Source organism: Atlantibacter sp. RC6, from assembly GCF_014193285.1.
Taxonomy (GTDB): domain Bacteria; phylum Pseudomonadota; class Gammaproteobacteria; order Enterobacterales; family Enterobacteriaceae; genus Atlantibacter.
On record NZ_JACHZE010000002.1, the window covers coordinates 344,250 to 574,935 of the forward strand.

At 55.0% G+C, this 230,686-nt stretch carries 216 protein-coding genes, 6 tRNA genes and 4 pseudogenes (2 of these 226 only partly in view); 95 read left to right on the forward strand and 131 right to left on the reverse strand.

Annotated features, from left to right (window positions below; all coding sequences use genetic code 11):
* From FHW74_RS06675 to FHW74_RS06740, 14 genes are all read right to left on the reverse strand, one after another.
* On the reverse strand, positions 1-1,828 hold the 5' portion of the coding sequence (locus FHW74_RS06675) for a DEAD/DEAH family ATP-dependent RNA helicase (protein WP_183169728.1). 110 nt of this gene lie to the left of the window's left edge; 1,828 of the gene's 1,938 nt are visible here — the first part of the coding sequence; its start codon is at positions 1,826-1,828; its stop codon lies off the left edge, out of view.
* Positions 1,821-1,901 (reverse strand): protein YrbN, encoded by an 81-nt coding sequence (gene yrbN, locus FHW74_RS06680; RefSeq protein ID WP_121497548.1) that lies wholly within the window; start codon positions 1,899-1,901, stop codon positions 1,821-1,823. The genes FHW74_RS06675 and yrbN overlap by 8 nt, the downstream gene beginning before the upstream one ends.
* A 106-nt stretch (positions 1,902-2,007) precedes the next feature.
* The gene (gene nlpI, locus FHW74_RS06685) at positions 2,008-2,892 is read right to left on the reverse strand and encodes a lipoprotein NlpI (RefSeq protein ID WP_183169729.1); all 885 of its coding nucleotides are present in this window, start codon (positions 2,890-2,892) and stop codon (positions 2,008-2,010) included.
* Positions 2,893-3,008: 116 nt separating this feature from the next.
* Positions 3,009-5,153, reverse strand: a complete 2,145-nt coding sequence (gene pnp / locus FHW74_RS06690) for a polyribonucleotide nucleotidyltransferase (protein ID WP_183169730.1) — start codon at positions 5,151-5,153, stop codon at positions 3,009-3,011.
* Between the two features lie 245 nt (positions 5,154-5,398).
* Positions 5,399-5,668: a 30S ribosomal protein S15 gene (rpsO, locus tag FHW74_RS06695; protein ID WP_002434239.1), complete on the reverse strand. Its 270-nt coding sequence runs from the start codon at positions 5,666-5,668 to the stop codon at positions 5,399-5,401.
* 140 nt (positions 5,669-5,808) lie between these two features.
* On the reverse strand, positions 5,809-6,753 hold the full coding sequence (gene truB / locus FHW74_RS06700) for a tRNA pseudouridine(55) synthase TruB (protein WP_183169731.1): 945 nt from the start codon (positions 6,751-6,753) through the stop codon (positions 5,809-5,811).
* Positions 6,753-7,154, reverse strand: a complete 402-nt coding sequence (rbfA, locus tag FHW74_RS06705; protein ID WP_183169732.1) for a 30S ribosome-binding factor RbfA — start codon at positions 7,152-7,154, stop codon at positions 6,753-6,755. The genes truB and rbfA overlap by 1 nt, the downstream gene beginning before the upstream one ends.
* Before the next feature lie 67 nt (positions 7,155-7,221).
* Positions 7,222-9,936: a translation initiation factor IF-2 gene (gene infB / locus FHW74_RS06710; RefSeq protein WP_183169733.1), complete on the reverse strand. Its 2,715-nt coding sequence runs from the start codon at positions 9,934-9,936 to the stop codon at positions 7,222-7,224.
* Between the two features lie 24 nt (positions 9,937-9,960).
* Positions 9,961-11,448 (reverse strand): transcription termination factor NusA, encoded by a 1,488-nt coding sequence (gene nusA / locus FHW74_RS06715; protein ID WP_183169734.1) that lies wholly within the window; start codon positions 11,446-11,448, stop codon positions 9,961-9,963.
* A gap of 26 nt (positions 11,449-11,474) precedes the next feature.
* Positions 11,475-11,927: a ribosome maturation factor RimP gene (gene rimP / locus FHW74_RS06720; protein ID WP_183169735.1), complete on the reverse strand. Its 453-nt coding sequence runs from the start codon at positions 11,925-11,927 to the stop codon at positions 11,475-11,477.
* A 212-nt stretch (positions 11,928-12,139) separates the two neighbouring features.
* Positions 12,140-12,216: transfer RNA gene (locus FHW74_RS06725), tRNA-Met, on the reverse strand.
* 59 nt (positions 12,217-12,275) lie between these two features.
* Positions 12,276-12,362: transfer RNA gene (locus tag FHW74_RS06730), tRNA-Leu, on the reverse strand.
* A 44-nt stretch (positions 12,363-12,406) separates the two neighbouring features.
* A complete protein-coding gene (gene secG / locus FHW74_RS06735; RefSeq protein ID WP_183169736.1) occupies positions 12,407-12,739 on the reverse strand; it encodes a preprotein translocase subunit SecG in 333 nt (110 codons plus the stop codon).
* A gap of 161 nt (positions 12,740-12,900) precedes the next feature.
* Positions 12,901-13,803: a LysR family transcriptional regulator gene (locus FHW74_RS06740; RefSeq protein ID WP_183169737.1), complete on the reverse strand. Its 903-nt coding sequence runs from the start codon at positions 13,801-13,803 to the stop codon at positions 12,901-12,903.
* A 166-nt stretch (positions 13,804-13,969) separates the two neighbouring features.
* On the opposite strand from FHW74_RS06740, the gene iadA reads away from it, so the two are divergent.
* Both iadA and dcuC read left to right on the forward strand, forming a co-directional pair.
* Positions 13,970-15,103 (forward strand): beta-aspartyl-peptidase, encoded by a 1,134-nt coding sequence (gene iadA / locus FHW74_RS06745; protein WP_183169738.1) that lies wholly within the window; start codon positions 13,970-13,972, stop codon positions 15,101-15,103.
* Between the two features lie 10 nt (positions 15,104-15,113).
* Positions 15,114-16,580, forward strand: a complete 1,467-nt coding sequence (gene dcuC, locus FHW74_RS06750) for a C4-dicarboxylate transporter DcuC (RefSeq protein ID WP_183169739.1) — start codon at positions 15,114-15,116, stop codon at positions 16,578-16,580.
* A gap of 34 nt (positions 16,581-16,614) precedes the next feature.
* Here dcuC and glmM read toward each other — a convergent pair whose 3' ends face one another.
* From glmM to rlmE, 4 genes are all read right to left on the reverse strand, one after another.
* A complete protein-coding gene (gene glmM / locus FHW74_RS06755; RefSeq protein ID WP_183169740.1) occupies positions 16,615-17,952 on the reverse strand; it encodes a phosphoglucosamine mutase in 1,338 nt (445 codons plus the stop codon).
* Positions 17,949-18,794, reverse strand: coding sequence for a dihydropteroate synthase (folP, locus tag FHW74_RS06760; protein WP_183169741.1), 846 nt, complete (start codon positions 18,792-18,794; stop codon positions 17,949-17,951). Before folP ends, glmM begins: the two co-directional genes overlap by 4 nt.
* Before the next feature lie 81 nt (positions 18,795-18,875).
* Positions 18,876-20,807, reverse strand: coding sequence for an ATP-dependent zinc metalloprotease FtsH (gene ftsH / locus FHW74_RS06765; RefSeq protein ID WP_040459606.1), 1,932 nt, complete (start codon positions 20,805-20,807; stop codon positions 18,876-18,878).
* A gap of 56 nt (positions 20,808-20,863) precedes the next feature.
* Positions 20,864-21,493, reverse strand: a complete 630-nt coding sequence (gene rlmE, locus FHW74_RS06770) for a 23S rRNA (uridine(2552)-2'-O)-methyltransferase RlmE (RefSeq protein ID WP_040459605.1) — start codon at positions 21,491-21,493, stop codon at positions 20,864-20,866.
* A gap of 155 nt (positions 21,494-21,648) precedes the next feature.
* On the opposite strand from rlmE, the gene yhbY reads away from it, so the two are divergent.
* Positions 21,649-21,942 carry a ribosome assembly RNA-binding protein YhbY gene (yhbY, locus tag FHW74_RS06775; RefSeq protein WP_125294245.1) on the forward strand — a complete coding sequence of 98 codons (294 nt, stop codon included), beginning with the start codon at positions 21,649-21,651 and terminating at the stop codon, positions 21,940-21,942.
* A gap of 242 nt (positions 21,943-22,184) precedes the next feature.
* Here yhbY and greA read toward each other — a convergent pair whose 3' ends face one another.
* Entirely contained in the window at positions 22,185-22,661 is a 477-nt protein-coding gene (gene greA / locus FHW74_RS06780; RefSeq protein ID WP_183169742.1) for a transcription elongation factor GreA, read from the reverse strand.
* A gap of 248 nt (positions 22,662-22,909) precedes the next feature.
* Between greA and dacB the strand changes: the two genes are divergently transcribed.
* Positions 22,910-24,343 carry a serine-type D-Ala-D-Ala carboxypeptidase gene (dacB, locus tag FHW74_RS06785; protein ID WP_183169743.1) on the forward strand — a complete coding sequence of 478 codons (1,434 nt, stop codon included), beginning with the start codon at positions 22,910-22,912 and terminating at the stop codon, positions 24,341-24,343.
* 32 nt (positions 24,344-24,375) lie between these two features.
* Here the strand turns inward: dacB and cgtA are convergent, their stop codons facing one another.
* From cgtA to rplU, 4 genes are all read right to left on the reverse strand, one after another.
* Entirely contained in the window at positions 24,376-25,548 is a 1,173-nt protein-coding gene (gene cgtA, locus FHW74_RS06790; protein ID WP_183169744.1) for an Obg family GTPase CgtA, read from the reverse strand.
* Positions 25,549-25,564: 16 nt separating this feature from the next.
* Positions 25,565-26,530 (reverse strand): DMT family transporter, encoded by a 966-nt coding sequence (locus FHW74_RS06795; RefSeq protein WP_183169745.1) that lies wholly within the window; start codon positions 26,528-26,530, stop codon positions 25,565-25,567.
* 88 nt (positions 26,531-26,618) lie between these two features.
* Positions 26,619-26,876, reverse strand: coding sequence for a 50S ribosomal protein L27 (rpmA, locus tag FHW74_RS06800; RefSeq protein ID WP_002434222.1), 258 nt, complete (start codon positions 26,874-26,876; stop codon positions 26,619-26,621).
* Positions 26,877-26,894: 18 nt separating this feature from the next.
* The gene (gene rplU, locus FHW74_RS06805; protein WP_002434221.1) at positions 26,895-27,206 is read right to left on the reverse strand and encodes a 50S ribosomal protein L21; all 312 of its coding nucleotides are present in this window, start codon (positions 27,204-27,206) and stop codon (positions 26,895-26,897) included.
* Between the two features lie 259 nt (positions 27,207-27,465).
* On the opposite strand from rplU, the gene ispB reads away from it, so the two are divergent.
* A complete protein-coding gene (ispB, locus tag FHW74_RS06810; RefSeq protein ID WP_183169746.1) occupies positions 27,466-28,437 on the forward strand; it encodes an octaprenyl diphosphate synthase in 972 nt (323 codons plus the stop codon).
* Between the two features lie 205 nt (positions 28,438-28,642).
* Positions 28,643-28,906: a DNA-binding transcriptional regulator SfsB gene (gene sfsB / locus FHW74_RS06815; RefSeq protein ID WP_183169747.1), complete on the forward strand. Its 264-nt coding sequence runs from the start codon at positions 28,643-28,645 to the stop codon at positions 28,904-28,906.
* Positions 28,907-28,978: 72 nt separating this feature from the next.
* On the opposite strand, the gene murA is transcribed toward sfsB, so the two are convergent.
* The 7 genes from murA to mlaF all read right to left on the reverse strand — a co-directional run bounded on the left by murA (position 28,979) and on the right by mlaF (position 33,779).
* On the reverse strand, positions 28,979-30,238 hold the full coding sequence (murA, locus tag FHW74_RS06820) for a UDP-N-acetylglucosamine 1-carboxyvinyltransferase (protein WP_183169748.1): 1,260 nt from the start codon (positions 30,236-30,238) through the stop codon (positions 28,979-28,981).
* 51 nt (positions 30,239-30,289) lie between these two features.
* Complete coding sequence (gene ibaG / locus FHW74_RS06825; RefSeq protein WP_002434217.1) at positions 30,290-30,544, reverse strand: BolA family iron metabolism protein IbaG; 255 nt, start codon at positions 30,542-30,544, stop codon at positions 30,290-30,292.
* A gap of 127 nt (positions 30,545-30,671) precedes the next feature.
* Entirely contained in the window at positions 30,672-30,974 is a 303-nt protein-coding gene (mlaB, locus tag FHW74_RS06830) for a lipid asymmetry maintenance protein MlaB (protein WP_183169749.1), read from the reverse strand.
* Positions 30,974-31,603: a phospholipid-binding protein MlaC gene (gene mlaC / locus FHW74_RS06835; protein WP_183169750.1), complete on the reverse strand. Its 630-nt coding sequence runs from the start codon at positions 31,601-31,603 to the stop codon at positions 30,974-30,976. Before mlaC ends, mlaB begins: the two co-directional genes overlap by 1 nt.
* Before the next feature lie 15 nt (positions 31,604-31,618).
* Positions 31,619-32,170 (reverse strand): outer membrane lipid asymmetry maintenance protein MlaD, encoded by a 552-nt coding sequence (mlaD, locus tag FHW74_RS06840; RefSeq protein WP_183169751.1) that lies wholly within the window; start codon positions 32,168-32,170, stop codon positions 31,619-31,621.
* A gap of 3 nt (positions 32,171-32,173) precedes the next feature.
* Entirely contained in the window at positions 32,174-32,956 is a 783-nt protein-coding gene (mlaE, locus tag FHW74_RS06845; RefSeq protein WP_183169954.1) for a lipid asymmetry maintenance ABC transporter permease subunit MlaE, read from the reverse strand.
* A gap of 7 nt (positions 32,957-32,963) precedes the next feature.
* Positions 32,964-33,779, reverse strand: a complete 816-nt coding sequence (mlaF, locus tag FHW74_RS06850; protein ID WP_183169752.1) for a phospholipid ABC transporter ATP-binding protein MlaF — start codon at positions 33,777-33,779, stop codon at positions 32,964-32,966.
* 231 nt (positions 33,780-34,010) lie between these two features.
* On the opposite strand from mlaF, the gene FHW74_RS06855 reads away from it, so the two are divergent.
* The 11 genes from FHW74_RS06855 (at position 34,011) to npr (ending at position 42,060) form a co-directional block, all read left to right on the forward strand.
* Positions 34,011-34,988, forward strand: a complete 978-nt coding sequence (locus FHW74_RS06855; RefSeq protein WP_183169753.1) for a calcium/sodium antiporter — start codon at positions 34,011-34,013, stop codon at positions 34,986-34,988.
* A 13-nt stretch (positions 34,989-35,001) separates the two neighbouring features.
* The gene (kdsD, locus tag FHW74_RS06860; protein ID WP_183169754.1) at positions 35,002-35,988 is read left to right on the forward strand and encodes an arabinose-5-phosphate isomerase KdsD; all 987 of its coding nucleotides are present in this window, start codon (positions 35,002-35,004) and stop codon (positions 35,986-35,988) included.
* A gap of 17 nt (positions 35,989-36,005) precedes the next feature.
* On the forward strand, positions 36,006-36,572 hold the full coding sequence (kdsC, locus tag FHW74_RS06865) for a 3-deoxy-manno-octulosonate-8-phosphatase KdsC (RefSeq protein WP_183169755.1): 567 nt from the start codon (positions 36,006-36,008) through the stop codon (positions 36,570-36,572).
* Positions 36,569-37,144, forward strand: coding sequence for an LPS export ABC transporter periplasmic protein LptC (lptC, locus tag FHW74_RS06870; protein WP_183169756.1), 576 nt, complete (start codon positions 36,569-36,571; stop codon positions 37,142-37,144). Before kdsC ends, lptC begins: the two co-directional genes overlap by 4 nt.
* Positions 37,113-37,670 (forward strand): lipopolysaccharide ABC transporter substrate-binding protein LptA, encoded by a 558-nt coding sequence (lptA, locus tag FHW74_RS06875; RefSeq protein WP_183169757.1) that lies wholly within the window; start codon positions 37,113-37,115, stop codon positions 37,668-37,670. Before lptC ends, lptA begins: the two co-directional genes overlap by 32 nt.
* 6 nt (positions 37,671-37,676) lie before the next feature.
* On the forward strand, positions 37,677-38,402 hold the full coding sequence (lptB, locus tag FHW74_RS06880) for an LPS export ABC transporter ATP-binding protein (RefSeq protein ID WP_183169758.1): 726 nt from the start codon (positions 37,677-37,679) through the stop codon (positions 38,400-38,402).
* A 167-nt stretch (positions 38,403-38,569) separates the two neighbouring features.
* Positions 38,570-40,003, forward strand: a complete 1,434-nt coding sequence (gene rpoN, locus FHW74_RS06885) for an RNA polymerase factor sigma-54 (protein ID WP_183169759.1) — start codon at positions 38,570-38,572, stop codon at positions 40,001-40,003.
* Positions 40,004-40,025: 22 nt separating this feature from the next.
* On the forward strand, positions 40,026-40,313 hold the full coding sequence (gene hpf / locus FHW74_RS06890; RefSeq protein ID WP_125294226.1) for a ribosome hibernation promoting factor: 288 nt from the start codon (positions 40,026-40,028) through the stop codon (positions 40,311-40,313).
* An 83-nt stretch (positions 40,314-40,396) separates the two neighbouring features.
* Complete coding sequence (gene ptsN / locus FHW74_RS06895; RefSeq protein WP_183169760.1) at positions 40,397-40,876, forward strand: PTS IIA-like nitrogen regulatory protein PtsN; 480 nt, start codon at positions 40,397-40,399, stop codon at positions 40,874-40,876.
* A 60-nt stretch (positions 40,877-40,936) separates the two neighbouring features.
* Positions 40,937-41,791, forward strand: a complete 855-nt coding sequence (rapZ, locus tag FHW74_RS06900; protein WP_183169955.1) for an RNase adapter RapZ — start codon at positions 40,937-40,939, stop codon at positions 41,789-41,791.
* A complete protein-coding gene (npr, locus tag FHW74_RS06905; protein WP_183169761.1) occupies positions 41,788-42,060 on the forward strand; it encodes a PTS phosphocarrier protein NPr in 273 nt (90 codons plus the stop codon). The genes rapZ and npr overlap by 4 nt, the downstream gene beginning before the upstream one ends.
* A 3-nt stretch (positions 42,061-42,063) precedes the next feature.
* On the opposite strand, the gene mtgA is transcribed toward npr, so the two are convergent.
* The 4 genes from mtgA to FHW74_RS06925 all read right to left on the reverse strand — a co-directional run bounded on the left by mtgA (position 42,064) and on the right by FHW74_RS06925 (position 47,061).
* Complete coding sequence (gene mtgA / locus FHW74_RS06910; protein ID WP_183169956.1) at positions 42,064-42,792, reverse strand: monofunctional biosynthetic peptidoglycan transglycosylase; 729 nt, start codon at positions 42,790-42,792, stop codon at positions 42,064-42,066.
* The gene (elbB, locus tag FHW74_RS06915) at positions 42,789-43,442 is read right to left on the reverse strand and encodes an isoprenoid biosynthesis glyoxalase ElbB (protein ID WP_183169762.1); all 654 of its coding nucleotides are present in this window, start codon (positions 43,440-43,442) and stop codon (positions 42,789-42,791) included. The genes mtgA and elbB overlap by 4 nt, the downstream gene beginning before the upstream one ends.
* 228 nt (positions 43,443-43,670) lie before the next feature.
* Positions 43,671-46,007 carry an aerobic respiration two-component sensor histidine kinase ArcB gene (gene arcB / locus FHW74_RS06920; RefSeq protein ID WP_183169763.1) on the reverse strand — a complete coding sequence of 779 codons (2,337 nt, stop codon included), beginning with the start codon at positions 46,005-46,007 and terminating at the stop codon, positions 43,671-43,673.
* A gap of 112 nt (positions 46,008-46,119) precedes the next feature.
* Positions 46,120-47,061 (reverse strand): TIGR01212 family radical SAM protein, encoded by a 942-nt coding sequence (locus FHW74_RS06925; RefSeq protein WP_183169764.1) that lies wholly within the window; start codon positions 47,059-47,061, stop codon positions 46,120-46,122.
* Between the two features lie 682 nt (positions 47,062-47,743).
* Here FHW74_RS06925 and gltB point away from each other — a divergent pair.
* Together gltB and FHW74_RS06935 are read left to right on the forward strand one after the other, a co-directional pair.
* The gene (gene gltB / locus FHW74_RS06930) at positions 47,744-52,204 is read left to right on the forward strand and encodes a glutamate synthase large subunit (RefSeq protein WP_183169765.1); all 4,461 of its coding nucleotides are present in this window, start codon (positions 47,744-47,746) and stop codon (positions 52,202-52,204) included.
* Between the two features lie 9 nt (positions 52,205-52,213).
* Positions 52,214-53,632, forward strand: coding sequence for a glutamate synthase small subunit (locus tag FHW74_RS06935; protein ID WP_183169766.1), 1,419 nt, complete (start codon positions 52,214-52,216; stop codon positions 53,630-53,632).
* Between the two features lie 72 nt (positions 53,633-53,704).
* Here the strand turns inward: FHW74_RS06935 and mpl are convergent, their stop codons facing one another.
* Entirely contained in the window at positions 53,705-55,084 is a 1,380-nt protein-coding gene (mpl, locus tag FHW74_RS06940; protein WP_183169767.1) for a UDP-N-acetylmuramate:L-alanyl-gamma-D-glutamyl-meso-diaminopimelate ligase, read from the reverse strand.
* A gap of 174 nt (positions 55,085-55,258) precedes the next feature.
* Here mpl and fbp point away from each other — a divergent pair, with 174 nt between their 5' ends.
* Complete coding sequence (fbp, locus tag FHW74_RS06945) at positions 55,259-56,257, forward strand: class 1 fructose-bisphosphatase (RefSeq protein ID WP_183169768.1); 999 nt, start codon at positions 55,259-55,261, stop codon at positions 56,255-56,257.
* A gap of 63 nt (positions 56,258-56,320) precedes the next feature.
* Here the strand turns inward: fbp and FHW74_RS06950 are convergent, their stop codons facing one another.
* The 5 genes from FHW74_RS06950 to ytfQ all read right to left on the reverse strand — a co-directional run bounded on the left by FHW74_RS06950 (position 56,321) and on the right by ytfQ (position 62,538).
* A complete protein-coding gene (locus tag FHW74_RS06950; protein ID WP_183169769.1) occupies positions 56,321-57,886 on the reverse strand; it encodes a methyl-accepting chemotaxis protein in 1,566 nt (521 codons plus the stop codon).
* A 101-nt stretch (positions 57,887-57,987) separates the two neighbouring features.
* On the reverse strand, positions 57,988-58,989 hold the full coding sequence (yjfF, locus tag FHW74_RS06955) for a galactofuranose ABC transporter, permease protein YjfF (protein ID WP_183169770.1): 1,002 nt from the start codon (positions 58,987-58,989) through the stop codon (positions 57,988-57,990).
* Positions 58,982-60,001, reverse strand: coding sequence for a galactofuranose ABC transporter, ATP-binding protein YtfT (gene ytfT / locus FHW74_RS06960; protein ID WP_183169771.1), 1,020 nt, complete (start codon positions 59,999-60,001; stop codon positions 58,982-58,984). The genes yjfF and ytfT overlap by 8 nt, the downstream gene beginning before the upstream one ends.
* A 9-nt stretch (positions 60,002-60,010) precedes the next feature.
* A complete protein-coding gene (gene ytfR / locus FHW74_RS06965) occupies positions 60,011-61,513 on the reverse strand; it encodes a galactofuranose ABC transporter, ATP-binding protein YtfR (RefSeq protein ID WP_183169772.1) in 1,503 nt (500 codons plus the stop codon).
* Positions 61,514-61,581: 68 nt separating this feature from the next.
* On the reverse strand, positions 61,582-62,538 hold the full coding sequence (gene ytfQ, locus FHW74_RS06970; RefSeq protein ID WP_183169773.1) for a galactofuranose ABC transporter, galactofuranose-binding protein YtfQ: 957 nt from the start codon (positions 62,536-62,538) through the stop codon (positions 61,582-61,584).
* A gap of 400 nt (positions 62,539-62,938) precedes the next feature.
* On the opposite strand from ytfQ, the gene ppa reads away from it, so the two are divergent.
* Positions 62,939-63,469: an inorganic diphosphatase gene (gene ppa / locus FHW74_RS06975; protein WP_125294207.1), complete on the forward strand. Its 531-nt coding sequence runs from the start codon at positions 62,939-62,941 to the stop codon at positions 63,467-63,469.
* 51 nt (positions 63,470-63,520) lie between these two features.
* Here ppa and FHW74_RS06980 read toward each other — a convergent pair whose 3' ends face one another.
* The 4 genes from FHW74_RS06980 to tamA form a co-directional block, all read right to left on the reverse strand.
* Positions 63,521-65,152 (reverse strand): O-antigen ligase, encoded by a 1,632-nt coding sequence (locus tag FHW74_RS06980; protein WP_183169774.1) that lies wholly within the window; start codon positions 65,150-65,152, stop codon positions 63,521-63,523.
* Between the two features lie 379 nt (positions 65,153-65,531).
* Positions 65,532-65,876 carry a gamma-glutamylcyclotransferase gene (locus FHW74_RS06985; RefSeq protein ID WP_183169775.1) on the reverse strand — a complete coding sequence of 115 codons (345 nt, stop codon included), beginning with the start codon at positions 65,874-65,876 and terminating at the stop codon, positions 65,532-65,534.
* A gap of 2 nt (positions 65,877-65,878) precedes the next feature.
* On the reverse strand, positions 65,879-69,655 hold the full coding sequence (locus tag FHW74_RS06990; RefSeq protein ID WP_183169776.1) for a translocation/assembly module TamB domain-containing protein: 3,777 nt from the start codon (positions 69,653-69,655) through the stop codon (positions 65,879-65,881).
* Positions 69,652-71,349: an autotransporter assembly complex protein TamA gene (tamA, locus tag FHW74_RS06995; RefSeq protein WP_183169957.1), complete on the reverse strand. Its 1,698-nt coding sequence runs from the start codon at positions 71,347-71,349 to the stop codon at positions 69,652-69,654. Before tamA ends, FHW74_RS06990 begins: the two co-directional genes overlap by 4 nt.
* A gap of 261 nt (positions 71,350-71,610) precedes the next feature.
* On the opposite strand from tamA, the gene msrA reads away from it, so the two are divergent.
* Both msrA and FHW74_RS07005 read left to right on the forward strand, forming a co-directional pair.
* A complete protein-coding gene (gene msrA, locus FHW74_RS07000) occupies positions 71,611-72,249 on the forward strand; it encodes a peptide-methionine (S)-S-oxide reductase MsrA (protein ID WP_183169777.1) in 639 nt (212 codons plus the stop codon).
* A gap of 140 nt (positions 72,250-72,389) precedes the next feature.
* A complete protein-coding gene (locus FHW74_RS07005) occupies positions 72,390-73,721 on the forward strand; it encodes a hemolysin family protein (protein WP_183169778.1) in 1,332 nt (443 codons plus the stop codon).
* 75 nt (positions 73,722-73,796) lie between these two features.
* Here FHW74_RS07005 and FHW74_RS07010 read toward each other — a convergent pair whose 3' ends face one another.
* A complete protein-coding gene (locus FHW74_RS07010; protein WP_004857160.1) occupies positions 73,797-74,003 on the reverse strand; it encodes a DUF1107 domain-containing protein in 207 nt (68 codons plus the stop codon).
* Positions 74,004-74,337: 334 nt separating this feature from the next.
* Here FHW74_RS07010 and FHW74_RS07015 point away from each other — a divergent pair, with 334 nt between their 5' ends.
* Entirely contained in the window at positions 74,338-74,895 is a 558-nt protein-coding gene (locus FHW74_RS07015) for a YtfJ family protein (protein WP_183169779.1), read from the forward strand.
* Here FHW74_RS07015 and cysQ read toward each other — a convergent pair.
* A complete protein-coding gene (gene cysQ / locus FHW74_RS07020; protein ID WP_183169780.1) occupies positions 74,885-75,625 on the reverse strand; it encodes a 3'(2'),5'-bisphosphate nucleotidase CysQ in 741 nt (246 codons plus the stop codon). The genes FHW74_RS07015 and cysQ overlap by 11 nt on opposite strands.
* A gap of 214 nt (positions 75,626-75,839) precedes the next feature.
* On the opposite strand from cysQ, the gene FHW74_RS07025 reads away from it, so the two are divergent.
* Positions 75,840-77,786, forward strand: coding sequence for a bifunctional 2',3'-cyclic-nucleotide 2'-phosphodiesterase/3'-nucleotidase (locus FHW74_RS07025; protein ID WP_183169958.1), 1,947 nt, complete (start codon positions 75,840-75,842; stop codon positions 77,784-77,786).
* On the opposite strand, the gene FHW74_RS07030 is transcribed toward FHW74_RS07025, so the two are convergent.
* Positions 77,783-78,181, reverse strand: coding sequence for a helix-turn-helix domain-containing protein (locus tag FHW74_RS07030; RefSeq protein ID WP_183169781.1), 399 nt, complete (start codon positions 78,179-78,181; stop codon positions 77,783-77,785). The two genes, FHW74_RS07025 and FHW74_RS07030, sit on opposite strands and share 4 nt — an antisense overlap.
* 84 nt (positions 78,182-78,265) lie before the next feature.
* Here FHW74_RS07030 and FHW74_RS07035 point away from each other — a divergent pair, with 84 nt between their 5' ends.
* The 4 genes from FHW74_RS07035 (at position 78,266) to ytfE (ending at position 81,790) form a co-directional block, all read left to right on the forward strand.
* Entirely contained in the window at positions 78,266-79,114 is an 849-nt protein-coding gene (locus FHW74_RS07035; protein ID WP_183169782.1) for an SDR family oxidoreductase, read from the forward strand.
* 81 nt (positions 79,115-79,195) lie between these two features.
* Entirely contained in the window at positions 79,196-80,023 is an 828-nt protein-coding gene (locus FHW74_RS07040; RefSeq protein WP_183169783.1) for an AraC family transcriptional regulator, read from the forward strand.
* Positions 80,024-80,098: 75 nt separating this feature from the next.
* Positions 80,099-81,049 carry a DMT family transporter gene (locus FHW74_RS07045; protein WP_183169784.1) on the forward strand — a complete coding sequence of 317 codons (951 nt, stop codon included), beginning with the start codon at positions 80,099-80,101 and terminating at the stop codon, positions 81,047-81,049.
* A 75-nt stretch (positions 81,050-81,124) separates the two neighbouring features.
* On the forward strand, positions 81,125-81,790 hold the full coding sequence (ytfE, locus tag FHW74_RS07050) for an iron-sulfur cluster repair protein YtfE (RefSeq protein ID WP_183169785.1): 666 nt from the start codon (positions 81,125-81,127) through the stop codon (positions 81,788-81,790).
* A gap of 64 nt (positions 81,791-81,854) precedes the next feature.
* Here ytfE and cycA read toward each other — a convergent pair whose 3' ends face one another.
* Both cycA and fklB read right to left on the reverse strand, forming a co-directional pair.
* Positions 81,855-83,267, reverse strand: a complete 1,413-nt coding sequence (cycA, locus tag FHW74_RS07055; RefSeq protein ID WP_125294186.1) for a D-serine/D-alanine/glycine transporter — start codon at positions 83,265-83,267, stop codon at positions 81,855-81,857.
* A gap of 289 nt (positions 83,268-83,556) precedes the next feature.
* The gene (gene fklB / locus FHW74_RS07060) at positions 83,557-84,177 is read right to left on the reverse strand and encodes an FKBP-type peptidyl-prolyl cis-trans isomerase (protein WP_125294185.1); all 621 of its coding nucleotides are present in this window, start codon (positions 84,175-84,177) and stop codon (positions 83,557-83,559) included.
* Between the two features lie 240 nt (positions 84,178-84,417).
* On the opposite strand from fklB, the gene FHW74_RS07065 reads away from it, so the two are divergent.
* The gene (locus FHW74_RS07065; protein ID WP_183169786.1) at positions 84,418-85,008 is read left to right on the forward strand and encodes a LysM-like peptidoglycan-binding domain-containing protein; all 591 of its coding nucleotides are present in this window, start codon (positions 84,418-84,420) and stop codon (positions 85,006-85,008) included.
* A 14-nt stretch (positions 85,009-85,022) separates the two neighbouring features.
* On the opposite strand, the gene FHW74_RS07070 is transcribed toward FHW74_RS07065, so the two are convergent.
* The 5 genes from FHW74_RS07070 to rpsF all read right to left on the reverse strand — a co-directional run bounded on the left by FHW74_RS07070 (position 85,023) and on the right by rpsF (position 87,562).
* Positions 85,023-85,961, reverse strand: a complete 939-nt coding sequence (locus FHW74_RS07070; RefSeq protein ID WP_183169787.1) for a DMT family transporter — start codon at positions 85,959-85,961, stop codon at positions 85,023-85,025.
* Between the two features lie 162 nt (positions 85,962-86,123).
* Positions 86,124-86,573: a 50S ribosomal protein L9 gene (rplI, locus tag FHW74_RS07075; protein ID WP_183169788.1), complete on the reverse strand. Its 450-nt coding sequence runs from the start codon at positions 86,571-86,573 to the stop codon at positions 86,124-86,126.
* Positions 86,574-86,614: 41 nt separating this feature from the next.
* A complete protein-coding gene (gene rpsR, locus FHW74_RS07080) occupies positions 86,615-86,842 on the reverse strand; it encodes a 30S ribosomal protein S18 (RefSeq protein WP_000135199.1) in 228 nt (75 codons plus the stop codon).
* Between the two features lie 4 nt (positions 86,843-86,846).
* Positions 86,847-87,161 (reverse strand): primosomal replication protein N, encoded by a 315-nt coding sequence (gene priB, locus FHW74_RS07085; protein ID WP_125294181.1) that lies wholly within the window; start codon positions 87,159-87,161, stop codon positions 86,847-86,849.
* 5 nt (positions 87,162-87,166) lie between these two features.
* Entirely contained in the window at positions 87,167-87,562 is a 396-nt protein-coding gene (rpsF, locus tag FHW74_RS07090) for a 30S ribosomal protein S6 (protein WP_044181355.1), read from the reverse strand.
* A 356-nt stretch (positions 87,563-87,918) separates the two neighbouring features.
* Here rpsF and FHW74_RS07095 point away from each other — a divergent pair, with 356 nt between their 5' ends.
* Positions 87,919-88,149: a hypothetical protein gene (locus FHW74_RS07095; protein ID WP_183169789.1), complete on the forward strand. Its 231-nt coding sequence runs from the start codon at positions 87,919-87,921 to the stop codon at positions 88,147-88,149.
* Positions 88,150-88,256: 107 nt separating this feature from the next.
* On the opposite strand, the gene yjfP is transcribed toward FHW74_RS07095, so the two are convergent.
* Positions 88,257-89,009: an esterase gene (yjfP, locus tag FHW74_RS07100; RefSeq protein WP_183169790.1), complete on the reverse strand. Its 753-nt coding sequence runs from the start codon at positions 89,007-89,009 to the stop codon at positions 88,257-88,259.
* A 213-nt stretch (positions 89,010-89,222) separates the two neighbouring features.
* On the opposite strand from yjfP, the gene bsmA reads away from it, so the two are divergent.
* The 3 genes from bsmA to FHW74_RS07115 all read left to right on the forward strand — a co-directional run bounded on the left by bsmA (position 89,223) and on the right by FHW74_RS07115 (position 92,045).
* On the forward strand, positions 89,223-89,537 hold the full coding sequence (gene bsmA, locus FHW74_RS07105; RefSeq protein WP_183169791.1) for a biofilm peroxide resistance protein BsmA: 315 nt from the start codon (positions 89,223-89,225) through the stop codon (positions 89,535-89,537).
* Between the two features lie 152 nt (positions 89,538-89,689).
* Positions 89,690-89,965 carry a DUF1471 domain-containing protein gene (locus tag FHW74_RS07110; RefSeq protein ID WP_183169792.1) on the forward strand — a complete coding sequence of 92 codons (276 nt, stop codon included), beginning with the start codon at positions 89,690-89,692 and terminating at the stop codon, positions 89,963-89,965.
* A 145-nt stretch (positions 89,966-90,110) separates the two neighbouring features.
* On the forward strand, positions 90,111-92,045 hold the full coding sequence (locus FHW74_RS07115) for a methyl-accepting chemotaxis protein (RefSeq protein WP_183169793.1): 1,935 nt from the start codon (positions 90,111-90,113) through the stop codon (positions 92,043-92,045).
* Here FHW74_RS07115 and FHW74_RS07120 read toward each other — a convergent pair.
* From FHW74_RS07120 to nnr, 22 genes and pseudogenes are all read right to left on the reverse strand, one after another.
* Positions 92,042-93,676 carry an isovaleryl-CoA dehydrogenase gene (locus FHW74_RS07120; protein WP_183169794.1) on the reverse strand — a complete coding sequence of 545 codons (1,635 nt, stop codon included), beginning with the start codon at positions 93,674-93,676 and terminating at the stop codon, positions 92,042-92,044. The genes FHW74_RS07115 and FHW74_RS07120 overlap by 4 nt on opposite strands.
* A gap of 158 nt (positions 93,677-93,834) precedes the next feature.
* Positions 93,835-94,998: pseudogene (locus FHW74_RS07125) on the reverse strand (glutathionylspermidine synthase family protein).
* Between the two features lies 1 nt (position 94,999).
* Entirely contained in the window at positions 95,000-95,551 is a 552-nt protein-coding gene (locus tag FHW74_RS07130) for a DUF1190 domain-containing protein (RefSeq protein WP_255459869.1), read from the reverse strand.
* A 66-nt stretch (positions 95,552-95,617) separates the two neighbouring features.
* Positions 95,618-96,016 carry a DUF350 domain-containing protein gene (locus tag FHW74_RS07135; RefSeq protein WP_183169796.1) on the reverse strand — a complete coding sequence of 133 codons (399 nt, stop codon included), beginning with the start codon at positions 96,014-96,016 and terminating at the stop codon, positions 95,618-95,620.
* A gap of 4 nt (positions 96,017-96,020) precedes the next feature.
* The gene (locus FHW74_RS07140; protein WP_370527979.1) at positions 96,021-96,689 is read right to left on the reverse strand and encodes a DUF2491 family protein; all 669 of its coding nucleotides are present in this window, start codon (positions 96,687-96,689) and stop codon (positions 96,021-96,023) included.
* Complete coding sequence (locus FHW74_RS07145; protein WP_183169797.1) at positions 96,686-97,759, reverse strand: potassium channel family protein; 1,074 nt, start codon at positions 97,757-97,759, stop codon at positions 96,686-96,688. The genes FHW74_RS07140 and FHW74_RS07145 overlap by 4 nt, the downstream gene beginning before the upstream one ends.
* Positions 97,759-98,457, reverse strand: a complete 699-nt coding sequence (locus FHW74_RS07150; protein ID WP_183169798.1) for a PspA/IM30 family protein — start codon at positions 98,455-98,457, stop codon at positions 97,759-97,761. The genes FHW74_RS07145 and FHW74_RS07150 overlap by 1 nt, the downstream gene beginning before the upstream one ends.
* Positions 98,458-98,495: 38 nt before the next feature.
* Positions 98,496-98,878: pseudogene (locus FHW74_RS22995) on the reverse strand (DUF2170 family protein).
* Positions 98,879-99,022: 144 nt separating this feature from the next.
* Complete coding sequence (gene rlmB, locus FHW74_RS07160; protein ID WP_183169799.1) at positions 99,023-99,754, reverse strand: 23S rRNA (guanosine(2251)-2'-O)-methyltransferase RlmB; 732 nt, start codon at positions 99,752-99,754, stop codon at positions 99,023-99,025.
* 83 nt (positions 99,755-99,837) lie between these two features.
* On the reverse strand, positions 99,838-102,282 hold the full coding sequence (gene rnr, locus FHW74_RS07165; RefSeq protein ID WP_183169800.1) for a ribonuclease R: 2,445 nt from the start codon (positions 102,280-102,282) through the stop codon (positions 99,838-99,840).
* A gap of 110 nt (positions 102,283-102,392) precedes the next feature.
* The gene (gene nsrR / locus FHW74_RS07170; protein WP_183169801.1) at positions 102,393-102,818 is read right to left on the reverse strand and encodes a nitric oxide-sensing transcriptional repressor NsrR; all 426 of its coding nucleotides are present in this window, start codon (positions 102,816-102,818) and stop codon (positions 102,393-102,395) included.
* A 152-nt stretch (positions 102,819-102,970) separates the two neighbouring features.
* Complete coding sequence (locus tag FHW74_RS07175) at positions 102,971-104,269, reverse strand: adenylosuccinate synthase (protein WP_002434131.1); 1,299 nt, start codon at positions 104,267-104,269, stop codon at positions 102,971-102,973.
* Between the two features lie 102 nt (positions 104,270-104,371).
* On the reverse strand, positions 104,372-104,569 hold the full coding sequence (locus FHW74_RS07180) for a DUF2065 domain-containing protein (RefSeq protein ID WP_125294172.1): 198 nt from the start codon (positions 104,567-104,569) through the stop codon (positions 104,372-104,374).
* A 64-nt stretch (positions 104,570-104,633) separates the two neighbouring features.
* Positions 104,634-105,638: a protease modulator HflC gene (gene hflC / locus FHW74_RS07185; RefSeq protein ID WP_183169802.1), complete on the reverse strand. Its 1,005-nt coding sequence runs from the start codon at positions 105,636-105,638 to the stop codon at positions 104,634-104,636.
* Between the two features lie 2 nt (positions 105,639-105,640).
* Positions 105,641-106,894 carry an FtsH protease activity modulator HflK gene (gene hflK / locus FHW74_RS07190; RefSeq protein ID WP_183169803.1) on the reverse strand — a complete coding sequence of 418 codons (1,254 nt, stop codon included), beginning with the start codon at positions 106,892-106,894 and terminating at the stop codon, positions 105,641-105,643.
* A 192-nt stretch (positions 106,895-107,086) separates the two neighbouring features.
* Positions 107,087-108,367 carry a ribosome rescue GTPase HflX gene (gene hflX / locus FHW74_RS07195; protein ID WP_183169804.1) on the reverse strand — a complete coding sequence of 427 codons (1,281 nt, stop codon included), beginning with the start codon at positions 108,365-108,367 and terminating at the stop codon, positions 107,087-107,089.
* Between the two features lie 74 nt (positions 108,368-108,441).
* Positions 108,442-108,750, reverse strand: coding sequence for an RNA chaperone Hfq (hfq, locus tag FHW74_RS07200; protein ID WP_125294168.1), 309 nt, complete (start codon positions 108,748-108,750; stop codon positions 108,442-108,444).
* 100 nt (positions 108,751-108,850) lie between these two features.
* Entirely contained in the window at positions 108,851-109,801 is a 951-nt protein-coding gene (gene miaA, locus FHW74_RS07205) for a tRNA (adenosine(37)-N6)-dimethylallyltransferase MiaA (protein WP_183169805.1), read from the reverse strand.
* A complete protein-coding gene (gene mutL / locus FHW74_RS07210; protein WP_183169806.1) occupies positions 109,794-111,641 on the reverse strand; it encodes a DNA mismatch repair endonuclease MutL in 1,848 nt (615 codons plus the stop codon). The genes miaA and mutL overlap by 8 nt, the downstream gene beginning before the upstream one ends.
* Positions 111,642-111,650: 9 nt before the next feature.
* Positions 111,651-112,991, reverse strand: coding sequence for an N-acetylmuramoyl-L-alanine amidase AmiB (gene amiB, locus FHW74_RS07215; RefSeq protein WP_183169807.1), 1,341 nt, complete (start codon positions 112,989-112,991; stop codon positions 111,651-111,653).
* 30 nt (positions 112,992-113,021) lie between these two features.
* Positions 113,022-113,504 carry a tRNA (adenosine(37)-N6)-threonylcarbamoyltransferase complex ATPase subunit type 1 TsaE gene (gene tsaE, locus FHW74_RS07220; protein WP_183169808.1) on the reverse strand — a complete coding sequence of 161 codons (483 nt, stop codon included), beginning with the start codon at positions 113,502-113,504 and terminating at the stop codon, positions 113,022-113,024.
* Positions 113,497-115,023, reverse strand: a complete 1,527-nt coding sequence (nnr, locus tag FHW74_RS07225; RefSeq protein WP_183169809.1) for a bifunctional ADP-dependent NAD(P)H-hydrate dehydratase/NAD(P)H-hydrate epimerase — start codon at positions 115,021-115,023, stop codon at positions 113,497-113,499. The genes tsaE and nnr overlap by 8 nt, the downstream gene beginning before the upstream one ends.
* Between nnr and queG the strand changes: the two genes are divergently transcribed.
* Positions 115,022-116,161 (forward strand): tRNA epoxyqueuosine(34) reductase QueG, encoded by a 1,140-nt coding sequence (gene queG / locus FHW74_RS07230; RefSeq protein WP_183169810.1) that lies wholly within the window; start codon positions 115,022-115,024, stop codon positions 116,159-116,161. The two genes, nnr and queG, sit on opposite strands and share 2 nt — an antisense overlap.
* A gap of 269 nt (positions 116,162-116,430) precedes the next feature.
* On the opposite strand, the gene FHW74_RS07235 is transcribed toward queG, so the two are convergent.
* The 5 genes from FHW74_RS07235 to FHW74_RS07255 form a co-directional block, all read right to left on the reverse strand.
* Positions 116,431-116,506: transfer RNA gene (locus tag FHW74_RS07235), tRNA-Gly, on the reverse strand.
* A 71-nt stretch (positions 116,507-116,577) separates the two neighbouring features.
* Positions 116,578-116,653 (reverse strand) — tRNA-Gly (locus FHW74_RS07240).
* 71 nt (positions 116,654-116,724) lie between these two features.
* Positions 116,725-116,800, reverse strand: a tRNA-Gly gene (locus tag FHW74_RS07245).
* Between the two features lie 220 nt (positions 116,801-117,020).
* Entirely contained in the window at positions 117,021-119,453 is a 2,433-nt protein-coding gene (locus FHW74_RS07250) for a formate C-acetyltransferase/glycerol dehydratase family glycyl radical enzyme (RefSeq protein WP_183169811.1), read from the reverse strand.
* Positions 119,454-119,457: 4 nt separating this feature from the next.
* Complete coding sequence (locus FHW74_RS07255) at positions 119,458-120,357, reverse strand: glycyl-radical enzyme activating protein (RefSeq protein ID WP_183169812.1); 900 nt, start codon at positions 120,355-120,357, stop codon at positions 119,458-119,460.
* Between the two features lie 137 nt (positions 120,358-120,494).
* On the opposite strand from FHW74_RS07255, the gene fsa reads away from it, so the two are divergent.
* On the forward strand, positions 120,495-121,160 hold the full coding sequence (fsa, locus tag FHW74_RS07260) for a fructose-6-phosphate aldolase (RefSeq protein WP_183169813.1): 666 nt from the start codon (positions 120,495-120,497) through the stop codon (positions 121,158-121,160).
* 42 nt (positions 121,161-121,202) lie between these two features.
* On the opposite strand, the gene orn is transcribed toward fsa, so the two are convergent.
* Complete coding sequence (gene orn, locus FHW74_RS07265; protein WP_183169814.1) at positions 121,203-121,748, reverse strand: oligoribonuclease; 546 nt, start codon at positions 121,746-121,748, stop codon at positions 121,203-121,205.
* 112 nt (positions 121,749-121,860) lie between these two features.
* Between orn and rsgA the strand changes: the two genes are divergently transcribed.
* The 3 genes from rsgA to mscM all read left to right on the forward strand — a co-directional run bounded on the left by rsgA (position 121,861) and on the right by mscM (position 127,350).
* On the forward strand, positions 121,861-122,913 hold the full coding sequence (gene rsgA / locus FHW74_RS07270) for a small ribosomal subunit biogenesis GTPase RsgA (RefSeq protein WP_183169815.1): 1,053 nt from the start codon (positions 121,861-121,863) through the stop codon (positions 122,911-122,913).
* A gap of 102 nt (positions 122,914-123,015) precedes the next feature.
* Entirely contained in the window at positions 123,016-123,987 is a 972-nt protein-coding gene (gene asd, locus FHW74_RS07275; protein WP_183169816.1) for an archaetidylserine decarboxylase, read from the forward strand.
* A gap of 24 nt (positions 123,988-124,011) precedes the next feature.
* On the forward strand, positions 124,012-127,350 hold the full coding sequence (gene mscM, locus FHW74_RS07280; RefSeq protein WP_183169817.1) for a miniconductance mechanosensitive channel MscM: 3,339 nt from the start codon (positions 124,012-124,014) through the stop codon (positions 127,348-127,350).
* Positions 127,351-127,385: 35 nt separating this feature from the next.
* On the opposite strand, the gene FHW74_RS07285 is transcribed toward mscM, so the two are convergent.
* The 3 genes and pseudogenes from FHW74_RS07285 to epmA all read right to left on the reverse strand — a co-directional run bounded on the left by FHW74_RS07285 (position 127,386) and on the right by epmA (position 129,350).
* Positions 127,386-127,703 (reverse strand): YjeO family protein, encoded by a 318-nt coding sequence (locus tag FHW74_RS07285; protein WP_183169818.1) that lies wholly within the window; start codon positions 127,701-127,703, stop codon positions 127,386-127,388.
* Positions 127,704-128,149 (reverse strand): annotated as a pseudogene (locus FHW74_RS07290) (hypothetical protein).
* 223 nt (positions 128,150-128,372) lie between these two features.
* On the reverse strand, positions 128,373-129,350 hold the full coding sequence (gene epmA / locus FHW74_RS07295; RefSeq protein WP_183169819.1) for an elongation factor P--(R)-beta-lysine ligase: 978 nt from the start codon (positions 129,348-129,350) through the stop codon (positions 128,373-128,375).
* A gap of 319 nt (positions 129,351-129,669) precedes the next feature.
* Between epmA and frdA the strand changes: the two genes are divergently transcribed.
* Genes frdA through frdD form a run of 4 tightly spaced genes read left to right on the forward strand, consistent with a single transcriptional unit; the run spans position 129,670 to position 132,962 of the window.
* Entirely contained in the window at positions 129,670-131,460 is a 1,791-nt protein-coding gene (gene frdA / locus FHW74_RS07300) for a fumarate reductase (quinol) flavoprotein subunit (RefSeq protein WP_183169820.1), read from the forward strand.
* Positions 131,453-132,187, forward strand: a complete 735-nt coding sequence (locus FHW74_RS07305) for a succinate dehydrogenase/fumarate reductase iron-sulfur subunit (protein WP_125294655.1) — start codon at positions 131,453-131,455, stop codon at positions 132,185-132,187. The genes frdA and FHW74_RS07305 overlap by 8 nt, the downstream gene beginning before the upstream one ends.
* Before the next feature lie 10 nt (positions 132,188-132,197).
* Positions 132,198-132,593: a fumarate reductase subunit FrdC gene (frdC, locus tag FHW74_RS07310; RefSeq protein ID WP_125294656.1), complete on the forward strand. Its 396-nt coding sequence runs from the start codon at positions 132,198-132,200 to the stop codon at positions 132,591-132,593.
* A gap of 9 nt (positions 132,594-132,602) precedes the next feature.
* The gene (gene frdD / locus FHW74_RS07315) at positions 132,603-132,962 is read left to right on the forward strand and encodes a fumarate reductase subunit FrdD (protein ID WP_144131161.1); all 360 of its coding nucleotides are present in this window, start codon (positions 132,603-132,605) and stop codon (positions 132,960-132,962) included.
* Positions 132,963-133,006: 44 nt separating this feature from the next.
* Here frdD and FHW74_RS07320 read toward each other — a convergent pair whose 3' ends face one another.
* Genes FHW74_RS07320 through FHW74_RS07345 form a run of 6 tightly spaced genes read right to left on the reverse strand, consistent with a single transcriptional unit; the run spans position 133,007 to position 138,794 of the window.
* Complete coding sequence (locus tag FHW74_RS07320) at positions 133,007-133,282, reverse strand: DUF202 domain-containing protein (RefSeq protein WP_183169821.1); 276 nt, start codon at positions 133,280-133,282, stop codon at positions 133,007-133,009.
* Positions 133,279-133,671, reverse strand: coding sequence for a DUF202 domain-containing protein (locus tag FHW74_RS07325; protein ID WP_183169822.1), 393 nt, complete (start codon positions 133,669-133,671; stop codon positions 133,279-133,281). The genes FHW74_RS07320 and FHW74_RS07325 overlap by 4 nt, the downstream gene beginning before the upstream one ends.
* Positions 133,655-134,536, reverse strand: a complete 882-nt coding sequence (locus FHW74_RS07330) for a MurR/RpiR family transcriptional regulator (protein WP_161661088.1) — start codon at positions 134,534-134,536, stop codon at positions 133,655-133,657. Before FHW74_RS07330 ends, FHW74_RS07325 begins: the two co-directional genes overlap by 17 nt.
* Positions 134,537-134,579: 43 nt before the next feature.
* Complete coding sequence (locus FHW74_RS07335) at positions 134,580-135,455, reverse strand: hypothetical protein (RefSeq protein WP_183169823.1); 876 nt, start codon at positions 135,453-135,455, stop codon at positions 134,580-134,582.
* A gap of 7 nt (positions 135,456-135,462) precedes the next feature.
* Positions 135,463-137,223: a sulfatase gene (locus FHW74_RS07340; protein WP_183169824.1), complete on the reverse strand. Its 1,761-nt coding sequence runs from the start codon at positions 137,221-137,223 to the stop codon at positions 135,463-135,465.
* Positions 137,224-137,252: 29 nt separating this feature from the next.
* A complete protein-coding gene (locus FHW74_RS07345; RefSeq protein WP_183169825.1) occupies positions 137,253-138,794 on the reverse strand; it encodes a PTS transporter subunit EIIC in 1,542 nt (513 codons plus the stop codon).
* 170 nt (positions 138,795-138,964) lie between these two features.
* Here FHW74_RS07345 and FHW74_RS07350 point away from each other — a divergent pair, with 170 nt between their 5' ends.
* Both FHW74_RS07350 and FHW74_RS07355 read left to right on the forward strand, forming a co-directional pair.
* Complete coding sequence (locus FHW74_RS07350; protein WP_183169826.1) at positions 138,965-140,179, forward strand: anaerobic sulfatase maturase; 1,215 nt, start codon at positions 138,965-138,967, stop codon at positions 140,177-140,179.
* Between the two features lie 67 nt (positions 140,180-140,246).
* On the forward strand, positions 140,247-140,777 hold the full coding sequence (locus tag FHW74_RS07355) for a lipocalin family protein (protein WP_183169827.1): 531 nt from the start codon (positions 140,247-140,249) through the stop codon (positions 140,775-140,777).
* On the opposite strand, the gene sugE is transcribed toward FHW74_RS07355, so the two are convergent.
* Positions 140,774-141,091: a quaternary ammonium compound efflux SMR transporter SugE gene (sugE, locus tag FHW74_RS07360; protein WP_183169828.1), complete on the reverse strand. Its 318-nt coding sequence runs from the start codon at positions 141,089-141,091 to the stop codon at positions 140,774-140,776. The two genes, FHW74_RS07355 and sugE, sit on opposite strands and share 4 nt — an antisense overlap.
* A 393-nt stretch (positions 141,092-141,484) precedes the next feature.
* Here sugE and FHW74_RS07365 point away from each other — a divergent pair, with 393 nt between their 5' ends.
* Entirely contained in the window at positions 141,485-141,952 is a 468-nt protein-coding gene (locus tag FHW74_RS07365) for a LuxR C-terminal-related transcriptional regulator (RefSeq protein WP_255459870.1), read from the forward strand.
* Between the two features lie 37 nt (positions 141,953-141,989).
* Here FHW74_RS07365 and ecnB read toward each other — a convergent pair whose 3' ends face one another.
* The 3 genes from ecnB to efp form a co-directional block, all read right to left on the reverse strand.
* Positions 141,990-142,136 carry a lipoprotein toxin entericidin B gene (gene ecnB, locus FHW74_RS07370; RefSeq protein WP_183169830.1) on the reverse strand — a complete coding sequence of 49 codons (147 nt, stop codon included), beginning with the start codon at positions 142,134-142,136 and terminating at the stop codon, positions 141,990-141,992.
* Positions 142,137-142,238: 102 nt separating this feature from the next.
* Positions 142,239-142,370: an entericidin A/B family lipoprotein gene (locus tag FHW74_RS22755; protein ID WP_183169831.1), complete on the reverse strand. Its 132-nt coding sequence runs from the start codon at positions 142,368-142,370 to the stop codon at positions 142,239-142,241.
* A gap of 59 nt (positions 142,371-142,429) precedes the next feature.
* Positions 142,430-142,996 (reverse strand): elongation factor P, encoded by a 567-nt coding sequence (gene efp / locus FHW74_RS07380; RefSeq protein WP_125294669.1) that lies wholly within the window; start codon positions 142,994-142,996, stop codon positions 142,430-142,432.
* 41 nt (positions 142,997-143,037) lie between these two features.
* Between efp and epmB the strand changes: the two genes are divergently transcribed.
* On the forward strand, positions 143,038-144,066 hold the full coding sequence (gene epmB / locus FHW74_RS07385) for an EF-P beta-lysylation protein EpmB (protein ID WP_183169832.1): 1,029 nt from the start codon (positions 143,038-143,040) through the stop codon (positions 144,064-144,066).
* Positions 144,067-144,197: 131 nt separating this feature from the next.
* The gene (gene yjeJ, locus FHW74_RS07390; protein WP_183169833.1) at positions 144,198-145,022 is read left to right on the forward strand and encodes a YjeJ family protein; all 825 of its coding nucleotides are present in this window, start codon (positions 144,198-144,200) and stop codon (positions 145,020-145,022) included.
* Between the two features lie 61 nt (positions 145,023-145,083).
* Here the strand turns inward: yjeJ and FHW74_RS07395 are convergent, their stop codons facing one another.
* From FHW74_RS07395 to FHW74_RS07410, 4 genes are all read right to left on the reverse strand, one after another.
* Positions 145,084-145,437, reverse strand: coding sequence for a DUF4156 domain-containing protein (locus FHW74_RS07395; RefSeq protein ID WP_183169834.1), 354 nt, complete (start codon positions 145,435-145,437; stop codon positions 145,084-145,086).
* Between the two features lie 253 nt (positions 145,438-145,690).
* Entirely contained in the window at positions 145,691-147,337 is a 1,647-nt protein-coding gene (gene groL / locus FHW74_RS07400) for a chaperonin GroEL (RefSeq protein WP_183169835.1), read from the reverse strand.
* A gap of 47 nt (positions 147,338-147,384) precedes the next feature.
* Entirely contained in the window at positions 147,385-147,678 is a 294-nt protein-coding gene (locus tag FHW74_RS07405; protein WP_125294674.1) for a co-chaperone GroES, read from the reverse strand.
* A 136-nt stretch (positions 147,679-147,814) separates the two neighbouring features.
* Entirely contained in the window at positions 147,815-148,288 is a 474-nt protein-coding gene (locus FHW74_RS07410; protein WP_144131138.1) for an FxsA family protein, read from the reverse strand.
* A 339-nt stretch (positions 148,289-148,627) separates the two neighbouring features.
* Between FHW74_RS07410 and aspA the strand changes: the two genes are divergently transcribed.
* The 6 genes from aspA to FHW74_RS07440 all read left to right on the forward strand — a co-directional run bounded on the left by aspA (position 148,628) and on the right by FHW74_RS07440 (position 154,392).
* Positions 148,628-150,064, forward strand: coding sequence for an aspartate ammonia-lyase (gene aspA / locus FHW74_RS07415; RefSeq protein ID WP_125294676.1), 1,437 nt, complete (start codon positions 148,628-148,630; stop codon positions 150,062-150,064).
* Between the two features lie 116 nt (positions 150,065-150,180).
* Positions 150,181-151,482, forward strand: coding sequence for an anaerobic C4-dicarboxylate transporter (locus tag FHW74_RS07420; RefSeq protein WP_183169836.1), 1,302 nt, complete (start codon positions 150,181-150,183; stop codon positions 151,480-151,482).
* 109 nt (positions 151,483-151,591) lie between these two features.
* Entirely contained in the window at positions 151,592-151,915 is a 324-nt protein-coding gene (gene cutA / locus FHW74_RS07425; RefSeq protein ID WP_183169837.1) for a divalent cation tolerance protein CutA, read from the forward strand.
* The gene (locus FHW74_RS07430; RefSeq protein WP_183169838.1) at positions 151,891-153,576 is read left to right on the forward strand and encodes a protein-disulfide reductase DsbD; all 1,686 of its coding nucleotides are present in this window, start codon (positions 151,891-151,893) and stop codon (positions 153,574-153,576) included. The genes cutA and FHW74_RS07430 overlap by 25 nt, the downstream gene beginning before the upstream one ends.
* A 49-nt stretch (positions 153,577-153,625) precedes the next feature.
* Positions 153,626-154,201 carry a transcriptional regulator gene (locus FHW74_RS07435; RefSeq protein ID WP_183169839.1) on the forward strand — a complete coding sequence of 192 codons (576 nt, stop codon included), beginning with the start codon at positions 153,626-153,628 and terminating at the stop codon, positions 154,199-154,201.
* 115 nt (positions 154,202-154,316) lie between these two features.
* A tRNA-Phe gene (locus tag FHW74_RS07440) sits at positions 154,317-154,392 on the forward strand.
* 213 nt (positions 154,393-154,605) lie between these two features.
* Here the strand turns inward: FHW74_RS07440 and FHW74_RS07445 are convergent.
* Both FHW74_RS07445 and FHW74_RS07450 read right to left on the reverse strand, forming a co-directional pair.
* Complete coding sequence (locus FHW74_RS07445) at positions 154,606-154,740, reverse strand: integrase (protein WP_241582077.1); 135 nt, start codon at positions 154,738-154,740, stop codon at positions 154,606-154,608.
* Between the two features lie 55 nt (positions 154,741-154,795).
* The gene (locus tag FHW74_RS07450; protein ID WP_255459871.1) at positions 154,796-155,275 is read right to left on the reverse strand and encodes a TraI domain-containing protein; all 480 of its coding nucleotides are present in this window, start codon (positions 155,273-155,275) and stop codon (positions 154,796-154,798) included.
* Between the two features lie 713 nt (positions 155,276-155,988).
* Here FHW74_RS07450 and FHW74_RS07455 point away from each other — a divergent pair.
* The 3 genes from FHW74_RS07455 (at position 155,989) to FHW74_RS07465 (ending at position 159,919) form a co-directional block, all read left to right on the forward strand.
* Positions 155,989-156,897: a hypothetical protein gene (locus tag FHW74_RS07455; protein ID WP_183169840.1), complete on the forward strand. Its 909-nt coding sequence runs from the start codon at positions 155,989-155,991 to the stop codon at positions 156,895-156,897.
* Positions 156,898-156,964: 67 nt separating this feature from the next.
* Positions 156,965-159,265 (forward strand): hypothetical protein, encoded by a 2,301-nt coding sequence (locus tag FHW74_RS07460; protein ID WP_183169841.1) that lies wholly within the window; start codon positions 156,965-156,967, stop codon positions 159,263-159,265.
* Positions 159,266-159,277: 12 nt separating this feature from the next.
* Positions 159,278-159,919, forward strand: coding sequence for an N-acetylmuramidase family protein (locus FHW74_RS07465; protein WP_183169842.1), 642 nt, complete (start codon positions 159,278-159,280; stop codon positions 159,917-159,919).
* Between the two features lie 8 nt (positions 159,920-159,927).
* Here the strand turns inward: FHW74_RS07465 and FHW74_RS23000 are convergent, their stop codons facing one another.
* Positions 159,928-160,089 carry a hypothetical protein gene (locus FHW74_RS23000; RefSeq protein WP_183169843.1) on the reverse strand — a complete coding sequence of 54 codons (162 nt, stop codon included), beginning with the start codon at positions 160,087-160,089 and terminating at the stop codon, positions 159,928-159,930.
* 502 nt (positions 160,090-160,591) lie between these two features.
* Here FHW74_RS23000 and FHW74_RS07475 point away from each other — a divergent pair.
* On the forward strand, positions 160,592-161,182 hold the full coding sequence (locus FHW74_RS07475; protein WP_183169844.1) for a hypothetical protein: 591 nt from the start codon (positions 160,592-160,594) through the stop codon (positions 161,180-161,182).
* A gap of 187 nt (positions 161,183-161,369) precedes the next feature.
* Here the strand turns inward: FHW74_RS07475 and FHW74_RS07480 are convergent, their stop codons facing one another.
* Positions 161,370-162,455 carry an acyltransferase gene (locus tag FHW74_RS07480; RefSeq protein WP_183169845.1) on the reverse strand — a complete coding sequence of 362 codons (1,086 nt, stop codon included), beginning with the start codon at positions 162,453-162,455 and terminating at the stop codon, positions 161,370-161,372.
* Positions 162,456-162,650: 195 nt separating this feature from the next.
* Entirely contained in the window at positions 162,651-163,487 is an 837-nt protein-coding gene (gene kduI / locus FHW74_RS07485) for a 5-dehydro-4-deoxy-D-glucuronate isomerase (RefSeq protein WP_125294682.1), read from the reverse strand.
* Positions 163,488-163,865: 378 nt separating this feature from the next.
* Here kduI and kdgT point away from each other — a divergent pair, with 378 nt between their 5' ends.
* Entirely contained in the window at positions 163,866-164,861 is a 996-nt protein-coding gene (gene kdgT / locus FHW74_RS07490; RefSeq protein WP_183169846.1) for a 2-keto-3-deoxygluconate transporter, read from the forward strand.
* A gap of 68 nt (positions 164,862-164,929) precedes the next feature.
* On the opposite strand, the gene FHW74_RS07495 is transcribed toward kdgT, so the two are convergent.
* Positions 164,930-165,805, reverse strand: a complete 876-nt coding sequence (locus FHW74_RS07495) for a diguanylate cyclase regulator RdcB family protein (RefSeq protein ID WP_183169847.1) — start codon at positions 165,803-165,805, stop codon at positions 164,930-164,932.
* Positions 165,802-168,171, reverse strand: a complete 2,370-nt coding sequence (crfC, locus tag FHW74_RS07500) for a clamp-binding protein CrfC (protein WP_183169848.1) — start codon at positions 168,169-168,171, stop codon at positions 165,802-165,804. Before crfC ends, FHW74_RS07495 begins: the two co-directional genes overlap by 4 nt.
* Positions 168,172-168,741: 570 nt before the next feature.
* On the opposite strand from crfC, the gene FHW74_RS07505 reads away from it, so the two are divergent.
* Positions 168,742-169,077: a zinc ribbon domain-containing protein YjdM gene (locus FHW74_RS07505; protein ID WP_161661068.1), complete on the forward strand. Its 336-nt coding sequence runs from the start codon at positions 168,742-168,744 to the stop codon at positions 169,075-169,077.
* Between the two features lie 356 nt (positions 169,078-169,433).
* Complete coding sequence (locus tag FHW74_RS07510) at positions 169,434-170,978, forward strand: PAS domain-containing methyl-accepting chemotaxis protein (protein WP_183169849.1); 1,545 nt, start codon at positions 169,434-169,436, stop codon at positions 170,976-170,978.
* 3 nt (positions 170,979-170,981) lie between these two features.
* Here FHW74_RS07510 and FHW74_RS07515 read toward each other — a convergent pair whose 3' ends face one another.
* Positions 170,982-172,190, reverse strand: a complete 1,209-nt coding sequence (locus tag FHW74_RS07515; RefSeq protein ID WP_183169850.1) for a DUF2235 domain-containing protein — start codon at positions 172,188-172,190, stop codon at positions 170,982-170,984.
* Positions 172,191-172,474: 284 nt separating this feature from the next.
* Here FHW74_RS07515 and phnC point away from each other — a divergent pair, with 284 nt between their 5' ends.
* The 14 genes from phnC to phnP are packed head-to-tail and all read left to right on the forward strand — an operon-like array spanning position 172,475 to position 183,167.
* The gene (gene phnC, locus FHW74_RS07520; RefSeq protein ID WP_183169851.1) at positions 172,475-173,263 is read left to right on the forward strand and encodes a phosphonate ABC transporter ATP-binding protein; all 789 of its coding nucleotides are present in this window, start codon (positions 172,475-172,477) and stop codon (positions 173,261-173,263) included.
* Positions 173,264-173,281: 18 nt separating this feature from the next.
* The gene (gene phnD, locus FHW74_RS07525; protein ID WP_183169852.1) at positions 173,282-174,298 is read left to right on the forward strand and encodes a phosphonate ABC transporter substrate-binding protein; all 1,017 of its coding nucleotides are present in this window, start codon (positions 173,282-173,284) and stop codon (positions 174,296-174,298) included.
* A gap of 49 nt (positions 174,299-174,347) precedes the next feature.
* Positions 174,348-175,127, forward strand: coding sequence for a phosphonate ABC transporter, permease protein PhnE (gene phnE / locus FHW74_RS07530; RefSeq protein WP_183169853.1), 780 nt, complete (start codon positions 174,348-174,350; stop codon positions 175,125-175,127).
* Positions 175,128-175,147: 20 nt separating this feature from the next.
* Positions 175,148-175,873 (forward strand): phosphonate metabolism transcriptional regulator PhnF, encoded by a 726-nt coding sequence (phnF, locus tag FHW74_RS07535; protein ID WP_183169854.1) that lies wholly within the window; start codon positions 175,148-175,150, stop codon positions 175,871-175,873.
* Positions 175,873-176,334, forward strand: coding sequence for a phosphonate C-P lyase system protein PhnG (phnG, locus tag FHW74_RS07540; protein WP_183169855.1), 462 nt, complete (start codon positions 175,873-175,875; stop codon positions 176,332-176,334). The genes phnF and phnG overlap by 1 nt, the downstream gene beginning before the upstream one ends.
* Complete coding sequence (gene phnH / locus FHW74_RS07545; RefSeq protein ID WP_183169856.1) at positions 176,331-176,915, forward strand: phosphonate C-P lyase system protein PhnH; 585 nt, start codon at positions 176,331-176,333, stop codon at positions 176,913-176,915. The genes phnG and phnH overlap by 4 nt, the downstream gene beginning before the upstream one ends.
* Complete coding sequence (locus FHW74_RS07550) at positions 176,915-178,000, forward strand: carbon-phosphorus lyase complex subunit PhnI (RefSeq protein WP_183169857.1); 1,086 nt, start codon at positions 176,915-176,917, stop codon at positions 177,998-178,000. Before phnH ends, FHW74_RS07550 begins: the two co-directional genes overlap by 1 nt.
* Positions 177,978-178,823, forward strand: coding sequence for an alpha-D-ribose 1-methylphosphonate 5-phosphate C-P-lyase PhnJ (locus FHW74_RS07555; protein ID WP_183169858.1), 846 nt, complete (start codon positions 177,978-177,980; stop codon positions 178,821-178,823). Before FHW74_RS07550 ends, FHW74_RS07555 begins: the two co-directional genes overlap by 23 nt.
* A complete protein-coding gene (gene phnK, locus FHW74_RS07560; RefSeq protein ID WP_183169859.1) occupies positions 178,820-179,578 on the forward strand; it encodes a phosphonate C-P lyase system protein PhnK in 759 nt (252 codons plus the stop codon). Before FHW74_RS07555 ends, phnK begins: the two co-directional genes overlap by 4 nt.
* Before the next feature lie 9 nt (positions 179,579-179,587).
* Positions 179,588-180,286 (forward strand): phosphonate C-P lyase system protein PhnL, encoded by a 699-nt coding sequence (gene phnL, locus FHW74_RS07565; protein ID WP_183169860.1) that lies wholly within the window; start codon positions 179,588-179,590, stop codon positions 180,284-180,286.
* Positions 180,273-181,409: an alpha-D-ribose 1-methylphosphonate 5-triphosphate diphosphatase gene (gene phnM, locus FHW74_RS07570; protein WP_183169861.1), complete on the forward strand. Its 1,137-nt coding sequence runs from the start codon at positions 180,273-180,275 to the stop codon at positions 181,407-181,409. Before phnL ends, phnM begins: the two co-directional genes overlap by 14 nt.
* On the forward strand, positions 181,409-181,978 hold the full coding sequence (gene phnN / locus FHW74_RS07575) for a ribose 1,5-bisphosphokinase (protein WP_183169862.1): 570 nt from the start codon (positions 181,409-181,411) through the stop codon (positions 181,976-181,978). The genes phnM and phnN overlap by 1 nt, the downstream gene beginning before the upstream one ends.
* Complete coding sequence (gene phnO / locus FHW74_RS07580; protein WP_183169863.1) at positions 181,968-182,399, forward strand: aminoalkylphosphonate N-acetyltransferase; 432 nt, start codon at positions 181,968-181,970, stop codon at positions 182,397-182,399. The genes phnN and phnO overlap by 11 nt, the downstream gene beginning before the upstream one ends.
* A 9-nt stretch (positions 182,400-182,408) precedes the next feature.
* Entirely contained in the window at positions 182,409-183,167 is a 759-nt protein-coding gene (phnP, locus tag FHW74_RS07585) for a phosphonate metabolism protein PhnP (protein WP_183169864.1), read from the forward strand.
* On the opposite strand, the gene yjdP is transcribed toward phnP, so the two are convergent.
* The 4 genes from yjdP to FHW74_RS07605 all read right to left on the reverse strand — a co-directional run bounded on the left by yjdP (position 183,164) and on the right by FHW74_RS07605 (position 186,952).
* A complete protein-coding gene (gene yjdP / locus FHW74_RS07590) occupies positions 183,164-183,487 on the reverse strand; it encodes a DDRRRQL repeat protein YjdP (protein ID WP_183169865.1) in 324 nt (107 codons plus the stop codon). The two genes, phnP and yjdP, sit on opposite strands and share 4 nt — an antisense overlap.
* A gap of 116 nt (positions 183,488-183,603) precedes the next feature.
* Positions 183,604-184,005 carry a type II TA system antitoxin MqsA family protein gene (locus tag FHW74_RS07595; RefSeq protein WP_183169866.1) on the reverse strand — a complete coding sequence of 134 codons (402 nt, stop codon included), beginning with the start codon at positions 184,003-184,005 and terminating at the stop codon, positions 183,604-183,606.
* A gap of 2 nt (positions 184,006-184,007) precedes the next feature.
* Complete coding sequence (locus tag FHW74_RS07600; RefSeq protein ID WP_183169867.1) at positions 184,008-184,307, reverse strand: type II toxin-antitoxin system MqsR family toxin; 300 nt, start codon at positions 184,305-184,307, stop codon at positions 184,008-184,010.
* Positions 184,308-184,384: 77 nt separating this feature from the next.
* Positions 184,385-186,952, reverse strand: coding sequence for an ATP-binding protein (locus FHW74_RS07605; RefSeq protein ID WP_183169868.1), 2,568 nt, complete (start codon positions 186,950-186,952; stop codon positions 184,385-184,387).
* Positions 186,953-187,134: 182 nt separating this feature from the next.
* Here FHW74_RS07605 and FHW74_RS07610 point away from each other — a divergent pair, with 182 nt between their 5' ends.
* The 8 genes from FHW74_RS07610 to FHW74_RS07645 all read left to right on the forward strand — a co-directional run bounded on the left by FHW74_RS07610 (position 187,135) and on the right by FHW74_RS07645 (position 194,291).
* On the forward strand, positions 187,135-188,658 hold the full coding sequence (locus FHW74_RS07610) for a sugar ABC transporter ATP-binding protein (protein ID WP_183169869.1): 1,524 nt from the start codon (positions 187,135-187,137) through the stop codon (positions 188,656-188,658).
* Between the two features lie 22 nt (positions 188,659-188,680).
* Positions 188,681-189,670, forward strand: a complete 990-nt coding sequence (locus FHW74_RS07615; protein ID WP_125294788.1) for a ribose ABC transporter permease — start codon at positions 188,681-188,683, stop codon at positions 189,668-189,670.
* Positions 189,671-189,706: 36 nt separating this feature from the next.
* Complete coding sequence (locus FHW74_RS07620; RefSeq protein ID WP_183169870.1) at positions 189,707-190,648, forward strand: ABC transporter substrate-binding protein; 942 nt, start codon at positions 189,707-189,709, stop codon at positions 190,646-190,648.
* A 65-nt stretch (positions 190,649-190,713) separates the two neighbouring features.
* Positions 190,714-191,397 (forward strand): D-lyxose/D-mannose family sugar isomerase, encoded by a 684-nt coding sequence (locus FHW74_RS07625; protein ID WP_183169871.1) that lies wholly within the window; start codon positions 190,714-190,716, stop codon positions 191,395-191,397.
* A gap of 15 nt (positions 191,398-191,412) precedes the next feature.
* A complete protein-coding gene (locus FHW74_RS07630) occupies positions 191,413-192,273 on the forward strand; it encodes a ketose 1,6-bisphosphate aldolase (RefSeq protein ID WP_183169872.1) in 861 nt (286 codons plus the stop codon).
* Between the two features lie 9 nt (positions 192,274-192,282).
* Complete coding sequence (locus FHW74_RS07635) at positions 192,283-193,290, forward strand: carbohydrate kinase family protein (RefSeq protein WP_183169873.1); 1,008 nt, start codon at positions 192,283-192,285, stop codon at positions 193,288-193,290.
* A gap of 290 nt (positions 193,291-193,580) precedes the next feature.
* Positions 193,581-193,733 carry a Hok/Gef family protein gene (locus FHW74_RS07640; RefSeq protein WP_183169874.1) on the forward strand — a complete coding sequence of 51 codons (153 nt, stop codon included), beginning with the start codon at positions 193,581-193,583 and terminating at the stop codon, positions 193,731-193,733.
* A gap of 405 nt (positions 193,734-194,138) precedes the next feature.
* Positions 194,139-194,291 carry a Hok/Gef family protein gene (locus FHW74_RS07645; RefSeq protein ID WP_183169875.1) on the forward strand — a complete coding sequence of 51 codons (153 nt, stop codon included), beginning with the start codon at positions 194,139-194,141 and terminating at the stop codon, positions 194,289-194,291.
* Positions 194,292-194,355: 64 nt separating this feature from the next.
* Here the strand turns inward: FHW74_RS07645 and FHW74_RS07650 are convergent, their stop codons facing one another.
* Entirely contained in the window at positions 194,356-195,087 is a 732-nt protein-coding gene (locus FHW74_RS07650; protein ID WP_183169876.1) for a response regulator transcription factor, read from the reverse strand.
* Positions 195,088-195,257: 170 nt separating this feature from the next.
* Entirely contained in the window at positions 195,258-196,361 is a 1,104-nt protein-coding gene (locus tag FHW74_RS07655; RefSeq protein WP_183169877.1) for a glycerol dehydrogenase, read from the reverse strand.
* 339 nt (positions 196,362-196,700) lie between these two features.
* Here FHW74_RS07655 and FHW74_RS07660 point away from each other — a divergent pair, with 339 nt between their 5' ends.
* Genes FHW74_RS07660 through FHW74_RS07670 form a run of 3 tightly spaced genes read left to right on the forward strand, consistent with a single transcriptional unit; the run spans position 196,701 to position 200,701 of the window.
* On the forward strand, positions 196,701-198,032 hold the full coding sequence (locus FHW74_RS07660; RefSeq protein ID WP_183169878.1) for an MFS transporter: 1,332 nt from the start codon (positions 196,701-196,703) through the stop codon (positions 198,030-198,032).
* Positions 198,029-199,744 carry a dihydroxy-acid dehydratase gene (ilvD, locus tag FHW74_RS07665; protein ID WP_183169879.1) on the forward strand — a complete coding sequence of 572 codons (1,716 nt, stop codon included), beginning with the start codon at positions 198,029-198,031 and terminating at the stop codon, positions 199,742-199,744. Before FHW74_RS07660 ends, ilvD begins: the two co-directional genes overlap by 4 nt.
* Before the next feature lie 51 nt (positions 199,745-199,795).
* Complete coding sequence (locus FHW74_RS07670) at positions 199,796-200,701, forward strand: dihydrodipicolinate synthase family protein (protein WP_183169880.1); 906 nt, start codon at positions 199,796-199,798, stop codon at positions 200,699-200,701.
* A gap of 40 nt (positions 200,702-200,741) precedes the next feature.
* Here FHW74_RS07670 and FHW74_RS07675 read toward each other — a convergent pair whose 3' ends face one another.
* Positions 200,742-201,497, reverse strand: a complete 756-nt coding sequence (locus FHW74_RS07675; protein WP_183169881.1) for an IclR family transcriptional regulator — start codon at positions 201,495-201,497, stop codon at positions 200,742-200,744.
* Positions 201,498-201,636: 139 nt separating this feature from the next.
* Entirely contained in the window at positions 201,637-202,950 is a 1,314-nt protein-coding gene (gltP, locus tag FHW74_RS07680) for a glutamate/aspartate:proton symporter GltP (protein WP_183169882.1), read from the reverse strand.
* Between the two features lie 424 nt (positions 202,951-203,374).
* Here gltP and acs point away from each other — a divergent pair, with 424 nt between their 5' ends.
* The 5 genes from acs to FHW74_RS07705 all read left to right on the forward strand — a co-directional run bounded on the left by acs (position 203,375) and on the right by FHW74_RS07705 (position 210,421).
* Positions 203,375-205,333 carry an acetate--CoA ligase gene (acs, locus tag FHW74_RS07685; protein WP_183169883.1) on the forward strand — a complete coding sequence of 653 codons (1,959 nt, stop codon included), beginning with the start codon at positions 203,375-203,377 and terminating at the stop codon, positions 205,331-205,333.
* Between the two features lie 138 nt (positions 205,334-205,471).
* A complete protein-coding gene (locus FHW74_RS07690) occupies positions 205,472-205,786 on the forward strand; it encodes a DUF485 domain-containing protein (protein WP_183169884.1) in 315 nt (104 codons plus the stop codon).
* 17 nt (positions 205,787-205,803) lie between these two features.
* Entirely contained in the window at positions 205,804-207,441 is a 1,638-nt protein-coding gene (gene actP, locus FHW74_RS07695; protein WP_183169960.1) for a cation/acetate symporter ActP, read from the forward strand.
* Between the two features lie 314 nt (positions 207,442-207,755).
* Positions 207,756-209,087 carry an amino acid permease gene (locus FHW74_RS07700; RefSeq protein WP_183169885.1) on the forward strand — a complete coding sequence of 444 codons (1,332 nt, stop codon included), beginning with the start codon at positions 207,756-207,758 and terminating at the stop codon, positions 209,085-209,087.
* Positions 209,088-209,110: 23 nt separating this feature from the next.
* Positions 209,111-210,421 (forward strand): serine dehydratase subunit alpha family protein, encoded by a 1,311-nt coding sequence (locus tag FHW74_RS07705; protein ID WP_183169886.1) that lies wholly within the window; start codon positions 209,111-209,113, stop codon positions 210,419-210,421.
* Between the two features lie 47 nt (positions 210,422-210,468).
* On the opposite strand, the gene FHW74_RS07710 is transcribed toward FHW74_RS07705, so the two are convergent.
* Together FHW74_RS07710 and FHW74_RS07715 are read right to left on the reverse strand one after the other, a co-directional pair.
* Positions 210,469-211,158 (reverse strand): LrgB family protein, encoded by a 690-nt coding sequence (locus FHW74_RS07710; protein ID WP_183169887.1) that lies wholly within the window; start codon positions 211,156-211,158, stop codon positions 210,469-210,471.
* On the reverse strand, positions 211,151-211,570 hold the full coding sequence (locus FHW74_RS07715; RefSeq protein ID WP_183169888.1) for a CidA/LrgA family protein: 420 nt from the start codon (positions 211,568-211,570) through the stop codon (positions 211,151-211,153). Before FHW74_RS07715 ends, FHW74_RS07710 begins: the two co-directional genes overlap by 8 nt.
* A 101-nt stretch (positions 211,571-211,671) precedes the next feature.
* On the opposite strand from FHW74_RS07715, the gene FHW74_RS07720 reads away from it, so the two are divergent.
* Positions 211,672-212,565: a LysR family transcriptional regulator gene (locus FHW74_RS07720; RefSeq protein ID WP_183169889.1), complete on the forward strand. Its 894-nt coding sequence runs from the start codon at positions 211,672-211,674 to the stop codon at positions 212,563-212,565.
* A 3-nt stretch (positions 212,566-212,568) separates the two neighbouring features.
* Here FHW74_RS07720 and FHW74_RS07725 read toward each other — a convergent pair whose 3' ends face one another.
* The 4 genes from FHW74_RS07725 to soxR form a co-directional block, all read right to left on the reverse strand.
* The gene (locus FHW74_RS07725; protein ID WP_183169890.1) at positions 212,569-214,215 is read right to left on the reverse strand and encodes a Na+/H+ antiporter; all 1,647 of its coding nucleotides are present in this window, start codon (positions 214,213-214,215) and stop codon (positions 212,569-212,571) included.
* Between the two features lie 141 nt (positions 214,216-214,356).
* On the reverse strand, positions 214,357-215,703 hold the full coding sequence (locus tag FHW74_RS07730) for an NCS2 family permease (RefSeq protein ID WP_183169891.1): 1,347 nt from the start codon (positions 215,701-215,703) through the stop codon (positions 214,357-214,359).
* A gap of 320 nt (positions 215,704-216,023) precedes the next feature.
* Positions 216,024-216,692, reverse strand: a complete 669-nt coding sequence (locus tag FHW74_RS07735) for a glutathione S-transferase family protein (RefSeq protein ID WP_183169892.1) — start codon at positions 216,690-216,692, stop codon at positions 216,024-216,026.
* Positions 216,693-216,959: 267 nt separating this feature from the next.
* A complete protein-coding gene (soxR, locus tag FHW74_RS07740) occupies positions 216,960-217,424 on the reverse strand; it encodes a redox-sensitive transcriptional activator SoxR (RefSeq protein ID WP_183169893.1) in 465 nt (154 codons plus the stop codon).
* Between the two features lie 83 nt (positions 217,425-217,507).
* On the opposite strand from soxR, the pseudogene soxS reads away from it, so the two are divergent.
* A pseudogene (gene soxS, locus FHW74_RS07745) lies at positions 217,508-217,825 on the forward strand (superoxide response transcriptional regulator SoxS); the annotation flags it as partial.
* Here the strand turns inward: soxS and FHW74_RS07750 are convergent.
* Both FHW74_RS07750 and FHW74_RS07755 read right to left on the reverse strand, forming a co-directional pair.
* Positions 217,822-219,426: an EAL domain-containing protein gene (locus FHW74_RS07750; protein ID WP_183169895.1), complete on the reverse strand. Its 1,605-nt coding sequence runs from the start codon at positions 219,424-219,426 to the stop codon at positions 217,822-217,824. The pseudogene soxS and the gene FHW74_RS07750 overlap by 4 nt on opposite strands.
* Before the next feature lie 288 nt (positions 219,427-219,714).
* Positions 219,715-221,112, reverse strand: coding sequence for a sensor domain-containing diguanylate cyclase (locus tag FHW74_RS07755; protein ID WP_183169896.1), 1,398 nt, complete (start codon positions 221,110-221,112; stop codon positions 219,715-219,717).
* Positions 221,113-221,682: 570 nt separating this feature from the next.
* Between FHW74_RS07755 and FHW74_RS07760 the strand changes: the two genes are divergently transcribed.
* The gene (locus FHW74_RS07760; RefSeq protein ID WP_183169897.1) at positions 221,683-221,961 is read left to right on the forward strand and encodes a YjcB family protein; all 279 of its coding nucleotides are present in this window, start codon (positions 221,683-221,685) and stop codon (positions 221,959-221,961) included.
* Positions 221,962-222,004: 43 nt separating this feature from the next.
* Here the strand turns inward: FHW74_RS07760 and FHW74_RS07765 are convergent, their stop codons facing one another.
* Positions 222,005-222,349 (reverse strand): hypothetical protein, encoded by a 345-nt coding sequence (locus FHW74_RS07765; protein ID WP_183169898.1) that lies wholly within the window; start codon positions 222,347-222,349, stop codon positions 222,005-222,007.
* Between the two features lie 305 nt (positions 222,350-222,654).
* Positions 222,655-223,188 carry a single-stranded DNA-binding protein SSB1 gene (gene ssb1 / locus FHW74_RS07770; RefSeq protein ID WP_183169899.1) on the reverse strand — a complete coding sequence of 178 codons (534 nt, stop codon included), beginning with the start codon at positions 223,186-223,188 and terminating at the stop codon, positions 222,655-222,657.
* 260 nt (positions 223,189-223,448) lie between these two features.
* Here ssb1 and uvrA point away from each other — a divergent pair, with 260 nt between their 5' ends.
* Positions 223,449-226,283: an excinuclease ABC subunit UvrA gene (uvrA, locus tag FHW74_RS07775; protein ID WP_183169900.1), complete on the forward strand. Its 2,835-nt coding sequence runs from the start codon at positions 223,449-223,451 to the stop codon at positions 226,281-226,283.
* On the opposite strand, the gene FHW74_RS07780 is transcribed toward uvrA, so the two are convergent.
* From FHW74_RS07780 to dnaB, 5 genes are all read right to left on the reverse strand, one after another.
* Positions 226,284-226,637 (reverse strand): MmcQ/YjbR family DNA-binding protein, encoded by a 354-nt coding sequence (locus FHW74_RS07780; RefSeq protein ID WP_183169901.1) that lies wholly within the window; start codon positions 226,635-226,637, stop codon positions 226,284-226,286. It lies immediately after the preceding gene.
* Complete coding sequence (locus FHW74_RS07785; RefSeq protein ID WP_183169902.1) at positions 226,634-227,056, reverse strand: secondary thiamine-phosphate synthase enzyme YjbQ; 423 nt, start codon at positions 227,054-227,056, stop codon at positions 226,634-226,636. Before FHW74_RS07785 ends, FHW74_RS07780 begins: the two co-directional genes overlap by 4 nt.
* Before the next feature lie 129 nt (positions 227,057-227,185).
* Complete coding sequence (tyrB, locus tag FHW74_RS07790; protein WP_183169903.1) at positions 227,186-228,379, reverse strand: aromatic amino acid transaminase; 1,194 nt, start codon at positions 228,377-228,379, stop codon at positions 227,186-227,188.
* A 111-nt stretch (positions 228,380-228,490) separates the two neighbouring features.
* Positions 228,491-229,570, reverse strand: coding sequence for an alanine racemase (alr, locus tag FHW74_RS07795; RefSeq protein WP_183169904.1), 1,080 nt, complete (start codon positions 229,568-229,570; stop codon positions 228,491-228,493).
* A 159-nt stretch (positions 229,571-229,729) separates the two neighbouring features.
* A protein-coding gene (gene dnaB, locus FHW74_RS07800; protein WP_161659040.1) for a replicative DNA helicase crosses the window boundary here: on the reverse strand, positions 229,730-230,686 show its 3' portion. Its footprint extends 450 nt past the window's final position; the window shows 957 of its 1,407 coding nt (coding positions 451-1,407); the start codon falls outside the window, past its right edge — the gene reads right to left on this strand; it ends in the stop codon at positions 229,730-229,732.

Genomic DNA, 230,686 nt, shown 5'->3' on the forward strand with positions numbered 1-230,686 from the left:
GACGTTCACCGCTGAAACGACGACCTTCGCTACGACCGCCTTCACGACGCTCGCCGCCGAAACCGCCACGGCCAGCACCGCCGCCACGACGTTCACCGCCGCGATCCGGACGCGGTTGCGCGTCGCCCAGCAGTTGCATATTCATCGGTTTGTTGAGAATACGCGTGCGGGTGAAGTGTTGCAGAACTTCGCCCGGCATACCTTTCGGCAGCTCGATGGTGGAGTGGGACGCAAACAGCTTGATGTTACCAATGTAACGGCTGCTGATGTCGCCTTCGTTAGCAATCGCGCCAACGATATGACGCACTTCAACGCCATCATCACGACCCACTTCAATGCGATACAGTTCCATATCGCCAACGTCACGACGTTCACGGCGCGGACGATCTTCACCATCGCGCTGAGGACGGTCGCCACGCGGACCACGATCGTTACGATCGCCGCGACGCTCGAAACGATCGTCACGCTCACGGAACTCACGACGCGGACGCATCGGCGCATCCGGCGGCAGGATCAGCGGACGTTCGCCCTGCGCCATTTTCAGCAGCGCGGCAGCCAGCGTTTCGATGTCCAGCTCTTCGTCTTCTGCGGTCGGCTGGATTTTCGCCAGCAGAGCGCGGTACTGATCGAGATCGCTGCTTTCCAGCTGCTGCTGTACTTTAGCGGCGAATTTCTCCAGGCGGCGTTTGCCCAGCAGTTCTGCGTTCGGCAGTTCGACTTCCGGAATGGTCAGCTTCATGGTGCGTTCGATGTTGCGCAGCAGACGACGCTCGCGGTTCTCAACGAACAGCAGCGCGCGGCCAGCACGACCCGCACGACCGGTACGGCCAATACGGTGAACGTAAGATTCTGAGTCCATCGGGATGTCGTAGTTAACCACCAGGCTGATACGCTCAACGTCCAGGCCACGGGCCGCAACGTCGGTCGCGATCAGGATATCCAGACGACCATCTTTCAGGCGCTCCAGGGTCTGCTCACGCAGCGCCTGGTTCATGTCGCCGTTCAGCGCGGCGCTGTTGTAACCGCTGCGCTCCAGCGCTTCGGCCACTTCCAGAGTCGCGTTTTTAGTGCGTACGAAAATAATCGCCGCGTCAAAATCTTCCGCTTCCAGGAAACGCACCAGCGCTTCGTTTTTACGCATGCCGTAAACAGTCCAGTAGCTCTGGCTGATGTCCGGGCGAGTGGTCACGCTGGACTGAATGCGTACTTCCTGCGGCTCTTTCATAAAGCGGCGGGTAATACGGCGAATCGCTTCCGGCATGGTGGCGGAGAACAGGGCAGTCTGGTGACCTTCCGGGATCTGCGCCATGATGGTTTCAACGTCTTCGATGAAGCCCATACGCAGCATTTCATCCGCTTCGTCCAGTACCAGACCGCTCAGGTTGGACAGGTTCAGCGTACCGCGTTTTAAATGGTCAAGCAGACGGCCTGGCGTACCCACAACAATCTGTGGGCCCTGACGCAGGGCGCGCAGTTGCACGTCATAACGCTGGCCGCCGTAAAGGGCTACCACGTTTACGCCATGCATATGTTTAGAGAAATCCGTCATTGCTTCAGCAACCTGAACCGCCAGTTCGCGGGTCGGGGCCAGCACCAGGATCTGCGGCGCTTTCAATTCAGGATCAAGGTTGTTCAGCAGCGGTAATGAGAACGCTGCGGTTTTGCCGCTGCCAGTCTGGGCCATACCCAGAACATCGCGGCCACCAAGCAGGTGCGGAATACACTCGGCCTGGATCGGAGATGGCTTTTCGTAACCCAGATCGTTAAGGGCTTCAAGGATAGGAGACTTCAGCCCCAGATCAGAAAAAGTGGTTTCGAATTCAGTCATGTAGTACGTGTGCCTCAAGATAAATGGCGGCCAGTCTACATAACTCATCATGAAAAAGATCTGCAATTTTCATTGAAAAGTGTGAACCGGCTCAAATTTGATTGATTGACGAACAAAAACGCCCTCACCCGCTAAGGTGATGACTTTAAAAAAGTTTTGGGCTGATAGATGTCCGTCAGCTATTGCTGGTCCGATTCTGCCAGGTCTTCTTGCTCCTGGCCCAAGAGTGCTAGTTCCAACAATGCGTAACGGTGTTCAACGTAGTTATGTACGTTGTTAGCTACCGCTAACTTGAACAGTGCCGTAGCGCTGTCCGTATCCCCCAGACTTAGGTAGTACTTACCTAAATAGAAGTTGGTTTCACTGAGATGCTCAGCGAGCGAGGTGTTATCCGTTGCGTCCGCCTTGAGGCGTTCCATTAACGTTGCTTCGTTAATGTTGCCCAGGTAGAACTCGACAATGTTCCATCCCCATTGTTCTTTATCCGATTTGTCGAAGCGTTGTTGTAACGACGCTTTGGCCTGTTTCTCATCCAGTTTGCGTTCAGCAATATAGAGCCACAGACTACGGAAAGGATCATTGGGATCGTCTTGATAAAACGCCAGCAGATCATCTTGCGCTAACCGGTAGCGTCCACCGTAATAGAGGGCGATACCGCGGTTTAAATGCGCGTAGTTGTAAGTTGGTTCAAGCTCAAGTACAGAATCAAACGCTTCATAGGCAGCATCAAAATTGCCTGCCTGCGTTAAATAAATGCCTAAGTAATTGAATACTTCAGGCATATCGGGGCGGATAGCCAGCGCTTGTGAAAAATCATTTCGCGCCAGTGCCCGCAAACCAAGACTATCATACAACACTCCGCGCTCATATAAAAGCTGAGCACGTTCATCATCGGTTAAAGCCCGACTGGCAAGAATTTGTTCCATGCGAGCCAGAATCACTTCTTGCTGTAAAGTCGGTTGCAATGGTACCGCGAGGACTTCACTCTTACGCCAGGCAGAGTTGCTGCATCCTGCCAGCGTGAGAGCTGTCGCAACGAAACACCAGCGCAAAAAAGGCTTCATTTCCCACTCCCGAAGACAACAATTGGATGAACGTCCTGTTCCCCGGTTGCAAACCCGGCTTCCAGCCCGGTATCAAAGAGCTCTCCATGCGAACATGGAGAGCCTAATAGCAACCCTTATTCAGCTTGCGGTGCTGCCGGAGCTTCCGGTGCGGCCGCCGGCTGAGACGGCTCGGCTGCTTCTTTAATGCTTAAACGGATACGGCCCTGGCGATCCACTTCCAGAACTTTGACCGGCACTTCCTGATTCATCTGCAGATAATCAGTCACTTTCTCAACGCGCTTGTCAGCGATCTGGGAAATGTGTACCAGGCCTTCTTTGCCGCCGCCAATGGCGACAAACGCACCGAAGTCAACGATACGGGTTACTTTACCGTTATAAACGCGGCCCACTTCGATCTCAGCGGTGATCTCTTCGATACGGCGGATAGCGTGTTTCGCTTTTTCACCGTCGGTAGCCGCGATTTTCACGGTGCCGTCATCTTCGATTTCGATGGTGGTGCCGGTTTCTTCGGTCAGCGCACGGATCACAGAACCGCCCTTACCGATCACGTCTTTGATCTTGTCCGGGTTGATCTTAATGGTGTGGATACGCGGAGCGAATTCGGAGATGTCGCCACGCGGTGCGTTGATAGCCTGTTCCATTACGCTCAGGATGTGCAGACGCGCGCCCTTAGCCTGGTTCAGTGCCACCTGCATGATTTCGCGGGTGATACCTTCGATTTTGATATCCATCTGCAGCGCGGAGATACCTTCACGGCTACCGGCTACTTTAAAGTCCATATCGCCCAGGTGATCTTCATCACCCAGAATATCGGACAGCACCACGAAGTTGTCGCCTTCTTTCACCAGACCCATCGCGATACCCGCAACGGCGGCTTTGATCGGCACACCCGCGTCCATCAGCGCCAGAGAAGCGCCGCACACGGAAGCCATGGAAGAAGAACCGTTGGATTCGGTGATTTCCGACACTACGCGAACCGTGTACGGGAAGCGCTCTGCATCCGGCATTACTGCCATCACACCGCGTTTCGCCAGGCGACCGTGACCGATTTCACGACGCTTCGGCGAGCCCACCATCCCGGTTTCACCTACAGAGTACGGAGGGAAGTTGTAGTGGAACAGGAAGTTGTCGGTACGTTCGCCCATCAGCTCGTCCAGGCTCTGCGCATCACGCGCGGTACCCAGGGTCGCGGTAACCAGCGCCTGCGTTTCACCACGAGTAAACAGTGCGGAACCGTGAGTACGCGGCAGTACGCCAGTACGCACGTCCAGACCACGGATCATGTCTTTTTCACGGCCATCAATACGCGGCTCGCCACGCAGTACGCGGCTACGCACTACGTTTTTCTCGATAGCGTGCAGAATGTCGTTCAGCTCGTTTTCATCCAGCGCGTCGCCTTCAGCCTGTTCAGCCTGCAGCGCAGCGATAACGTCGGATTTAATGGCGTCGATCTGGGAGTAACGTTCTTGTTTGTCGGTGATGCGGTAAGCGTCGCTCAGGCGAGCTTCAGCCAGCGCAGCAACGCGGCTGTTCAGCGCGTCGTTAGCCGCTTCCGGCTGCCAGTCCCAACGCGGTTTGCCCGCTTCGGCAACCAGGGCGTTGATGTTTTCGATAACAACCTGCTGTTGATCGTGGCCAAACACCACTGCGCCCAGCATCTGGTCTTCGCTCAGCAGTTCAGCTTCGGATTCAACCATCAGCACAGCGCCTTCGGTACCGGCAACCACCAGGTCCAGCTTGCTGTTTTTCAGCTCGTCAGCGGTCGGGTTCAGTACGTACTGGTCATTGATGTAACCCACGCGCGCGGCACCGATTGGGCCGTTGAACGGAATGCCAGACAGGCTCAGCGCCGCGGATGCGCCGATCATCGCCACGATATCCGGGTGAACCTGCGGGTTCACGGACACTACGGTCGCGATAACCTGAACTTCGTTAACGAAGCCTTCCGGGAACAGCGGACGGACCGGACGGTCAATCAGACGCGCAATCAGGGTTTCGCCTTCGCTCGGACGGCCTTCACGACGGAAGAAGCTACCCGGGATACGGCCAGCAGCGTAGGTACGCTCCTGATAGTTAACGGTCAGCGGGAAGAAGTCCTGACCCGGTTTGGCTTTTTTCTGACCCACAACGGTCACGAATACTGCGGTGTCGTCCATGCTTACCATCACTGCGGCGGTAGCCTGGCGCGCCATCATACCGGTCTCTAACGTGACGGTATGTTGACCATATTGAAATTTACGAACGATCGGATTAAGCAAAATAATACCCTTTCTTAATGAATGACAGCACACCGGCGCGGCGTGCTGTTGAGTATTGACCTTCTTTGCATCCTCGCGACTAATGACAATCCTAACCCCGTCGCGGAGTCAAGCCTCTCATTAGCCGCGCGAACCTCTGCACAAGAAGATCCCTTCAGGCAACAATACAGTAGTTTACTATTGAATTCTGCCATCTGGTTGAAAAAAGGGGCCATAAAGGCCCCCTTTTCTGAAACTCGCAAGAATTAGCGACGCAGGCCCAGACGTTCGATCAGGCTGGTGTAACGCGCTACATCTTTACGTTTCAGGTAGTCGAGCAGTTTACGACGCTGAGAAACCATGCGCAGCAGACCACGACGGCTGTGGTGATCTTTCTTGTGCTCTGCAAAGTGACCTTGCAGGTGGTTAATCTGAGCAGTCAGCAGAGCAACCTGTACTTCGGTAGAACCGCTGTCGTTAGTACCACGACCGAACTCAGAAACGATTTTAGCTTTAGCTTCAACGCTTAGAGACATTTTCAACTCCAAAATTATAGATAAAAAAGAGGGTGCCGATCTCTAATTCAGCCACCCCAGATACCTGCCAGCATTAAAATAACGGTTGGCAGCGTATTTAGCCGCAATATTCTACCTGTCACAGCAGCTTATCGCAAACGTTAGTCGTGGTATTCCACCACCAGTCGACGGGGCGCGACGCGTCCCTCGTCATCGATTTCACCCATGCCGATAAACTTCCGTTCATCGCCTTCGGTGACGCGCACCAGTCCATGCGGCGGCACGTCTGCGACCCGTACCGGCTGGCCATTTTTAAAATAGCCAGCAATCGCAGGTTGAATATTCACCATCGGAAAATCCGAAGCCGGACTGTCCATCGGCATTAACAGCGGGTCAAGAACCGTCGCCAAATCCATGCCCTCTTCGTCCGCCTGGGCACGTAGCGCAGCCAGCTGCTCCAGCGTCACCATGCGTTCGACAGGATATTTACTCACCGCGAGCCGCCGCAGATAGCTGACGTGCGCGCCGCAGCCGAGCTTTTCGCCCAGATCGTCAATGATAGTGCGGATGTAAGTCCCTTTTGAGCAGTGAACTTCCAGTTCCAGCTCCAGCCCTTCATGACGAATAAACAGCAGCTCATAAACGGTGATCGGACGCGCTTCACGCGGTACCACAATCCCCTGACGCGCATATTCGTACAGCGGTTTGCCCTGGTACTTCAGGGCCGAGAACATGGTGGGAACCTGTTGGGTCTCACCGCGGAAACTCTCCAGTGCGCTTTCCAGTTCCTGCGCAGAAAAGGTTACCGGCCTTTCCTCGACGATGTTGCCGTCGGCATCCGAGGTATCGGTGCGCTGCCCGAGCCGCGCTATCACGCGATAGCGCTTATCGGAATCCAGCAGATATTGGGAAAACTTCGTCGCCTCGCCAAGGCAAATCGGCAACATACCGGTCGCCAGCGGATCCAGCGCGCCGGTATGCCCTGCCCGGTTGGCATTGTAGAGACGTTTTACTTTTTGCAGCGCGTCGTTGGACGAGAGCCCGCCGGGCTTATCCAGCAACAATACGCCATGCACATCGCGACCGCGACGACGAGGACGACTCATCAGTCCTCCTTGCTGTCGTCCGGATTGACGCGGCGCGCTTCGTCGTCCTTGATGACATTGCTCACCAGGTTCGACATGCGCATCCCTTCTACCAGGGAGTTGTCATAGAAGAAGGTTAATTCCGGCACGATACGCAGGCGCATCGCTTTACCCAGCAGCGTACGGATAAAACCGGAGGCTTCCTGAAGGGCTTTAATGCCCGCTTTGATAGCCTCTTCGTCTTTGTCGTTCAAAAACGTGACGAACACTTTTGCATAAGCCAGATCGCGGGACATTTCCACGCCGGATACGGTGGTCATCAGACCTAAACGCGGATCTTTGATTTCGCGCTGCAGGATAATGGCAATTTCTTTTTGCATTTCCTGAGCCACCCGCTGCGGGCGACCAAATTCTTTCGCCATAGTAAAATCTCCAGACAAATCGGGGGGCACTCGGCCCCCCTAAAATTAAGCAGTCACATCAGCCTGATTAAGCGATGGTACGTTTAATCTCAATGACTTCGAACACTTCGATCATATCGCCAACGCGAACGTCGTTGTAGTTCTTCACGCCGATACCACATTCCATGCCGTTACGGACTTCGTTAACGTCATCTTTGAAGCGGCGCAGGGATTCCAGCTCGCCTTCATAGATAACCACGTTGTCGCGCAGTACGCGGATTGGGTTATGACGTTTAATCGTGCCTTCGGTAACCATACAGCCCGCGATCGCACCGAATTTCGGTGATTTGAACACATCACGCACTTCAGCCAGACCGATAATCTGCTGTTTCAGTTCCGGAGACAGCATGCCGCTCATCGCCGCTTTCACTTCGTCAATCAGATGATAGATGACGGAGTAGTAACGCAGATCCAGGCTTTCCGCTTCAATGACGCGACGGGCAGATGCATCGGCACGCACGTTAAAGCCAACCAGAATCGCGTTTGACGCAGCAGCCAGAGTCGCATCGGTCTCGGTGATACCACCAACGCCGGAACCAACAATCTTCACCTTCACTTCGTCGGTGGAGAGTTTCAGCAGCGAGTCGGAGATCGCTTCCACAGAACCCTGAACGTCGGCTTTCAGCACGATGTTGACTTCGGACACTTCGCCTTCGGTCATGTTGGCGAACATGTTTTCCAGTTTGGATTTCTGCTGGCGAGCCAGTTTCACTTCACGGAATTTACCCTGACGATACAGTGCCACTTCACGTGCTTTCTTCTCGTCACGCACCACGGTCACTTCATCACCCGCAGCCGGAACGCCGGACAAGCCGAGGATCTCAACCGGGATGGACGGACCGGCTTCAGTCACTTCGCGGCCCAGCTCGTCACGCATCGCACGCACACGGCCATATTCGAAGCCGCAAAGTACGATATCGCCTTTGTTCAGCGTACCTTCGCGAACCAGAACGGTGGCAACCGGGCCACGGCCTTTGTCCAGGAAGGATTCGATAACCACGCCGCTTGCCATGCCTTTGCGAACGGCTTTCAGTTCGAGAACTTCAGCCTGCAGCAGGATAGCGTCCAGCAAATCGTCGATACCGGTACCGGCTTTCGCGGACACATGAACGAACTGGCTTTCACCGCCCCACTCTTCCGGCAGGATGCCGTATTGAGAGAGCTCGTTCTTCACACGATCCGGATCGGCTTCAGGTTTATCAATCTTGTTCACGGCAACCACGACCGGCACCTGCGCCGCTTTCGCGTGCTGGATAGCTTCGATGGTCTGCGGCATCACGCCGTCGTCCGCAGCAACAACCAGAACCACGATATCCGTTGCCTGAGCACCACGTGCACGCATCGCGGTAAACGCGGCGTGGCCCGGGGTATCCAGGAAGGTGATCATGCCGTTGTCGGTTTCAACGTGATAAGCACCGATGTGCTGGGTAATACCACCCGCTTCGCCGGAGGCCACTTTAGTTGAACGAATATAGTCAAGCAGCGAGGTTTTACCGTGGTCAACATGACCCATGATGGTCACAACCGGCGCGCGCGATTCAGCCGCTGCACCTGTATCACGGTCGCTCATTACCGCTTCTTCCAGCTCGTTTTCACGACGCAGGATAACTTTGTGGCCCATCTCTTCGGCAACCAGCTGTGCGGTTTCCTGGTCGATAACCTGGTTGATGGTGGCCATAGCGCCCAGTTTCATCATCGCTTTGATGACCTGAGAGCCTTTCACCGCCATCTTGTTAGCCAGTTCGCCAACAGTGATGGTTTCGCCGATGATAACGTCGCGGTTAACGGCCTGAGCCGGCTTGTTGAAGCCCTGCTGCAGCGCGCTGCCTTTACGTTGTTTACCGCCTTTACCGCCGCGAACGGCCGCGCGAGCTTCTTCACGATCGGCTTTGGATTCAGCGTGTTTGTTGCCTTTTTTCTGGCGCGCCACTTTGGTGTTGCGGCCACGGCCACCTCGTCCGCCTTCTACTTCGCGATCGCTGTCATCTTCAGCCTGACGAGCGTGCTGAGACGTGGTGACGTGGTAATCACTCTTGTCTTCTTCGACGGTTTCAGTGCTGGTCCAGCCCGCAGAGTTTTCTTCAGCCATACGGCGCGCTTCTTCAGCAACACGGCGAGCGTTTTCTTCGAGTTTACGACGCGCTTCTTCTTCAGCCTTACGCTTCAGTTCATTCGCTTCAGCTTCGCGGCGGGCTTTTTCAGCCTGAGCGGCTTTGGTTGCTTCGTCAGTTTGTTGATTGCTCACTTTACTATTTTCCGCAGCTTCGCGTTTAGCCTGGTCTGCAAGCTCACGTTTAGCCTTTTCGTCTGCTTCGCGTTTAGCTTTCTCTTGCGCTTCACGCTTCGCTTTTTCCTGAGCCTCGCGCTTGGCAGCTTCCTCTGCTTCACGCTGGGCCTGCTCTTCCGCTTCACGCTGCGCTTGTTCTTCCGCGGCAAGGCGTTCAGCCTCAGCCGGATCACGTTTTACAAAGGTGCGTTTCTTGCGGACTTCGATCTGTACCGATTTGCTCTTACCACCGGTACCCTGAATGCTTAAAGTACTGCGCGTTTTGCGCTGCAATGTCAACTTATCCGGCGCCGAACCATGTTCACGGTTCAGGTGAGCCAGTAAAGTTTGTTTCTCTTGCGCCGTCACAGAGTCTTCAGCGGACTTGGGGATCCCTGCATCAGCGAATTGCTGTACCAGGCGGTCCACCGAGGTCTGAATCTCTGCGGCCAGCGCTTTTACGGTTACATCAGTCATGCTGTTCCTTCCTGCTACAGTTTATTACGCTTCGTCACCAAACCAACAGATATTACGCGCGGCCATGATCAGCTCACCGGCTTTCTCATCCGTCAACTCTTCAATATCTGAAAGGTCATCAACGCCTTGTTCGGCGAGGTCTTCCAGCGTACAAACCCCACGAGCAGCCAACTTCCAGGCAAGAGCGCGATCCATGCCTTCGAGGCCTAACAGATCTTCACTCGGCTTCTTGTCGCCGAGGCTTTCTTCCTGAGCCAACGCCAGCGTCGTGAGTGCGTTTTTGGCACGTTCGCGCAATGCTTCAACGGTCGCTTCATCCAGCCCGTCGATTTCAAGCAGCTCTTTCATTGGCACGTAAGCCAGTTCCTCGAGAGTCGAGAAACCTTCTTCAACCAGAACCGTGGCGAAATCTTCATCAATATCGAGATGTTTGGTGAAGGTATCGATCGCGGCGTGCGCTTCGGCCTGGTGTTTCGCCTGCAGATCTTCCACGGTCATCACGTTGAGTTCCCAACCGCTTAACTGCGAAGCAAGACGCACGTTCTGGCCGTTACGACCGATCGCCTGCGCCAGGTTGCCAGCTTCAACGGCGATATCCATAGTGTGTTTATCTTCATCCACCACGATAGATGCCACATCCGCCGGCGCCATCGCGTTGATCACGAACTGGGCCGGGTTGTCGTCCCACAGAACGATATCGATACGCTCGCCGCCCAGTTCGGTAGAAACCGCCTGAACACGCGCGCCACGCATACCGACGCAAGCGCCAACCGGGTCGATACGCTTATCGTTGGTTTTCACCGCGATTTTGGCACGGGAACCCGGATCTCGAGCGGCAGCTTTAATCTCAATCACTTCTTCGCCGATTTCCGGCACTTCGATGCGGAACAGTTCGATCAGCATTTCCGGCTTGGAACGGGTCACGAACAGCTGTGCGCCGCGCGCTTCAGGGCGTACGGAATAGAGCACGCCACGAATACGGTCGCCCGGACGGAAGTTTTCACGCGGCAGCATATCTTCACGGAGAATAACGGCTTCGGCGTTACTCCCCAGATCGAGGCTGATGTTGTCGCGGTTCACTTTCTTCACCACGCCGGTAATGATATCGCCTTCATGCTCGCGGAACTGATCGACAACCATGGCACGCTCGGCTTCACGTACTTTTTGCACGATAACTTGCTTCGCGGTCTGGGTGGTAATACGGTCGAAGGTGACCGATTCAATCTGATCTTCTACATAGTCGCCGACGGTGAAGTTCGGATCTTCGAACTGCGCCGCTTCTAATGTGATTTCACGGGTCGGCTGAGTGACTTCTTCCACCACCATCCAGCGACGGAAGGTATCGAAATCACCGCTTTTACGATCGATGCTGACACGCACGTCGATCTCTTGTTCGTATTTTTTCTTGGTTGCCGTGGCCAGGGCACTTTCCAGCGCTTCGAAAATCTTCTCGCGCGGAACCGCTTTTTCGTTAGAAACAGCTTCAACAACAGCCAAAATTTCTTTGTTCATCCTGGGCTTCGCCTCAATCCAGACTGTTAAAAATGGGGAACCAGATTCGCTTTCTGAATGTTGCTCAGCGCGAACACTTCGTCTTTGCCCTCAACCGTTACGGTGATCATTTCGCCTTCAACGGCTTTGATGACACCCTGCCATTTACGGCGGTTCTGAACCGCCATACGCAGCACTACCGTGACTTTTTCACCGAGAAAACGCGTGTAATGCTCAGCGGAGAACAGCGGACGGTCGAGACCTGGCGAGGACACTTCCAGGTTATATGCCACAGTGATCGGATCTTCGACGTCGAGTACAGCACTCACCTGGTGGCTAACATCAGCACAATCGTCAACATTGATGCCATCTTCACTATCAATATAGATGCGCAGCGTCGATGTGCGACCACGAAGAAACTCGATGCCGACAAGTTCATAGCCCAGTGCTTCAACCGGCGCTGTAATCATCTCTGTTAATTTTTGCTCTAATGTGGACAAGCCCACCCCCAAGACATAAAAAAAGGGCATAAAGCCCAGTTATTATTAACTCAGATAACAAAAAACCCCGATAAATCGGGGCTTTTAATAACTGAACCCTGTAAGCCGCAAGCGCGGCCCGGACACTTCCGAGAGAATTTTCTTTCAAATTTCATGCTGTAAAGCGTCAACCGCTGTTCACAGTCTATTTGAAAAAAAACTTTCAGGGAAAGTGGTTGCGGGGGCCGGATTTGAACCGACGACCTTCGGGTTATGAGCCCGACGAGCTACCAGGCTGCTCCACCCCGCGTCCGAAAACGTGGCAAATACTACGCCTAAAACGTCTAAAATGCAAGTTTTGCTTAGATTTGGTACCGAGGACGGGACTTGAACCCGTAAGCCCAATCGGGCACTACCACCTCAAGGTAGCGTGTCTACCAATTCCACCACCTCGGCACTTTGTGTACGGCTTCGTCGATAACCGTACTGAAGCTGACAACTTACTGCGGGATATCGCTGGTCGGTTTAGCCGGCGCTACGTCCTGAACTTTCTCAGTCTGAGCTGGTGCGTTCAGGTTATCCCACTCGCTTCCTTTATTGGTTTTGTTGCTATTGATATTACCCAGTACCAGGCTGATGATGAAGAACAGCGTCGCCAGAATAGCCGTCATGCGGGTCATGAAGTTACCAGAACCACTTGAACCAAACAGCGTGGCGGAAGCGCCTGCTCCAAAGGAGGCTCCCATATCAGCGCCTTTACCTTGTTGCAGCATGATCAGACCTACCAGGCCAATGGCTACAATAAGGAAAACTACCAAAAGAGCTTCGTACATAATCAACCTGTTCCTTGCGGGTTAACCGCATACCAATTGCTTCACCAAGTAAAGTGGGAGGCGTTTGTCATTCCCCACTGAAGCGGGTGTGAATACTAACCAAAGCCAGGGTGGTGCGCAAGACCATTTTCACCTTCCTGGCGCGTTTGCAGAAAAAAACATCAACCCTGTGAGTTTCGGGACAATTTCTCCCAGCACAGGCTAAGAATTGGGCGATTCTCCTGGCGCTGGCACCAAATCACGATAGCGATTTCGCGCTGCCGGGAGGCGTTATCCGGCCAGAGTTGTACCAGTTCGCCGCTGGCAAGCTGTTCTGCGACGGTGGATTCCGGCAACCAGGCCAACCCCATACCACGCAGCACCATTTCACGAATGCTTTCGCTTAACCCGCTTTCAAAAACCGGTTCAAGCCGGGCGGCGAGCTGCTTTTCAGCGGGCGCGATAATCTGCTGTACAAACGTGTAATCACTATAGCGCAGCCAGGGAATCGGGCTGAGCTCATCGTCGATAAGCGGCATCAAGTGCGCGGCCATCACCGGAATAAAACGCTCGTAGCGCCAGACCGTGCGCTTTAGCTGTTCTGCCGTTTCCAGCGAGGGCTGAGCCTGCAGTAAATCGTAAGTGATCAGTAAATCGATCTGGCGATTTAGCAAGGCGTTAAAGTGATTATCGATGCCCTGCATACAGGCATTCACCGTGAAGCGGGCTTCAGGATGGGTACGGTGCAGGTAATTAATCATATCCGGTAACACATTGATCGACAGGGTGTGCAAGCTCACCATCACAATAGTGTTATCCGTCTGCGGCAACATGCAGGATAACTCGTGCTGCGCCTCCTTCAGCGTGGAAACCACCTGTCTGGCGTAAGGCTCAAAGCGCTCGCCATAACGCGTGAGCGTTACGGGCGTGGTGGTTCTGTCGAACAGCGGCGCGCCCAGGGTCTCTTCCAGCGCCTTAACCCGGCGGCTGAACGCCGGTTGGGTAACGCATCGCTCGCGCGCGGCGAGGGAAAAGTTGCCGTGCCGACTCAGGCTTAAGAAATCTTCCAGCCATTTACTGTCCATATGTTGGGCCCTGCTATGCCATTTCGGTATTACCCGATACTAAATCCGCAATAGCCACACAAAAAGTAAAACTTTACCTTTTAGCACAGCGGCACCGACTTTATTTCTCCCTTATATAAGCCGCCACGTTTTACCTTCTCTTTCTTACACACATAGCAGGCTTGATATGTTCACGTTACTGACCAATGCCAGGGTTTTTGCACCAAAGGATTTAGGTAGACAGTCCGTCTTACTGTACGGCGATAAGATTGTCAGTATTAGCGATACCTCCCCCACGCTCCCTTTCCCTGTGACCACGCACGACTGTAAAGGTAAATGGCTGGTGCCCGGTTTTATCGATCAGCACGTCCATTTGACCGGCGGCGGCGGCGAGGCGGGATTTGCCAGCAGAACGCCAGCGTGCAGTCTCACTCGCCTGATTTCCGCAGGCATTACCACCGTCGTGGGCGTGCTGGGCACCGATGGCATTTCGCGTTCGCCGAAAGATCTGTATGCCAAAATGCAGGCGCTCAATCTGGAGGGGATCCGGGCATATATGCATACTGGCTCCTATGAGCTGCCTACCCGCACCATCACCGGCAATGTGCGGGACGATATTGCGTTTATTCCGGCCATTCTCGGGGTCAAAATCGCCCTTGCTGACCATCGCGGCTCCTTCCCAACACGGCAGGAACTGTTGCGGCTGGTAAGCGATATTCGCGTCGCGGCGCTGTTGGCCGGCAAAAAAGGCCTGCTGCATATTCATCTCGGCGGATTACCCGACGGCTTTGATTCGCTGAATGCGCTATGCGATGCCGGACTCCCCATTCACCACCTCTCTCCGACGCACGTGGCCCGCACAGCACCGCTGTTTGAACAGGCGATCGCTTTCGCCCGGCGCGGCGGCATGATTGACGTCACGTCGGGCGGCAGCCGCTATGCCCCACAGGAAGAGGCGATTGCCCATGCGCTGGAATCCGGCGTCGCACCGCAAAACATCACCATCAGTTCCGATGGCAACGGCAGCGTCCCGCGCTTCAACGCCAGCGGCGTAGTGGAAGGCCTTTCCGCTGCACCGGTTGACGGCAATATACTGCTGTTGCCGCGGCTGGTGGACGCCGGTATTCCGGTTGCGCAGGCGCTGGCGATGCTGACCTCGAACGTAGCGGACTCTTTAGGTATCAGCGGCGGACGTATCGCCGTGGGCGAGCGCGCCGATCTCTGCGTGCTTAACGACGACCTGACGCTTCACCAGACATACGCAGCCGGACAGCTCATGTTCGCGTCCGGCGAGTGTCTGGTGCGCGGCAATTTTGAATGAGGGCCAGGCGATGTCATTACTGATTGCACTTATTGCCGTGATTTTTGCCGGTCGGCTGATCCTTAAAAAATACAATCCCCAGGCGGTACTGCTGTTAACCGGTCTGGCGCTGCTATTTATCGCCCAGATTTTCAACATGTCGGAGATCAGCGGGCTGGTAAAGAAAACTACCGGCGTCAGCGCCTTCGATGCGTTTGAGTTTATTCGCGATACCCTGAGCGTGCGGCTTGGCGGGCTGGGATTGCAGATCATGCTGATTGGCGGGTTCGCCGTGTATATGTCTGCCATCGGCGCCAGCCAGGTACTGGTGCGTCTCACCTCTCGCCCACTCCAAAAACTCAACTCGCCGTATTTACTGCTCGGCCTGGCATTACTCCTCGGCCAGTTTTTATCGCTGTTTATCAGCAGCGCGACCGGGCTGGGTTTGTTGCTTATGGCGACGCTTTACCCGCTATTGACGCGCCTGGGCTGTAGCCGAGCCGCCGTTGCAGCGGTGATCGCCAGCACCTGCGCCGTGGAATTTGGCCCCGGCTACGGTAACTCAGTGCTGGCCGCGAAAACCGCAGGCGTAGAAGTGGTTGAGTATTTTGTTCGCGACCAGCTGCCGGTGGTGGTCCCGGTGGTGCTGTTTATCGCGGTATTGCACATTGTGGTGCAACGCTTTTTTGATAAGCGTCAGCGGGCAGAAACCTCACCACAGTCGGATGTGACGCTGAAAGAAAATGAAGGTCCGCAAGCGCCGATTATTTATATGTTCCTGCCGATGCTGCCGTTGGTGCTGATGCTGCTGTGTAGTAGCCTGGCGTTCAGTCAGCTGCGCATTACGCTGGATACGGCGGTACTGATCAGCGTCTTTATCAGTCTGGTTTGTGAGTACTTACGTCATCGTAACGCGCGCGACGTGATGGCAGGCTTACAACGCGTTTTCGACAGCATGGGCAACGTGTTCGCCACCGTGGTCACGCTGATTATCGCTGGTGAAGTCTTCTCCGCCGGGCTAAAAGCCACCGGCGCGGTGGACGCGCTGCTGAATATGTCCAGCGAGTTTGGGCTCAGCGCAGCGTCGATTATTTTGCTGATGACCTTAATCACCTTCTCCATCTCAGCGCTGATGGGCTCGGGCAATGCGGCGTTTTTCTCCTTCGCGCCGATGGTGCCGGAAATCAGTAAGCATATCGGTAGCGATGTGGCGGTAATGATGCTGCCTATCCAGCTTTCGGCAGGGATTGGCCGCACCCTCTCGCCCATTGCCGGGGTAATCATTGCTATCGCCGGGATTGCTGGCGTATCGCCAGTAGAAATCGTGAAGCGCACCGCACTGCCCATGCTGGGCGGATGGCTACTGATGCTGGTACTGACGTTTATGCGTGCCGGGCATCTGATGAATATTCTGCCATGGCTGGGGGGAATGGTGGTGCTGATGCTGATTGGCGCACTGGCGTTACGAAAACGCCCGGCAAATCCTGAAACCGCCTGATAAAAAAAGCGCCGGAATCCCGGCGCTTCGTTTTTTACGCTGCTTTAACCGCATCGGCAATACGGTTGGCAAACGCAGTGACTTGCGCTTCGTCTTCGCCTTCAACCATCACACGGATTAACGGCTCGGTGCCGGATTTACGCAACAGCACGCGGCCACGGTTGCCCAGCGCCTTTTCGACTTCGGCGGTGACTGCTTTCACCTGATCGTTTTCCAGCGGATCGCCGCTGCCAGCGGTAAAACGCACGTTAACCAACACTTGCGGGAACAGTTTCATGCCACTGCACAGGTCGTGCAGGCTCATATGGTTCCTGACCATGGCGGTTAATACCTGGAGCGCCGCAACAATGCCGTCGCCGGTGGTGGTCTGGTCGAGCAGAATCACGTGTCCTGAGTTTTCCGCCCCAATGCGCCAGCCTTTCTCCTGCATTTTTTCCAGCACGTAGCGGTCGCCCACTTTGGCGCGGGCAAACGGGATACCGAGCTGCTTCAGCGCCACTTCCAGGCCCATGTTGCTCATCAGCGTGCCGACTGCGCCGCCGCGCAGTTTGCCCTGGCGCAGGCCTTCGCGGGCAATGATATAAAGGATCTGGTCGCCATCGACTTTATTGCCTTCATGGTCGACCATAATGACGCGGTCGCCGTCGCCATCGAACGCAATGCCCAGATTGGCTTTTTCTGCGACTACACGCGCCTGCAGCATCCGCACATCCGTCGCGCCGCATTTTTCGTTGATGTTCACGCCATCCGGCTCGCAGCCGATGGCAATGACTTCAGCGCCCAGTTCGCGCAGCACGTTTGGCGCAATGTGGTAGGTCGCGCCATTGGCGCAATCCACCACAATCTTCAGGTTGTTGAGATTGAGTTCGTTTGGAAAGGTGGCCTTACAGAATTCGATATAGCGTCCGGCAGCATCCACGATCCGGCTGGCTTTACCGAGCTGCGCGGAATCGACGCAGGTGATCTCTTTTTCCATTTCGGCTTCGATCGCTTCTTCAACTTCGTCCGGTAACTTGGTGCCGTCAATGGAGAAAAATTTGATGCCGTTATCGTAAAAGGGGTTATGCGATGCCGAGATCACGATACCGGCTTCCGCGCGGAAAGTGCGGGTCAAATAGGCGATTGCCGGAGTAGGCATCGGGCCAGTAAACGACGCGGACAGGCCCGCTGCGGAAAGGCCCGCTTCCAGCGCGGATTCCAGCATGTAGCCAGAAATACGGGTGTCTTTCCCGATAATAATTTTACGCGAACCATGACGCGCCAGCACCTGGCCTGCGGCCCAGCCCAGTTTGAGCACAAAATCAGGAGTGATTGGCGCATCACCTACACGCCCACGAATGCCATCGGTGCCAAAATATTTACGGTTACTCATAGCGTTTTTTTATCCTTCGCTGAAAGTGTAGCTTCGACAACTCTCATTGCTTCTACCGTCTCTTTAACGTCATGGACGCGAATAATTTGCGCCCCCTGCATCGCCGCGATCACAGCACAGGCAAGGCTGCCGCTTAATCGCTCCGTCGGTCCAACATTCAGTAACTGACCGACCATAGATTTACGCGACATTCCCACTAATAGCGGTAGTTCGAAATGATGAAATTCTGCAAGCCTGGCGAGAAGTTGATAATTGTGGTGGAGATTTTTACCGAAACCAAACCCCGGGTCGAGCAACAATTTCTCTTTTGCGATGCCTGCGGCTTCGCAACGCGCGATTTGCTCAATAAAGTAGCGATTTACCGATTCATACACGTCGTCATAATGCGGCGCGTTCTGCATAGTGCGCGGTTCGCCCTGCATATGCATCAGGCACACCGGCAGGCCGGTTTGCGCAGCGGCGGCCAGCGCCCCAGGCTCCTGTAATGATCGAATATCGTTGATGATATGCGCGCCCGCTCTGGCGGATTCAAGGATCACTTCCGGTTTCGAGGTATCCACGGAAACCCATACTTCAAAACGTTGCGCGATGGCCTCAACGACCGGGATCACGCGCGCCAACTCTTCATCCACGCTGACCTCATCGGCACCCGGCCGGGTGGATTCGCCGCCCACGTCGATAATCGTCGCCCCGGCATTAATCATGGCGTTGGCATGCTTCACCGCATCAATCAGCTGGTTATGCTTGCCGCCGTCCGAGAAAGAATCCGGCGTGACGTTGAGAATTCCCATTACGTGGGGGTGCGTAAGATCCAGCGTGGATCCCTGGGCATAGAGTTTCATCGTTAATCCTTGAGACCAGTTCACATACCAAAAAAAACCCCGGGCATGCCCAGGGTTTTCTCATTACCGCTTCATTAAAACTTACTTGTCGCCCAACTGTTCTGACATGGTATTGCCCGGGTTCGGCGTGCGCGGCTCATCAATCGGACGCGGCGCTTGCGGGGTGCCATTGTTGTCAGAGTTGTTCGTACCTGGATCTTCCCAGCCTGCTGGCGGACGCACGTGGCGGCGGGCCATCAGGTCGTCAATCTGCGGCGCATCGATGGTTTCATACTTCATCAGTGCGTCTTTCATGGCGTGGAGAATATCCATGTTGTCATTCAGGATGGTGCGGGCGCGATTGTAGTTACGCTCAATCAGCGCTTTCACTTCCTGGTCGATGATACGCGCGGTTTCATCGGACATATGTTTGGCTTTCGCTACGCTACGGCCCAGGAACACTTCGCCCTCTTCTTCCGCGTACAGCAGCGGACCGAGTTTGTCGGAGAAGCCCCACTGAGTCACCATGTTACGCGCCAGGTTCGTCGCCACTTTGATATCGTTGGACGCACCGGTAGAAACATGCTCGGCACCGTAGATGATCTCTTCAGCAAGACGACCGCCGTACAGGGTGGAGATCTGGCTTTCCAGCTTCTGGCGGCTGGCGCTGATCGCATCACCTTCCGGCAGGAAGAACGTCACACCCAGCGCGCGACCACGTGGGATAATCGTCACTTTATGCACCGGATCGTGTTCCGGCACCAGGCGGCCAATAATGGCGTGGCCTGCTTCGTGATACGCGGTGGATTCTTTCTGCGCTTCGGTCATCACCATGGAGCGGCGTTCCGCACCCATCATGATTTTGTCTTTCGCTTTTTCGAACTCAACCATTGAAACAACGCGTTTGTTACCGCGAGCGGCAAACAGCGCGGCTTCGTTCACCAGGTTGGCGAGATCCGCACCGGAGAAGCCCGGGGTACCGCGTGCGATAATGGCCGCATCGATGTCCGGAGACAGCGGAACGCGACGCATATGCACTTTCAGGATCTGCTCACGGCCACGCACATCCGGCAGGCCAACCACAACCTGACGGTCGAAACGGCCTGGACGCAGCAGCGCTGGGTCAAGCACGTCAGGACGGTTAGTCGCCGCGATAACGATAATGCCTTCGTTACCTTCGAAACCATCCATTTCAACCAGCATCTGGTTCAGGGTTTGTTCACGTTCGTCATGACCGCCGCCCAGACCCGCTCCACGCTGACGGCCTACGGCGTCGATTTCATCGATAAAGATGATGCACGGCGCGGCTTTCTTGGCCTGTTCGAACATGTCACGAACGCGGGATGCACCCACGCCAACGAACATTTCTACGAAGTCGGAACCTGAAATGGTGAAGAACGGCACTTTCGCTTCGCCCGCGATGGCTTTCGCCAGCAGGGTTTTACCGGTACCCGGAGGGCCAACCATCAGCACGCCTTTCGGGATCTTACCGCCCAGCTTCTGGAAGCGGCTCGGTTCACGCAGATATTCAACCAGTTCGCCCACTTCTTCTTTCGCTTCGTCGCAACCGGCGACGTCGGCGAACGTGGTCTTAATCTGGTCTTCGGTCAGCATACGCGCCTTGCTCTTACCGAACGACATGGCGCCTTTACCGCCGCCGCCCTGCATCTGGCGCATAAAGAAGATCCAGACGCCAATCAGCAACAGCATTGGGAACCAGGAAATAAAGATGGAAGCCAGCAGGCTTGGCTCTTCAGGCGGCTCGCCAACCACTTTTACGTTTTTGGTAATCAGGTTATCAAGCAGCTTCGGGTCGTTAACGGGGATGTAAGTCGTGTATTTGTTACTGTCTTTCTTGGTAACGTTGATTTCACGTCCGTTGATACGCGCTTCGCGAACCTGATCCTGGTTAACTTCCTGCAAGAAGGTAGAGTAATCCACCCTACGGCCATTCGACTCGCTGGGCCCAAAGCTCTGGAATACTGACATCAGCACAACGGCAATGACCAGCCAGAGTATTAGGTTTTTCGCCATGTCACTCAAGGGATTAACCTCATATTACAACTGTGTTAACAAACAGCGTCAGGGTACTATAGTTTGCGCCCAGTCGCTACAATGTAAACTTCACGTGAACGGGCACGGGAAGAATCCGGCTTACGAACTTTCACCTTCGTAAACAGGGAGCGAATATCCCTTAGATACTCATCGAAACCTTCGCCCTGGAACACCTTCACTACAAAACTACCACCCGGCGCCAACACATCGCGACACATATCCAGAGCCAGTTCGACCAGATACATGGAGCGAGGAATATCAACAGCAGGTGTCCCGCTCATATTTGGCGCCATATCCGACATGACAACCTGTACTTTACTCTCACCTACACGCTCCAGCAGCGCTTTCACGACTAATTCATCACGAAAATCGCCCTGAATAAAGTCCACACCGACGATAGGATCCATAGGTAAAAGATCGCATGCGATAATGCGACCCTGGCCGCCAATCTGCGTGACCACATACTGGGACCAACCGCCGGGTGCAGCGCCAAGATCGACAACCGTCATTCCTGGCTTAAAAAGTTTGTCACTTTGCTGTATTTCATCAAGTTTAAACCAGGCTCGGGAACGTAACCCTTTTTTCTGAGCCTGTTGAACATATTTATCGCTAAAGTGTTCCTGGAGCCAGCGGCTCGAGCTGGCAGAACGCTTTTTACCTGTCATTTCAATTTCCATCCGGGTTCATCGTGCTACCCACGTGCCGTCAGGCTGAATACCCTGCGGTTTCGCATCGCAGTACAATTTGAAATCTGTTGGGTATTAATGGGAGATGGCGGTAGAATGAACCGTTTTCAATCCCAACGTAAGTAAAAAAACCGATGAATCTGAGTACTAAACAAAAACAGCACCTGAAAGGTCTGGCACATCCGCTCAAGCCCGTTGTTATGCTTGGCAATAATGGTTTGACCGAAGGGGTACTGGCCGAGATTGAACAAGCGCTGACGCATCATGAGCTGATCAAGGTGAAAATCGCCACGGAAGACCGCGAAACGAAAACCCTGGTCGTTGAGGCCATCGTGCGGGAAACCGGCGCCTGTAATGTCCAGGTTATCGGTAAAACGCTCGTTCTGTACCGTCCTTCACAAGAGCGCAAAATTTCTCTGCCGCGTTAATCATCATTGGATGAGTCCACATAATTGTAACAATAATGTGGCAGCGCTGAGCAAAATGCCATGCTCTGTGTGATGTTAAAAGGCCGCATCGCGGCCTTTTACCTGGCTTTACAATAGCCGCAGATTTTCGTTGTGCAATCGCCACGGTTTTTATTTCACGCCCGCCGTCAAACTTTCAACGCAGACGTATATTCTTTAACCATTCGGATTAGACCGAAAATGTGCGTTCATAAACGCCAATATTAAAGATATTCGACTTTCACGATTTCGAATTCAACCTGCCCGCCTGGGGTGTTGATGACGACCACATCGTCGACTTCTTTCCCTACCAGACCACGCGCAATAGGCGAGTTCACCGAGATCAGGTTTTGCTTAAAATCGGCCTCGTCATCACCCACGATGCGGTAGGTTTGCTCTTCATCAGAATCCAGATTCAACACGGTTACGGTTGAACCAAAAATCACACGCCCATTGTTCGGCATTTTAGTGATATCAATCACCTGGGCATTCGAAAGCTTGGCTTCGATATCTTTGATGCGCCCTTCACAAAAACCCTGCTGCTCACGCGCGGCGTGGTATTCAGCGTTCTCTTTCAGGTCGCCATGTTCACGCGCTTCGGCAATTGCGGCAATGATCTCCGGACGACGAACGGATTTCAGGAACTCCAGTTCTTCGCGCAATTTATCGGCACCACGTAAGGTCATCGGAATCGCTTGCATTTTTATACCTCTCAAACAGTCCTTTTCGCAGCGGAAACTCCGCCACGGCCAGTATGTCGCCCCGGCTAAAACCCGCAGGCACCGGGTAACAAACAAAAAAAAACCGACCCGGAGCAAGGCACCAGGTCAGGAACGATTTTGCATTTTGATAGGCATTTTAACCTGAAGTTCCCTGAGGGTCATCGTTTACTTTACCGTGCGATGCACCGTAGTATGACGGCACGTTTCCAGGCTGTTACCGCGAGATTATGCGATTTACCAGATTTGTCATTGGATTGGCCACAAGTATGGCGTTGACTGCGAACGCAGCAAACGTCGAAGAATACATTAATCAACTCCCCGCCGGCACAAACCTTGCGCTGATGGTGCAGAAAGTCGGCAGCCAAACCCCGGCAATTGATTATCACAGCCAGCAGATGGCCCTCCCCGCCAGTACCCAGAAGGTGATAACGGCGCTGGCGGCGCTGCTGCAGCTTGGCCCTGACTATCGCTTTACGACGTCGCTGGAAAGCCGGGGTAGCCAGGAGAACGGCGTGCTTAACGGCGATTTGATCCTGCGTTTCGGCGGCGATCCCACGTTTAAACGCCAGGATGTACGCAATTTAGTCGCGGCGCTGAAAAAAACCGGCATCCAGGAAATTAAGGGAAACGTGCTGATTGATACCTCGGTTTTCGCCAGCCACGATAAAGCGCCAGGCTGGCCGTGGAACGACATGACGCAGTGTTTTAGCGCCCCGCCTTCCGCCGCCATCGTTGATCGTAACTGTTTTTCCATCTCGCTCTATAGCGCGCCGAAACCCGGTGATATGGCGTTTATACGTATCGCTTCTTATTACCCGATCACTATGTTCAGCCAGGTCAAAACGCTGCCGAAGGGATCCCCGGAAGCACAGTATTGCGAACTGGACGTGGTGCCCGGCGATCTTAACCGCTACACCCTGACCGGTTGCCTGACGCAGCGCGCCGATCCGCTGCCGCTGGCGTTTGCCATTCAGGACGGCGCGGGTTATGCCGGGGCAATATTAAAGGCAGAGCTGAAAACAGCGGGCATCAGCTATAGCGGGACGCTTTTGCGCCAGACGCAGCCTGGCCCGCAGGCGACGGTTATCGCCAGCAAACAGTCGCCTCCGCTCCACGATTTGCTAAAAATCATGCTGAAAAAATCCGACAACATGATTGCCGACACCGTATTTCGCACCATTGGTCATGAATACTTCGGCGTACCGGGAACCTGGCGTGCTGGCGCAGATGCGGTAAGGCAGATCCTGCGTCAAAAAGCGGGCGTCGATTTGGGCAACAGTATCGTGGTGGATGGCTCTGGCCTGTCGCGCCATAACCTGATCTCCCCGGCCACCATGATGCAGGTGCTGCAATACATCGCCCAGAATGATGCCCAACTGAATTATATTTCTATGCTGCCTCTCGCCGGCTATGACGGCTCGTTGCAGTATCGCGCCGGGCTTCATGAAGCGGGAGTAAACGGGAAGGTATCGGCGAAAACCGGTTCGCTGCAGGGTGTCTATAACCTGGCCGGGTTTATCACCACCGCAAGCGGTCAGAAGATGGCGTTCATTCAGTATTTATCCGGCTACGCGGTTGAGCCCGCCAATCAGCGCAACCGCCGTATTCCACTGGTACGTTTTGAAAGCCGTTTATACAAAGACATCTACCAAAATAACTAAATGGAAAAGGCCGGGAATTCCCGGCCTTTTTATTAACGTTCGTAGATGATTTCGACGCCTTCGTCGTCATCTTCATCCCAGTCGTCGTCCCAGTCATCATCCGCTTCAGCTTCCATTTCTTCAAGCTGCTGACGATGGTAGTCATCCCACATAAATTCGACTTTTTCCGGGCCGTTTTCGGTGTTTTCCTGCACGATCGGGTTTTCGATGATGAAGTTCATCACATCCCAGCACAGCGGATTCACGCCCTGCTGCGTGGCGGCGGAGATAAGGTAATATTCCCCTTCCCAACCCAGAGCTTCAGCAATCGCTTTAGCGCGCTGTTGCGCATCTTCACGATCGATCAGGTCGATTTTATTGAACACTAACCAGCGCGGTTTAGCCGCCAGTTTCTCGCTGTATTTTTCCAGCTCGCCAACGATCACGCGGGCGTTTTCTACCGGATCGGAACCGTCGATCGGATCGATATCAATCAGGTGCAGCAAGACGCGGCAACGTTCGAGGTGTTTCAGGAAGCGAATACCCAGACCCGCCCCTTCCGCAGCGCCTTCGATCAGGCCGGGAATATCCGCAACCACGAAGCTCTTCTCGTTATCCATACGCACCACGCCCAGGCTTGGCACCAGGGTGGTAAACGGATAGTCCGCCACTTTCGGCTTGGCGGCGGAAACCGCACGGATAAAGGTCGATTTACCGGCGTTCGGCAGGCCAAGCATACCAACATCAGCCAACAGCATCAGTTCCAGTTGCAGATCGCGTTTTTCACCCGGCGTACCCATGGTTTTCTGACGCGGGGTACGGTTGACCGACGATTTGAAGCGGGTATTGCCCAGACCGTGCCAGCCGCCCTTTGCCACCATCAGGCGCTGACCATGTTTGGTCATATCGCCCATAGTCTCGCCGGTGCCCTGGTCGATAACGCGCGTGCCGACCGGTACCTTGATGGAGACATCTTTACCGCGTTTACCGGTGCAGTCGCGGCTCTGGCCGTTCTGACCGCGTTCGGCGCGGAACGATTTCTCGAAACGGTAGTCGATCAGGGTGTTCAGGTTCTCGTCGGCTTCCAGCCAGACGTCGCCGCCGTCACCGCCATCGCCGCCATCAGGACCGCCTTTCGGGATATATTTTTCGCGACGGAAGCTAACGCAACCGTTGCCGCCATCACCCGCGACGACCAGAATCGTTGCTTCATCAACAAACTTCATTTTACTTCTCCGTAAATCATTCGCCCGAGCGGGGTAGCGTGACTACCGCTTCGTTTTTACGCCAGCGTCCCCAAAGACGATGACCAATGGCGGAATACATCGCGCCCGCAACCACGACATACGCACCGACATAACCCAATACGTTGAGCATCGGTTTGGCGAAGAAATCGGGCCAGGCAATGGATAACAAGTCTGAAAACAGCAGGGTAAATAACGGGGTCAGCGTAATCAATGCGCTAACCTGCGCTGCCTGCCAGCGCGCCATTGCTTCAGCGAGCGCGCCATAACCTACCAGTGTGTTCAAACCGCAAAAAACCAGGCATGCCAGTTGCCAGGTACTTAGTTGCCCGATGACCTCAGGAGCGGCCAGCGGGAACATCGCAATAGTACATAAAGTGTACAGCAAAAAGAGGATCTGTTGCGAGGCCAGACGTCGCAGCAAAACTTTCTGCGCCACGCCGTAACTCACCCAAACCGTCGCGGCGCCTACGCCGAAAATTACGCCCCACGTGTAATCCGTTAAACGTGTGAAGATCTCAATCAGGCTGGTGTTGAAAAACATCACCAGACCGGACAGCAGCATAATGGCTCCCACAATCTGGGTTCCACGCATCTTCTCTTTGAGGATAAAAACGCTGGCTACCATCATTCCCACAGGCGATAGCTGACCAATCACCTGCGACGCCGTCGGGCTTAAATACTGCAGCGAAGAACTGAACAGAATAAAGTTGCCGAACAGTCCTCCGGTCGCGATAGCTAACAGAATCAGCCAACGCGGTTTACGAAACATTTTAAGCGGCGGCAACCTGCCTTTCACGGCCAGGATTGAGCCTAACCCAATCGATGCCATCAGAAAGCGGTAAAACACCACCGTCGGCGGCTCCATTACCGTCAGGACCTGTTTCATCGCAATGGGAAGCGCGCCCCAACAAACCGCCGTGGTAAGCGCCAGAAGAATACCGATGCCAGCCTGCTGTTTCATGAAAAACCCTGGAGAATTTTCCAGTTACGGAATGTAAAAAGCCCCGCAACAAGTGCGGGGCTCAATCCGTTACCGGGACACGAAAAACTTATTCAGCAACGATGCTGATGAATTTACGGTTTTTCGGACCTTTAACTTCGAACTTAACTTTACCGTCAGTCAAAGCGAACAGAGTGTGGTCACGGCCGCAACCTACGTTGGTGCCAGCGTGGAATTTAGTGCCACGTTGACGAACGATGATGCTGCCTGCCAGAACTGCTTCACCGCCAAAGCGTTTCACGCCCAGACGTTTAGCTTCGGAATCGCGACCGTTACGAGTTGAGCCGCCAGCCTTTTTGTGTGCCATTTAATCTGCTCCCCTGTATTAAGCGCTGATGCCAGTGATTTTCACATCAGTGAACCACTGACGATGGCCTTGCTGCTTACGGTAGTGTTTACGACGACGAAACTTAACGATTTTAACTTTCTCGCCACGACCGTGAGCAACAACTTCAGCTTTGATTACGCCGCCATCAACGAAAGGAACGCCGATTTTGACATCTTCACCGTTTGCGATCATCAGAACTTCAGCGAACTCAACAGCTTCGCCAGTTGCGATGTCCAGCTTTTCCAGGCGAACGGTCTGACCTTCGCTTACTCGGTGTTGTTTACCACCACTTTGGAAAACCGCGTACATATAAAACTCCGCTTCCGCGCACGCCTTGTATAGGATTCAGAGTGCGCTACAAATATTCACAATAGGGCGCGAATATTACGCAAATCGTGAGCCTTTGACAAGTCCTGTCGTGAAACAGCGCAGAAAAAAAACACAACATTGATGGTGACGTTTATCTGCTACGTTTTTACGGTACAATCAACCCTACATCTTCAACCCTATTATCTTACGTTCTTCCATTGATACTTGTGGTAAACAGGACGATAGCCAGACTTTTGCGATGAATTTAGAAAAAATTAATGAGTTAACCGCGCAAGATATGGCGGGCGTTAATGCGACCATCCTGGAGCAACTCAACTCGGATGTTCAGCTTATCAACCAGTTAGGCTATTACATTGTGAGCGGTGGCGGTAAACGCATCCGCCCGATGATTGCCGTACTTTCTGCTCGCGCGCTGGGTTACCAGGGCAACGCGCACGTTACCATTGCGGCGCTGATCGAGTTCATTCACACCGCCACGCTGTTGCATGACGATGTGGTGGATGAATCCGATATGCGCCGGGGTAAAGCCACGGCTAACGCAGCGTTCGGCAACGCCGCCAGCGTGCTGGTTGGCGATTTTATTTATACCCGCGCTTTTCAAATGATGACCCAGCTCGGTTCTTTAAAAGTACTGGGCGTCATGTCCGAGGCCGTTAACGTTATTGCGGAAGGCGAAGTCCTCCAGTTGATGAACGTCAACGATCCGGACATTACCGAAGAAAGCTACATGCGCGTCATTTACAGCAAAACTGCGCGGCTGTTCGAAGCGGCATCTCAGTGCTCCGGCATCCTGGCAGGTGCCAGCGATGCGCAGGAACAGGCGCTTCAGGATTATGGACGCTATCTGGGTACCGCGTTCCAGTTGATTGACGATTTGCTGGACTACAGCGCGGACGGCGAACGGCTGGGTAAAAACGTGGGTGACGATCTCAATGAAGGGAAGCCCACGCTGCCGCTGCTGCATGCCATGTGGAACGGCTCCGAGGATCAGGCGAAGATGATCCGCGACGCTATTCAGCAGGGCAATGGCCGCCATCTTCTCGAGCCGGTGCTTCACGCCATGGCGGAATGCGGCTCGCTGGAGTGGACGCGCCAGCGTGCCGAAGAGGAGGCGGATAAAGCCATCGCCGCCCTGGACGTGCTCCCCGATACGCCATACCGAGAAGCGTTAATCGCCCTGGCGCACATGTCTGTACAACGCGATCATTAATCCCCTTTCGTCTCCCATTTCTGCGCCGTCTGGCGCAGAAATTTCTTCCTGAACCTTACACCGCTTGCATGAAATAGTGCGTATCTGTGCACACTTCTGGTTATATCTAAAACTAACAAGAACCATTCGGAACTTTTCATGTTATATCTATTGCAGGAAAAAACAGCAGACGAGAGATCGCGTCATTTTTGTATAGAGGGAAAACATGCAAAAGAAAACTAAAGACTGGCATTCGGCAGACATTATTGCCGGGTTACGCAAAAGAGGGACCTCTTTAGCCGCTGAGTCACGTAAAGCAGGGTTGAGTTCATCCACGCTGGCCAACGCGCTTTCCCGGCCCTGGCCTAAAGGAGAACGTATTATTGCCGATGCGCTGGGGGTAGAACCCTGGGTTATCTGGCCATCCCGTTATTACGACCCGAACACCCACGAATTTATCGATCGCTCGCAGTTAATTCGATCGCGTTAAAAAAGAAAAGCCGGGGCAATCCCCGGCTTTTCAGGCTTGTTGATCGCGCTAATTAACGCGCCATTACAAGAATCAATTAGCTTTTACACGCTCAATATTGGCGCCTAAACCACGTAGTTTTTCTTCAATGCGCTCATAACCACGGTCGATATGATAAATGCGGTCGACATAGGTTGAGCCCTGGGCGATACAGCCCGCCAGTACCAGGCTTGCCGAAGCGCGTAAATCGGTTGCCATCACCTGCGCGCCGGACAGTTTTTCCACGCCGTGGCAGATCACGGTATTGCTTTCGATCTCGGCATGCGCGCCCATACGGATCAGTTCCGGCACGTGCATAAAACGGTTCTCGAAAATGGTTTCAGTGATCACACCGGTTCCTTCCGCCACCAGATTCAGCAGGGTAAATTGCGCCTGCATATCGGTGGGAAATGCCGGGTGCGGCGCGGTACGCACGTTAACCGCTTTCGGGCGCTTGCCGTGCATATCCAGGCTGATCCAGTCTTCGCCAATTTCAATGTCAGCGCCCGCTTCACGCAGCTTAGCCAGAACGGCATCCAGCGTATCCGGACGGGTATTGCGGCACACCACTTTACCGCCGGAAACGGCGGCGGCGACAAGGAAAGTGCCGGTTTCAATACGGTCCGGCAACACGCGATAAACGCCGCCACCCAGACGTTCAACGCCTTCGATAACGATGCGGTCGGTGCCCATACCGGTGATTTTCGCACCGAGCGTATTCAGGAAGTTGGCGGTATCAACGATTTCCGGCTCGCGCGCGGCGTTCTCAATAATCGTGGTGCCTTCAGCCAGCGTCGCAGCGGACATAATAGTCACCGTTGCGCCAACGCTGACTTTATCCATGACAATATGCGCGCCTTTCAGACGGCCCTGGACGGAGGCTTTGACATAGCCCTCTTCCAGTTTGATCTCGGCGCCCAGTTGCTCAAGGCCGACGATATGCAGATCCACCGGACGTGCGCCAATCGCGCAACCGCCCGGCAGAGACACCTGGCCCTGACCAAAACGCGCCACCAGCGGCCCTAATGCCCAGATAGAGGCGCGCATGGTTTTCACCAGTTCATACGGCGCGCAGAAAATGTTGACGTTGCTGGCGTCAATCCACACGGAACCGTTGCGCTCAACTTTGGTGCCCAGTTGGCTCAGCAGTTTCATGGTGGTATCGATGTCTTTCAACTGCGGCACGTTCTGAATTTCAACCGGCTCTTCTGCCAGCAGCGCAGCAAACAGGATCGGCAGCGCCGCGTTTTTAGCGCCAGAGATCGTTACCTCGCCCTGAAGCCGGCACGGACCTTGTACACGAAATTTATCCATGGAAATTTATCTCTTAATAATCAAAAAGGCTGCCGGCACCAGGCCCACAGCTTAAAAACCACTTAACTTGCGATCCCGCGCCCACTCTTGTGGCGTGTACGTTTTGATCGACACCGCATGGATGCGGTTTTCGGCAATCAGGCCCATCAACGGTCCGTAAACCGTCTGCTGTTTTTTCACCCGGCTCATCTCTGCAAACAGGTCACCCACTGCAATAACCTGGAAGTGGCTGCCGTCGCCGGTGACGTGAACTTCCTGAAGGGGCAGCGCATTCATCAGCACTGTCTGGATTTCATGATTTTCCATGGGTATCTCTATTGGTCGTTAAGTGAAAACAGGCCAAACATTTTAGAGGAAAGTGAGGCGCGCTTAAACAAACAAAAAGCCCCGCAATCAATGTTTGCGAGGCTTTCGGAGTAATTAACTGAAAAGCTTAGGATACCGTGGCAGGTAAAAGTCTGTCAGGCAGGTTATAAAGCTTTGCAAGGGTCGCTAAGTTCTCGCTCATCCCGGCCAGGTTTACGGTTTTACCGCCCTGCCTGCCGATATCGACCAGATGCAGCAGCAGCGCCAGGCCGGACGTATCGACGCGTTGCAGCGCATTGAGATCGATGACCTCAATGCCCGCCATCGCCGCTTCGCGCTGTTCCCACAGCGCGACCACGGTTTCCTGATCGAGTTCGCCACGCAGGATCAACCGATCCTCCTCACGTAACCACTCCAGCGCGTCGGCCATTATTTCTTCTCGTCCAGCGTGATCGGTTGACGGGAAATAGACTGCAACTGCGCGGTCAGGCCATCAATGCCTTTGGTGCGCAGCACGTCGCTCCACTCGTTTTGTTTGGTGGTGATCATGCTGACGCCTTCGGCAATCATGTCATACGCCTGCCAGTTGCCGGTTTGGGTGTTTTTACGCCACTGGAAATCCAGGCGTACCGGCGGGCGACCATTCGGATCGACAATGGTGACGCGAATCGGCACGATCGTCGCATCGCCCAGCGGCTGCTCCGGGGCAATCTGGTAGGTCTGGCCGTGATACATCGCCAGCGCCTGGCCGTAGGCCTGTTTCAAATACTCGCGGAACGCGGCGAAATAGGCGTCACGCTGTGCAGGCGTGGCGTCTTTATAGTAGCGACCTAACACCAGCGCCCCGGCGTATTTCACCTGAACGTAAGGCAGCAGTTCCTGATCCACCACCTGGCGCAGGTAATCCGGGTTTTTACGAATTTGCGGTTGCTCGTTTTTAAGACGATCAAAGGTTTTCTGGGCCGCTTCAGTCATCAGCTTATAGGGATTAGACTGATCGGCAGCGTGCGCCAACGGGGCAATCACCAGCATGGCGACCATTAACAGACGTTTAAACATAGTGTGATTCTCCAGTTAGTTCGTCGTGCCGTTTTGAGGCATTGATCCATTATGTTCGGCGCCAGGCGCTGGCGCATCGCCTGGATTCTGATTCTCGCCGCTGTTGCTCTTGTACAGGAACTGACCAATCAGGTCTTCAAGCACGATAGCGGACTTGGTGTCCTGAATCGTGCCGCCCTCTTTCAGAATTGACGATCCTAGCTCAGGATCGTCAAAACCGATATTCAATGCCAGATATTGCTCGCCCAGCAGGCCAGACGTGCGGATCGACAGCGAGCTGGTATCCGGGATTTGGTTATAGCGTTCTTCGATGTCCATCGCGACGCGCGGCAAATAGGTTTTCGGATCGAGTTCGATATCGGCGACCCGGCCAATCACCACCCCGCCGACACGCACCGGCGAACGCGCTTTCAGGCCGCCGATATTATCGAAGGTGGCATAAATGCGGTACGTCGACTCCGTGCGCATCGACGTGACATTCGCCACTTTCAGGCAAATAAACAGCGCCGCCAGCAGTGCCACCAGCATAAAGACGCCGACCCAGATTTCAGTTTTCTTCGTTTGCATGACTTAATTCCCAAACATCAGTGCAGTAAGCACAAAATCCAGGCCAAGAACGGCCAGCGATGCGTGCACAACAGTACGTGTAGTTGCCCGGCTAATCCCTGCTGAAGTCGGGATAGCATCATAACCATTGAATAACGCGATCCACGTTACCGTAATGGCGAAAACGACACTCTTAATCAGACAGTTGACCAGATCCATACGCCAGTCGATGGCGCTTTGCATCGCCGACCAGTAGAAGCCCGCATCAATACCTTTCCAGCTGACACCCACCAGCGCGCCGCCCCAGATCCCCACGGCAACGAAAATAATGGTTAACAGCGGCAATGAAATCACCCCTGCCCAAAAGCGCGGTGAAATGACCCGGCGTAACGGATCGACCGCCATCATTTCCATACTGGAAAGCTGCTCAGTGGCGCGCATCAGGCCAATCTCCGCCGTCAGCGCCGAACCGGCACGCCCGGCGAACAGCAGTGCTGCCACCACCGGGCCCAGTTCGCGCAACAATGACAGCGCCACCAGCATGCCGAGACTGGTTTCCGCGCTATAGGTGGTTAACACCAGATAGCCCTGCAACCCCAGTACCATGCCGATAAAAACGCCGGATACCATGATGATAACCATCGACAGCACGCCGACGTTATACAACTGGCGCATCAGGAGCGGCGCGTGCTTGCGGAATTCCGGTTTCCCAACCAGCGCATTGAATAACATCAAACCGGCACGACCAAAGGACGCGCAGCTTTTCAGCGTGCGGTGGCCTAGCGATGCCAGTGCATTTAACAGCATGAGCGGCTTAACTCCCTGTTCCAGGTAAAAGATCGTGCTGGTAATCGCCAGCAGGATAACGGAAGGGCACGGGCCCGTCGGCGTTGCCATCCAGGAACTGCCTGACGCGCGGGTCGGTATTGGTTTGCAGCGCCTGTGCCTGCCCGTGGGCGACGATACGTTTATCGGCCACGATATAGGCATAATCCGCGATGCTTAATACTTCGGGCACATCATGCGATACCACAATGCAGGTCACGCCCAACGAGCTGTTCAGTTCGGAGATCAATTTGACCAGGACGCCCATGGTGATAGGGTCCTGCCCGACAAACGGCTCGTCAAACATGATCAGGTCCGGCTCCAGCGCAATGGCGCGCGCCAGCGCCGCCCGCCGCGCCATCCCGCCCGAAAGTTCCGACGGCATTAATTTAGCCGCGCCGCGTAGACCGACGGCTTCCAGCTTCATCATGACCGTGCTTTTCAGTAGCGGCGCAGGCAGGCGCGTATGCTCGCGCAGCGGGTAAGCCACGTTTTCATAGACGTTCATATCCGTAAACAGCGCGCCGGACTGGAAAAGCATGCTCATTCGCTTACGCACCTGGTACAGGCGTGAGCGCGTCATGGCGGGAATATTTTCGCCATCAAATAAAATCTCGCCGCAATCGGGTTGGATCTGGCCGCCAATCAGGCGCAGAAGCGTGGTTTTACCAATCCCCGACGGCCCCATGATGGCCGTGATTTTTCCACGGGGTACGGTCAGTGAAATATCATCAAAGATACAACGGCTGCCGCGCGTAAAACGCATTCCCTGGATCTCAACCAGATTTGAGTCAGTCTGGCTCATCAACTTATCCTTAAAGTGATTTCAGGTTAAGCATGGCGCGTAAGATCACCATAAACCCAACATTTTTACAGAATATTACCCACCAGAGTTAGCCAAAGCTGGCATTTGTTTTACTTTTCGGACGCTAAAAGTCAGAATTAAGAATTCACAACCATCCTGAGTCTTTCCCTCTGAGCGGCCAGTACATCAGGTAAAGTGGGCCGGCGATTATACCTGAAGAAAGGGCTTTGCATGCTGTTAGCAACGATGCTGTTAGTAATTGGTTTATTTCTGGTGGTGTATAGCGCCGATAGACTGGTTTTCGCGGCTTCGTTGCTGTGTCGCTCCATTAATATTCCACCGCTGATTATCGGCATGACGGTGGTAAGCGTCGGGACATCCCTACCAGAAATCATGGTATCGGTCGCAGCGGCGTTGCATGGCCAACTGGATTTAGCCGTGGGTACGGCGCTGGGCTCTAACATAACCAACATCCTGCTCATCGCCGGGCTGGCGGCATTATTGCATCCATTTACCGTGCATTCCGATATTCTTCGCCGTGAATTGCCGCTAATGTTGCTGATGAGCGCGCTGGCTGGCCTGTTTCTTTATGATGGTACCCTGTCGCGCATCGATGGCGTAATTTTATTGCTGATTGCCGTGTGTTACCTGTGGTTTGTCGTTAAAATCGCGAAGCTTGCGCAGCAACAGGGCAATGATAGCCTGACGCGCGAACAACTGGCAGAACTGCCCCGGGGCGGCACCTTACCGGTGGCATTTCTGTGGTTAGCCGTGGCGTTGATCATTATGCCGATGGCCACACGCATGGTGATCGACAACGCCACAGTGGCGGCGCACTATTTTGCCGTGGATGAGTTGACTATCGGCCTGACGGTTATCGCCATCGGCACCAGTTTGCCGGAGCTGGCTACGGCGATTGCGGGTGTACGCAAAGGTGAAGATGATATTGCTATCGGCAACATCATCGGTTCCAGCATTTATAATATTGCCATTGTGTTAGGTTTACCGGCGCTGCTGGCGCCGGGTGCTATCAACACCCTCGCCTTTACCCGGGATTACGGGGTAATGCTGGGGGTCAGTGCCCTTTTCGCCCTGCTGTGCTGGCGGCGTGCGCGCCATATCGGCAAACGCACTGGCGCAGGGCTATTGATCGGTTTTGTGTTATGGATGACGCTGCTTTTTTGGGGCTCATCTTATCTCAATGGATGAATCGGAAACGCATATGTCGCATATAGATTTGCAACCGGGTTTTGACTTTCAACGGGCCGGGAAAGACGTCCTGGATATTGAACGTGAAGGTCTGGCACAGCTTGATCAGTACATTAACGACGATTTCGTGAAGGCCTGCGAACTGATGTTTTACTGCGCAGGCAAAGTGATCGTCATGGGGATGGGCAAATCCGGCCATATCGGTAAAAAAATGGCGGCGACGTTTGCCAGCACCGGTACGCCGGCATTTTTCGTTCATCCCGGCGAAGCCAGCCACGGCGATCTTGGCATGGTCACCGCCCAGGATGTGGTGATTGCGATTTCCAACTCCGGCGAATCCAATGAAATACTCGCCCTGATCCCGGTGCTTAAGCGCCTGCGGGTGCCGTTAATCTGCATGACCAGCCGCCCGGAAAGCGCCATGGCGAAAGCGGCGGATATTCATCTTTGCATCCACGTCCCGCAGGAAGCCTGCCCGTTAGGGCTGGCGCCTACCACCAGTACCACCGCCACGTTAGTGATGGGCGACGCGCTGGCTGTCGCGCTATTAAAAGCGCGCGGTTTTACAGCGGAAGATTTTGCGCTCTCTCATCCTGGCGGCGCACTGGGCCGTAAGTTATTGCTGCGCGTTAACGATATTATGCACAGCGGCGACGAAATCCCGCATGTCAGCAAAGAGGCGTCCTTGCGCGACGCCCTGCTGGTGATCACCCGTAAAGGGCTGGGCATGGTGGTGATTTGCGATGACCTGATGAAAATTGAAGGCGTCTTTACCGATGGTGATTTGCGCCGCGTGCTGGATATGGGCGCAGATGTGCGTACCCTGAGTATCGCCGAAGTGATGACACCTGGCGGTGTGCGTGTTCGCCCGGGCACCCTGGCGGTAGATGCGTTGAACCTGATGCAATCACGGCATATTACCTCCGTTCTGGTCGCGGATGGCGACCTGTTAATGGGTGTGGTACATATGCACGATCTGCTGCGCGCTGGCGTAGTGTAATGAAGGATAAGTCGTTAATGAGTAACCATGATGCTGCTATCACCACCTGCTACGGGCCGGTGAGCGCAAAAGTCATTCACAAGGCGCAGAAGATCCGCCTGTTGATTCTGGACGTCGACGGAGTGATGTCTGACGGCCTGATTTATATGGGCAATAATGGCGAAGAGCTCAAAGCGTTCAATGTGCGCGATGGCTATGGCATACGCTGCGCACTGACCTCAGGCATTGAGGTGGCCATTATCACCGGACGTAAAGCCAAACTGCTGGAAGACCGGTGCGCCACCCTGAAGATTACACACTTGTACCAGGGCCAGTCGGATAAGCTGATCGCCTATCGCGAGCTGCTGGAAAAGCTGTCGCTATCGGCGCAACAGGTCGCCTATGTCGGCGACGATCTGATCGACTGGCCGGTGATGGCGGAAGTCGGGCTTAGCGTGGCGGTCGCCGACGCGCATCCTCTGCTGACGCCGCGCGCGGATTATGTGACCCACATCCCGGGCGGCCGGGGCGCGGTGCGTGAAGTGTGCGATTTGCTACTGCTGGCGCAGGGGAAACTGGAAGACGCCAAAGGGCAATCGATATGAGCAAAACCAGACGTTGGGTTATCATTTTGCTCGCGCTGGTCACGCTGGTGTTGATCGGCATTAATTTGACGAGCCAGGATGACGCGACACAGGTCGTTAATAATAGCAACGAGCCGACGTATCAAAGCGAGCAATCCAACACGCTGGTTTATAGCCCTGAAGGGGCGCTGAATTACCAGCTGGAAGCGCAACACGTTGAATATTTTTCTGATACTGGCGTGTCGTGGTTTACAAAACCTGTCATGATCATGCTGGATGCGAATAAGATCCCGACCTGGTCAATCACGTCAGATAAAGCCAAACTCACCAATGACCGGATGCTTTATCTGCAAGGCAATGTGGTTGTTGACGCGTTGACCCCTGAAGCGCAACTACGAAAAATTACCACCGATAACGCGCAGATTAATCTGGTGACGCAGGATGTTGCGTCAGACGATCTGGTGACGTTATACGGCACCAGCTTTAACTCCAGCGGCCTGAAAATGCGCGGAAACTTACGCAGCAAAAATGCCGAGCTGATTGAAAAGGTTAGAACGTCCTATGAAATTCCAAATAAACAAACTCAGCCTTAACCTTGCCTTATCCGGTGCGTTGCTGGCGGCGGCTTTTCCTGCGCTGGCGTTGACCGGTGATACCGATCAGCCGATTCATATCGAATCCGATCAACAGTCGCTGGATATGCAGGGCAATGTCGTGACTTTTACGGGCAATGTTGTGGTGACCCAGGGCACCATTAAAATCAATGCCGATAAAGTGGTGGTCACCCGTCCGGGCGGCGAGAGCGGCAAAGAGGTGATCGACGGCTACGGCAAACCCGCCACGTTCTTTCAAATGCAGGACAACGGCAAACCGGTTAAAGGCCATGCCGATACCATGCATTACGAGCTGCAGAATGACTTTGTGGTCCTGACCGGTAATGCCTTCCTTGAGCAACTGGACAGCAACATCAAAGGTGACAAAATCACCTATCTGGTCAAAGAGCAGAAGATGCAGGCGTTTAGCGATAAAGGCAAACGCGTGACGACCGTGCTGGTGCCCTCACAGCTCCAGGATAAGAACAAACCCGCCAATGCGCCTGCGCCCAATAAGAGTAACTAATTTTTTATGGCAACATTAACAGCGAAAAACCTCGCGAAAGCCTACAAAGGCCGCCGCGTCGTCGAGGATGTGAGCCTGACGGTGAATTCAGGCGAAATTGTCGGCCTGCTTGGCCCGAACGGAGCGGGTAAAACCACGACGTTCTATATGGTGGTGGGGATTGTCCCGCGCGATGCCGGGAACATTATCATTGATGATGAAGACATTAGCCTGCTGCCGTTGCATGCCCGCGCCCGCCGCGGCATTGGCTACCTTCCGCAGGAAGCGTCGATTTTCCGGCGCTTAAGCGTTTACGACAACCTGATGGCGGTGTTGCAGATCCGTGACGATCTCACCAGCGAGCAGCGCGAAGATCGCGCCGTCGAGCTAATGGAAGAGTTTCACATCGACCATCTGCGTAACAGCCTCGGCCAGTCGCTGTCGGGCGGTGAACGTCGCCGTGTCGAAATCGCCCGCGCCCTGGCGGCGAATCCCAAATTTATTCTGCTCGATGAGCCGTTTGCTGGGGTAGATCCCATCTCGGTAATTGATATTAAACGTATTATTGAGCATCTACGCGACAGCGGTTTGGGTGTGTTAATTACCGACCATAACGTCCGCGAAACGCTGGCCGTGTGCGAACGCGCTTACATTGTGAGCCAGGGCAATCTGATTGCGCACGGTACGCCTGACCAAATCCTGCAAGACGAACAAGTTAAACGTGTGTATCTTGGGGAAGAGTTCAGACTCTGATACGGTAGAGCAAATCACAGAGGGTTGAAGCTCCCTGTCGAAGCTTCAGAATCTGCCTGTGCAGGTATAATTGACGTGTGTACCCCTTACCGCTTCACCGCGTCGGCCTTTGATGCAGACGCGGTTGAGACAGTGAGGGTATAAACCTGAGGAATGTTGCTCTGAATATGAAGCAAGGTTTGCAACTGAGGCTGAGCCAACAGCTTGCCATGACGCCGCAACTGCAACAGGCGATTCGCTTGCTGCAGTTGTCTACGTTAGAACTCCAGCAGGAGCTGCAACAGGCGCTGGACAGCAATCCGTTGCTCGAGCAAACCGACTTTCATGATGAGATAGACGCTCAGGAAACCCGGGATACCGAAACGCTGGACACCGCCGACGCCCTCGAACAAAAAGAGATGCCGGACGAACTGCCGTTAGACGCCAGCTGGGACGAAATCTACACCGCCGGCACCCCGTCGGGAAACGGGGTGGATTATCAGGATGATGAACTGCCCATCTATCAGGGCGAAACCACCCAGTCGCTGCAGGATTACCTGATGTGGCAGGTTGAGCTGACGCCGTTTTCCGATACCGACCGTGCGATTGCCACTTCTATCGTCGATGCTGTGGACGATACCGGCTACCTCACCGTGACTCTGGAAGAGATTCTGGAAAGCATTGGCGATGACGAAACGGATATTGAAGAAGTCGAAGCGGTGCTTAAGCGCGTCCAGCGTTTTGATCCTGTCGGCGTCGCCGCCCGCGATCTGCGCGACTGCCTGCTCATTCAGCTTTCGCAATATTCCAAAGATACGCCCTGGCTGGAAGAGTCGCGGCGAATCGTCAGCGACCATCTCGATCTGCTGGCGAATCACGATTTCCGCACGCTGATGCGCGTTACGCGACTGAAAGAAGACGTCCTGAAAGAAGCGGTCAATTTTATCCAGTCCCTCGATCCCCGGCCAGGCCAGTCAATTCAAACCAGTGAGCCGGAATATGTCATTCCTGATGTGCTGGTGCGTAAGCACAACGGCGTCTGGACGGTAGAACTGAATGCCGACAGCATCCCGCGATTAAAAATCAATCAGCAGTACGCCTCAATGGGCAGTAGCGCGCGTAACGAAGCCGACGGCCAGTTTATCCGCAGCAATCTGCAGGAAGCGCGCTGGCTGATAAAAAGCCTGGAAAGCCGCAACGATACGCTGTTACGCGTCAGCCGCTGCATTGTGGAGCAGCAACAAGCGTTTTTTGAACACGGCGAAGAACATATGAAGCCGATGGTGCTGGCGGATATCGCCCAGGCCGTCGAGATGCACGAATCCACCATTTCGCGCGTCACAACCCAGAAATATTTACATAGCCCGCGCGGCATTTTTGAACTGAAATATTTCTTCTCCAGCCACGTGAATACCGAAGGCGGCGGCGAAGCCTCTTCCACTGCGATTCGGGCGCTGGTTAAGAAATTGATTGCCGGAGAGAATCCGGCAAAACCCCTGAGCGACAGTAAGCTGACCTCCATGCTGTCTGAACAAGGTATCATGGTGGCTCGCCGTACCGTCGCCAAATATCGAGAGTCTCTGTCCATTCCGCCGTCAAACCAGCGTAAACAACTGGTCTGACATAACCGATAAGGAAGACACTATGCAGCTCAACATCACAGGACATAACGTCGAAATCACTGAATCTTTGCGCGAGTTTTTGAACACGAAGTTCGCCAAGCTGGAGCAGTATTTTGAAAGGATAAACCAGGTCTATATTGTGCTGAAAGTGGAGAAGGTCACTCACATTTCCGATGCGACATTGCATGTGAACGGTGGGGAGATCCATGCCAGTGCGGAAGGGCAAGACATGTATGCAGCCATCGACGGGCTTATTGATAAACTGGCGCGTCAATTGACTAAACATAAAGATAAACTAAAACAACATTAAGAGTCCGGGCGTTTACCTGGTGTTTCAACGGCTCGTGGTCACTGACGACGAGCCGTTGGCATTGAGAATGCTTAGGTGAAAATATGATGACTTATGATTTAAGCAGTGTCCTTAACCAGGAATGTACCCGCAGCGGCGTTCACTGCCAGAGCAAAAAACGCGCGCTGGAAATAGTCAGTGAACTGGCCGCAAAACAGTTAAGCCTGCCGCCTCAGGTGGTATTTGAAGCGATCCTGACTCGTGAACGTATGGGCAGTACCGGTATTGGCAATGGCATTGCCATTCCCCACGGCAAGCTGGAGGAAGATACCTTACGCGCCGTGGGCGTGTTTGTGCAGCTTGAAACGCCTATCGCCTTTGACGCCATTGATAACCAACCCGTAGACCTGCTGTTTGCCCTACTGGTCCCGGCGGACCAGACTAAAACGCATTTGCATACCCTGTCCCTGGTGGCGAAACGTCTGGCGGACAAAACGATTTGCCGTCGCCTGCGCGCCGCGCAAAGCGACGAAGAGCTGTATCAGATCATTACTGAAGGCAGCAATGAAAACCAAAGTGAATAACCGGGTGGAGGAAGTCACCCTGGCTGCACCGATGCAGCCTGCCGTGTGGGAGAAATCGAGATGGTATTGATGATTGTCAGCGGACGCTCAGGCTCAGGAAAGTCCGTGGCGTTGCGGGCGCTGGAGGATATGGGTTTTTATTGCGTCGACAACCTGCCGGTTGTGCTGCTGCCCGATCTTGCCCGGACGCTGTCGGATAATCATATTTCCGCCGCTGTCAGCATTGACGTTCGCAATATGCCGGAATCGCCGGAAATTTTCGAACAGGCGATGAATAACCTGCCGGACACGTTCTCCCCGCAACTGCTGTTTCTCGATGCCGATCGCAACACGCTGATCCGCCGTTACAGCGATACTCGCCGCCTGCATCCCCTCTCCAGCAAAAATCTGTCGCTGGAAAGCGCCATCGATCAGGAGAGCGATCTGCTGGAGCCGCTGCGTTCCCGCGCCGACTTGATCGTCGATACCTCTGAAATGTCGGTCCACGAACTGGCGGAAATGCTGCGTACCCGTCTGTTGGGCAAACGCGAACGTGAGCTGACCATGGTATTTGAATCCTTTGGCTTTAAACACGGCATTCCTATTGATGCGGACTACGTGTTTGACGTGCGCTTTTTACCTAACCCGCACTGGGACCCGAAACTTCGTCCGATGACCGGCCTGGATAAGCCCGTTGCGGCATTCCTGGACCGCCATACCGAAGTGCATAACTTCATTTACCAGACGCGCAGCTATCTTGAGTTGTGGCTGCCAATGCTGGAAACCAACAATCGTAGCTACTTAACGGTGGCCATCGGCTGTACAGGCGGTAAACACCGCTCCGTGTACATCGCCGAGCAGCTGGCTGACTATTTCCGCTCGCGCGGTAAAAACGTCCAGTCCCGCCATCGCACGCTGGAAAAACGTAAAACATGACCGTCAAACAAACCGTTGAAATCACCAATAAGCTGGGCATGCATGCGCGCCCGGCGATGAAGCTGTTTGAGCTCGTCCAGAGTTTTAATGCAGAAGTGTTGTTGCGAAACGAAGCGGGCACCGAAGCGGAAGCCAGCAGCGTTATCGGTCTGTTGATGCTGGATTCCGCACAGGGCGGTCATATTGAAATCGAAGCCAACGGCCCGCAGGAAGTCGAAGCGCTGGCGGCAGTGATTGCGTTATTCAACGCCGGTTTCGACGAAGACTAACGCTCAGTGGAGCTGGTGCTGAGCCATATACGACTCCCCGCCAAGCTGGCGCATTTGACGCAGGATCCACGCCTGGCGCGCACGCACGTAGCCTGATGGCGCATCGGCTTTAAAACGCAACGGGTTGGGCAGCACGGCGGCCAGCAACGCAGCCTGCGAGGCGCTAAGCTGGCTGGCCGGCTTATTGAAATAATGCTGCGCGGCGGCTTCCACCCCAAAGATCCCATTACCGAATTCAGCAATGTTCAGATACACCGTCAGGATCCGCCGCTTACTCCACACGGTCTCGATCCCCACGGTTAACCCCGCCTCCAGCCCCTTGCGCAGCCAGCTGCGGCCATCCCACAGAAACATATTTTTCGCCGTTTGCTGAGACAGCGTTGACGCACCGCGAATGCGGGTTTCATGGTGTTCGTTATGGGCGACGGCTTTCTGGATCGCCGCCATATCAAATCCCCAGTGCTCCGGGAATTTTTGATCCTCGGCGGCTATCACCGCCAGGCCCATCCACGGCGAGATCTCATCCATGCCGACCCAGTCAGAATGCGCCACATAGCCGAAATCACCGTGCAGCCAGGCGGAAAGCTGCCGCTCAATCATCACCGCGGAAAAAGGCACCGGCAGCATGCTGAACAGCAGGATCCCGGCGATCCACAAACTGGCGATCCCTAATAGTAAGCGGATAACTCCACGCTTCAGCGTACCGACGATCGGCAAGCGGCCCCGCGTCATTCGCACAGATCCAACACCCTGGCGACCAGTTTCTCGATACCATCCGCCGCTTCATCAATGCGTTTAGCCAGCATGTACGCCGGGGTAGTGACCAGTTTGTTCTCTTCGTCCACCACGATGTCTTCCACCGGGCAAGGAACGTGTTCGCCACCCATCTCTTCGATGACTTCGGCGGTGTCGATGTCGGTGCCGATGGTCAGGCGCAACGGCGCGGGGATCAGTTTCGGCAGCATGGCGGGCGCGATGCACAGGAATCCCAGCGGTTTACCCGCCGCGTGCATCGCCTGCACCAGGCGCTTGAGTTCAGGATCAACGCCGCATTCGCTGCCCTGGCTGGCGAAATTGCTGAGGTTTTTCGCCGCACCAAAGCCGCCCGGCACGATCAGCGCGTCCAGTTCATCGGCATTCGCCGCGCTGAGAGGCGCGATCGCGCCCCGGGCAATACGCGCCGCTTCGATCAGCACATTGCGGCTTTCCGCCATAGGATCCCCGGTCAGATGATTGATCACATCGGCCTGAGGTTTATCCGGCGCAAAGCAGCAGGCTTGCGCGCCCTGCCGCGCCAGCGCCAGTAAAGTGATCACCGCTTCATGGATCTCAGCGCCGTCATAAACGCCACATCCTGCCAACACCACGCCAATTTTTTTCATCGTGATTTTCCTTTCTTCCTGGCTCCCGAAGCAGATTAATTACGCTTATAAAACGCTATGCTTCACACATTTAACTGATTCACGTAACAATAAATTTAAGTTTTGCTATCTTAATGCACGTGCTGTTTCATCTACCCGGCCATGTTACTCGACTAACACAACACCACTAACATGGCCTCGATTTCCCTGGTGTTGGCGCAGTATTCGCGCACCCCGGTATAGCCGGGGTCATTTTTTTGGTGCATTCGCTACCCACGCTTTCAATACCGCCACGTCGTTTTGCCACTCCTGTTTCAACTCTTCAATCCACTCACCAACGTTATCCCACCATGCCGGAAGATCCGGAGACTGGATCTGCTGGGCAACTTGCTGGAGGTGGCGTAACCCGATCGATCCCGCCGCGCCTTTGATCTTATGCCCCTCTTCCGTGATCCCTTTTTGATCCCGGGCGGTGAGATTGGAGTCCAGCACGCTCAGGTAGCCCGGCATCATTTTCTCAAACACGGCCAGACCGTCAGTGATCAGTTTCGGCCCAACCAGTTCCATGTACTGCTCCAGCATGGCGATATCCAACAATGCATTCTGTTTGCTGTGTTGTTCGAGTGACACGATCCTCTCCTCATGGTTTGAACGGGAATCCCAGAATTTCTTGATCATCGCGGTGAGCGCCGGGACGGACAAAGGTTTGCTGAGCACATCATCCATGCCCGCCGCCAGGTACTCGGCTTTATCTTTCAGCACGTTGGCGGTCAACGCCACCAGCGGCGGCAACTCACTGGCGTCGAACTGGCTGGTCAGCTTGCGGGAGATATCCAACCCGGTCATGTCCGGGAGTTGGATGTCCAGCAGCACCAGGTCGTATTCGCCCAGTTTAAACATATCCAGCGCTTCCTGGCCGGTCATCGCCACATCGACGCTGTTACCCATTTTTTCCAGCACCGAACGAGCGACAATCACGTTCAGTTCAATGTCTTCCACCAGCAGCACATGCAGTGCCGGTAGCGGCATATCGTCCTCGTCAGAGGTGCTGTCGATCTCTTCCGCCACGCGCGGCGCCTGAACCGTCAGGGTAAATACCGAGCCTTTGCCGGGATGGCTGCTGACGGTGATATCGCCGCCCATGTTTTTCGCCAGCCGCCGCGATACCGCCAGGCCGATACCGGTGCCGGTAGCGGGCTTGCCGCCGTGGCTGTCTTTTACCTGATAATACATGGCGAAGATTTTATCCTGCTCGTTCTGCGGGATGCCGATACCGGAATCCTCCACTTCGAACCGCAGCATGCTGTTTTCGTAGCTGACCCGCACCGTTACCTGGCCTTTCTGGGTGAATTTCACCGCGTTGCTGATCAGGTTCCAGATAATCTGACGCAGGCGCGTCCCGTCGGTGATGACCTTATGCGGCAGCGGCAGAGCAGGCTCCATAACAAAGCGCAGCCCTTTTTGTTGCGCCTGTAAGCCGGAGAGGTTTTCGAGGTCCGCCAGGAAGCCGGTGAAGTCGATCGGCTGGTTATCAAGCTGCACTTTGCGGCGTTCGATCTTATCCATGTCGATAATATCGTTAAAGATATTGCCAAGCGTGACGGCGGAGACGTGGATCGTTTTCAGGTATTTTTGCTGTTCTGCCGTGAGGTCGGTATCCAGCAAAATGCGGCTCAGGCCGACGATGCCGTTCAACGGCGTGCGCAGCTCGTGGCTGATGGTAGAAATAAAGGTGGTCTTGTCGCGGCTGGCGCGTTCCAGCGCATCCTGGTAGCGCTTGCGTTCGGTAATGTCGCGGCCAAAGCCCATCAGCCCGTGGCGTTTGCCCACGCGGTCGTAGTACGGCACTTTACGGATTTCAAAACAGGCTTTGCGGCCATCGGGATAATCGAGCCACTGTTCATAGGTCAGCGAGACGTTGTGACGGAACACTTTCTCATCGGTCTCAATGACCTTTTCCGCCGCTTCCGGCGCATAGACATCGTGCGGCTGTAGGCCGATAAGCTGTTTCTCGCTTTTGCCGGTCAGTAACTCCATGGCGCGGTTGCAGCCAGAAAACGCTTTGTCTTCGTTGCGATAGAAAACCAGGTCCGGCGAGGCATCCAGAAAGGAGCGCAGAAACGACGATTGCTGCTCGAGCTGGATTTGCGTCACTTCGCGCTCTTTCATCTCGACGGTGAGCTGCTCCAGCACTTTCTGGCGCTCGGCCTCCGCCTTCTCACGCTCGGCATTCTGCTGGTTAAGCTGGGTAATGTTGTCTTTTAACTGAATATTGAGCTTCAGGTCGCGCTCGCGCATCTCTTCCAGCTTATCCACCAGCTTTGACAGACGCTGGCGCGACTCTTCCAGTTGCTCGACCACCACCGACAGGAAATAGACCGCCCAGGGGGTGATCAACAAACCGAAGAAGATAGAGCGGATCACATCGATACTTTCGACCCGACCATGCAGCACCATGGTCACCGCCATTTGCACAACCATCGCCAGTATCACCAGCACCAGAGCCAGTAATAGCGAAAAACGAACCAGCCCAAGTTTGACCAACAGGTCGACGTAATACTGTGCCAATAAACGGATTTGCTTCATAGGATGTTCCTTTGCTGCGTACCGCTCAATAATACTCAATTCCGGCCGTTACGCTGAAGGTTGTGAAAAAAAGTGCGCGGTAGAATCCATTTATCGCCGTTTCAACGCGGCGTTAAACGGCGATAGCAGGAGGATTTGCCTGCCAGGGCGTTCCTAATGCCGAGCCCTGAACGCCCTCGCGGCTCAGGTAACGATCAATTTCCACCATCCCGGTCCAGCGGTTTTCGCACCATAGCGGCGCCAGCAGCGTGGGCCGCCGCGCGCTGGCGGAAATACGATGATAGATAATCTCCGGCGGCGTGTGACGGATCAATTCGCCCGCGATGGTGGTGTAATCCTCCAGTTCAATGGCATTGAGCCGCCCTGCCGCCCAGGCTTTCGCCATAGAGCTACCGGTGACGATATGCAGCGGATGCAGTTTGATGCCGTCAGTGCCGGTGTCCACCACGCTTTCCAGCGTGTTAAGCGCATCCTGATGGCCTTCGCCGGGCAAACCGACAATCAGATGCGTGCAGACTTTCAGGCCGCGCTCCCGGGCAAGCCGGGTCGTTTTCTGGTAGCAGGCGAAATCATGGCCGCGGTTAATACGATGGAGCGTTTTATCGTTGGCGGTTTGCAGACCCAGTTCCAGCCACACTTCATAGCCTTGCTCGCGATAGCAGCACAGCAGATCCAGTACGCTGTCCGGTACACAGTCCGGACGCGTTCCGACGCAAAGCCCCACCACGTTGGCCTGTGCAATCGCCTGCTGATACATACTGCGCAACAGCTGCACTTCGGCAAAGGTACTGGTGTAGGCCTGGAAATAGGCCAGATAGCGGCGGGCGCGATTAACCAGCCGCGCCTGGTCGGCGAGCTGTTCAGCGATACTGCGGTGCTGCTGCGCTTCGTCGGCAAAGGAGGCTACATTGCAGAAAGTGCAACCGCCGCGCCCTAAGGTGCCATCGCGGTTGGGGCAGCTAAAGCCGCCGTGCAACGTGAGCTTATGAACTTTTTGTCCGTAGCGACGTGAAAGATCGCCACCAAACATATTGACTAATTTTTGTAACTGCATAATCTGGAGGGCCGGCCTGAAAAAGGGCCTCAGACTGCCATTTTTACCTCGTAACGGCGATGATGTGGATCAAGCGTCTGCCCTTGCCTTTATCATTTGAATAATCATTCATAATTATCGGAATTTCAGTCACTCCTGAAGCAATTACTTTTACTTATAAACTCCCCCATTATTTAAAGAATATGACATAGCCGCGAAAACAGAGGCATTATGCGGCTCTACCGGCATATTCAGCATAATAATCTAGCAATTTATTTAACAACAGCGCGCTATATAGTTTTAGCCGCTTTTTGTTAGTGAGACAGATCACACTTGCCAATGCTGTTCAGACCACTTCAGGCAAACAAAAATCCATCAAATACCTTTTAAATTCATTATGTTAATGCATCGTTAGCACAAATTTGAATAAATAAGAATGCCATTTGACCTGTGTCGCAAATCCCGATAACTTGGAAATCCGCTGGAAGCTTTCTGGATGAGCACTCTGCTCATCATATTTATGCAGTAATTGAGATTCCCTCTGAAGCAAGTCCTCAACACTTGTGTACCGATGCGAAAAGGATATTGAGAGGGCGAATGCGAGGTGCGCGTATGACACGCCAAACCCCGTCGCCTGCTCTTGCTGTGTCCGCGCGCAATCGGTGTCGGAGCGAGTCCGCAGAGCCTGGGGAGGTTCACTGATATGTTGTACGATAAATCCCTTGAGAAGGATAACTGTGGTTTCGGCCTGATCGCCCACATAGAAGGCGAACCTAGCCACAAGGTAGTGCGTACCGCTATTCACGCACTGGCCCGTATGCAGCACCGTGGCGCAATCCTCGCAGACGGCAAAACCGGCGACGGGTGCGGCCTGCTGTTACAAAAACCTGACCGTTTCTTTCGCCTGGTCGCGGAAGAGCGCGGCTGGCGCTTAGCAAAAAACTACGCCGTCGGGATGCTGTTTTTAAATCAGGACCCGGAACTGGCGGCACAGAGCCGTCGCATCGTTGAAGAAGAGTTGCAACGTGAAACCCTGTCGATCGTAGGCTGGCGCGAAGTGCCGACCAACGACGGCGTACTCGGTGAAATCGCCCTCTCCTCCCTGCCGCGAATCGAACAAATTTTTGTTAACGCCCCTGCGGGCTGGCGCCCGCGTGATATGGAGCGCCGTCTGTTTATCGCCCGCCGCCGTATCGAAAAACGCAATCAGCAAGACAAAGACTTTTACGTCTGTAGCCTGTCGAACCTGGTCAACATCTATAAAGGTCTGTGTATGCCGGCGGATCTGCCGCGTTTTTACCTGGACCTGGCGGACCTGCGTCTGGAATCGGCCATCTGCCTGTTCCACCAGCGCTTCTCCACCAACACCGTGCCGCGCTGGCCGCTGGCCCAACCGTTCCGCTACCTGGCGCACAACGGCGAAATCAACACCATTACCGGCAACCGCCAGTGGGCGCGTGCCCGTACTTATAAATTCCAGACCCCGCTGATCCCGGATCTGCATGACGCTGCGCCGTTCGTAAACGAAACCGGTTCCGACTCCAGCTCGATGGATAACATGCTCGAACTGCTGCTGGCCGGTGGGATGGACATCGTGCGCGCCATGCGCCTGCTGGTGCCGCCTGCCTGGCAGAACAACCCGAACATGGACCCGGATCTGCGCGCGTTCTTCGACTTTAACTCCATGCATATGGAGCCGTGGGACGGCCCGGCGGGCATCGTCATGTCCGATGGCCGCTTCGCCGCCTGTAACCTGGACCGTAACGGTCTGCGTCCGGCGCGCTACGTTATCACCAAAGACAAGCTGATCACCTGCGCCTCTGAAGTAGGCATCTGGGATTACCAGCCTGATGAAGTGGTGGAAAAAGGCCGCGTTGGGCCGGGCGAGCTGATGGTTATCGACACCCGCATTGGCCGCATTCTGCACTCGGCGGAAACCGACCACGATCTGAAAATCCGCCATCCGTATAAAGAGTGGATGGAGAAAAACGTGCGTCGTCTGGTGCCGTTTGAAGATCTGCCTGACGATCAGGTCGGCACCCGCGAAATGGACGACGATACCCTCGCCAGCTACCAGAAGCAGTTTAACTACAGTTTCGAAGAGCTGGACTCGGTGATCCGCGTGCTGGGCGAAAACGGCCAGGAAGCGGTCGGTTCAATGGGTGACGATACCCCGTTCGCCGTGCTCTCCAGCCAGCCGCGTATTATCTATGATTACTTCCGCCAGCAGTTCGCGCAGGTAACCAACCCGCCGATCGACCCGCTGCGCGAAGCGCACGTGATGTCGCTGGCCACCAGCATTGGCCGCGAGATGAACGTGTTCTGCGAGGCCGAAGGCCAGGCGCACCGCTTAAGCTTTAAATCGCCGATCCTGCTGTGGTCTGATTTCAATCAGCTCACCACCATGACCGAAGAGCACTATCGCGCCGATGTGCTGGACATAACGTTCGACGTCACCGAAACCTCGCTGGAAGAGACGGTGAAAGCGCTGTGCGATAAAGCCGAACAGATGGTGCGCAACGGCACGGTGCTGCTGGTGCTGTCTGACCGTAACATCGCCAAAAACCGTCTGCCGGTTCCGGCGCCGATGGCGGTGGGCGCAATCCAGACTCGCCTGGTGGATAAGAGCCTGCGCTGCGACGCCAACATCATTGTTGAAACCGCCAGCGCCCGCGATCCGCACCACTTCGCCGTACTGCTCGGCTTTGGCGCAACCGCGATCTACCCATATCTGGCCTATGAATCACTGGCAAAACTGGTGGATACCCACGCCATTGAGAAAAGCTACCGCGCGGTGATGCAGAACTACCGCAACGGCATCAATAAAGGCCTGTACAAGATCATGTCCAAAATGGGCATCTCGACGATCGCCTCTTACCGTTGCTCGAAGCTGTTTGAAGCCGTGGGTCTGCATGACGAAGTCTCCAGCCTGTGCTTCCAGGGCGTGGTTAGCCGTATCGGTGGCGCCGGTTTTGCCGACTTCCAGCAAGATCTGTTGAACCTGTCGAAGCGCAGCTGGCTGGCCCGCAAACCGCTGGAACAGGGCGGCCTGCTGAAGTACGTGCACGGCGGCGAATACCACGCCTACAACCCTGACGTGGTGCGCACCCTGCAACAGGCAGTGCAAAGCGGCGAGTACAGCGATTATCAGGAGTACGCCAAGCTGGTTAACGAACGTCCGGCGGCCACCCTGCGCGATTTGCTGGCGCTCAACCCGCAGGGCGAAACGGTTAGCATCAACGACGTAGAACCAGCGAGCGAACTGTTTAAACGCTTTGATACCGCAGCGATGTCCATCGGCGCGCTGAGCCCGGAAGCCCACGAAGCGCTGGCGGAAGCCATGAATAGCATCGGCGGCAACTCGAATTCTGGCGAAGGCGGTGAAGATCCTGCTCGCTACGGCACCAATAAAGTGTCGCGCATCAAACAGGTTGCTTCGGGCCGCTTCGGTGTGACCCCGTCGTACCTGGTCAATGCCGATGTGATCCAGATTAAAGTGGCGCAGGGCGCGAAACCGGGCGAAGGCGGCCAGTTGCCGGGTGATAAAGTCACCCCATACATCGCCAAACTGCGTTATTCGGTGCCGGGCGTGACGCTGATCTCCCCGCCGCCGCATCACGATATCTACTCGATTGAAGATTTGGCGCAGCTGATTTTCGACCTGAAGCAGGTCAACCCGAAAGCGCTGATCTCGGTGAAACTGGTTTCCGAGCCGGGCGTGGGCACCATCGCCACCGGCGTGGCGAAAGCCTATGCGGACCTGATCACCATCGCCGGCTACGACGGCGGCACTGGCGCAAGCCCGCTTTCTTCAGTGAAATATGCGGGATGCCCGTGGGAACTGGGCCTGGTGGAAACCCAGCAGGCGCTGGTGGCTAACGGTCTGCGTCATAAAATCCGCCTGCAGGTGGATGGCGGCCTGAAAACTGGCCTCGATATCATCAAAGCGGCGATTCTGGGCGCGGAAAGCTTTGGCTTCGGCACCGGCCCGATGGTAGCGCTGGGCTGTAAATACCTGCGTATTTGCCACCTGAACAACTGCGCTACCGGCGTCGCGACTCAGGATGACAAACTACGTAAGAACCACTATCACGGCCTGCCGTTCAAAGTGACCAACTACTTTGAATTTATCGCCCGTGAAACCCGCGAGTTGATGGCGCAACTGGGCGTGAAGCGCCTGGTGGATCTGATTGGCCGCACCGACCTGCTGAAAGAGCTGGACGGTTTCACGGCCAAGCAACAGAAACTGGATCTCGGCAAACTGCTGGAAACCGCGGAACCGCACCCGGGTAAAGCGCTGTACTGCACCGAAACCAACCCGCCGTTCGATAACGGCGTGCTGAACGCGCAGCTGCTGAGCCAGGCGAAAGAGTACGTTGACCAGAAACAGAGCAAGACCTTCTGGTTTGATATCCGCAATACCGACCGTTCCGTGGGCGCGCTGCTGTCGGGCTATATCGCCCAGACGCACGGCGACCAGGGCCTGGCCTCCGACCCGATCAAGGCGCACTTCAACGGCACCGCGGGCCAGAGCTTCGGCGTCTGGAACGCCGGCGGCGTGGAGCTGTATTTGACCGGCGATGCCAACGACTATGTGGGCAAAGGCATGGCAGGCGGTTTACTGGCGATTCGTCCGCCGGTGGGTTCCGCGTTCCGCAGCCATGAAGCCAGTATCATCGGCAACACCTGCCTGTACGGCGCGACCGGCGGTCGTCTGTATGCGGCGGGCCGCGCGGGCGAGCGTTTCGGGGTGCGTAACTCCGGGGCTATCACGGTGGTGGAAGGCATCGGCGATAACGGTTGTGAATATATGACCGGCGGTATCGTCTGTATTCTGGGTAAAACCGGCGTTAACTTCGGCGCGGGCATGACCGGCGGCTTCGCCTACGTGCTGGATGAAGACGGTGAATTCCGTAAGCGCGTGAACCCGGAACTGGTGGAAGTGCTGAACGTGGACGAGCTTGCCATCCATGAAGAGCACTTACGCGGTCTGATCACGGAGCACGTGCAGTTGACCGGCTCCCAGCGCGGCGAAGAGATCCTGGCGAACTGGCCAGCGTTCTCGGCGAAATTCGCGCTGGTTAAACCGAAGTCCAGTGATGTCAAAGCATTGTTGGGTCACCGTAGTCGCAGCGCCGCTGAATTGCGGGTGCAGGCGCAGTAAGGAATAGTCATGAGTCAGAACGTTTATCAATTTATCGACTTACAGCGCGTTGATCCGCCGAAAAAACCACTCAAAATCCGTAAAATTGAGTTTGTTGAGATCTACGAGCCGTTTTCAGAAAGCCAGGCGAAAGCCCAGGCGGACCGCTGTCTCTCCTGCGGTAACCCGTACTGCGAATGGAAATGCCCGGTTCATAACTACATTCCGAACTGGCTGAAACTGGCCAACGAAGGGCGTATTTTCGAGGCGGCGGAACTGTCGCACCAGACCAACACCCTGCCGGAAGTCTGTGGCCGCGTATGCCCGCAGGATCGCCTGTGTGAAGGGTCATGCACCCTGAACGACGAGTTCGGCGCGGTGACTATCGGCAACATCGAGCGCTATATCAACGATAAAGCATTCGAGATGGGCTGGCGTCCGGATATGACCGGCGTGAAGCAAACCGGCAAACGCGTGGCGATTATCGGCGCGGGCCCGGCGGGCCTCGCCTGTGCCGACGTGCTGACCCGTAACGGCGTTAAAGCGGTGGTGTATGACCGTCACCCGGAAATCGGCGGTCTGCTGACCTTCGGTATCCCGGCGTTCAAACTGGAAAAAGAAGTGATGACCCGCCGCCGTGAAATTTTCACCGGCATGGGCATTGAGTTCCAGCTCAACACCGAAGTAGGCCGTGATGTTCAGTTAGACGCGCTGCTTGCCGAGTACGACGCCGTATTCCTGGGCGTCGGCACCTACCAGTCGATGCGCGGCGGCATTGAAAATGAAGATGCGCCGGGCGTATTCGACGCGCTGCCGTTCCTGATTGCCAATACCCGCAACACCATGGGCTTTGGCGAAGATGCGGCATCGCCGTATATCAGCATGGAAGGCAAGCGGGTGGTGGTGCTGGGCGGTGGCGATACGGCGATGGACTGCGTACGTACCTCCGTGCGTCAGGGCGCGACGCACGTGACCTGTGCGTACCGCCGTGACGAAGAGAACATGCCGGGTTCGCGCCGTGAAGTGAAAAACGCCCGTGAAGAAGGGGTGGAGTTCAAATTCAACGTGCAGCCGCTGGGCGTGGAAATCAATGCCAACGGAAAAGTGTCTGGCGTGAAAATGGTGCGCACCGAGATGGGCGAGCCTGACGCCAATGGCCGCCGTCGCGCTGAGATCGTCGCGGGCTCTGAGCACGTTCTGCCTGCTGACGCGGTGGTGATGGCGTTTGGTTTCCGTCCGCACAGCATGGAATGGCTGGCGCAGCACAGCGTGGAGCTGGACTCCCAGGGCCGCATCATCGCCCCGGAGCGCAGCGACAACCCATTCCAGACCAGCAACCCGAAAATCTTTGCCGGCGGCGATATCGTGCGCGGCTCCGATTTGGTGGTCACGGCGATTGCCGAAGGGCGTAAAGCCGCCGACGGCATAATGAATTATCTGGACGTGTAATTCGGCCAGCAAAAAGCCCGTCAGTGTCGCGCTGACGGGCTTTTTTTATGGCGTCGGTTTAGCCGCTGGACGTTACTCCTGCGTGGCCAGCTCCGCTTTCTTCGCCAGCGCATCCAGCAGTTTCTGGTGGATACCGCCAAAACCGCCGTTGCTCATCACCAGGATATGGTCGCCCGGCTGCGCGGTTTTCACGATCATCTCAACCAGCGTGTCCACGTCGCCGCTCCAGTGCGCCGGCTGAACGCAGGCATCCGCCACTTCAAACACCTGCCACGGAATGTGCGACGGCTGGAACAGAAACACTTCATCGGCGCGGCCCAGCGAGGGAGCCAGGTCGTCCTTGCAGTGGCCCATTTTCATGGTGTTGGAGCGCGGCTCCAGCACGGCGAGAATACGCGCCGTACCGCCCACTTTGCCGCGCAGCGCGGCAAGCGTCGCCAGGATCGCCGTCGGGTGATGGGCGAAATCGTCATATACCGTCACGCCGTTGGCTTCACCGCGCAGCTCCAGACGGCGGCGGGCGTTGACGAAGCTGTTGAGCGCCAAAGCGGCATCAGCGGGCGTTACGCCCACATGGCGCGCGGCGGCAATCGCCATCAGCCCGTTATTCATGTTGTGCTCGCCCACCAGCTGCCAGTTCACTTCCGCCACGCGTTCGCCGTCCAGCAGCACTTCCCAGTTGGAGGCGTCGGCGTTGAGTTTTTTCGCCTGCCACTGGCCCTGTTCGCCCACCAGCTCCTGCTCGCTCCAGCAGCCCATCGCCAGGGTTTGCTTCAGATTTACATCGCCTTCTGGCCAAATGATCTTGCCCTGCCCCGGCACAATGCGCACCAGATGGTGGAACTGCTTCTGAATGGCCCGCAGATCGTCAAAGATATCCGCATGATCGAACTCCAGGTTGTTCAGCACCAGGGTGCGCGGGCAGTAGTGCACAAACTTGGAACGCTTGTCGAAGAAGGCGCAGTCGTACTCATCCGCCTCAATCACAAAGAACGGGCTTTCACCGAGCCGCGCGGAGACGTCGAAATTGCCCGGCACGCCGCCAATCACAAAGCCTGGCTTATAGCCGCAGGCTTCAAGGATCCAGGTCGCCATGCCTGCCGTGGTGGTTTTTCCATGGGTTCCCGCAATGGCGATGACCCAGCGGTCGCGCAGCACGAAGTCATGCAGCCACTGTGGGCCAGACATGAAAGGGATATTCTGCTCCAGCACCGCTTCCACGCACAGATTGCCGCGCGTCATGGCGTTGCCGATGATCACCAGATCCGGGCGCGGATCGAGTTGTTCAACATCATAGCCCTGTATTAAATCAATACCTTGCTTTTCAAGAAGGGTACTCATCGGCGGGTAAACATTTGCATCCGAGCCGGTGACCTCGTGGCCCAGGGCCCGCGCCAGCATTGCCAGCCCGCCCATAAAGGTGCCACACACACCCAGAATATGAATACGCATACGTTACTGTCCTTTTTTCATCCGGCGCATATTCTACCCACATGTGGGAGCGCGAAGAAACGCATTTAAGGCGATTCTGTTATTTGCTGTCTCGATTCACCTGTGCGCTAACCTTTATATCTTTGTTACGATTAAACGATCGCTTTACTCAAACCAGGATGCAGGGAAAGTGTTATGAAAACGTTAGGTGAATTTATTGTCGAAAAGCAGCATGAGTTTTCTCATGCTACCGGCGAACTGACGGCGCTGCTGTCGGCAATAAAGCTGGGTGCCAAGATTATCCATCGCGATATCAACAAAGCCGGACTGGTTGATATCTTAGGTGCCAGCGGCGCTGAAAACGTACAGGGCGAAGTGCAGCAGAAACTCGACCTGTTCGCGAACGAAAAACTGAAGGCCGCGCTGAAAGCGCGTGATATCGTCGCCGGGATCGCATCGGAAGAAGAAGACGAAATTGTGGTGTTCGAGGGCTGTGAACACGCAAAATATGTGGTGCTGATGGATCCGCTGGACGGCTCGTCCAACATTGACGTTAACGTCTCCGTCGGGACCATTTTCTCTATTTACCGCCGCGTGACGCCGGTCGGCACGCCGGTGACCGAAGAAGATTTCTTGCAGCCTGGCAGCAAACAGGTTGCGGCGGGTTATGTGGTTTACGGCTCTTCGACCATGCTGGTTTACACCACTGGTTGCGGCGTCCACGCCTTTACCTACGACCCTTCCCTGGGCGTGTTCTGCCTGAGCCAGGAGCGCATGCGCTTCCCGAAAAAAGGCAACACCTACTCCATTAACGAAGGTAACTACATCAAATTCCCGCAGGGCGTGAAGAAGTACATCAAGTTCTGCCAGGAAGAAGATGCCAATACCCAACGTCCTTATACGTCGCGCTATATCGGTTCGCTGGTGGCGGATTTCCACCGCAATTTGCTGAAAGGCGGGATTTATCTGTACCCGAGCACCGCAAGCCATCCGGAAGGGAAACTGCGTTTGCTGTATGAATGCAACCCAATGGCGTTCCTGGCGGAACAGGCGGGCGGCAAGGCGAGCGACGGGAAAACCCGTATCCTGGATATTATCCCTGAGAGCCTGCACCAGCGCCGTCCGTTCTTTGTCGGCACCGATAGTATGGTCAACGACGTCGAGCGCTTTATTCGCGAGTATCCTGACGCGTAAAAAAATCCCCTGCCGTTAGCAGGGGATCTGAGTCTTTCGATACCCCGGCATGCCGGGGTATTTTTATGCCTGTAATTGCACTTTAAAACCCGCCATGGTTTCCACCAGCAGCTGCGACTGCGCTTCCAGAGAATAAGTGGCAGCTGACGACTGCTCCACCAGCGCGGCGTTTTGCTGCGCCGCTTCATCCATCTGGCTTACCGCGATATTCACCTGCTCAATGCCCCGGCTCTGCTCCTGCGAGGCGCTGGCGATTTCGCGCATCAGTTTGGTCATGCGCATCACTTCACTGGCGATCTCGTCCATGGTTTCTCCGGCCTGCATCGCCAGTTCGCTGCCCTCGCCTACGTGGGTTTGCGAATCGGCAATCAGCGTGCGGATCTCTTTGGCGGCTTCGGCGCTGCGGCTCGCCAGCGTACGCACCTCGCCTGCCACCACCGCGAATCCCCGCCCCTGCTCACCGGCACGCGCAGCTTCTACCGCCGCATTCAGCGCCAGGATATTGGTCTGAAAAGCGATGCCGTCAATCACGCTCAGGATATCGGCGATACGGTTGGCGCTGCCGGAAATATCGCGCATTTTTTCAATCACGTAGCACACCATTTCACTGCCGCGATCGGCGGTTTCCGACACAGTTTGCGTCAGCCGGTGGGCCTGCTCGGCGTTTTCGGCATTCTGCTTCACGGTGGCGGTGATCTGCTCCATGCTGGCGGCGGTTTGCTCCAGCGAAGTGGCGGTCGACTCAGTACGGCGAGATAAATCGATATTCCCGGCGGTCAGTTCGCGGCTCCCGGTGTCAATTTGCGCACTGGCGTCGCGGACTTTGGTGACCGACACCACTAGCGACTGGCGCATGGCATCGATGGCGTTCGTCAGGCGGCCCAGCTCGTTTTTTGCACCTGGCGCAACGGTGTGAGTCAGATCGCCCGCCGCTACGCGTTCAAGTTGCACAATAGCGCGGTCCAGCGGGCGCAGCAGCAGATGACGCATCCCGAACCAGACGGCGACAATCAGGCCCGCCGCGCTCAGCGCCGCCAGCACCATCAGACTCAGCACCATGTGTTTATGTTGCAGAACTGCCGCCACTTCCTCTTTACCCCGGTTCTCGCTCCAGCCGAGGAAAGTACGCATGTCGTTATCAAATTTTTGCGACAGCGGAATCAGGCCGTTTTCCATCAGGTCATAGTAATCGTCCGGGCTCTGACTTTTCAGCGAAGCCAGCATCGGCGTGATACCGTTGACGTTAAAGGCGTCGAAGCTACGCGACAGTTTCCCCAGCAGCTGCTGGCCCTGCTCGTCGTTGACATTGCTTTCCAGCAGGCTTTTGAGTGTTTTGCGCCCCTGGCTGATTTCGCTTTCGATACGGCTGACCGACTTTTCCGCATCCTGCAACAGGCCGACTTCCATCAGGCGCACCGCCTGCCCGGATTCATTACGCGCCCGCAGGATCTGGGTGTAGCCGTCGTTAAGACGCATGATCTGCTCGCCCTGCAGATGGTTAATGCGTTGCAGCGAGGTGGAGCTTTGGGTTAACGCGTAAATACCGATCCCGCTAACCAGTAATAACAGCAGCGTCATGGCTGCCAGAACGGCCAGCAGGCCCATGCGGATAGAGAGGTTTTTCAACATAGTCATTTCCCGGTGGTTGCCGATAACTCCACGTGAAGCCAGTAGAGAGTTATCGGCATTCGCCAGGAAAAGTTTAGTCAGGAACCAATGCTTTCAATATGTTACTGCTTTGCTACCGCCGGGTTAACGCGAGTGACAGCGGCGTTCTGGCGGCTTTCCCACAGTACGGTGAGGCCGCGTTGCAGGGCGATAAAGATAAACAGCAAAATGCCGATGGCGATTTTGGTCCACCAGGAACTCAGCGTGCCGTCGAAGTTGATATAGGTCTGGATCAGCCCCTGGATCGCCACGCCGAACAGCGTGCCCAGCACCGTGCCGACGCCGCCGGAAAGCAGCGTGCCGCCGATCACCACCGAGGCGATGGCATCCAGTTCTACCCCAACCCCTGCCAGCGCGTAGCCCGCCTGGGTATAGACAGAAAAGACAATGCCCGCGAGGGTGGCCAGCCCGGTAGACAGCATATAAATACGGATGGTGGTACTGCGGGTAGAAATCCCCATCAGATTCGCAGAAGTGGCGTTGCCGCCAATGGCGTAAACCTGGTTACCGAAGCGGGTGCGGTGCGCGAGGAAAATGCCGATCACCACCACGCCGAGCATTAACAGCCCCATGGCGCTTAAACGCCCGCCGCCGGGGATTTTCCAGGCGAGGCTGGAAAGCGTGTCATAAATCGGGTGGTTAATCGGGATCGACTCTTCGGATACCAGATAGCTGACGCCGCGCAGGAAGAACATCCCGGCGAGGGTAATAATAAACGCCGGGATTTTCAGCGCGTCGATCAGCAACCCCATAAACGCGCCGAAGGCGCAGCCCATCGCCAGCACCAGCGGGAACGCCAGCAATGGCGATATGCCCCAGAAGCCAATAGCTTTAGCGAGGAACACGCCGGTAAAAGCGATCACCGAGCCTACCGACAGGTCGATACCGCCGGAGAGGATCACAAAGGTCATCCCGACGGCGATAATCCCCAGAAAGGCGTTATCGGTCAGGATGTTGCAAATCACCCGCGTGGAAGCAAAACCGGGGAACTGCGTCAGGCAGTAAAGATAACCCAGCACAAACACCGCCAGGGTAATCATCAGCGGTAAGTTACGTTTAATCATCGCGGCGTCTCCGACGTAACAGACTAATAAAGCGCGGTGACTGAACAATCAGCACGCATAGCACCACCACCGCTTTCACCACCTGGTTCAACTCTGGCGGGAAACCGGACAGCAAAATCCCGGTGTTCATCCCCTGGATAATTAGCGCGCCCACCACCGACAGGGCGATGTTAAAGCGCCCACCCATCAGCGAACCGCCGCCGATCACCACCGCGAGGATGGCGTCCAGCTCCAGCCACAGGCCGGCGTTGTTGGCGTCCGCCCCGCGAATATCCGCGGTAACGATAATCCCGGCAATGGCGGCGCACAGGCCGCTGAGCACGTAGGTCAGCATCACCATCAGGCGGGTGTTCACCCCGGCGTTTTTCGCCGCGCGGATGTTAATCCCCACCGCTTCGATAAACATGCCGAGGGCGGTTTTGCGGGTGAACAGCCAGAACACGATTAGCGTCACCAGCGCGATAATCACCGGCGTCGGGAAAAACAACAGCGAACCGCTGCCCAGGAAAGAGAGCGCGGGCGAGTTGAACGTGACGATCTGCCCTGAGGTGATGAGCTGCGCTACGCCGCGCCCGGCCACCATCAAAATCAGCGTCGCGACAAACGGCTGAATTTTTAGCACCGCCACCAGGATGCCGTTCCATAATCCGGCCAGCACCCCGACGCCAAGCGCGCCCAGCAGCACCACCGGCAAACTCTGGCCCGCAACGGTTAATGACGCCGCAGTGGCCCCGGCAATCGCCATGATGGCGCCGACCGACAGGTCGATACCGCCGGTGGCGATCACCAGCGTCATGCCAATCGCGAGCAGCGCCACCGGCGCGGCGCGGTTTAAGATATCAATCGGGCTGCCAAACAGGCGTCCGTCCTGCACTACGATTTGGAAAAAATGGTCGGCCACCATGCTGTCGACCAGCAATACCAGTAGCAGCGCCACCAGTTGCGGCATCCCCTGCGGCCAGCGGAAACGGCGCTTCGGCGCGCCCACGTCCGGCACTGAACGAGTCATCAAGAGCCCTCCTTATGCCGCGATGGCATTCATAATTGCGCTGACGGACAGCTCTTCAAGCGGGATTTCCGCCACTTGTTCCCGGTCGCGCATGATGATCACCCGGTCGGCATACCCCACCAGCTCTTCCAGTTCCGACGAGATAACCAGCAGGGCCAGCCCGTCGGCGCACAGCGTTTCGATCAGGCGAATGATTTCGGCGTGCGCCCCGACATCGATGCCGCGCGTGGGTTCATCAAGGATCAGGAACTGCGGCCGCGTCAGCAGCCAGCGCGACAGCAGCACTTTTTGCTGATTGCCGCCGGACAAAAACTCCACTGGCTGTTCAGCGCTCGGCGTGCGGATGCCTAACTGGCGGATAAAGCGCTCGGCAATGTCGTTTTGTTCGCGGCGCGGAATGGGACGCAGCCAGCCGCGCTGGGCCTGGAGCGCCAGAATAATGTTTTCGCGCACCGACGCGGCGGCAATAATCCCATCGGTTTTGCGATCTTCCGGGCAGAAGCCGATCCCCAGACAGGAGGCCTGATGCGGTGAACGCAGCGCCTGCGGTTTGCCCTTGATCAGCGCGTTGCCGCTGTCTGCGGGCTTGATACCGAAAATCACTTCAGCGGTTTCGGTGCGCCCGGAGCCTAACAATCCCGCCAGGCCGACGATTTCGCCGGGGCGAACCTCCAGCGAGAACGGCGCAATCACCCCTTTTTTGCCGTAGTCTTTAAACGCCGCTACTGGTTTTTCGCTCAGCAGCGTGCGCCCGGCGCGTTGCAGGGCGTTCTGGTCCAGCTCGCGGCCCAACATCATCTTCACCAGTTCAATTTGCGGGAGATCTTTGGTATCACGGGTGCCGATAAACTTGCCGTTGCGCAGCACAGTGATGCGGTCAGTGACTTCGTAAACCTGGTCGAGAAAGTGAGTCACGAAAATCAGGCTGACGCCCTGATCGCGCAACTGGCGCATCAGGGTAAACAGCATCTCTACCTCTTTGGTATCGAGGCTGGCGGTGGGTTCATCGAGGATCAGCACTTTGGCGGACAAATCGATAGCGCGACAAATCGCCACGATTTGCTGCATAGCAACAGAAAAGCGGTTGAGCGGCTCGCGCACATCCAGGCTGAAACCGTAGGATGCCATCAGCGCCGTGGCGCGTTTTTCCATCTCTTTGCGGCGCAGTAAACCGAAGCGTTTCGGTTCGCGGCCAATAAACAGATTGTCCGCCACCGACATATTCGGCAGCAGGTTCACTTCCTGGTATACCGTGCCGATGCCAAGCTGCTGAGCGTGGGCGGTATTTTTCGGGCGGATGGTTTGGCCCTCTAACCAGACTGTACCGCCGTCGGGCTGGTACACGCCGGTGAGGGCCTTGATCAATGTGGACTTGCCTGCGCCGTTCTCCCCCAGCAAGGCCATAATTTCGCCACGCCGCAAACTAAAATCGACGTGATCCAGCGCTTTTACCCCCGGAAAGACTTTACTCAGCCCTTCGGTGCGCAAGATTTCCTGATGTTGTTGTGATTGCATCACCGGACTCCGAAAAGCGTGTCAGTAGAGCAAAAGGCTCTCCGAAGAGAGCCTTGTCGATGGCTGGCTTAGTAGCCCATGCCTTTTTTCTTCTCGAGCTCTTCTTTCGCCGTATCCGGCAGGAACAACGTGGATTTGGTGATGGTGGTTTTTTCAGGCATGGTGCCGTCTTTTTTGAATTTTTCCAGCGCATCGAATGCCGGGCCGGCCATGTTCGGGGTTAACTCCACGCTGGCGTTGGCTTCGCCGTCGATCATCGCTTTGAAGATATCCGGAACGCCGTCAATGGAGCCGGTGAGAATATCGGAGCCCGGTTTCAGACCCGCTTCTTTAATGGCCTGGATGGCGCCGATCGCCATGTCGTCGTTATGGGCGTAAACCATGCAAATGTTTTTGCCGTTGTTTTCAGCTTTGATGAAGCTCTCCATGACTTCTTTGCCTTTACTGCGGGTAAAGTCGCCGGATTGCGAACGGATGATTTTCACGTTCGGCGCTTTCGCGATGGCTTCGGCAAAACCTTTTTTACGGTCGATGGCGACGCTCGCGCCGACGGTACCTTGCAGTTCAACCACGTTACAGGGTTTGCCATTCAGGGTTTTCACCAGCCAGTCGCCAATCAGACGGCCTTCCAGCACGTTGTCGGCAGTGACGGTAGTCATGTACAGCGATTTGTCTTTCACATCGATATTACGGTCCAGCAGAATGACCGGAATCTCAGCTTCTTTGGCTTCTTTCAGCACGGGCTCCCAGCCGGTTGCCACAACCGGGGCGATAAAGATGGCATCAACGCCCTGAGCGATAAACGAACGCACGGCTTTGATTTGGTTTTCCTGTTTTTGCTGGCCGTCCGCGATCTTCAGCGTCACGCCACGTTTCTCCGCCTCGCTTTTCGCAACGCTGGTTTCCGCTGCGCGCCAGCCTGATTCAGAACCTACCTGAGAAAAACCCACGGTTAAGGGGGCTGCCATTGCCATAGACGACATGGCTGCCGAAACTGCTGTGACCAGAAGTAAGCGCTTCCACATAAGTGAATCCTCGTAGGGTTATTGTTGGTTAAATCTCCACCTGCGGAAAAACTATAGACAATAAGGGATGTAACAAAATGCGTTACATCACAATTCAAAAAAGTTACATAAAGGTTATGAGCCTGAGAACGCAAGAGTGTGAGCGGGGTAGCGACTTTTCGCTACTAAGCCAGGTCGCGGATTAGAGAGATTTTTTTGCTTCTGGCTGAGTTAAAATCTCACTTTGTAAGCGGTTACAAAAAATTATTCAGAAAGCGGCTGAGTTTATGGATTATTCGGTCGCAAAATGAGAGATAGCACGATCGACTTTTGCTGACGGCCAGTAAAACAGTCCAGGACTTTCAGGCGCATTTGGCTATAATACCCGGCATTGTTTGCCATACAGTTAAAGGAAACAGACATGAGCTTACTCAACGTGCCTGCTGGTAAAGATCTGCCAGAAGACATCTATGTAGTTATCGAAATCCCGGCTAACGCAGACCCGATCAAATATGAAATCGACAAAGACAGCGGCGCGCTGTTCGTTGACCGTTTCATGTCTACCGCGATGTTCTACCCGTGCAACTACGGTTACATCAACCACACCCTGTCCCTGGACGGTGACCCGGTTGACGTATTGGTCCCGACCCCATACCCGCTGCAACCGGGTTCTGTGATCCGCTGCCGTCCGGTTGGCGTGCTGAAAATGACTGACGAAGCAGGCGAAGACGCCAAGCTGGTTGCGGTCCCGCACACCAAACTGAGCAAAGAGTACGATCACATTAAAGACGTGAACGACCTGCCGGAACTGCTGAAAGCGCAGATCGCCCACTTCTTCGAGCACTATAAAGATCTCGAGAAAGGCAAATGGGTGAAAGTGGACGGCTGGGACAACGCCGAAGCCGCTAAAGCGGAAATCGTTGCCTCTTTCGAACGCGCAGCGAAGAAGTAATTTACTTTTCGCGTTGCCGTTAACAACACCGCCCGAGGGCGGTGTTGTCCTTTATGGCTTCTGTAACGGATAAAGCGGGAACAGACGTGGATATATTGCCAATAACGCTTCACTCTGGGCTTTATCGCCGCGAAACCGGCTAATCATAATCATACTCTGCCAGATATTTCTGTCGTTATGCCGTTGCGACCAGCGCTGGGCCCGGGACATAAATTCCGTTAATTGGGCGTCGTCATGGTCTGTGTTATAGCGCATCAGTAATGCCACCATTTCATCAAACTGCACCCGCTCAAATTGCGTGGCGAAATACCATGGCACGGGGTGAGGGAACTGAGCGTAATTATTGCGTTCCAGCTCGGTCAGTTGCTGGTTGGCCCGCAGTCCCAGCGCACTAAATACCATTAACCCCATGCCCGCCAGCATAAAGACGGCACGCTGAATCGCCATGCCTGACGAAGGCGTTTTTACGGGTGCGGGTATATCCATTACTCCCATTCTTAACAGGAGCAAAAAGAGTCCAAAATGGAAAAAGGACAGATAAAAAGGAAATTCGAAATTGAGATGGATTAACAATGGAACAACCAGCAGAGCATAGGCCGCATTAATCCGATTACGCGACCAGGCACGGAGCAAAATCACTATCCAGCCCACCAGCAATACTAATACGCCCAACAGAGCGATAATCCCGCCCTGAAACCACGCATTTAATAATTCATTATGCGGATGGCCCACAATGCTTGAATAGGTGTAAGGCAACTCAGGATGCGCAAGGACATAGCGGCTGAATTCATATTCAAATGTGCCATACCCCCAGCCCAGCCAGGTTTTCTGCATAATCATCTGCCAGGTAATCAGCAAGATATTCCAGCGTTCATGCGTTGACGCCTCGTATTCGCGCGCCAGCAGGTACGGCACCCCATCAACGATGATCTGAACATGCTGTGTAAGATACCAACCTGATGCCGCGGCTCCCGCCATCGCGATTAACGGCAACCAGGCGCGACGCCAGCACTGGCTGCCCTGGGCTAACAAGAGAACAGCAATAACCCCTATCGCCCCCAACGCGCCTGCCCGGGACTGGATAAGCGCCAGGCAGAACGCAAGCAGCATCAGGCCAACCGTATACAGACCGGCAAAAAACCGATGACGCTCGGTCAATAACAGCAGAAAACCACAGCCCAACCCAGTCGCCAGAAAACTCGCCAACACATTAACCTGCTGGAAAATACCGTAAGGACGACCATGGTTACGCAGCCAGTCATATTCCATGAGCTTCGCCGCAAGTTGAGGTTGCAGTGACTGAATCAGGCATAAAACCGTTTGGCTGAGTGACAAGAGAAAAATAACGCAGCAAAGCCGCCGTTTTTGCTGCTCACTTAACTGAAGCCGCATTCCTGTGCACCAGAGTAAAATTGCGGCGAATAATACCCAGACACCGGGATTACCCCGTGCCTGAAAAAGCCAGGGTAACAACAACAGAACACCGCCGGTAACAATTAACGGCTGAGGTTGTGGCCGGAAATGCGCTGTTTGCGCGCGATAACGCCAGGCGACGGCTATAACGGCAAAACCCAGCCATCCGATAAACGTCAAATTAATGGGCAACGATACGCCAGCTTTGCCTGAGTTGGGAACATAAAAAACAAGCACACCGAACAGCAGCCCAATAGCAATTTTGATCATAAAAACATATCCAAACGGCACACTTTTAATCCCTTAAAAATTAGAGAATTAAATCCTTGTACCGATAAATTTCAGAGCTATGACGATACTGACCTAATATATTAAATAGTGATGTTTAAGCGTTTATTCATTGACTAGCAAAATATATAGACAGCGATTGGAAGAGTCATATTCTATGTATTTACTCAGCGAATCCTACCTGCATGACGATAAAAATAGTCTAAAAATGGAACGGACAAGCCGCTATATTTTATTTAGAAATGAAGAGGATAGGGTTTTGAGGTGGGGTTTATTGCTGTGCTTAAGTAATATGTAAGTTCAACTGAAACCAATTTGCCGCCGCCAAATAAGAAAAACCACGCCGAAGCGTGGTTTAGGGTTAATAATTCTCTCTGTCCAGCCAGTTGCCGCTTGCTATGCGGGTCAGGCCCTCTACTGGCCGCTGGTAAACATACATCCAGGCGCTGCCGTAGGGCGTCTGGATCAACTGACGCCGGTATTCCCCTCCCGTCGTGCGCAGGGCATCCAGCTCGGCAAGAGTACTGGCATCAATGCGATACACTTCACCCAACACTTCCCCTTCGCCCGGCACTGCGCCAGGATAGTGGCCAATGCTGAACAACTGGTAGTTTTCTACCGTGTGATCGCCCAGCCACTGGGCGTTGGTCATCCAGTGGCTGTTGCCTTGTTTGCGTCTTAAACTACCGTAGACAAATATTCGCATTGCTAAAACTCGAACTGATAGAGCAAATCGAGTGCCTGATCTACGCCAGACACCGCTTCCAGATATAGCTTAGGCATTAGACGATAACGCAGCGTAAGCGTCGCCAGCGAATCGAAAATCCCTACGCCATATTTCACCTGCAGACCTGGCAGTACATAGCCGCTGACCACTACCTGCGAGGAGTCGCCAACTCCCTGGGTATCCAGCGCCAAATTACTGACGCCAAACGTCTCGCCGATTTTACCCACAACCTGCCCACTTTGTGCAACCCCCAGACCCACCAGCATTGAGGTCATCGCTTCACTATCGCTCTGCCCGCTCTCAAGACCCTGGCCGCGCAACAGATAAGAAAGCGCCTCTTGTTGCGACATTGCCGGGTCGGAAAACACTTCAACCTTGGGCTCATCCGGCGTGCCGGTGACCCGTACCCCGGCGGTAACATCGTTTTCCGTGGCATCAGGATTTCGGATTGCTTCTATATTCAGGAGCGGTTGATCCGGCGGGCCGGAGAACAATAATTCGCCTTTACGCACGATCAGATCCTGCCCGTAAGCGCGGAACCGCCCTTCCGGAATATTGACCTGGCCGTTCAGACCCAGCCCCTGTTTGTCCTGCGCCACTTTCAGATCGCCGGTCAGACGCGCCCGCAAGCCGAAAGCGTCCATACGAACGTTGTTACCGACGTGCACAATCAGGTTACTGTTGATGGGGATGGCCGCCGTCGGCGCGCTTTCCGGTTTAAGCTGGGCGTCCAGCATCACTTCATCGCTGGAAACATCCACCGCGCTTTCCGGCAATTCATGCACCACGATCCGCGCCCAGGGTACATCAACCCGGCCATCAAGGGTGATCAAGCTCGGCGTGGCTTCCAGCACCACATCAGGCGAGACGTCAAGGCGCACCATCGGCGGCACGCTAATGCGGACTTTATCGCCCTTCGCCGCCACCCGCGCGCGCCAGTTGTCAATCTGGCTCCAGTCGGCGTCGCCGTTAAGATTGATCTGCCCGCGTCGGGTGTTCACCACGCCTTGCAGCGTGGAGCTCATGCCATTGAATGCCATCGAAAGCTGGCTTGGCTGCATATCAAACGGCATAAAGTTGCCGTCGATATCGACGCCAGTCAGTTGCATCTGCCCGAACAACTGCGGCTGCGCCGCATTGCCCCCCAGCCGCAAATTGGCGTTTAGCAACCCTGCCGCTTTCTCGCCGCGCGAGAAGATGGCGTTGACCATCGCCAGCGAGAAATTGCGGATGTTGACGTTGCCAGACAGGTTGCGACGGTTTTGCGGATCGGCGATCTGCACTTTGCCGTCGAACTGACCGTTGCCCGCCAGGCGCAGCAGCCAGCCCAACTCCGCCTGGTTGTTGCGCAGCGCGGCGTTCAGGCTCAGGGTATCAAAGGCCACCGGCAACGTGTTGCCGTTGACGATTTGGGTAACTCTGACGCCACGGCCATCCAGCGTCACACTGCCCTGCGGCAGCCCTTCTTTGGTGGTATCCCACGTGACATCGGCTTTACCGGTGAATACCCCGCTCGCCTGGGTTTCCGGCGGCAGGAACTGTTTCACCATCGCCAGATCGAAGCGGTTGAGATCCACCACAGCACGGCCCGCCGCCCCCGCATCTACCGCCTGCGGCAAGCACAACTGCGCATTAGGGTTGGTCCAGCAGTGCGGGCCGATGTTGATTTTTTGCTCCTGTCCGCGGTAATCCAGCGCGATAGCGCGGGTCTGCGACCACGGGCCGACTGGCGTCTCGAAGCGGGTGTTTTCCAGAGTGCCGCGCCAGCGCTGTGCCGCGCGATCGAAACTGCCTTTGAGATTAAGCTGCCCGGAAACCGGATCGCCCTGAACGCGCAGCGCTAACTGATGATCCTTTTCGCTGCCTTTGGCGTTGATGGTAGCCAGCGCAATAGCCAGCCCCGGCTGAGCGATACGCTCAACCCGCACGTCCAGGGTGCCGCCAATCTGATCAGTGGATTTGATGTCGCCATCCACCCGCACCTGGGCGACAGAGAGTTCCTGCCAGCGCAGATTCCGGGCGGTGATATCCGCCAGCACCTGCGGCGCTTCCACCGTGCCGCGGATTTTCACCAGACCTTTAGCGGTGCCACCCAGTCCCGGCAAAGCGTTATCCAGGTTCGGGGCGTCGATACTGGCGTCCAGCTCCAGCTCTTTCACGCCCAGCTCGCCTTTGATGTCAGCGGTATTGCGCCCCAGCGCCACATGCATGCCGGGGATCACCCACTGCATATAGCTGTTGCCCTGAAGCTGCCCCTCCACCTTCACGGCGTTCTGTTTGACGTTGCCCGCCAGCTTGATTTCCGGCACGTTAACCTGCCAGCTGCCGCCGTACAGGCTGCCGCGCAGCTTCACCAGCCCATCCAGCTTCGCCGGCCAGTCTGGCCAGGTTTTGGCGGTGTTGATTTTGTTGAGCGTCAGCTCGCCACGCCAGCTGATGGCCTGCTGCCAGTCGAGCAGTGCTTTCAGTTCGGTGGTGCCTTCCAGCGCCGCCACTTTCAGCTTATCCAGATTGATGTTTTGCTCGTTGCCTTTGGCGTCCAGGGTGATGGTCGCCGGGGGGATCTCCGCGCCCTTCACCGCTGTACGGAAGCTCAGGGTGTAGTCAGTCATCTTGCCGGTCAGCTTGAGCTTGAGATCGTCCGCCTGATACTGTTTTTCCCCGGTAAACGGCCAGTAAAGCTGTTCGCTGGTGATATCCAGATTCAACGGCAGGCCCGCTTCCGCCAGCTTAGTCTGGCCGCGCAGCACCAGATCCACCGGGCCGGACAAGTTAACGCCGAATTCCAGCTGCTCGCGTAGCGCCCCGCCGACTTTGATTTTGACCTTTTCGCCTTTTATCGGATCAACATTAAGCGTGCTGTTGAGGGTGATGTCCACCGGCCAGCTGTTGCGCAGCTCGGCGCGTCCGGTGGCGTTTACCGTGCCCTGGGTGGAATCAATATCCAACGCATCGAGCGTAGCGAGGCCGTCCACGCTGCTGACTTTAAGCAGCATCGAGTTGATCGTGACGTCGGTATCGCCGGTTAAACGCAGTTGTTCGCCGCGGAACGATTGAATGGTGAGATTCAGCGGCAGATGGACATCAGTCATCTCCGGCAGCACCGGTTTCGAGAACAGCTGTTTTAGCGTTTCGCCCAGCGGCAATTCATCCGGTTGCGGATTTTCAATCTTCGGCTCAACCACCTCTTCCTGCGCCACTTTAGCCACTTTCGGCAGCGCGATTAACAGCCCCTGCAAAGTGGTGGGCGTCAGCGTCAGGTTGCGGTCCTGCCAGTTGAGGCCGGACGCAAAATCCATCACCGACACCGTGGTGTCATCGATACGCACGTTGACGTTATTCAGCGTGACGCTGCTTAGCGTGATGGGATAAGGCGTTGAGAGATCGAGCGGGCCGCTGTCCTCCTCTTCTACCTGAGCCGCCGGCGGCATTTTCTCGGTATCAATCACTACGTTGATATCGCGTAACGCCAGTGCATTCACGCACAGGCTGCTGTCACGCAGGCAACCCAGCTTTACGGCGAGGTGGACTTCACCCGCCAGCACGTTTACGCCCGGCTGCTGGTAGCGCAGATTTTTGATCGACAGATCGCGCCAGCCGCCGGTCACGCTGCCGATCTCCAGCCCCGGGACCCAGCGGTCAGCCGCTTTGAAGACGATATGCAGGCCGGTGGTCGTCCCGACTAAAAAGCCGACAATTCCCAGCAGCACCACCAGAAACAGCACCACGGCAAGGGTGATTTTCTTCCATAAACTCATAATTCAGGCCCCAAACCGATGTAGAACTGCAACCCGTGTTCTTCTTTATCGCCAATCGGCACCGCGAAATCGAGTTTGACCGGCCCGACGGGCGACTGCCAGCGCACCCCGACGCCCGCGCCGGTTTTGAAATCGCTGCGACGGATGTCATTCACCGCCTCACCGGAATCCACGAACATTGCTCCCCACCATTTGCCGGTCACGTTGTACTGGTATTCCAGCGAGCCGGTCGCCAGTTTAGAGGCGCCAGTGAGTTTGCCGTCTTCATTCTCAGGCGAAATAGATTTGTATTTGTAGCCGCGAATACTGCGGTCGCCGCCCGCGAAGAAGCGCAGGTCAGGCGGGACTTTGTCGAAGTCGCCGGTTTCTATCCATCCCAGATTGCCGCGCGCCACAAAGCGGTGACGATCGTAAAGGGTGCGGATCCAGACGTTTTGCGCCTGCACCACCACGAAGTCGACATCCGAGCCCCAGGCGGTATTGGAGTAATCCACTGAATAACGTTGGGAATCGCCCCAGGTCGGCATCAGCCCCCCGCGCGATCGGGTTCGGCTAATCATCACGCCCGGATAGAGCAGCATGGTGGTATTGGTGACATCCGCCTGAGTAAAGTGGTCGAGGCTCCAGCGCAGGTTGATCGCGCGCTGCCAGCCGCTCGACAGATCCCAGTAGCGCGACACCGCAAGCGTGGTGGAATCGGCTTCGGTATCGTTTAAATCGGTACGCTTAAAGCCGCCCTGCACCAGGTAATATTGCTCAATCGGGTTTTTCAGCAGTGGCACTTTATAGCTGAAGTCGAGCTGCTGCTCCGGGGCGGAGATGCTGGTGCTGGTGGTGAAGCTGTGGCCGTAAGAGTTGATCCAGGGTTTATGCCAGGTAGCTTTAACGCGCGGCCCCACGTCGGTGGAATAGCCTACCCCGGTTTCTATCCGGTTCTGAATGCGCGGCGAGAGTACGCCGTGCAGCGGCAACACTTTGGTCTGACGAGCCTTATCAAATTCCGGAGCCACCACCACCGAATTGAACCAGCCGGTGGCGGAAAGCCGACGGTTGAGTTCAGCCAGGTCTTTGGACTGGTAATAATCGCCCTGCTCGAACGGCACCAGGCTTTGTAAATACTCTTCGCGGATTTGCGAACCTTCGAAGGTTACTGGCCCAAAACGGTAGCGTTCTCCGCTGTTATAATCGATGTCCCAGAACGCCTGATGACGTTCCAGCGAAACCCCTAACTGGCTCCTGGTAAACTCGCTGTCGAAGTAGCCTTTGCGCAGCGAAACGCGCGTCAGACTTTTCTTAAAATCGTCGTAATCACCATGGTTGAGCACCGTTCCGATAGCTGGACGGGTGCTGAGCAGGTCGAGGTAGTCCCGATCGGTACGCGCCCCGCCGCGTAAAATAACATCGGTGCCACCGATGCGTACCGGCACGCCAGGCGACACTTTGGCAATCAAAACCTGGCGCCCTTTTGGCGGCGGCGGACGTAAATCGAAATCAATCGTGGGTTCGTAATACCCCAGCGCTTTAAGCCCGTTGCGAATGGCGTCATCCACGCGGGCACGGAACTGGCGGTCAGGCGTAACTTCATCGCTTTGTATTGTAGATAGTTGAGCGCGAACGTTTTTTTCAAGCTCGCCTGACAGGCCTTCCACTTGCAAACGCACGTTTGCCGCGCTGGCGGCAGCAGATGCCAGCATACAGCTGGCGCAGAAAAAGAGACGGAATCGTGGCACGTTTTCTCCTGAATTTCCTTTTTCCCACCCCTGGAAGGAAACGTAGTGCCGCTCCGCGGCTTGATGAAAATTCCCGCATATCGGGAATTGAAAAAGAGACGACTACCCAAATATTTCTTATGTTTAAATCTAGACGTAATTATCAACAGTATTGTGTGCAAAGACACGCCGTGTGACAACCTTAGCGAGGCTGTTGCTTTTTCCCCACCTAAGGGAGACGCTACGATGAATTTTTTCGATAAAAAGCACCTGATCGACCCGGATTTGGCCCTGCCAGGACGCAGCACGCCAATGCCGGTGGCTGCGCTGCATGCCGTTAACGAGCATTCCATGACCCATGTGCCGGATGGCATGGAGATCGCTCTCTTTGCCATGGGCTGTTTCTGGGGCGTGGAGCGGTTGTTCTGGCGCTTGCCTGGGGTATACAGCACCGCGGCGGGTTATTCCGGCGGCTATACGCTGAATCCAACCTATCGTGAAGTCTGTACCGGTAAAACCGGTCATACCGAAGCGGTGCGCGTGGTCTACGATCCGCAGGTCATTAGCTATGAGCAGTTGCTCCAGGTGTTCTGGGAAAACCACGATCCTGCGCAGGGCATGCGCCAGGGGAATGATATGGGGACGCAGTACCGCTCGGCGATTTACCCGCTGACGCCGGAACAGGACAGCGCGGCCCGGGCCAGCCTGGCGCGCTTTCAGAAAGCCATGGCGGAAAAAGGCGATGACCGCACTATTACTACCGAAATCGCCAGCGCCAAACCGTTTTATTACGCCGAAGATGAGCATCAGCAATATCTTCACAAAAACCCGTATGGCTATTGCGGTATAGGCGGGATTGGGGTGTGTTTGCCGCCGCGGGGATGAGCGCTGGTAGCCAAACTACCGCTCCTGCTATACTACCCCTTAAAATTACGGGCTCGCTGTTCAGTGAGCCCGAATTTATCGTGATATTCCCAATGGATTTTTACTTCCCTTCCGAGGATCCGGCTCCGGCTGGATAAACTATGTTAAACAGTATTTTATTAATACTTTGTCTCATCGGCGTCAGTGCGTTTTTCTCGCTTTCCGAGATCTCGCTTGCCGCCTCCCGCAAGATAAAACTTAAACTGATGGCCGATGAAGGCAACATCAACGCCATGCGCGTGCTGAAAATGCAGGAAAACCCGGGCATGTTCTTCACCGTGGTGCAGATTGGCCTTAACGCGGTGGCGATCCTTGGCGGTATCGTCGGCGATGCGGCATTTTCACCGGCCTTTCACAAAATCTTTGATGGCTTAGTCTCCCCTGAACTGGCGGAACAGCTGAGCTTTATTATGTCGTTCTCGCTGGTCACCGGCGCGTTTATTCTCATCGCCGACCTGACACCGAAACGCATCGGTATGATTGCGCCTGAAGTTATTGCTTTGCGTATCATCAACCCGATGCGCTTCTGTCTGTTCGTGTTCCGCCCGCTGGTGTGGTTCTTTAACGGCCTCGCCAACGTGATTTTCCGCATCTTCAAACTGCCGATGGTGCGTAAAGACGATATCACCTCCGATGACATTTACGCCGTGGTGGAAGCCGGGGCGCTGGCCGGGGTGCTGCGTAAGCAGGAGCACGAGCTGATCGAAAACGTGTTTGAACTGGAATCGCGCACCGTGCCGTCGTCGATGACCTCGCGCGAAAATATTGTCTGGTTCGATCTGCATGAAGATGAGCAGAGCCTGAAGAGCAAAATCGCCGATCATCCGCATTCCAAGTTCCTGGTGTGTAATGACGATATCGACCATATCGTCGGCTATGTCGATTCCAAGGAACTGCTGAACCGGGTGCTGGGCAACCAGAGCCTGGCGCTGACCAGCGGGGTACAAATCCGCAACACGCTGATCGTGCCCGATACGCTGACCCTCTCCGAAGCGCTGGAAAGCTTTAAAACCGCCGGAGAAGACTTCGCGGTGATCATGAACGAATACGCGCTGGTGGTAGGCATCATCACGCTGAACGACGTGATGACTACCCTGATGGGCGATTTAGTCGGCCAGGGGCTGGAAGAGCAAATCGTGGCGCGTGATGAGAACTCATGGCTGATTGACGGCGGGACGCCGATTGATGATGTGATGCGCGTACTGGATATCAATGAGTTTCCGCAGTCCGGCAACTATGAAACCATCGGCGGTTTTATGATGTTTATGCTGCGTAAAATCCCCAAGCGCACCGATTCGGTGAAGTTCTCTGGCTATAAGTTTGAGGTGGTGGATATCGATAACTACCGCATCGACCAGCTACTGGTGACGCGCATCGATAACAAGCCCACCGTCCTGGTGCCGCGCAAGCCGGAAGAAACCGCGGCTTCCTGATCCCAGAAACACTAACGGCCCCATCGGGGCCGTTTTGATTACTGCACAGGTAATACTCACGTACGACTTAAAGGGTTAAGCCATCTCGGTCTGGAGACGCAAAACCTGACGGTTGACTTCGGACATCACCGAAAGGTGCTGTTTGTCCTTCACTTTCGGGATAAGGATCTTGCCCTTATCAAACTCGAAAGCGCCTACGTCCTTGATATATAACCGTCCACGGAACAGGATCTTCACGTATTTAGCCACCTGAAGGGGGTTATAACGTTGGAATATTTTCACTTTTTTCTACTCCTGCTTAGTGTTACGCCCCGGCGGTGCCACAATCGGCCCGTCATGAATAAGGCGCAAATTTTGTTGCCAGATGACTATAGACCAGTTTGGTCAGGTGACACAGTGTGGTTAACTTTATTTACCGTTTTATTACAGTTTTTAAGAGTTTTCTTTTCAATAGCTCATAAAAGCCAGTATAAAGCGCGATTTTCTTCAGGATATGTGCGTCCGCCCGCAAAGTGGCATCAAGGTTGCGGGTAAAAAAGTATTTAGCACATATGCTTAAAACATCAGGACCCAGTGGTCCGATCACCTGCTGAGAACAACAATAAGGATCCGTACAATGACCCTTCGCAAAGCCGCGACGCTCGCACTCTTGCTGCTGCCTTTGATGGCATCGGCTCACAATTTCCAGGAAAATCAACGCGTCCCGCCGGTCGGGGTATCTGACCGGGGCGAATTGATTCTTACTAACGATAAGTTTAGCTACAAAAACTGGAACAGCGCGCAGTTAAGTGGAAAAGTGCGAGTGGTGCAGCATATTGCCGGACGCACCTCCGCTAAAGAAAAGAACGCCGGGCTGATTGAAGCCATCAAAAACGCCAAACTGCCCCACGATACTTATCAGACCACCACTATCGTCAATACTGATGATGCCATCCCGGGCAGCGCGATGTTTGTGCGCAGCAGTCTGGAAGACAACAAAAAGCTCTATCCGTGGTCGCAGTTCATTGTTGATAGCAATGGCGTGGTGGCTAAATCCTGGGCGCTGGAGCCGGAAAGCTCGGCAGTGGTGGTGCTGGATAAACAGGGACGGGTGCAGTTCGCCAAAGACGGCGGGTTGACCCAGCAGGAAGTGCAGCAGGTAATGAGCCTGCTGCAACAGTTGCTTAGTAAATAGAAACCCGGAAGCCGGGGTTCAGGAACGACTCGCGCGGCGTGTAATCCAGCGTCACGCCCTTCCAGTCGTGAACATGCGCCCCGGCAGCCACCGCTACCGCGTGCCCTGCGGCGGTATCCCAGATGCAGGTCGGCCCGAAACGGGGGTAAAGCTGCGCCTGCCCTTCCGCCACCAGGCAAAATTTAAGCGATGAACCGATGGACGTGGTCTGGTGTTCGCCCAGCTGCTGTAGATACTCTTTGAGTTCATCATCGGTGTGCGAGCGGCTGATCACCACCAGCGGCGGGCGGGCATCGCGCACATGGATTTGGTTACGAATATCGCACTCCTCTTTCCACGCCTTACCTTCGGCGGCGCTGTACATCACCTTCATCACCGGCGCGTACACCACGCCCAGTACCGGCTTCCCGTTTTCGATCAGCGCGATATTGACGGTAAACTCGCCGTTGCGCTTCAGGAACTCTTTGGTACCGTCCAGCGGATCCACCAGCCAGTAACGCTGCCAGTGCTGACGAATTTCCCAGGCTGGCGGATCTTCTTCAGAAAGCACCGGAATATCCGGGGTGAGCCTGTTCAGTCCTTCGATAATAATTTGATGAGCGGCGATATCCGCCGCCGTGACCGGGGAATCGTCAAGTTTATGGGTTGCGTCAATCGGCTTCTCGCCCTGATAGACCTGCATAATGGCGTTTCCCGCCTCGCGCGCCACCTGGCATACCTGTTCTAACATCTTCCACCTCTTCGTGAGCGACAGGCATTTTCTGCCGCTGATTAACCCTTTGTTTTGCCTAATGACTTTTTATATAGCATTGCGCCTGATTCCGCCATCTGTGATAGAACCTGGATTTCCTTACCTCAATCTATGGCAGGATTCACATTTCTGTAAGCAACAGCCTATACATACATATCTTTTTGCAACAGAGATCTTAAAAGGGACCTTGATGATGATTAAGTTTAGCGCAACGCTCCTGGCGACGCTTGTGACGGCCAACGTCTGTGCGGCAACGGTGGATTTAAGAATTCTCGAAACCACTGATTTGCATAGCAATATGATGGATTTCGATTATTACAAAGACACCCCGACCGAAAAATTCGGCCTGGCGCGCACCGCCTCGCTGATTAACGCCGCCCGTGGTGAGGCCGCCAACAGCGTGCTGGTGGATAACGGCGATCTGATTCAGGGCAGCCCGCTGGGCGATTACATGGCGGCTAAGGGCTTAAAAGACGGCGATGTGCATCCGGTTTTCGCGGCGATGAATACCCTAAATTACGCCGTGGGCAACCTCGGTAACCACGAATTTAACTATGGCCTCGATTACCTGCATAAAGCGCTGGCGGGGGCAAACTACCCCTACGTTAACGCCAACGTTATCGACGCCAAAACCAATAAGCCGCTGTTTACGCCGTATCTGATTCAACCCACTGAGGTAAAAGATCGCGAGGGCAAAACCCATACCCTGAAAATCGGCTATATCGGTTTTGTGCCGCCGCAAATCATGACCTGGGATAAAGCCAACCTGAGCGGCAAAGTTACCGTCAACGATATCACCGAAACCGCCCGTCGCTACATCCCGGAAATGCGCGCTAAAGGGGCCGATCTGGTGGTTGTGGTGGCACACTCTGGGCTGTCTGCCGAGCCGTACAAAGCGCTGGCGGAGAACTCGGTGTATTACTTAAGCGAAGTCCCCGGCGTGGATGCCATTCTGTTTGGTCACGCCCACGCGGTGTTTCCGGGGAAAGATTTTGCCGCCATCAAAGGCGTGGATATTGAGAAAGGTACGCTAAACGGTGTTCCTGCGGTGATGCCAGGCATGTGGGGCGATCACCTTGGCGTGGTGGATATGGTGCTGAATAACGACGCCGGGAAATGGCAGGTCAACGAGGCAAAAGCGCAGGCGCGCCCTATTTATGACGCCGCCGCGAAAAAATCCCTGGCGGCGGAAGACGCGGAACTGGTGAAGGTGCTGAAGCCCTCTCACGACGCCACGCGCGATTTTGTCAGCCAGCCGATTGGTAAATCCGCTGATAACCTTTACAGCTACCTGGCGCTGGTGCAGGACGATCCCACCGTTCAGGTGGTGAATAACGCCCAACGCGCCTACGTGGAGCACTTTATCCAGGGCGACCCGGATTTAGCATCGCTGCCGGTGCTGTCCGCCGCCGCGCCGTTTAAAGTGGGCGGGCGTAAAAACGATCCGGCAAGCTATGTGGAAGTGGAAAAAGGCCAGCTAACCTTCCGTAACGCCGCCGATCTGTATCTCTACCCGAACACGCTGGTGGTGGTGAAAGCCAGCGGTAAAGAGGTCAAAGAGTGGCTGGAATGCGCCGCCGGGCAGTTTAACCAGATTGATGTCAATAACAGCCAGCCCCAGAGCCTGATTAACTGGGACGGTTTCCGCACTTATAACTTCGATGTGATCGACGGCGTGAATTACCAGATTGACGTCACCCAGCCCGCGAAATACGACGGCGAATGCCAGTTGGTAAACCCGCAGGCGGAGCGAATCAAGCAACTGACGTTTAACGGTAAGCCCATTGATCCAAACGCGACTTTCCTGGTAGCGACCAACAACTACCGCGCTTACGGCGGCAAGTTTGCCGGTACTGGCGATAGCCATATCGCCTTCGCCGCGCCGGATGAGAACCGCTCGGTGCTGGCCGCCTGGATTGGCGCGCAGACCAAACAGGCCGGGGAGATCCACCCGGCGGCGGATAATAACTGGCGTCTGGCGCCGATCCACAGCGATAAGCCGCTGGATATCCGCTTCGAAACCTCACCGGGGGAAAAAGCCGCCGCGTTTATCCAACAAAAAGCGCAGTACCCGATGAAAAACGTCGGCACTGATGACATAGGCTTTGCGCTGTATCAGCTCGATCTGAACGCCCGTTAAGCCGCGCTGGCGTCCCGTTCCTCACGGGACGCCATCACCTGCGGCAAATTGATTTCAATCCAGTCCGCCAGCGCCGCGACTTTCTCGCTGACCTGCTCCCCAAGCGGCGTCAGGCTGTACTCGACATGCGGCGGTACCACCGGATACGAAACCCGGTTCACGAAGCCGTCCTGTTCCAGCCATTGCAGGGTCTGCGCCAGCATCTTTTCGCTGACACCGCCCATTTTGCGCCGCAGATCGCTAAATCGGTGGGTGCCGTCGCGCAGCGCCACCAGGATCAGTACGCCCCAGCGGCTGGTGACGTGCTTTAACACGTCCCGGGACGGGCACTGCTCGGCAAATAAATTGCCGTCGCGCAGCTGCTGCGTCAGGGTGTTGTCAGATGTCATTTTCATACTTACCTTTTTGTGCGTACTTACTAAAAGTTAGTTAGGGTGATAGTGTGCCACAACACCCCCCAATTACGAAGGAGTAACATCATGATCGCAGTCACCGGCGCAACCGGCCATCTGGGCCAACTGGTCATCGAAAAACTACTGCAATCCCATCACGCGCAGGATCTCGTGGCGATCGTGCGTAATCCAGCCAAAGCACAGGCGCTGGCGGATAAAGGCGTTCAGGTTCGCGAGGCTGATTATGGCAACCCGGCGGCGCTGGCCTCAGCGCTACAGGGCGTGGAAAAACTGCTGCTGATTTCGTCCAGCGAAGTGGGCCAACGCGCCGTTCAGCATCGCAATATTATCGATGCGGCGAAATCTGCTGGCGTACAGCTCATCGCCTATACCAGCCTGCTGCGTGCGGATACCTCGCCGTTGGGGCTGCATGTGGAGCATCTGGACACTGAAACCTATCTGGCGCAATCCGGCGTGCCTTATGTATTGCTGCGCAACGGCTGGTATAGCGAAAACTATCTGGCGAGCGTACCGGCGGCGCTTGAGCACGGCGCGTTTATCGGTAGCGCAGGCGAAGGAAAAATAGCCTCCGCCACGCGTGCAGATTATGCTGAAGCGGCCGCGAAAGTGTTGAGCCTCGAGAATCAGGCCGGAAAAGTGTATGAGCTTGCGGGCGACAGCGCCTGGACGCTGGCGGAGCTGACGGAGAAAATCTCCGCGCTGACCGGTAAAACCGTGGCGTATCACAACCTCAGCGAAGCGGATTTTGCCGCCGCATTGCAGGACGCAGGCCTGCCGGAAGGGTTCGCCAGACTGCTGGCAGATTCCGACGTTGGCGCATCCAAAGGCGGGTTATATGACAATAGCCATCAGTTGAGCCGCCTGATTGGCCGCCCCACCACCTCTATCGATGACAGCCTGAAGGCCGTGCTGTAATTGTTAATTCGCGGTTAATTTTCGTAGCCATGCCACGGCTCATCCCTATAATGAACAACAGGCTTTCTGAGGGGGTGAGTTGTGCAAGGCGTACCAGAACAGTTTACTGATGAACAAGATCGCGCCCGGTTTCGGCATTTAGCCGCCATTCCGGGCGTTGAGCTTTATCACGCCCATATCGCCCATTTTGCCTTTGAACCCCATACCCACGAAGCCTTTGGCATTGGTACCATCGAATGGGGAGCCGAGCGCTTTCGCTATCGCGGCGCCGATCACGTGGCGGCGGTGAATTCCCTCGTCACCATGAACCCGGATGAATTACATACCGGCGAAGCCGAAAGCCACGGCGGCTGGCGTTATCGGATGATTTATCTCGAACCCGATTTGCTGGAGCGAATGACCGGGGTCAAACAATGGTGGTTCAATGAAGTCGAGCGCCACGATCCGCTGCGCGCCCAGGCGACCGGGCGGATCATTTATGACCTGTGGCACCAACCGGATCCGCTGGCTCAGCAGGGGCTGGTGCTGGATCTTATCGACACCTTCCGCCCTTACGCCCGCCATGGCGGCAGGCAAATCCCTACCCGGCAAACCCGTTTCGACCGGGTGCGCGAATATGTTTATGAAAACTACATGCATGCGGTGGGGCTGGAGGAGCTGGCGCAGGAGGCGGCGCTGAGTCCTTATCACTTCCTGCGCCAGTTCAAAGCGCATTTTCACGTTACGCCGCATCAAATGCTGATGGCGGTGCGGCTATGGCGCGCCAAGCAGTTTTTGACCAACGGCATGCCCGCTGCGGAAGTCGCCATCGCGACCGGCCTCAGCGACCAGTCGCACCTGACGCGCGCCTTTACCCGCCGCTATGGCATCACCCCAGTACGCTATCAGAAGCAGGTCATCAGAGGCTAAAAGCGCAATCTCATACAATAATTCTCAGGCGTTACTCCCCACACTGGGCGTTACACTGTTTTAACGGGAATGCGTATGTTTGCTGGAGTGTTGTTCGCCCTCGCCGCAGGGCTGATGTGGGGGCTGATTTTCGTGGGGCCGCTGATCGTGCCGGAGTACCCGGCGGCGTTGCAATCGACGGGTCGTTATCTGGCGCTGGGCCTGATTGCCATCCCTATCGCCTGGCTGGGCCGTCGTCGCCTGATGCAGCTCTCCTCCCGAGACTGGTGGACCGCGCTGTTTCTCTCCGCCGTTGGTAACCTGATTTATTACGTCTGTCTCGCCAGCGCTATTCAGCGCACCGGCGCGCCGGTTTCCACCATGATTATCGGCACGCTGCCGGTGGTGATCCCGGTATTCGCCAATCTGCTGTACAGCCAGCGCGACGGGAAAATCCCGTGGCGGCAACTCGCGCCTTCTTTATTACTTATCGCCATCGGCCAGGTGCTGGTGAATTACGCCGAACTGCGCGGCGGCGTAGTGGATTTCGATCTCTGGCGCTACAGCAGCGGGATCGCGCTGGCGCTGGTTTCGGTGGTGTGCTGGGCCTGGTACGCGTTACGCAACGCCCGCTGGCTGCGGGAAAACCCCGATAAACCGCCGATGATGTGGGCCACCGCCCAGGGGCTGGTGACGCTGCCGATGTCGCTGATTGGCTATGTCGCGGTTTGCCTGTGGCTTTCTCATCAGCAAGCCTCCTTTGCCCTGCCCTTCGGCCCGCGCCCGGCGGTGTTTATTACGCTGATGATTGCCATCGCGGTGCTGTGCTCCTGGGTGGGCGCGCTGTGCTGGAACGAAGCCAGCCAGCGGCTGCCAACGGTGATCCTTGGGCCGTTAATTGTGTTTGAAACGCTCGCCGGTCTGCTTTACACCTTCCTGATGCGCCAGAGCCCGCCGCCGTTGATGACCTCGTTAGGCATTCTGCTGTTAGTGACTGGCGTGGTGCTGGCGGTACGCGCTAAGCCGCGTCGGTTATTGGCTGGGTGACTCAAAAGGGTTATAGCTATCGGATAAAGATGCATTTAAAATGCATCTTATATTCTGATGATTGAGGTAAACGCTATGGCCTTCCGTGACCAACCTTTAGGTGAACTGGCTTTAACCATTCCCCGCGCTTCTGCTCTGTTCCGTAAATACAATCTCGACTTCTGCTGCGGCGGTAAACAGACCCTGCTGCGCGCGGCGACTCGCCAGGAGCTGGATCTCGATACCATTGAAGCGGAACTGACCGCACTGGCGGACGAACCGCTGGAAAAAGAGTGGCGTACCGCGCCGCTGGCCGACATCATCGATCACATCATTGTGCGTTTTCACGATCGCCACCGCGAACAGCTGCCGGAACTGATTTACCAGGCCACTAAAGTGGAACGCGTGCACGCCGATAAACCGAACGTCCCGAAAGGCCTGACCAAATACCTGACCATGCTGCATGAAGAGCTATCCAGCCACATGATGAAAGAAGAGCAGATCCTGTTCCCGATGATCAAACAGGGGATGGGCAGCCACGCGACCGGGCCGATTACGGTTATGGAGAGTGAGCATGATGAAGCGGGCGAACTGCTGGAAGTGATCAAGCACACCACCAATAACGTTACGCCGCCGCCGGAAGCCTGCACCACCTGGAAAGCGATGTACAACGGTATTAATGAGCTGATTGACGATCTGATGAATCACATCAGTCTGGAAAACAACGTTCTTTTTCCGCGTGCCCTCGCTGGAGAAAAATAAGGCGCCCGTCGAGCGCCATCGGAAGTCCTTATTGGGCCATCGTTGATGGCCCTTTTTTTGGCACTTATTTCTGGAAATTCGCCAGACGTTTCTTACCGATAAACAGCCAGCCCAGACCCAGCACAATGAACCACAGCGGCGTGACGATCAGCGCCTGACGGGTATCATCTTCCAGCGTCAACAGCACCAGCACAAACACGAAGAACGCCATGCATACCCAGCACATCAGCTTGCCGAGCGGCATTTTGTAGATCGATTTCTCATGCAGGTGCGGGCGCTGTTTGCGGTACACCAGGTAAGAACACAGGATGATGGTCCAGACGAACATAAACAGGATCGCCGATACCGTGGTGATCATGGTGAACGCGCCGATCACGCTCGGATTGACGTACAGCATCACCACGCCGCCCAGCAGGCAGATACAGGAGAAGGTCAGCCCTTTCGCCGGAACCGCGCGTTTAGACAGCTTAGCGAACGCTTTTGGCGCCACGCCTTCCTGCGCCAGGCCGAACAGCATACGGCTGGTGGAGAACACGCCACTGTTTGCTGAGGAAGCGGCGGAGGTCAGGACCACAAAGTTAATCACGCTGGCGGCGGCAGGCAGGCCCACCAGTACGAACAGCTCAACGAACGGGCTCTTATCCGGCACCACGGAGCTCCACGGCGTCACCGACATAATCACGATCAGCGCAAACACGTAGAACATGATGATACGAATCGGAATCGAGTTGATGGCGCGCGGCAGTGATTTTTCCGGATCTTTGGTTTCCGCCGCGGTGGTGCCCACCAGTTCGATACCCACGAACGCAAATACCGCGATCTGGAACCCGGCAAAGAAGCCGCTAATGCCTTTCGGGAACCAACCGCCGTCATTCCACAGATGCGCTAACGAGGCTTCAACGCCTGTTGGAGAGGTAAAGTTGGTGGCAATCATCACCACGCCGACAATAATCAGCGCCACAATAGCGACGATTTTGATCATCGCGAACCAGAACTCCATCTCGCCGAACATCTTCACGGTAGCGAGGTTAAGCCCCAGCAGTAGCAGAACTACCGCCAGCGACGACACCCAGTCGGAGAGTTCAGGGAACCAGAATTGCGCATAGGCGGTAATCGCCACCACGTCCGCCATACCGGTGACCACCCAGCAGAACCAGTAAGTCCAGCCGGTAAAATAACCGGCCCACGGCCCGAGCAGGTCCGAGGCAAAATCGCTGAACGATTTATATTCCAGATTGGAAAGTAATAATTCCCCCATCGCGCGCATCACAAAAAACAGCATAAAACCGATGATCATATACACGAAAATAATCGACGGCCCTGCGAGGCTGATGGTTTTGCCAGAACCCATAAATAACCCGGTGCCGATTGCGCCACCGATGGCAATTAACTGGATATGACGGTTTGTAAGATTACGCCGTAGCGACTGCTCAGCCGGTGCCTCAGCAACGTCTGCGTCTTTGACTTGATCTACCATGTTGAATTCCTGTACCTGTCTGTGTTGTTCAGGCTCTGATGGCCTGTAAATGCATAATGAAGTGACGATGCCCCTCAAAAACATCATCGATATTAGGTAACAATCGGAGGGTTGAGTACTTTGTTTTTAACGTTATGTTAATTAAATGTTTAAAATGAGTGTTAAATCACTATTACTTTGCAAAGCATCTCATGAAAACACCCGGAACGGGGGCGCAATCAGGAGAAAGCACCACAATTATCATTATTTCCATTATTTACCCCCGCCGAAACGGGGGTGATACGCGGGGTTACAGGATTTCCAGTAACTCTACTTCGAAAATCAGGGTGCTGAACGGCGGGATGGATGCGCCAGCGCCACGCTCGCCATAGGCCAGGTTTTGCGGGATGGTCAGTTCCCATTTGGAACCCACCGGCATCAGGGTCAGGGCTTCGATCCAACCCGGGATCACGCCGCTTACCGGGAATTCAGCCGGCTCGCCGCGCATGACGGAGCTGTCGAACACGGTGCCGTCGATCAGTTTACCGGTGTAGTGCACACGCACACGGTCTTTACGCGCCGGGATTGCGCCTTCGCCCTGGGTAATGACGCGGAACTGCAGGCCGGATTCAGTGCTGTTCACGCCTTCACGCTCGCGGTTTTCGTCCAGATATTTCTGGCCGTCCGCCGCCATCGCCTGCTGACGCTCACGACGCACCGCATCGGCACGCTCGTGGATCTCACGCAGCGCGCGGTGCACCACATCCACCGGTACAGCAGGTTGATTGCCATCCAGTGCGTCACGCAGACCCGCGACCAGCGCTTCCGGCAGCAGACCCTGCAGCCCGGATTCACGCAGTTGCTGTCCAACCTGCAAACCAATGCCGTAGCTTGCCTGGGATTCGATGCTGTCAAAAGAAGGGGTCGTCATGGATTTTCCTTTCATGCTGATAAAAAGTAGCGGGCAGCATAACAGCCCAGGTGTTTAGGGTAAAATGATCCTGCATGAGCGGGATAGATCGGTTTGGTACTAAAACTGATGTCTTAAGTCCGCAGGATTGCAGGTATGATGTCACGAAAGACCACATTGTTACCGCCATCAATCAGTTAGCCATATATACTGGTTAAAAGCGGAGATTGCCGCACGCCTTACAATGCGCAGGAGAAGAGCATGCCCGGACGATTCGCAATCAAACCTACCCTTTCGCGGATTTGGCACGCGCCGGACCATGTTCGGCTGATGGACCCACTCCCCCCTTTTCATCGCCGCGGCATTATTATTGCGGCGCTGGTGATTGTGATTTGTTTTCTCTGGCCCGCTTCGCAGCCTGAACAACCCCAGGTACGGCGCGATGCCCAGCTCGATCTCCAGTCCTCATCGCAGCCGCCGATGCAGGCTGAACTCACTACCCCGCCGCCGCAAGCCCAGGCGACGCAGACGCCAGAGCCCGCGCCTGCTGAATCCGCGCCGCAGCCGTTCCAGAATAATGATATTGAGCAGCAGTGGCGCACGTATCGCGTGGAAGAAGGCAAAACCATGGCCCAGCTGTTCCGCGACCACAATTTGCCGCCTGCGGACGTTTACGCCATGGCGCAGGTTGAAGGAGAGGGCAAACCGCTCAGCACGCTGCAAACTGGCCAGATGGTGCAGATTCGCCAGAACGCGAGCGGCGTGGTGACCGGTTTAACGATTGATATCGGCAACGATAAGCAGGTGCTGTTTACCCGCCAGCCGGACGGCAGTTTCATTCGCGTCCGCTGACGGTATGGGAGTGCTTAGTCACTCCCTTTTGGCATCTTATTGACCCACCAGATGCCCGAGCACACCAGAATCAGCGCCAGCACGTATTTCCATTCAAGAATGTTTTCTGCCAGGAAAATGGCCGACAGCGCGGTGCCCGCTACCGGCACCACAAAGTTGAATGGCGCGATCATGCTGACGCGGTTGTACTTCAGCAGAATACTCCATAAAGCGAAAGCGACGGACGACAGCAGCGTCAAATAGCCTAAAATCGCCACCGAGGCGAATCCGTGAACTTCCAGCGTTCCGCCCGTCATATAGCCAATCACAATCAATACCAGCCCGCCAAAACCTAACTGGTAGCCGGTCATCACGGTGGGATCGACGGTTTGCGAAATGCGCTTGCCGTACATGGTTGACGCGGACAGGATAAAGGCCGCCAGCACCACGAAACCATCGCCCATCAGGCTAAACGTGAAGTCGCTCATCCCGCCGTTAAAGTTGACGATCATCACGCCGGCAAAACCCAGCACGCAACCAATGGCTTTGTTATAGCTCAGCTTGTCGTTGTGATAGATAAAGTGCGCCAACAATACGCTGAAGAACGTGCCGGTGGCATTCATGATTGAGCCTTTCACGCCGGTGGTGAAGGCCAGCCCGATATAAAAGAACGTGTACTGGAGCGTGGTTTGGGTTAAACCCAGCATCGCCAGTTGACCGCACTGACGCGGGTTCAATCGGGCGATGGGCTTGCGCTGCGCCATGGCGAACAGCAACAGCAGTAATCCCGCGAACAGGAAGCGGTAACCTGCAAAGACAATTTTTGATGGGATATCGTCAGTGGCGATCTGGAAGATTTCGTAGCCGCTTTTGATTGCCGGATAGGAACTTCCCCACAGCAGACAGCACAGCGTTGCACAGGCGAAAGCGACATTTTTACGAGCAAAAACAGGGGTTGGGCAAACAGCGTCCATTCCACTCACCAAAGATAAAATAACGTTTCAGTTTATTATCAGTGATTGCTCAGGGAATAGCCACCCTCAAAAATAGCGGCACGGCGGAATTGGGATGTACCCGCCAGAAATGCAAAACGCCGACTGACGTCGGCGTTTTTACACGTTGATGCGAATAACGAATTATTCAGCAACCACGTTTACGATCAGCTTAGCAAACACTTCGCTGTGAACCTGGAAGTCCACTTCGTGTTCGCCAGTGGTACGCAGAACGCCGTTCGGCAAACGAACTTCGCTCTTAGCCACGTCAACGCCAGCTGCAGTTACAGCGTCAGCGATGTCGCGAGTACCGATGGAACCAAACAGTTTACCTTCGTCGCCTGCTTTAGACGCGATAGTAACGGATTCCAGTGCGTTGATTTTCTCAGCGCGCGCTTCAGCAGCGGCCAGAACGTCAGCCAGTTTGGCTTCCAGTTCAGCACGACGTGCTTCGAAAAACTCAACGTTTTTCTTGTTAGCCGGAACAGCTTTACCCTGTGGCACCAGGAAGTTACGAGCGTAGCCCGCTTTAACGTTAACCTGATCACCCAGGCTGCCCAGGTTTGCTACTTTATCAAGCAGAATAACTTGCATTACCTTATCCTCTCAAAGTCGTATTAATGGACCGTGACCGATTACTGATGACGATCAGTGTACGGCAGCAGGGACAGGTAGCGAGCGCGTTTGATAGCGCGAGCCAGCTGACGCTGGTATTTTGCACGGGTACCGGTGATACGGCTCGGGACAATCTTACCGCTTTCGGTGATGTAGTTTTTCAGCGTAGCGATATCTTTATAGTCGATCTCTTGAACGCCTTCCGCGGTGAAACGGCAGAACTTGCGACGACGGAAATAACGTGCCATTTGGCTAGTCTCCAGAATCTATCAATTCAATCTGCTCGGCATGGAGCACCAGTTTTGTCAGCCCATTGCGCGCCTTGTGGCTGCTAATGAAACCTGAAACGGTGATCACCGTGCCGACCGTTATACTGTGAGTAATGGCCTGGTTCTGGTGTCCGCTAATAATAACGGGCATCTGGCACCACGCCTGCCGGTTGAAACCGGCTTCCTCCTGGACAGAACGATGCTCAAGCACCAGCTGACAGTGAGGAATTCCTGATGGGCTGACCTTTCGAAGGGGCGCCCTGCACACGGTGCCGGACAACACCAAACGGTTGGCCATCAGAATTACTCTTCAGAATCCCCAGCATCAGCATCATCTGCGGTTTCGTTAGCGAAATCATCGCGACGCTCGCGGCGCTCGTCTTTCGCTTTAACCATCGGAGATGCTTCAGTCACGGCGTGTTTAGTACGCATAACCATGCTGCGGATAACGGCATCGTTGAAGCGGAAAGTAGTTTCCAGCTCATCGATCACTTCCTGCGGTGCTTCAACGTTCAGCAGAACGTAGTGAGCTTTGTGCAGTTTGTTGATCGGGTAAGCCAGCTGACGGCGGCCCCAGTCTTCCAGACGGTGGATCTTGCCTTCTGCACCAGTGATGGCAGCAGAGTAGCGCTCGATCATGCCCGGAACCTGTTCGCTCTGGTCAGGATGGACCATAAAAACGATTTCGTAATGACGCATCGAATTGCTCCTTACGGATTATTCAGCCTCCTGTCTGGGTCAGCCGCGGCCCATGGAGGCAAGGAACGTGATTAAAGGGCGGCTGAAAAATTGACGCGTCATTCTACTTGCGGGCCCCGGCGAACTCAAGGCTGATTGATAAATAAATACGCAGCGCGGTAGCACAGGAGGCAAAAAGCGCTTAACCAGGTGATTTAAAATAGATTGTCAGGAGATGCTTAAAAAATTTGAGTAACTCCATCAGAAATGGTCACGTTTTAATCAGCAATAAGCCATTACACTTATTCTACACAGACCACCTACCACCAAGGAGTGACGCTTCCGGTTGTAACGCTTGCTGTTGTGGAGTACCCATTATGAAAAACAGTCTTATCGCCGTCTTCGCGGGACTCATACTGACCGCGAACGCCGCAGCCGCTATTAAGGTCGATCGCGACCTGGCGCAAAGTATGGATGATGTGCATAGCTTAGGCGTCGTCTACATTAATCATAATTCAGCCGATGATAGCAAAGCAGATCAGTCACATAGCCAGGATTTCAGCGTGATAGCCGCAACGGAAGATTCCATCCGGCTCGCCCGCCAGTAGAGTCAATCACGCGACCATACCGATTTATCGTATCTCCGCATTCAGGAACAACGATAATGCCACGACAACGTTACTGACGTTATTTTGCCCCCTTTCAGGGGGCTTTTTTATGCCAGATGCCGGGTAAAAAACGCCACGGTCGCGTCCAGCGCTGTGGGCGTAATGCGGTGTTTAACCCCTGGCTCCCACTGATAAGTGAGCAAGGCGTCGAGCTGATGTTGCTGGAGCGCGCGCTGCAAACGGAAGGACTCCTCCGCCGGAACCACGTCATCCTCTTCGCCGTGCCAGAGCAGCAATGGCCGGTCCGCCAGTTTCGCCAACTGGTGGGTGACGTCCCATTCCGCCAGCGGGGCGATAACCGCGTCAAGCTGACGCTGGCGCTCCGGTGTCAGCGCTAATGACGGCGGGAACAACGCGGGCGCGAGGGTGTTGTAATAACCCGATCCCATCAGGCTCGCCACGCATTTCACTTCGGGATGATGGGTCATGATGCCCAGCGCGGTCATGCCGCCCATTGACGCCCCTCCCACGCCGAGCCGCTGGTCGGCAATCAGGTTTTCCTCCCGCAACGCGTCACGCAGGCCGGCAAACTCCGTCATATTCTGATGCAGGATTTGCCAGAAGCGCAGCATTCGTCCCTGGGCATCACCGTTAAAACGCGCGCCATGCTCGGCGGCGTCCGGCATCACAACGCGAAACCCCGCTTGCGCCAGGGCCACGGCAAAATAGCTGTATACTAATTTTGACGAGGTAAAGCCGTGATAAAAGATCACCGTGGGCAGCGGTTGTGTGTTTTTCCCTGCCGGTGTCGCATGCACGGTTTCGATCCCCGCAAATTCGCGCGTTTCCAGTTCAATCATCTCGTCCCCCTTTTGCGTTATCGGCAAGATATGACATGGCACAACGCCCCCTGCAAGTCTGGGTGGATAATCTAGTAAAAAAGTATGATGAGAACCCGGTTACGTTTTTACATCTTGATGCCCGAAAAAAAGCGGTCGAGCTAACAAAATGGGAACCTTCCCTATAGGCCCGAATGCTGATGGCACTACACTCAATCAGTCAGGAAACAAGAAATGCTTATGCAAAGATTACTTCCGGTATTACTGGCGATGCTGCTTAGCGCGTGCGGTTCTCTGCAAGGAACACCGCGGCCCGCTCCTCCGGTTACGGACCAGCCGCAGGAGATCCAGCGCGACCAGACCCAGGGTCTGGTTCGAATGGGTACGGTTAGCGTGATGGTGCACGGCGCCCCCAGCGACAGCGAGGAAGCCATTAAGGCAAAAGCGGTGGCTGCCGGCGTCGATTATTACCAGATTTTGCTGAACGATGAGACGGTGGTGCCCGGGCAGTGGTACTCCCAGGCGATTTTGTATAATAAACCGCGTTAACTTATCGTTTTATTTAGCAAAATTTACATTGCTTTGCGTCGGCTGATTGTTTTCTGTGCACACTTAATCCCGGGCCGTTATGAATGGATGGGATAACACATCGCGAAGGAATGCCCTGTTACTCATCGGGGTAATGTGAAATGGAGCTGACTATGAAACGATCAATTGCCTTAACGTCTTTGCTGCTGTCTGCCGGTTTGATTACCACCTCTGCGCAGTCGGCAGAAGATGTCAGTGCTGACCGGGTAACCGGTTTGAATGAAATTGGCATGATTGCAGTCAACAGCGTTTCCGGAAGTCCTCAGGATGTTGAACGCGTCATTGCGATGAAAGCCGATGAACAGGGCGCTTCGTATTATCGCATCGTGCAAATGCAGGAAAACCCGCGCGCCGATAACTGGCAGGTAAAAGCCATTATCTACGCCTGAACGGAAGCAGGCTGACAGCCTGCTTCGCCTGTCTAAAATAACTTTTGTAAAATTCTGACATAAATTTTTACATATATTGAGTAAATATTATCCCGCCGCTGCCGTTTAACCGGGCAACTCAACTCGGTTGGTATAAGGGATAATTATGAAAACCATTTTCCAGCGCATCGGGCTGGGTACCAAACTCTCCCTGTTTGCAGGCCTGTCCTTCGCCTGTCTGTTTTTAACCTTCACGCTCGTGTTAAGCCACCAGGCCAGCCAACAGCTGGAGTCTCTGGCGCGGGAAGATTTGAAAAGCCAGGCCAGCGGCGTGGTGGACATGGTGCAAATGTTCGACGCTACGCTGACAGAAGAAGTGACCAACTATACAAATCTGCTTAATAGTTTTATCCCTCAACCGATTACACGCGACGCCGCGCAAATGCAGGCGCTGAATAGCCAGAGCGTTCCGCTGCTTAAAGGCGGCGAGCTGTCGCTACATGAAAACAACGCGTTAACCGATGATTTCCAGCAGCGAACCGGCGCTATCGCAACGCTGTTCGTGCGCAGCGGCGATGACTATGTGCGCGTGGCGACATCGCTGCGTAAAGAGGACGGCACGCGCGCGGTAGGCACACTGCTCGATCGCGCCAGCCCCGCCTGGCTGCCGATGAGTAAAGGCGAAATCTATCGTGGGCTGACGCAGCTGTTCGGCAAGCGCTACATTACTCAGTATCAGCCCGTAAAAGATGAGCAAGGTAACGTCATCGCGGTGCTGTTTGTCGGCGTGGATATCTCCTCCTCCTGGCAGTTGATGCGCGACAAAATCCTCAGCCGCAAGCTGGGTGACAGCGGCCACTTTTATGTGATTAACCGCCAGCCGGGTGAGCAGTTCGGCCAGTATTTATTCCATCCCGATGCCGAAGGGCAAAAACCGCAGTTGCCTGAAGCTATCCGTCAGTCTCTGCTGGCCGATAGCGAAGGCGAACTGGCCTGGCAGCGCGAAACCGGCGCCACTTCGCTGATAACCTTCACCCACGTACCGGGATGGAACTGGGTGGTGGTGGGCGAAGTGGACCGGGGCAGCCTGCTCGCGAACATCGATCGGCTGCGTAACCAGTTTTTGCTGGCTGGCCTGATTATCAGCCTGCTGTTCGCCGTTCTGTTTGATTTCACCACCCGCCGCCTGCTGACCGCGCCGCTGCGCAATGTGATTGGCCTGGCGCAGCAGTATGGCGCGGGCGACTTGCGCTCCAGCATTACCACGCGCCGTCAGGATGAAGTGGGCGAACTGATCGCCGCCATCAACAGCATGGGCAACGGTTTGCAGCAGATTGTGATTCAGGTACGGGATGCCGCCGCCGACATCAGCCACGGCACTGATGAACTGGCGGCGGACAGCCACGACATCAGCGAGCAGATCAACAAGCAGGCCAGCAGCGTGGAGGAGACCTCCGCCAGCATGGAGCAGTTGACGGCAACGGTAGAGCAGAACGCCGAGAACATGCTGCAGACGCAAAATTATATGCAACAAGCTTCCCACGCGGTGCATACCGGCGGCGATACCGTGAGCAATGCGGTATCGACCATGAATGCGATCCGCGACGCGTCGCAGCGTATCGCCGATATCACCCACGTGATTGAGTCGATTGCATTCCAGACCAATATTCTGGCGTTGAATGCCGCAGTGGAAGCCGCCCGCGCAGGGGAGCACGGCAAAGGGTTCGCGGTTGTAGCGCAGGAAGTGCGGGCGCTGGCGGCGCGCAGCGCTAACGCAGTGAAGGAGATCGATGCGTTAATTGAAGACACGCTGCATAAAGTGGCCGAAGGGCATCAACTTTCCGAGCGTACCCGTCAGGCGATGGAGCAAATTATCCAGCATATCGACCAGGTCAACGTACTGGTAACGCACAGCAGCCAGGCATCCCATGAGCAGTCGGCAGGCATCCAGCAGGTGAATCTGGCGATGAACCATATCGGCGAAGCCACCCATATCAACGCCGAACGGGTGTCGCGCAGCGAGCAAACGGCGCAAACGCTGCGCGATAAGGGCCACCACCTTAATACGCTGGTTAGCGTGTTCCGCTTACACAGCCATTAACCGATGCCGCCCGTGGCGCGCAGCAGGACATCGGAAAGGCATTTTTCCGCCACCTGAGCATCGCCACGCGGGTCGAGCATCATCTGACACCAGGCTTCCGCCGTGGGCACCGAGGCGTGGCGCAACAGCTGCGCCCCGGTTGCCAGCCGGTAAAGCTGGCGGGTAATGGCGCGCCCGTCGGCCTCGTTGGGTTTGCGTAATCGCTGGGCCAGCTGTCGCCATGCGCGGTCAAAATGGCGATTCTGGCCCTTAACGTCGTCGAACTCGCCGCTTAGCATTTCCATCACGGCAGGCTGTTTGGCCAGCACCCGCAGCACGTCGAGGCACATGATATTGCCGGAGCCCTCCCAGATACTGTTGACCGGCATTTCCCGATACAGACGCGGCAGCTCGCTCTCTTCGCAATAGCCGATGCCGCCCAGCACCTCCATCGCTTCCGCCACAAACGGGATCCCCGCTTTGCAAACGTTAAATTTCGCCGCAGGCGTCATCAGGCGGCAGAACGCTCGCTCACGCTCATCGCCCTGCGCTTCCCAGGCGCGGGCCAGTCGGAACAGCAGTGCGGTTTGCCCCTCCAGTTGTAGCGCCATCCGTCCTAAAACCTGGCGCATCAGCGGCTGGTCGATCAGGTTTTTGCCGAACGCCTGGCGCTGATGGGCATGATACAGCGCCACCGACAGCGCACGGCGCATCAGGCCGTGGCTGCCCAGCGCGCAGTCGAAGCGAGTCATCGCCCCCATTTTCAAAATCTGGCGCACGCCTTCGCCTTCATCGCCCAGCAGCCAGCCCAGCGCATCGCAGAATTCCGCTTCGCTGCTGGCGTTGGAGCGGTTGCCCAGCTTGTCTTTTAGCCGTTCGAGGCGCACCGCGTTGCGCTGTCCGTCGGGTAAAAAGCGCGGCACCAGGAAGCAGGACAACCCGCCTTTCGCCTGTGCCAGCACCAGGTGACCGTCGCTTTGCGGTACGGAGTAAAACCATTTGTGTCCGACCAGCCGATACGCTTCGCCAGGACCGGGGCTACCCACAGGCTCCGCGCGAGTGGTATTGGTCAGTACGTCCGAACCGCCCTGCTTTTCGGTCATCCCCATGCCGATTAACAAGCCGCGTTTTTGTCCGGCGGGCTGTAAATGGGCGTCATAACGATCGCTGAGCAGCGGTTTGGTCCAGTCGCTGAACGCCGGGGGCAGTGACTGAAGCAGCAACGGCGTGGCGGCAAAGGTCATGGTCACCGGGCACAGCGTGCCCGCTTCCACCTGGGCGTGAAGGATAAAGCGCGCGGCGCGCGCGACGAATGAGCCGCGCCGCCGATCCTCCTGCCACGGCAGATTGTGTACCCGGTTGGCGAACAGCCCCTGCATCAGCAGATGCCACGCAGGATGAAAACGTACATCGTCGAGCCGCTCGCCGCTGGCATCGTAACGCAGCAGTTCAGGCGGGTTGGCATTCGCCAGGCGGCCCAGTTCAAGGGATTCGGCGGTACCCAATTGTTGGCCGATACTGGCCAAAAGTTCCGCATCCCAGGCGGCGTCTTCACGCTGGACGGCTTCGCGTAGCGCGGTGTCGGATAAAAAGAGATTACTGTTGTTTAACGGGATAGGTTGGTTGAAAACGGTATGAGTTTGCCATTGCATCCAGTTTCCCTCCATAAATCGGCAACGCCTTTAGTATGGACGGCAGGAAAAGTTATGCAGGGAAAGGGATCACAAAGCGGTACCGTCGCTGATGATGCGAATCGCGCAGCACGTAACATATCCATGTGTCCTTATATTTACTCACCCATGTCTGCACCTTAGCCCGCAATATAATGCGGAACAAAACGAGACGTATCCTTGGTGATTAATGTGCAATCCTCACGAATACCCATTCCAACGGCCTCATCATCCACTATCCAACTGCCGATGAGTGTATAACTGTCGCCAAAGCGCGGTAACGGCTGGAACGCCTGGTAAATAACCGGCTCGTTGGCATAATCGCCACCCTCACTATCGATAATATTATGTTGGCCGTCGAATATCGTAATATTGCCGCCTTCACGCGAAAACAGCGGTTTTTTGACATAGCTATCACCAGGGCCTATTTGCGGTTTTTCGCCATCGAACCAGGCAGGTAATAAATTAGGATGCTGCGGGAAAAAACGCCAAAGCAGCGGTAATAATCCTTTATTACTGAGGATGCTTTTCCAGAGCGGCTCAATCCATTGCAGATGTCTTTTACGTAATAGCGGGCCGTTCTCGTCGCGCATCATCCATTCTAAAGGATAGAGTTTAAAGGCCTGCCGAATAACATTATCCCCAAGATCGGTCATCACGCCGCCTACGCCCAACCCAATGTCTTCAATATACAGAAAGCGCGTATCCAGGCCCGCTTGCTGCGCGCAATCTTCCAGATACAAAACGGTGCCGCGATCTTCATCAGTATCTTTGCAACAACAGAAATAGAGCGGATGCGCGTTTTTTATTTCGCCGAAGCGGGCAATAAGTTTTTCCTGAATGGCGTTGTACTGATCGGCATCCCGTGGAATAACCCCTTGCCGGCGGGCATCCTCCATCTATACCCATTGAAAATAGGCGGACTCATAAAGCGAGGTTGGCGTATCGGCGTTATATTCCAGTAATTTTACCGGCCCCCGATCATTCCAGACAAAATCCATCCGTCCGTATAATGAAGGATCGCTTTGGCGCCAGCTTTCCGCTATCGCATCCCAGTACAGCGGCGGAATGGCCAGTTGCTCAAGCAGGGATTCATCTTTGGTCGCCCGCGCCACTACATCAAGGCACATCTGATGCAGCTCTGCGGTCGGTTTCTCAATTTGCTCTTCAATTTGACGCAACGTGAAACGATAGGCCCGGCTTTCATCCCAATAAATTTCATTATCGATAATATGAAAGTTGAAACCGTGTTCTCGGGCGATGCGATCTAAATTCGGGCGTACCGGTACGCTATGACGCAGCATATCAACCTCCCCAACTGCCGCGAGCGCTGGAGGAACGGCCAAATCCACCGCGAGAGACTGTCGAGCTTTTTACAATCGTTTTCCCGGAACTGGATGCGGTAGCACTTCCCGAACGCCAGGAATAATCGCCGCCCGAATTTGTCCACACCGGCCGGGAAAGGTAGCCATTGCTGCTGTAGTAAGGATCATTGCGATTTTGCTGGATGGCTTGAGCTAATAAGAAACCGGCCATCAGCGGAAAATAACTTCCCAGGGAAGAATCGTAATAGCACTGACCGTTTCCATAGGAAGATTCGCAGGCATAGCGCGTCAGGTGAGCGGGAACCTCTTTTTCAAACTCTTCTTTTGCTTTATTCCAGGCATCTGTACACACCTGAGCAGAATGACCGGCGTCAATGCATTGCTGAGTGGATGAAAAGAAAACGCCATCGCTGTGATTATCATCGGCGCTGCTTTCATCATCGCAGGAGTTCAGCGCAACCAGCGCCACGCCCCCCATCAGCGCCAGGGTTAACAGCGCCGAACTTTTCCTTTTTTGCGGCTGTAAATACATGCCGTTAGCCTGGATGTTTGCGCGGGGTGCTGCCTTATTCGTCCTTTTTCTACTCATGATATTTCCCTACCAGGTCATGCATGCCGCATTAAAAATACCGCCTGCCATTGATGCCGTCCCCATAAACAAACCAGCGGCAATATTATGATTAATAATTTTTTCACTGAGCTTCGGCATATACAGCCTTACGCAGCCATAAATCATAATCTGGACAATCAAGGCAATCACACCCCAAATTAAATAATCCGGAATACTTACCGCATTTACCGCCGCGCTGGAAAGCGGGATTACGTATCCTAAAATCGAACCACTAAACGCCAGCGCCGCCGCCACATTATCATTTCTGATCAGTTGCCATTCGTTATGCGGCGTGATTCGGGTATAAACGAACATAAAGAGCGCAATCATAGCGACGCCAATAAAAAAATAAGTACCAAACGCGATTAATCCAGTAAAAATATGCATATCCTTAGCCCACAACCTGTAATCCGCTTCGTGAAATATCCACCCCTAATGACCAGGAAACCAGCCATTCGGGTTCTTGTTGTTCGTTAAATGTTTCTTCGCCGGAAATTAATAAGTACTCAAAAGCCGTCTCATCAATATTACGCTGATACAGCATACAGAAATTATTGACTTCCCATTTTTCTCGTTCGCTATTCTCAACTTCCTCCAGCAAATAGACGGGTTCTACATTGTGCCGTTCAAGAGGATTAAAGACCCTTTCCCATTTTTTGTCACCCCAGGACATGACCGGTAATCCCATTGCGCTGGGGCTAATTGCATTTTTCCAGGCATCGCGCGACGAAATATTAAAACTTTCGATGTAGGCGAAAAATTTAATATCCTCAATACAGGCGTCGCTAATGCCGCCAGTGGTATTGATTTGCAGAAACTCATCGCCCGAAGTGTAATAACGATAAATATCGCTGCCTGCGCCAGTATAAATATGGCTGGTTGCAGCTACGGTATAGTCATCGCCGGGTAATTCAATAAGAAACTTATCGCCCGCAAGACGAATATCCAGGGTATTGAGCTGGAAACCCGCTTTTAAATGCAATCCAAGCGGACCTTTTTCCATATCATGGGCATCCTCACCCTGTAAAAGCTGCCGAACCCGGCCCAATAATGACGTCATAATGCATCTCCTATATTCTGCCATTGCACCTCATCCGCTGTGATGCGTTGATTACCGATAATATGCAGCCACATACCGCCATGAACCGGCGTGGAAACCACCGGGTTTAACTCCATCCCGCGTCCGTTTTTACAATGGCTAATGCCCAACACGGTGGCGTCATGATGCTGCTTCATATAGCGCATCAGCCCGCCATACAGGAATACGTTCACTTGTTTTGGAATTTCAAGCACATAACCTGTATCGCCCAGCATCGGATTCATGATTGAAGCCACGGACTGGGAGGAACCAGGGTCCTGAACGGAGCGTAAAAGCTGTTCCGCCGATAAATTGCGGACAATCTCTATTTGATCACAGTGTTGTTCCAGCAGGTTGGCATAACGTTCATCCTCCATATAAGCGACGACATGGCTGGATGGATGAACCTTTCCTTTAATCGACAACGCTACCGTAAAAGTTTGCTCGTCGCTTTGCGCGAACAGGATAACGCTATTGCAGTGCGCTAAGCCCATGCGCGCCTGTTCTTCCGGCGAATTGAAATTACTGATGCTGGCGAAGTGCACCTGCGCGACCCCTTGCATGGGGTGATGTTGTATCGCGCCAGATTCGCAAATCAGGATCTGCGAGAAGGTTTTGCTTCGATCGTAAAGCAGCAGGTTGATCATTTTTTCCGTCTGCTGCCCACGCCAGCCGACAATGATTAAATGATCGCGAAGATGATTAAAGTCGGACAATCCGCGAATTCCTTTCGTTAACGTATGCTGCGCAACCGCGATCGCTTTACCTATCAACGCGCCGAAGAGCGCAACGCTGATCGGAATATGCCAGAGGCCGGTAAACCAACGTCCTCCTGCGCTCTGGGGGCTTAAATCGCCAAAACCCAGCGTCGACCCCACCACGGAACAGTAATAAATAAAATCGCTTAACTTCCCTGTGAGATGCGCTTCGCCCGCCATTCGCAGCGCGGCATAGCAAATGCTGTAATGAATTAAAAACAGCACCACTAAACCCGGCCAGGTAAGCCGGGCCAGATGAAGCTGACACAACTGGATGACGCGAGTAAAAAACATTAGCCGTTGCGCTGATTTTTCAGGCGTGCAAGCACATCCTGCGCATTGCTTTTATTCACGCCACCAATGCCCGCCTGCGCCAGTTTTTCATCCAGATCGCGTCCGTCAGCCACCTTCTCAAGCGACTCTGCCGCCTCAAGTCTTGCCTGACGCTCAGTCTGGCGCGCCTGCAAGCGCTGCAATGATTCGGCGGCGGTGGCCACGCTGCTGCTGGCGCCAACGGTGGAAGTTGTCACCGCCTGTTGCGCGCGCTGCATTGCTTCCGTGGCTTTTACCACTTCCAACTGATGTTCAAATTGCGCAATACGCTGGCTGGTGGCGGCCACCGCTTTTTCAATTGCATCCCGCGACTGTTCAAAATTTTTCAGCACGCCTTCTTCGGTCGCGATCGCGCTTTCCAGCCGTGAGATCTCTTCTGCAACTTCAATAAGCAAACTTTCATCTACCTGCTTATTGATAGCTTCAACGGCTCGCGCTTCCAGTGAAGCTTTGCGGGAGGATAAATCTTTCAACTTATCTTTGCTGATCTTAACGCGCGCCAGTAGATCAACACGGGATTCGCCGGCCTTATCAAGTTCAGCCCGGGCATCCCGTATATGCTGTTCAAGCAAACGGATCCCTTGGGTTTCTTCAATAAGCGATTCGGTGTCATTAACGAAGGATTTACCTAAAGTAAAAAGTTTTTTTAACAGGCTCATTATTCTTCCTTATATTTAATCGGGCGATACCCTTCGCCTTAAAATTGCGTAATGACTTCAGCCAACTCCAGCGCATTTTCCGCCAGCGTTTCAATTTCCAGAATAACATCGGAAAGCGGTGAGGAGATCGATAATGCGCCAAAAGCAACGTAGTACTCTCTACTATTGACGATAGTAATTCCCACCGAGGATAGGGGTAACAATTTCTGAAAGCGTAACAAATAATATTTAACTTATTCACATCGTGAATAGATTCAACCGGGCAAATGAGCGTTTCAATCAGCATCTGCCGTGATGTCATGGAAATATTAAGTAATAAATCGCCGTGTTCTTTTAATTTGAGCGACAAGGAATCTTGCAATCGTGAAACAGAATAACAACAATATGCTTCATTATTTAATTCATTTTGTAAAGCAGATATCGTCCATGCCATTTTAAAATCTTCCTTAATTTATTGATCCATTGAATAAATACATATTCAGCTCCTCCCTCACCCGATAAAGATTATGCAATAAACAGCGTTTAAAAAAAAACCATCTCGCAAGATGGTTTTAATAATAGGAAATTAGCCTCGTTGGCGCACCGCTTCAAACAGGCATATGCCCGTCGCCACCGATACATTCAAGGATGACACGCTGCCCGCCATAGGAATACTGATCAGCTCGTCGCAGTGCTCGCGGGTCAAGCGGCGCATACCCTCGCCTTCCGCGCCCATCACCAACGCCAGGGGGCCGGTCATTTTGCTCTGGTAAACGGTGTGGTCCGCTTCGCCAGCAGTGCCGACAATCCAGACATTCTCTTCCTGAAGTAGACGCATGGTCCGCGCCAGGTTGGTAACGCGAATCAACGGCACGCTTTCCGCTGCGCCGCAAGCCACTTTTTTAGCGGTGGCGTTGAGTTGCGCGGAACGGTCTTTCGGTACGATAACCGCATGAACGCCCGCCGCGTCGGCGCTGCGCAGGCACGCGCCCAGGTTATGGGGGTCGGTCACGCCGTCGAGGATCAACAGGAATGGCGATTCAAACTGGGCCAGCAGATCCGGCAGATCGTTTTCCTGATACTGACGCCCTGGTTTTACCCGCGCGATAATGCCCTGATGGACCGCGCCATCGCTTTTTTCATCCAGGAACTGGCGGTTCGCCACCTGAATCACCACGCCCTGGGCTTCCAGCGCGTGCAGTAAAGGCAGCAGCCGCTTATCTTCGCGGCCTTTCAGCACAAAGACTTCCTGAAAGCGCTCAGGCGCACGTTCCAGTAAAGCCTGAACCGCGTGGATGCCGTAAATCATTTCACTCATGAAAAGTACTCATTTAAGGCGCAGGTGCGCCTGGTTTAATACGTTGCCGCTGGCCTTATCGCAACAATAAGGCCAGCCGGGGGTTACGCGTCGTGGGTTTTCTTTTTCGCCGCCCGTTTAGCTTTAGTGGCTGCCGCGATTTTTTGGGTCTTCGCCGACGGTTTTTTCACTTTCTTGTCGGACTGCTCTTTTTTGGCTTTTGGCTTGCGCTTTTCGCCACGGAATTCGCTATCCGGCTCGAAGTTGGTCCGCTTACCCGCCTGACGGCGTTTGCCGGAGGGTTTCGCCGCGCCGCCCTTGCGGGCTTTTTCACGCGCCGTTTTACCGACGTTGCGCGGGCCGCGCTCGCTGGAGATCAGCGAGAAGTCGATCTTACGCTCGTCCATGTTGACCGCTTCTACTTTGACTTCCACACGGTCGCCCAGGCGGTAGGTTTGCCCGCCGGACTCGCCGATCAAACGCTGGCCCACCTGGTCGAAGCGGTAGTAGTCGTTATCCAGGGAAGAAACGTGCACCAGGCCGTCGATAAACAGATCGTTGAGGCGCACAAAGAAGCCGAAGCCGGTGACGCTGGCGATAACGCCAGAGAATATCTGTCCCACCTGATCCTGCATAAAGTCGCACTTCAGCCAGTCTGCGACTTCACGGGTGGCTTCATCGGCGCGGCGTTCGGTCATAGAGCAGTGCTGCCCCAGTTGCAGCATCGCCTCCATCGAATAGTGCCAGCCGCCGGTCGGCGTGCTGTTGCCAACATGCCCTTCCTGCTTCGCCAGCAGATATTTGATCGCGCGGTGCAGCGACAGGTCCGGATAACGACGGATCGGCGAGGTAAAGTGCGCATAGGACTGTAACGCCAGGCCAAAGTGACCGCGGTTTTCCGGATCGTAGATCGCCTGTTTCATTGAGCGCAGCAGCATGGTTTGCAGCATCTCGTGGTCCGGACGATCGGCGATAGACTCCAGCAGCTCAGCGTAATCGCGCGGCTCGGGTTTATCGCGGCCTGGCAGTTCCAGGCCGAGTTCGGCCAGTACCGAGCGGAACGAGGTGATGGCGTCAGTGCTCGGACGGTCGTGAATACGGAACAGCGCTGGCTCCTGGTTTTTCTCAACGAAACGCGCCGCCGAGATATTCGCCAGGATCATGCACTCTTCAATCAGTTTATGGGCGTCGTTGCGCTGGGTTTGCTCAATGCGTTCAATACGGCGCTCGGCGTTAAAAATAAACTTCGCCTCTTCGCTTTCGAACGAGATGCCGCCGCGCTCGCTGCGGGCAACGTCCAGCGCTTTATACAGGTTATGCAGCTCTTCGATATGCTTAACCAGCGGCTGATACTGCTCGCGCAGATCCTGGTCGCCCTGCAAAATATGCCAGACCTTGGTGTAAGTCAGGCGCGCATGGGAGCGCATCACCGCTTCATAGAATTTGTAGCCGGTCAGCTTGCCGCTGGCGGAAACGGTCATCTCGCAAACCATACACAGGCGGTTAACCTGAGGATTAAGCGAGCAGAGGCCGTTGGACAGCACTTCCGGCAGCATCGGCACCACCTGCGACGGGAAATAGACCGAGGTGCCGCGATTGTGCGCTTCGGTATCCAGCGCGGTTTGCGGGCGCACGTAATAGCTCACATCGGCAATCGCAACCCACAGACGCCAGCCGCCGCCGCGTTTTTTCTCGCAGAAAACCGCATCGTCAAAGTCGCGGGCGTCTTCGCCATCAATGGTGACCAGCGGCAGATCGCGTAAATCCACGCGTCCGGCGATGGCCTCTTCCGGCACCTCTTCGGTTAATCCGGCGACCTCTTTTTCAACTGCTTTCGGCCAGACGTAGGGGATTTCATGGGTACGCAGCGCCATATCGACAGCCATGCCGGTGCCCATGTTATCGCCCAGCACTTCGACGATTTTACCAATCGCTTTGGTGCGGCGGGTCGGACGCTGAGTCAGCTCCACCACTACCACAAAGCCCATGCGCGCGCCCATGATCTCTTCCGGCGGGATCAGGATATCAAAGCTTAAGCGGCTGTCGTCCGGCACCACAAAGCCAACGCCCGCATCGGTAAAGTAGCGCCCGACGATCTGGCCGGTCTTGGGTACCAGCACGCGGACGATACGCGCTTCGCGGCGGCCTTTACGGTCCGCGCCCAGCGGCTGCGCCAGCACCTGATCGCCATGAATGCAGGTTTTCATCTGTTCAGACGACAGATACAGGTCATCTTTGCGGCCTTCCACGCGCAGGAAACCGTAGCCATCGCGATGGCCAATAACGGTGCCTTTTAACAGGTCCAGACGCTCCGGCAAGGCGTAGCACTGGCGGCGGGTGAAGACCAACTGTCCGTCGCGCTCCATGGCGCGCAGGCGGCGGCGCAGGGCTTCCTGCTGCTCTTCGCCTTCAATATTGAGCTCGATCGCCAACTCTTCCCGGCTGGCGGGCTTTTCGCGTTTGGTTAAGTGATCGAGGATAAATTCCCGGCTCGGGATAGGATTGGTGTACTTCTCTGCTTCTCGTTCCTGAAAAGGATCTTGTGACATTTCGATTCCTCCGTTGTCATCTCTGGTGGAAATCCTCAGGGGTTCAGGCTATGCGATCCCGCGCTGCGCTGAATGGTGCGCAAAAAAGCCTGATGTCCGTAAGGTTTTGTTTATTCCACCAGCAGTAATTTATACAGCGGCGTATTCTCTTCAACTAAGTCGGCAAGCGTGTAGTTATCAAGCTCAGTCAGAAAACTCTTCACCGCTTTGGATAGCGCCTGTTTTAAACGACAGGCGGGGGTGATATGGCAAAATTCGCTGCTACAGTTAACCAGCGAGAGCGGTTCCAGCTCGCGAACCACGTCACCGATGCGGATTAAGGATGCAGGTCTGCCTAAACGGATGCCGCCATTTTTCCCGCGTACAGCCGTGACATAACCCGCGCGACTCAGTTGGTTGATAATTTTAACCATATGATTACGGGAGACGCCATAAACCTCAGTCACTTCGGAAATGCTCGTCATACGTCCTTCCGGCAATGACGCCATATAAATCAAAGCACGTAATCCGTAATCGGTAAAACTCGTTAACTGCACATCAACCTCTGAATAAGGGGGGAACGCGATTTGCCTGAGGGGCATAAAGTGATGATAAACCAGCCAGCGTATATGCGGCTAATTTATTTAAATAAGGTTGGGGGAAAAACGGAAAAAACAAGAAAGGGGCGTTCAAACGCCCCTTTTCATCATTATGCGTCGAACGGGTCGCGCAGAATCATGGTTTCAGTACGGTCAGGACCGGTTGAAATAATATCAATCGGCACGCCGGTCAGCTCTTCGATACGCTGAATGTAGTTCAGCGCCGCCTGCGGCAGACCGCTGCGCTCTTTCACGCCGAAGGTGGATTCAGACCAGCCCGGCATGGTTTCGTAAATCGGCTCGATACCTTCCCAGTCATCAGCGGCCATCGGAGTGGTGGTCACTTCACGGCCGTCCGGCAGACGATAGGCAACGCAGATTTTCACTTCTTTCAGGCCGTCCAGCACGTCCAGCTTGGTCAGGCAGAAGCCGGACAGGGAGTTGATCTGCACCGCGCGGCGTACCGCTACGGAGTCCAGCCAGCCGGTACGACGGCGGCGGCCAGTGGTTGCGCCATATTCGTTACCCTGCTTGCACAGGAACTCGCCGATGTCATCAAACAGCTCTGTCGGGAACGGACCCGCGCCCACGCGAGTGGAGTAAGCTTTGATGATACCCAGCACGTAGTCAACATAACGCGGGCCGATACCGGAACCCGTCGCCACGCCGCCAGCGGTGGTGTTGGAAGAGGTCACATACGGATAGGTACCGTGGTCGATATCCAGCAGCGTACCCTGTGCGCCTTCGAACATGATGAAATCGCCGCGTTTACGCGCCTGATCCAGCAGGTCGGAAACGTCAACCACCATGCTGGTGAGGATATCGGCAATCGCCATCACATCGTCCAGCACTTTCTGGTAGTCAACCGCTTCAACTTTGTAGAAGTTAACCAGCTGGAAGTTATGGTATTCCAGCACTTCTTTCAGTTTCTCAGCAAAGGTGGCTTTGTCGAACAGGTCGCCAACGCGCAGGCCGCGACGCGCCACTTTATCTTCATAAGCCGGGCCGATACCACGACCGGTGGTGCCGATCGCTTTTGCGCCACGCGCTTTTTCGCGCGCCACGTCCAGAGCAACGTGGTAGTCCAGAATCAGCGGGCAAGCCTCAGAGAGCAGCAGACGCTCGCGAACCGGAATACCGCGGTCTTCCAGTTCTTTCATCTCTTTCATCAGCGCAGCCGGAGAGAGCACAACACCGTTACCGATGATGCTTGTGACATTCTCACGAAGAATACCTGAGGGAATAAGATGGAGGACGGTTTTTTCACCGTTGATTACGAGAGTATGGCCAGCGTTGTGACCACCCTGGTAGCGCACAACATATTTAGCCCGTTCAGTAAGAAGATCGACAATCTTCCCTTTGCCTTCGTCACCCCATTGGGTGCCCAGTACGACGACGTTGTTACCCATTTTTCAAAATCACCGTTTGCTTAAAAATGGATTCTACCATCGGTTTTGTGGATGATCAGCCCTTTTTGTATTCAAAATTCATCGAATTTGACCAAAATTCGTTCAGCCAATCGTTTTCCTCAACATGTAGTAGATAACGCAGCCGGCAACCACTAGACCGCCGCCAAAGCGACGTAAAATCGTTTCAGGCAGTTGTGTCATACTTAACACCATTCGCCGCCACAGACGCGGAAATAACATCGGCCCGAGGCCTTCCAGCACCAGAACCAGCGCCAGTGCTAACCAAATCGTTGAGTTCATTATTTGTCTGTCCGATAAAAAAAGAGCCGGTATTCACCGGCTCTTCATCAGGAATGCGCGTAGTTTAGCGCGTGCTGTTGGCTGGCGTCTTCATATAACGGAAGAAGTCGCTATCCGGGCTCAGCACCATCACGTCCTGGTTGGAGTTGAAGCTTTTTTCATAAGCGCGCAGGCTACGGATGAACGCATAGAAATCGGGATCCTGGCTGAATGCGTCGGCAAACAGTTTCGCCGCTTCAGCATCGCCTTCACCGCGCAGAATGCGCGCCTGACGCTCAGATTCCGCCAGAGTACGGGTCACTTCATAATCCGCTGCGGCGCGTAGTTTCTCCGCTTCTTCCTGGCCTTGCGAACGGTGGCGACGCGCGACCGCTTCACGTTCCGCACGCATACGGTTGAAGATAGCTTCAGACACTTCAGTCGGCAGGTTGATCTGCTTGATCCGCACATCCACCACTTCGATACCCAGCGCAGCCATACTGTTCGGGTTGACCACCGGCACTTTGCCGTTGGTTTCCGCCGCGACACGCTCCGCCGCTTTGGCAATCGCATCATCCGCCGCCGGGGTGGAGACTTCATCTTCGGTGCCCGCAGAGCCGGAGTTCAAGGCATCACGCACTTCCAGGGTCAAACGACCACGAGAATCGGTCACGATGTCTTTCACATCCAGACGACCAATTTCCGAACGCAGACGGTCCGAGAACTTACGTTTTAGCAGCACTTCCGCCTGAGAAACATCACCGCCGCCTGTCGCCAGGTAGTAACGGCTAAAGTCGCTGATACGCCATTTGATATAGGAGTCGACGATCAGGTCTTTTTTCTCTTTGGTGACGAAGCGATCCGCCTGGTTATCCATGGTCTGGATACGCGCATCAAGGGTTTTCACCGATTCGATAAACGGGATTTTGAAATGCAGGCCAGGCTCAAAGACCACCGGCTTGTTTTCATCATCACGCAACACTTTACCGAAACGCAGCGTAATTCCACGCTCACCTTCTTTCACCACGAATACCGAGGTGTAGAGCACCACCAGCACGATGATGATGACTGCAATCACTGACTTACGCATTGTTATTCACTCCCTTCGCGCTGGTAATCGTTACGCTGCGCATTCGCACGGCGCTGATCCATGATGTCGCCAGCGCTGGATGAGGCAGGCCGGTTAGCGCCGCTGTTGCTGGATGAGGACGCAGGCGGCAGGCGCAGTAAGGAATCCGCGCCACTGCTATCGCTCTTTGACGCCGGGGCATTATTGCCTTTCAGCATCTGATCCAGCGGCAGCACCATCAGGTTTCCGCCCTTGTCATTGACCAGCACTTTACGGGTGTGGCTAAGGACTTTTTCCATGGTCTCGATATACAGACGCTCGCGGGTGATTTCCGGCGCGGCTTTATATTCCGGGAGGATTTTCGCAAAGCGCGCCACTTCACCCTGGGCTTCCAGGATAGTCTGGGTCTTATAGGCGCGGGCATCTTCGATGATGCGCTGCGCAGAACCGTTCGCACGCGGCTGCACTTCGTTGGTGTAGGCTTCCGCCTCACGGATGTATTGCTGTTCGTTTTCACGTGCGGCAATCGCATCGTCAAACGCGGCTTTCACTTCTTCCGGCGGACGAGCGGCCTGGAAGTTGACGTCCAGCAGCGTGATACCCATGTTGTAAGGACGAATCGTCTCTTCCAGTTCGCGCTGGGTATCGCTACGAATCACGGTACGGCCTTCCGTCAGGATGCGGTCCATGGTGTATTTGCCGATCACGCCGCGCAGGGCGCTGTCGGTGGCCTGGCGCAGACTGTCGTCGGCGCTGGTCACGCTAAACAGATAACGTTCGGGATCGGTGACGCGGTACTGCACGTTCATCTCAACGCGCACCACGTTTTCATCAGAGGTCAGCATGACGCCGGACGCCGCGAGTTCACGCACCGATTCAACGTTGACAGGCTGGACGCTATCGATAAATGTCGGCTTCCAGTTCAGGCCCGGTTCAACCAGGTGACTGAATTTGCCGAAACGCGTCACAACGCCGCGCTCCGCTTCTTTGATGGTATAGAATCCGCTGGCGGCCCAAATGATCACCGCTGCTGCGGCGACAATCACCACTACACGGCCACCGATGGGGTTACGGGGGCCCTGGGTTGAACTTCCACCGCTTCTACCACCACCGAATCCACCCAGCTTTTTGCTGAGTTTACGGAAGATATCATCCAGATCGGGCGGCCCCTGATCGCGACCGCCTTTATTTCCATTTCCCCCAGAGTCGCCGCCAGGCTTGCTGCTTCCCCACGGGTCGCGGTCCTGTCCGTTATTACCGGGCTGATTCCACGCCATGTTTGTGCTCCATATTTGTTATGCGGTGATATACCTGTCCTGCTCCGCACTGTCTCTTTATTGCTGTCTTCACGTTTCCCACCGCATCGCGCTTAATGCCGCCGGGAAGTTGCTCCGTTCGCGCTACGAGACAACCCAGACTATTTCAGGTACCCCCCAAAGGGGAAAATTCTTCAGGCAACCTCAGACCGGTTAAACAACATAGTCAACCAGAGTCGGTTCTTGTTTACAGAGGCGGCGCCAGTCAACGATGGGCATACGTACTTCCAGCCCCACACTGCCATCCTCCTCCATCCACTCTTTTTCTATCGCCTGAAGCTGGTAAAACCGGCTCCGCAGTCGCCCTGCCTCTGGAGGCAAACGCAACGTGTGCTGCGCTATCTCTCCCGACAAACGCTCCGTCAGAGCCTGGAAAAGCAGTGGTACGCCGTCACCGGTCTGGGCAGAAAGCCAAACCCGTATCGGCCTGTTTTCATCATCACGATCGATACGCGGTTGGAAATCATCCAGCATATCGATTTTGTTCATCACCAGCAGGGCCGGGATCTCGTCGGCCTCGATCTCTTCGAGCACCGTATTGACGGCGTCGATGTTGTCCTGCATGCGTACATCCGCTGCGTCAATCACATGAAGCAGCAGGGTGGCCTGGCGCGTTTCCTGCAACGTGGCTTTAAACGCGGCGACCAAATCATGGGGCAGATGGCGAATGAATCCGACGGTATCCGCCAGCACGGTTTCGCCGACATCGGCCACATCAATCCGGCGAAGCGTGGGGTCCAGCGTGGCGAACAGCTGATCAGCCGCATAAACCTGCGCTTCGGTAATCTGGTTAAACAAGGTGGATTTACCGGCGTTGGTGTAGCCCACCAGTGAAACGGTTGGTACATCCGCTTTGCTTCTCGACCGACGCCCTTGTTCACGTTGTTTTTCGACTTTCTCAAGGCGCGAGAGAATTTGCATAATCCGGTTACGCAGCAAACGACGGTCTGTTTCGAGCTGAGTTTCACCCGGCCCACGTAAGCCTATCCCGCCTTTCTGGCGCTCAAGGTGGGTCCATCCGCGCACCAGGCGCGTCGCCAGATGCCGCAACTGGGCGAGTTCAACCTGCAGCTTCCCTTCATGGGTGCGTGCACGTTGGGCAAAAATGTCTAAAATCAAGCCGGTGCGGTCGATAACGCGACATTCGCACAGGCGCTCCAGGTTACGTTCCTGGGCGGGCGTTAATGCATGATCAAATAAAACAACTGATGCGCCCGTCGCTTTCACGGCATCAGCTATTTCGACGGCCTTACCTTCACCAACAAAATACTTTGGGTGCGGGGCTTTACGGCTACCGGTAATCACCTGTAATGCTTCGACACCGGCGGAAGAGACCAGAGAATCAAACTCCTGGAGATCTTCCATATCTTTGTCTTGCGAAAAATAGATGTGTACCAGCACCGCCTGCTCACCGGCGTCATAACGGTCAAACAAGCGTATAACCTCTCAAAAAGACCAGCGGGGAACACAGCCAGACTGGTTCCCCGTCATGGAAACAGCCACCAACCTTATTCGGCGTCGTCGCTGTCTTGCTGTGGTGCAGATGCACCCTGCGCATTACTGTGGTGGTAGTTACTACCTGTGCTGCCACCGGCGTTATTGCTGTGATGAGAAACCGGGCGAGACGGCACAACGGTTGAGATCGCGTGCTTATACACCATCTGGCTTACCGTGTTTTTCAACAAAATCACGAACTGATCGAAAGACTCAATCTGCCCTTGCAGCTTAATACCATTCACCAAATAAATAGAAACTGGAACACGTTCACGACGCAGTGCGTTCAAGAACGGATCTTGTAAAGATTGCCCCTTAGCCATTCTATCTTTTCCTTATATGCTTGTTTTGTACTTAAGAACCCTTGGGCTCTGAAAAACTACCTAAAAAAATTCGCGCACGATACGGTTCAATTGTACACATTCATTGATGGTTAGCACCAACAACCTGTAACACGTCCTGACGGGCTTTTTCAGGATTATCACTGTCTAACCAGTGAACACCTTCCCAACCCCGCAGCCAGGTCATCTGGCGTTTCGCCAACTGCCTCGTAGCGCAAATACCGCGATAAACCATGTCGTCATACGGGACTTCACCGGCCAGATAAGACCACATCTGGCGATAACCGACACAACGAATGGAAGGCATATCCGTATGCAAATCTCCACGGGCGAAAAGCGCCCGCACTTCTGCTTCAAAACCTGAAGCCAACATCTGATGAAAACGCTGCTCAATTCGCTGATGGAGCAGTTCACGGCTCGCCGGGGCGATGGCGAACTGGTGCACCTGGTACGGCAGAGCGTCTCCTGACGTTTGCGTCAGTTCCGTTAAAGTTTTACCCGAAATGAAAAAAACTTCCAGTGCCCGGGAAAGTCTTTGCGGATCATTTGGATGAATCCGTCTTGCCGCGACAGGGTCAATGTCCTGAAGTTCGCGATGCAAAGCGTCCCACCCCTGCTCTGCCGCCTGTTGTTCAATACGCGCCCTGATTTCTGGGTTTGCCGACGGCAGCGGGGATAACCCCTCCAGTAACGCCTTGAAGTAAAGCATGGTTCCACCCACTAACAGCGGGATACGCCCGCTGGCAGTGATCTCCGCCATCTCCTTCAGGGCATCGCGACGAAAATCCGCCGCGGAATACGCTTCAGCCGGGTCCAGAATATCCAGCAAACGGTGCGGCGCTTGCGCCAGCTCCTCTGCGGTCGGCTTCGCCGTTCCGACATCCATTTCTCGATAGATGAGGGCGGAGTCAACGCTTATCAACTCAACCGGGAGCGTTTTACGCAGATTAATTGCCAGCGCCGTTTTGCCCGAGGCCGTTGGCCCCATTAAAAAAATCGCCTTAGGCAGGCTCGCCTTACTTACTTCAGTCATGTTTCAGGGCATTCATCGCCGGTTGCAGATCGACAGGTTGTAATAAACCACCAGGCGGTGACTTCACCAGATTTGGACAAAGCCGTTCCACATCCGTTAACAGCGTGATGGCCTGCGCCACGCTCCACTGTTCGTGCTCGGTCGCCAGTTGGCGGGCAAGCCAGTTGGCGAGTTGTACGGAATCGGCCTTCTCGTTTGCCGCCAGGTAGCCTATCAGTTCAGGAATCAAGATTTGTAAATTTTGTTGGCGTAAGGGTAAAGGCACGGTGCGGATCGTAACATGTTGATGATCCAGCACGGTTTGGATGCCCATTCCCTCTAATAAATCCACGGCGTTGCGCATCACCGTCTGTTCATGCGCATCCACTTTAATGCGCACCGGGATCAGCAGCGGCTGGGCGCACAGGGTCTCCGCGCCGGGCGTCAGTTGCCCCTGGCGTAGCCAGCGTTCCGCCACGGTAAGATCCAATAGCATCACGCGCTCGTCGCGTTCCAGCAGGGCGTAAGCATTGCTGATGACCGTGAGAACGCGGCCAAAGCTGTGGCTATGCCCTTCCAGCGCGGGCGGAGCAGGCTTGTGCTCCCGCGGCGTTTCTGGCGTCTCCAGCAATTTGCGGTATAGCGCACCCTGCTGTTTGCTGTAATCCGCCTGAGCATGAGGCCATGCGCCGCCTGTTGATGAACGACCGCCGCCGGAAGAGGCGCTGGCCTGACGCGGCGCGGGTGCCGATTTGTCCGGCGCCGGCTGGGAGAAATGGTTCTTGCCCGCCGCCACGCGGTTTTCCGGCTGCCAGCGCGGCGGCTCCTCTTCGGCCTGCCCCAACGGCAACGTTGGCTCCGCCTGCTGCTGTTGCAGCACGCTTAATACGCCCTGATAGATAAAATCATGCACCAGCCGCGACTGATGGAACCGCACCTCATGCTTGGCCGGATGCACATTCACATCCACCTGGTGAGGATCAATCTCCAGGTAAAGCACGTAGGCAGGCTGCTGATCGACGCCGAGCTTATCTTCACAGGCCTGGCGGATAGCGTGATTAATCAGCCGATCGCGCATCATGCGCCCATTGACGTAGCAGTACTGGATTTCACTCAATCCGGCGCTGGCTTTCGGTTCCGCCACCCAGCCGCGCAGCGCTAAATCGCCGTGCTGCCACTCTATCATCAGCGCCTGTTCAAGGAACGCGGTGCCACAAATAGCGCCCAGGCGACGCTCTTTCGGTGCGTTAGGCTGCACGCCGCGATACTGGCGGATTAGCTTACCGTTATGGCTCAAGTTGATGGTCACATCGAAGCGCGCCAGCGCAATGCGGCGGATGATTTCGTCGATATGGTTAAATTCGGTTTTCTCGGTGCGCATAAATTTGCGCCGCGCCGGAGTGTTGTAAAACAGATCCAGCACTTCCAGGGTGGTGCCGACCGGATGCGCGGCGGGTTTCACCGTCACATCCATATCGCGCCCTTCGGCATAGGCTTGCCATGCTTCACTCTGGTCTGCGGTGCGCGAGGTCAGGGTCAGACGTGATACCGAACTGATACTGGCCAGCGCCTCGCCGCGAAACCCGAGGCTGATGATGGCTTCCAGATCGTCGAGCGAGGCAATTTTACTGGTGGCATGGCGCGCCAATGCCAGCGCCAGTTCATCCTTGTTGATGCCGCAGCCATTATCGCGGATGCGGATAAGCTTCGCGCCGCCGCGCTCAATATCGATATCAATCCGCGTCGCTCCGGCGTCAAGGCTGTTTTCCACCAGCTCTTTGACGACGGATGCAGGGCGCTCCACCACTTCGCCCGCGGCGATCTGATTCGCAAGCTGTGGCGGCAGAACCTGAATCGGCATGAATGCTCCTTATTGCGTCACGGCGAACTGGCCCGTGGTCGTTGAACCGGCGTTAACCGTTTTGCCGGTTCCGCCCTCTCCGGGCGCCGATTGTAACGGATGCGACAGGAAATAGTTACGCAAGCCCTTATAAAGCGCATCGGCGATCTGCTGTTGGTAATCGTCGCTCGCTAACAGGCGCTCTTCACCGCTGTTGCTGATAAATCCGGTCTCCACCAGCAGGGATGGGATATCCGGCGAGCGCAGCACGCCGAGGCTGGCATGTTCCGGACGGCGCTTATGGAGATCGCCTACCCGCGCCAGTTGCGACAGCACGTTAGTCGCCACGTCATAGCCGACACGCTGGGAGTGGCCAAACTGCAAATCCAGTACCGCCTGGCTCAAATACGGGTCCGCCTGGCTGTTCGCCAACACGTCGCCCGCCCCGCCCAGCAGTTCGGATTGCTTCTCGTGCTGTTCAAGCCAGCCCGCCATTTCACTGTTGGCGCGGCGATTCGACAGCACCCATACCGACGCGCCCGTGGCGTCGCGGTTCGGCGCGGCGTCAGCGTGAATCGATACCAGCACGTTGGCGTTCTGTTTACGCGCCACATCGGAACGGCCCATCACCGATATAAAGTAATCGCCGTCGCGGGTCAGGACGCCTTTAAACAGCGGATCGTCGTTTAACAGGGTGCGCAGCTTGCGGGCGATGGCGATAGTGACGTTTTTCTCTTTCACGCCGCCAGGGCCAATCGCGCCTGGATCCTGGCCGCCGTGTCCGGCATCAATCGCCACCACAATACGGTCGCCGCTGGCGGAGACCTTACGCGTGTTGGCAGGCCGCGTCACGGTGTCACTGCTCACCACCGAGGTCACACGATCGGATTGCGATTTAAACGGGTTACGCGCAGGCTCCACGGGGCGCGGCTGCGGTGTGATTTCCCGTTTTGCCACCACGGGCGGCGGTGGAGGCGGAGGCGGCGCATCGGCATCAATGGTGAACACCACGGTGTAATTAGCGCCGTTTTGCTGTTTCACCGCGCGGGTTTTGCCGTTTTTAGTCAGGTCGACCACCAGGCGCAGCGAGCCCGTATCTTTCGGTGTACCTGAGCGAATACTCTTCACCAGGTTATTCCCGCTGAAAATCAGCGGCAACCCCTGGATCACGCCGGTCTGTTTAATATCCAGCGCCACGCTGCGCTGGCCGTCATGGGAAAACGCATAATCAGGCTCGCCAAAAAAGCTGAACGTAATACGCGCCTGGTCATCGCCATTGGAGACCTGGATATCGGATAAGCTTGCCGCCCACGCAGGCGCACACAGCGCCAGCAAAGCGATAATCAACCACTTTTTCATGAAAGGTATCATCCCGTCATCCTTGTTAAATGGCTGGACGTGTCACACCACAACCCGATCGGTGTTGGGATCCAAACGCGCCAATAACCTGTTACCCGCTGCAGATACGGCGTTTATTTGTGCCGAACGCCCGCGATCGTGATAAGTAAGATGAATTTCGACATCCGGGTCAGGCAGCACACCCGCACCTTGTTGCGGCCACTCCACCAGGCAAATGGCGTTGTCGGCGAAATAATCGCGGATCCCCATAAACTCCAGCTCCTCAGGGTCCGCCAGTCGATATAAATCGAAGTGGTACACGGTCAAATTCTCAAGCTCATAGGGTTCGACCAGGGTATAGGTCGGGCTTTTCACATTGCCCTTATGGCCCAGCGCCTGCAAAAAACCACGACTAAAGGTGGTTTTACCCGCCCCTAAATCACCCACCAGCCAAATCACCGTTGCGCCATTACAGGCCTGCGCCACGGCTTTGCCGAAATCTAACGTTGCCTGTTCATCGGCGAGAGGGATAACACGTTCAATCATGGTTTACATCATTCAGTTCAGGGTTAACAACCAGGTACAGCGTCGTAAAAAGATCGCTTGCGAGCATTCCACGCGTACCAGAACGGCGGGCGATGGCATCGGCGGCGGCGGCATGCGCCACGCAACCTGCACAGGCGGCGTCATAAAGATTAAGTTTCTGTCCTAATAACGCGCCGATGATACCGGATAACACATCGCCCATTCCGCCCGTCGCCATGCCGGGATTTCCGGCATCGATAATCGCGAGTTCACCGTTTTCGCTGGCGACCAACGTACCCGCCCCCTTTAAGACCACAACGCCACCATAACGTTTCGCCAGGCGGCGGGCTGCGAGTAAGCGATCGCTTTCAATTTGCGCGACGTCACAGTTGAGCAAACGCGCCGCTTCGCCGGGGTGCGGCGTAATAACCCGATTCTGACGTTTATCGGGATTGAATGCCAGAAGGTTGAGCGCATCCGCGTCCCACAGCATCGGTTTTTGCGAATTCTCGACTTTTTGCAGCGCCCTTTTGCCCCATTTTTCCTGGCCCAGGCCAGGGCCGATAATCACCACGTCCGCCCATTCGAGGCCATTGGCGAGCGATTCATCGGTTAATTCTTGTACCATCAGTTCAGGCCGGGCAGTGAGCAGCGCAGCGATATTCTCCTGGCGCGTCACCACGCGGACCAGCCCGGCACCGGAACGCAGCGCCGCTTCGCCCGCCAGACGAATCGCCCCGGCGGTGCCATGGTCGCCGCCGATGAGCAACAAGCGTCCGTTATCGCCTTTATGCGCGGTAGCGCGGCGCGGTTTAAGCCAGCGAGCCAGCGTTGCCGCATCGTAACGCTGGATTGCCGCAGGCTTATCCGCCAGCCAGCTTTCCAGCCCGAGCGCGTTCACCTGAAGCTCGCCCACTACATCGCGGGCTTTCCCGGTCAGCAGGCCGGGCTTCAGGGCGATAAACGTCAACGTTTGCTGCGCGGTAATCACGCTGCCGGGCGTTGCGCCGGTTTCGGCCAATAATCCGGAAGGGATATCTAACGCCAGAATCGGCGCGGGATCGGCATTGGCTTGATCGATCAGCGCGCTGACCGCGGGACGCGGCGCGCTGGCAAGACCGGTTCCCAACAGCCCATCAATAATCAGCGACACGCCCTGCGGCCAGGGCGTCGTCGACGCGTGGATTTCCCCGCCCGCGTTCAGCCAGGCGTCGCGGGCGCAGGCCGCCTCTTCAGGAAGCGGCTTCTCGCTCTCCAGCGCCAGCAGCGTGACGTTGATGCCTTCGGCTTTCGCCAGCCGCGCCACCACATAGCCGTCGCCGCCGTTATTGCCGTGGCCGCACAGCACCAGCCAGTGCTGCGCTTCTGGCCACGTCGCGCGCGCCAGCCGAAACGCGGTTTCCCCGGCGCGCAGCATTAGTTCATACAGGGTGATGCCGAGGCTATCCGCCGCCTCTTTTTCCGCCTTTCTCACCCACTCAGCTGGCCATACCGAGTGTGGTATACTGCTACGGTTATTGGTAAGCCGATGGTCCGTCATGTCTGAACCCCTTGATCTCAATCTTCTCGCGCAAAATATAAAGCAATGGGGCGCCGAGCTCGGCTTTCAGCATGTCGGCATTACCGACACCGATTTAAGCCCCCATGAACCTGCGCTCCAGGCGTGGCTGGATAAACAATATCACGGCGAGATGGAGTGGATGGCGCGTCACGGCATGATGCGCGCCCGTCCGCATGAATTGTTGCCCGGCACCCTGCGCGTGATCAGCGTCAGGATGAACTATCTGCCCACCAACGCCGCGTTTGCGCGCACCTTAAAAGATCCCTCGCTGGGTTATATCAGCCGCTATGCGCTGGGCCGTGATTATCACAAGCTGATGCGAAACCGGCTAAAAAAACTCGGGGAAACTATTCAGGAGCAGTACGCGTCGCTGAATTTTAGACCCTTTGTCGATTCTGCGCCCGTGCTTGAGCGCCCGTTAGCCGCAAAGGCGGGCCTGGGCTGGACAGGTAAGCACTCACTTATCCTCGATCGCAATGCCGGTTCGTTCTTTTTCCTCGGCGAATTGCTGGTAGATATTCCGCTGCCGGTGGATCAACCTGTGGAAGAAGGCTGTGGCCGCTGCGTAGCCTGTATGACCATCTGCCCAACCGGCGCGATTGTCGAGCCTTACACCGTTGATGCGTGTCGCTGCATTTCTTATCTGACCATTGAACTGGAAGGCGCGATCCCGGAAGAATTCCGTCCGTTAATCGGTAACCGTATCTACGGCTGCGATGATTGCCAGCTAATTTGCCCGTGGAACCGTTTTTCTCAGCTCACCGTCGAAGCCGATTTTTCGCCGCGCCAGGCATTACACAGCCCTAAGCTGATTGAGCTGTTTGGCTGGAGCGAAGCGCACTTCCTGAAAATGACCGAGGGTTCGGCGATCCGGCGCATTGGTCATGTGCGTTTTCTGCGTAATATTGCCGTCGCGTTAGGGAACGCAGCCTGGGACGACGCCAATATCGCCGCGCTGACAAAAAGAAAAGGTGAGCACCCACTTCTCGATGAACACATAGACTGGGCGATTGCGCAACAAATAACCAAGCGAAATGCCGATGCAATAGAAGTGCAATTACCACAAAAACAGCGCCTGGTTCGGGTAATAGAGAAAGGTCTAACGCGAGACGCTTAAGAAAAGTCTGCTGTGCATAAAATTTAAAAGGCCTTGTCATTCAATCGTAAAAAATACGTCAGTGATCGAATTAACACTTTTAGCAGTTTGAAAATCTTATTAGGAAACAAGACATTGCCAAAAAGATGTCAAAATATGACTTCTGGTCTACGGCGCAACGGCAAGAAATAACCTGTGGATAAGTCTGTTGAAATCCCTGTTTCAGATTCGCAAAAAAGGCAGACAGACACGTTGACTTGCTGTGGATAATTTTTGATCGGTGAGAAATTTGGAGCGGGAAACGAGACTCGAACTCGCGACCCCGACCTTGGCAAGGTCGTGCTCTACCAACTGAGCTATTCCCGCTTAATCTGCGTCTTTTAAATTGCTTAGCTGCAACTCAAAATCCTGCGACTGGATGGTACTGAATCAAATTTTGGAGCGGGAAACGAGACTCGAACTCGCGACCCCGACCTTGGCAAGGTCGTGCTCTACCAACTGAGCTATTCCCGCTTAATCTTCGTCTTTTAAGTTGCTTAGCCGCAACTCAAAATCCTGCGATTGGGTGGTGCTGAATCAAATTTTGGAGCGGGAAACGAGACTCGAACTCGCGACCCCGACCTTGGCAAGGTCGTGCTCTACCAACTGAGCTATTCCCGCCCGACGTGAACTGCATTTCTGCTCTGTCACGGGAGGCGCATTATACGAGAAATCATCACGGTCGCAATACCTTAAAAGCGTTTTTTTGTGATTTTTATCTGAATGCTGATTTTATCAACAAGATGACGAAATTAAAAACAGCTTTGTTACGAAACGGTTACTGAAAAAAATTCTCCGCCTTTAAAAAAAGCGCAGCGGCACTGCCGCTGCGCCAGGTATTTTACAAACTGTGTTCAGTACGGGCGATGATATCGTCCTGGGCATCCGGCGACAGCGCGGTAAAGAACGCGGAATAGCCCGCGACGCGTACCACCAGGTCGCGATACTGGTCAGGATGTTTCTTCGCCTCCAGCAGCGTTTCCCGCGACACAATGTTGTATTGAATGTGCCAGCCCTTATGCACTTCAAAGAAGGTTCTCAGCATCATCATCAGCTTGATACGGTCGCTGTTGTTTTCCAGCGTGGCCGGGTTCAGTTTCTGATTAAGCAATACGCCGCCAAGAATCGAGCCGGTGGGCAATTTGCCTACCGAACTGATGACCGCCGTTGGCCCGAGGTGATCGGTCCCGGAAGCCGGGCTGGCCCCTTCCGCCAGCGGCGTTTTGGCTTTACGGCCGTCCGGCGTCGCCATGGTTGCCGCGCCGAAAGGCACGTTAGCGGAAATAGACGACGTGCCCGCGTAGTAATTACCGCCAATCGGCCCCCTGCCGTAGCGCGGGTTGTGGTACTGCTTAATCTCGTCGATATAGGTTTGGTAAGCCCGCGCCAGCAATTCGTCCACGCTGTCGTCATCGTTACCGTATTTCGGCGCGCCGTTGATCAGGCGCTGACGCAGCTGTTCATGGGTCAGCCCGTCGAAATCCTCCGCCAGCGCCTGGGCCAGTTGCTGCTGACCAATAGCGCCCTGCTCGAACACCAGTTTTTTCACCGCCGCCAGGCTGTTGCCGAGATTCGCGATCCCCACCTGCAAGCCAGACACCCAGTCATATTTTGCACCGCCCTGCTTGATGCTCTTCGCGCGCTCGATGCAGTCATCCACCAGCGCCGAACAGAGAATATCGTGAACGTTCTCCTCCAGCATGGTGTCCACCACATATTCGATTTCGATGGATTTACGGGTGTAGTAGCGAATTTGGCTATCCCAGGCTGCCATCACCTCGTCGAATTGACTGAAATTGCCCTTCGACAGCGCCTTTTCCTGAGGCAGGAAGATTTTGCCGCTGGTGGCGTCTTTGCCCCCTTCCAGCGCCGCCAGCATCACGCGCGCAAAGTTGATAAAGCTCATGCCGGTGCAGCGATAACCCCATTTGCCGCCCACGGCGGTTTCGATGCAGCCAATCGCGGCATACTGGTAAGCGTCTTCGGGCTCAACACCCAGTTTAATGAATTCCGGGATCACGATTTCATCGTTATTGAACGCGGGCATACCGAAGCCGCAGCGGATCACCTGTACGCAGGCGTCCAGGAAGTCGTCGCTGATACCGGCGTGATAGCGCACGCTGAGGTTCGGTTGGGTAGAGCGCAGGCGTCCACAGGACTCCAGAATGGCGTAAGAGAGCGGGTTGACCGCATCCGTTGCCACGCCGTTTACCAGATTCTGCCCACCGATAGTGACGTTCTGATACAGCGGGCTACCCGCCGAGGCTTTTGAATGGGAGCCAGAGCGGATTTTGTTCACTTCCAGCAGCTTCAGCCAGCAACTGTGCAGCATTTCGATGGCCTGTTCACGGGTCAGCGACTGCTCCAGTTCCACATCACGGCGATACCACGGGTAGAGATACTGGTCCATGCGGCCAAACGACACCGAATGTCCGTTAGACTCGATCTGCAAAATCAGCTGGATGAAGTAGCACAGCTGCAACGCCTGCCAGAAGGTTTTCGGCGGCTCGTGGGCGATGACTTCACAGTTTTCAGCAATAGCGAGCAGCTCGGTTTTACGCGTTTCGCGGCTTTCCTGCTGCGCCATCTGCTGCGCCAGCGCGGCAAAACGCAGAATATGCTGGCTGACCGCTTCCAGTGTGATATCAACGGCTTTCAGGAACTGCTCACCGTGCAAATCTTCCAGCATGGTGAGGTTGATGCGCGAGCGGCGTTCGGCCACTTTTTCGCGCATCCCGTCCAAACCCAGCTCCAGCAACAGCGGAAAATTCACCGCCAGATGCGCGTCGCCGGAGGTCATATTACCTTCGGCTTTGATGATGCCGGTATCCAGCAGCGCCTTTTGCTCACTGGTAAACATGCCGTAGCAGCGATCCTGCACCGTTTGCCCGCGCCACCACGGGCAAATCTCATGCAGCACCCGTTTGTTTTCTTCGCTTACTGCAAACCCTGCGCCCGGACGATCGGCCAGATCGTCGATCTCTTTTTCGATCCACGACACGGTGTATTCCGGGAAAATCGGCGCTGCGCGCACTTCACTCGCCTGGTTGCCGACAATCAGCTCGTCGTGTTTGATCCAAATGGTGCGTTCCGCCAGATGATGGGCCAGCGCCAGCGCGCGGCGCACCGGAATCGGCTTATCCATATTCTGTTGATAAACCGCAGTGTAATGCTGCGCGCGCTCGGTGCAGACCGGCGGCTTAACAATATGCACCAGGGCGTTTTTGTGGGCCTTAATACGGTCGCTCAACACATCCAGTTTCAGGGTGGTCATGACATTATCCTCTCAAGGTAGCCGTCAGGCCCTTCTCACGGGCGCAGGACTGGGCAAAATCAAGCAATTCTGGCGCATCAAGCGGTTTGTCCGGCGCCAGGTAGGGTTGGTTTAACAGGTGATATTTGTTGATGCCTAACGTGTGATAGGGCAAAAAATGAATCTCTTTGACGTTAAGTTTTTCCGCGGCGAAGCCGGTAATCGCCTGGATTGACGCTTCGTCGGCGTTAAAACCGGGGATCAGCGGGACGCGGATAATCAGTTGTTTCCCGGCAGCCGCCACCTTTTCCAGGTTACTCATCACGCGCCGGGCAGAGCCGTCGGTCCATTTTTTAAAGGCGGCGTCATCCACGTGTTTCAGATCGGCGAGAAACAGGTCGGTATACGCAAGCGAGGGCTCAACATAATGCCAGGGCACATGCAGGCAGGTTTCTACTGCGGTATGAATGCCCTGTTGATGGCTGGCTTTCAGCAGCGCCTGCGCCATCTCCGGGTTCATAAAGGGTTCGCCGCCTGAGAGCGTTAATCCGCCGCCGCTACGGTCATAAAACGGCTTATCGCGCAGCACCGTCGCCATAATCTGCTCAACGCTTTTTTCTTCGCCGCAAACCGTCAGCGCCTGAGTGGGGCAGCAGTCCTGTAAACGGTCGAGATGCGCAGTTTCCAGCTTTTCACGGTGAATAATCAGCCCGGTCAGGCTACGTTGGATGATATCCGGCAGCGCCTGCTGGCAAAGTTCGCAGCCTTCAAGACACAGCCGGGGATCAAACAGCACGTCGCGCTCGCGTGAGCGGCTTTCCGGATTCTGGCACCAGCGGCACCCGAGCGAACATCCTTTCAGGAACACCACAGTACGAATGCCGGGGCCGTCATGGGTCGAATAACGCTGGATATTGAAAATCATAAAATTCACCGTTCTTGTTTCGCATGAAAATTAAATGACTTTCGAAAGAAAGTAACATTGACTTAAATCAAATGACTGGCAGGGGGCGGCGATATACTGCGATAAGTTGCTGCATTTCACAGTTTGAGGACGACACGATGGAACTTTATCTTGATACTGCCGACGTCGCGGCGGTGGCCCGCCTGGCGCGGATCTTTCCTTTGGCGGGCATTACCACCAACCCCAGCATCATCGCTAAAGGTAAAAAGCCCGTCAGCGTTGTGCTGCCGGAATTGCAGGAAGCGCTGGGCGGTAAAGGGCGTTTATTCGCACAGGTAATGGCGACGCAGGCGGAAAAAATGGTAGACGACGCGCTGGCGCTGCGGGAAATCATTCCCGATCTGGTGGTAAAAGTGCCGGTAACGCCGGAAGGCCTGGCGGCAATCAAGATCCTGAAAACTAAAGGTGTTCCCACGCTGGGGACGGCGGTTTATGGTGCTGCTCAGGGCTTGTTGAGCGCGCTGGCAGGCGCGGAGTATGTCGCGCCGTATGTGAACCGCGTTGATGCCCAGGGCGGCGACGGGATCAAAACCGTTACCGAGCTCCAGCAGTTACTGACGCTGCATGCGCCGGGGTCGAAAGTGCTGGCTGCGAGCTTTAAAACGCCGCGCCAGGCACTGGACTGCCTGCTGGAGGGCTGTGAAGCCATTACTCTGCCGCTGGACGTGGCGGAGCAGTTTATCAATGCGCCTGCGGTCACAGCGGCGGTGGCAACGTTCGAACAGGACTGGCAAAACGCGTTCGGCACACTGGCGCTGAAATAATACTTTCTTCAGGCCGCATCAGGCGGCCTGATAGTTACTGGCTTACAGCTTGATAAAGTGTTCGCGGTAATACGCCAGCTCTGCCACCGATTCACGGATATCATCCAGCGCCTGGTGTGAGCCCTCTTTCTTCAGGCCTACCAGAATTTCCGGTTTCCAGCGGCGCGCCAGCTCTTTCAGCGTGCTGACGTCCAGATAACGATAGTGGAAATAGGCTTCCAGCTCCGGCATATATTTAAACAGGAAACGGCGATCCTGGCCGATGCTGTTGCCGCAGATCGGCGACGTATTGGCAGGCACCCACTGCTTCAGGAATTCGAGAGTCGCCAGTTCCGCCGCGCGGTCATCCAGGGTACTGGCCTTAACGCGATCCACCAGGCCGCTGCCGGTATGGGTACGGACGTTCCAGTCATCCATCAGCGCCAGTTGTTCATCCGACTGATGCACCGCGATCACCGGCCCTTCCGCCAGGATATTCAAATTCGCATCGGTAACCAGAGTGGCGATTTCGATAATGCGGTCGCGCTCTGGATCCAGCCCCGTCATCTCCAGATCGATCCAAATCAGATTATTTTCATTTCCACTCATGCTATTTTCCACCCTTCTGGCGCCACCCCTCGGTGACGATCGGTTAAATCATGTAAAATTAGTGTGTATCATAGAGGTTTTGCCCATTCCGGGCGACCAGGAGCCAGCACGATTGAGCAAAAATAAACTCTCCAAAGGGCAACAGCGCCGTGTGAAAGCGAACCACCAGCGTCGGTTAAAGACGCCGGAGAAGGTGGATTACGACGATAACCTGTTTGGCGAGCCGGGCGAAGGCGTGGTGATCAGCCGTTTTGGTATGCATGCCGATGTCGAGGCGCCAGACGGTTCAGTGCACCGCTGTAACATTCGCCGTACTATTCGTTCGCTGGTGACCGGCGACCGCGTTGTCTGGCGTCCGGGTAAAACCGCGGCGGAAGGCATGGCGGTGAAAGGCATCGTCGAGGCGGTGCACGAGCGCACATCGGTGCTGACCCGCCCTGATTTTTATGATGGCGTAAAACCCATTGCCGCCAATATCGACCAGATCGTGATTGTTTCCGCGATCCTGCCAGAGCTGTCGCTCAATATTATCGATCGCTATCTGGTGGCCTGCGAAACCCTGAACGTCGAGCCGCTGATCGTGTTGAACAAAATCGACCTGCTGGACGACGAAGGGATGGCTTTTGTTAATGAGCAGATGGATATCTATCGTGGCATCGGCTATCGGGTTCTGATGGTCTCCAGCCATCAACAAAACGGCTTGCAGGAACTGCAAACCGCCCTCACCGACCGGATCAGCATCTTTGCCGGACAGTCAGGCGTTGGCAAATCGAGCCTGCTGAACGCCCTGCTGGGACTGACCGACGACAGCATTCTCACTAACGACGTTTCTGATGTGTCAGGGCTGGGGCAACACACCACCACCGCCGCGCGGCTGTATCACTTCCCGCACGGCGGCGATGTGATTGACTCCCCTGGGGTACGCGAATTTGGTCTGTGGCATCTGGAACCGGAACAAATTACCCAGGGCTTTGTCGAATTTCACGACTATCTGGGCCACTGCAAATACCGCGACTGCAAGCACGACGCCGACCCTGGCTGCGCCATTCGTGAAGCCGTCGAGCAGGGAAAAATTGCGGAAAGCCGTTTCGATAATTATCACCGCATCCTGGAAAGCATGAGCCAGGTAAAAACGCGTAAAAGCTTTTCTGAATCTGACGACTGACAATTAAGCTTGGCATCGCTAAAATCGCCCCCCTTTTGGGTGTAGCCTGGTTCATTGCGACCAGGCCAGGAACAGCAAAATAACATTAGCCTGGAGGCTATCTTGTTAAACAACTTTAAGCTTTCGCTTCAATACATTCTCCCGAAACTGTGGCTCACTCGCCTGGCGGGCTGGGGCGCAAGTAAACGTGCCGGCTGGCTGACCAAACTGGTCATCGACCTGTTCGTCAAAGCCTACAAGGTCAACATGAACGAGGCGCAGAAGCCGGATACCGCCAGCTACCGCACCTTTAACGATTTCTTTGTGCGTTCGCTGCGCGACGATGTTCGCCCGGTGAACACCGATCCAAATGTGCTGGTGATGCCCGCTGATGGTGTTATCAGCCAGTTGGGGCGCATCGAAGAAGACAAAATCCTGCAGGCCAAAGGCCATAACTACAGCCTGGAAGCGCTGCTGGCGGGTAACTACCTGATGGCGGACAAATTCCGCAACGGGACCTTCGCTACCACCTATCTGTCGCCGCGTGACTATCACCGCGTCCATATGCCGTGCAACGGCATCCTGCGTGAGATGATCTACGTGCCGGGGGATCTATTCTCGGTTAACCATTTAACCGCCCAGAATGTGCCGAATCTGTTCGCCCGTAACGAGCGCGTGATCTGCCTGTTCGATACCGAATTTGGCCCGATGGCGCAGATTCTGGTGGGCGCGACCATCGTCGGCAGCATTGAAACGGTATGGTCCGGTACGGTAACCCCACCGCGCGAAGGCGTAATCAAACGCTGGACGTGGCCGGCGGGCGAGAGCGAAGACGCCGTCGCGCTGTTGAAAGGCCAGGAAATGGGCCGCTTCAAGCTGGGTTCTACCGTGATCAACCTGTTCGCGCCGGGCAAAGTGAATCTGGTCGAGGGGCTGCAAAGCCTGTCGGTTACCCGTCTGGGCGAAGCGCTGGCGGTTTCCACGGAAACGTTCGAGACGCCGGACACCACCCCTGCGCCGCTGTCGGATGAGGAAATCAACGCTGAACTGGCGGCCAGCCCGCTGGTTGACGGCTCCCCGAAAGACCAGGGTTAATTTTTTACGTAAAGGTAGACTGACGTGCGCCTGATTATCACGATCCTGATGGCCTGGTGCCTCAGCATGGGGGCGTACGCTGCGACGGCCCCCGACGCAAAACAAATCTCCCAGGAACTGGAGCAAGCCAAAGCGGCGAAAAATCTGCCTAACCAGGCGGAAACCGTGGAGGCTCTCCAGGCCGCGTTGAACGCGCTTGAAGAGCGCAAAGCCTCGCTGGAGCGCGCAACGCAATACCAGCAAGTTATTGATAACTATCCCAAGCTTTCCGAGACCCTGCGCCAGCAGTTGAATAACCTGCGCGAAGAGCCGCAAAAAGTCCCGGAAGGTCTCACCTCCGACGCCCTGAGCCAGGAAATCCTACAAGTCAGCAGCCAACTGCTGGAAAAAAGCCGTCTGGCCCAGCAGGAGCAAGAACGCACCCGAGAAATCGCCGACTCGCTCAGCCAGCTTCCGCAACAGCAAACCGATGCGCGCCGTCAGCTGAATGAAGTGGAACGGCGGGCTGGCGCGCAGAGCGGTGCAAGCAATGCCTTAACCCAGGCCCAACAGTTGAATGCCCAGGCGGAATCCGCGCGTCTTAAAGCGCTGGTGGATGAACTCGAACTGGCGCAGCTTTCCGCCAGCAACCGCCAGGAGCTGTCACGGATGCGCAGCGAACTGGCGCAAAAGCAGAGCCAGCAGCTCGACGGTTATCTGCAAGCCCTGCGCAATCAGCTCAATAGCCAGCGCCAGAAAGAAGCGGAACGCGCGCTGGAAAGCACCGAGCTGTTAGCGGAAAACAGCGCGGGCCTGCCGCCGTCCATCGAAGAGCAGTTTAAAATCAACCGCGAGCTGTCGCAGGCGCTGAACCAGCAGGCGCAGCGCATGGATCTGGTGGCTTCGCAGCAGCGCCAGGCTTCCGGCCAGACGCTGCAAGTGCGCCAGGCGCTGAATACCCTGCGCGAACAGTCACAGTGGCTGGGCGTGTCGAATATGCTCGGCGAAGCGTTGCGGGCGCAAGTGGCGCGTCTGCCGGAGATGCCCAAGCCGCAACAGCTGGATACCGAAATGGCGCAGCTGCGCGTCCACCGTATGCGCTATGAGGATTTGCTGAACAAACAGCCGCAGTTGCGCCAGCTACGCCAGGCCGACGGCGCGCCGCTCACAGCAGAGCAAAACCGTATTCTGGAAGCGCAACTGCGCACCCAGCGCGAGCTGCTCAATTCGCTGTTGCAGGGCGGCGATACGCTGATCCTGGAATTAACCAAACTTAAAGTCGCCAACAGCCAGTTGGAAGACGCGTTAAAAGAGGTTAACGAGGCGACTCACCGCTATCTGTTCTGGACGGCGGACGTCAGCCCGATGACCATCGCCTGGCCGCTGGAAATCGTGCAGGATTTACGTCGCCTGGTGTCGCTCGACACCGCCAGCCAGATGGGTAACGCCACGCTGATGATGCTCACCAGCAAAGAGACGTTACTGCCGCTGTTTGGCGCGCTGATCCTGGTAGGCTTCAGCCTCAGTTCGCGGCGGCACTTTACGGCGTTTCTTGAACGCTCCAGCGCCCGCATCGGCAAAGTGACCCAGGATCATTTCAGGTTAACGCTGCGCACCTTGTTCTGGTCAATTCTGGTGGCCTCGCCGCTGCCGGTGCTCTGGGCGACGCTCGGCTACGGGCTGCGCGAGGCCTGGCCCTACCCTATCGCCGTGGCGATTGGCGATGGCGTGACGGCCACCGTGCCGCTGCTGTGGGTGGTGATGATTTGCGCCACCTTTGCCCGCCCGAACGGGCTGTTTATCGCCCACTTCGGCTGGCCGCGCCGCCAGGTAGCCCGCGCAATGCGTTACTACCTGATGACCATCGGGTTTGTGGTGCCGCTGATCATGGCGCTGATCATGTTCGATAACCTTAACGATCGCGAATTCTCCGGCTCGCTGGGCCGCCTGTGCTTTATCCTGATTTGCGGCGCGCTGGCGATCGTCACGCTGAGCCTGAAACGCGCCGGAATTCCGCTGTGGCTGGATAAAGAGGGCAGCGGCGACAACATGGTGAACAAGATGCTGTGGAATCTGATGCTCAGCGCGCCGCTGCTGGCGATTCTGGCATCCGCCGTGGGGTATCTGGCCACCGCCCAGGCGCTGCTGGCGCGCCTCGAAACCTCGGTCGCCATCTGGTTCCTGCTGCTGGTGGTGTATCACGTGATCCGCCGCTGGATGTTTATTCAGCGCCGCCGTCTGGCGTTTGACCGCGCTAAACACCGCCGTGCGGAAATTCTCGCCCAGCGGGCGCGCGGTGAAGAGGAACCGGCCCATAATCACAGCACCGAAGGCAGCAATGAGATTGTCGAAGAGCCGGAAGTGGATCTCGATACCATCAGCGCCCAGTCGCTCCGGCTGGTGCGGTCGATACTGATGCTGATCGCCCTGCTGTCGGTGATTGTGCTGTGGTCGGAAATCCATTCGGCGTTCGGCTTTCTGGAGAACATCTCCCTGTGGGATGTCACCTCTACGGTGCAGGGCGTAGAAAGCATCGAGCCGATAACCCTCGGCGCAGTGCTGATCGCCATTCTGGTGTTTATCATCACCACCCAACTGGTGCGAAACTTACCGGCACTGCTGGAGCTGGCGCTGTTGCAGCATCTGGATTTAACGCCGGGCACCGGTTACGCCATTACCACCATCACCAAATACCTGTTGATGCTGATTGGCGGCCTGACCGGGTTCTCCATGATCGGGATTGAGTGGTCGAAACTGCAATGGCTGGTAGCTGCTCTCGGTGTCGGGCTGGGTTTTGGTTTACAGGAAATTTTCGCCAACTTTATTTCCGGCCTGATTATCCTGTTTGAGAAACCGATCCGTATCGGCGATACCGTGACCATCCGCGATTTGACCGGCAGCGTGACGCGCATTAATACTCGCGCCACCACCATCAGCGACTGGGACCGCAAAGAGATTATCGTGCCGAATAAGGCATTTATCACCGAGCAGTTTATCAACTGGTCGCTGTCCGACTCGGTCACCCGCGTGGTGCTCACCGTGCCTGCCCCAGGGGATGCCGATAGTGAAGAGGTCACGCAAATCCTGTATACCGCCGCGAAGCGCTGCTCACTGGTGATCGACAACCCGGCCCCGGAAGTGTTCCTGGTGGATTTACAGCAGGGCCTGCAACTGTTTGAGCTGCGTATCTATGCCGCTGAGATGGGCCACCGGATGCCGCTGCGCCATGAAATCCACCAGTTGATCCTGCACGGATTCCGCGAGCATGGCATCGACCTGCCGTTCCCGCCGTTCCAGATGCGGCTGGAAAGCCTGGACGGCAAGCGCACCGCGCGAACATTAACGTCGGCGGGGAAAAGTTCGCGCCCGGCGGGGAGTTTGTAATCAGAAAGCCGGTTACTCCAGGGTGACCGGCTTTTTTACCAGAGGCAAAGCTGATAGCGGATAAAAAATTGCCATAACCAAAAGCCCGTAATGCATAAGGTTACCAGCCAGGTAAACCAGTGCAGCTTTTTTTTAAGGATAAGCATATAAATTGCCGGGAAGAACACGGGTAATGTGAAACTCATTCCTATAAAACGAGTGTCATCATTTTCAATGAGAGTAATAAGATCACAGATATTTTTAATGTCACCCGAACCTATCATCCACTCTTTATCCTGAGCAGAAAGGACCACGATCCAAAAAAAAGCAACAACGCACCAAATTATATCTAAAGCAAATAGTTTACTCTTCATTTAGCGCCCCTCTAAAATACGCATTATTTGCTCTTTCTTTTGAAGGATATGTCGACCGTATTCGCTATATTCTCGTGATGGCGAACCTATGGGATCGTGGATAGATTGTTTTATATCACGTACATTTCTTTGAACCCCTCGATTATAATGCGAACCTGCAACAATAATTTGCTCGTCGCTAACCCTTTAAACCTATCCGGTGTACCGCCTACTTCCGACACAGCCACTCCAGCTAACAGGAATACTGGAATTTCAGCTTCTTTCGCATATTTCTTAATCAAGTCTCGATGGTATATCAACCAAGATGTTTTATAGAGCCATAAATAAGCATCTCCTGTCATTTACCCCCAGTTTGTAGGCAACGCATACCAGCGAAAGGTATCAAAGCCATTCCAGTGCGGAAAGCCGTATTCATCAACCTTACAAAACAATAATGATTGATTCATTATATTTATTTCTCCTTTCATTAAAAATGCTATTTAACATAGATCAATTGACTTTAAAGAAAAGAGAAGTTGTGTGTTTTTATAAACAAAGATAATGATCAATAAAATGACAAGGTTATTATTTCACAAAGCCAGAAATGACATCTTTTAAATTTTAAGTTTAAATCAAATAGTTATATTATTTTAATTTGCCCCTTATCTTTTAAGAAAAGGGGCTTTTCTTTTACGCCCGATCAACGCTAAACGCAATCACATCAGAAAGGCGTTCCGCGCCCAGCGCCAGCATAATCAAACGATCCACGCCTAACGCCACGCCGGAACAATCCGGCAGGCCCGCTTTTAACGCATCCAGCAAATTCACATCTACCGGCTGCTGCGGCAAACCGCGCGCGGCGCGTTTACGGTTGTCCTGCTCAAAACGCTGTTGCTGCTCGCGGGCGTCGGTCAGTTCGTGGAAACCGTTCGCCAGCTCGATGCCTTTGAAATAGACCTCGAAACGCTCGGCGACGCGGTGATCTTCCGTACTGATCTGCGCTAACGATGCCTGGCTGGCCGGGAAGTGGTAAACGAAGGTCGGGCGGTCTTTGCCGATTTGCGGTTCCACGCCCATGGTGAACAGCAGTTGCAGCAGCGTATCGCGATCCTCTTCGGTATCGGCGATATTGCTGAGATCCAGTCTGGCCGCGACCTCGCGCAGTTGGGTTTTATCGGCGGACAGGGGATCAATTTCCAGATAGCGCTGGAAAGCCTGCTGGTAAGAGATCGTCTCCGCCGGACTGGTTTCCAGTACCTGCTGTAGCAAATCGTCAACTTCGTTCATCAGGCGGTACATGTCGTAATGCGGACGATACCACTCCAGCATGGTGAATTCCGGGTTGTGATGACGCCCCATCTCTTCGTTACGGAAACTGCGGCATAGCTGGTAGACCGGGCCGCAACCCGCCGCCAGCAGGCGCTTCATGTGATATTCCGGGCTGGTCATCAAATAAAGGTTGATGCCTTGCGAGTGGCCGGGGCCAACAAAACGGGTTTCAAACGGGACCAGATGAATATCCGTAACCGTCGCCTGGCTCATGCAGGGGGTTTCCACCTCCAGCACGCCGCGATCGGCAAAAAAGCGACGAATCTCCGCCATCAGCGCTGCGCGTTTTAACAGATTGGGGATGGATGCGCTCGGCTGCCAGGAGGCCGTATCGCTCATAATTTATTCTCCGACGTCAGATAAGGGCACGAAGTCTACCCGCATCGCGTAGAGGAGACAATTTTTGCGCAGCGAATTTTTGGTTTTTACGGTTAATGAATCATGAATCTTCGGTTTCGTGAGCCAGGCATCAATGATTGTGACGAAGGTCCCTGTGCACCCGCCAAAAAAATCGAACACGTCAAATTTCCTTAAGATTGACCCCGTTATACTGTTCTACCCATTAAGGAGCAGGGGAATTCGCTTTCGCAAACGTGCCTTGCATCTGTTGTGGTTTGGTCATAGCGCTTGCGAAATTACAATAATCTGGAGGAATGTCGTGCAAACCTTTTATGCCGATCTCGCCGTCATTGGCGCTGGCGGAGCTGGACTGCGAGCGGCCATTGCCGCAGCACAGGCTAATCCAAACGCCAAAATCGCACTGATTTCTAAAGTCTACCCAATGCGCAGCCACACCGTTGCCGCCGAAGGCGGTTCCGCAGCGGTCGCGCAGGATCATGACAGCTTTGATTACCATTTCCACGATACCGTGGCGGGTGGCGACTGGCTGTGTGAGCAGGATGTGGTGGACTATTTTGTGCATCACTGCCCCACAGAGATGACACAGCTTGAACAATGGGGATGCCCGTGGAGCCGCCGTCCGGACGGCACCGTCAACGTGCGTCGTTTTGGCGGGATGAAAATCGAGCGCACCTGGTTCGCCGCGGATAAAACCGGCTTCCATATGCTGCATACCCTGTTCCAGACCTCCCTTCAGTTCCCGCAAATCCAACGCTTCGACGAACACTTCGTACTCGACATTCTGGTCGACGACGGTCACGCGCGCGGCCTGGTGGCGATGAACATGATGGAAGGCACCCTGGTGCAAATCCGCGCCAATGCGGTGGTGATGGCGACAGGCGGCGCAGGCCGCGTCTACCGCTACAACACCAACGGCGGGATCGTCACTGGCGATGGGATGGGCATGGCGCTCAGCCACGGCGTACCGCTACGCGATATGGAATTCGTCCAGTATCACCCGACCGGCTTGCCGGGCTCCGGCATTCTGATGACCGAAGGCTGCCGCGGCGAAGGCGGTATTCTGGTGAACAAAGACGGCTACCGTTATCTGCAGGATTACGGCATGGGCCCGGAAACGCCGCTGGGCGAACCGAAGAACAAGTACATGGAACTCGGCCCGCGCGATAAAGTTTCCCAGGCGTTCTGGCACGAATGGCGCGCTGGCCGCACCATCCCGACGCCGCGCGGCGATGTGGTCTATCTGGATCTGCGTCACCTGGGCGAGAAGAAACTGCTCGAGCGCTTACCGTTTATCTGCGAACTGGCGAAGGCCTATGTGGGCGTCGATCCGGTTAAAGAACCGATTCCGGTGCGTCCGACCGCGCACTACACCATGGGCGGCATCGAAACCAACCAGCAGTGCGAAACCCGCATTCAGGGGCTGTTCGCCGTGGGCGAATGTTCTTCCGTGGGTCTGCACGGCGCAAACCGCCTCGGCTCCAACTCGCTGGCGGAACTGGTGGTGTTTGGCCGCCTGGCGGGCGAACAGGCGATGGCGCGCTCCTCTGCCGCTTCCGACGCCAATGATGCTGCGCTCAACGCGCAGGCGGCGGACGTTGAGCAACGTCTGAAAGCGCTGGTGAATCAGGAAGGCAACGAGAACTGGGCGAAGATCCGCGATGAAATGGGTCTGTCGATGGAAGAGGGCTGCGGTATCTACCGTACCCCGGAACTGATGCAGAAAACCGTCGATAAACTCGCCGAGCTTCAGGAACGCTTTAAGCGCGTGCGTATTACCGACAACTCCAGCGTATTCAACACCGACCTGCTCTACACTATCGAGTTGGGCCACGGTCTGAATGTGGCTGAATGTATGGCGCATTCCGCTCTGGCGCGTAAAGAGTCGCGCGGCGCGCATCAGCGTCTGGATGAAGGTTGTACCGAGCGTGATGACGTCAACTTCCTGAAACACACCCTCGCCTTCCGCGACGCCAGCGGCGCGACGCGTCTGGAATACAGCGACGTGAAAATCACCACGCTGCCACCAGCAAAACGCGTGTACGGTGCGGAAGCAGAAGCAGCCGAGAAGAAGGAGACGGCGAATGGCTGAGATGAAAAACCTGAAAGTTGAGGTGGTGCGTTATAACCCGGAAGTGGATAACGCGCCCCACAGCACGTTCTATGAGGTGCCTTACGACGAGCAAACCTCGCTGCTGGATGCGTTGGGTTACATCAAAGACAATCTGGCTCCGGATCTGAGCTATCGCTGGTCCTGCCGTATGGCGATCTGCGGCTCCTGCGGGATGATGGTCAACAAAGTGCCGAAGCTGGCCTGTAAGACCTTCCTGCGCGATTACGAGAAAGGCATGAAGGTTGAGGCGCTGGCGAACTTCCCGATCGAGCGCGATCTGGTGGTCGATATGACCCACTTTATCGAAAGCCTGGAAGCGATTAAGCCTTACATTATCGGCAATCCGCGTACCCCGGATCAGGGCCCGAACAACCAGACCCCGGCGCAGATGGCGAAATACCATCAGTTCTCAGGCTGCATCAACTGCGGTCTGTGTTATGCCGCCTGTCCGCAGTTTGGCCTGAACCCGGAGTTTATCGGCCCGGCGGCCATCACGCTGGCGCACCGTTATAACCTGGATAACCGCGACCACGGTAAGAAAGAACGTATGGCGCAGTTGAATGGCCAGAATGGCGTCTGGAGCTGTACATTTGTGGGCTTCTGCTCTGAAGTGTGCCCGAAACATGTCGATCCGGCAGCCGCCATTCAGCAGGGCAAGGTGGAGAGTTCGAAAGACTTCTTAATCGCCACCCTGAAACCTCGCTAAGGAGTGCATGATGACAACAAAACGTAAGCCTTATGTACGGACGATGGGTCCGACCTGGTGGCGCAACCTCGGCTTTTATCGCTTTTACATGATCCGTGAAGGAACGGCGGTGCCAACCGTATGGTTCAGCATCGTGCTGATTTACGGCCTGTTCGCGCTGAAAGGCGGCCCGGAAAGCTGGATGGGCTTTGTTGGCTTTTTGCAAAACCCCATCGTGGTGATCCTTAACCTGATCACCCTGGCGGCGGCCGTTCTGCATACCAAAACCTGGTTTGAGCTGGCGCCGAAGGCGGCCAACATCATCGTTAAGGATGAAAAACTGGGTGCGGAGCCGATTATCAAAGGGCTCTGGGGCGTCACCATTGTGGTGACCGTGGTGATTCTGTTTGTGGCATTGTTCTGGTAAGGAGGCCCTGTGATTAATCCCAATCCAAAACGTTCCGACGAGCCGGTTTTCTGGGGCTTGTTTGGCGCTGGCGGCATGTGGGGCGCGATTATTGCGCCAGTGATTGTACTGCTGGTGGGAATTATGCTGCCGCTGGGTCTCTATCCGGGCGACGCGCTGGGTTATGAGCGCGTGCTGGCATTTTCCCAAAGCTTTATTGGCCGGGTATTTTTGTTTTTGATGATTGTTCTGCCGCTGTGGTGCGGGCTTCACCGTATCCACCACGCCATGCACGATCTGAAAATTCATGTGCCGAGCGGCAAGTGGGTGTTTTACGGCCTGGCGGCGATCCTGACCGTCGTGGCGCTGATTGGCGTGATTACGCTGTAAGCACAACCCATTGTGAAACAGGCCTGCCGATGTGCAGGCCTTTTTTATGCCATCAGATGGCGTATTGCGTTTAAAAACAGCAGGAGCCCGGCGGCGCAAAGGCTGAGTGAAATCAGCTGTTTTCCGGTACGCTGATGCCCGTCAAACAGAATCAACGCCGCCGCGACGCCGCAAATCAGCGTGGTCGCCCCGTAGAACAGATTGCCGTCGCGACACCAGCCGCGAAAGCAGAGCAGCGCAAACAACGCCAGCGAGAAACGGGTGCGTGACCAGGCGAGCCGGGTACGTTCCGGCTGCAAGCCCGGATCGCGGGCCATCATGGCGCGTTCTGCCAGAGTAGAACTGCCAGCAATGTCGCCACCAGCGTTATAAACCCGCTAAGCAGCAACAGAAAACGCGTGTAGGGTAGCTCGCGCTCAAGGCGCATGGCGTGCTCGTTGCGCCGCCATCTGCGCCAGGCCGTGACGCTTAGCGCAATGCCGCCCGCCACCAGCAGCATCACCAGGCCGAATCGTAAATCCGGCGAACCGAGATGGGGTGAAAACTGGTCAATACCGACCGCCCCCGCCAGCAAGGCCAGCGCTGTGCGGATCCAGGCCAGAAAAGTGCGTTCGTTAGCTAACGTAAACCGGTAATCCGGGGTTTTGCCCGATAACCACCATTGCCCTTTTCCCGTCGCCTGGGCAGGCGCATTATCCTGTTGATTCACGCTTAATCCGTTCTTTTATCAGTATTTCTTTAATCGATAACCCGGGCGAATCCGTATCCCTGAAATTGTACCGGGTCACCTCCGTACACAAAAATTCGATCATAAACAGCTGCGACACGCGGGTGCCGATGGAGTCACCCTGATAGCGCGCGCTTTCACCGCAGGTCAGTAAAAAAGCATCCGCCAGTTCATTTAACGGCGAAACGGTGCGATGGGTAATGGCTAAACGGAACGCCCCGGCTTTTTGCGCCAGCTTAAACGCGTTGACCACTTCCGGGGTTTCGCCGGAGTGCGAAAATGCCACCACCAGGTCATCAGGCTTGAGATTCGCCAGCTTCAGGGTCATGGTAAAACGATCGGTAAAGGCTTCAGAATCGATACCGATACGGTTCATTTTGTCCCGCGCTTCCATGGCCGCCAGGCCGGACGCGCCAAAGCCAACAAACATCACGCGGCGTGCGGCAATAAATCGCTCAACGATAGTTTTGAGCTTTTTCATGTCCACCAGGTCGATAGTGTCCTGCACCGTGGTTTCGATGGTCATGGCGATTTTTTGCGCCACATCGTTACGCGAATCGCCGACAAAAATATCCGGCGACGAGGGCAGCGTCAGATCGCTCTCCTCCAGCAGCTCGCGTTGCAACTCTGCTTTGAGGTTAAGCAGCCCGCCATAACCAATCTTTTTGCAAAACCGCACGATGGTGGCCTCGCTGACCGCAATTTCCTGGGACAGCTTTTTGACCGGCAGTTGCACGAAGCGCCCGGCGTTGTGCAGAATAAACTCCGCGATCGCACGATCTTTATCCGCCAGCGTTACCAGAATATTGGCGATATAAACCCTGACGTTTTCTCTGTTGATGCTCATAGACGGCTCTCTGGACGATTCACTGCCCGCTATTTTAGCCATCTCACCGTGCGCCGTCTGCCGGGAATACGATGTCCAACTGCTGTTGATACATTGCGCCAGCCGCCAGCCACTGCATCCCCCGCTTATCGCGCTGCTGCCCGGAGGCATCCGGCGCATCGGTGGTGCCGGACAGCGGTTCGATACACAGCAAATCCGCCCCCGGCACGCCCCATAACGCCACCCAGGGTTGATTGGTTAACCGGCATTGCAACACCCTGTGCCCCTCTGGCGATACCACGTTAACCCGGCTGCCCTGGCATCCGGCGAAATAAACCGCCCCGTTGCAAAACGCGTCCGGCGTGAGCGCAAATTCGCGCACTACATCTGTGTTCTGCGCCAGGCTTAGCGTCCGGTCGCGGGTATAAAACGGGCCGGTGACCGTCGCGTCATCAAACGTGACGCGCCAGCCGCGCTCTTGCGCGACGGGCAGGGCGAAACCGGGGTGGTAACCCAGCGAAAAACAGAGCGGCTGGCGATCCCGGTTGGTCACCCGCCAGACGATTCGCACCCCCGTATCCAGCAGTTGATAGTCCACCTGCACCGAAAATTTAAACGGCCAGATACTCAGGGTTTTCTCCGTCGCGTGGCTAATCAGGCTTAGCGTGCCAGACGAATGCTGGAGCAAAGAAAACGCCTGATGACGCAAAAAACCATGGGCGGGCAGCGGGTAGAAATTTTTATCATTCCATAGCCCGTTATGGATTAACCGCCCTACCACCGGGAAAAGCAGCGGCGCCGTGCTTCTCCACGTTTTATTATCCGGCGTCCACAGCCACTCCCGGCTGGCGGATTTCTCGGTCAGCCGACATATTTCCGCGCCCCGGGCGCTGACCGTCATGCGCCAGCGCGCATTTTCCAGTGTCCAGGTTTTCGCCATACGTTCCTCAGTCAATCCGCAACAGTAGCCGTACCTGATAATTCAGCGCGGCCTGCTTCTCAGCAGCAAATAACCTGTCGATCGCCGTAAACACCGACGCTTCAGTCAACCGCGTTTGCGGGTCAAAACAGCTAAACAGATCGCCTTCCGTATTGCCCTGCTCCGCCAACGCCCGCGCCACAAACTGTAACGCTTCGGCTACGCCACGATGCTCGCCGCGGTAACCATGCTGCGCCAGCCACGCGTCGCTTTGCCATAACGTCTGGAACGCTTGCTCCTGCTCCAGGGTCGGCATGTCCAACTGGAAGCGGGTGTACAGCTCTTCAGGCGCATCATGCTGTTGCAACACCGGGATCATCGCCCTGGCGAAATGCAGCGCATAACTCACGTTATTGATGTTGTGCTGTTGATGCGGGTCGCTTTGCAGATTGAACAGCTTATCGCCGAAGCGCCACGGATTGAGATATCCGAAGCTTGCCGGGATTTTCATCACCTGCGCGCCCTGGGTGAAATCAAAACCCGGGTGGAGGGTGATATCGGTCAGTTCGCTGATTTTAAACGGGCTGTCGATGCGCGTCGGCATCAGGGTATATTCGAACAGGTGCCGCTTGCCCTCTTCACGCGGCGCGCGCATATACACGTACTGGCCGTCGGTGATGTTGATATGCCCGCCAAAATAACCAAACAGCGCGTAGTCGCGGATTTTTTCATCGTTGCGTATCACAGGCAGCAGCGACTGGCCGGTCATCGACGCGGGCTTTGCCACACCGAAGTAATCCAGCAGCGTGGCCGGGATATCAATGGTTTGCGCCAGCGCCCCGCGCCGCTCGCCCTGCGCCTTGCAGCGCGGATCGCGAATAAAGAACGGCGTGTTAGCGATTTCGTTGTACACCGGCATGATATTTTTGCCCCACCACTGGTGCTCGCCCAGCAGGAAGCCATGGTCGGTGCAGACGATAAACAGCGTATCTTCCCACAGCCCGCTCGCCTTGAGTTTATCCATCACCTGGCCAAGATAGTCATCGCACATGGTGATCAGCGCCTGGTAGAACTTGCGCACCTTTTCATCGTTTTCGCCGCCGGGGCTGCCGCAGTAGTAAGGCACCCAGCCGTCAAACTCGCCGGGCTTGCAGCCGTACTGGGCCAGATATTTCTCCGGCACGAAAAACGGCTCGTGAGGATCGAAACACTCAATTTGTAGGAACCAGTTATCCTGATCTTTATTGGTGTCGATAAAATCTAACCCGGCTTTGATGGTGCGATGGGTGTAATGCTCTTCAATCCCCGGCATCGCAGAGCGGTTGATCAGATCCTGGGTCATGCGCCCGCTGCGCCGCTTAAAGGTTTCTTTATCTTCCATGCCCTGCCAGGCGATGGTGGGTTTTTCCACCTGGCCAATCCAGCAGTCGCCCTCCTGGCCGCGAATAAACTCAAAGGTGGAATAGCGGGTGTGGTACGTCGCCCCGCCGTCGCGCCAGTAGTGCTTATGGTCGGTAACCATATGCGTATGGATACCCTGCTTGTGCAGCGCCTGCGGCATCGAAAAATCAAAGGGTTCGAGCGGCCCCCAACTGCGGTGCAAGAAGTTATAGCGCCCGGTGTGCAATTCCCGGCGCGCTGGCATGCAGGGCATACTTCCCACAAAGAAGTTGTCGAACTGTACTGACTCGCGGGCGAGCCGGGTAAAGTTTGGGGTGATCGCCGTGCCGCCATACGGGGCCAGGTGATGACGGGTCAGGGTGTCAAACATCAACATTACAGCTTTCATACATTCCTCTCGTCGCGCAAGCGACGCCGTTACAGGCCTAAATACTCTTCCACTTCGTTTTTGATAAGCGTGACGTGCGGGCCAAACACCACCTGTACGCCCTCGCCGCGCAGGAATGCGCCCCGGCTGCCGGAGGCCTTAAAGTCATCCAGTTTGACCCGACCCGGCTCTTTCACCGTGACCCGCAGGCGGGTTGCGCAGCAATCCACGTCGAGAATGTTTTCCCGGCCGCCCAGCGCGGAGACGATCATCGACGGACGCGCGGCTTTCTCGCTTAGCCCGGGCGCGGCGTCAGCAACCGGTTCGTCTTCACGTCCTGGCGTTTTTAACTGACGCCACTGGATCAAAAAGCGGAAGGAGAAGTAGTAGAGGCAGAACATCACCGCGCCAAGCGGCAGCATCAGCAGCCAGTTGGTTTTGGCATTGCCCTGGAGAACACCGAACAGTAAGAAATCGATCAGGCCGCCGGAGAAAGTTTGCCCAACGGTAATCGCCAGTATGTGGGTAAGCATAAAGGCCACGCCGGTCAAAACGATATGCACCCCATACAACAGCGGCGCGCAGAACATAAAGGCAAATTCCAGCGGTTCAGTAATGCCGGTAACAAACGAGGTCAGCGCCGCCGATAACATCAGGCTGGCGACTTTGGTGCGGTTTTCACGCTTCGCGCAGTGGTAGATCGCCAGCGCCGCGCCCGGCAGGCCAAACATAAAATCCGCAAAGCGTCCGGCCATGAAACGCGACACGCCGATGTAATATTGCGTCACGCTGGGATCGGCCAGTTGGGCGAAGAAAATTTTCTGGGTGCCCTGGACTAAATGGCCGTTGACCATCACTTCTCCCCCCACGCTGGTCATCCAGAACGGCAGATAAAACAGGTGGTGAAGCCCGAGCGGGATCAGGCATTTCAGGATCATGCCGTAGAACAGGGTGCCGATATAACCGGTTTTCTCCACCAGGCCGCCCAGGTGGGTAATGCCCGCCTGCACCGGCGGCCAGATCCAGAACAGCAGCACGCCAAGCAGGATCGCGAAAAATGAGGTAACGATAGGAACGAAGCGCGAACCGCTGAAAAACGCCAGCAGGTTCGGCAGCTCGGTTTTACTGAATCGCCCGTGCAGCCAGGCGGTCAGCAGGCCGCTGATAATGCCGCCCATCACGCCGGTTTGCAGCGTCACAATGCCTAATACGCTCGCCTGACCTGCGGCGGCTAAATTCTCCGTCGCCAGGGTGCCGGTTAAAAACAACATGGCATTGATGGCTTTGTTCATCACGATAAAGCACAGCACGGCGGCTAAGCCGGCGGTGCCTTTATCGCTGCGCGCCAGCCCGACGGCGATCCCCACGGCAAACAGCAGCGCCAGGTTATCAAACACCACGCTGCCGCACATTTTCATCAGCGTGAAAATGGCTTGCAGCACGGCGTTGTCGAGTAGAGAGTAGGTTTCGATAGTAATCGGATTAGAAAAAACGCCGCCGATCCCCAGCAGGAGACCTGCGGCGGGCAGCACGGCAATGGGCAACATAAACGACTTGCCCAGATTTTGTGCACCAGCAAAAAGTTTGCTCATGGTGTATCCCTGGTGTTGGTATAGTCAGATTGAATATTTAATTTCATTGATAACTTGTCTTTGTGAAATTATTATTTCTACAGGCGCGACTCACTGTCAATCCTCAATTTCTAAAGGGTGATTAAGATCACTTTCATGCGTTGGCATTCCCACTTCAGGACGGGAGGAATATGAAAAAAGCATTTCACCTTATGGCGAAGCCCGTCAGCTACCAGTGCAATATCGCCTGCGATTATTGTTTCTATCTGGACAAAGAACAGGGCACGCTGAAGCCCAAAAAACCCGCGCGCCATATGGATGACGACACCCTGCGCCGCTACGTGAAGCAGTACATTGAGGCCAATCCGGCGCAGGAAGTGGAATTTACCTGGCAGGGCGGCGAACCTACGCTTGCCGGGCTGGATTTTTATCAAAAAGCGCTGGCCTTGCAGAAACAGTTCGCAGGCGGGAAAACCATCCGCAACAGTATGCAGACCAACGGCGTGTTGATTGACGATCAATGGGCGGAATTTCTGGCACGTAACCAGTTTCTGGTTGGGTTATCGGTCGATGGTCCCGCCTGGCTGCACGATCGCTATCGCAAAACGCGCGGCGGAAAGTCGGTGTTCGATAAAGTGGTTCAGGCAATGGCGGTGATGCAAAAACACCGGGTCGAGGTGAATGTGTTGACGGTGGTGAACAACGCCACTGCCGAAGCGCCGCTGGAGATTTACCGGTTTATCACCGAAGAGCTGGGTGCCAGACACGTTCAGTTTATCCCGGCGGTAGAGCAGCGCCCGGTTCATGGGAAGTACGGCGAGCTATTGTACCCACAGCAAACCGGCGCGCTGACCGAGTGGTCGGTCAGCGGCGAGCAGTGGGGGGCGTTTATCAATACTGTCTTTGATTACTGGGTGCGGCGCGACGTTGGCCGCGTCTACGTTCAACTGTTTGATAGCGCGCTGGCCGCCTGGCTTGGAGAAAAGCCGTCACTGTGCGTGATGCAGTCGACCTGCGGTTTCGGGCTGGTCGTGGAGCAGAACGGCGATATCTACAGCTGTGATCATTATGTCTATCCGGAGCACCGGCTGGGCAATCTACGCAGCGATAATCTGGCCGCGCTGGCGGGCGGTAAGCAGCAGCGCAAGTTCGGGATGATGAAAGCGCAGGTGTCGTCGCTATGTCAGCAGTGTGAATGGCGCTTCGCCTGCCACGGCGGCTGCCCGAAACACCGCATCCGTCAGGTGGGCGATCGCTGGCATAACCATCTTTGCGCGGGTTATAAGGCGATGTTCAGCCATATGGATCCGTATATGCGCTTTATGGCCAATCAGATCCGCCAGCAGCAGCCTCCCGCCGCCATCATGGATGTCGCCGCAATCCTCGCCGCACAACAAAAATCTTAACGCGCCTTCCGGGCGCGTTTTCCATGACGCAATCTACACTTAGAAAAAAACGTCTAAGGAAATCTCAATGCGCATCCTCCCGATCATCACTACCGTCGCCGTCGCATTTCTGGTTGTTGCCTGTAGCACCCCCACTCCGCCGAAAGGCGTTACCGTGGTGGAGAATTTCGACGCGAAGCGTTATCTGGGCAGATGGTATGAAATCGCCCGCTTCGACCACAGCTTTGAACGCGGTTTAGATCAGGTCACCGCCACGTACAGCACCCTGGATGACGGCGGGATCCAGGTGATTAACCGCGGATTTAATCCCGATCGCGGTAAGTGGCAGCAGAGCATCGGCAAAGCCTATTTTACCGGCTCGCCGGATCGCGCCGCGCTTAAGGTGTCATTCTTTGGGCCGTTTTATGGCGGGTATAACGTGATCGCGCTGGATAAGGACTATCAACACGCGCTGGTTTGCGGGCCGGATCGCGACTATCTGTGGATCTTATCCCGTACGCCAACCATCAGCGACGAGGTAAAACAGCAGATGTTAAGCGCCGCAATCCGGCAGGGCTTTAAAGTTGAAAAGCTGATTTGGGTCAGACAGAAGCCTTAATGGGTGCTGAGCTTAAGGCCGATAATTCCCGCCACGATCAGCGCCAGGCTGAGGATACGCGCCGGGCTGGTGGATTCGCCTAACAACACCATCCCGGTAATGGCGGCCCCGACGGCGCCTATGCCGGTCCAGATCGCATACGCAGTACCGGTCGGCAGCGTTTTCATCGCCCATGACAGCAGCACAATGCTGACGATCATTGCGGTGACGGTAATAATACTGGGGGTTAATCGGCTAAAGCCGTGGGTGTACTTCAGGCCAACCGCCCATACCACTTCCAGCAGGCCAGCAATCAGTAGAATAATCCAGGACATAACGGTCTCCATAGTGCGGGGCCGTCCCCTGATGAACAAACGCTAACGGGTCGTCCCGTCAGGTATCGATAAGAGTGGCATATCATCCTTATCCTTGCCGCCAAAATCAACTAATTTACTTTAAGTTACGTTAACCCCCCTATTTAACGCCAGAATTAGCGGAGTATCTCAGCGTAACTCGCTGGTTAATTTTTAGGATTATTCTTTATGATGCACTAACGCGTCCAGGAGGCTAGTACACAGCCGCAGAGTATTCAGAAATCATGTATGCCTAAAATTTTAGTGATAGACCGTTGTTACTACAGCCGTACAGGTTTGGCCCAGCTCATTAGCGAATCTGCCTTATCCATAGACGTCGTTCAGACTGACGATCTGCTTCGGGCCAGGGAGTACATGAAATGGAAACCCGATATTGTTATCGCCGATTTTTATGGCTTCTTACACGATCTCCATCATATCGATCAGCTGTCATCGATTTTTGCCGCCAGCTCGACCAAAACCCGTTTTATTTTGTTACCTTCCATCCGATCTGCGCTGTTAGAGAACTATTGCGCCAGCCAGGACATCTGGTTCAGCGCCGATAAATCTTGCTCGCTGGAAGAACTGGATGAAGCCTTGCAGAACGCTCTCACCCGAACCCATGCGAAAGTGGATAACCGGCATATCGCCTCGCTGCTGACGTTACGCGAAGAACAGATCTTGCAGTTGTGGAAGAAGGGAGACAGTAACGAGAGTATTGCCGAATGCATGCAGATTACGGTGAAAACGGTCTACACCTATAAACGCAATATTCGCATGAAGCTGGGGGTGGATAATCGCTTTACGCTGTTTCGCCGTGGGACGGAACTGACGGAAATATAACGGCACGGCAACCCATACGCCGCGCCGCCTGGCCGTTTTACTGCTGGGCTTTGGTCGCTGCGCCAGAAATGGCGCTACCGCCGCTTTGAATATCTTCACCAACACCGCGAGTGGTGTTACAGGCAGTCAGCAGTGATGAAAGGACCACTAATGAAAAGAACGCAGCAATTGTTTTCTTGATCATAATCTTATCCTTTAATAGCCAATGTTTTGTGTATAGCTCCTTAAGCATAGACAAAAACTCGGGAAGTAAAGGTTAGGTAAAGATTTTTAGGAGAATTAGAGATTACTTCGCTGCGCGCTCGATAGCGCCGCCAAGATGTTGGATATCTTCGCCGAATCCACGCGCGGTATTACAGCCGCTTAGCATGAGCGAGAGGAGAAAGGTGACGAGCAGAGATTTAACAATTCGGTTCACGTCGATAGCTTCCTGCAAACAGCGGCGTGGAGAACCACGCCGCGAACCAGACGTAAAATTTATTTCACGCGGGATACGTATTCGCCAGAGCGGGTATCCACTTTGATCACTTCACCAATCTGCACGAACAACGGCACTTTAACTACCGCGCCAGTGCTCAGGGTCGCTGGTTTACCGCCAGTACCTGCGGTATCGCCTTTCAGACCCGGATCGGTATCCACGATTTCCAGTTCAACGAAGTTTGGCGGCTGTACAGCGATCGGGCGGCCGTTCCACAGCGTCACAATGCACTCAGCCTGATCCAGCAACCATTTCGCGTTATCGCCGATGGCTTTCTCATCCGCCGCTAACTGCTCGAAGGTTTCGTTATTCATGAAATGATAGAACTCACCGTCGTTGTACAGGTAAGTCAGGTTCATATCCACAACGTCGGCGCCTTCAGCGGAGTCAGTAGATTTAAAGGTTTTTTCTACACGGGTGCCAGTCAGCAGACGGCGCAGCTTAACGCGCGCGAAAGCCTGACCTTTGCCCGGTTTAACGAATTCGCTGGATTCTACGGCGTAGGGTTCGCCGTCCATCATGATTTTAAGACCGGCACGAAAATCGTTGCTAGAATAAGTCGCCATAAGGCCCTCTGAATATGTTAACTGGTAGCTTAGCCAAAAAAATGGCAGACATTGTAACCCTAAACCCCCCTTCCAGAGAAGATTGGTTAGCGCAACTCGCCGATGTTATAACCGATCCTGACGAGCTTCTGCATGTTTTAAATCTGGAAGCTGATAAAGATCTCCTCGCAGGACGTGAAGCAAGACGGCTTTTTGCCCTGCGCGTGCCGCGCGCCTTCGTGGCGCGGATGGAAAAAGGCAACCCTCACGATCCGCTGTTGCGGCAGGTTTTAACCTCCCGCGACGAGTTTGTTATGGCGCCGGGGTTTTCCACCGATCCCCTTGAAGAACAACACAGTGTGGTGCCTGGCCTGCTGCATAAGTATCGCAATCGCGCGCTGCTGTTAGTGAAAGGCGGCTGCGCGGTTAACTGCCGCTACTGCTTTCGCCGCCATTTCCCCTATGCCGATAATCAGGGGAATAAACGTAACTGGCAAACGGCGCTGGATTACATCACTGCGCACCATGAGCTGGATGAAATTATTTTTTCCGGCGGCGATCCGCTCATGGCGAAGGATCATGAACTCGACTGGCTTATCACCCAGCTTGAGGGTATTCCCCATATCAAACGACTGCGCATTCATAGCCGCCTGCCGATTGTGATCCCGGCGCGCATCACCGATGCGCTGACGGCGCGGTTTGCCCAATCCAGCCTGCAAATTATCCTGGTCAATCATATCAATCACGCTAGAGAGATCGATGAGGCGTTTCACGCGGCGATGGCGCAGTTGCGCCAGGCAGGCGTGACGCTGCTCAACCAGAGCGTGCTGTTGCGTGGGGTGAACGACAATGCGCAAACGCTGGCGGCGCTCAGCAATGCGTTGTTTGACGCGGGCGTGATGCCCTATTACCTGCATGTGCTGGATCACGTGCAGGGCGCGGCGCATTTCCTGGTGAGCGATGAGGAGGCGCGCGGCATTATTCGCGAGCTGCTGACGCTGGTGTCGGGTTATATGGTGCCGAAACTGGCGCGTGAAATTGGCGGCGAGCCCAGCAAAACGCCGCTGGATTTACAATTACGACAGCATTAACAACCGGTGCGGAAATAAGTCTGGAAACGGATTATTTCCGCGCATAGGGATGTGTTAGCTTCTTAAAACTATTAATCAAATTTCTCCCGGTGCTGCGGCAATAGCTCGGGATAATTGTTTTGAGAGTCACTATGCCAGCCATGATTAAAGGAATTAATTCAGGCGTTATTTGCCATAATAAACAGTTTGTTTCTCTGGCGTTAAAAATACGCCGCACTGACGAAACGGAAAACCTTTTTTTATTTTCACTCCCGCAATTAAAAGATTTATTGCATGTGCTTGAGAGCCGGGCAGAGTCTTTTGAGCAACCGCAGGAAAGCAGTCAACCTGAGATGCTGCGCTATGCGCCCGCGCTAAATCAAGAAGAGCTGAAAGCGGCGAACGAGGCCTCGCGCGTTGCGGCAATCAGTGCAGTGGTTAACGCATCCGGCGTTGAGCTGGAAATCGTTTCCCGGACGGCTGAGAAAGTCTCTCTGGTTATTAATGATAATCAGGTCGATGTAATTATCCGTGCAATGATCTTCGCAATTAACAACGCAGGCTTTAAAGATATTTTATTAACTGTCTCTTCAATGCTCGATTTTATTGCTCTGTATGATATGGATTTATTAAAAGACGGCAAGATGGAATATGACAGCTATAATCCAGAGCCCTGGAAATTACCACTCTTTAATCGATATCTACTGGTGGTTTATAAATATCAGCAGGATACCGGACATAACGGTTACTGCGGTGCGGTGATTAAAACCAATGTGATGTCCGGCTCGCAGGAAGTACAGGGCATTGCTCAACGCGTTATGAAGTTTAGCCGCCGGTTAAGAAAGATCGCCGGTCGTCCCTGCAAGATATTTTGTAGTGAAATAACACCGTCAGGCAGTGATCCGACAAAACAGGAATGCCTGGATTCATTGCATCGTCTGTGTGTCGCCGCGCTTCGCGACCCGGCAAAACACTAGCGTTTCCGGCATACAAAAGGGAACGCATTCCCTTTTGTATCTCCGGACCGGGCTAATTTGATCAGTTCGGGCACTTATAGACCTGGCCGACCATTTTGCTGGCGGTTGGCACGAAGCTGGAAAGCAGGTTTTGCCCCGGGCTGGATACTCCGTACAGTACGTTGCCGCCCATGGCAGCCGCGTTATTACGTAATTCATTTGCCGCGCCGCGCATAGAGCCGCCCTCTTCGCCGTGCTGGCCAGAAAGCCAGTTGCTTTGCTCGCCCGTCGCTGTTCCCAAGAGCTGGCATTCCGCACCCGGTTTGTCTTCTACAAACCGAACGTTTTGACCACCACTCGATAACTGATTACCCGTGCTGCATCCCGCAAGCAGCAGCGCCGCCGCAACCATTCCCGCTGAGACTGTAATGCGCATGTTATTCCTCGTTATTAATAGACTGGGACAAATCTTATCCGTAAGACCTTATACTAAAAACATGACCAAAAGAAAAACCCCCAGCCATTTCTGACTGAGGGTTTCACATTTTTGTGCGACAGATTGATTTAATCGAATAATTCGCGCTGTGGAAAGGCGGCAAGTTCGCGCATCCCCGGGAGCTTACACCAGTAAGTGACCGGGGTAAGCGAACGCAGCCTACGCATCAACAGCGTGAAGTATGACGATTAAATTACATCATACCGCCCATACCGCCCATGCCACCCATACCGCCAGCAGCACCTAAGTCCGGCGCGTCGCTTTTCGGCAGGTCGGTTACCATGCACTCGGTGGTGATCATCAGGCCAGCAACAGAAGCCGCGTACTGCAGAGCGGAACGGGTCACTTTGGTCGGATCCAGGATACCCATTTCGATCATGTTGCCGTACTCTTCGGTGGCCGCGTTGTAACCGTAGTTACCGTCGCCCGCTTTCACGGTGTTAGCCACAACAGACGGCTCTTCGCCGCAGTTCAGCACGATCTGACGCAGCGGTGCTTCCATTGCGCGCAGCGCAACTTTGATACCCACGTTCTGATCTTCGTTCTGGCCTTTCAGGTCAGCGATTTTGCTGGCTACACGGATCAGCGCAACGCCGCCGCCAGCCACCACGCCTTCTTCAACCGCAGCACGGGTCGCGTGCAGGGCGTCTTCAACGCGTGCTTTTTTCTCTTTCATTTCAACTTCGGTAGCTGCGCCAACTTTGATAACCGCAACGCCGCCAGCCAGTTTAGCTACGCGCTCTTGCAGTTTTTCACGGTCGTAGTCAGAAGTCGCTTCTTCGATCTGCTGACGAATCTGGGTCACACGGCCCTGGATTGCAGCTTCTTCACCCACGCCATCGATGATGGTGGTGGTGTCTTTGTTGATCACGATGCGTTTAGCCTGGCCCAGGTCTTCCAGGGTGGCTTTTTCAAGTTCCATACCGATCTCTTCAGAGATAACGGTACCGCCGGTCAGGATAGCGATATCCTGCAGCATGGCTTTACGACGGTCGCCGAAGCCCGGCGCTTTCACCGCAGCCACTTTCACGATGCCGCGCATGGTGTTCACCACCAGGGTCGCCAGCGCTTCGCCTTCTACATCTTCAGCGATGATCAGCAGCGGTTTGCCTGCTTTAGCAACGGCTTCCAGCACCGGCAGCATTTCGCGGATGTTGGAGATTTTCTTGTCAGCCAGCAGGATGAACGGGCTTTCCAGCTCGATAGAACCGGTTTCCGGCTTGTTGATGAAGTACGGAGACAGGTAGCCACGGTCGAACTGCATACCTTCAACCACGTCCAGCTCGTCCTGCAGACCGGTGCCTTCTTCAACGGTGATAACGCCTTCTTTACCCACTTTCTCCATCGCCTGAGCAATTAGGGTGCCCACGGTTTCGTCGGAGTTAGCGGAGATGGTGCCAACCTGAGCGATAGCTTTGGAATCAGAGCAAGGTACGGACAGCGCTTTCAGCTCTTCAACCGCAGCCAGAACCGCTTTGTCGATACCACGCTTCAGGTCCATCGGGTTCATGCCCGCTGCAACCGCTTTCAGGCCTTCAGTGATGATGGACTGCGCCAGTACCGTCGCGGTGGTGGTGCCGTCGCCTGCCGCGTCGTTCGCTTTAGAGGCCACTTCTTTCACCATCTGCGCGCCCATGTTTTCGAACTTGTCTTCCAGCTCGATTTCACGCGCAACGGACACGCCGTCTTTGGTGATGGTCGGTGCACCGAAAGATTTATCCAGAACCACGTTACGGCCTTTCGGGCCCAGGGTCACTTTCACTGCATCTGCCAGTACGTTTACGCCACGCAGCATTTTTACACGGGCGTCGTTACCGAATTTTACGTCTTTAGCTGCCATTGTTTCTTTCCCTTAAATTCGTTCGTTCAGTGAGTTAACGCGTGTAATTACGCTTCAACAATTGCCAGAATGTCGCTTTCAGACATGATCAACACTTCTTCATTGTCGATCTTCTCTGCTTTCACGCCGTAGCCATCGTTGAAAATCACGATGTCGCCAACTTTCACATCCAGCGGCTTCACTTCGCCGTTTTCCAGGATGCGACCATTGCCTACAGCCAGTACTTCGCCACGGGTAGATTTGCCCGCCGCGGAGCCGGTCAGAACGATGCCGCCAGCAGATTTGGTTTCAACTTCTTTGCGCTTGACGATCACACGATCATGCAATGGACGAATATTCATTGAGAGCTCTCCTTTGAGAAAGTCCGTATTGGTTTTCGGGTAACGCCGGACTCCACTGGGTTTCCGGCTGGTGCCTGAGAGATGGGGTTAGGTTTTTCCCCCTTCAAGGGGGGAAGAGGAAAAAAAGTTAACTTTTTTAGCGATCGTCGCGATCGCGGTCTTCGAGGCGGTTCGAGGTATCGTCTTTACGCTGGTACTCGCCGTCGAATGTCTGGCCGCTGTTGCCGCCAGGGCCGAATCCGCCGGACATTTTACTAAAGCGCAAATGCGGCATCAGTTTGAGGGTGAGGTGCTTTTGCACTGGCGGGAGCAGCAGCAACAGGCCGAGGAAATCGGTAAAGAAGCCGGGAAGCAACAGCAGGAAACCGGCGATAACCAGCGACACGCTTTTGATCATTTCTGCCGCCGGGCTCTCGCCCGCCGCCATTTTCTGCTGCATCAGCATGAAATTTTTGAATCCCTGGTTGCGCACCAGCGACATCCCAATCACCGAGGTGAAAATCACCAGTACCAGGGTCATAAAGATGCCGAACACATGGGCAACCTGGATGAAAATCGAAATCTCTATGTAGACGTAGAGAAAAAAGACAATAAAGGGTAACCAACGCACAGTATTCTCCTGTGAATAAAAAACAGACGCCGACGCGCCTGTAGGAAGAGATTTGCTCACGCATCATCAGGTAATGGCGACGCCATAGCCACTTTTCAATCGGATGACCGGGACATTTTTTTTAGAAATTGTTAAGCGGTGACCTATTTCACAGATTAATAAATGTAATGCACCAACGCCTACAATAAGTGATCCAGATTACGGCTTTTCGCGGATAACAGCATATGATCATGGGCATCAGACCGAATAAGGAGATATTTGTCGGTCGTTAATCCTCCATAACCACATATATTCTGTGAGTTTGGTAAAACATTCGTCAGCTTGAGAAAGAAGGTTCACATGTTAAACAACATTCGTATCGAAGAAGACTTGTTGGGTACCAGGGAAGTTCCAGCGGAGGCCTATTACGGCGTACACACTCTGAGAGCGATTGAAAACTTTTACATCAGCAACAGCAAAATCAGCGACATACCGGAATTCGTTCGCGGAATGGTGATGGTGAAAAAGGCCGCCGCGATGGCGAACAAAGAGTTGCAAACCATTCCTAAAAGTATTGCGAACACCATTATCGCTGCCTGTGATGAAGTGCTGAACAACGGGAAATGCATGGATCAATTCCCGGTAGACGTTTACCAGGGCGGCGCAGGCACCTCTGTAAACATGAATACCAACGAAGTGCTGGCGAACATCGGCCTGGAACTGATGGGACATCAGAAAGGCGAGTACCAGTACCTCAATCCAAACGACCACGTTAACAAATGCCAGTCCACTAACGATGCCTACCCGACTGGCTTCCGTATCGCGGTTTACGCCTCTATCGTTAAACTGGTAGACGCGATCAACCAACTGGGCGAAGGCTTCCAGCGCAAAGCCGTTGAATTCGAAACCATTCTGAAGATGGGCCGCACCCAGTTGCAGGACGCGGTGCCGATGACCCTCGGCCAGGAATTCCACGCGTTTAACGTGTTGCTGAATGAAGAAACCAAAAACCTGCTGCGCACCTCTGAACTGCTGCTGGAAGTGAACCTCGGCGCGACCGCTATCGGTACTCGCCTGAACACGCCGGACGGCTACCAGCATCTGGCGGTACAGAAGCTGGCTGAAGTCTCTAATTTGCCGGTTGTGCCAGCGGAAGACCTGATTGAAGCCACCTCCGACTGCGGTGCCTACGTGATGGTGCACAGCGCCCTGAAACGCCTGGCGGTGAAACTTTCCAAAATCTGTAATGACCTGCGTTTGCTCTCTTCCGGTCCTCGTGCGGGCCTGAATGAAATCAACCTGCCGGAACTGCAGGCGGGCTCGTCCATCATGCCAGCCAAAGTGAACCCGGTGGTGCCGGAAGTGGTTAACCAGGTGTGCTTCAAAGTGATTGGCAACGATACCTGCGTGACCATGGCTTCTGAAGCCGGTCAGTTGCAGTTAAACGTGATGGAGCCAGTGATTGGCGAAGCGATGTTTGAATCGATTCATATCCTGACCAATGCCTGCTACAACCTGCTGGAAAAATGCGTCAACGGTATCACCGCGAATAAAGAAGTCTGCGAAAGCTACGTTTATAACTCCATCGGTATCGTCACTTACCTGAACCCGTTTATCGGCCACCACAACGGCGATATCGTCGGGAAAATCTGTGCCGAAACCGGTAAGAGCGTGCGCGAAGTCGTGCTGGAACGTGGTCTGCTCACTGAAGCGGAGCTTGACGATATCTTCTCCGTGAATAATCTGATGCACCCGGCTTACAAAGCGAAACGTTATACCGATGAAAGCGAACAGTAATAGTTCTTCATAATTCGGCGAAAGGCACGTCACTGGTGACGTGCCTTTTTTGTTTCTGGCGGATACTAAAATACAACAACTTATTATCAACTCGTTAAAATACAAGGAAGCGCATTATGTTTGGTGCTGAACTCGTCATTGTCCTTTTGGCGATCTACCTCGGTGCCCGGCTCGGTGGCATAGGCATTGGCTTTGCTGGCGGTCTGGGCGTTCTGGTATTGACCCTGATGTTTCAAATTAAACCCGGAGCGATCCCGTTTGACGTTATCGAAATCATCATGGCGGTTATCGCCGCGATTGCCGCCATGCAGGTTGCCGGCGGGATGGATTATCTGGTAAGCCTTGCGGAAAAACTGCTTCGCCGCCACCCCAAATACATTACCTTCCTTGCCCCGCTGGTTACCTGGTTTATGACCATCCTGGCGGGTACAGGCCATACCGCGTTCTCCACCATGCCGGTGATCACCGAAGTGGCGAAAGAACAGGGCATCCGCCCTTCCCGTCCGCTGTCTATCGCCGTTGTCGCCTCGCAGATTGCGATTACCGCGTCGCCGATCTCTGCGGCGGTGGTGTTCTTCGCGGGTATCCTTGAACCGCTGGGCGTGAGTTACCTGACGCTGCTGGGCATTTGTATTCCGGTGACGCTGATTGCCGTGATGCTGACCGCCGTGCTGTGTAACTTCCTGGGCGCGGAACTGAAAGACGATCCGGTGTATCAGGAGCGTTTAGCCCGTGGCGAAGTGAGCCTGCGCGGCACTCAGGCGTTTGTTATCAAACCGCACGCCAAACGCGCCGTCATGCTGTTCCTGATCGGTATTGTGGCCGTTATGCTGTACGCCACCGCCATCAGCCCAACCGTGGGCCTGATCGCCAACCCGGTACTGCCGCGTAACGAAGCGATCGTGGTGTTTATGCTTACCGTGGCGACCCTGATCTGCCTGACCTGTAAAATCAATACCGGCGATATTCTTAACGCGGGTACCTTCAAATCCGGTATGAGCGCCTGTATTTGCGTGCTGGGCGTGGCGTGGCTGGGCGATACTTTCGTAAAACATCACATCGAAGATATCCAGGCTGTGGCAGGCGATCTGCTGAACAGCTATCCGTGGCTGCTGGCCGTGGTGCTGTTCTTCGCCGCTACCCTGCTTTACTCCCAGGCGGCGACCACCAAAGCCCTGATGCCGGCTGCGCTGATGCTGGGCGTGAGCCCGCTGACCGCAGTGGCCTCGTTTGCCGCGGTTTCCGCGCTGTTCGTGCTGCCGACTTACCCGACGCTGCTGGCGGCGGTAGAGATGGACGACACCGGTTCAACCCGCATCGGTAAATATGTGTTTAACCACGCCTTCCTGATCCCGGGCGTGGTGGCTATCGCGCTGTGCGTGATCCTCGGCTTTATCGTGGGCGGTATGGTGCTGTAATCACAGCCATTGTCATCAAAAGTAAAAACGGGCCGCATTGCGGCCCGTTTCATTATCCCGATCCCTTGCCCGTGATATAGTGCCTGCTTTCACTGAGACGAGGATGATTATGACCACGCCCACCGCTGTCGTAGTACTCTGCACCGCCCCGGATGAAGCCACTGCGCAAGAACTGGCGACCAAAGCATTAAGTGAAAAACTGGCTGCCTGCGTCACGCTGTTGCCCGGTGCCTCGTCGCTCTATTACTGGGAAGGGAAGCTTGAACAGGAGTATGAAGTACAAATGCTGCTGAAAAGCGATACCCGGCATCAGGATGCGCTACTGGCGTGCCTGAGATCCCATCATCCTTATCAAACCCCTGAATTACTGGTTTTGCCAGTGCTCCACGGAGATAGCGATTACCTCTCATGGCTCAACGCATCCTTACGTTAATTCTGCTGTTTTGCAGCACCCAGGTTTACGCCGGCTTATTTGACTCGCAGAAAAGCCAGTTTGTCCCGGTGGACAGCGCTTTCGCTTTTGATTTCCAGCAGCAGGGCAACAGCCTGGGGCTGAACTGGCAAATCAAACCCGGCTACTATCTCTACCGCCAGCAAATCAGCGTGACGCCAGCGCAGGCCACGGTCGGCGCGTTAAATCTCCCAGCCGGCGAGTGGCATGAGGACGAGTTTTACGGCAAGACCGAAATTTATAAGCATCAGCTCTCCGTCACGCTACCTGTTAGCGAGGCGGCGCAGGGCGCTACGCTGCGCGTTACCTATCAGGGCTGCGCCGAAGCGGGCTTCTGCTATCCGCCGGAAACCAAAGTCGTGCCGCTCAATGCGGTTGCGCCGGGTGAGTTTACCCCCGCGCCGGTTACCGCCCCGGAAGAAAAACCCAGCCAACTCCCCTTTTCCGCCCTGTGGGCGCTGTTGATTGGTATTGGTATTGCGTTTACGCCGTGCGTCCTGCCGATGTACCCCTTGATCTCCGGCATCGTCCTGGGGGGCAAACAGCGCCTGTCGACGGCGCGTGCGCTGTGGCTGTCGTTTGTCTATGTTCAGGGGATGGCGCTCACCTATACGGCGCTGGGCCTGATTGTGGCCGCCGCCGGGCTACAGTTCCAGGCCGCGCTTCAACATCCTTATATTTTGATTGGCCTGTCCGTGGTGTTTATCGCCCTGGCGCTGTCGATGTTTGGCCTGTTTACGCTGCAACTCCCCTCTTCACTGCAAACGCGCCTGACGCTACTCAGCAACCGCCAGCAGGGCGGCTCGCTGGCAGGCGTGTTCAGCATGGGGGCGATTGCCGGGCTGATTTGCTCGCCGTGCACCACCGCGCCGCTGAGCGCCATCCTGCTGTATATCGCCCAGAGCGGCAATCTGTGGCTGGGCGGCGGGACGTTATATCTCTACGCGCTGGGCATGGGGCTGCCGCTGATTCTGGTAACGGTCTTCGGCAACCGGCTGCTGCCAAAAAGCGGGCCGTGGATGCAGCAGGTTAAAGTCGCTTTTGGTTTCGTGATCCTGGCTTTGCCGGTGTTCCTGCTGGAACGCGTAATCGGCGAAGCCTGGGGATTACGGCTGTGGAGCCTGCTGGGCGTCGCGTTTTTCGGCTGGGCGTTTATCACGTCGCTTAGCAGCCATAAAGGCTGGATGCGGGTAGTGCAAATTGCCCTGCTGGGCGCTGCGCTGGTAGCCGCCCGTCCGCTACAGGATTGGGCTTTCGATACGCCGGTGCAGGCGACGCAGGCCCATCTCAACTTTACGCGCATCTCCGATATCGACGCCCTGAACAGCGCGCTGGCGCAGGCGAAAGGGAAACCGGTAATGCTGGACCTGTACGCCGACTGGTGCGTGGCGTGTAAAGAGTTTGAAAAATACACCTTCAACCATCCTGATGTGCATCGCGCGCTGGAGAACACCGTGCTGTTGCAGGCGGACGTTACCGGCAACAGCCCTCAGGATGTGGCTTTACTAAAGCATCTCCAGGTGCTGGGTTTACCGACCATTTTGTTCTTTGATGCTAACGGCCAGGAGCAACCGCAGCAGCGCGTGACCGGCTTTATGAACGCCGCGGATTTCACCGCGCATTTGCACAATCTGGCCCGGTAAACAACACTTGGGATGGAAACAACCGTTGGGACGAACGGAGGAGTGAACCGTGCAACGCGAACAAGTACTTGAGCACGCCCTACAAGTTTTAGAAGAAAAGGGGCTTGCCAACACCACGCTGGAGATGGTGGCCGACAGAGCGAATTATCCCGTTGAGGAGGTGATCCGCTTCTGGCCAGACCGTGAGGCGCTGTTTTATGACGCGTTGCGTCATCTGAATGAACAGGTCGAAGCCTGGCGCAGACAATTACTTCATAATGACGAGCTGAGCATTGAGCAGAAGCTGCTGTACCGATATCAGGCGCTGACCGAGTGCGTCAGCCAGAACCGCTATCCAGGCTGCCTGTTTATCGCTGCCTGCACCTTTTATCCGGATGCCTCGCATCCTATCCACCAGATTGCTGACCGCCAGAAAAAGGCCGCGCTGGATTACACGCATGCGCTACTTACCCAACTGGAAGTCGACGATCCCACCATGGTGGCTAAACAGATGGAATTGATTCTGGAAGGCTGCCTGAGCCGCCTGCTGGTCAAGCGCAGCCAGGCCGATGTGGATACCGCTCGCCATCTGGCGGAAGATATTCTGCGCTTCGCGCAGTGCCGCCTCGGTGGTGCTCTGACGTGAAAACGCTCGCTTTTGCGGATTTTGCATGAAAAGCAGGCAATCAGCACAGATTTACGGAATTTTTATGACAAAGCCGTTGACGCCATGCGGCCTTTACGGTTTAATTCGCCCCGTTGCCCGGATAGCTCAGTCGGTAGAGCAGGGGATTGAAAATCCCCGTGTCCTTGGTTCGATTCCGAGTCCGGGCACCACTATTCAAAGCCGGTTGGTCAGTTTTGCAAGTTGCACTCCTGACGGACACGAAGGTGAGCCAGTAAAAACACGATGTAACGCTGTTACTTGTTGTTGAAAGAAAGGCTCTTGAAAAACAGACTTGTTGCAAACTAGTCTGTTTTTTCGCGCATTATCTTCACAGATCTCCATTGCAAATGCCAAATTGCGTCAGCGCCATATTCCTCTGGTCGCTACATCAACTCCGTTTCCAGTATATCCCGCAGGCTATCAACACTTTCATCAATGTATTCCAGCGTCGATGTGATGCTGACATGGCCCAGCAGTTTCTTCACCGCGTACAAATTGCGCTCAGGTGATTTCATCATGTGCGTTGCCACGTATGCCGGAACCAGCGGGTACTCGTTCATCACCTCCGGGTACTTACTCTTTCTCATCAGGTCGAAAGGTCGAACCAACGTGGAGGTGACAAAGGTATTTCACCGCATAGAGCACCACCGCATTCCAGGCTGCGCTTTGCGCCGCCTGCTCTTCTGGCGGTGCGCCAACCGGCAGCATGTAGCTTTTTGACAACCGCGCCGCATACGACACTGTTTCCAGCATATAGTCTGCCATCCCACCAGGACGAGCATACGGCCCACTTTCCGTAAGAGAAAATTGCTGCATCAGCGTCACGCAATGCTCCAGCGGAGCAAGGTAATACTCTCGATCCATGTCTTTCGGCAAGGAGGAATAATCCCAGAGCGATTGCAGCCATTGCTGACGGCGTGTTGTCGCCAGCAGCTCACTGGCGGTCATAGGCAGAAAGTAGCCTGGAGACAAAGAGGGTTTTATCGCCTCAACGATCGGGAGAACATCCGGGCGCAAACGCCCCGGACGGAGAAAAAATTTCTGATTCAACATTTTGGAAACCTGTGAGGTGGAAATTCCGCTACCTTAAACGTTGGTCTTCATCGGGCAATCAACAACTCACAATTCGATTTTGAATTTTCACCTGCCAAGTCAGTACACTTCCGGCAAGATCAACAAGGTTCATTCTCCTGTTAGCTTCATTTTTACTGTTTATTAGTTTCAGGAAATAGTCGTGTTCAAAAACAATTTCCTTTTTGCATACTGTTTCCTGTTTTGAATTGGCAATATGGAACTCAATACTTTCAGACAATGTATGTTAATCGACATGACGACGATGTCTGATGAAACTAAAACTCAAATCGCAGAATTTTTTATCGTCCTTAATGTCAATTATCCCATTGGCATTACAGGTTAAATCTGGTCGCCTGGTGAGGAGTTCATCGATAAATTCTGCATCGAAAAATATTCGTCCTCTCAACCTATTAGCCTGCATTATATATGCAAATACCCAGGGTATATTCTGCCGTGTTGCTCCCCTGAAGCACCAGCCTTCAGCCGCGCGGTATTCTTCAAGCATCTGTTTCGCCAGGGCAAATGAAATCCTTATTCCAGTTCCCTTTTCGGGGTCTGAAGCCCAACCGTCCGAAAACGTACACTAAGTACGTTTTTTGTTCATGTGATTTTCATCACGGTTCCTTTCAAATAATTAAGACTAGACTAAAAGTCACGTACCGTAATAGATATCTGTATGAAAAGGAATTTATATGAAAATGCTATCGCTAAGCGAGCTACGTCCCGCAGACGTATTGCTTTTCTCGCCTGAAAAAAAAAGTTTTATTTCATGGGCCATCACTTTCTTAACCGATGCTCCTGTCAGCCATGCTGCACTTTATTTTAATGAGGCTCCCCCCACTATTATTGAAGAAACGCCGCCACAGGTTTCTGAAAGCTCAGCACAAAAACGTTTTCATGGCCGCACCATCCATGTTTATCGCCATACCAGCACTTCGCCGCTTAAACCGGTTATTGATGCCGCCAGACGACACCTGAATAATCAGGAGCCTTATGATCACGCCGGGCTCTATATGGTTGGCCTGCTGCTGATGTATAAGAAATTCTCCATTACCAGTCAGAAACAGCAGGTGATAATCCGAATTCTGAAAAAGCTCACGGCAACCATTACCCACTACATTCAACAGCATCAGACACCGGGTAAACATCCGATGGTGTGTTCGCAGTTCGTCGCCCAATGCTTTGACGACGCGGGTAGCCCATTCCGCCTGCAGTTCCGCCACACCTCTCTGACAGACTCCGCATTTGGCGAAACGTTGTTAGATAAAGCAACTCGCTGGATGAAGCAGCATCAGCCGGTTTTCTCCGAATACGATACGGCAAGCGCGCCGGAAACTGCCAGCGATGAATCGCTGTGCGAAGCATTGCACGATGCTTTTTTGGATAATACAAATCAACCAGCCCCTTTGATGACCGAGGCACTGACAGAATCTATTTATCATTTTGCCAAAGCCCATGCCGCACTGATAAATATTGATACCGCAGAAAAAAATTATCACCCGCTGACTGCACTGCAGGCGAATAATAATATGTTTGTATCTCCGGGTGATTTAATGCGTACTTGCAATAATTTAGTCCCAGTTGGAATTGTCATTATTTAATTATTATTGGATACCTCTCGTGTCAGTAGATACTTAACGATTATTTTATTATTCAGGGATATTAATCATGATGGATGAAACACATAGCGATAACCAACAATCACATATTAATGAATCAAGCCAACAGGTTACCTCTACCACAACAACTATTTCAATGACCGAAGCTGCCCCAAGGCTAAGCGCGGCACTGGATAATGCTGGAGAAGTGCCAAGTTTTGCCGATCAGCTTTATGAAAAAATCACCTCGGTTATCGGCGGAAATAACCCTAATCAATTTTTCTGCATGAGCCTTCCCGGCATGCAAATTGATAAAAATCTCTACAGTTACGATATTGAAAACAACCAGCCGAAACCGCCGTTAGTTGAAGCCAACGAATCAAAGCTGGTTAACCGGCTATTTGATGCCTGCACGATGGCCAGCTCTGACAATGGCCGTCACCTGCAAACGCAGTATAAAAGCGCGCTGGATATGTTGACGCCGCAACTGAATGGCAAGCTGTTTGATGCAAAATCAAAGCTGCGTAAAGTTCTGATGACCCCCTATCCGTATAATTTTGGCGACGGCTTAACCACCGGCTTCACGCTTCAGCAGGTCTTCTACCGCTTGTATAGCGAATACGTTGATGCCAAACAGGCCTGGGCCAAAGTTCAGCTAGAGAAAAAAGCTGAACTGGATGCCAAATACCCGGGCGAAACGAAGGAAACCAATCGCAGCAAACAAAACGACTATCTCAACTGGTATGAGACCACCGCCGAGTCTCAGTTGCTGAAGGTGCAGGAGAAACTGGGGAAAGTGCTCAACGTTTTCTCACCGGGCGATATGGAGATTATTACCGGGATCCTCGACAGCGGCGCAGGGCGTGAAATTGCCGAGGCCCGGCAAACGCTGGCTAACGTACAAAAGCTCAACCCCGATGGTGGCTACGTCTACCCGGTAACGCTTTATCCGGAAAACTGGTTCAACCTACTGGATACGTCGTTCACCCCTATCGACCTGTTAGAAAGCCCTGCAGCGCTGGCGCAGCAGCTCTCCGTGCTGTTGGTACAGCGCAGCAATTTATCCATGACGATCGACTCGTTCCTGAATATTCTTCCTGACCCGGCGATGCTGAAAGATCTCAAGGATAAGCAGGACGCTGCGAAGAAGGAGCTTACAGCGGCTCAAAAGGCAGTCACTGAGGTCTATAGCGCCATCACAAACGATACCCTAAAGCTGATTGTCGATATTGTTGGGCGCTCCAATGATAAGGACAAAAGCAAAGCGCTTGCGGGTACCACGTCCAGGATCCTCAATGTTGATCCAGAGGTGGCAGGAAAAGTCATTACCGCATTAACAGACAATGCCAGCAAGTGCATGCAGGCACAGGACGAATTAATTCTGGCTGCCCAAAACGCCACCGAAAGCGCAATGAAGTATTTCGAGGCAAAAAACCTGACTCAGTACAAGTCAATGCTCTTACCATTGCAAACACAGCTTAAAAGAACGGAGGACGATATTGCCGCAGTACGGCAACAAATTGGCCTGGCGTCGGTGATGCAGCAGGCCAGCAAGCCAATAGATGGCAGCGATGTCACGCCGAACGTTGTACCTAACGGTTTCACTCAGGTATTGATTGAGTCAACGATGGCGTCGGTCAGACAGAAATCAAGCAGCGCCAGCTCGGCCTCTGAGTCCTCGTATCGCTCATCTTTCTTCTTCGGCGGATACAGTAGCAGCCGTTCGCACCGGGAGTCCATAGACAGCCGCGAGTCCGAGACCAGCAACGTCAAAATCCAGATAGGGATGTCGATTGCGAAGGTAAGCATTGGCCGGGAATGGTTTAACCCCGGCGTATTCCTGCTCACCAAAGATATGTACAACACGTCCAGCAAAAAAATCGCCCCGAATCAAAAAGGCAAACCGTTCCAGGAAACGCGTTTTAATGCAATGAACGACTGCGTTTTCCCGTGTTTCCCGGTTGCATTTATCATTGCTCGCGACGTTACCATTAAATTTTCCTCCGACCAGGCAATGTCGAGCAGCTTTGCCCAGAGTGTGGAAGAGCACTCTTCGAGCGGCGGCGGCTTCTTTATCTTTGGCGGCAGATCGTCCTCATCGTCCAGCTCCGCTAGTAGCAACTCGCGCGCAACCTCTTCGGCAAACAGCGTCACCGTACGCTTTACCAGCCCGCAAATTCTCGGCTATTACCTGGAGGCTACGCCGGCGGACGAAAGTGTAACCCTCAGCGAAGGGCGCAACGCTAACGGCGACTACATATCAATCCTGGATTTCATTAAAAACTTCCAGTCCATGCTCGACGACTACAACAAAACTTATAACCGGGAGCCCCTTCAAATGTACATCCCAAGGAACGAATCAAGTGAGTAACGGAGAAATGACATGGTAACAGATGAACAGTCAGCCCTTCTAAACCAGAAGTCTGTCCGGGATAAAATTAGCTGGGAGGAGATCGTAACTGCTGCCAGACGGATACAGATTGAGCCCTGTGCGCTACAAGCAGTTTGTGCCGTGGAGTCGTCAGGGCATGGCTTCCTCCCCTCCGGGAGGCCAAAGATCTTATTCGAGGGACATACTTTCTGGCGTGAGCTGGCAAAACACCGCTATCAACCCGAGATCCTTGCTGCCCGCTTTCCCTCCATCATTTATCAGCAATGGACGGCGCAGCACTATCTGGGAGGAGAGAAAGAGTATGCGCGTCTGGAGACGGCAATAAGCCTCCACCGTGAAGCCGCGCTCTGCTCTACGTCATGGGGTGCATTCCAGATCATGGGGTTTAATTTTGCCTTATGTGGATTTCACTCGGTTGAAGATTTTGTCGCGGCACAAAGCCGCGGCAACCACGAGCAACTGGAAGCCTTTTGCCAATTCATAGCGGCGAAGAATCTCTGTATTTATTTGCAAAATAAAGACTGGGTCAGCTTCGCCAGGGGCTACAACGGCCTGGGATATGCACAAAATCGCTATGATTTAAAACTAACAGACGCCTATCAGAGATGCTTGCAAACTCAATTAATGCGCTGATGGGATATTTAATCGACTCTCACATAAAGCCTCATCTTTTGGGTTGAGGCTTTATATTTTATTTCGGGCGTCGTAACGAAATATTCTTCTTCCTGGCCGTTGTAGTTGATGCGGTAGAACTTAAACACCGCTTTAGCCAGCATTTTTCCTGTTGTGAGTGTCTTATACAACAGCGGTGATGAGCTATCTATAATCTTTTCAAAGTATACGCTTCATCTTGTCGCGTGCCTGTCGCTGCACCTGTTGCATCGTCCGTTTGGATATATAAATCATGCTACATTCCGGTTAGCTCGATACTTCCTTCACGGCCGGTTACATCGACAGAACCTTTTAATAATTTCCCTTCTTCTTCGTAAAGCCAAATATATACTGATATAGCCATAAATTTATTCCCTTATGCTATTTCTGTTTGCCTTCGTTGTGTAGTGGCACAGTAAATTTGTGCCACCTGATTAAAGGTGATTGACAAGGGTTTGCAAATCTATATTGTCTTTTATTTGCAAAGGCATAAAGGTTCCTCTGGCTTAAAAACACTCGGCTTTATCATACCGCATCTGCTGGTTATCCGGTAGCCAGACTGTGTTAACATAACCTGACTACGGACTATATCGCCGTAGCACTGAAATTGTACGACAGGTCCAGAACATTATTTGATATCTACATGGAGGTAACATGAGTGAACTCATCAATACATTGTTGTCATTAATTTCATCTAACTTTTTTAACAAAAAATCAGAAAACGAAGCGCTGGAGAAATTTCTAGTCATATTTTCTCAGCCAAACCACGATCCCCGGCTTGTCGAATATTATTTCGCTCTTGCAACACGACACCGTTATGCTAAATATCATGAAATTCTTTTAATAATGAATACCCGCTATCCATTGGCCACCATCTGGATGTACAAAAGCATTAACCGCATTCAGTCAGTTGTGCTATTTAGGGATGACGGGATGGCTGAGATAACGTCTCAGGCCGGATGGCGGGCAAAATCTTCATTACTTGTTATTGATATATTCTTTGCTACTACATTTCTACTTTGTACCATGTGGGGGGCGAACGATATAAGCGTAATATATAACGCCATTGGTCACTCTGAGATAACGTATTCCATGTTGTGCAATGCTATCGGCTCAGGTATCGGTGCGATGGTTTCTTTCTTAATACTATCAATGACTGCTTATGGTTGGTGGGAAATCATCAACGCTCGGCCATTCGTTGATTACTATAATTCACACCGAAATAATACTATAGACACAAACTGACCGTCATTCACTTTATCTCCGTTATGCCAGTACTGCAATTGGATAAATAACAGCGTGTTAATCGTGGATGTGATTCCGAGTCCGGGCACCACTTATTCAGAAAACCCACCCTTGAGGCGGGTTTTTGCTTTTCTGCGTCCAAACATTTGTTTCTGGCGGCAGCCCACGAAGCGCCGCCACAATACCATCAGTTCCCCGCCACGCTTACCCACTTCCCTGCCCCTTTGCGCTTCGCATAAAAGGGCTGCTCGACGTAGCGCCAGGCGAGCCAGGCAAGCACAAGCGACAACACCACCGACAACGTAAAACGCGACACGCCAGATTCAATGCCGAGACTTTCAAAGCGCTTGCCAATACCGGTATTCATCAGTGTATGGATCAAATAAAGCGAAAACGAAATGTTTCCCAGCGCCACGAGGCTGCGGGGTATATATTTTCCGATGGCTTTCTCTGCGCCAATAATACACACCAGCATTAACGCATACACCAACCCTGAACTCGTCACGCCGTGCCCGATAAGCTGATTATTTTTAAAAATCACTATTGCCAGAATCACACTGCCAGTAAAAGCAACGGCCATGAGTTTTGCAGGCAATTTTTTTAATAAAGGGTAAAGCAGCCCTACGATCATGCCTTCCAGGAATAGAAAAATCATTGGGTTAGTGATCAAACCCAGCCAGGGAGACGCATACGGGTAACCCTGGGGAGAAAGCGTGAAAGCATACCCACTCATAACCGGCAACAAAAATAACGTCAGCAGGAAATAAAGCGCAATGCCAGTCCAGCGTCGCGGGGTGAAAATCGATAACCCAATAATCAAATAAAAATAAATTTCATAATTTAGCGTCCAGCGAATCCCATACATTCCGCCATCATCGACATAAAATGGCGCATGGTCGGGATAGACAGGCTGGAATAGAATAGCGCTAATTAAATTAACTAATTTATCAGGATAATGAAAGATGCTCATGGCTCCGGATAATAAGAAGGTAATAAGCAAAATAATATAATAGACCGGGAAGATGCGTAATATTCTGCGTTTTAAAAAATGAATGGTTCCGGATATCCCCGTGGGGGTGCGTTGCATTGTCAGCGTAATCACAAAGCCGCTAATCAGGAAAAACAGATCGACGCCGGTAGCGCCCCAGCCAAACAGCCGATCACCAACGCCAGGATACACATCGTTAAGATTCCAGCGAAAATGAAACAGCATAACGCTCATTGCCGCCAGGCCACGGAGTGCCTGGAGCCCCCTCAGTTCAGATGAGTTCATAAATTTAACTTAAGTTTATTAATGACTTAGATGAGAATGGTATTGAACGCTGCTTATATCAGTTGGCAGGATTAAAACAACTGCGATAAATGATAGGAGGTGATTTGGAAATAAAAAAAGCGCCGGATGATGACTCAACCGACGCTCAGGAATAATGACGGTACGTGTAGCTTAACTACCGAAAACAAAAAGGACTTAACGCAAATCTTTCACCGCAACATGGTCCATATCATCGAACACCTGGTTCTCACCCACCATACCCCAAATAAAGGTATAGGCTTTGGTGCCCACGCCAGAGTGGATTGACCAGCTCGGGGAAATTACCGCCTGCTCGTTCTGCATCACAATATGACGGGTCTCTTGCGGTTGGCCCATCATATGGAATACGCAGCTGTTCTCGTCCATGTTGAAGTAGAAATAGACTTCCATGCGGCGCTCATGGGTGTGGCACGGCATGGTGTTCCACAGGTTGCCCGGCGCCAGTTCGGTCAGGCCCATGCTCAACTGGCAGGTTTCCAGCACATCCGGCACAAAGTATTTGTTGATGGTGCGGCGGTTGCTGGTGACGTCTTCGCCCAGCGTGACCGGCGCGACATCAGCCGGCGTAACGCGTTTGGTCGGGTAGGTCAGGTGCGCCGGAGCGCAGTTGTAGTAATAACGCGCCGGGTTGGCCGGGTCAGTACTCTCGAACACCACCTCTTTCGCACCCTTGCCCACATACAAGCCATCGCGGTGGTTCATTTCATAGCAGGTGCCGTCAACACGGATCAGGCCAGGCCCGCCGATGTTGATGACGCCCAGTTCACGACGCTCCAGGAAGTAGGTCACTCCCAGCTGTTTACCCACTTCGCCGCCCACGCTCACCGTGCGGTTAACCGGCATTACGCCGCCCACAATAATGCGGTCGATATGGCTGTACGTCATGGTGTACTCATCAGCCACGAAAACTTTTTCAATCAAAAACTCTTTACGTAACCCGGCGGTGTCCAGGGTCTTAGCGTGATCGCTATGAATACTTTGGCGTACGTCCATTATGTCTCCTCAGTGACGTTACGGGGGCTAAGAATAACGCCCGTTATTATTAATTCAGCATATCCAACAATAAAAAGTACAAACTCTTTACATTAATTTTCGCTGCTACCGATCTTAACAAAACCAAAAATCAATATTGTGACGAAGATAACTAAAACAACGTTTCATTTCTATTGAATCAATATTCCAATGGATCAATAGTATCACCACTGATTAGCGAGATTCAGATTTTACTTAAACCAGGCGGCAAGGTTACCCATAACGGCCAGCCCTCCCAGCCAGGACATAACGACTCGCAACGCATAAAAAATCTTTTTTATTAGCAGCTTGCAAAACCTGCCTGCTGATACCAGAAAATCTAAGTTAAGAGGCTTGTACATGAAAATTAAAGCGACTATGGAACGAATCCCGGGCGGGATGATGCTTATTCCGCTGCTGCTCGGCGCCGTACTCAATACCTTTGCCCCCAACACTGGCGCGTATTTTGGTTCCTTTACCAAAGGTATGATTAGCGGAACGGTACCGATTCTGGCGGTCTGGTTTTTCTGTATCGGGGCCTCTATTGATTTACGTGCAACCGGCACCGTTTTGCGTAAATCCGGTACGCTGGTTATCACTAAAATCGGCGTAGCCTGGCTGGTGGCGATGATTGCCGCGTCGTTTATCCCGGAAGGCGGGATTCAGACCGGCTTCTTTGCCGGAATTTCGGTACTGGCTATCGTCTCTGCCATGGATATGACCAACGGCGGCCTGTATGCCAGCCTGATGAACCAGTACGGTACCAAAGAAGAGTCTGGCGCATTCGTCCTGATGTCTCTGGAATCCGGCCCGCTGATGACCATGGTGATCCTGGGTTCCGCCGGTCTGGCATCGTTTGAACCGCACCACTTTATTGGCGCTGTGCTGCCGTTCCTGATTGGTTTCACCCTGGGTAACCTGGACCACGATTTCCGCGCGTTCTTCAGCAAGGCGACGCCGGTTCTGATCCCGTTCTTCGGCTTCGCGCTGGGTAACACCATCAACCTGGGCGTGATTCTGGATACTGGCCTGCTGGGCGTGGTACTGGGTGTTGCGGTTATCGTTATCACCGGTATCCCGTTGATTATCGCAGACCGCGTGATTGGCGGCGGTAATGGTACTGCAGGTGTGGCTGCGTCTTCCGCAGCAGGCGCTGCGGTTGCTAACCCGGTGATTATCGCGCAGATTAACCCGGCGTTTGAACCGGTCGCCGCTTCCGCTACCGCGCTGGTCGCCGCGAGCGTTATCGTCACCGCCATCCTGGTGCCGATTATCACCGCGCTGTACGCTAAACATGTTGGCGGCTATAAACCCGCTGAAGTGAAAGAGCCGGAGCAGCAGGTTCAGCACCACTAATCGCTAAACCCCAAAAAAAAACGCCGCACTCCCGAGTGCGGCGTTTTGCTTTATAAGATGAAATAAAATCAGGCAGCCAGCGAATCCACCAGCACCTCATCCACCATCGCCCCGGCCAGCCGCGACGCAGAGCACAACCGCGGCATCCCCAACGCCACGCTTTTCCAGCTCTGGGTTACCGACCAGCATACCGGCTGGCGTTCGCTGTCGCTCCAGTTGCCCAGCCAACTGAGGGTATCCTTATAATCCAGCAGGCTCGGCGTTGGCGGGGAGTTGAGCCACTGCTGATAAAAATGTCGCGTTTGCGCCGAGGCGTCGACGCTTTTCGCCAGCAGCGCCGTGGACTGTTGGCGGATCTCTTCCAGTAGCGTCTCGCGTACACGCGGCGTGCTCAGCCGAATCGCCGCGCCGCACCGTCCCCAGCGCAGTTCCTCCAGTACCACATAGCAGCGGCCCGCCGGGGAAAACTCGCCATAATGGCCGCTACGCCAACGGGCGAATACCGCATCGATATGCTCGCGCCCTTCATTTTCCAGCCCGCGCGCGGCCAGGTCGTCTTCGAGCCGCGTCGCGCACTGCTGATAGTAGCTGCCCAACTGCTCCAGTTGCGTCACGAGCGCAGGATCCCGCCCCGGGATTTCCGCCAGCAGCGCCTGGGCAATCAGGCTTAACGCCATATGACCAGGCTGGCGATACTGGCTGACGCCGTCCAGCAGCCCCGGCAGCCATTGCGCGCCCTCGGTCATGGCGGCGGTTGTCCACCAGTTCGGCAGGTTGGATTGCGCCAGCAACTCTTTCTGCAACCGCTCGCCAATTGCCTGCTGATGGGGAACCGCCGGTGACACGCGCCGTTGCTGTACAGCAAGGGTGGTATCGACCATCCATTTATCCGTGACGCTTTGCAAATGGCGCCCTGGCCCATCAAGTAACGCGGTCTGCCTCATACGCCATACTCCGCTGCAAAAAGGGTTTGGATATCATCACGCAGTAGCCGGGCGTCTTCATAAATGAATCCGGCGGTGGCATTGCACTGTTGCAACTGTTTACGCAGCGCCAGCAGCGCATCTTCATTTTGCTGACGGGCAACCAGGCTTTGTTGCAGGCTGGCTTCGATGGACGACAGCGCGCCAGAAAATTCGGCGAAAAAGCTGGCCAACCCGGCGCTGACGGAGACATCAATTTGCGTATCCATCGCCTGTCGCACCTGGCTGCTGAACTGCTCGATGTGCTGATACAGCTTTTGCTCAAGGCCAGGAATATCAATCACGAAACGCCGGGCGCTGGCGGTATAGCCTTCCCAGCCCCACTCCGAGCTGTTCAGCCAGCGTACCACCGTTCCCTTCATCCCTCCCCGGCGGCGGGCGTGGTTAAGCGGCAGCGTTTGCTGATCGATCGCGTCGTTAAACAGCGAATGCGCGTTAAAGTTAAGCTGATTGGCGCTGAATACGGGTAGCGTAATGTGCGCTTTAAATCCCGCCTGGATCAGGCCGTCGGAAACGCGGGTTTCGATGGGGTGTAACGCGTCGCGCAGGGTACGCGTCAGCGTGATTTCCAGTTGGCTGAACAGCGTCGCCAGATCGCGGATTAGCCCTTCCTGGAAGCCCAGCATAATCACATCACAGGAGGCGCGGATTTTGTGCAGTTGGGTGCGCGCTTCGCTTTCTGACTCCAGCATCATCTGCTGGCAGCCCGGTTCAAAATCACGGCGGCGATGCGGGTCGTGGCGGCCTATGCCACTCAGGGAGACTTCCGGGATTTGCCCGCTGCGGAAATAACTGCTCAGGCTTTCGATCATGCGGCGCTGATAGTCCGCAATGCACGCCGCCCCGCCCTGCAACGCCTGGGCCACTTCGTGCTGTACCTCATCACGTACCCCGTTACGGGATGAATGAAGCTCTTCAATATTCTGGCGCAGCCGCACGATGCTCTGCTGAAGCTGGTCGCTGGCGATATCCAGCCCCTGGCGGCGGAACGTCATATAGGTTTGCGCGCTTTGCGCATAGTTGAGCAATTTATGCGAGGCAGAGCGCAGCGCGTAGAGCGAGGCATTGGCATGGGCCGCATGCAGCACCGTTTTGATCGGCTGCTCGAACAGGGAATCTTCCCACAGCAGCTCGGCGGCATGGCGCAGCGCGGTGATATCGGTTAACGATTCGGTACGCCAGCGTCGGCCCAGCGCCGCTTCCGCAAAATCCTGCACCCAGAGCTGTTCGGTATGGGGCGGCAACTGGCCTTTATGCATCAGCTCGTGGCGCGCGCGATTGGCTAAATACGCCCACATCGATGACACCGGGAAAATATGGTCCGGCTCGATATGCCCTTTCATCAGGGTGCCGGAAATCAGCGCCCGCACCTGATCTTCATCGTCGCTGTTGCGGTCTTTCTGGTCGAATTTATTCACCAGCGCGTACAGCGGTACCGATTTGCCCACCGTTGATAACGCCTGGCGCACTTCCTCATCGGAAACCGACTTGAGCTGGGTGTAATCCATCACCGCCAGCACCGCCGACGCACTTGCCAGCTGTTCCTGAAGCATTTTTTGCAAATGGGGCTGGCCTGCCTCGTTGGGCCCGGGGGTATCTAACAGGGTCAACTGCCCTAATCCCTGGTCCATCCCCGCCAGATGGACGAACTCCACCTGAATAAACGGAATATGCTCAATCGCGGTATAGGCGCTGAAGGGAAACGCCACATCCAGCACTTTTGACAAACGCACCAGATCGTTGAGGCTTTTCAGGCAGTGGAAGATGGGCTGCGCGCCTAAATACTGCTTCTCGAACCGGGTGCCGCTGGCGATGCGCAACAGCAGGCTGTCCATGTCCTTATCAATTTCCAACTGCGTGGCGAGGTTGTCCCGGCGCCGGACGTGCAATTTTTTTTGCAGTTCGGCCATTAACGTTTCGATGGGCCCGACATGGGGAAAGTACAGCACCGGCTCAACCTGGCCTGGGGTATGGCGAATCAACGTCGGGAGCGCCGTCATGGGGCGGTTGCGGTTCGGCAGCACTTCCGTGCCGACGATGGCGTTGATGGTGGTGGATTTTCCCGCTTTCATGGTGCCGACAATCGCCAGCACCATTTCCTGATGTGTCACCTTACGCAGTTCATTGCGCAATGTTTCCTGTTGAACCTCCACGCCTTTGTGGCTGAAGTGTAACGGATGAATAGTGGCGATCCGCGCGCCATCCAGACCAGATGGATTTTCCTGCACCGCCAGGGGGATTTTTTTCAGCATATCCAGGTTATGCATGGCGAGATGGATTAACCGCTCCGCTTCCTGGCTTAATTCAAAAATTGTCTGTGTATGCATAAAATGTTTCCTTAATGCAAATTTTCTTTAGTTTTATTTGCTTTCTCTTTTTATTATCTGGTAACGCCTTTTATAATTACTGAAGGAAATAAAATCCTGATTTGTTAAAACGCCGTTTTGCTTGCTGTAAATAACCCGTTTGTCCATCTGGCGGCGTTATTAAAATGGCTTAGCGCGGCTATCTCTGCTGGATTTTCTTTTTTATCTGCTAAAGACAAAAGCCCTCCGGAATGGGCAAATAAGCCATTCGGTGGAGGTGATTAAGCGCGCATTCGTGGTGGCCGATGGGTAGCCCTGATGATTATCGATAACCATAGAATAATAAATATCACTTAAGAGGCCAGAATAACACCGACACAAGACAAATCACGATATATGTTTCGCATATTTGCGCTAAAATTTAGGTTATTGACAACCTTCCTGAAGTGACATCGCAAGGGTTGCCCCCGCTTAGGGAATAATCCCTGATAAACCCAGGGATTCAGGTTATAATCCCCGGTTTTTGCGGGTGAATACCCGTATTCCACCTATAGCGGTGCACTGCCCGCCACAGTTTCAAGAGGAAAACCCATGCAACTTCCCCACTGCCCTCAGTGCCAGTCCGAATACACTTATGAAGATAACGGCATGTTCATTTGCCCGGAATGCGCGCACGAATGGAACGCCGCTGAAGAAGCGCCGGAAGCCGACACGCTGATCGTTAAAGATGCCAACGGCAACCTGCTGGCCGATGGCGACAGCGTTACCGTTATCAAAGATCTCAAAGTCAAAGGCAGCTCTTCGATGCTGAAAATCGGCACCAAAGTAAAAGGTATTCGTCTGGTAGAAGGCGACCATAACATTGATTGCAAAATCGATGGCTTTGGCCCGATGAAGTTAAAATCAGAATTCGTTAAAAAGAACTGATGCTGACTCTGCGCCGTCACACCGCGCAGAGTTTTTTCTCTCTGAATTGATTATTATACTAAAGTAAACGCTGCCCGCGCTATTTCTGCTGGTGCTATCGATTTATCGCTTAGCCGATATTCCCACCATTTCAAGACACTTCAAAAATATATTTAAATGTATTGACCGCATTCACAGATTAAGTTTTATATTCATATATATCAATTAGTTAACAATGATTCATTGTTTGTATTATTAAAAATCTATGTTTTTTTGGACATTTTAAAGCGCGTATTAAACCTAAAGATAATACGCACCCCACCGATAAGTAATAAATCCGTCACAAACAACCGTATCCGTTTATTAAGGATGAATGTATGCGTCATTCTCTCCACACCACCAATAAAGAATATATTCTCGCTGATAATGATACATTAATGTCCACCACCGACTTGCAAAGTTATATTACTTATACTAATGACAGTTTTATTAGTGCCAGCGGTTTCAACGCCGATGAATTGATCGGCCATCCTCATAATGTTGTTCGCCATCCTGATATGCCAAAACAGGTATTCGCCGACATGTGGGCGACGTTAAAGCGCGGCGAACCCTGGACCGGGCTGGTGAAAAACCGCCGTAAAAATGGTGATTTTTATTGGGTGCGCGCCAATGCGATCCCTATCGTGCGAAATAACCAAACCTGCGGTTATATGTCGATTCGTACTAAAGCCTGGCCGGAAGAAATAGCCCGTGCCGATGCCTTGTATAAGAAAATTAATCAGGGGAAATTAACCGGTTTTCGGTTTTACAGTGGATTACTGGTACGGCGCGGCGTAGGCCGGGTGGGCAATTTGTTTAAAACGCTGCCGCTGCGCTGGCGTATTCGCCTGCCGTTATTAACGCTGTTGCCCCTTACCGCGCTGATGCTCCAGGCGCTTGCCCTGCCGTTTAAAAGCGCCCTGCCCATGATGGGATTTCAGGCCGTCTGTAGCCTGCTGATTTGCCTGTGGCTGGAGGCTCAGGTTTCCCGTCCGATGGAAAAGGTCTGCAAGCAGGCGTTGCAGGTGGCGACGGGGGCCAGCCACAGTGTGGACCATATGCAGCGCGCCGACGAAATCGGCACCACGCTGCGCGCGATAAGCCAGCTCGGGCTGATGTTTCGCTGGCTGGTTAACGACGTCAGCAGCCAGGTGGTCACCGTACGCCAGGGCAGCGACGCGCTGGCGCAGGGCAATGACGATCTCAGCGAGCGTACCCGCCAGACGGCGGTCAACGTCCAGCAAACCCTTGCCACCATGAATCAGCTCGCCGCCACGGTGCAGCACAATACCGCAACCGCCAGCGCCGCCGATAAGCTCTCACTTTCTACCTGCCACGCCGCCACCAACGGCGGCGAAGTGATGGAAACCGTTATTGCCACTATGGACCAGATCGCGCAAAGCACCGCGCAAATCAGCAGCATCACCAGCCTGATTGACAGCATCGCCTTCCAGACCAATATCCTGGCGCTCAACGCCGCCGTCGAAGCCGCCCGGGCGGGGGAACAGGGTAAAGGATTCGGGGTCGTGGCGGGAGAAGTGCGCAACCTTGCCAGCCGTAGCGCAACCGCCGCCAGCGACATTCGCAAGCTGATTGAGGCCAGCACCCGTAATGTGGAGTCCGGTTCCGAGCAGGTGCAGATGGCGGGCAAAACCATGCGGGAAATTGTGCAACAGGTGGAAAACGTCACCAGCCTGATTGCTCAAATCAGCGACGCTACGGCGCATCAGGCACAAGGGCTGACGGAGTTAACCCGTGCCGTGGATGAGCTGGATAAAATTACCCAGCAAAACGCCAGTCTGGTGCAGGAAGGGGCCGAGGCGTCCGCCACCGTTAAACATCAGGCGACGCGACTGGTGGATGCGGTCGCCGTGTTTCGCTAGCCGTTAATAAGCGATAGACCAGTTCTTCGGGATGCCGCCGGCGGTCATATGTTTTCGCAATGACGCCGGCTGGTAATCGCTTAACTTCCATACCCCATCCATCGGTGACTGAAACGGCAGCGCGTTGCCGCCATAAATCCGGTCGATAACCGACTGATGGATCATTAACGAAGAGTGGACCGGCGCGGGAAAACGCCGTGGCGCAATGCGCTGCCAGGGCGTTGGCGGGAACCAGTTACAGTGCAGCGGCCCTAAGCCATTGCTGATAATGGGCCGTAAATCCAGCGGTAAACCGAGATCGCTCAGCACATCCCGCATCCAGCGTAACGTGGTATTCGCCAGCGCGCTTTCTTCGCTCTCGTCATCGTAGCCGCCGCCGATATCTTCATGAATGCCGGCAAATAACACCTGCATAATTCGATCGCGGAAATCCCACAGTACCGGCTCAAACTCCGCGCGCTCTTCATCTATCGCTATCGCCTGTAAACCGTACTTGACCCGGTCAGCCAGCGCCGACGATCCGAAGCGAAACACATCGGTGCGTTTATCCTGGTAATACGCAGGGATGCCCTTTTTACCCACGGTTTCAAACGCGGCGACGGCTTCTATCGGCACGTTGGTCATCATATCGTCAGGCCCTGGCGGCTCGCAGAAGTAGCCCGGCAGATCGCTGACCACCTGCCCGAGCAGATCGCCATCCATATGCGCGGCATGGGCCCGGTACTGCGTCCAGACCGCCGCCGCCCGTCGCCAGGCGTCGGGCTTATTATGCTCATTGAAGCGCAAACGCGCGCTGTCCAGCAAACCACGGCTGAGGATCATATCGGCCAGCGCCCGCACCGTGTACGCGCCGCGGCTAAATCCGATCAGCCAGATCCGATCCCCGGGTTGGTAATGACGGCTGATAAAGGTATAACCCCTGACAACGGGAACGATAAACCGGGCGCCAAACGCCCCATCCAGACTGTTCGCAAACGGATTATTCGGGTCGCCCACCCCATGAATATACTTTGCGACCTGTAAGACGTCCCCGTCGGGATCCCGCCAGGTTTTCTCCTGTTCATTGGCCAGCAGCAGGCTGTGTTGATCCACCTCCCCCCGCAGCGCCACAAACAGCTGGTAAACATTGCCAGCCCGAACCGGGCTGTGTTGAACGTCAAGGTCCGGCCCGCCCCAGACCCCATCCGCACAAAAAACAATGTCTTTGCTCATCGTTGATTCCCGCTGCCAGAGGTTAATTTCGCGTCGTGTTACGTGAGGTTAATCGCCCGCATAAAGTCTCTCGCAGCCTTACCCGGAAAAAGCGCACAATCCGCACCCCTTAAGCTAAGAAAATCTCCCCCTGCCTTGCACTACGAAAAAAGTTGGTAGCTGAATGCATTCCCTAGTCATTCCGCCTTCCAGAACGGCCATTCTTCATCCGATTGCCATTTCCCGTTAACAGAATCGTCACATTACCCGGTCAACATGAGGCCACTTTTCATGGAGACCGTGTAATGCAAACGATTATCCGCGTCGAAAATTTGACCCGCACTTTCCGTAACCATCAGGCGCTGAATGGGGTGAGTCTGGAGGTAAATACTGGCGAAATGGTCGCGCTGCTGGGGCCGTCAGGCTCCGGGAAATCCACCCTGCTGCGCCATCTCAGCGGGCTGATCACCAGCGACGAATCCCCGGAAATTCATATCGAAATGCTGGGCCGCACCGTTCAGCGCGCAGGCCGTCTGGCCCGCGATATCCGCCAGACCCGCGCCCAGACAGGCTACATCTTCCAGCAGTTCAATCTGGTTAACCGCCTGACGGTAATAGAAAACGTGCTGATCGGCGCGCTCGGGGCGACCCCGTTCTGGCGTACCTGTTTCAGTTGGTTCAGCCGCGAGCAGAATCAGCGCGCGCTTCAGGCGTTGTCCCGCGTCGGGATGGCCCATCTGGCGTATCAGCGGGTGTCTACGCTCTCCGGCGGCCAGCAGCAGCGCGTGGCGATTGCTCGCGCATTGATGCAACAGGCCAAAGTGATTCTGGCGGATGAGCCAATTGCGTCGCTTGACCCGGAGTCGGCGCGCATCGTGATGGAAACCCTGCGCGACATTAACCGTCAGGACGGGATCACCATTGTGGTGACGCTCCATCAGGTGGATTACGCCCTGCGCTACTGCCAACGCATTGTGGCGCTGCGTCAGGGCAATGTCTTTTTCGACGGTGCCAGTAGCGCCTTCGACAGCGAACGTTCCGACCATCTCTACCGCAGCCTGAATCGCGTCGAGCAGAACGCGCAGGCCGCCTAACTTATCTGAGGATATTTCATGACTTACAAAGCGGTTGCCGCTCTGGCCTTTACCAGCATGTTCAGCGTGAGCGCCCTGTTAAGCCCGGCGCAGGCGCAGGAGCAGGAAAAGGCGATTAACTTTGGCATCATTTCGACGGAATCACAGCAAAACCTCAAACCGCAATGGGACCCGTTCCTTAAGGATATGGAGAAGAAACTGGGCGTGAAAGTGAACGCGTTTTTCGCGCCGGACTACGCGGGCATTATCCAGGGGATGCGCTTTAACAAAGTGGATGTGGCCTGGTACGGCAACCTTTCCGCCATGGAAGCGGTGGATCGCGCCAACGGGCAGGTGTTTGCTCAGACCGTGGCGGCGGACGGATCGCCGGGTTACTGGAGCGTGCTGATCGTCAACAAAGATAATCCGATCAAGGACGTTAACGAACTGCTGGCGAAGCGCAAGGATCTGACCTTCGGCAACGGCGATCCTAATTCAACCTCAGGCTTCCTGGTGCCGGGCTACTATGTATTCGCGAAGAACAACATCGCGCCCACCGACTTCAAGCGTACCCTGAACGCCAACCACGAAACCAACGCCCTGGCCGTGGCCAACAAGCAGGTGGATGTGGCAACCAATAACACCGAAAACCTCGATCGTCTGAAAGTCACCGCGCCGGAAAAATTCAGCCAACTGAAAGTGATCTGGAAATCGCCGCTGATCCCGAGCGATCCGATCGTCTGGCGTAAAAACCTTTCTGATGCCACCAAAGACAAGATCTACGACTTCTTCACCACCTACGGCAAAACTGCCGAAGAGCAACAGGTGCTGAAAGGCCTTTCATGGGCGCCGTTCCGCCCATCCAGCGACCTGCAACTGGTGCCGATCCGCCAGCTGGCGCTGTTTAAAGAGATGCAGAGCGTCAAAGCCAACAAGACCCTGAGCGAGCAGGATCGCGCGGCCAAAACCGCGGAACTCCAGGCGAAGCTCGACGATCTCGATCGTCTGAATGCGGCCCTCGGCGCGATGAACAACGTGACCACCGCCTCACAGTAATCCTTTGTCCTCACGGGTTCGCCCGTGAGGACGCGTTACGGAGTTCCTTATGCAAACCATTACTGTTGCGCCCCCGAAGCGAAGCTGGTTTACCCTGCTGAGCTGGGCAGTGCTGCTGGCGGTGCTGATTGCCTCATGGCAGGGCGCGGAAATGGCACCGCTCAACCTGATCCGCGATGCGGGCAATATGGCGACCTTCGGCGCTGATTTCTTCCCGCCGGACTTCAGCCAGTGGCAGCACTATTTGGGCGAAATGCTCATCACCCTGCAAATCGCCGTCTGGGGCACCGCGCTGGCGGTTTTACTCTCCATCCCGTTTGGCCTGCTGTGCGCCGATAATCTGGTTCCGTGGTGGATTTATCAGCCGATGCGCCGGCTGATGGACGCCTGCCGCGCCATCAACGAAATGGTGTTCGCCATGCTGTTTGTGGTGGCGGTGGGATTAGGGCCGTTCGCGGGCGTGCTGGCGCTGTTTATCCACACCACCGGCGTGCTCTCCAAGCTGCTCTCCGAAGCGGTAGAAGCCATCGAGCCCGGCCCGGTCGAAGGCGTGCGCGCTACCGGAGCCAACAAAATCGAAGAAATTCTCTACGGCGTGCTGCCGCAGGTAATGCCGCTGTTGATCTCCTACTCCCTGTACCGCTTCGAATCCAACGTGCGTTCCGCCACGGTGGTAGGCATGGTCGGCGCGGGCGGGATTGGCGTCACGTTGTGGGAAGCGATTCGCGGGTTCCAGTTCCAACAAACCTGCGCCCTGATGATTGTCATCATCATCACCGTCAGCCTGCTCGACTTCCTGTCGCAGCGCTTGCGTAAGCACTTCATCTGAGTTGCGAGGCTTTGATTGCTATGCACTTATCCAGACATCCGACCAGTTACCCCACCCGATATCAGGAAATAGCCGCAAAGCTTGAAGAGGAGCTGAAAAATCACTACCGCTGCGGGGATTATCTGCCGGCGGAACAGCAACTGGCAGACCGCTTCGCGGTGAATCGCCACACCCTGCGCCGCGCCATCGACCAACTGGTGGAGCGCGGCTGGGTGCAGCGCCGCCAGGGCGTGGGCGTGCTGGTATTGATGCGTCCGTTCGATTACCCGCTCAATGCCCAGGCGCGCTTTAGCCAGAATCTGCTGGAACAGGGTAGCCATCCCACCAGCGAACGCCTGTTAGCGGTGCTGCGCCCGGCGTCAAATCAGGTCGCCCAGGCGTTGGACGTCACCGAAGGGCAGAACGTTATCCACCTGCGCACCTTGCGCCGGGTCAACGGCATCGCCCTGTGCCTGATCGATCACTATTTTTCCGAGCTTGCATGGTGGCCTGCGTTGCAGGGCTTTAGCCAGGGTTCGCTGCACGATTATCTCGACCAGCAGCTCGATATTCGCCTGCTGCGCACCCAGACACGCATCAGCGCGCGCCGCGCCCAGGCCAAAGAGAGCAAGCTGCTGGAGATCCCCAATATGGCGCCGCTGCTCTGCGTGCGCACCCTTAACCACCGCAACGACGTGGCGGCGCCGGCGGAATACTCCGTCAGCCTGACCCGCGCCGACATGATTGAATTCACCATGGAGCACTAATGGACGCGGCACATTACACCCTCGCCCAACGCCAGCACTGGATGGCCGTGCTGGCCCACAGCCTGCCGGATGAATTGCAGCGCTACGTTGATACGCTGCGTATCGCGCCGCAATACCAGACCCTACGCCCGGCGGAAACCGGCCTGGTGCAAATCCAGGGCCGCATGGGCGGCACCGGCTCGCGCTTTTATACCGGCGACGCCACCCTGACCCGCGCCGTGATCCGCCTGGATAACGGCTTGTGCGGTTACAGCTGGGTGCTGGGGCGCAACAAACCCCACGCCGAACGCTGCGCGGTGATCGACGCCCTGATGCAAGACCCGGCGCACTATCCGTCGCTGCTGGAAACCCTTATTGCCCCGCTGGAAGCCCACCGCGCCGCCCGTTTACAGACGCGCGCCGAACAGGTGAACGCCAGCCGGGTCGACTTTTTCACCCTGGTGCGTGGAGACAACGCATGACATTAACAACTGCTTTCGCTACCCCGGTTCACGATGCCCAACACAGCTTTCGCCGCCTGCTCAAAGCCATGAGCGAACCGGGCGTGATTGTGTCCCTGCATCAACTGGCCCACGGCTGGCCGCCGTTCGGCCAGGCCACCACCAGCGTGCTGCTGACACTTGCGGATAATGATACCCCGCTGTGGCTGAGCGCCAGAATGGGCAACGATATTGTCCGTCAGAATCTGCGTTTCCATACCAACGCGCCGCTCACCGACGATCTTGCCAGCGCGCTGTTTGCAGTGGCCGACGAGACGCTCACCGCCACCCAGTTGAATTTGCTGTCGCAGGGCAGCGCCGTGGCCCCGGAAACCAGCGCCACGCTGATTATGCAGGTCGCCAGCCTGAGCGGCGGGCGGATGCTGCGCCTCACCGGCGCGGGCATTCATGAGGAGCGCATGGTCGCGCCGCAGTTGCCGGAGTGCGTGATCCACGAACTGACCGAGCGCCCGCATCCGTTCCCGCTGGGTATCGATCTGATCCTCACCTGCGGCGATCGTCTGCTGGCGATCCCGCGCACCACCCACGTGGAGGTGTGCTGATGTACGTTGCAGTGAAAGGGGGCGAAAAAGCGATCGACGCCGCGCACGCCCTTCAGCAGCACAAACGCCGGGGCGACAGCCAGATCCCGGAACTGAGCGTGGCGCAAATTGACGCCCAGCTTAATCTCGCCGTGGATCGGGTGATGACCGAAGGCGGCATTGCAGATCGCGAACTGGCGGCGCTGGCGCTCAAGCAGGCCAGCGGCGACAGCGTGGAAGCCATTTTTCTGCTGCGCGCTTATCGCACTACGCTGCCGCGCCTGGCGGTCAGCGAGCCGATAGATACCGCCGCCATGCGTCTGGAACGGCGAATTTCGGCGGTGTACAAAGACGTGCCCGGCGGCCAACTGCTCGGCCCGACTTATGATTACACCCATCGCCTGCTTGACTTCGCCCTGCTGGCGGACGGTGAAGCGTCTGCGCTGACACGGGCCGACGGCGCACAGCCGCACGCGCCCCACGTATTTAGCCTGCTGGAAGCACAAAAGCTGGCCAAGCCAGAGCAGGATAACGGCGAGCAGCCGGATGACATCACCCGTCAACCGCCGGTTTACCCCTGTTCGCGCGCCTCGCGGCTACAACAACTGGTACGCGGCGACGAGGGATACTTGCTGGCGCTGGCCTACTCCACCCAGCGCGGCTACGGGCGCAACCACCCGTTTGCCGGAGAAATCCGCAGCGGCTACGTTTCCGTGGAAATCATCCCCGAGGAACTGGGTTTTGCGGTCAACGTCGGCGAACTGCTGATGACCGAATGCGAAATGGTTAACGGCTTTATCGATCCGCCAGAAGAGCCTGCGCACTTTACGCGCGGTTACGGGCTGGTCTTCGGCCAGAGCGAGCGTAAAGCCATGGCGATGGCGCTGGTGGACCGCGCGTTACAGGCCCCGGAGTACGGCGAAAACATCACCTCCCCCGCCCAGGATGAAGAGTTTGTGCTGGCCCATGCCGATAATGTCGAAGCCGCCGGGTTTGTCTCGCATCTGAAACTGCCCCACTACGTCGATTTCCAGGCCGAACTGGAACTGCTCAAACGCCTGCAACGTGAACAGGAGACCCGCCGTGACGCATCTTGCCGGTTATAACTTTGCTTACCTGGACGAGCAAACCAAGCGCATGATCCGCCGCGCGATTTTAAAAGCGGTAGCGATCCCCGGTTACCAGGTGCCGTTCGGCGGTCGCGAAATGCCGATGCCTTATGGCTGGGGAACCGGCGGGATCCAGATCACCGCCAGCATCATCGGTGAAGCCGACGTGCTGAAAGTGATCGACCAGGGCGCGGACGACACCACCAACGCCGTGTCGATCCGCAATTTCTTTAAGCGCGTGACTCACGTCACCACCACTGAATCTACCGAAAACGCCACCCTGATCCAGACCCGCCATCGCATCCCGGAGATGCCGCTGGTGGAGGATCAGATCCTGATTTATCAGGTGCCGATCCCGGAGCCGCTGCGCTTTATCGAGCCGCGCGAAACCGAAACCCGCACCATGCACGCCCTGGAAGAGTACGGCGTGATGCAGGTGAAGCTGTACGAAGATATCGCCCGCTTCGGCCATATCGCCACTACCTATGCCTACCCGGTGAAGGTCAACGGCCGCTATGTCATGGACCCGTCGCCGATCCCGAAATTCGATAACCCGAAAATGGACCAGATGCCCGCACTGCAACTGTTCGGCGCCGGGCGCGAAAAACGCATCTACGCAGTGCCGCCCTATACCCGCGTTGAAAGCCTGGACTTCGACGACCACCCGTTCAGCGTCCAGCAGTGGGATCAGCCCTGCGCCATCTGCGGCTCCCATGACAGCTATCTCGACGAAGTGGTGCTGGATGACGCGGGCAACCGCATGTTCGTCTGTTCCGATACCGATTTCTGCCGCACGGTTTGCGAGGCCCATAACCCATGACTCAACCTCTGCTTTCGGTTAATCACCTGACCCACCTGTACGCGCCGGGCAAAGGCTTTAGCGACGTTTCCTTTGATTTATGGCCCGGCGAAGTGCTGGGCATTGTCGGGGAATCCGGCTCCGGTAAAACCACCTTACTGAAGTCGATTTCTGCCCGGCTGGCCCCGCAGGCGGGCGAAGTGATGTATCAGGATCGCTCACTGTACGGCATGAGTGAGGCCGAGCGCCGCCGCCTGCTGCGCACCGAATGGGGCGTGGTGCATCAGCATCCGATGGATGGCCTGCGCCGCCAGGTCTCCGCCGGGGGCAACATCGGCGAACGCCTGATGGCGACCGGCGCGCGTCACTACGGCGAGATCCGCGCCACCGCCGCGCGCTGGCTGGAGGAAGTCGAAATCCCCGGTTCGCGGATTGACGATCTGCCCACCACGTTTTCCGGCGGGATGCAGCAGCGCCTGCAAATTGCCCGCAATCTGGTAACCCATCCCCGGCTGGTATTTATGGATGAACCCACCGGCGGGCTGGACGTGTCGGTCCAGGCGCGGTTGCTCGACCTGCTGCGCGGCCTGGTGGTGGAGTTGAACCTGGCGGTGGTGATTGTCACCCACGATCTGGGCGTGGCGCGGCTGCTGGCCAACCGCCTGCTGGTGATGAAGCAGGGCCAGGTGGTGGAAAGCGGACTAACCGACCGGGTGCTCGACGATCCGCACCACCCCTACACCCAACTGTTGGTTTCATCGGTTTTGCAAAACTAGAGGCGCGCCATGACGGTTTCATTACGGGTTGAACAAGTCAGTAAAACCTTCGTTCTTCATCATCAAAACGGCATTCGCCTGCCGGTGCTGGAAAGCGCATCCCTTGAAGTTAACGCCGGGGAATGCGTGGTGCTACACGGCCATTCCGGCAGCGGTAAATCCACCCTGCTGCGCTCGCTGTACGCCAACTATCTGCCGGACCAGGGGCATATCTGGGTGAAGCATGACGAGCAGTGGCTGGATATCGTCGCCGCCCCGGCGCGGGAGGTGATGGCGGTACGCCGCAAAACCATCGGCTGGGTGAGCCAGTTCCTGCGCGTGATCCCCCGCGTGTCGGCATTAACGGTAGTGATGCAGCCGCTGCTGGATTTGGGCGTCGATCGCGAGGTGTGCCGCGCCAAAGCCGCCAGCCTGCTGACCCGTCTCAACGTGCCGGAACGGCTGTGGCATCTCGCGCCCTCGACCTTTTCCGGCGGCGAACAGCAGCGCGTCAATATCGCCCGTGGGTTTATCGTCGATTACCCGATTCTGCTGCTTGACGAGCCCACCGCCTCGCTGGACGCCAACAACAGCGCCGCCGTGGTGGCGCTGATTGAAGAGGCCAAAGCGCGCGGCGCGGCCATTGTCGGTATTTTCCATGATGACGCCATTCGCCAGCGCGTGGCTGACCGTCTGCACCCGATGGGGAACACGCATGATCATCAATAACGTAAAACTGATCCTCGAAAACGAGGTGGTAGACGGCTCCATCGATATCAACGACGGGGTCATCACCCACTACGCCGACAGCCACAGCCGCCTGCCGGGCGCACTGGACGGCGAAGGCGGCTGGTTGCTGCCGGGTCTCATTGAACTGCATACCGACAATCTGGATAAATTCTTCACCCCACGCCCGAAAGTGGACTGGCCCGCCCACTCCGCCATGAGCAGCCACGATGCGCTGATGGTGGCGAGCGGCATCACCACGGTGCTGGACGCGGTGGCGCTGGGCGATGTGCGCGACGGCGGCGATCGGCTGGAGAATCTGGAAAAGATGATCAACGCGGTGGAGCACAGCCAGCGGCGCGGCGTGAACCGCGCCGAGCATCGCCTGCATCTGCGCTGCGAGTTACCGCATCACACTACGCTACCGCTGTTTGAACAGCTGATGCACCGGGAACCGGTGAGCCTGGTGTCGCTGATGGACCATTCGCCGGGGCAGCGCCAGTTCGCCAACCGGGAAAAGTATCGCGAGTATTATCAGGGCAAATACCAGCTCAATGACCACGACATGGCGCGTTACGAAGAGCAACAGCTGGCGCTGGCGGAACGCTGGTCGCAGCCGAACCGGGAGGCCATTGCCGCTCACTGCCGGGCGCGGAATATCGCGCTGGCGAGCCATGACGACGCCACGGCGGAGCACGTACTGGAATCCCACCAGCTCGGCAGCGTGATCGCCGAATTTCCTACTACATTCGATGCGGCGCAGGCGTCACGCCAGCACGGCATGAGCGTGCTGATGGGCGCGCCGAATATCGTGCGCGGCGGCTCGCATTCCGGCAACGTGGCGGCCCACTCGCTGGCCCAGGCCGGGCTGCTGGATATTCTCTCCTCCGACTATTATCCGGCGAGCCTGCTGGACGCGGCGTTTCGCGTGGCGCTGGACGAGAGCAATGCCTTTACCCTGCCCCAGGCGATTCATCTGGTGACGCGCAATCCGGCGCGGGCGTTGAATCTCAACGATCGTGGGGTGATTGGCGAGGGCAAACGCGCCGATCTGGTGCTGGCGCACTGGCACGGCGAACATGTGCATATCGGCAATGTCTGGCGTCAGGGAAAACAGGTGTTCTGATGGGGCGGCTTATCTGGTTAATGGGGGCGTCCGGGTCCGGGAAGGACAGTTTGTTAACTGCCCTGCGCGAGCGGGAGCGCCCAACGCTGCTGGTGGCGCATCGCTACATCACCCGCCCGTTTAACGCCGGAAACGAAAATCATATCGCGCTGAGCGAACACGAGTTTTTACAGCGGGAAGCTCAGGGGCTGTTTGCCCTGAGCTGGCAGGCCAACGGCCATCGCTACGGAATCGGTCAGGAGATCGATCTGTGGCTGGCCGCCGGATTTAACGTGGTGGTGAACGGGTCCCGCGCACACCTGGAACAGGCGCAAACCCGCTACCGGGCGCAACTGTTGGCGGTGTGCCTGCACGTTTCCCCTGACATCTTGCAAGCGCGTTTACAGACGCGGGGACGAGAATCCGCCGCGCAAATCGCCGCCCGGCTGGCGCGCGCGGCACAGTACGCCAGTATGCCGCCCGGTTGCCGGGTGCTGAATAATGACGGGAGTCTGCTACAGTCAGTCGAGACATTATTAACGCTGGTCGATGAGCACCAACAGCCACGGGAGCCGCATCATGCTTTGTGACATTCAGCGCGCCGATATCACCCACAGCGACGTCATCTATGCGCTGGTTTGTGAACTGAAACAGGCCACGTTTGACCGCGACGCGTTCGACGTTGGCCTCGCCGCCAATCTGCGTGACGCCAACTATCATCTGGCGCTGGCCTGGCTTGACGGCAAACCGGTCGGGCTCATCAGCCTGCATCTGCAATTCCATCTCCATCACGCCAACTGGATTGGCGAAATCCAGGAGCTGGTGGTGATGCCGGACGCGCGCAGCGCGGGCGTCGGCAAAGGCTTGTTAAACTGGGCCCAGACGGTGGCGCAGCAGCACGGCGCGGAAATGACCGAGCTCTCCACCAATGTAAAACGCATCGACGCCCACCGCTTTTATCGTCGGGAAGGCTACGAGCCGAGCCACGTCCGGTTCACTAAACCGCTGTAAGGAGCCGCGATGACCTTCACACTGACCCTCACCGGCACCGGCGGCGCGCAGCTGGTCCCGGCGTTTGGCTGTGGCTGCAACGCCTGTGAACGGGCGCGCAATGACGACGCTTTTCGCCGCCGTCCCTGTTGCGCGGTGATTAACTGCAACGATGCCATTACGCTGCTGGATGCGGGAATTCCCGACCTGATGGAGCGCTGGCCCGCCGGGAGTTTCCGCCAGTTTTTGCTGACCCATTACCATATGGACCATGTGCAGGGGCTTTTCCCGCTGCGCTGGGGGGTAGGCGACAAAATAGCGGTGTACGGCCCGCCGGACGAGCAAGGTTGCGACGATCTGTTTAAACATCCCGGCATACTGGATTTCAGCCATACCGTTGAGCCGTTCGTGGTGTTTAGCCTGCAAGGGTTGCAGGTCACGCCGTTGCCGCTCACCCATTCAAAGCTAACGTTCGGCTATCTGCTGGAAACCGCCCACAGCCGCGTGGCCTGGCTGTGCGACACCGCCGGGCTGCCGGAGAAAACGCTGAAGTTTTTGCAGGCTGGGCCGCCTGACGTGATGGTGATTGATTGCAGCCACGAGCCGCGCGATCACACGCCGGCTAATCACTGTGATTTAAACACGGTGGTGGCATTGAATGAGGTAATAAAAAGCCCGCGCGTGGTGTTGACCCATATCAGCCACCAGTTTGATGCCTGGATGATGGAAAACCCGCTGCCGGAGGGGATCGAAGCGGGTTATGACGGGCAGGAAATTACCCTCGCTTAGCGGTCGTATTCATCGTCCAGCCGTCGCTCTTCCTCTTCCAGCTGCTGGCGCTCACGGTCCAGTTGACGCTGACGTTCATCCAACTGGCGGTGGCGGTCCTCAAGCTGCCTGCGCCGGTCATTATACTGGCGGCGCTGGTCGTCGGAACGTTGCCAGTCGCGGTCATCGCGCTGGTCATCGCGTCGATCGTCATTCTGCGAATACGCGTCATCAATCGCGCGGGTAATAGACGTCACGGTATCGTCAATGACATCGGCGCGCGTTGGTTGAGCAGTCATCACTAACGCGCCGAGCGTCAGGAAAAGCGGCAAAGTTTTCATCAGGCAGCCCTCGAAAAGACAGAGTGTTACTTTGCAAAGGCTGCGGATGTGAGTGAAGAAGAGAATTCTCAAAGCGTCAGGGGTGACGCGCCTGTGTAATGATTTCGACGTGGCTCTTAAGCTCGCTTAAGCTCTTCCAGGAGTTCGGGATGCCTGTCCAGGGCCTTAAATAATAAAACAAGTGGACGCGGAGGCGCTACGCGGCCAGTTTCATAACGGCTAAAGGCGTTAGCGCCACCGCCAAAAATTTCTGCAGCCTGGCGCTGGTCTAGTTTAAGGCGCTTACGCACCTTAGCGATAAAGGCAGGATCGACCTCTTCAGCATTTACCCGTCGGTTAAATTCCAGCATGGCCGCAAAATAGTCATCGCCTTCGCCATCTCCAAAAATCACTTCCCCGCACCGATCGCAAAATTGCCCTTTAACGGCCTTAAAGACCGTTTTCCGACCTTTGTATTCATAATGCATATCGCGTGCTTCATGTATCAGTTCTGCGCCACCACAAACAGGACATTTCATATTTATAACTCCTTAAATGACACGATCAGTACGCCGTCAGTCACAATGAATTTCATATAAATCTGTTGGCCCTTGTAGAAGGGTCGATACACTTCATGCCAGCACGTAGAATCATGATAAGCAGTCATGCTTTTATAAAAGTCAGCGGGTTCCAGCGCCAGAATGACATTAAATATTTCCTGCTTAGAACTAAATCCCATTTGCGCTGCGCCAATCAAGGCTGTATTTGTCACTGCCGCCAGGCCAGCCCGAACCATCGTTTTGACAATATGTAATCGAGTATGCGGCGTTTTCTTTTCCATAAGGATTAACCTAAATGCAAAATTATGCAAGTAGGTTAATTGGGCTTTATCAATGCGTAAAGTCAGGCCGGATAATCTCAGATTTGCGCCCGCCGCAGCGCCTGCGCCAGTTGAACCTGAGTAAAAGGCTTACGCAGCAATTCCACGTCCGGCTGCGCTGCCGGGTCCTGCGCGGTGCGTAAGTCCTGGCCGCTGATCAGCAACCGGGCAATATGCGGATGATTGAGAGCCGCATAGTTCAACACTTCCGCGCCGCTGACACCGCCGGGCAGCATCAGGTCGCTAATCAGGATGCCGATCTCCTCGACGCTATCCAGCAGAGTGATGGCCTCTTCCACGGTCTGGGCTTCCAGGGTGATATAGCCAAGCTGATGCAGCTGTTCGCATAGCGTCTGGCGCACATCGGCCTCGTCTTCCAGCAACAGTACCAGTTCATCCTGTGATGCAACATCGGGGGTATCGACCGGCAACGCCAGTTCGCTGGCCGCCTGCGGCGCGCGCGGCAGTTGCAGGCGCACCGTGGTGCCCTGGGCGGGGGCAGTGTCGATTTGTACGCGCCCGCCGGACTGACGCACAAATCCATACACCATCGACAGGCCGAGACCGCTGCCTTCACCGGTCTGTTTGGTGGTAAAGAACGGCTCGAACACGTGGGCTTTGACCTCATCCGACATTCCGCAGCCGCTGTCGATCACTTCCAGGGTCACCATATCGTGCCGCCGCCCGTCGCCACGGGTCACGCGCTGGTTCCAGCTACGCAGTTTTATCACTCCGCTACGCCCTTCCATGGCGTCACGGGCGTTCATCACCAGGTTAATGATGGCGTTTTCCAGCTGATTGACGTCAATCCACGCGGGCCAGGCGGGCTGTTGCGCTTCCAGCTCCAGCGTCAGGGTCGCGGGCAGTGAATGACGCATCAGTTCCACCAGGTTTTCCAGCAGCGCCTTAAGCTGTACAGCACGCGGATTCAGGGACTGCTTACGCGAAAACGCCAGCAGGCGCTGGGTAAGTTGCGCCCCGCGCTCGGCGGCCTTCAGCGCGCGGGCAATGCGCGGCGCATCCGGCGTACCGGGCGCGGTCAGTTCCAGGCTGCCGATAATCACCGCCAGCAGGTTATTGAAATCATGGGCTAAGCCGCCGGTCAGTTGGCCGACGGCGTTCATTTTCTGGCCGTGTACCAGCGCCTCTTCCAGCCCTTTTCGCTCGGTGCGATCCAAAACCACGTTCACCATGCCACGCCCCGGCACCGGGCTAAAGCGCAGCTCAATGGTGCGGTTGTCCGTCAGCCGCAGCTCCTGTGGATGGGGCAGCGGCAGCGCGAGGTTTTCCTGAATATGGGCATCCTGCGGCGCGACCTGGCGCAACAGCTGGAGGTAGTGCTGGCCGCGCTGCACCCCATTCGCTTCCAGCCCGAGCAGTAAAGGATATTGCGGGTTCCACACCACCAGCTCGCCGTGGCTGTCGAACAGCGCAAAGCCGTCGCGCATGGCGTGAAAAGTGGTTTCCAGTTGGGTGCTTTTTTCTTTCAGTAGCCGGGAGGTGTGTTCCAGCGAAGCGGTATTGCGGGCAAACACGTTAAACGCACGGGCCAGTTCGCCAAGCTCGTCGCGCCGCTGCTGCGCCGGGACGGTGACATCCCGCTCGCCGCGCGCCAGCCGCGCCATCGCTGTGGAGATCGCCGTCAGGTTCGAGCCGAGATTGCGGTAGATATACCACCCGGCAAACCCGGTAATAATCAGCGCCAGCGCGGCAAACACCGCGATAAACAGGATCATCGAGCGCAGCTCTTTATGGCTGGCGGCGGTACGCAGCGCCGACTCCTGCGCCACGCGTTTCACATACTGATTGATATCGGTGTTAAGAAACGCCACCAGCGCCTTGATATGGTACATCGACCAGTTAATGGCGAGATCGCTCTCTTCCAGCGCGGCGGAGAGCGGATCGAGCTGGCCCAACTGCCGGGTAAAGTCCTGATAGATACCGTTAATCAACGGATCGTTGAGCTGCCCGGGTAGCTGTTGCATCACCGCGTCGATTTGCTCCACCGTCGGGCGCGGTGACGGGGTCTGGATTGCCGCGTCGATCAGGCGATCCATTTCAATAAGCAGACCGGGCGCAGGCCTGTCTTGCCCGGTGCGCTGGTTAAGCGTTTGAATATGATGGAGATAGCTTTGGTTTTGATACAGGGCGCTCAATAACGCGTTGCGCTCAAGATGGCGGCGATGGCCGCGCTCCAGCATTTGGGTCACGCTTTGCTGCAACTGGATGCTGCGGGAAATGATATTGCTGACCAGCTCCGGCTCCAGGGTCGCCAGCGGCGCCATTGACAGCAAATGCAACGAGCGTTGTAGCTCAAGCTGCGTTTGCTTTAATCGCTCCGCTTCACTTTGATATTCCAGCGCGCCGACCACCTGACTTAGCCGCACCGCCGCCGTGGCGACGTTGGCGGTATCACGCGCCAGCGCCATGCTGCCGGTCATATCACTGAGCGTCTGCTTCTGTACCTGCTCCTGCAACAGGCTGGCGTGCCGAAATCCGACAATCGCCACCACGCTCACCATCAGGGTGACGGCCACCACCAGCAGATTAAAAAACAGTAACCGCCCGCGTGCGCTGGTCAGAAATCGGCTGGCTGACTGTGTCATAACCCACTCCACTGGTGAAAACAGAACAGTAGCGCCTCGCAGTGTTGCCCGGCATGGTTGCGTTGCGGGAATGTGATCAATGTTAACTATTCAGCAATATGACAAATATGAATGGGATTTGACATCATGTATTTATCTGGCAGTGGTCAATTGAAGGCACCTGACCCCAAATGGAGTGCGCCATGAACGCAACGCCGGTACTGGAGATGCGCGATATCGCCAAAGCGTTTGGCAAGTTTTACGCGCTTAAAGGCGTCAGCCTGACGGTCTATCCCGGCGAGATCCACGCGCTGATGGGCGAAAACGGCGCCGGGAAAAGCACCCTGATGAAAATCCTCGCCGGGGCCTACACTGCCACCAGCGGCGAGATCCTGATTGACGGGCAGCCTTACAGCATCAGAAGCCCGAAAGACGCCTTGCAGGCGGGCATCACACTGATCTATCAGGAGATGCAGCTCGCCCCTAATTTAACCGTCGCCGAGAATATTTTCCTTGGCAGCGAAATTTCCAGCGGCGGGTTGGTTAACCGCAAAGAGATGGTCACACAGGCTCAGAAGGTCATTGACCGGCTGGGCGCACAGTTCCGCGCCACTGACCGGGTGATGCGCCTGACCATCGCCGAGCAGCAGCAGGTAGAAATTGCCCGTGCGCTGCATCGTAATAGCCGCATTCTGGTGATGGATGAGCCCACCGCCGCCCTCTCTTCCCGCGAAACCCACCGCCTGTTCGAGCTGATTATGCGGCTGCGCAATGAAGGCATGGCGATTATCTATATCAGCCACCGCATGGCCGAAGTGTACGAGCTGTCCGACCGGGTCAGCGTGCTGCGTGACGGCCAGTACGTCGGCAGCCTGGAGCGCGACCAACTGAATGCCCAGGAACTGGTGCGCATGATGGTGGGCCGCCCGCTGAGCGATCTGTTTAATAAAGAGCGCGATATCCCGCGCGGCGAGGTGCGGTTGGCGGTGCATCACCTGACCGACGGCGAAAAAATTAAGCCGGTCAGTTTGCAGGTGCGCGCTGGCGAAGTCGTCGCGCTGGCGGGCCTGGTGGGCGCGGGCCGTTCCGAACTGGCGCAACTGATTTTCGGGGTGCGCAAAGCCACCGGCGGCAGCATTGAAATCGACGGTAACCCGGTGGTGATCCACTCCCCGCGCGATGCCATCGACCGCGGCATCGGCTTTTTAACCGAAAACCGTAAAGAGCAAGGGCTGTTTCTGGAAATGGCCGCTCAGGAAAATATCACCATGGCGACGCTGGAGCGCGACGCCAGTTATGGGCTACTGAACCGCAAAAAAGCGCAGTCGATATCCGATGACGCTATCTCCACGCTCAATATCCGCGTGCCCCACGCTCAGGTGCGGGCGGGCGGATTGTCCGGCGGCAACCAGCAAAAACTGTTGATTTCCCGCTGGGTCGCCATCGGCCCGCGCATTCTGATCCTCGATGAACCGACGCGCGGCGTGGACGTCGGCGCAAAAAGCGAGATTTACCGCATTATGAACCAGATGGCGCGCCAGGGCGTGGCGATCCTGATGATTTCCAGCGAGTTGCCGGAAGTCGTCGGCATGAGCGATCGGGTGTATGTGATGCGCGAAGGCAGTATCGCCGGGGAGCTGAACGGGCCCGACATCACTCAGGAAAATATCATGACGCTGGCTACCGGCGTGGACGATTCGCATCATAAGGCGGTGCGCAATGACTAACTCTTCCCAAAAGGGGCCAACCATGACGCCATCCACTTCACCCGCCCCGAAATCCGCCTCCGTGAAAAAGATGCTGATGGGCGACATTATGCAAACGGTGGGGATTTTACCGATTCTGATCCTGATCGTGGCGGTATTTGGCTTTATCGCGCCTAACTTTTTCACCGAAAGTAACCTGCTGAATATTACCCGCCAGGCGTCAATCAATATCGTGCTGGCGGCGGGGATGACCTTCATTATTTTAACTGGCGGGATTGACCTGTCGGTGGGGTCAATTCTCGGCACCACGGCGGTGGCGGCGATGGTGGTATCGCTCTCGCCGGAGCTGGCGATGTTGTCGATGCCTGCGGCGCTGATGCTAGGGCTGGCGCTCGGTTTGTTTAACGGCGCGCTGGTGGCGTTTGCCGGGCTACCGCCGTTTATCGTCACATTGGGAACCTATACGGCGCTACGCGGCGCGGCCTATCTGCTGGCGGACGGCACCACGGTGATCAACTCGAATATCAATTTTGAATGGATCGGCAACGCCTACCTTGGCCCAATCCCCTGGCTGGTGGTGATTGCGCTGCTGGTGGTCGCGATTTGCTGGTTCATTCTGCGCCGCACCACGCTCGGGGTTCATATCTACGCGGTAGGCGGCAATATGCAGGCGGCGCGGCTGACCGGTATCAAAGTGTGGCTGGTGCTGCTGTTTGTATACGGGATGAGCGGACTGCTGTCCGGGCTTGGCGGGCTGATGAGCGCGTCGCGGCTGTACAGCGCCAACGGCAACCTGGGAATGGGCTATGAACTGGACGCGATTGCGGCGGTTATTCTCGGCGGCACCAGTTTTGTTGGGGGTATCGGCACCATCACCGGTACCCTGGTGGGGGCGTTAATCATCGCGACTCTCAATAACGGTATGACCCTGATGGGCGTTTCATATTTCTGGCAACTGGTGATCAAAGGGGCGGTGATCATCATTGCAGTGCTGATAGACAAGTACCGTACCCGTCACCATCAAAGTGCATAACAACAATACCCTACTCCCTATATGAGGAAGAAAAATATGCGTTTGAAACCTCTTGTCACCGCGCTTTGCGTAGGTGCCATGCTGGCCGCCGGCGGTGCCGCCCATGCCAAAGAGTTAAAATCCATTGGTGTGACCGTGGGCGATCTCGCTAACCCGTTCTTCGTGCAGATCACCAAGGGGGCGGAGCTGGAAGCGCGTAAGCTGGCAGGCGATGGCGTGAAAGTGACGCTGGTATCCAGCGGCTACGATCTGGGCCAGCAGGTGGCGCAGATCGATAACTTTATCGCCGCCAAAGTGGACATGATCATCCTTAACGCCGCGGATTCAAAAGGCATCGGCCCGGCGGTGAAACGCGCCAAAGACGCCGGGATTGTGGTGGTTGCGGTTGACGTGGCGGCTGACGGCGCTGACGCCACCATCACCTCAAACAACACCCAGGCCGGGGAGATCGCCTGTAAGTACATTACCGATCGCCTGAAAGGCAAAGGTAATGTGGTGATCATCAACGGGCCGCCGGTGTCCGCTGTACAAAACCGCGTGGAAGGCTGCCAGACCGAGTTCAAACGCCATCCGGACATCAAAGTGCTTTCCTGGAACCAGAACGCCAAAGGCAGTCGCGAAGGCGGGCTGGAAGTGATGACCTCGCTGCTGGCGGCGAACCCGAAGATCGATGGCGTCTTCGCCATCAACGATCCGACGGCGATCGGCGCGGATCTGGCGGCGAAGCAGTCGCAGCGTAACGAGTTCTTTATCGTCGGCGTGGACGGATCGCCGGACGCGGAAGAAGCCCTGAAGCGCGATAACTCGCTGTTCGTGGCAACCCCCGCCCAGGATCCGCAGGTGATGGCGGCCAAAGCGGTGGAAATTGGCTATGACATCCTGCAAGGCAAACCCGCGCCAAAAGAACCGGTACTGATCCCGGTGACGCTGATCGATAAGAACAACATCAACACCTACAAAGGCTGGACGGTGAAATAACCTTCAGGCGAGGGTGAGAGGTTGGTCTGCCCCTCACCCTCTTCTCAGGCAGAGAGGGAGAGGCAATGAAACGTTCTGAAATCAATGAAATCCTCGGCCATACGCGCCAGTTTTTTTCCCGTCATGACGTGCATCTGCCGCCTTTTGCCAGCTTCGCGCCCACCAAATGGCGTGAACTGGATGAAGCCAGCTGGGCGGAGGTCTTCGAATTAAAACTCGGCTGGGATGTGACCGCTTTTGGCGGCAACAATTTTAACGCCCAGGGGCTAACGCTGTTTACCCTACGCAATGGCTCGGCGGATGGCGTCACCTGGCCGAAAAGCTATGCCGAAAAAATCATGCACGTCCGGGATGGTCAGGTGACGCCGATGCATTTTCACTGGCGCAAACGGGAAGACATTATTAACCGGGGCGGCGGCAATTTAATTATCGAAATCTGGAATGCCGACCAGTACGAACAACCCGAACAAAGCGATGTCACGGTGGTCATCGATGGTTGCCGACAGACGCACAGCGCCGGCAGCCAATTGCGCCTCGCACCAGGGGAAAGCATTTGCCTGACACCCGGCATGTATCACAGCTTCTGGGCTGAAGCCGGGTTTGGCGATGTGCTGGCGGGTGAGGTCTCAACGGTAAACGACGACGACCGTGACAATCGCTTTCTTAAGCCCCTTGAGCGGTTCAATGCCATAGACGAAGACGAGCCCGCTCACCTGGTTTTATGTAACGAATACCGCATGTTCCGATAATTTCAGGAGGCCAACATGGCATTGATTTCACTCGCAGACGGACTGGCGCATGCGCGTCAACACGGTTATGCGCTCGGTGCGTTTAACGTGCTGGATAGTCATTTCCTGCGCGCGCTTTTCGCGGCGGCAAAACAGGAGCGTTCACCGTTTATCATTAATATTGCGGAAGTGCATTTTAAATACGTGTCGCTGGATTCGCTGGTGGAAGCGGTGAAATTCGAGGCGGCGCGCCACGATATCCCGGTGGTGCTCAATCTCGATCACGGCCTGCATTTTGAATCGGTGGTCCGGGCGCTGCGCCTCGGGTTTAGCTCAGTGATGTTTGATGGCTCAACCCTGAGTTATGAAGAGAACGTCCGCCAGACCCGGGAAGTGGTGAAGATGTGCCATGCGGTAGGCGTATCGGTGGAAGCGGAACTGGGCGCGGTAGGCGGCGATGAAGGCGGCGCGCTGTATGGCGAAGCGGACAGCGCGAAGTTCACCGATCCCTCCATCGCCCGTGAATTTGTCGACAGCACCGGCATTGATGCTCTGGCTGTCGCCATCGGCAACGCCCACGGCAAATATAAAGGCGAACCGAAGCTTGATTTCGACCGGCTCAGCGCCATCAGCCAGCAAACGGGCATTCCGCTGGTGCTGCACGGTGGCTCGGGGATTAGCGATGCCGACTTCCGGCGCGCTATCTCGCTGGGCATCCATAAAATCAACTTTTATACCGGTATGTCGCAGGCGGCACTGGGCGCGGTGGAACGACGCATGGCGGACCGTAAACCGATGTATGACGAATTCGCCGAGTTGCTGCTCGGGATTGAAGAAGCCATTACCGACGTGGTGGCAGAGCAGATGCGCACCTTTGGCAGCGCGGGGCATGCGTAAGGAGGCGACATGAGCGAACGTAAAGGCGTTATCGCCGCGGGCAATATGCTGGTGGATCATGTTCATCAGATTGTGAAGTGGCCTGAACCTGGCTGGTTAACAGAGATCACCCGTAGCGAGCGCTCCACTGGCGGCGCGCCGCTAAACGTTTTGCTCACGCTCGCGAAAATGCACACCGGCCTGCCGCTTCAGGCGGTGGGCCTGATCGGCGAAGATCATGATGGCGATTACATTATGGCGATGCTGGAGCAATACCATGTCAATCGCCAGCACGTGCAGCGCACCTCTTTCGCGCCAACATCAATGACTCAGGTGATGACCGATCCCAGCGGCCAGCGCACCTTTTTCCACTCCCCCGGGGCGAACCGGCTGCTGGATTTACCCGCGTTCGATCGCCTCGACAGCAGCATGCAGATTTTCCATCTCGGTTATTTATTGCTACTCGATAGCCTGGATTTACCCGACGCCGAATACGGCACGCGCAGTGCCCGGCTGTTGGCGCAAATGCAGCAGCTCGGCTATCAAACCTCTCTCGATTTGGTATCGCGTCAGGGCGATCCGCGCTATCAACCGCTGGTGATGCCAGCCCTGCCCTGGCTGGATTATCTGGTGATTAACGAACTGGAGGCGGGCGAGTTTAGCGGGCAGCCGATGCGTAGGGACGATCAAACGCCGGATATCGACGCTATTGGCGCTGTCGCCAGGCAACTGCTGGAGGCAGGGGTGCGCCGGCGTGTGGTGATCCATTGTCCGGAAGGCGCGTTTGGCATTGAGCCTGATGGTGATGGTCTGTGGGTGCCTTCCATGACGTTGAGCCAGGAGGAGATTGTCGGCAGCGTCGGCGCAGGTGATGCTTTCTGCGCGGGCCTGTTATACGGCAGCCATGAAAACTGGTCGCTGTCTGACAGCATTTTGTTGGCGCACGCCTGCGCCCGGGCAAGCTTGCAGTGCGCCAATGCGATAGATGGTGCGAAAACTCTCGCAGAACTCAAGTTTGATATTCAGGAAAAGCGTTAATGGAGCAGTTAATAAAATACGGCGTCAATAAATAACTTTAATTTTGCGAACTATATTCCAACCCAATGAAAAGAGATCCCAAAATTACATTTTAATTTATCTGGTATTTTATTGTCGGGTCATTAATATATCCGCCGGGTGCTTAAGGCTTTCTGTCTTAAGTACATCACTGGACGAGGGACAGAAAGAGAAAAGCCCCGGGCAATATTCCTATTAACCCGAGGCTATCTCTCAACCCTACACAAGTTGAGAATAGCCGCTTACTCGCCGCAAGGCAAGGAGTAAATGGCATGAAGCCACTACGTTATCTGTTGGCATGCTTATTAGTTGTTTGCTTAACAGTGCTGGTTTTTTCCTTATTTAATCGCGGATTACTCTGTGAGTTAAAAATAAGAAACGGAAATCAGGAGGTGGCGGCAAGATTAGCCTGCTCTGACCGGTAATGCTATCGGGGCGGAGTTCGCTCCGCCCTTCTTGTCAGGTAATGAGTCCTTAACGCACCCGATCTTATTTGCTTTCCTCCTGCCAGCCCTCATTACATTCATCACAGGTGTTAACGAAACGTCTAATAAAAACCACAACAAATAGATTACGTGTCTTTTGCGATGTGCCTGCAAAATCCATGCAACAACACTCCAGAAATTACATTTTAATTTATCTGGCATTTTATTAGCGGGTCATTAATATATCCGCCGGGTGCTTAAGGCTTTCTGTCTTAAGTACATCACTGGACGAGGGACAGAAAGAGAAAAGCCCCGGGCAATATTCCTATTAACCCGAGGCTATCTCTCAACCCTAGACAAGTTGAGAATAGCCGCTTACTCGCCGCAAGGCAAGGAGTAAATGGCATGAAGCCACTACGCTATCTGTTGGCATGCTTATTAGTTGTTTGCCTAACAGTGCTGGTTTTTTCCTTATTTAATCACGGGCTACTCTGTGAGTTAAAAATAAGAAACGGAAATCAGGAGGTGGCGGCAAGATTAGCCTGCTCTGACCGGTAATGCTATTAGGGCGGAGTTCGCTCCGCCCTTCTTGTCAGGTAATGAGTCCTTAACGCACCCGTTTTTACGCCGCCTTTTCTGCCGCAATCACATCCGCAGAAAATACATAACCTACGCCCCGAATAGTACGTATTAACACAGGTTGATGGGGATTGATCTCTATTTTTCTACGCAGGCGCATTACCAGCACATCAATGGTGCGATCAAATACCTCGATGGTCTCACTGTGGGTTAACTCCAGCAATTGCTCTCGACTTAATACCCGCCGGGCATTTTGTACCAGCGCCAACAGTAAGCCATATTCCCCCTGAGTGAGATCCACCGGCTGTTGATGAGCATCAACCAGCACGCAGCGTCCGGGATCGAGCGTCCAGCCGTTAAAAATCAGCCCGCTGCCCTGCACGACTGGAGTCTCGGCGTTCAGTACGCCGCTACGTCGCAACACGGCTTTTACACGAGCGATAACAACACGCGGGTTAAAGGGTTTTGCGATGTAATCATCCGCTCCCATTTCCAGGCCGACCACCACATCCGATTCGCTGCCCAATCCGGTTAACATAATCACCGGCAGCGATGGATGCTGGCGCTGAATTTGTTGCAGCACCATCAGGCCGTTGATATCCGGCAGCATCATATCCAGCAGCACCAGCGCAATTTCCGGATGGGATGCCAGCGTCGCCAGCGCGTTATTTCCGGTATAGCAGGCATGGACCTCAAACACATGCTCGCTAAAAGCATCCCGTAAGACATCACAAATGGCGGGGTCATCATCCACCACCATAATGGCAGGTTTCATCATCATTCTCCGCAGGGATGAATAGCTAAGGTTGAGTGTGGGCGATTGTACGGATCGATGCCTGAAAAAGCCTTGAGGGGATGTTGAAAATCTAATCGATATCACAGCGATGAGTAATAAACGGGCGTGATGAATAATCAGCACGCCCGGCAAATAAGGAGACAAAAAGATTATCGACGCTGTGCTTTACGCGCCAGCCCTACTGCGTCAGCAGCGCGTAGCGCTGCCATCACCGTTTCCGGCGTCACTTCATAGGGTTCATTATGCATGGTTTCGCCAGCCTGGCAGGCTGCCTGAGCAACAGCCATGAGATCGGCATCGCTCACCTGGCTCAACCCGATATCTGCCAGGGTGACCGGCAGGCCGACATCCTCGCAGAAGGTATACACCTCATCGATAAGTTCAGGGGAGCGGTCTGTCAACATCAACATCGCCAGAGTACCGAATGCTACTTTTTCTCCGTGCCAGTAAGCATGCGTTTGCGGCAATACCGTCAGGCCATTATGGATCGCATGTGCCGCCGCCAGGCCGCCGCTTTCAAAGCCCAGCCCGGATAATAATGTGTTGGCTTCGATTACGTGTTCCAGCGCCGGGGTGACCTGATGTTGCTCGCAGGCAAACTTCGCCAGACGGCCATAACGCATCAGCGTGTTGTAGCAAAAACGCGCCAGTTCGAAGGCGGTCATCGGGCCGGGCCGCGAGGTCATGTTACCCGCCCCTTTAATACGGCAATCTTCTGCTTCAAACCACGTCGCCAACGCATCGCCCATACCCGAGACTAAAAAACGCACCGGCGCAGAGGCGATAATGCCGCTGTCCACCAGCACTAAATTAGGGTTGCGCGGGATCATTAAGTAGCGTTTGAATTGCCCTTCGGCGGTATAAATCACCACCAGCGAGCTACAGGGCGCATCCGTTGAGGCGAGCGTCGGCACAATCGCGATGGGCAAACGCAGGCTGGCGCCCGTGGCTTTTGCGGTATCGAGCGTTTTACCGCCCCCCATACCCACAATCACATCGGCACCTATGGCCATCGCTTTATCAGAAATACGCGCGATCTCTTCATCGCTGCATTCACTGTTAAACACCTCAATCTGATAATCAATAACGCCGTGCAGCGCCGTTTCAACCGCATCGCAATAGCGTTCGTGAACCAGCGGATCTTGCAGGATCAGTGCTTTATTGCCCAGCGACGCCAGTTCCTGAGGCAGATGTGACGTTAACGCGCCTTTCCCCTGAACGTAGCGTGACGGAAATAGTGCAGTCGTAATCATGATGGTTCCTCACTTAGCATTAAGTTCAATATACAGAACAATTATTCCTTATAAAGAATTTAAATCAGTCCATACTCTGACCTCAATGCGTAAATCTGCCGATTTCCCAACCTGTGAAGCGGCACACAAATTTAGGTTAATGATGTAAATCAGCCTGAGCTGGTGTGAGCTTGCCTCCTTCAGGCAACGTTTACATTCAGTTTATGAAGCTAATCACAAAACAAACCCTTCAATTTTGTATGGAATTGACGTTGCCGTTTCCCGGAGTGATGATATCAACATACAGAACAATAGTTCCATATGTAGAACAATCATACCTCTTACCATAGGGAAAGAAAAATGAGTAATGAACTGAGTAAACCGACAACGAGGGGCCGCTGGTTGCATATCATCCCAGCCACCATTCTCGTGTATATCGTGGCGTATATGGACAGGACCAATATCGCTATCGGTATCGCGGGCGGTATGGAAGAGGATCTGGGCATGACCGCGTCGTTTGCCGGTCTGGTTGCCGGGATCTTCTTTATTGGTTATATCTTCCTGCAGATCCCCGGCGGGCAAATCGCCGAGCGCTTAAGCGCCAAAAAACTTATCGCCTGGACTATCGTCGCCTGGGGCGGTTTTGCGCTATTAACGGGGTTTGTACAAACCCCCACGCAGCTGCTGATAATTCGTTTTATCCTTGGCGTGGCGGAAGGCGCAGTTTACCCCGCAATACTGGCGCTGATCGGCCACTGGTTTCCGAATGAAGAGCGCGCCCGCGCCATTGCCTATTTCCAGATGAACCTGGCCGTCGCGTCAATTATTACCGGGCCGCTTTCCGGTTGGTTGATCGAAGTCTACGGCTGGCGCGAAATGTTCATTATTGAAGGGCTACTGTCGCTCGGCTTGCTATTTGTCTGGCTACCGCTGGTATCTGACCATCCGCATCAGGCGAAATGGCTGGATCCGCAAGAGCGCGCCTGGATTGAACAGAAACTGGAAGAAGATCGCGCGCTGAGTATCGCGGGTGAGAAAAGCAGTATCCGCAGTGTGCTGCGCAGCGTAAACCTGTGGAAACTGATCGGTATCTATTTCTTTGTTCAGGTGGGTTTCTACGGCTTCGCCCTGTGGATGCCGAAACTGATTAAAGAATTAACCGGCAGCGGTATGACAACCGTCGGCCTGCTCACCGCCGCGCCGTATATTTTGTGCATCGTCGGCCAGTTCTATATCGCCAAATGGTGCGATAAGACCATGAACCGCCGCCTCTATACTGCGATCCCGCTGATTGGTTTCGCCATCTGCCTCGCACTCTCCTTAATTCTCAAAGACAACGTCTGGCTGGCCTACGGCATGATGGTAATCTGCGGCTTCTTCCTGCAAGCCTACGCGGGCCCGTTCTGGACGCTGCCGCCGCTGCTGTTCGCACCCAACGTGCTGGGTGGCGTGCGCGGCACCATCAATGCCCTCGGCAACATCGGCGGCTTTATCGGGCCGTACCTGGTCGGACTGCTGACCGTCACGTTCTCACAAACTGCCGGGATGACCGTGCTGGTCGCCGCATTGCTTATCGCTGTTGCTTTGCTGTTCAGTTTGCCCTCGGTAACCGCGCGCCCCGCCGGTACACCAGGCTCCAGCCGCAAACCTGCTGCCACAGCGTCACTTAAACAGGAAGGAATCGCCAAATGAGTCAGAAATGCCAAACCGCCCGCGACCTGTGGTCGCAACTGGATGCCCTGCGTCTGGGGATGAATTACACCAAAGAAGACGTCAATAAATTGCAGGTACTGGTGGATGACTGCTATGGGGAAAGCCATCCCGGCAGCTTCCATCTGAACCAGCTCGGCGACGAAGCGGTCATGGGCGTCCACGAAGCGGGTGGCCGCGCGGTGCGCCACCACGTGACCGATATTTGCGACGGCTGGGGCCAGGGCCATGACGGGATGAACTACATTCTCGCGTCTCGCGAAGCCATCGCCAATATGGTGGAAATCCACGCGTCGGTGGTGCCTTATGACGCTGGCGTGCTGATCTCCAGCTGCGATAAGTCGATTCCGGCGCATTTGATTGCCGCCGCGCGGCTTAATCTACCGCTGGTGCATATTCCCGGCGGCTCCATGCGCCCGGCCCCTAATATGAGCACATCGGATCTTGGCGGCATCACCGCGAAGCTGAAAAAAGGCGAGATCGGCGTCCAACAGGTTGAGGCCATGCAGCAGTGCGGTTGCCCAACGGCGGGAGCCTGCCAGTTTATGGGGACCGCCAGCACCATGCAGTGTATGTCGGAAGCGCTCGGCCTGGCGTTACCAGGCAGCGCGTTGCAGCCGTCGACCATGGCGGAAATCCGTCGCGGCGCGCGGGCGGCCGGTCATCAGGCGCTGCATCTGGCGTCTAAAAATATCACCACCCATAAAATCCTAACGCCAGCCGCGTTTGAGAACGCCATTAAGGTTCACGCGGCGATTGGCGGCAGCACCAATGCAATGATCCACCTGCCTGCGGTGGCGCACGAGCTGGGCTGGGAATTAAAACCGGAGCTGTTCGATCGCATCAATAATGAAATCCCGTACCTAACCAACATCCAGCCGAGCGGTCAGTACGTCACCGAGATGTTGTGGTTTGCGGGCGGGATTCCGCTGGTGCAGTGGTATCTGCGCGATTATCTGGATCTGGACGTGCTGACGGTGACCGGGCGCACCCTGGGCGATAACCTGGAAATGATGCACCAGTCCGGCTTCTTTACCCGCAACCACGGCTATCTGAACAACTACAAAGTCAGCCCGGACGACGTGCTGCGCAAGCCGGAGCAGGCCACTAAAAAAGGCTCGATTGCGGTACTGAAAGGCAATATCGCCCCGGAAGGCGCGGTGATCAAATACGCCGCCTGCTCCCCGGATATGCATCACCACGTTGGCCCTGCTCGGGTGTTTAACTCTGAGGAAGATGCCCAGCAGGCGATTATTCATAACCGTATTGAGCCCGGCGATGTGATTTTCATCCGCTACGAAGGACCGAAAGGCTCCGGCGCGCCGGAAATGCTAATGACCACCGACGCCATTGTGTATGACCAGCGGCTGGACGGCAAAGTCGCGCTGATCACCGATGGCCGTTTTTCTGGTGCAACCAGCGGACCGTGCGTGGGTCACGTTTCACCGGAAGCGGCTGACGGCGGGCCGATTGCGCTGGTAGAGGATGGCGACCTTATCGAAATGGACGTCAAAGGCCGCAAGCTCAATATCGTCGGCATTCATGGCGTTCGTCAGTCCGAGCAAGAGATTCAGGATTGCCTGGAAGCGCGTCGCAGCCGCTGGAGCAAACCGGATTACTCCAGCCGCCGTGGCGTATTCAAGCAATTCACCTCCCACGCCACCTCCTTAATGGCGGGTGCCTGGATTAAATAATGTTTTCGGCGGGCTTGCGCGCAGGCCCGCCCTTTCCTGAAGGATATTTTCATGTCAAACACGAGCAAATTTCGCGGGGTGTTCCCGCCGGTCCCGACAATTGTTGATGCTCAGGGAGAACTGGATAAAGCGGGTATGGCGACTTTACTGGATCATCTGATCGCCAATAACGTTGATGGCGTATTGCTGCTGGGCAGCGGCGGCGAGTTCTGCCATATGACCCAAAAACAGCGGATGGAAACAGCAGAATTCTGCGTGCGCCATATTCAGGGCCGCATCCCGGTATTATTGGGTATCAGCAGCACGTGTACCCAGGACGTCATTGAACTGGGCCGCCACGCCGATAAGCTGGAAGTGGACGCCGTGCTGGTGCTGAATCCTTATTACGCCAAATTAACCGACGATTATATTTATAACCATTTCAAAACCGTGGCGGAGAATATTCGCACTCCGGTATTAATTTATAATTTTCCGGCATTAACAGGCCAGGATATTAGCGTGGATTTACTCACCAGGCTGGCGCGCGATATACCCAATATTATTGGGATTAAAGACACTGTCGATAATATTAGCCACATCCGGGAAATCATTAATCATGTCAGGCCGCTTCGTTCCGACTTTGTCATATTCTCTGGTTATGACGAATACATGATGGATACGCTGATCATGGGCGGTAACGGCGGCATTCCGGCTACGGCCAACTTTGCGCCGCACATCACCTGCGGGATTTACCGCGCCTGGTGCGCAAAAGAGTACGAAACGATGTTTGGCCTGCAGCGCCAGCTTTCTGCGCTGTCGACAATATACAGCCTGGATACCCCCTTCTTCGGCATCATCAAGAAGGCGATTCAACTGAGCGGCGTGAATATCTCAACCCACGTGATGCCGCCGGTACTGCCTGCTAACGAAGGGCATATCGCGGAGCTTAAAAAGGTCCTGAAGCGCGCAGGGCTGTAACGGGTATAAAGAACAAAGCGGGCTCTATGCCCGCTTTCTGTTAATGCAGTAAATGGGTCAGACGGCGGCTGGCGTCCATCATTAACGTCGCAAGGCTTTCCCGCTTTTCATCCGGGATCTGGAACGCGACGCCCGATGCGCTCAGAGCGGCAACGACCTTCCCCTGATGGTTGAACACCGGCACGGCGATACAGCGCACGCCCTGGCAATCTTCTTCATTATCATATCCCCAACCACGACGGCGAATGCCCGCAAGTTCCTGCTTCAGGATGTTGATATCGGTAATGGTGGTCTCGGTAAAGCGAGGCAGAACCTGGTCTTCCGGCAGCAGTTCATCCAGCTCTTCGCTGTTCAACCAAGCGATAAGCACTTTCCCCAACCCGGAACTGTGCAGAGACAGGCGCTTGCCTTCCCAGCTGCGGATCACAATGGCCTGCGGGCTTTCCAGCTTAAGCAGATAAATTGGCGATGCGCCTTCCAGTACGCCGAGATGGCAGGTTAAGCCAGTAGAATCGCGGATTTCTTCGAGGATCGGCAGGGCAATCTTTTTGATGTCGTACTGTTCCGATGCCTTGTTGCCCAGCTCATACAGGCGCAGGCCCAGATAATACTTGTCTTTTTCCTGACGTAGCAAACCATGGGCCACCATGCCGTTGAGTAAGGTGGAGGTGCTGCTTTTGGCAATTCCGGAATGCTGATGGATTTGAGTGAACGTCGCGCCGTCGCATTCCAGCAGGTAGTCGAACACGCGCATAATCTTGTCGAGGGCCGGAATCGAGGTGGTTACTTTTTTCATAATATTATCAATTAATTATAAATAACTCTTTGAATACTATACACCACTCGCCCGGTTTATTTCCATACGAATGCCAGGCCTGTAAATGCAAAAAGGGCCGGCGTAACCTCCGCCAGCCCTTTTTATTCAGCCTAATCCGTTAAGATTTAGCCGCTTCGTCAAACTTACCGAGCATTTCCCGCTCATAGGCCTGAGCCTTTTTGCGGTCAAAGCGGTGTTCCCACTTGGCGATAACCAGTACCGCCAGCGCGTTGCCCACCACATTCAGCGCGGTGCGCGCCATATCAAGGATACGGTCGACACCGGCAATAAACGCCAGCCCTTCCAGCGGAATGCCCACGCTGCCCAGCGTCGCCAGCAGCACCACGAATGACACGCCCGGTACGCCCGCGATGCCTTTTGAGGTCACCATCAGGGTGAGCACCAGAATAATTTCCTGGCCGAGGGAGAGTTCAATGCCGTACAGCTGGGCGATAAAGATCGCGGCGATACTCTGGTACAGCGTTGAGCCATCAAGGTTAAAGGAGTAGCCGGTGGGTACCACGAAGCTGGTGATGGACGCTGGCGCGCCATAGGCTTCCATCTTCTCAATAATACGCGGCAGAACGCTTTCGGAACTGGCGGTGGAGTACGCCAGAATCAGCTCATCTTTCAGGATGCGGATCAGGATCCAGATGCGCAATCCGCACATCCGCGCCACCGTGCCCAGTACCACCAACGCGAAAAACAGAATGGCCATGTAAACCAGGATCACCAGTTTGGCGAGCGGCCACAGCGACGCAAAACCAAAGTTGGCCACCGTTACGGAAATCAGCGCAAACACGCCCACCGGCGCATAGCGCATCACCATGTGGGTCACTTTAAACATGGTTTCGGAGATGGAGCGGAACACGGTCACCAACGGCTCACGATGGGTTGACGGCAGCGATGAAAGCCCCAGACCGAACAGCACCGAGAAGAAAATAATCGGCAGCATATCGCCCTTGGCCATCGACGCCACGATGTTGGTCGGGACCAGTGACAGGATAGTGCCCATCAGGCCATGAGAATGGCTCTGCACCTGTTCGGTGGTTTGTTGGTATTTGGAGATATCCACGGCGGCGAGCTGCGACATATCGATCCCGTGGCCCGGCTGAAACACATTCGCCAGCGTGATGCCCAGGATAATCGCCACGGTGGTGATCACTTCAAAATAGATAATGGTTTTCGCGCCGATACGTCCGAGCTGTTTCGCATCGCCAACGCCGGCAATGCCCACCACCAGGGTGGAGATCACAATCGGTACCACAATCATTTTGATCAGGTGAATGAAGATATCACCTGCAGGGGAAAGCAGATTACTGACCAACCATTCGCGGCTATCGGCGTGGTAGTGCAGATAGCTGCCCAGAAGAATGCCTAGCACCAGCGCAAGCAAAATTTGCCAGGCCAGGCTTATCTTTTTGTTTTTCATAACACTTAACTTCCTGATTCAAGGGGGCCATTCCCATGTGTGTCAGTATGAGAAGGTCACAAACTGAAAGGGGTATGACAAACGTTGGGTCTGTTATGGGGTTTTTTAACGCGCATAATGAGTACCATTTGTACGCCATGCTGCGCAACCCTTGAGGAACAGGCACATTCACTGATTTTTTGATTCAAACCGCATTTTTATATCAGTATCCATACATAAGATTTTGTTATAAATGAATATTCTGAATCTTAATTTCCAAAAATATATTTCCCTAATTTTTTTCTCCCGCGGAATCGTTTGAGCAATTTTCCGCCATTTTTTTTATTCGTGATCTGCCGCGCAAATAATAAACAAAGCTGCTAAAGCCCCTACAATTAACGTTTGCGTGACATATTATTAACATCCTTCAAGGAGAAAAAAAGCCATGAGCCAAATACACAAACACGCTATTCCCGCAAACATTGCGGAACATTGCCTGATTAATCCGGAGCAGTACGAGGCTAAATATCAGCAATCTATTCACGATCCTGACGCGTTCTGGGGTGAACAAGGTAAAATCCTTGACTGGATCAAGCCTTATCAGAAAGTTAAAAACACCTCCTTCGCACCCGGCAACGTGTCGATTAAATGGTATGAAGACGGCACCCTGAATTTAGCGGCCAACTGTCTTGACCGTCATCTGGCGGAAAACGGCGAGCGCACCGCCATTATCTGGGAAGGCGATGACGCCACCCAGAGCAAAAATATTAGCTATCGCGAACTGCACCGCGATGTCTGCCGCTTTGCAAATACGCTGGTCGACCTGGGCATTAAGAAGGGCGACGTGGTGGCTATTTATATGCCGATGGTGCCGGAAGCGGCGGTGGCGATGCTGGCCTGCGCGCGCATCGGCGCAGTGCACTCGGTAATTTTCGGCGGATTTTCTCCGGAAGCGGTCGCCGGACGCATTATCGATTCCAACGCACGCCTGGTGATCACCGCCGATGAAGGCATCCGCGCGGGCCGCTCAATTCCTCTGAAGAAAAACGTCGATGACGCGCTGAAAAACCCTGGCGTGAAAACTATCGAGCATGTGATTGTGCTCAAGCGTACTGGCGCAAATATCGACTGGACTGAAGGCCGCGATCTGTGGTGGAACGAGCTGGTTGAGAAAGCCAGCGCCCACCACCAGCCGGTAGAAGTGAACGCGGAAGATCCGCTGTTTATCCTCTATACCTCCGGCTCAACCGGCAAACCTAAAGGCGTATTGCACACCACTGGCGGTTACCTGGTGTACGCCGCCACCACCTTTAAATATGTGTTTGATTATAAGCCGGGCGACATTTACTGGTGTACGGCGGATGTGGGCTGGGTTACTGGCCATAGCTACCTGCTGTACGGCCCGCTGGCCTGCGGCGCCACCACGCTGATGTTTGAAGGCGTGCCAAACTGGCCGGCGCCGAACCGCATGGCGCAGGTGGTCGATAAGCATAAAGTGAACATTCTCTACACCGCCCCGACGGCGATCCGCGCCCTGATGGCGGAAGGTGATAAAGCGATTGAAGGCACCGACCGCTCCTCATTGCGTATTCTGGGTTCCGTTGGCGAGCCGATTAACCCGGAAGCCTGGGAGTGGTACTGGAAGAAAATCGGCAACGAGAAATGCCCAGTGGTAGATACCTGGTGGCAGACCGAAACCGGTGGTTTCATGATTACTCCGCTGCCCGGCGCAACGGAGCTCAAAGCCGGCTCGGCCACCCGCCCGTTCTTCGGCGTTCAACCGGCGCTGGTGGATAACGAAGGCCAGCCGCTGACGGGCGCGACCGAAGGCAACCTGGTGATCACCGATTCCTGGCCGGGCCAGGCGCGTACCCTGTTTGGCGATCACGAACGCTTCGAGCAGACCTATTTCTCGACGTTCAAAAATATGTACTTCAGCGGCGACGGCGCGCGTCGTGATGAGGACGGGTACTACTGGATCACCGGTCGCGTGGATGATGTGCTGAACGTATCCGGCCATCGCCTGGGAACGGCAGAGATCGAGTCGGCGCTGGTGTCGCATCCGAAAATCGCCGAGGCCGCCGTCGTTGGCATTCCACACAACATCAAAGGCCAGGCGATTTACGCTTATGTGACGCTGAATCACGGCGAAGAACCCACCGCACAGCTGTATACCGACGTGCGTAACTGGGTGCGTAAAGAGATTGGTCCGCTGGCGACGCCGGATATCCTGCACTGGACCGACTCGCTGCCGAAAACCCGCTCCGGCAAAATCATGCGCCGCATTCTGCGTAAGATTGCCGCGGGCGATACCAGTAACTTCGGCGATACGTCTACGCTCGCCGATCCAGGTGTGGTGGAAAAACTGCTCGAAGAAAAGCAGGCCATCACCATGCCGTCTTAACGTCTCACCTTAACCCTCTCCCCGGCCGGGGAGAGGGAAACCATAACAACCTGTACCCTACCCCTCCCAAGGATTTCACGTGGCGGCCAGCACGCTGTGGCGCGAAAAACGCGGGGGAACACCTCTGGAGACTCTGTGATGAATGAACCAATTTATCAACGGATAGAAGATAATGCGCATTTCAGGGAGTTAGTTGAGAAACGGCAACGGTTTGCCACCATTCTGTCCCTTATCGTGCTGGTGATTTACGTGAGCTTTATTCTGCTCATCGCCTTCGCGCCCGGCTGGCTGGGTACGCCGTTGCATGCAGGCACCAGCGTCACGCGCGGGATCCCTATCGGCGTAGGCGTCATCCTGATCTCTTTCATTTTGACGGGTGTGTATGTCTGGCGGGCAAACAGTGAATTTGACCGTCTCAATAAAGCCGTGATGCACGAGGTGAAGGCACTATGAAACGTTTTCATTCATTGATGGGGATGGCGCTGCTGGGGTTATCCACCAGCACTCTGGCCGCCGATGCGCTAACCGGCAACGTTCAACGCCAGCCGACTAACTGGCAAGCCATTATTATGTTTATCGTATTCGTGGCCTTTACGTTAGGGATCACTTATTGGGCATCGAAACGTACCCGCACCCGTAGCGATTACTACACGGCGGGCGGCAACATCACCGGTTTCCAGAACGGCCTGGCGATTGCTGGTGACTATATGTCGGCGGCGTCGTTTCTCGGGATTTCGGCGCTGGTGTTCACCTCCGGCTATGACGGGCTAATCTACTCGCTGGGCTTCCTGGTGGGCTGGCCGATTATCCTGTTTCTGATTGCAGAACGCCTGCGTAACCTCGGCAAATATACCTTTGCCGACGTGGCCTCTTATCGCCTGAAGCAGGGGCCAATCCGCGTGCTGTCGGCGTGCGGTTCGTTGGTGGTGGTCGCGCTGTACCTGATCGCCCAGATGGTAGGCGCAGGTAAACTGATCGAACTGCTGTTCGGTCTGAACTACCACGTGGCGGTGGTGCTGGTCGGCGTGCTGATGGTGATGTACGTGCTGTTCGGCGGGATGCTTGCCACCACATGGGTGCAGATCATCAAAGCGGTACTGTTGCTGTTCGGCGCCAGTTTTATGGCCTTTATGGTAATGAAACACGTCGGCTTCAGCTTTAATAATCTGTTCAGCGAAGCCATGGCAGTGCACCCGAAAGGCTCCGCGATCATGAGCCCGGGCGGGCTGGTGAAAGACCCCATTTCCGCGCTGTCGCTCGGGTTAGGGCTGATGTTCGGTACCGCCGGTCTGCCGCATATTCTGATGCGTTTCTTCACCGTGAGCGATGCCCGCGAAGCGCGTAAGAGCGTGTTCTACGCCACCGGTTTTATGGGTTACTTCTATATTCTGACCTTTATCATCGGCTTCGGCGCAATCATGTTAGTGGGCGCCAACCCGGTATTTAAAGATGCCACCGGCGCGCTGATTGGCGGCAACAACATGGCGGCAGTCCATCTGGCGAATGCCGTGGGCGGCAACCTGTTCCTCGGCTTTATCTCAGCCGTGGCCTTTGCCACGATTCTGGCGGTGGTCGCAGGGCTGACGCTGGCGGGCGCATCCGCGGTATCGCACGATCTGTACGCTAACGTGTTCCGTAAAGGTGCCACCGAGCGTGATGAACTGCGAGTGTCTAAAATCACGGTGCTGGTGCTGGGCGTGATCGCTATCCTGCTGGGCATCCTGTTCGAGAAACAGAACATCGCCTTCATGGTGGGCCTGGCGTTCTCCATCGCCGCGAGCTGTAACTTCCCGATCATTCTGCTGTCGATGTACTGGTCGAAACTGACCACCCGCGGCGCGATGATTGGCGGCTGGCTGGGCCTGTTGACGGCGGTGATCCTGATGATCCTCGGCCCGACGATTTGGGTACAGGTTCTCGGCCATGCCGCACCGGTATTCCCGTATGAATATCCGGCACTGTTCTCAATTCTGGTGGCGTTTGTCGGGATTTGGGTATTCTCGATTACCGATAACAGCGCTGAAGGCAATCTGGAACGCGAAAAATTCCGCGCCCAGTTTATCCGCTCGCAAACCGGTATTGGTATTGAGCAGGGGCGCGCGCACTAATATTGCCCGCCTCGCATAAGTACCAGAAAAAAGGGAGCCGAAAAGGCTCCCTTGCTTCGTTATGGGATCAGAAAACAAACATAATTTATTTGTGATTTGCATCAAATTAAGAAAACCTTTCTCAAACCCTCCATTAACGGAGAAAGATATTATTCAGCACAGGGAATTATCCGAATCAGTTTGCAACGTTTTTCTCTGACACCGCGCGTATTATTTGTTCATTCTAACGACTCGCCTGCAAATTACGTATCGCATATCGCCTCGATGCGGCACGAACAATAACAAACCCTACTTATCTGGTAAGCGAGTTCTCTATGGAAACGGCAACGAATAATAGCGTAATACGCGGAGTCACGAGTCCAGCGGCTCGGGCTGGAATGACGGAAAGTGAATGGAAAGAAGCCATAAAATTCGACAGCACGGACACCGGCTGGGTCATTATGAGTATTGGCATGGCTATTGGCGCCGGCATTGTTTTTCTTCCGGTCCAGGTGGGATTAATGGGCCTGTGGGTGTTTTTACTCTCCTCAGTTATTGGCTATCCGGCAATGTACTTATTTCAGCGGCTGTTTATTAACACCCTTGCCGAATCCCCGGAATGCAAAGATTACCCCAGCGTGATCAGCGGATATCTGGGTAAAAACTGGGGGATATTATTAGGTGCGCTCTATTTTGTCATGCTGGTGATTTGGATGTTCGTTTATTCCACGGCGATCACCAATGACAGCGCCTCTTATCTCCATACCTTCGGCGTAACCGAAGGGCTGATGTCAGACAACCCGTTTTATGGGCTGGTTTTGATTTGTATTCTGGTCGCCATTTCATCACGCGGCGAGAAGCTGTTGTTTAAGATTTCTACCGGCATGGTATTAACTAAACTGCTGGTCGTTGCCGCACTGGGTATTTCGATGGTCGGCATGTGGCATTTATATAATATTGGTGCCTTGCCGCCCGTCGCGCTGCTGATTAAAAATGCGATTATTACGCTCCCTTTTACCCTCACGTCCATCCTGTTTATTCAAACCTTAAGCCCGATGGTGATTTCCTATCGGTCACGCGAAAAATCCATTGAGGTTGCGCGCCATAAAGCGCTACGCGCAATGAACATCGCGTTTGGCATTCTGTTTGTCACCGTCTTTTTCTATGCCGTGTCATTTACTCTGGCGATGGGCCATGACGAAGCGGTGAAAGCCTATGAGCAAAATATTTCCGCCCTGGCGATTGCCGCCCAGTTTATTAGCGGCGCGGGCGCAGGCTGGGTCAAAGGGGTCAGCGTGATCCTGAATATCTTTGCAGTAATGACGGCTTTCTTTGGCGTCTATTTGGGTTTCCGCGAAGCGACCCAGGGGATTGTGATGAATATTCTGCGGCGCAAACTGCCCGCTGATCGCATCAACGAAGAGTTAGTACAGCGCGGCATTATGCTGTTCGCCATTTTACTGGCCTGGAGCGCAATCGTACTTAATGCGCCGGTATTAAGCTTCACCTCTATCTGTAGCCCTATCTTCGGCATGGTGGGGTGCCTGATCCCTGCGTGGCTGGTCTACAAAGTCCCTGCGCTGCATAAATATAAAGGGGTGTCGTTATATCTCATTATTGTCACCGGCCTGCTGCTTTGCGTTTCTCCGTTCCTGGCTTTCTCCTGATTGGGTAATTTAAGGTTGTTGTTATGTCTGAGATTTTATTAAAACCGTTATGGCAGCGTTTTATTCAGGTGGTGCGGGAAGAAGTTAAACCCGCGCTGGGGTGTACGGAGCCGATCTCTCTGGCCCTGGCGGCAGCGGTCGCGGCAGCCCATCTCGAGGGGAACATTGAGCGCATTGAGGCCTGGGTTTCACCTAACCTGATGAAAAACGGTATGGGCGTCACAGTTCCCGGTACCGGTATGGTTGGGCTACCTATCGCGGCGGCGCTCGGCGCGCTGGGCGGTGACGGCAAGGCAGGGCTTGAAGTGCTTAAAAGCGCGTCTGCCGGGGCGATTGACGCAGCGAAAGCCCTGTTGAACGCCGGTAAGGTCGCCGTGAAGTTACAGGAGCCCTGTCACGACATCCTCTTTGCCCGCGCTAAAGTCTACAGCGCAAACGCGTGGGCCTGCGTGACGATTGTCGGCGGGCATACCGACATTGCGCGCATCGAAACCCATCAAGGGGTGGTGTTTTCTCAGGACAGGCTCGTTCAGGACGACGATCGGTCGTCTGCGCTGGGGGTGTTATCCACCACATCGCTGAAAGAGATACTGGCGTTTGTGAACCACGTCCCTTTCGAGTCGATACGTTTTATTCTCGATGCGGCAACGCTGAATGGCGCGTTATCTCAGGAAGGATTGCGCAACGCGTGGGGATTACACATCGGCGCGACGCTGAAAAAACAGTGCGCGCGCGGCCTGCTGGCTGACGATCTTTCAACGGCGATTGTGATCCGTACCAGCGCGGCATCCGATGCCCGAATGGGCGGCGCAACGTTACCCGCGATGAGCAACTCTGGGTCCGGCAATCAGGGCATTACAGCGACCCTTCCCGTGGTAGTGGTAGCCGAATATGTTGGCGCGGATGATGAGCGTTTAGCCCGCGCGCTGATGCTTTCCCATCTCAGCGCCATCTATATTCACCATCAGTTGCCTCGCTTATCGGCATTATGCGCCGCCACCACCGCGGCCATGGGCGCGGCGGCAGGCATGGCATGGCTGGCGGAGGGAAGCTATGACACCATCGCCATGGCTATCAGCAGTATGATTGGCGATGTGAGCGGAATGATTTGTGATGGCGCCTCTAACAGTTGTGCGATGAAGGTCTCAACCAGCGCCGCCGCCGCCTGGAAAGCGGTGCTGATGGCACTGGATGACACGGCGGTAACGGGCAACGAAGGCATTGTGGCGCAGGACGTTGAGCAATCCATCTCCAATCTGTGCGCGCTGGCCTGCCATTCCATGCAGCAAACCGACAAGCAAATTATTGAAATCATGGCGCATAAAGCGCATTAACCTGCCCGGCGAGGCTTGTGTACGTTCATCAAGCCTTGCCCGGTTGGCTAAAACATCACCTTCGCCACCAGCGGAGCAATCAACACCATCACCACGCCTGATAGCATCATCACCAGGCTGGCCACCACACCTTCCTGCGCGCCCAGTTCATAGGAGCGCGCCGTACCCGCGCCGTGAGAGGCTGCGCCGAATCCGGCGCCTTTCGCCATCCCCGCTTTGATCGCCAGCCGTAAAAACAACACATCTCCCACCGCCATACCGAATACGCCGGTAACCACCACAAATAACGCGACCAGCTCCGGTTGCCCGCCGAGCGGTTGCGCCGCGGCTAGCGCGAACGGCGTCGTGACGGAGCGCACCGCGAGGCTGCGTTGAATGGTATCCGGCAAAATAAACAGCCGCGCCAGCCATACCGAACTGGTGATGGAGACCACTGTGGCGGTGATCACCCCGGCGCTTAATGACAACCAGTGACGACGGATGGTCGCCAGGTTGTCGTACACCGGGACGGCAAACGCAATGGTCGCAGGCCCGAGTAACCACAGCAACCAGTGGGTTTCCCCCATATAGTTTTGATAAGAGATGTGACCGAACACCAACATCAGCACCAGTAAAAATGGCGTCAGCACGAGCGGCATCAGGGGTAATTTACGAAAACGGCGGTAGAGTTTTTTATTGGCAAAATAGAGCGCCAGCGTGACCGCCAGACACAGCAGGCTCAGCATGGCATTACTCATCGCCCGCGCCCTTACCGGCACGCGCCAGTTCAAAACGGTACACCTTATCCACTACCCAGGCCGTGCTGCCCAGCACCAGTAGCGTACTGATGCCAATCACCAGAAAGATCCGCCAGCCGTCGATCAGCAGAAGCTGCGCATAATTCACCACCGCCACCACGGCGGGCACAAAAAACAGCAGCATCTCGGCGAGCAGCCAGCGCGAACCCGCTCTGACCCAGTTTAGCGGCACAATCCGCGTGACGATCAGCGCCAGCATTAATGCCATGCCGATCAAATTTGCCGGTAGCGGCAGATGAAAGTGCGTGACGAGATACTGCGCAAAGAGAAACAAACCGGCGTAAATCAGTACCTGAACGGGGGTTTGAAGATAAGCGATCACAGTGGGGAGCCGACGTAACGCCAGGGACATCACAAAATTCCTGTTAAAAACGTGAAGCGTGATTATAGAGACCCTGTTTGCTGTGCTGAAATGAATTAAAATCATTGTAGGTATAGGCGGAAGGAATACTTATGGATATCAAAACGCTGCGTTATTTTGTCGAGGTCGTGAGGCAGCAGAGCTTTACCCGCGCGGCGCAGAATCTGTTTGTGACCCAGCCAACCATCAGCAAAATGCTGCGCAATCTGGAAGATGATCTTAACTGCACGCTGCTGATCCGTGACGGGCGTAAGCTCTTGCTGACCGACACCGGCAAAGTGGTGTATGAACGCGGGATCGCCATTCTCGCGGAATTTCGCCAGCTGGAGGCCGAACTCAGCGATATCCATCACCTTGAGAAAGGAACGCTGCGCCTCGGTATCCCGCCGATGGTGGGAATGCTGATGGCCGGGCCGATTGGCTTATACCGCCAGCGCTATCCGGGTGTGGAGCTCAAAATCTCCGAGTTCGGCGGCCTGACCGTTCAGCAGGCGGTCATGAATGGCGAGCTGGATTTAGCGATGACGGCCCTGCCGGTTGAAGAAGAACATGAGTTCGCCACACTCCCTTTATTTAGCCATCCGCTGTGCGTGCTCGCCCCCCGCTCCGGCGATTGGGTTAAACGGGATTTTGTCGAGCCGCATGAACTGGCCAGACATCCGCTATTGATTTACAACGAGGATTTCTCGTTAAGCCGCCAGCTCATGCAGTTGTTTGCCACGCTCGGCATCAGCCCGCATATCACGGTACGCAGCGGGCAGTGGGATTTTTTGGCGGCGATGGTACAGGCGGGCGTCGGGATTGCGATTTTACCGGAGCCGATCTGCCGTAAGTTGGATAACACAATTCTGACCTGGATGCCGCTGCGCAGCCCGTTACGCTGGGAGTTAGGGATGATTTGGCGTGAAGGGGTGTACCTTTCCCACAGCGCTCAGGCCTGGCTGCAGTGCTGCAAAGAGTACTGGCCAGCCGCCGCTGGCCAGTAAGGTTTAATGCTTCTCGATAAGCAGCGCTTCCAGCAAATCGAGATCGTGCAGCAATTTTTGCAGCGTATCGTTACTGATTTGCCGGGTAGCGCGCAGATGGTACAACTCTGCGCGTTCTGAGCGCAGCGCGGCAAGGCGGAACCGGCGCTCCAGATTCTCTTCCAGCGCGCTGTTTTCCGCGTCGCTGCGCCCGTCGGCCCGGCGGCGCAGATTCCCAATCACCCGTGCGCTCACCTCTTTCAGCAGTTGGGTGTCGATGTTTTCATTGACGTCCGCCGCCATGCGTTCCTCTTTTTTCTGGATAGCGACAATCGCCACTTCCGCCGTCACCGAACGCGCCAGGCGCTCCTCTTCCCGCGCTTTCGCCTGATCGGTCACTTCCACATGCTGAAGCAGGATCGGCAGCATAATCACGCCGACGAACAGGGAAATCAGGATCACGCCCGCCGCCAGGAAAATCAGCTCATAACGCGCCGGGAACGGCGTGCCGTCGGCAAGCAGCAGCGGGATAGACAACACACCCGCCAGAGTAATGGCCCCGCGCACGCCCGCGAAGGAGGCGATCAACAGATCACGGGTTTTCCACGCGCCAAACTCCATCGGCTTCTTCTTCAGGAAGCGTCGGCTGAAGTGTTTCATCACCCACAGCCAGGCGTAGCGCACCAGAATCAACGCCGCGTAGATGATGAAGATATCGAGGAACAACATCCACACTTCGACGTTCGGATCGGCTTCGGCGGCGGTCAGCGAGGTTTCCAGAATGCCAGGCATTTGCAGGCCAAGCATCAGAAACACCATGCCGTTAAACACAAACTCCAGCATCGACCAGACGCTGTTGGCGCGCAGGCGCATCGCTAACGGCGCGCGGCGCATCACGCCGGAACGGGTGATGGTCATCCCGGCGGCCACGGCGGCCAGAATGCCGGATACGCCAATATGTTCGGCAATCAAATAAGAGGCGAACGGCAGCAGGAACAGCAGCACAATCTGCGTAGCGGGTTCATCGCCGCCCCAGCGGCTCAGCCAGCGCAGCGACCGCCCATACAGCCAGGCGACGGCGATACCGGCCAGCAAACCGCCTATCGCCACTTTCATAAACTCCACCGTCGCGCCGCCCACGGTAAACACCATGGTGCCCATCGCCACCGCCACGGCAAACTTCAGGGCCACCAGGCCGGAGGCGTCGTTCATTAACGCTTCGCCCTGCAAAATGCCCATGATTTTCTTCGGGATGCGCCCTTCGCCGACGATGCCGGACAGCGCCACCGCATCGGTGGGCGACAGCACAGCGGCCAGCGCAAAAGCGGGGATCAACGGAATGCCCGGCACCATCCAGTAAATCAGGAAACCGATCCCGACTACGGTGACCAGCACCAGCGCCAGCGCGAGGCCAATGATCTCCCGTCCATGATCGAGAAATTCACGGGTCGGCGTTTTCCAGCCGTCGGCAAACAGCAGCGGCGGGATAAACAGCACCAGAAACAGTTCCGGATTAAAGTCCACATGCAAACCAAACGTCGGCCAGGCGAGCAAGGCGCCAATGGCGATTTGCATTAACGGGAGGGGAACCTGGAAGGGAAGTACCCGGGTAACGACCCCGGAGAGCGAGACCACAAGGGTCATGATAAGAATGGTAAAGAAAATTTCCATGCTGTCCTTGAATGCGATGATGCCTGTCGAAAAAAGAGACTCCTCAGATAATAGAACATCGACACCAACAAAAAGGAAACAGGATGTGCCTTAAAAACAAAAACGGGCCGACTTCGGCCCGTTTATCAGAGTGGGTGACGATTAAATCGCCCAACCGCCCGCGTAGAACGCCACCAGCGCGATAGCAATAATCACGGTGCCGACATTGAGCTTGCGCCATTCGCCGGAGACCAGACGACCGATCACCAGCGATGCGAAGCCAATCATGATGCCGGTTACGATGTTACAGGTCAGCACGATAAACACGGCGGTGATCAGGCCGGACATGGCGTCAACGAAATCTGCGAAATCGATTTTCGCCACGTTGCTCAGCATCAGCAGGCCGACATACATCAGGGCAGGCGCAGTGGCGTAAGCCGGTACCAGGTAGGAGAGCGGAGACAGGAACAGGATCAGCAGGAACAGCACGCCAACGGTGATTGCCGTCAGGCCGGTTTTGCCGCCCGCCGCCGTACCTGCGGCGGATTCGATATACACTGCGGCAGGCGCTGCGCCCACCAGGCCAGAGAACACGCTGCTCAGGGAGTCGGTGGTCAGCGCTTTGCCGCCATCGATAATCTGCCCGTCTTTATCCAGCAGGTTTGCCTGACCGGCTACCGCGCGGATTGTCCCGGTGGCATCGAACACCGCCGTCATCACCAGCGCCAGTACGCTTGGGATCACCACCGGGTTCAGCGCGCCCATGATGTCCAGGCTGCCGATCAGCGAGTTGCCGTTTTCATCGCTCAGCGACGGCATGGCGAACAGGCCGGAGAACTTCACGCTCGGATCGAAAATCAGCCCCACGATAGAAACGCCGATAATGGTCAGCAGGATGCCGCCCGGCACTTTCAGTTTTTCCAGACCAATAATCACCGCCAGGCCAATCAGCGACATGATCACCGGGAAGCTGGCGAAGTGACCCAACGCCACCGGCAAGCCGTCCAGCGGGTTTTTGATAACCAGGCCAACGCCGTTCGCCGCAATCAGCAGCAGGAACAGGCCGATACCGATACCGGTGCCGTGCGCAATGCCCTGGGGCAGGTTGCGTAAAATCCAGCTACGAATGCCGGTGGCGGAAATAATGGTAAACAGCACACCCATCAGGAACACCGCGCCTAAGGCGACCGGCACGCTGATTTGCTGGCCCAGCACCAGGCTGAACGCGGTAAAGGCGGTTAAGGAGATCGCGCAACCGATCGCCAGCGGCAGGTTTGCCCACAGGCCCATCAGTAATGAGCCGATACCGGCAACCAGACAGGTTGCAACGAAAACGGCGGCTGGCGGGAAGCCCGCTTTACCCAGCATGCCCGGAACTACGATAACGGAATAGACCATGGCCAAAAAGGTGGTGAGGCCTGCAACGATTTCCTGACGGACGGTACTGCCACGGGCAGAAACCTTAAACCAGGCATCAAGCGAGCCGGTACGCGCAGATGGCGTAGACATAGAAACATCCCCTGAGATTTTTTGTAGTTCGTTTCTATGCGTGGTGGACAACCCGCTGCCAGCTAAACGTCAGATCCCTGTGCTCAATGAGTGACAAATGGGTGGGGTCACAATAAGCAAACGTTTAACTCCGCGCATAGAAAACGGTGCGTAAAGTTAAGGCAAACGATTATCCAGCCTTGTGACGGGGTTTTTCAACTTAACTTTGCCGCTTTTCGCGAAAAATTCATCCAGGTGATGATTTCTTCACCGACAAATGCGCAAACGTTATCGTCGATGCGCAAAGTCATAACAAAATCCACTCAACCATGGATGCATGATTAGCCGCCGGGAAGCGAAAATGGCCCGCCTTTGGTGATGGCGCGCTGCCAGGCCGGTCGTTGTTCGAAACGCTGCTTCCAGCGCTGAAGGTTAGGCAAATTATCGATTCCCCCCCGGGTCAGCAGCGCAATAGCCGGAAAGCTCATCTGGATATCCGCCATGCTAAAGCGATCCCCGGCAAACCATTCGCGGCCCTCAAGCGATTGCTCGATAAATTGCGCATGGGTGGCGATCTGTTTGTTCAGATAACTTTTCTGTACCCCCTGCCCTAACAGTTTACCCAGGGTGCGAAAGCCAAACGGCACCGGCGGTTTACCCAGGCTACTGAACACCAGCTTCATCATCAGCAACGGCATCAGCGATCCCTCTGCGTAGTGCAGCCAGAAGCGGTAATCGATTTTTCCCTGGGCATCGGCAGGCTTAAGTTGACCCTGGTTATCGTAGGTTTCCTGAAGGTATTCCAGGATCGCGCCGGACTCCGCCAGCACAACCCCCTCGTCCTCCAGCACCGGTGATTTGCCCAACGGATGCACTTTTTTCAGCGCAGGCGGCGCCATCATCGTGGGTTCACGTTGGTAGCGGACAATCTGATAGGGCAAATTGAGTTCTTCCAGCGCGCAAAGAATACGCTGCGATCGGGAGTTATTCAGGTGATGCACGGTCAGCATGGCAAGTTCTCATCGCGAAGAGGTGAATTTAACTATAGAAAATTGCGGCAAGTTGGCGCAAAAGTTAGCGCAAAAAACCGCCAGAATGGCTGGAAGAAACAGGGACCAGGGATATACTCAAATTATCGGTGCAGACCGGAACCTCCTGAGAGACTACGATTGAGGGGCGCCGACGTCGGGGGAAACCCTCCCGTGAGAAAGCGGGATACTGATAAAGACAAAGACCGGAACCAAACTAAAGCGCCCGCAGTTGGCGCTTTAGTTTTTTTAGTGTTCACCCTCTTCCAGTAATCGCGCGCCTGTCCCTTCCAGGCCCAGCCGATCCTCCGGGTTACGCAACGGGCAATCGCGACGCGACAAACATCCGCAGCCGATACAGCCATCCAGTTCATCACGCAGCGACGTTAAAGTCTGGATACGTCGGTCAAGCTCGTCCCGCCAGCGTGACGAAAGCTGTTGCCACTCCTTCGGACTGATGGAATGCCCTTCAGGCAATACGCTGAGCGCCTGATTAATGGTGGCGAGCGGGATACCGATACGCTGAGCGATTTTAATGATCGCCACATAGCGCAGCACATCACGCTTATAGCGCCGCTGATTTCCCGCATTACGGGTACTTTTTATCAGCCCTTTGCTCTCATAAAAATGCAGCGCGGAAACGGCGACGCCGCTGCGTTTTGCCACTTCGCCGGGCGTCAGAAAGGGTTTAATGCGCGGTTTTTTCTTCTCCATAACGCTTTACCTCAAGTTAACTTGAGGAATTATACTCGCCGCCAATGAGAACGACTATCGATAACTTACGATGAGGGACGCTTATGTCACATCCGGAAATTATCAGCACACTGATTGAATGGATCGATGAACACATTGACCAACCGCTGAATATCGACGTGGTGGCGAAAAAATCTGGTTATTCAAAATGGTACTTACAGCGGATGTTCCGCACCGTGATGCGGCAGTCGCTCGGAGAGTATATTCGTCAGCGCCGGTTATCGATGGCGGCAGAAGCGCTGCGTAATACGCGGCGGCCTATTTTTGATATTGCCATGGATCACGGTTACGTTTCACAGCAGACTTTTTCACGCGTGTTCCGCCGGGAATATGACATTACGCCGACCGACTACCGGCTTCAGACCAGAGTGGCGGGATTAGCTTCCCGTAATAACGTCTTAACTTCAGCCTCGTATACCCAGCTAATGAGTTCATGAGACGACATCGCCTTCGCGAAATACCACCCCTGACAGAACTGCACGTTACGCTTTAACAGCCAGCTAATTTGCTCAGGGGTTTCCACCCCTTCGGCAATAATCTTGAGGCGCAGGCTTTGCGCCATTTCAATAATATGCTCAACGATTAAATGGCTGGTGCTGTTGGTGGTCAGCGTGTCGATAAAGGTTTTATCGATTTTCAGCATATCGACATTCAGCGAGTACAGATTATGAAGATTGGAATAGCCGGTACCAAAATCATCGATGGCAATTTCAAAGCCTGAGCGGCGGAAGGCCTGAACCACCGGTGCGGTTTTCGTCACGTCAATCACGCCGCGCTCGGTCACTTCGATCTTAATTTGCTGCGCTTTAACGCCAAATTGACGGTTTTTCTGTTCGATCAGCGCGATCAGACGGGCAGAGTGAAAATCGGACGCGGAAAGATTGATGGAGATATAAAGCTCCGGATGGGCCGCCAAAAACTCGCCGAGATCCTGATACAACTCTTCTATGACGTAATCGGTAACCCGGGCAATCAATCCCTCTTTTTCCGCCAGCGGAATAAACTCAACCGGGCTCATTATCGGGCCGTTAAAACCGGGCCACCGCAATAGCGCTTCAGCGCCGACGCAGGTGCCGTTTTTGATATCGACTATCGGTTGATAATGGAGGCAAAGCTGACGTTTTTGCAGCGCACGCTGTAGCATGCGGGCAGGCGAATTAAACTGCTGACGGGTACGCGACCACATCAGCAGAATAATCACGCTGCAAATGAGTCCCAGCGGCAGTGTCAGGGTAATCTGGTGATACCACTCCTGGAATATACGCTGCGAACTGGTCGAGACAATAATAGCGATCGGACGCACGCTGGATTGCGCAATCGCATAATAGCGATCGTTGACCTGAAAATTGGTCTCTTTATTACTGATTAACTGTTCAAATAATTTCGCATCGGCCTGCTGGCTTAACGAAAAGAATTGATTCGTCACGGTATCAAACAAGCCAAACTGTAAATGGCTATCCGTGGACATCACTTCACTATAGGAAAGGGGATTCACTACCGCGACATAGTTCCCTTTACGCATATACACCATTTTATGTCCGGAATAAAATGGCGTATCGCGGTAATAATAGATCGCAATATTAGTACTGCGGGTATAGTTTGCGGCATCCATGATCCAGTGTTGTTTCATGTTCATTGCCGTCGAGCAATGAAATTCATCTTCGCTGGCATAAATCAAATCCGCAACATAAAGATGGCCGCGCACGATATTCAACATATTAGCCCGATGATCGGCACTGCATATTAAACCAGCCCAGGTGAGCGCTTCCTCACGCGCGGCGTCAACGTCTTTGATTACAATTTCGGTTTTGTCGAGTACTAATTGCGCAAACGCATGGAGGTGGGCGCGGGTATCGCTTATTGCGCGAAGATGGGCTAACCACAGGGCAAGCGCGACAGGAAGCAGCACCACGAGTGTAATGCCTGCCAGTCGTAACGCGTTTTTTCGTGCCCTGAAATTCATCGTGATCTCATATCCCTGCTGTTTGTGCCTGCTTGGTTATGAATAGACACTCTGCAAACAGGCGTTACGTTGCATGAATAACGGAACATTAGCAACAGGATTTTATTATCACAGAATATAATTTCTTTATCTATTCAGATTATTCACAGGTTTTACCAGAAAAAATGCGTTAATTTATCTTAAGTGCGTTATTTTCGCTGTTTAACGGTAACCTTAATTACATCTAATTAAATTTTAATAATTAAAACACCTGAATTGATTGTGGATTAATCACTGCGCGCTTAGCGGTTAACAAATCTCCCCGGGCCGAACGCAAACTGTACGGTTACGCCCGGTATGTTTGGCCTGATAAAGCGCTTTATCTGCTTCCGTGAGCACCTGTGAAAGGATCAGCTCCTTCCCTCTGATGGCGAGCGCGCCGGCGCTAAAGGATAACGTAACGGGTACATCCTCAATCAATAATGGTGCTGTCGCCAGCATTTCGCGAAGTTGTCCAGCAAAAACCGCCGCATCATTGCAATCACCTCCCTTAAGTAACACTAAGAACTCTTCCCCGCCTAAACGCCCGACATAAAATTCCGGGAAATCACAGGCGCGGAGACAATCGCAAAAATGCTGCAGCGCCTGGTCACCCGCTGCATGTCCCCATGAATCATTAATACGTTTAAAATAATCGAGGTCGATCATTAAAACGGCAAAAGGCTCTACGGGCGTTGCGTCAAGCTGCTTCTCGAGCTTATTTAATATTTCTGCCCGATTAAAACACTGCGTGAGATCGTCAATGGTGGCTTTAAGCGTTAATATCCTTTCGGCCTGTTTACGCGCAGTAATATCAAGCCCAATATTCAATACACTATTATCCGGTAATAAAATATTGGCCCAGAGCGTCGTTAACGTTGTACCGTCACGTCGCAGGGGATGCCACTCTTTCATGGCGGTGAGTGGGCTGGAATTGATCGACTCCCGAACCTCGCTGCGAATAACCGGGTCGGGATAAAATAGTGCCAATGGATCTTCCGCCTGGTTTATTTCCTCTATGGTCCATCCGAATACCCTTTCACATTCACCATTCCATAATGTGCAACGCCCGTTTCGATCGAATGAATTCATTAATACCGGCGCGCGCTCAAAGAGTATTTTGTATTGTTCGGAAATCTGCTGGAGCTCCTGATACGCGAATTCGCGGGCGGATTGCTCCAGTAAATAATCCCGCAGTTTGTCCGCCAGGATCGTCACGCCGTGTTTGAGGATGGTAATGGATGGCAGAGTGTGTTGATAGGCTAAAAACAGCCAGGCGGTAGACGCATAATCACGCAGCGGTAATTTGCATAAAATGCCGGTTTGCAATTGACTCAGAGGTGCTTCCCGGCCCGGATAAAAAAGCGCCCCCACGCCCTGCGGCCATGACAGCATACGCCAGACGTAAGGGTGATCGACGATGCGGGGATGCGACAGGATTTGGCACGCCTGCGCATAGCCATCCTCCCCTTCATCAGAGTGATGAACCTGAAGTTCTCCATCATGTTCAATGGCAATCCAGGTGACGGAACTGCCCAGGGCGTGCTGAATATCCCCAACGATATCTTTCAATGAACGATGCGGTAAAAGCTGCGGAATCACCTGGGTCAGGATACGCAATACCTGAGCGCCATCTCCCAGGAGATTATGTTTTTGTGCAGTATTCATTTCTTATCATTTTCACATGTTATTGAAAATAAAAATAATAAACACTCATCCGTAATGAATAGCTCGATTTAGCGAAACGTTAGAAAGCAGAAATAAATGGGCGCGTTAAACACACTCTGGTGCGTAAATGAATATCTAGCGACTTATTGAATCCCATTTAAATCAGGAGGTTGAATTGTTTATTACCTATAAAGGCGATGTTACGGTCACGCATAATGCACGATAGAAGTTAATTAAGTATTATGCAAATGTTATCAGGCATAACTCCATTCACTATTTCAGTTAGCAAACAGGAAAGAAATACGACAAAAGGGTGAGTTTTTATTACTGAAAGGAATAACGCTTCGCTTAAGCCAGACCGCTTGTCTTAATATTTATAAGGTTATTAAGCACTAAAAAAATTAGCGCTTCGATGTGGCGAATAAAAGAACAAATGTGATATAGTTCACACATCAGATGTAATTACTGCATTTGCATTCATTGTTAGTAACCCTACGCTTGCCAGATACCCGCCGGGAGTTTTATCTCCTGTCCTGACAGGCGTTGCCTTTATTTAAAGGAATCAGTGACATGGCTACCCTGACTACTGGCATTGTTATGATGCGCTGGCAACTTCTCAGCGCCGTGATGATGTTTCTTGCCAGCACCCTGAATATTCAATTTCGTAAATCTGATTATGCAGTGCTGGCGGTAATCAGCAGTGGAATAGGCATCGCAGCGTCCTGCGCTTTCGCAACGGGTTTGCTGGGTTTGTCTATCGATTTCGCGGCAACATGGTCTCACGTCAAGGATGTTATGTGGGATGTGCTTAGCCAGACTCCGCCCGAGTGGCCGATGATCCTGACCTGATTTTCCCGCCTCTGCTATGCAGAGGCTTTTTTTTAGATGCTTTTTACATGCAACCCGCACAGCTGGTGCAACGCCAGTCCTGCTTGTTTACCGCTTTCCAGAATGCACGGTAATGCTCTTCTTCCAGCGGGATAGCGTTATCAAAAAAGCAATCCGTTAACCATTCAACATTTTCGAGTATCCATTCATCTTCAGGCAACCCATCCGCGAAAGTTTCGTCATCGGGATCGATAATGGAATAAATCCCCCTGGTACCCATATCTTTTTCACGACGAGGCTCAGGAAGTTCCACGGGTCGCCCCTCAAAGGTAATAATCCAGTGACCATGACAAAGCAAATTGCCGCGACGGCTCCAGTCTGCTTTGAATGGATTGGTTGCGATAGTCATTCGGTCTCCCTGTGGTCTGTGAATATTTTTTCCGGCTTTATTTCATCTCCGCGTAAAACTGTTTATTCGCGGGATTATTACATTTGTATAAAACCCTTTATTTTGTGGGAGTAAGTTTCGCATCAGTTTAATAAGGCGAAAATCCTAACAAAGAGGTAGGCGTTAACGGCAGGAGAGTAACAGGGATGTTTAAATCGCGATGGGAAAACCAGGATTGAACATTATTATTGAGGCAGATGCCTGAGAGAAAATAAAAAACCCGCAATGTTGATTGCGGGTTGATTTATTTGATGCTTAAGGTCACATCAGAACGGGATATCGTCGTCGAAATCCATCGGCGGTTCATTGTTTGACTGCGCCGGAGCCTGCTGCTGCGGACGTGGTTGCGCGCCGCCGCTGAACTGGCCGCCCTGGGACTGCTGCGGTTGCTGAGGCTGACCCCAACCGCCCTGCTGCTGACCGCCACCTGCCGGTGCGCCACCGCCCTGGCGACCACCCAGCATCTGCATTACGCCGCCGATTTGCGGAACGTTGATTTCGGTGGTGTAGCGCTCCTGGCCGGATTGATCGGTCCATTTGCGGGTACGCAGCTGGCCCTCAATATAGACCTGGGAACCTTTACGCAGATATTCGCCGGCTACTTCCGCCAGTTTGCCGAACATCACCACGCGGTGCCATTCCGTCTGTTCTTTCATCTCGCCGGTTTGCTTGTCGCGCCAGGAGTCCGAAGTAGCCAGCGTGAAGTTAGCGACTGCGCCACCACTCGGCAAATAGCGTACTTCCGGGTCCTGGCCCAGATTACCCACGAGAATAACCTTGTTTACGCCTCTGCTGGCCATGATCGAGTCTCCTGAAAGGTTTCTAAATAGTGTAAACGCGCGATTGTACCATCACAAAGCCGCAGTGTAATAGCTGCGAGCAGTATTCCAGAAAAAAGCGCCAGGACGACATTTTCGCACAAAACGCTGGAAGATGCATTCCAATACTGTATATCCATTCAGGTCAAATTGTGTCATAATTAGCCGTTTCTGACAGCCGGTTCTCTTTTCTTGCGCAACATGAAAGACCAGGCAAACAGCGTTTCTACCGGGAAAGGTGAATGGATAAGATAGAAGTACGGGGCGCCCGCACCCACAATCTCAAGAATATCAATCTCGTCATCCCCCGCGACAAGCTTATTGTCGTGACAGGGCTGTCGGGTTCAGGCAAATCCTCACTGGCTTTTGACACCCTGTATGCCGAAGGGCAGCGTCGCTACGTCGAATCGCTGTCGGCGTATGCGCGTCAATTCCTGTCGCTGATGGAAAAGCCGGATGTCGATCATATCGAGGGGCTCTCCCCTGCAATCTCGATCGAGCAAAAATCGACGTCGCATAACCCACGCTCTACGGTGGGCACCATTACTGAAATTCACGATTATCTGCGTCTGTTGTTTGCCCGCGTCGGCGAACCGCGCTGCCCGGATCACAATGTCCCGCTGGCGGCGCAAACCGTCAGCCAGATGGTGGATAACGTGCTGTCGCAGCCGGAAGGCAAGCGCCTGATGTTGTTGGCGCCGGTGATCAAAGAGCGTAAAGGCGAACATACCAAAACCCTGGAAAACCTTGCGAGCCAGGGATATATCCGCGCCCGTATCGACGGCGAGGTGTGCGATCTTTCCGATCCGCCGACCCTGGAACTGCATAAAAAGCACACTATCGAAGTGGTTATCGATCGTTTCAAAGTACGTGACGATCTGGCGCAGCGTCTGGCGGAATCGTTTGAAACCGCGCTGGAGCTTTCCGGCGGTACGGCGATGGTCGCCGATATGGACAATACCGACGCGGAAGAGATGCTGTTTTCGGCTAACTTCGCCTGCCCGGTATGTGGCTACAGCATGCGCGAACTGGAACCGCGCCTGTTTTCGTTCAACAACCCGGCGGGCGCTTGCCCGACCTGCGACGGCCTGGGCGTTCAACAGTATTTCGATCCCGATCGCGTGGTGCAAAACGGCGAGCTGTCGTTGGCTGGCGGCGCTATCCGCGGCTGGGACCGCCGTAACTTTTACTACTTCACCATGCTGCGTTCGCTGGCGGATCATTACAAATTCGACGTGGAAACGCCGTGGAATGAACTGAGCGCCACCGTGAAGAACGTGGTGCTCAACGGTTCTGGCCGGGAAACCATCGAATTTAAATACATGAACGATCGCGGTGACACCTCCGTGCGCCGCCATCCGTTTGAAGGCGTGCTGCACAATATGGAGCGCCGCTATAAAGAAACCGAGTCTTCCGCCGTGCGTGAAGACCTGGCGAAATTTATCAGCAACCGCCCCTGCGCGACCTGCGAAGGCACCCGCCTGCGCCGTGAGTCACGCCATGTGTTCGTTGAAAACACGGCGCTGCCGACCATCTCTGACATGAGCATCGGCCACGCCATGGACTTTTTCACCAATCTGAAACTGTCCGGCCAACGCGCGAAAATCGCTGAAAAAGTGCTGAAAGAGATTGGCGATCGCCTGAAATTCCTGGTGAACGTCGGCCTCAACTATTTAACGCTTTCCCGCTCGGCGGAAACCCTGTCCGGCGGCGAAGCCCAGCGTATCCGTCTGGCAAGCCAGATTGGCGCGGGGCTGGTAGGCGTCATGTACGTACTGGATGAGCCGTCAATCGGCCTGCATCAGCGCGATAACGAACGCCTGCTGGAAACGCTGATCCACCTGCGCGATCTCGGTAACACCGTGATTGTGGTGGAACACGATGAAGACGCGATTCGCGCCGCCGACCATATTATCGATATCGGCCCCGGCGCGGGCGTGCATGGCGGCCAGGTGGTGGCTGAAGGCACCATGAAAGACATCATGGCGGTTCAGGAATCGCTGACCGGCCAGTACCTGAGCGGCAAGCGGGAAATTTCAGTGCCGAAACAGCGCGTACCGGCGGATCCGGCGAAAGTCCTTAAGCTGGTGGGCGCGAAGGGCAACAACCTGAAAGACGTGACGTTGACGCTGCCGGTGGGCCTGTTTACCTGTATTACCGGCGTATCCGGCTCGGGTAAATCGACGTTGATCAACGATACCCTGTTCCCTATCGCCCAGCGCCAGCTTAACGGCGCGACGATCGCCGAACCTGCGCCGTATCGCGAAATCCACGGCATGGAACATTTCGATAAAGTTATCGATATCGACCAGAGCCCGATTGGCCGTACGCCGCGCTCCAACCCGGCGACCTATACCGGCGTGTTTACGCCGGTGCGCGAGCTGTTTGCCGGCGTGCCGGAAGCGCGTTCACGCGGCTACACGCCGGGGCGCTTCAGCTTTAACGTGCGCGGCGGTCGCTGCGAAGCCTGCCAGGGCGACGGTGTGATCAAGGTAGAAATGCACTTCCTGCCGGATATCTACGTGCCGTGCGACCAGTGCAAAGGCAAACGCTATAACCGCGAAACCCTGGAAATTAAGTACAAAGGCAAGAGCATTCATGAAGTGCTGGATATGACGATTGAAGACGCACGCGCGTTCTTCGATGCGGTGCCCGCGCTGGCGCGTAAGCTGCAAACGCTGATGGACGTGGGGCTGTCTTATATTCGTCTTGGGCAATCGGCTACGACGCTGTCCGGCGGCGAAGCCCAGCGTGTGAAACTGGCGCGCGAGCTGTCAAAACGTGGCACCGGCCAGACGCTGTATATCCTCGATGAACCCACCACCGGCCTGCATTTTGCCGATATCCAGCAACTGCTTGATGTCTTGCACCAGTTGCGCGATCAGGGCAATACCATTGTGGTGATTGAGCACAACCTGGACGTCATCAAAACCGCAGACTGGATTGTGGATCTGGGGCCGGAAGGCGGCAGCGGCGGCGGCGAAATACTGGTGTCAGGCACGCCGGAAACCGTCGCTGAATGCGAAGCCTCTTACACGGCGCGCTTCCTGAAACCGATGCTTCCCACATCCCGCTAGTTATACGGACAATTGCTGCCTGACCTGTTCAGGCAGCAACGTCACCGCCTGCTGATAGGATGCATCAATCAGGTAATAAATTTGCGATGCGGGCAAACTGCCATCCAGATAAACCGTGCTCCAGTGCGCCTTATTCAAATGCGCGCTGGGAAACACATCCTGATGTTTCTGACGCAGCAACTCAGCCAGTTCCGGGCTGGTTTTTAACGACACGGCTGGCCTGTCGTTAACATCGTGAACCATGGCGAACAGCACATCCACCAGCTTAATCTGCGTTGCTTTCCAGTCACTATGGACGCTCTGCTCCGCGCCGGTTTTCTTCATGCAATAATCCAGTAAATCTGAGTTCGTCATTGTGGTTCCCCTTGTAAGGTGGCGACAATCCGGCGTGACCCGCCGTCGATGCGATGTTCCCCTAACCAAATCCCCTGCCAAGTGCCGAGCTGCACGCGCCCATTGTTGACGGGTAGCATCAGCGACACGCCCAGCGTCGAGGACTTAATGTGCGATGGCATATCGTCCGGCCCTTCATAGTCGTGCTCCCAGGGACCGTTATCAGGCGCCGCCTGAAGAAAATAGCGCTCCATATCGCGGCGAACCGACGCATCGCAGTTTTCATTGAGCGTAAGAGAAGCGGAGGTGTGCTGAAGCAGCAGATGCAATAATCCAACCCTGATGCGCGAAAGGCCTTCTATCTGGCTGAAAACCTCGTCGGTAACCAGATGGAATCCCCTTGGCCTGGCTTTCAGCACCAGCGTCTGTTGGAACCACATAAGCTACTCCCTTAAAAGAAAACAGTTCTGTTAAGTGTGTAGCCTAATGAGCGAAAGGTAAAATCAGGAAGGCGATTTATCGGCGGCCAGGGGGATAACGCTGAAAACGGCTTCCCCCTGGCCGCAGGATCACATCACGGCGGCAAAAGCCTGGGCGACACGCTGCACATTGCGGCTGTTAAGCCCTGCCACGCACATACGTCCGCTGGCGATCAGATAGACGCCAAACTCATCGCGCAGCCGATCCACCTGTGCCGCGCTCAACCCGGTATAGCTGAACATACCGCGTTGCTGGAGCAGGTAATCAAAGTTGCGGTCCGGCATCGCGTCTTTCAAAACATCCACCAACGCCTGACGCATCGCCAGAATGCGGGTACGCATCGCTTCCACTTCCGCCAGCCAGTTGGCTTTCAGTTGGTCATCGCCCAGCACCATCGCCACCACCTGCGCGCCGAAATTTGGCGGGCTGGAGTAGTTGCGGCGTACGGTGGCTTTCAACTGGCCTAACACGCGACCGGCGGTTTCTGCATCTTCACAGACGATCGACAGGCCGCCCACGCGTTCGCCATACAGCGAGAAAATTTTCGAGAACGAATTACTGACCAGCGCTGGCAAACCCGCGCTGGCGATAGCGCGAATGGCGTAGGCATCTTGCTCCATGCCTGCGCCAAAGCCCTGATAAGCGATATCGAGGAACGGGATCAGTTCGCGCGCTTTCAGGACTTCAACCACCGCATCCCACTGGGTATTGTCCAGATCGGAGCCGGTCGGGTTGTGGCAGCAAGGATGCAGCAGCACAATGCTGCGCGCTGGCAGAGTGTTGAGTTTTTCCAGCAGCGCCCCAAAACGTACGCCTTTGGTGTCGTTATCAAACCAGGGGTAAGTACTTACTTCGAATCCAGCCCCTTCGAAAATGGCCACGTGGTTTTCCCACGTCGGGTCGCTGACCCACACCCCGGACGCAGGGAAATAGCGTTTCAGAAAATCAGCGCCGACTTTTAACGCCCCTGAACCGCCCAGGGTTTGAATGGTAGCGACACGCTGTTGCTTGAGAACGGGATGATCAGCCCCAAACAGCAGCGGCGCGATGGTGTGACGGTAGCTGTTCAGTCCTTCCATCGGCAGATACAGCGATGCGCCATGCGGTTGCGCGTTCAGGCGCTCTTCGGCCTGAGCGACGGCCTGCAACTGCGGAATGATGCCATCTTCGTTGTAATACAGCCCGATGCTCAGGTTCACTTTATCGGCGCGAGGATCTTCTTTGAAACGCTCCATCAAAGAGAGAATGGGGTCGCCCGCATAGGCGTCAACTTTTTGAAACACGCTGAGGTACTCCTGGTTTACGGTGTAGTAACTTTACACAATAAACCGGAGACCACGGGAGATCGAGAGGAAGTTTGCAAAGCCGTTTCCCTGTAAAAAACGGCCTGCGTATTAATCGAGATAGCGCGTCGCCATGCGCGGCGTTAAACGGGTGATAAGTTCGTAAGCACTCACTTTTGTCATCGCGGCGATACGTTCGACGGGCAACCCGTCGCCCCACATCACCACGCCGTCGCCGACCTGGTCCTGCGCCTCAGGGCCGAGATCGACGCAAATCATATCCATCGCCACGCGCCCGACGATGGGCACTTCGCGGCCGTTAACCAGCACCGGCGTACCGGACGGGGCACTGCGCGGATAGCCATCGCCGTAGCCCAGCGCAATCACGCCCAGCCGGGTATCGCGCTCGCTGACCCAGGTCCCGCCATAGCCCACCGGTTCACCCGCCTTATGCTCGCGCACGGCGATCAGGCTGGAGGTGAGCGTCATCACCGGTTTAAATCCGAAGTCTTCGCCCCAGGGTTTGTTATCCAGCGGCGAGACGCCGTAAAGAATAATGCCCGGACGCACCCACTCCAGATGGGATTGCGGCCACAGCAGGATGCCGCCCGACGCGCCAATCGAGCGTTGTCCCGGTTTCCCTTCGGTGAAGTGATTAAAGATGGCGAGCTGCTTTTCGGTCGCGCCGCATTCCGGCTCATCGGCGCGGGCGAAATGGCTGGCGATATTCACCGGCTGACGCACGTTTTTACAAGCGCTAAGCCGGGCATAAAATGCCTCGGCATCTTCCGGCAGGACACCCAGACGATGCATGCCGGTATCCAGTTTCATCCAGACGGTAACGGGTTCATCCAGCGTCGCCTGTTCCAGCGCCGCCAGTTGCGCATCGTTATGCACCACCGTGTGGAAGCCTTCGCGGGAGATAGCCGGCAGATCGTCGGCGTTGAAGAAGCCTTCCAGCAGCAGGACAGGCTGTTTAATGCCCCCTTCCCGCAAGCGCAGCGCCTCTTCCAGACGCGCAACGCCGAAAGCATCGGCATCGGTTAACGTACGCGCGGTCTCCAGCAGACCGTGCCCATAGGCGTTTGCTTTCACAACCGCCACCATGCGACTGTCCGGAGCCAGTTCGCGCAGGCGTTGCAGGTTGTGTCGCAGAGCGCGGCGGTTAATTACTACGGTTGCCGCTTGCATGTCATTCCTTGCATTTAAGTGGATTTTACGGGGAATCCCCTAAATCATTCGCGTTGCAGGAAGGCGACGAGTGCGTGAATCCCCAGGAGCTTACATAAGTAAGTGACTGGGGTGAGCGCGCGAAGTCAACGCACCTGCGGCGTGAATGATGACGGGGATTCATTCGTCATCGTATTGGGGGCCCGCGTAATTATCAAACCGCGACCACTGCCCGTTAAACGTCAGCCGCACCGTACCAATTGGCCCGTTACGCTGCTTACCAATAATGATTTCCGCGATCCCTTTCAGGTCGCTGTTCTCGTGATACACCTCATCACGATAGATAAACATAATTAAGTCGGCGTCCTGTTCAATAGAGCCGGATTCACGCAAATCGGAGTTAACCGGGCGTTTATCGGCGCGCTGCTCCAGCGAGCGGTTAAGCTGGGAGAGCGCCACCACCGGCACCTGCAACTCTTTCGCCAGCGCTTTTAGCGAGCGGGAGATTTCGGCAATTTCCAGGGTACGGTTGTCAGACAGCGATGGCACGCGCATCAGTTGCAGGTAGTCGATCATAATCAGGCTTAACCCGCCGTGCTCGCGGAAAATCCGCCGCGCGCGGGAGCGGACTTCAGTCGGCGTCAGGCCCGAGGAGTCATCAATATACATATTGCGCTTCTCAAGCAGGATGCCCATGGTGCCGGAAATCCGCGCCCAGTCTTCGTCATCCAGTTGGCCGGTACGGATACGCGTCTGGTCCACGCGCGACAGCGACGCCAGCATACGCATCATAATCTGTTCGCCAGGCATCTCCAGGCTGAAAATCAGCACCGGCTTATCCTGCAACATCGCGGCGTTTTCGCACAGGTTCATGGCGAAGGTGGTTTTACCCATTGAAGGACGCGCCGCCACGATAATCAGGTCGGAACGCTGCAACCCGGCGGTTTTCTTGTTCAGATCCTGATAGCCGGTATCCACCCCGGTTACGCCGTCATGCGGCTGCTGGTAGAGCGTTTCGATACGCGCCACCGTCGCTTCAAGGATCTGATCGATGCTTTTCGGGCCTTCGTCTTTATTGGCGCGGTTTTCGGCAATCTGGAACACCCGCGATTCTGCCAGGTCCAGCAGATCTTCGCT

Bases quoted from the DNA above. Each gene is read 5' to 3' on its own strand.
- FHW74_RS07350 (WP_183169826.1), top strand. From the start codon at position 138,965: ATGAAAAAAGCATTTCACCTTATGGCGAAGCCCGTCAGCTACCAGTGC.
- kdgT (WP_183169846.1), top strand. From the start codon at position 163,866: ATGAAAATTAAAGCGACTATGGAACGAATCCCGGGCGGGATGATGCTT.
- FHW74_RS07095 (WP_183169789.1), top strand. From the start codon at position 87,919: ATGAAAAACAGTCTTATCGCCGTCTTCGCGGGACTCATACTGACCGCG.
- acs (WP_183169883.1), top strand. From the start codon at position 203,375: ATGAGCCAAATACACAAACACGCTATTCCCGCAAACATTGCGGAACAT.
- rplU (WP_002434221.1), bottom strand. From the start codon at position 27,206: ATGTACGCGGTTTTCCAAAGTGGTGGTAAACAACACCGAGTAAGCGAA.
- infB (WP_183169733.1), bottom strand. From the start codon at position 9,936: ATGACTGATGTAACCGTAAAAGCGCTGGCCGCAGAGATTCAGACCTCG.
- rnr (WP_183169800.1), bottom strand. From the start codon at position 102,282: ATGTCACAAGATCCTTTTCAGGAACGAGAAGCAGAGAAGTACACCAAT.
- miaA (WP_183169805.1), bottom strand. From the start codon at position 109,801: ATGACTGAAGTAAGTAAGGCGAGCCTGCCTAAGGCGATTTTTTTAATG.
- FHW74_RS07735 (WP_183169892.1), bottom strand. From the start codon at position 216,692: ATGCTGACCGTGCATCACCTGAATAACTCCCGATCGCAGCGTATTCTT.
- ytfQ (WP_183169773.1), bottom strand. From the start codon at position 62,538: ATGTGGAAGCGCTTACTTCTGGTCACAGCAGTTTCGGCAGCCATGTCG.
- rpoN (WP_183169759.1), top strand. From the start codon at position 38,570: ATGAAGCAAGGTTTGCAACTGAGGCTGAGCCAACAGCTTGCCATGACG.
- yrbN (WP_121497548.1), bottom strand. From the start codon at position 1,901: ATGAAAATTGCAGATCTTTTTCATGATGAGTTATGTAGACTGGCCGCC.
- phnF (WP_183169854.1), top strand. From the start codon at position 175,148: ATGCACTTATCCAGACATCCGACCAGTTACCCCACCCGATATCAGGAA.
- FHW74_RS07145 (WP_183169797.1), bottom strand. From the start codon at position 97,759: ATGTTTTTTACTCGCGTCATCCAGTTGTGTCAGCTTCATCTGGCCCGG.
- msrA (WP_183169777.1), top strand. From the start codon at position 71,611: ATGAATTTTTTCGATAAAAAGCACCTGATCGACCCGGATTTGGCCCTG.
- FHW74_RS07605 (WP_183169868.1), bottom strand. From the start codon at position 186,952: ATGACACAGTCAGCCAGCCGATTTCTGACCAGCGCACGCGGGCGGTTA.
- ytfR (WP_183169772.1), bottom strand. From the start codon at position 61,513: ATGCAATCACAACAACATCAGGAAATCTTGCGCACCGAAGGGCTGAGT.
- crfC (WP_183169848.1), bottom strand. From the start codon at position 168,171: ATGCATACACAGACAATTTTTGAATTAAGCCAGGAAGCGGAGCGGTTA.
- FHW74_RS07760 (WP_183169897.1), top strand. From the start codon at position 221,683: ATGGCTACCCTGACTACTGGCATTGTTATGATGCGCTGGCAACTTCTC.
- cycA (WP_125294186.1), bottom strand. From the start codon at position 83,267: ATGGTAGATCAAGTCAAAGACGCAGACGTTGCTGAGGCACCGGCTGAG.
- groL (WP_183169835.1), bottom strand. From the start codon at position 147,337: ATGGCAGCTAAAGACGTAAAATTCGGTAACGACGCCCGTGTAAAAATG.
- ecnB (WP_183169830.1), bottom strand. From the start codon at position 142,136: ATGATCAAGAAAACAATTGCTGCGTTCTTTTCATTAGTGGTCCTTTCA.
- FHW74_RS07595 (WP_183169866.1), bottom strand. From the start codon at position 184,005: ATGAAATGTCCTGTTTGTGGTGGCGCAGAACTGATACATGAAGCACGC.
- mutL (WP_183169806.1), bottom strand. From the start codon at position 111,641: ATGCCGATTCAGGTTCTGCCGCCACAGCTTGCGAATCAGATCGCCGCG.
- FHW74_RS07130 (WP_255459869.1), bottom strand. From the start codon at position 95,551: ATGTATTTACAGCCGCAAAAAAGGAAAAGTTCGGCGCTGTTAACCCTG.
- rpsF (WP_044181355.1), bottom strand. From the start codon at position 87,562: ATGCGTCATTACGAAATCGTTTTTATGGTCCATCCTGACCAGAGCGAA.
- ispB (WP_183169746.1), top strand. From the start codon at position 27,466: ATGAATTTAGAAAAAATTAATGAGTTAACCGCGCAAGATATGGCGGGC.
- FHW74_RS06980 (WP_183169774.1), bottom strand. From the start codon at position 65,152: ATGATCAAAATTGCTATTGGGCTGCTGTTCGGTGTGCTTGTTTTTTAT.
- ppa (WP_125294207.1), top strand. From the start codon at position 62,939: ATGAGCTTACTCAACGTGCCTGCTGGTAAAGATCTGCCAGAAGACATC.
- phnO (WP_183169863.1), top strand. From the start codon at position 181,968: ATGCTTTGTGACATTCAGCGCGCCGATATCACCCACAGCGACGTCATC.
- phnL (WP_183169860.1), top strand. From the start codon at position 179,588: ATGACGGTTTCATTACGGGTTGAACAAGTCAGTAAAACCTTCGTTCTT.
- rpsO (WP_002434239.1), bottom strand. From the start codon at position 5,668: ATGTCTCTAAGCGTTGAAGCTAAAGCTAAAATCGTTTCTGAGTTCGGT.
- dacB (WP_183169743.1), top strand. From the start codon at position 22,910: ATGCGATTTACCAGATTTGTCATTGGATTGGCCACAAGTATGGCGTTG.
- FHW74_RS07710 (WP_183169887.1), bottom strand. From the start codon at position 211,158: ATGAGTAATGCCATGCTGAGCCTGCTGTGTCTGGCGGTCACGCTGGCG.
- FHW74_RS07250 (WP_183169811.1), bottom strand. From the start codon at position 119,453: ATGACCACCCTGAAACTGGATGTGTTGAGCGACCGTATTAAGGCCCAC.
- FHW74_RS07135 (WP_183169796.1), bottom strand. From the start codon at position 96,016: ATGCATATTTTTACTGGATTAATCGCGTTTGGTACTTATTTTTTTATT.
- FHW74_RS07035 (WP_183169782.1), top strand. From the start codon at position 78,266: ATGATCGCAGTCACCGGCGCAACCGGCCATCTGGGCCAACTGGTCATC.
- gltP (WP_183169882.1), bottom strand. From the start codon at position 202,950: ATGAAAAACAAAAAGATAAGCCTGGCCTGGCAAATTTTGCTTGCGCTG.
- FHW74_RS07655 (WP_183169877.1), bottom strand. From the start codon at position 196,361: ATGATTACGACTGCACTATTTCCGTCACGCTACGTTCAGGGGAAAGGC.
- rlmE (WP_040459605.1), bottom strand. From the start codon at position 21,493: ATGACAGGTAAAAAGCGTTCTGCCAGCTCGAGCCGCTGGCTCCAGGAA.
- tamA (WP_183169957.1), bottom strand. From the start codon at position 71,349: ATGCTGGCATCTGCTGCCGCCAGCGCGGCAAACGTGCGTTTGCAAGTG.
- sugE (WP_183169828.1), bottom strand. From the start codon at position 141,091: ATGTCCTGGATTATTCTACTGATTGCTGGCCTGCTGGAAGTGGTATGG.
- glmM (WP_183169740.1), bottom strand. From the start codon at position 17,952: ATGAGTAACCGTAAATATTTTGGCACCGATGGCATTCGTGGGCGTGTA.
- FHW74_RS07510 (WP_183169849.1), top strand. From the start codon at position 169,434: ATGCGTCATTCTCTCCACACCACCAATAAAGAATATATTCTCGCTGAT.
- mlaF (WP_183169752.1), bottom strand. From the start codon at position 33,779: ATGAGCCAGACTGACTCAAATCTGGTTGAGATCCAGGGAATGCGTTTT.
- npr (WP_183169761.1), top strand. From the start codon at position 41,788: ATGACCGTCAAACAAACCGTTGAAATCACCAATAAGCTGGGCATGCAT.
- kduI (WP_125294682.1), bottom strand. From the start codon at position 163,487: ATGGACGTACGCCAAAGTATTCATAGCGATCACGCTAAGACCCTGGAC.
- frdC (WP_125294656.1), top strand. From the start codon at position 132,198: ATGACAACAAAACGTAAGCCTTATGTACGGACGATGGGTCCGACCTGG.
- FHW74_RS07115 (WP_183169793.1), top strand. From the start codon at position 90,111: ATGAAAACCATTTTCCAGCGCATCGGGCTGGGTACCAAACTCTCCCTG.
- FHW74_RS07475 (WP_183169844.1), top strand. From the start codon at position 160,592: ATGAGTGAACTCATCAATACATTGTTGTCATTAATTTCATCTAACTTT.
- fklB (WP_125294185.1), bottom strand. From the start codon at position 84,177: ATGACGACCCCTTCTTTTGACAGCATCGAATCCCAGGCAAGCTACGGC.
- FHW74_RS07005 (WP_183169778.1), top strand. From the start codon at position 72,390: ATGTTAAACAGTATTTTATTAATACTTTGTCTCATCGGCGTCAGTGCG.
- fbp (WP_183169768.1), top strand. From the start codon at position 55,259: ATGAAAACGTTAGGTGAATTTATTGTCGAAAAGCAGCATGAGTTTTCT.
- yjeJ (WP_183169833.1), top strand. From the start codon at position 144,198: ATGCCAGCCATGATTAAAGGAATTAATTCAGGCGTTATTTGCCATAAT.
- FHW74_RS07140 (WP_370527979.1), bottom strand. From the start codon at position 96,689: ATGACGTCATTATTGGGCCGGGTTCGGCAGCTTTTACAGGGTGAGGAT.
- priB (WP_125294181.1), bottom strand. From the start codon at position 87,161: ATGGCCAACCGTTTGGTGTTGTCCGGCACCGTGTGCAGGGCGCCCCTT.
- mlaE (WP_183169954.1), bottom strand. From the start codon at position 32,956: ATGCTGTTAAATGCACTGGCATCGCTAGGCCACCGCACGCTGAAAAGC.
- FHW74_RS07305 (WP_125294655.1), top strand. From the start codon at position 131,453: ATGGCTGAGATGAAAAACCTGAAAGTTGAGGTGGTGCGTTATAACCCG.
- FHW74_RS06935 (WP_183169766.1), top strand. From the start codon at position 52,214: ATGAGTCAGAACGTTTATCAATTTATCGACTTACAGCGCGTTGATCCG.
- FHW74_RS07175 (WP_002434131.1), bottom strand. From the start codon at position 104,269: ATGGGTAACAACGTCGTCGTACTGGGCACCCAATGGGGTGACGAAGGC.
- mpl (WP_183169767.1), bottom strand. From the start codon at position 55,084: ATGCGTATTCATATTCTGGGTGTGTGTGGCACCTTTATGGGCGGGCTG.
- phnM (WP_183169861.1), top strand. From the start codon at position 180,273: ATGATCATCAATAACGTAAAACTGATCCTCGAAAACGAGGTGGTAGAC.
- FHW74_RS06855 (WP_183169753.1), top strand. From the start codon at position 34,011: ATGCTGTTAGCAACGATGCTGTTAGTAATTGGTTTATTTCTGGTGGTG.
- secG (WP_183169736.1), bottom strand. From the start codon at position 12,739: ATGTACGAAGCTCTTTTGGTAGTTTTCCTTATTGTAGCCATTGGCCTG.
- mlaD (WP_183169751.1), bottom strand. From the start codon at position 32,170: ATGCAAACGAAGAAAACTGAAATCTGGGTCGGCGTCTTTATGCTGGTG.
- yjfP (WP_183169790.1), bottom strand. From the start codon at position 89,009: ATGATTGAACTGGAAACGCGCGAATTTGCGGGGATCGAAACCGTGCAT.
- FHW74_RS07690 (WP_183169884.1), top strand. From the start codon at position 205,472: ATGAATGAACCAATTTATCAACGGATAGAAGATAATGCGCATTTCAGG.
- FHW74_RS07285 (WP_183169818.1), bottom strand. From the start codon at position 127,703: ATGAAGAGTAAACTATTTGCTTTAGATATAATTTGGTGCGTTGTTGCT.
- orn (WP_183169814.1), bottom strand. From the start codon at position 121,748: ATGAGTGGAAATGAAAATAATCTGATTTGGATCGATCTGGAGATGACG.
- dcuC (WP_183169739.1), top strand. From the start codon at position 15,114: ATGTCATTACTGATTGCACTTATTGCCGTGATTTTTGCCGGTCGGCTG.
- FHW74_RS07335 (WP_183169823.1), bottom strand. From the start codon at position 135,455: ATGGCGAAAACCTGGACACTGGAAAATGCGCGCTGGCGCATGACGGTC.
- FHW74_RS06925 (WP_183169764.1), bottom strand. From the start codon at position 47,061: ATGCAGTTACAAAAATTAGTCAATATGTTTGGTGGCGATCTTTCACGT.
- cysQ (WP_183169780.1), bottom strand. From the start codon at position 75,625: ATGTTAGAACAGGTATGCCAGGTGGCGCGCGAGGCGGGAAACGCCATT.
- FHW74_RS07725 (WP_183169890.1), bottom strand. From the start codon at position 214,215: ATGGAAATTTTCTTTACCATTCTTATCATGACCCTTGTGGTCTCGCTC.
- FHW74_RS07755 (WP_183169896.1), bottom strand. From the start codon at position 221,112: ATGAATACTGCACAAAAACATAATCTCCTGGGAGATGGCGCTCAGGTA.
- actP (WP_183169960.1), top strand. From the start codon at position 205,804: ATGGGGATGGCGCTGCTGGGGTTATCCACCAGCACTCTGGCCGCCGAT.
- hpf (WP_125294226.1), top strand. From the start codon at position 40,026: ATGCAGCTCAACATCACAGGACATAACGTCGAAATCACTGAATCTTTG.
- mlaC (WP_183169750.1), bottom strand. From the start codon at position 31,603: ATGTTTAAACGTCTGTTAATGGTCGCCATGCTGGTGATTGCCCCGTTG.
- FHW74_RS07255 (WP_183169812.1), bottom strand. From the start codon at position 120,357: ATGATTTTCAATATCCAGCGTTATTCGACCCATGACGGCCCCGGCATT.
- bsmA (WP_183169791.1), top strand. From the start codon at position 89,223: ATGCTTATGCAAAGATTACTTCCGGTATTACTGGCGATGCTGCTTAGC.
- nlpI (WP_183169729.1), bottom strand. From the start codon at position 2,892: ATGAAGCCTTTTTTGCGCTGGTGTTTCGTTGCGACAGCTCTCACGCTG.
- yhbY (WP_125294245.1), top strand. From the start codon at position 21,649: ATGAATCTGAGTACTAAACAAAAACAGCACCTGAAAGGTCTGGCACAT.
- ssb1 (WP_183169899.1), bottom strand. From the start codon at position 223,188: ATGGCCAGCAGAGGCGTAAACAAGGTTATTCTCGTGGGTAATCTGGGC.
- phnD (WP_183169852.1), top strand. From the start codon at position 173,282: ATGACTTACAAAGCGGTTGCCGCTCTGGCCTTTACCAGCATGTTCAGC.
- rapZ (WP_183169955.1), top strand. From the start codon at position 40,937: ATGGTATTGATGATTGTCAGCGGACGCTCAGGCTCAGGAAAGTCCGTG.
- ftsH (WP_040459606.1), bottom strand. From the start codon at position 20,807: ATGGCGAAAAACCTAATACTCTGGCTGGTCATTGCCGTTGTGCTGATG.
- FHW74_RS07505 (WP_161661068.1), top strand. From the start codon at position 168,742: ATGCAACTTCCCCACTGCCCTCAGTGCCAGTCCGAATACACTTATGAA.
- hfq (WP_125294168.1), bottom strand. From the start codon at position 108,750: ATGGCTAAGGGGCAATCTTTACAAGATCCGTTCTTGAACGCACTGCGT.
- queG (WP_183169810.1), top strand. From the start codon at position 115,022: ATGTCTGAACCCCTTGATCTCAATCTTCTCGCGCAAAATATAAAGCAA.
- FHW74_RS07640 (WP_183169874.1), top strand. From the start codon at position 193,581: ATGAAGCCACTACGTTATCTGTTGGCATGCTTATTAGTTGTTTGCTTA.
- murA (WP_183169748.1), bottom strand. From the start codon at position 30,238: ATGGATAAATTTCGTGTACAAGGTCCGTGCCGGCTTCAGGGCGAGGTA.
- FHW74_RS07430 (WP_183169838.1), top strand. From the start codon at position 151,891: ATGGCTCAACGCATCCTTACGTTAATTCTGCTGTTTTGCAGCACCCAG.
- FHW74_RS07065 (WP_183169786.1), top strand. From the start codon at position 84,418: ATGCCCGGACGATTCGCAATCAAACCTACCCTTTCGCGGATTTGGCAC.
- uvrA (WP_183169900.1), top strand. From the start codon at position 223,449: ATGGATAAGATAGAAGTACGGGGCGCCCGCACCCACAATCTCAAGAAT.
- hflK (WP_183169803.1), bottom strand. From the start codon at position 106,894: ATGGCGTGGAATCAGCCCGGTAATAACGGACAGGACCGCGACCCGTGG.
- FHW74_RS06985 (WP_183169775.1), bottom strand. From the start codon at position 65,876: ATGCGAATATTTGTCTACGGTAGTTTAAGACGCAAACAAGGCAACAGC.
- FHW74_RS07715 (WP_183169888.1), bottom strand. From the start codon at position 211,570: ATGTCCCTGGCGTTACGTCGGCTCCCCACTGTGATCGCTTATCTTCAA.
- lptB (WP_183169758.1), top strand. From the start codon at position 37,677: ATGGCAACATTAACAGCGAAAAACCTCGCGAAAGCCTACAAAGGCCGC.
- nnr (WP_183169809.1), bottom strand. From the start codon at position 115,023: ATGACGGACCATCGGCTTACCAATAACCGTAGCAGTATACCACACTCG.
- FHW74_RS07015 (WP_183169779.1), top strand. From the start codon at position 74,338: ATGACCCTTCGCAAAGCCGCGACGCTCGCACTCTTGCTGCTGCCTTTG.
- FHW74_RS07620 (WP_183169870.1), top strand. From the start codon at position 189,707: ATGCGTTTGAAACCTCTTGTCACCGCGCTTTGCGTAGGTGCCATGCTG.
- cgtA (WP_183169744.1), bottom strand. From the start codon at position 25,548: ATGAAGTTTGTTGATGAAGCAACGATTCTGGTCGTCGCGGGTGATGGC.
- FHW74_RS07465 (WP_183169842.1), top strand. From the start codon at position 159,278: ATGGTAACAGATGAACAGTCAGCCCTTCTAAACCAGAAGTCTGTCCGG.
- FHW74_RS07495 (WP_183169847.1), bottom strand. From the start codon at position 165,805: ATGAGGCAGACCGCGTTACTTGATGGGCCAGGGCGCCATTTGCAAAGC.
- ptsN (WP_183169760.1), top strand. From the start codon at position 40,397: ATGATGACTTATGATTTAAGCAGTGTCCTTAACCAGGAATGTACCCGC.
- FHW74_RS07405 (WP_125294674.1), bottom strand. From the start codon at position 147,678: ATGAATATTCGTCCATTGCATGATCGTGTGATCGTCAAGCGCAAAGAA.
- FHW74_RS07660 (WP_183169878.1), top strand. From the start codon at position 196,701: ATGAGTAATGAACTGAGTAAACCGACAACGAGGGGCCGCTGGTTGCAT.
- FHW74_RS07045 (WP_183169784.1), top strand. From the start codon at position 80,099: ATGTTTGCTGGAGTGTTGTTCGCCCTCGCCGCAGGGCTGATGTGGGGG.
- FHW74_RS07180 (WP_125294172.1), bottom strand. From the start codon at position 104,569: ATGAACTCAACGATTTGGTTAGCACTGGCGCTGGTTCTGGTGCTGGAA.
- epmB (WP_183169832.1), top strand. From the start codon at position 143,038: ATGGCAGACATTGTAACCCTAAACCCCCCTTCCAGAGAAGATTGGTTA.
- FHW74_RS07675 (WP_183169881.1), bottom strand. From the start codon at position 201,497: ATGAAAAAAGTAACCACCTCGATTCCGGCCCTCGACAAGATTATGCGC.
- FHW74_RS07730 (WP_183169891.1), bottom strand. From the start codon at position 215,703: ATGTCTACGCCATCTGCGCGTACCGGCTCGCTTGATGCCTGGTTTAAG.
- FHW74_RS06950 (WP_183169769.1), bottom strand. From the start codon at position 57,886: ATGTTGAAAAACCTCTCTATCCGCATGGGCCTGCTGGCCGTTCTGGCA.
- arcB (WP_183169763.1), bottom strand. From the start codon at position 46,007: ATGAAGCAAATCCGTTTATTGGCACAGTATTACGTCGACCTGTTGGTC.
- FHW74_RS07120 (WP_183169794.1), bottom strand. From the start codon at position 93,676: ATGCAATGGCAAACTCATACCGTTTTCAACCAACCTATCCCGTTAAAC.
- FHW74_RS07610 (WP_183169869.1), top strand. From the start codon at position 187,135: ATGAACGCAACGCCGGTACTGGAGATGCGCGATATCGCCAAAGCGTTT.
- FHW74_RS07515 (WP_183169850.1), bottom strand. From the start codon at position 172,190: ATGAGCAAAGACATTGTTTTTTGTGCGGATGGGGTCTGGGGCGGGCCG.
- FHW74_RS07445 (WP_241582077.1), bottom strand. From the start codon at position 154,740: ATGATGAAATCACCTGAGCGCAATTTGTACGCGGTGAAGAAACTGCTG.
- phnN (WP_183169862.1), top strand. From the start codon at position 181,409: ATGGGGCGGCTTATCTGGTTAATGGGGGCGTCCGGGTCCGGGAAGGAC.
- FHW74_RS07480 (WP_183169845.1), bottom strand. From the start codon at position 162,455: ATGAACTCATCTGAACTGAGGGGGCTCCAGGCACTCCGTGGCCTGGCG.
- efp (WP_125294669.1), bottom strand. From the start codon at position 142,996: ATGGCGACTTATTCTAGCAACGATTTTCGTGCCGGTCTTAAAATCATG.
- aspA (WP_125294676.1), top strand. From the start codon at position 148,628: ATGTTAAACAACATTCGTATCGAAGAAGACTTGTTGGGTACCAGGGAA.
- epmA (WP_183169819.1), bottom strand. From the start codon at position 129,350: ATGAGCGATACGGCCTCCTGGCAGCCGAGCGCATCCATCCCCAATCTG.
- FHW74_RS07780 (WP_183169901.1), bottom strand. From the start codon at position 226,637: ATGACGAACTCAGATTTACTGGATTATTGCATGAAGAAAACCGGCGCG.
- FHW74_RS07340 (WP_183169824.1), bottom strand. From the start codon at position 137,223: ATGAAAGCTGTAATGTTGATGTTTGACACCCTGACCCGTCATCACCTG.
- mlaB (WP_183169749.1), bottom strand. From the start codon at position 30,974: ATGGCCGACGCGCTGGAGTGGTTACGTGAGGAGGATCGGTTGATCCTG.
- mtgA (WP_183169956.1), bottom strand. From the start codon at position 42,792: ATGACGCGGGGCCGCTTGCCGATCGTCGGTACGCTGAAGCGTGGAGTT.
- fsa (WP_183169813.1), top strand. From the start codon at position 120,495: ATGGAACTTTATCTTGATACTGCCGACGTCGCGGCGGTGGCCCGCCTG.
- FHW74_RS07550 (WP_183169857.1), top strand. From the start codon at position 176,915: ATGTACGTTGCAGTGAAAGGGGGCGAAAAAGCGATCGACGCCGCGCAC.
- phnE (WP_183169853.1), top strand. From the start codon at position 174,348: ATGCAAACCATTACTGTTGCGCCCCCGAAGCGAAGCTGGTTTACCCTG.
- lptC (WP_183169756.1), top strand. From the start codon at position 36,569: ATGAGCAAAACCAGACGTTGGGTTATCATTTTGCTCGCGCTGGTCACG.
- phnG (WP_183169855.1), top strand. From the start codon at position 175,873: ATGGACGCGGCACATTACACCCTCGCCCAACGCCAGCACTGGATGGCC.
- folP (WP_183169741.1), bottom strand. From the start codon at position 18,794: ATGAAACTCTATGCCCAGGGATCCACGCTGGATCTTACGCACCCCCAC.
- lptA (WP_183169757.1), top strand. From the start codon at position 37,113: ATGAAATTCCAAATAAACAAACTCAGCCTTAACCTTGCCTTATCCGGT.
- sfsB (WP_183169747.1), top strand. From the start codon at position 28,643: ATGCAAAAGAAAACTAAAGACTGGCATTCGGCAGACATTATTGCCGGG.
- phnC (WP_183169851.1), top strand. From the start codon at position 172,475: ATGCAAACGATTATCCGCGTCGAAAATTTGACCCGCACTTTCCGTAAC.
- greA (WP_183169742.1), bottom strand. From the start codon at position 22,661: ATGCAAGCGATTCCGATGACCTTACGTGGTGCCGATAAATTGCGCGAA.
- FHW74_RS07460 (WP_183169841.1), top strand. From the start codon at position 156,965: ATGATGGATGAAACACATAGCGATAACCAACAATCACATATTAATGAA.
- FHW74_RS07650 (WP_183169876.1), bottom strand. From the start codon at position 195,087: ATGAAACCTGCCATTATGGTGGTGGATGATGACCCCGCCATTTGTGAT.
- FHW74_RS07670 (WP_183169880.1), top strand. From the start codon at position 199,796: ATGTCAAACACGAGCAAATTTCGCGGGGTGTTCCCGCCGGTCCCGACA.
- FHW74_RS07765 (WP_183169898.1), bottom strand. From the start codon at position 222,349: ATGACTATCGCAACCAATCCATTCAAAGCAGACTGGAGCCGTCGCGGC.
- FHW74_RS07615 (WP_125294788.1), top strand. From the start codon at position 188,681: ATGACGCCATCCACTTCACCCGCCCCGAAATCCGCCTCCGTGAAAAAG.
- FHW74_RS07150 (WP_183169798.1), bottom strand. From the start codon at position 98,457: ATGAGCCTGTTAAAAAAACTTTTTACTTTAGGTAAATCCTTCGTTAAT.
- rpmA (WP_002434222.1), bottom strand. From the start codon at position 26,876: ATGGCACACAAAAAGGCTGGCGGCTCAACTCGTAACGGTCGCGATTCC.
- FHW74_RS07395 (WP_183169834.1), bottom strand. From the start codon at position 145,437: ATGCGCATTACAGTCTCAGCGGGAATGGTTGCGGCGGCGCTGCTGCTT.
- FHW74_RS06795 (WP_183169745.1), bottom strand. From the start codon at position 26,530: ATGAAACAGCAGGCTGGCATCGGTATTCTTCTGGCGCTTACCACGGCG.
- FHW74_RS07630 (WP_183169872.1), top strand. From the start codon at position 191,413: ATGGCATTGATTTCACTCGCAGACGGACTGGCGCATGCGCGTCAACAC.
- rlmB (WP_183169799.1), bottom strand. From the start codon at position 99,754: ATGAGTGAAATGATTTACGGCATCCACGCGGTTCAGGCTTTACTGGAA.
- ilvD (WP_183169879.1), top strand. From the start codon at position 198,029: ATGAGTCAGAAATGCCAAACCGCCCGCGACCTGTGGTCGCAACTGGAT.
- rpsR (WP_000135199.1), bottom strand. From the start codon at position 86,842: ATGGCACGTTATTTCCGTCGTCGCAAGTTCTGCCGTTTCACCGCGGAA.
- iadA (WP_183169738.1), top strand. From the start codon at position 13,970: ATGTTCACGTTACTGACCAATGCCAGGGTTTTTGCACCAAAGGATTTA.
- FHW74_RS07330 (WP_161661088.1), bottom strand. From the start codon at position 134,536: ATGAGCATCAACAGAGAAAACGTCAGGGTTTATATCGCCAATATTCTG.
- FHW74_RS07750 (WP_183169895.1), bottom strand. From the start codon at position 219,426: ATGAATTTCAGGGCACGAAAAAACGCGTTACGACTGGCAGGCATTACA.
- kdsC (WP_183169755.1), top strand. From the start codon at position 36,006: ATGAGTAACCATGATGCTGCTATCACCACCTGCTACGGGCCGGTGAGC.
- alr (WP_183169904.1), bottom strand. From the start codon at position 229,570: ATGCAAGCGGCAACCGTAGTAATTAACCGCCGCGCTCTGCGACACAAC.
- FHW74_RS07365 (WP_255459870.1), top strand. From the start codon at position 141,485: ATGAAATGGAAACCCGATATTGTTATCGCCGATTTTTATGGCTTCTTA.
- FHW74_RS07070 (WP_183169787.1), bottom strand. From the start codon at position 85,961: ATGGACGCTGTTTGCCCAACCCCTGTTTTTGCTCGTAAAAATGTCGCT.
- ytfE (WP_183169785.1), top strand. From the start codon at position 81,125: ATGGCCTTCCGTGACCAACCTTTAGGTGAACTGGCTTTAACCATTCCC.
- FHW74_RS07625 (WP_183169871.1), top strand. From the start codon at position 190,714: ATGAAACGTTCTGAAATCAATGAAATCCTCGGCCATACGCGCCAGTTT.
- FHW74_RS07455 (WP_183169840.1), top strand. From the start codon at position 155,989: ATGAAAATGCTATCGCTAAGCGAGCTACGTCCCGCAGACGTATTGCTT.
- tsaE (WP_183169808.1), bottom strand. From the start codon at position 113,504: ATGATTGAACGTGTTATCCCTCTCGCCGATGAACAGGCAACGTTAGAT.
- yjdP (WP_183169865.1), bottom strand. From the start codon at position 183,487: ATGAAAACTTTGCCGCTTTTCCTGACGCTCGGCGCGTTAGTGATGACT.
- hflC (WP_183169802.1), bottom strand. From the start codon at position 105,638: ATGCGTAAGTCAGTGATTGCAGTCATCATCATCGTGCTGGTGGTGCTC.
- FHW74_RS07720 (WP_183169889.1), top strand. From the start codon at position 211,672: ATGGATATCAAAACGCTGCGTTATTTTGTCGAGGTCGTGAGGCAGCAG.
- FHW74_RS07700 (WP_183169885.1), top strand. From the start codon at position 207,756: ATGGAAACGGCAACGAATAATAGCGTAATACGCGGAGTCACGAGTCCA.
- FHW74_RS07645 (WP_183169875.1), top strand. From the start codon at position 194,139: ATGAAGCCACTACGCTATCTGTTGGCATGCTTATTAGTTGTTTGCCTA.
- FHW74_RS06740 (WP_183169737.1), bottom strand. From the start codon at position 13,803: ATGGACAGTAAATGGCTGGAAGATTTCTTAAGCCTGAGTCGGCACGGC.
- FHW74_RS07345 (WP_183169825.1), bottom strand. From the start codon at position 138,794: ATGAGCAAACTTTTTGCTGGTGCACAAAATCTGGGCAAGTCGTTTATG.
- soxR (WP_183169893.1), bottom strand. From the start codon at position 217,424: ATGGAGAAGAAAAAACCGCGCATTAAACCCTTTCTGACGCCCGGCGAA.
- FHW74_RS06990 (WP_183169776.1), bottom strand. From the start codon at position 69,655: ATGAGTTTATGGAAGAAAATCACCCTTGCCGTGGTGCTGTTTCTGGTG.
- phnP (WP_183169864.1), top strand. From the start codon at position 182,409: ATGACCTTCACACTGACCCTCACCGGCACCGGCGGCGCGCAGCTGGTC.
- amiB (WP_183169807.1), bottom strand. From the start codon at position 112,991: ATGATACCTTTCATGAAAAAGTGGTTGATTATCGCTTTGCTGGCGCTG.
- FHW74_RS07355 (WP_183169827.1), top strand. From the start codon at position 140,247: ATGCGCATCCTCCCGATCATCACTACCGTCGCCGTCGCATTTCTGGTT.
- FHW74_RS07025 (WP_183169958.1), top strand. From the start codon at position 75,840: ATGATTAAGTTTAGCGCAACGCTCCTGGCGACGCTTGTGACGGCCAAC.
- cutA (WP_183169837.1), top strand. From the start codon at position 151,592: ATGACCACGCCCACCGCTGTCGTAGTACTCTGCACCGCCCCGGATGAA.
- FHW74_RS07635 (WP_183169873.1), top strand. From the start codon at position 192,283: ATGAGCGAACGTAAAGGCGTTATCGCCGCGGGCAATATGCTGGTGGAT.
- FHW74_RS07320 (WP_183169821.1), bottom strand. From the start codon at position 133,282: ATGATGGCCCGCGATCCGGGCTTGCAGCCGGAACGTACCCGGCTCGCC.
- truB (WP_183169731.1), bottom strand. From the start codon at position 6,753: ATGAGTCGTCCTCGTCGTCGCGGTCGCGATGTGCATGGCGTATTGTTG.
- FHW74_RS07600 (WP_183169867.1), bottom strand. From the start codon at position 184,307: ATGGAAAAGAAAACGCCGCATACTCGATTACATATTGTCAAAACGATG.
- nusA (WP_183169734.1), bottom strand. From the start codon at position 11,448: ATGAACAAAGAAATTTTGGCTGTTGTTGAAGCTGTTTCTAACGAAAAA.
- FHW74_RS07450 (WP_255459871.1), bottom strand. From the start codon at position 155,275: ATGTTGAATCAGAAATTTTTTCTCCGTCCGGGGCGTTTGCGCCCGGAT.
- phnH (WP_183169856.1), top strand. From the start codon at position 176,331: ATGACATTAACAACTGCTTTCGCTACCCCGGTTCACGATGCCCAACAC.
- FHW74_RS07705 (WP_183169886.1), top strand. From the start codon at position 209,111: ATGTCTGAGATTTTATTAAAACCGTTATGGCAGCGTTTTATTCAGGTG.
- ibaG (WP_002434217.1), bottom strand. From the start codon at position 30,544: ATGGAAAATCATGAAATCCAGACAGTGCTGATGAATGCGCTGCCCCTT.
- kdsD (WP_183169754.1), top strand. From the start codon at position 35,002: ATGTCGCATATAGATTTGCAACCGGGTTTTGACTTTCAACGGGCCGGG.
- FHW74_RS07110 (WP_183169792.1), top strand. From the start codon at position 89,690: ATGAAACGATCAATTGCCTTAACGTCTTTGCTGCTGTCTGCCGGTTTG.
- gltB (WP_183169765.1), top strand. From the start codon at position 47,744: ATGTTGTACGATAAATCCCTTGAGAAGGATAACTGTGGTTTCGGCCTG.
- rbfA (WP_183169732.1), bottom strand. From the start codon at position 7,154: ATGGCGAAAGAATTTGGTCGCCCGCAGCGGGTGGCTCAGGAAATGCAA.
- elbB (WP_183169762.1), bottom strand. From the start codon at position 43,442: ATGAAAAAAATTGGCGTGGTGTTGGCAGGATGTGGCGTTTATGACGGC.
- FHW74_RS07420 (WP_183169836.1), top strand. From the start codon at position 150,181: ATGTTTGGTGCTGAACTCGTCATTGTCCTTTTGGCGATCTACCTCGGT.
- rplI (WP_183169788.1), bottom strand. From the start codon at position 86,573: ATGCAAGTTATTCTGCTTGATAAAGTAGCAAACCTGGGCAGCCTGGGT.
- FHW74_RS07785 (WP_183169902.1), bottom strand. From the start codon at position 227,056: ATGTGGTTCCAACAGACGCTGGTGCTGAAAGCCAGGCCAAGGGGATTC.
- phnK (WP_183169859.1), top strand. From the start codon at position 178,820: ATGACTCAACCTCTGCTTTCGGTTAATCACCTGACCCACCTGTACGCG.
- yjfF (WP_183169770.1), bottom strand. From the start codon at position 58,989: ATGATTAAACGTAACTTACCGCTGATGATTACCCTGGCGGTGTTTGTG.
- FHW74_RS07030 (WP_183169781.1), bottom strand. From the start codon at position 78,181: ATGAAAATGACATCTGACAACACCCTGACGCAGCAGCTGCGCGACGGC.